This is a genomic window from Klebsiella sp. B345, assembly GCF_051131735.1.
Classification (GTDB): Bacteria; Pseudomonadota; Gammaproteobacteria; order Enterobacterales; family Enterobacteriaceae; genus Klebsiella.
In genome coordinates this window covers 57672-285986 of record NZ_CP180443.1, presented here as the reverse complement: position 1 = coordinate 285986, position 228315 = coordinate 57672, and the positions used below count along the sequence as shown (strand labels likewise).

Annotated in this window: 214 protein-coding genes and 4 pseudogenes (2 of these 218 running past the window's edge); 91 read left to right on the top strand and 127 right to left on the bottom strand. The window is 56.2% G+C overall.

Translation table 11 applies throughout. The features are described 5' to 3' along the window. Window positions 1-373: the 3' end of an NAD-dependent malic enzyme gene (locus tag ACMYSO_RS01370; protein WP_434668897.1), read on the top strand. 1325 nt of this gene lie to the left of the window's left edge; 373 of the gene's 1698 nt are visible here — the last part of the coding sequence; the start codon falls outside the window, past its left edge; the stop codon is at window positions 371-373. A 343-nt stretch (window positions 374-716) separates the two neighbouring features. Further along, window positions 717-2432 (top strand): ABC-F family ATP-binding cassette domain-containing protein, encoded by a 1716-nt coding sequence (locus tag ACMYSO_RS01365; RefSeq protein WP_434668895.1) that lies wholly within the window; start codon window positions 717-719, stop codon window positions 2430-2432. Between the two features lie 23 nt (window positions 2433-2455). On the opposite strand, the gene ACMYSO_RS01360 is transcribed toward ACMYSO_RS01365, so the two are convergent. Beyond that, window positions 2456-3436 carry a bifunctional helix-turn-helix transcriptional regulator/GNAT family N-acetyltransferase gene (locus tag ACMYSO_RS01360; protein WP_434668893.1) on the bottom strand — a complete coding sequence of 327 codons (981 nt, stop codon included), beginning with the start codon at window positions 3434-3436 and terminating at the stop codon, window positions 2456-2458. 201 nt (window positions 3437-3637) lie between these two features. Beyond that, window positions 3638-4237 (bottom strand): inorganic diphosphatase, encoded by a 600-nt coding sequence (locus ACMYSO_RS01355; protein ID WP_434668891.1) that lies wholly within the window; start codon window positions 4235-4237, stop codon window positions 3638-3640. Window positions 4238-4493: 256 nt separating this feature from the next. Between ACMYSO_RS01355 and adhP the strand changes: the two genes are divergently transcribed. From adhP to ACMYSO_RS01320, 7 genes are all read left to right on the top strand, one after another. Then, the gene (gene adhP, locus ACMYSO_RS01350; protein WP_434584886.1) at window positions 4494-5504 is read left to right on the top strand and encodes an alcohol dehydrogenase AdhP; all 1011 of its coding nucleotides are present in this window, start codon (window positions 4494-4496) and stop codon (window positions 5502-5504) included. A 181-nt stretch (window positions 5505-5685) separates the two neighbouring features. Beyond that, window positions 5686-7308, top strand: a complete 1623-nt coding sequence (locus tag ACMYSO_RS01345; RefSeq protein ID WP_434584887.1) for a TIGR04028 family ABC transporter substrate-binding protein — start codon at window positions 5686-5688, stop codon at window positions 7306-7308. Window positions 7309-7318: 10 nt separating this feature from the next. Beyond that, window positions 7319-8263 carry an ABC transporter permease gene (locus ACMYSO_RS01340; protein ID WP_434668890.1) on the top strand — a complete coding sequence of 315 codons (945 nt, stop codon included), beginning with the start codon at window positions 7319-7321 and terminating at the stop codon, window positions 8261-8263. Further along, window positions 8260-9111, top strand: a complete 852-nt coding sequence (locus ACMYSO_RS01335) for an ABC transporter permease (RefSeq protein WP_434668888.1) — start codon at window positions 8260-8262, stop codon at window positions 9109-9111. Before ACMYSO_RS01340 ends, ACMYSO_RS01335 begins: the two co-directional genes overlap by 4 nt. Further along, window positions 9108-10712: a dipeptide ABC transporter ATP-binding protein gene (locus tag ACMYSO_RS01330; RefSeq protein ID WP_434668886.1), complete on the top strand. Its 1605-nt coding sequence runs from the start codon at window positions 9108-9110 to the stop codon at window positions 10710-10712. The genes ACMYSO_RS01335 and ACMYSO_RS01330 overlap by 4 nt, the downstream gene beginning before the upstream one ends. Beyond that, complete coding sequence (locus tag ACMYSO_RS01325; protein ID WP_434668884.1) at window positions 10709-11698, top strand: putative FMN-dependent luciferase-like monooxygenase; 990 nt, start codon at window positions 10709-10711, stop codon at window positions 11696-11698. The genes ACMYSO_RS01330 and ACMYSO_RS01325 overlap by 4 nt, the downstream gene beginning before the upstream one ends. A gap of 8 nt (window positions 11699-11706) precedes the next feature. Next, entirely contained in the window at window positions 11707-12801 is a 1095-nt protein-coding gene (locus ACMYSO_RS01320) for an alkylhydroperoxidase domain protein (RefSeq protein ID WP_434668882.1), read from the top strand. Here the strand turns inward: ACMYSO_RS01320 and araJ are convergent. Further along, window positions 12798-13967, bottom strand: coding sequence for an MFS transporter AraJ (gene araJ, locus ACMYSO_RS01315; protein WP_434584894.1), 1170 nt, complete (start codon window positions 13965-13967; stop codon window positions 12798-12800). The two genes, ACMYSO_RS01320 and araJ, sit on opposite strands and share 4 nt — an antisense overlap. 210 nt (window positions 13968-14177) lie before the next feature. After that, window positions 14178-14510 carry a glycine zipper domain-containing protein gene (locus ACMYSO_RS01310; protein ID WP_434668880.1) on the bottom strand — a complete coding sequence of 111 codons (333 nt, stop codon included), beginning with the start codon at window positions 14508-14510 and terminating at the stop codon, window positions 14178-14180. Window positions 14511-14742: 232 nt separating this feature from the next. Here ACMYSO_RS01310 and ppk2 point away from each other — a divergent pair, with 232 nt between their 5' ends. Further along, window positions 14743-15561 carry a polyphosphate kinase 2 gene (gene ppk2 / locus ACMYSO_RS01305; RefSeq protein ID WP_434668878.1) on the top strand — a complete coding sequence of 273 codons (819 nt, stop codon included), beginning with the start codon at window positions 14743-14745 and terminating at the stop codon, window positions 15559-15561. Between the two features lie 77 nt (window positions 15562-15638). On the opposite strand, the gene fdnI is transcribed toward ppk2, so the two are convergent. The 3 genes from fdnI to fdnG are packed head-to-tail and all read right to left on the bottom strand — an operon-like array spanning window position 15639 to window position 20243. Continuing rightward, entirely contained in the window at window positions 15639-16307 is a 669-nt protein-coding gene (gene fdnI, locus ACMYSO_RS01300; protein ID WP_434670883.1) for a formate dehydrogenase-N subunit gamma, read from the bottom strand. After that, entirely contained in the window at window positions 16300-17184 is an 885-nt protein-coding gene (gene fdxH, locus ACMYSO_RS01295; RefSeq protein ID WP_434668877.1) for a formate dehydrogenase subunit beta, read from the bottom strand. The genes fdnI and fdxH overlap by 8 nt, the downstream gene beginning before the upstream one ends. 11 nt (window positions 17185-17195) lie before the next feature. Continuing rightward, on the bottom strand, window positions 17196-20243 hold the full coding sequence (fdnG, locus tag ACMYSO_RS01290) for a formate dehydrogenase-N subunit alpha (protein ID WP_434668876.1): 3048 nt from the start codon (window positions 20241-20243) through the stop codon (window positions 17196-17198). Between the two features lie 223 nt (window positions 20244-20466). Here fdnG and yddG point away from each other — a divergent pair, with 223 nt between their 5' ends. After that, entirely contained in the window at window positions 20467-21345 is an 879-nt protein-coding gene (gene yddG, locus ACMYSO_RS01285) for an aromatic amino acid DMT transporter YddG (RefSeq protein WP_434668875.1), read from the top strand. On the opposite strand, the gene benD is transcribed toward yddG, so the two are convergent. The 7 genes from benD to ACMYSO_RS01250 form a co-directional block, all read right to left on the bottom strand. Further along, window positions 21342-22115 (bottom strand): benzoate diol dehydrogenase BenD, encoded by a 774-nt coding sequence (gene benD / locus ACMYSO_RS01280; RefSeq protein WP_434668874.1) that lies wholly within the window; start codon window positions 22113-22115, stop codon window positions 21342-21344. The two genes, yddG and benD, sit on opposite strands and share 4 nt — an antisense overlap. A gap of 9 nt (window positions 22116-22124) precedes the next feature. Beyond that, window positions 22125-23138 carry a benzoate 1,2-dioxygenase electron transfer component BenC gene (gene benC / locus ACMYSO_RS01275; RefSeq protein ID WP_434668873.1) on the bottom strand — a complete coding sequence of 338 codons (1014 nt, stop codon included), beginning with the start codon at window positions 23136-23138 and terminating at the stop codon, window positions 22125-22127. A 9-nt stretch (window positions 23139-23147) separates the two neighbouring features. Continuing rightward, window positions 23148-23633 carry a benzoate 1,2-dioxygenase small subunit gene (gene benB / locus ACMYSO_RS01270; protein WP_434668872.1) on the bottom strand — a complete coding sequence of 162 codons (486 nt, stop codon included), beginning with the start codon at window positions 23631-23633 and terminating at the stop codon, window positions 23148-23150. Then, on the bottom strand, window positions 23633-25015 hold the full coding sequence (locus ACMYSO_RS01265) for a Rieske 2Fe-2S domain-containing protein (protein WP_434668871.1): 1383 nt from the start codon (window positions 25013-25015) through the stop codon (window positions 23633-23635). Before ACMYSO_RS01265 ends, benB begins: the two co-directional genes overlap by 1 nt. Window positions 25016-25155: 140 nt before the next feature. Next, window positions 25156-26082 (bottom strand): catechol 1,2-dioxygenase, encoded by a 927-nt coding sequence (gene catA, locus ACMYSO_RS01260; protein ID WP_434668870.1) that lies wholly within the window; start codon window positions 26080-26082, stop codon window positions 25156-25158. A gap of 78 nt (window positions 26083-26160) precedes the next feature. Beyond that, window positions 26161-26451 carry a muconolactone Delta-isomerase gene (catC, locus tag ACMYSO_RS01255; protein WP_123754244.1) on the bottom strand — a complete coding sequence of 97 codons (291 nt, stop codon included), beginning with the start codon at window positions 26449-26451 and terminating at the stop codon, window positions 26161-26163. Window positions 26452-26471: 20 nt separating this feature from the next. Continuing rightward, window positions 26472-27638 (bottom strand): muconate cycloisomerase family protein, encoded by a 1167-nt coding sequence (locus tag ACMYSO_RS01250; protein WP_434668869.1) that lies wholly within the window; start codon window positions 27636-27638, stop codon window positions 26472-26474. A 121-nt stretch (window positions 27639-27759) separates the two neighbouring features. Here ACMYSO_RS01250 and ACMYSO_RS01245 point away from each other — a divergent pair. Then, window positions 27760-28648, top strand: a pseudogene (locus ACMYSO_RS01245) (IclR family transcriptional regulator domain-containing protein). Between the two features lie 2 nt (window positions 28649-28650). Here the strand turns inward: ACMYSO_RS01245 and ACMYSO_RS01240 are convergent. Then, window positions 28651-30141, bottom strand: a complete 1491-nt coding sequence (locus ACMYSO_RS01240; protein ID WP_434668868.1) for a SmvA family efflux MFS transporter — start codon at window positions 30139-30141, stop codon at window positions 28651-28653. A 120-nt stretch (window positions 30142-30261) separates the two neighbouring features. On the opposite strand from ACMYSO_RS01240, the gene ACMYSO_RS01235 reads away from it, so the two are divergent. The 7 genes from ACMYSO_RS01235 to ACMYSO_RS01205 all read left to right on the top strand — a co-directional run bounded on the left by ACMYSO_RS01235 (window position 30262) and on the right by ACMYSO_RS01205 (window position 39683). Next, window positions 30262-30843 (top strand): TetR family transcriptional regulator, encoded by a 582-nt coding sequence (locus ACMYSO_RS01235; RefSeq protein ID WP_434668867.1) that lies wholly within the window; start codon window positions 30262-30264, stop codon window positions 30841-30843. 285 nt (window positions 30844-31128) lie between these two features. Then, window positions 31129-32517 carry a NarK family nitrate/nitrite MFS transporter gene (locus tag ACMYSO_RS01230; RefSeq protein ID WP_434668866.1) on the top strand — a complete coding sequence of 463 codons (1389 nt, stop codon included), beginning with the start codon at window positions 31129-31131 and terminating at the stop codon, window positions 32515-32517. A gap of 60 nt (window positions 32518-32577) precedes the next feature. Continuing rightward, entirely contained in the window at window positions 32578-36318 is a 3741-nt protein-coding gene (locus ACMYSO_RS01225) for a nitrate reductase subunit alpha (RefSeq protein WP_434668865.1), read from the top strand. Further along, on the top strand, window positions 36315-37841 hold the full coding sequence (gene narH, locus ACMYSO_RS01220; RefSeq protein ID WP_434668864.1) for a nitrate reductase subunit beta: 1527 nt from the start codon (window positions 36315-36317) through the stop codon (window positions 37839-37841). Before ACMYSO_RS01225 ends, narH begins: the two co-directional genes overlap by 4 nt. Then, window positions 37841-38536, top strand: coding sequence for a nitrate reductase molybdenum cofactor assembly chaperone (gene narW, locus ACMYSO_RS01215; RefSeq protein WP_434668863.1), 696 nt, complete (start codon window positions 37841-37843; stop codon window positions 38534-38536). The genes narH and narW overlap by 1 nt, the downstream gene beginning before the upstream one ends. Beyond that, the gene (gene narI / locus ACMYSO_RS01210; protein WP_434668862.1) at window positions 38533-39213 is read left to right on the top strand and encodes a respiratory nitrate reductase subunit gamma; all 681 of its coding nucleotides are present in this window, start codon (window positions 38533-38535) and stop codon (window positions 39211-39213) included. The genes narW and narI overlap by 4 nt, the downstream gene beginning before the upstream one ends. Before the next feature lie 203 nt (window positions 39214-39416). Next, window positions 39417-39683, top strand: coding sequence for a hypothetical protein (locus tag ACMYSO_RS01205; RefSeq protein WP_434668861.1), 267 nt, complete (start codon window positions 39417-39419; stop codon window positions 39681-39683). A 54-nt stretch (window positions 39684-39737) separates the two neighbouring features. Here the strand turns inward: ACMYSO_RS01205 and ACMYSO_RS01200 are convergent, their stop codons facing one another. Next, window positions 39738-40655 carry a LysR substrate-binding domain-containing protein gene (locus ACMYSO_RS01200; RefSeq protein ID WP_434670882.1) on the bottom strand — a complete coding sequence of 306 codons (918 nt, stop codon included), beginning with the start codon at window positions 40653-40655 and terminating at the stop codon, window positions 39738-39740. A gap of 236 nt (window positions 40656-40891) precedes the next feature. On the opposite strand from ACMYSO_RS01200, the gene ACMYSO_RS01195 reads away from it, so the two are divergent. After that, window positions 40892-41317, top strand: a complete 426-nt coding sequence (locus ACMYSO_RS01195) for a tautomerase family protein (RefSeq protein WP_434668860.1) — start codon at window positions 40892-40894, stop codon at window positions 41315-41317. A 5-nt stretch (window positions 41318-41322) separates the two neighbouring features. Here ACMYSO_RS01195 and nhoA read toward each other — a convergent pair whose 3' ends face one another. From nhoA to ACMYSO_RS01175, 4 genes are all read right to left on the bottom strand, one after another. After that, entirely contained in the window at window positions 41323-42168 is an 846-nt protein-coding gene (gene nhoA / locus ACMYSO_RS01190; RefSeq protein WP_434668859.1) for an N-hydroxyarylamine O-acetyltransferase, read from the bottom strand. Between the two features lie 76 nt (window positions 42169-42244). Beyond that, window positions 42245-43900 carry an ABC transporter permease gene (locus ACMYSO_RS01185; protein WP_434668858.1) on the bottom strand — a complete coding sequence of 552 codons (1656 nt, stop codon included), beginning with the start codon at window positions 43898-43900 and terminating at the stop codon, window positions 42245-42247. Between the two features lie 88 nt (window positions 43901-43988). Beyond that, complete coding sequence (locus ACMYSO_RS01180; RefSeq protein WP_434668857.1) at window positions 43989-44957, bottom strand: ABC transporter substrate-binding protein; 969 nt, start codon at window positions 44955-44957, stop codon at window positions 43989-43991. Further along, window positions 44954-45658: an ABC transporter ATP-binding protein gene (locus ACMYSO_RS01175; RefSeq protein ID WP_434670881.1), complete on the bottom strand. Its 705-nt coding sequence runs from the start codon at window positions 45656-45658 to the stop codon at window positions 44954-44956. Before ACMYSO_RS01175 ends, ACMYSO_RS01180 begins: the two co-directional genes overlap by 4 nt. A gap of 211 nt (window positions 45659-45869) precedes the next feature. On the opposite strand from ACMYSO_RS01175, the gene ACMYSO_RS01170 reads away from it, so the two are divergent. The 4 genes from ACMYSO_RS01170 to ACMYSO_RS01155 all read left to right on the top strand — a co-directional run bounded on the left by ACMYSO_RS01170 (window position 45870) and on the right by ACMYSO_RS01155 (window position 48091). Next, window positions 45870-46451, top strand: a complete 582-nt coding sequence (locus ACMYSO_RS01170) for a flavin reductase family protein (RefSeq protein ID WP_434668856.1) — start codon at window positions 45870-45872, stop codon at window positions 46449-46451. A gap of 117 nt (window positions 46452-46568) precedes the next feature. After that, window positions 46569-47078 (top strand): MarR family winged helix-turn-helix transcriptional regulator, encoded by a 510-nt coding sequence (locus tag ACMYSO_RS01165; protein ID WP_434668855.1) that lies wholly within the window; start codon window positions 46569-46571, stop codon window positions 47076-47078. A 25-nt stretch (window positions 47079-47103) separates the two neighbouring features. Then, complete coding sequence (locus ACMYSO_RS01160; protein WP_154143772.1) at window positions 47104-47439, top strand: DUF6616 family protein; 336 nt, start codon at window positions 47104-47106, stop codon at window positions 47437-47439. A 133-nt stretch (window positions 47440-47572) separates the two neighbouring features. Next, a complete protein-coding gene (locus tag ACMYSO_RS01155; protein WP_434668854.1) occupies window positions 47573-48091 on the top strand; it encodes a ClbS/DfsB family four-helix bundle protein in 519 nt (172 codons plus the stop codon). A gap of 309 nt (window positions 48092-48400) precedes the next feature. Here ACMYSO_RS01155 and nadS (ACMYSO_RS01150) read toward each other — a convergent pair whose 3' ends face one another. The 3 genes from nadS (ACMYSO_RS01150) to ACMYSO_RS01140 form a co-directional block, all read right to left on the bottom strand. Beyond that, entirely contained in the window at window positions 48401-48697 is a 297-nt protein-coding gene (gene nadS, locus ACMYSO_RS01150; protein ID WP_434668853.1) for a NadS family protein, read from the bottom strand. Between the two features lie 63 nt (window positions 48698-48760). Then, entirely contained in the window at window positions 48761-49078 is a 318-nt protein-coding gene (locus ACMYSO_RS01145; RefSeq protein WP_434668852.1) for a type II toxin-antitoxin system RelE/ParE family toxin, read from the bottom strand. A 153-nt stretch (window positions 49079-49231) separates the two neighbouring features. Continuing rightward, on the bottom strand, window positions 49232-50056 hold the full coding sequence (locus tag ACMYSO_RS01140; RefSeq protein WP_434668851.1) for a helix-turn-helix domain-containing protein: 825 nt from the start codon (window positions 50054-50056) through the stop codon (window positions 49232-49234). A 203-nt stretch (window positions 50057-50259) separates the two neighbouring features. Between ACMYSO_RS01140 and ACMYSO_RS01135 the strand changes: the two genes are divergently transcribed. From ACMYSO_RS01135 to ACMYSO_RS01125, 3 genes are all read left to right on the top strand, one after another. After that, on the top strand, window positions 50260-51828 hold the full coding sequence (locus tag ACMYSO_RS01135; RefSeq protein WP_434668850.1) for a sugar hydrolase: 1569 nt from the start codon (window positions 50260-50262) through the stop codon (window positions 51826-51828). Between the two features lie 151 nt (window positions 51829-51979). Then, window positions 51980-53362, top strand: coding sequence for a glycoside-pentoside-hexuronide (GPH):cation symporter (locus ACMYSO_RS01130; RefSeq protein ID WP_434668849.1), 1383 nt, complete (start codon window positions 51980-51982; stop codon window positions 53360-53362). 43 nt (window positions 53363-53405) lie between these two features. Beyond that, a complete protein-coding gene (locus ACMYSO_RS01125) occupies window positions 53406-55010 on the top strand; it encodes a carbohydrate porin (RefSeq protein ID WP_434668848.1) in 1605 nt (534 codons plus the stop codon). A gap of 101 nt (window positions 55011-55111) precedes the next feature. Here the strand turns inward: ACMYSO_RS01125 and pptA are convergent, their stop codons facing one another. The 3 genes from pptA to ACMYSO_RS01110 all read right to left on the bottom strand — a co-directional run bounded on the left by pptA (window position 55112) and on the right by ACMYSO_RS01110 (window position 57132). Next, window positions 55112-55339, bottom strand: a complete 228-nt coding sequence (pptA, locus tag ACMYSO_RS01120; RefSeq protein ID WP_434668847.1) for a tautomerase PptA — start codon at window positions 55337-55339, stop codon at window positions 55112-55114. Between the two features lie 67 nt (window positions 55340-55406). After that, the gene (locus ACMYSO_RS01115) at window positions 55407-56024 is read right to left on the bottom strand and encodes a glutathione S-transferase family protein (RefSeq protein WP_434668846.1); all 618 of its coding nucleotides are present in this window, start codon (window positions 56022-56024) and stop codon (window positions 55407-55409) included. 103 nt (window positions 56025-56127) lie between these two features. Then, on the bottom strand, window positions 56128-57132 hold the full coding sequence (locus tag ACMYSO_RS01110; RefSeq protein ID WP_434668845.1) for a LacI family DNA-binding transcriptional regulator: 1005 nt from the start codon (window positions 57130-57132) through the stop codon (window positions 56128-56130). Window positions 57133-57437: 305 nt separating this feature from the next. On the opposite strand from ACMYSO_RS01110, the gene ACMYSO_RS01105 reads away from it, so the two are divergent. Next, window positions 57438-58634, top strand: coding sequence for an L-talarate/galactarate dehydratase (locus ACMYSO_RS01105; protein WP_154143768.1), 1197 nt, complete (start codon window positions 57438-57440; stop codon window positions 58632-58634). A gap of 106 nt (window positions 58635-58740) precedes the next feature. Continuing rightward, complete coding sequence (locus ACMYSO_RS01100) at window positions 58741-60051, top strand: MFS transporter (protein WP_434668844.1); 1311 nt, start codon at window positions 58741-58743, stop codon at window positions 60049-60051. A 65-nt stretch (window positions 60052-60116) separates the two neighbouring features. Here the strand turns inward: ACMYSO_RS01100 and ACMYSO_RS01095 are convergent, their stop codons facing one another. The 9 genes and pseudogenes from ACMYSO_RS01095 to ACMYSO_RS01055 all read right to left on the bottom strand — a co-directional run bounded on the left by ACMYSO_RS01095 (window position 60117) and on the right by ACMYSO_RS01055 (window position 68943). Next, on the bottom strand, window positions 60117-60974 hold the full coding sequence (locus ACMYSO_RS01095; RefSeq protein ID WP_434670880.1) for a transporter substrate-binding domain-containing protein: 858 nt from the start codon (window positions 60972-60974) through the stop codon (window positions 60117-60119). Between the two features lie 44 nt (window positions 60975-61018). After that, entirely contained in the window at window positions 61019-61795 is a 777-nt protein-coding gene (locus ACMYSO_RS01090) for an amino acid ABC transporter ATP-binding protein (RefSeq protein WP_123754216.1), read from the bottom strand. Further along, window positions 61779-62711 (bottom strand): amino acid ABC transporter permease, encoded by a 933-nt coding sequence (locus ACMYSO_RS01085; RefSeq protein WP_434668843.1) that lies wholly within the window; start codon window positions 62709-62711, stop codon window positions 61779-61781. The genes ACMYSO_RS01090 and ACMYSO_RS01085 overlap by 17 nt, the downstream gene beginning before the upstream one ends. 9 nt (window positions 62712-62720) lie before the next feature. Then, the gene (locus ACMYSO_RS01080) at window positions 62721-63230 is read right to left on the bottom strand and encodes a GNAT family N-acetyltransferase (protein ID WP_434584944.1); all 510 of its coding nucleotides are present in this window, start codon (window positions 63228-63230) and stop codon (window positions 62721-62723) included. Window positions 63231-63241: 11 nt separating this feature from the next. Then, window positions 63242-65505 (bottom strand): annotated as a pseudogene (locus ACMYSO_RS01075) (NtaA/DmoA family FMN-dependent monooxygenase). Window positions 65506-65625: 120 nt separating this feature from the next. Beyond that, entirely contained in the window at window positions 65626-66747 is a 1122-nt protein-coding gene (locus tag ACMYSO_RS01070; protein WP_434668842.1) for an amidohydrolase, read from the bottom strand. Next, complete coding sequence (locus tag ACMYSO_RS01065; protein WP_434668841.1) at window positions 66744-67745, bottom strand: LLM class flavin-dependent oxidoreductase; 1002 nt, start codon at window positions 67743-67745, stop codon at window positions 66744-66746. Before ACMYSO_RS01065 ends, ACMYSO_RS01070 begins: the two co-directional genes overlap by 4 nt. 128 nt (window positions 67746-67873) lie before the next feature. Further along, window positions 67874-68431 (bottom strand): adenylate kinase, encoded by a 558-nt coding sequence (locus ACMYSO_RS01060; RefSeq protein ID WP_434668840.1) that lies wholly within the window; start codon window positions 68429-68431, stop codon window positions 67874-67876. 113 nt (window positions 68432-68544) lie between these two features. Then, window positions 68545-68943 (bottom strand): (R)-mandelonitrile lyase, encoded by a 399-nt coding sequence (locus ACMYSO_RS01055; protein WP_434668839.1) that lies wholly within the window; start codon window positions 68941-68943, stop codon window positions 68545-68547. Window positions 68944-69056: 113 nt separating this feature from the next. Here ACMYSO_RS01055 and ACMYSO_RS01050 point away from each other — a divergent pair, with 113 nt between their 5' ends. Both ACMYSO_RS01050 and ansP read left to right on the top strand, forming a co-directional pair. Beyond that, window positions 69057-69944: a LysR family transcriptional regulator gene (locus ACMYSO_RS01050; RefSeq protein WP_434668838.1), complete on the top strand. Its 888-nt coding sequence runs from the start codon at window positions 69057-69059 to the stop codon at window positions 69942-69944. Window positions 69945-70133: 189 nt separating this feature from the next. Next, the gene (gene ansP, locus ACMYSO_RS01045) at window positions 70134-71597 is read left to right on the top strand and encodes an L-asparagine permease (RefSeq protein WP_434668837.1); all 1464 of its coding nucleotides are present in this window, start codon (window positions 70134-70136) and stop codon (window positions 71595-71597) included. Between the two features lie 45 nt (window positions 71598-71642). Here ansP and ACMYSO_RS01040 read toward each other — a convergent pair whose 3' ends face one another. Both ACMYSO_RS01040 and ACMYSO_RS01035 read right to left on the bottom strand, forming a co-directional pair. Beyond that, window positions 71643-71864, bottom strand: a complete 222-nt coding sequence (locus tag ACMYSO_RS01040; RefSeq protein ID WP_434584952.1) for a YgdI/YgdR family lipoprotein — start codon at window positions 71862-71864, stop codon at window positions 71643-71645. Window positions 71865-72008: 144 nt separating this feature from the next. Further along, complete coding sequence (locus ACMYSO_RS01035; RefSeq protein ID WP_434668836.1) at window positions 72009-73070, bottom strand: YncE family protein; 1062 nt, start codon at window positions 73068-73070, stop codon at window positions 72009-72011. Between the two features lie 260 nt (window positions 73071-73330). Here ACMYSO_RS01035 and pqqU point away from each other — a divergent pair, with 260 nt between their 5' ends. Then, a complete protein-coding gene (gene pqqU / locus ACMYSO_RS01030) occupies window positions 73331-75433 on the top strand; it encodes a TonB-dependent receptor PqqU (protein WP_434668835.1) in 2103 nt (700 codons plus the stop codon). Window positions 75434-75542: 109 nt separating this feature from the next. Here the strand turns inward: pqqU and ACMYSO_RS01025 are convergent, their stop codons facing one another. Both ACMYSO_RS01025 and ACMYSO_RS01020 read right to left on the bottom strand, forming a co-directional pair. Continuing rightward, window positions 75543-76580 carry an NADP-dependent oxidoreductase gene (locus tag ACMYSO_RS01025; RefSeq protein ID WP_434668834.1) on the bottom strand — a complete coding sequence of 346 codons (1038 nt, stop codon included), beginning with the start codon at window positions 76578-76580 and terminating at the stop codon, window positions 75543-75545. 65 nt (window positions 76581-76645) lie between these two features. Further along, window positions 76646-77221, bottom strand: coding sequence for a helix-turn-helix domain-containing protein (locus tag ACMYSO_RS01020; protein WP_434584956.1), 576 nt, complete (start codon window positions 77219-77221; stop codon window positions 76646-76648). Between the two features lie 189 nt (window positions 77222-77410). Between ACMYSO_RS01020 and ACMYSO_RS01015 the strand changes: the two genes are divergently transcribed. Beyond that, window positions 77411-77929, top strand: a complete 519-nt coding sequence (locus tag ACMYSO_RS01015; RefSeq protein WP_434668833.1) for a GNAT family N-acetyltransferase — start codon at window positions 77411-77413, stop codon at window positions 77927-77929. After that, window positions 77926-78375 (top strand): DMT family transporter, encoded by a 450-nt coding sequence (locus ACMYSO_RS01010; RefSeq protein WP_434668832.1) that lies wholly within the window; start codon window positions 77926-77928, stop codon window positions 78373-78375. Before ACMYSO_RS01015 ends, ACMYSO_RS01010 begins: the two co-directional genes overlap by 4 nt. A gap of 9 nt (window positions 78376-78384) precedes the next feature. On the opposite strand, the gene ACMYSO_RS01005 is transcribed toward ACMYSO_RS01010, so the two are convergent. Further along, window positions 78385-78618 carry a YdcY family protein gene (locus ACMYSO_RS01005; RefSeq protein WP_434668831.1) on the bottom strand — a complete coding sequence of 78 codons (234 nt, stop codon included), beginning with the start codon at window positions 78616-78618 and terminating at the stop codon, window positions 78385-78387. 17 nt (window positions 78619-78635) lie between these two features. Beyond that, window positions 78636-80234, bottom strand: a complete 1599-nt coding sequence (locus ACMYSO_RS01000; RefSeq protein WP_434668830.1) for an ABC transporter substrate-binding protein — start codon at window positions 80232-80234, stop codon at window positions 78636-78638. 257 nt (window positions 80235-80491) lie between these two features. On the opposite strand from ACMYSO_RS01000, the gene ACMYSO_RS00995 reads away from it, so the two are divergent. Continuing rightward, window positions 80492-81925 carry an aldehyde dehydrogenase family protein gene (locus ACMYSO_RS00995; protein WP_434668829.1) on the top strand — a complete coding sequence of 478 codons (1434 nt, stop codon included), beginning with the start codon at window positions 80492-80494 and terminating at the stop codon, window positions 81923-81925. A gap of 3 nt (window positions 81926-81928) precedes the next feature. Here ACMYSO_RS00995 and ACMYSO_RS00990 read toward each other — a convergent pair whose 3' ends face one another. From ACMYSO_RS00990 to ACMYSO_RS00980, 3 genes are all read right to left on the bottom strand, one after another. Continuing rightward, window positions 81929-83203 (bottom strand): putative acyl-CoA thioester hydrolase, encoded by a 1275-nt coding sequence (locus ACMYSO_RS00990; RefSeq protein WP_434668828.1) that lies wholly within the window; start codon window positions 83201-83203, stop codon window positions 81929-81931. Window positions 83204-83283: 80 nt separating this feature from the next. Then, entirely contained in the window at window positions 83284-84054 is a 771-nt protein-coding gene (locus ACMYSO_RS00985) for an alpha/beta fold hydrolase (RefSeq protein WP_434668827.1), read from the bottom strand. 72 nt (window positions 84055-84126) lie between these two features. Further along, window positions 84127-84300, bottom strand: a complete 174-nt coding sequence (locus ACMYSO_RS00980) for a GhoT/OrtT family toxin (protein ID WP_004861568.1) — start codon at window positions 84298-84300, stop codon at window positions 84127-84129. Between the two features lie 179 nt (window positions 84301-84479). Between ACMYSO_RS00980 and yncL the strand changes: the two genes are divergently transcribed. Continuing rightward, on the top strand, window positions 84480-84575 hold the full coding sequence (yncL, locus tag ACMYSO_RS00975) for a stress response membrane protein YncL (protein WP_071844919.1): 96 nt from the start codon (window positions 84480-84482) through the stop codon (window positions 84573-84575). Window positions 84576-84623: 48 nt separating this feature from the next. Here yncL and ACMYSO_RS00970 read toward each other — a convergent pair whose 3' ends face one another. Then, a complete protein-coding gene (locus ACMYSO_RS00970; RefSeq protein WP_434670879.1) occupies window positions 84624-84872 on the bottom strand; it encodes a hypothetical protein in 249 nt (82 codons plus the stop codon). A gap of 593 nt (window positions 84873-85465) precedes the next feature. Here ACMYSO_RS00970 and ACMYSO_RS00965 point away from each other — a divergent pair. Both ACMYSO_RS00965 and ACMYSO_RS00960 read left to right on the top strand, forming a co-directional pair. Beyond that, the gene (locus ACMYSO_RS00965; RefSeq protein WP_434668826.1) at window positions 85466-85588 is read left to right on the top strand and encodes a small membrane protein; all 123 of its coding nucleotides are present in this window, start codon (window positions 85466-85468) and stop codon (window positions 85586-85588) included. A gap of 936 nt (window positions 85589-86524) precedes the next feature. Then, entirely contained in the window at window positions 86525-86863 is a 339-nt protein-coding gene (locus ACMYSO_RS00960) for a hypothetical protein (RefSeq protein WP_434668825.1), read from the top strand. Between the two features lie 109 nt (window positions 86864-86972). Here the strand turns inward: ACMYSO_RS00960 and ACMYSO_RS00955 are convergent, their stop codons facing one another. The 9 genes and pseudogenes from ACMYSO_RS00955 to ACMYSO_RS00915 all read right to left on the bottom strand — a co-directional run bounded on the left by ACMYSO_RS00955 (window position 86973) and on the right by ACMYSO_RS00915 (window position 95761). Further along, a complete protein-coding gene (locus tag ACMYSO_RS00955) occupies window positions 86973-87599 on the bottom strand; it encodes a YagU family protein (protein WP_434668824.1) in 627 nt (208 codons plus the stop codon). Window positions 87600-87852: 253 nt separating this feature from the next. Continuing rightward, complete coding sequence (gene patD, locus ACMYSO_RS00950) at window positions 87853-89277, bottom strand: aminobutyraldehyde dehydrogenase (protein WP_434668823.1); 1425 nt, start codon at window positions 89275-89277, stop codon at window positions 87853-87855. Window positions 89278-89299: 22 nt separating this feature from the next. Further along, entirely contained in the window at window positions 89300-90106 is an 807-nt protein-coding gene (locus ACMYSO_RS00945; RefSeq protein ID WP_434668822.1) for an ABC transporter permease, read from the bottom strand. Further along, window positions 90096-91025, bottom strand: coding sequence for an ABC transporter permease (locus tag ACMYSO_RS00940; RefSeq protein ID WP_434668821.1), 930 nt, complete (start codon window positions 91023-91025; stop codon window positions 90096-90098). The genes ACMYSO_RS00945 and ACMYSO_RS00940 overlap by 11 nt, the downstream gene beginning before the upstream one ends. 1 nt (window position 91026) lies before the next feature. Further along, complete coding sequence (locus ACMYSO_RS00935; protein WP_434668820.1) at window positions 91027-92040, bottom strand: ABC transporter ATP-binding protein; 1014 nt, start codon at window positions 92038-92040, stop codon at window positions 91027-91029. Window positions 92041-92057: 17 nt separating this feature from the next. Further along, window positions 92058-93203 (bottom strand): putative ABC transporter substrate-binding protein YdcS, encoded by a 1146-nt coding sequence (gene ydcS, locus ACMYSO_RS00930; RefSeq protein ID WP_434668819.1) that lies wholly within the window; start codon window positions 93201-93203, stop codon window positions 92058-92060. A gap of 300 nt (window positions 93204-93503) precedes the next feature. After that, the gene (locus ACMYSO_RS00925) at window positions 93504-94916 is read right to left on the bottom strand and encodes a PLP-dependent aminotransferase family protein (protein ID WP_434668818.1); all 1413 of its coding nucleotides are present in this window, start codon (window positions 94914-94916) and stop codon (window positions 93504-93506) included. A gap of 100 nt (window positions 94917-95016) precedes the next feature. Continuing rightward, a pseudogene (locus ACMYSO_RS00920) lies at window positions 95017-95154 on the bottom strand (class I SAM-dependent methyltransferase); the annotation flags it as partial. Window positions 95155-95194: 40 nt separating this feature from the next. Continuing rightward, window positions 95195-95761 (bottom strand): nucleotidyltransferase family protein, encoded by a 567-nt coding sequence (locus tag ACMYSO_RS00915; protein ID WP_434668817.1) that lies wholly within the window; start codon window positions 95759-95761, stop codon window positions 95195-95197. A gap of 293 nt (window positions 95762-96054) precedes the next feature. On the opposite strand from ACMYSO_RS00915, the gene ACMYSO_RS00910 reads away from it, so the two are divergent. After that, complete coding sequence (locus ACMYSO_RS00910; protein WP_434668816.1) at window positions 96055-97002, top strand: alpha/beta hydrolase; 948 nt, start codon at window positions 96055-96057, stop codon at window positions 97000-97002. Between the two features lie 58 nt (window positions 97003-97060). On the opposite strand, the gene ACMYSO_RS00905 is transcribed toward ACMYSO_RS00910, so the two are convergent. Next, entirely contained in the window at window positions 97061-97591 is a 531-nt protein-coding gene (locus ACMYSO_RS00905; RefSeq protein ID WP_434668815.1) for a glyoxalase superfamily protein, read from the bottom strand. 250 nt (window positions 97592-97841) lie between these two features. Next, window positions 97842-98002: pseudogene (locus ACMYSO_RS00900) on the bottom strand (DUF2000 family protein); the annotation flags it as partial. A gap of 127 nt (window positions 98003-98129) precedes the next feature. Here ACMYSO_RS00900 and ACMYSO_RS00895 point away from each other — a divergent pair. From ACMYSO_RS00895 to ACMYSO_RS00865, 7 genes are all read left to right on the top strand, one after another. Then, window positions 98130-98459 (top strand): NIPSNAP family protein, encoded by a 330-nt coding sequence (locus tag ACMYSO_RS00895; protein WP_434668814.1) that lies wholly within the window; start codon window positions 98130-98132, stop codon window positions 98457-98459. Window positions 98460-98567: 108 nt separating this feature from the next. After that, window positions 98568-98918, top strand: coding sequence for a DUF1294 domain-containing protein (locus ACMYSO_RS00890; RefSeq protein ID WP_434668813.1), 351 nt, complete (start codon window positions 98568-98570; stop codon window positions 98916-98918). Window positions 98919-99085: 167 nt separating this feature from the next. Beyond that, window positions 99086-100483 carry a cytochrome ubiquinol oxidase subunit I gene (locus ACMYSO_RS00885; protein WP_434668812.1) on the top strand — a complete coding sequence of 466 codons (1398 nt, stop codon included), beginning with the start codon at window positions 99086-99088 and terminating at the stop codon, window positions 100481-100483. Beyond that, window positions 100483-101493, top strand: coding sequence for a cytochrome d ubiquinol oxidase subunit II (gene cydB, locus ACMYSO_RS00880; RefSeq protein ID WP_434668811.1), 1011 nt, complete (start codon window positions 100483-100485; stop codon window positions 101491-101493). Before ACMYSO_RS00885 ends, cydB begins: the two co-directional genes overlap by 1 nt. Beyond that, window positions 101493-101618, top strand: a complete 126-nt coding sequence (locus ACMYSO_RS00875) for a DUF2474 domain-containing protein (RefSeq protein ID WP_434668810.1) — start codon at window positions 101493-101495, stop codon at window positions 101616-101618. The genes cydB and ACMYSO_RS00875 overlap by 1 nt, the downstream gene beginning before the upstream one ends. A 99-nt stretch (window positions 101619-101717) precedes the next feature. After that, window positions 101718-102026 carry a hypothetical protein gene (locus ACMYSO_RS00870; RefSeq protein ID WP_434668809.1) on the top strand — a complete coding sequence of 103 codons (309 nt, stop codon included), beginning with the start codon at window positions 101718-101720 and terminating at the stop codon, window positions 102024-102026. Window positions 102027-102177: 151 nt separating this feature from the next. Next, window positions 102178-102411 (top strand): DUF2554 family protein, encoded by a 234-nt coding sequence (locus ACMYSO_RS00865; RefSeq protein WP_434584993.1) that lies wholly within the window; start codon window positions 102178-102180, stop codon window positions 102409-102411. Between the two features lie 13 nt (window positions 102412-102424). On the opposite strand, the gene ACMYSO_RS00860 is transcribed toward ACMYSO_RS00865, so the two are convergent. The 5 genes from ACMYSO_RS00860 to ACMYSO_RS00840 all read right to left on the bottom strand — a co-directional run bounded on the left by ACMYSO_RS00860 (window position 102425) and on the right by ACMYSO_RS00840 (window position 109605). Continuing rightward, window positions 102425-104389: a peptidase U32 family protein gene (locus ACMYSO_RS00860; RefSeq protein ID WP_434668808.1), complete on the bottom strand. Its 1965-nt coding sequence runs from the start codon at window positions 104387-104389 to the stop codon at window positions 102425-102427. A gap of 234 nt (window positions 104390-104623) precedes the next feature. Continuing rightward, window positions 104624-105172 (bottom strand): helix-turn-helix domain-containing protein, encoded by a 549-nt coding sequence (locus tag ACMYSO_RS00855; RefSeq protein ID WP_434668807.1) that lies wholly within the window; start codon window positions 105170-105172, stop codon window positions 104624-104626. 49 nt (window positions 105173-105221) lie between these two features. After that, entirely contained in the window at window positions 105222-106091 is an 870-nt protein-coding gene (gene araC / locus ACMYSO_RS00850; RefSeq protein ID WP_434668806.1) for an arabinose operon transcriptional regulator AraC, read from the bottom strand. 98 nt (window positions 106092-106189) lie between these two features. Continuing rightward, on the bottom strand, window positions 106190-107569 hold the full coding sequence (locus tag ACMYSO_RS00845; protein WP_434668805.1) for an MFS transporter: 1380 nt from the start codon (window positions 107567-107569) through the stop codon (window positions 106190-106192). Continuing rightward, window positions 107566-109605, bottom strand: coding sequence for a beta-galactosidase (locus ACMYSO_RS00840; RefSeq protein ID WP_434668804.1), 2040 nt, complete (start codon window positions 109603-109605; stop codon window positions 107566-107568). The genes ACMYSO_RS00845 and ACMYSO_RS00840 overlap by 4 nt, the downstream gene beginning before the upstream one ends. A 223-nt stretch (window positions 109606-109828) precedes the next feature. On the opposite strand from ACMYSO_RS00840, the gene ACMYSO_RS00835 reads away from it, so the two are divergent. Next, on the top strand, window positions 109829-110995 hold the full coding sequence (locus tag ACMYSO_RS00835; protein ID WP_434668803.1) for a benzoate/H(+) symporter BenE family transporter: 1167 nt from the start codon (window positions 109829-109831) through the stop codon (window positions 110993-110995). Here the strand turns inward: ACMYSO_RS00835 and ACMYSO_RS00830 are convergent. After that, window positions 110975-111841, bottom strand: coding sequence for an AraC family transcriptional regulator (locus ACMYSO_RS00830; protein ID WP_434668802.1), 867 nt, complete (start codon window positions 111839-111841; stop codon window positions 110975-110977). The two genes, ACMYSO_RS00835 and ACMYSO_RS00830, sit on opposite strands and share 21 nt — an antisense overlap. 182 nt (window positions 111842-112023) lie before the next feature. On the opposite strand from ACMYSO_RS00830, the gene ACMYSO_RS00825 reads away from it, so the two are divergent. Then, window positions 112024-112920 carry a DMT family transporter gene (locus ACMYSO_RS00825; protein WP_434585004.1) on the top strand — a complete coding sequence of 299 codons (897 nt, stop codon included), beginning with the start codon at window positions 112024-112026 and terminating at the stop codon, window positions 112918-112920. A gap of 66 nt (window positions 112921-112986) precedes the next feature. Here the strand turns inward: ACMYSO_RS00825 and ACMYSO_RS00820 are convergent, their stop codons facing one another. After that, complete coding sequence (locus ACMYSO_RS00820; protein ID WP_434668801.1) at window positions 112987-113655, bottom strand: DUF3313 domain-containing protein; 669 nt, start codon at window positions 113653-113655, stop codon at window positions 112987-112989. A 135-nt stretch (window positions 113656-113790) separates the two neighbouring features. Further along, window positions 113791-115383, bottom strand: coding sequence for an ABC transporter substrate-binding protein (locus ACMYSO_RS00815; RefSeq protein WP_434668800.1), 1593 nt, complete (start codon window positions 115381-115383; stop codon window positions 113791-113793). 114 nt (window positions 115384-115497) lie between these two features. Here ACMYSO_RS00815 and pepT point away from each other — a divergent pair, with 114 nt between their 5' ends. Then, a complete protein-coding gene (gene pepT, locus ACMYSO_RS00810; RefSeq protein WP_434668799.1) occupies window positions 115498-116727 on the top strand; it encodes a peptidase T in 1230 nt (409 codons plus the stop codon). On the opposite strand, the gene tehB is transcribed toward pepT, so the two are convergent. Further along, window positions 116724-117320, bottom strand: coding sequence for a tellurite resistance methyltransferase TehB (gene tehB, locus ACMYSO_RS00805; RefSeq protein ID WP_434668798.1), 597 nt, complete (start codon window positions 117318-117320; stop codon window positions 116724-116726). The two genes, pepT and tehB, sit on opposite strands and share 4 nt — an antisense overlap. Next, complete coding sequence (tehA, locus tag ACMYSO_RS00800) at window positions 117317-118321, bottom strand: dicarboxylate transporter/tellurite-resistance protein TehA (protein WP_434668797.1); 1005 nt, start codon at window positions 118319-118321, stop codon at window positions 117317-117319. Before tehA ends, tehB begins: the two co-directional genes overlap by 4 nt. Window positions 118322-118432: 111 nt before the next feature. Here tehA and ydcK point away from each other — a divergent pair, with 111 nt between their 5' ends. Then, a complete protein-coding gene (ydcK, locus tag ACMYSO_RS00795) occupies window positions 118433-119413 on the top strand; it encodes a YdcK family protein (RefSeq protein ID WP_434668796.1) in 981 nt (326 codons plus the stop codon). A gap of 47 nt (window positions 119414-119460) precedes the next feature. On the opposite strand, the gene rimL is transcribed toward ydcK, so the two are convergent. The 5 genes from rimL to ycaC form a co-directional block, all read right to left on the bottom strand. Then, window positions 119461-120027: a 50S ribosomal protein L7/L12-serine acetyltransferase gene (gene rimL / locus ACMYSO_RS00790; RefSeq protein WP_434668795.1), complete on the bottom strand. Its 567-nt coding sequence runs from the start codon at window positions 120025-120027 to the stop codon at window positions 119461-119463. A gap of 62 nt (window positions 120028-120089) precedes the next feature. Then, window positions 120090-121745, bottom strand: coding sequence for a glucan biosynthesis protein D (locus ACMYSO_RS00785; protein WP_434668794.1), 1656 nt, complete (start codon window positions 121743-121745; stop codon window positions 120090-120092). 178 nt (window positions 121746-121923) lie between these two features. Next, entirely contained in the window at window positions 121924-122697 is a 774-nt protein-coding gene (locus tag ACMYSO_RS00780; RefSeq protein ID WP_434585011.1) for an ABC transporter substrate-binding protein, read from the bottom strand. 11 nt (window positions 122698-122708) lie between these two features. Then, a complete protein-coding gene (locus ACMYSO_RS00775; protein ID WP_434668793.1) occupies window positions 122709-123878 on the bottom strand; it encodes a pyridoxal phosphate-dependent aminotransferase in 1170 nt (389 codons plus the stop codon). A gap of 144 nt (window positions 123879-124022) precedes the next feature. Then, the gene (gene ycaC / locus ACMYSO_RS00770) at window positions 124023-124646 is read right to left on the bottom strand and encodes an isochorismate family cysteine hydrolase YcaC (protein WP_123754157.1); all 624 of its coding nucleotides are present in this window, start codon (window positions 124644-124646) and stop codon (window positions 124023-124025) included. A gap of 189 nt (window positions 124647-124835) precedes the next feature. On the opposite strand from ycaC, the gene ACMYSO_RS00765 reads away from it, so the two are divergent. Further along, window positions 124836-125684 carry a LysR family transcriptional regulator gene (locus tag ACMYSO_RS00765; RefSeq protein ID WP_434668792.1) on the top strand — a complete coding sequence of 283 codons (849 nt, stop codon included), beginning with the start codon at window positions 124836-124838 and terminating at the stop codon, window positions 125682-125684. Here ACMYSO_RS00765 and ACMYSO_RS00760 read toward each other — a convergent pair. Continuing rightward, window positions 125671-127179, bottom strand: coding sequence for a carboxylesterase/lipase family protein (locus tag ACMYSO_RS00760; protein WP_434668791.1), 1509 nt, complete (start codon window positions 127177-127179; stop codon window positions 125671-125673). The two genes, ACMYSO_RS00765 and ACMYSO_RS00760, sit on opposite strands and share 14 nt — an antisense overlap. Window positions 127180-127231: 52 nt before the next feature. Continuing rightward, window positions 127232-128575, bottom strand: a complete 1344-nt coding sequence (hglS, locus tag ACMYSO_RS00755) for a 2-oxoadipate dioxygenase/decarboxylase HglS (RefSeq protein WP_434668790.1) — start codon at window positions 128573-128575, stop codon at window positions 127232-127234. A 243-nt stretch (window positions 128576-128818) separates the two neighbouring features. On the opposite strand from hglS, the gene pcaH reads away from it, so the two are divergent. The 4 genes from pcaH (at window position 128819) to ACMYSO_RS00735 (ending at window position 133976) form a co-directional block, all read left to right on the top strand. Beyond that, window positions 128819-129559: a protocatechuate 3,4-dioxygenase subunit beta gene (gene pcaH / locus ACMYSO_RS00750; RefSeq protein WP_174508820.1), complete on the top strand. Its 741-nt coding sequence runs from the start codon at window positions 128819-128821 to the stop codon at window positions 129557-129559. Continuing rightward, window positions 129556-130176 carry a protocatechuate 3,4-dioxygenase subunit alpha gene (gene pcaG, locus ACMYSO_RS00745; protein WP_434668789.1) on the top strand — a complete coding sequence of 207 codons (621 nt, stop codon included), beginning with the start codon at window positions 129556-129558 and terminating at the stop codon, window positions 130174-130176. The genes pcaH and pcaG overlap by 4 nt, the downstream gene beginning before the upstream one ends. Window positions 130177-130346: 170 nt before the next feature. After that, complete coding sequence (locus ACMYSO_RS00740; RefSeq protein WP_434585016.1) at window positions 130347-131270, top strand: LysR substrate-binding domain-containing protein; 924 nt, start codon at window positions 130347-130349, stop codon at window positions 131268-131270. 336 nt (window positions 131271-131606) lie between these two features. Then, window positions 131607-133976, top strand: coding sequence for a membrane-bound PQQ-dependent dehydrogenase, glucose/quinate/shikimate family (locus ACMYSO_RS00735; protein ID WP_434668788.1), 2370 nt, complete (start codon window positions 131607-131609; stop codon window positions 133974-133976). A 98-nt stretch (window positions 133977-134074) separates the two neighbouring features. Here ACMYSO_RS00735 and ACMYSO_RS00730 read toward each other — a convergent pair whose 3' ends face one another. The 4 genes from ACMYSO_RS00730 to cybB all read right to left on the bottom strand — a co-directional run bounded on the left by ACMYSO_RS00730 (window position 134075) and on the right by cybB (window position 136705). Next, window positions 134075-135193, bottom strand: a complete 1119-nt coding sequence (locus ACMYSO_RS00730) for an S-(hydroxymethyl)glutathione dehydrogenase/class III alcohol dehydrogenase (protein ID WP_434668787.1) — start codon at window positions 135191-135193, stop codon at window positions 134075-134077. Window positions 135194-135217: 24 nt separating this feature from the next. Further along, window positions 135218-135493: a metal/formaldehyde-sensitive transcriptional repressor gene (locus ACMYSO_RS00725; protein WP_123754148.1), complete on the bottom strand. Its 276-nt coding sequence runs from the start codon at window positions 135491-135493 to the stop codon at window positions 135218-135220. Between the two features lie 105 nt (window positions 135494-135598). Continuing rightward, window positions 135599-136072: a GNAT family N-acetyltransferase gene (locus ACMYSO_RS00720; protein ID WP_434668786.1), complete on the bottom strand. Its 474-nt coding sequence runs from the start codon at window positions 136070-136072 to the stop codon at window positions 135599-135601. A 105-nt stretch (window positions 136073-136177) separates the two neighbouring features. After that, a complete protein-coding gene (cybB, locus tag ACMYSO_RS00715) occupies window positions 136178-136705 on the bottom strand; it encodes a cytochrome b561 (protein WP_434668785.1) in 528 nt (175 codons plus the stop codon). A 269-nt stretch (window positions 136706-136974) separates the two neighbouring features. On the opposite strand from cybB, the gene ACMYSO_RS00710 reads away from it, so the two are divergent. After that, window positions 136975-138519, top strand: a complete 1545-nt coding sequence (locus ACMYSO_RS00710; protein WP_434668784.1) for a DUF1593 domain-containing protein — start codon at window positions 136975-136977, stop codon at window positions 138517-138519. 94 nt (window positions 138520-138613) lie between these two features. Beyond that, on the top strand, window positions 138614-139663 hold the full coding sequence (locus tag ACMYSO_RS00705) for an ROK family protein (protein WP_434668783.1): 1050 nt from the start codon (window positions 138614-138616) through the stop codon (window positions 139661-139663). Window positions 139664-139858: 195 nt separating this feature from the next. On the opposite strand, the gene ACMYSO_RS00700 is transcribed toward ACMYSO_RS00705, so the two are convergent. From ACMYSO_RS00700 to ACMYSO_RS00685, 4 genes are all read right to left on the bottom strand, one after another. Beyond that, the gene (locus ACMYSO_RS00700) at window positions 139859-140476 is read right to left on the bottom strand and encodes a CatB-related O-acetyltransferase (RefSeq protein ID WP_434668782.1); all 618 of its coding nucleotides are present in this window, start codon (window positions 140474-140476) and stop codon (window positions 139859-139861) included. A gap of 519 nt (window positions 140477-140995) precedes the next feature. Next, window positions 140996-141409 (bottom strand): NUDIX hydrolase, encoded by a 414-nt coding sequence (locus ACMYSO_RS00695; protein WP_434668781.1) that lies wholly within the window; start codon window positions 141407-141409, stop codon window positions 140996-140998. Beyond that, on the bottom strand, window positions 141402-141992 hold the full coding sequence (locus tag ACMYSO_RS00690; RefSeq protein WP_434668780.1) for a TIGR00730 family Rossman fold protein: 591 nt from the start codon (window positions 141990-141992) through the stop codon (window positions 141402-141404). Before ACMYSO_RS00690 ends, ACMYSO_RS00695 begins: the two co-directional genes overlap by 8 nt. Before the next feature lie 139 nt (window positions 141993-142131). Beyond that, window positions 142132-143040, bottom strand: a complete 909-nt coding sequence (locus tag ACMYSO_RS00685; RefSeq protein ID WP_434668779.1) for a LysR family transcriptional regulator — start codon at window positions 143038-143040, stop codon at window positions 142132-142134. A gap of 141 nt (window positions 143041-143181) precedes the next feature. Between ACMYSO_RS00685 and ACMYSO_RS00680 the strand changes: the two genes are divergently transcribed. From ACMYSO_RS00680 to ACMYSO_RS00670, 3 genes are read left to right on the top strand one after another with little or no spacing between them, the layout of a single operon-like run. Continuing rightward, window positions 143182-143757 carry an NAD(P)H-dependent oxidoreductase gene (locus ACMYSO_RS00680; RefSeq protein WP_434668778.1) on the top strand — a complete coding sequence of 192 codons (576 nt, stop codon included), beginning with the start codon at window positions 143182-143184 and terminating at the stop codon, window positions 143755-143757. An 11-nt stretch (window positions 143758-143768) separates the two neighbouring features. After that, window positions 143769-144047, top strand: coding sequence for a YciI family protein (locus ACMYSO_RS00675; protein ID WP_434668777.1), 279 nt, complete (start codon window positions 143769-143771; stop codon window positions 144045-144047). Between the two features lie 26 nt (window positions 144048-144073). Then, window positions 144074-144802, top strand: coding sequence for a putative quinol monooxygenase (locus ACMYSO_RS00670; protein WP_434668776.1), 729 nt, complete (start codon window positions 144074-144076; stop codon window positions 144800-144802). 134 nt (window positions 144803-144936) lie between these two features. Here ACMYSO_RS00670 and ACMYSO_RS00665 read toward each other — a convergent pair whose 3' ends face one another. Further along, window positions 144937-145851: a LysR family transcriptional regulator gene (locus ACMYSO_RS00665; RefSeq protein WP_434668775.1), complete on the bottom strand. Its 915-nt coding sequence runs from the start codon at window positions 145849-145851 to the stop codon at window positions 144937-144939. A gap of 161 nt (window positions 145852-146012) precedes the next feature. On the opposite strand from ACMYSO_RS00665, the gene ACMYSO_RS00660 reads away from it, so the two are divergent. The 3 genes from ACMYSO_RS00660 (at window position 146013) to ACMYSO_RS00650 (ending at window position 148857) form a co-directional block, all read left to right on the top strand. Continuing rightward, on the top strand, window positions 146013-146933 hold the full coding sequence (locus ACMYSO_RS00660) for an alpha/beta hydrolase (RefSeq protein WP_434668774.1): 921 nt from the start codon (window positions 146013-146015) through the stop codon (window positions 146931-146933). A 64-nt stretch (window positions 146934-146997) separates the two neighbouring features. Then, window positions 146998-147633 carry an SDR family oxidoreductase gene (locus ACMYSO_RS00655; protein WP_434668773.1) on the top strand — a complete coding sequence of 212 codons (636 nt, stop codon included), beginning with the start codon at window positions 146998-147000 and terminating at the stop codon, window positions 147631-147633. Window positions 147634-147702: 69 nt separating this feature from the next. Beyond that, window positions 147703-148857 (top strand): NADH-dependent flavin oxidoreductase, encoded by a 1155-nt coding sequence (locus ACMYSO_RS00650; protein ID WP_434668772.1) that lies wholly within the window; start codon window positions 147703-147705, stop codon window positions 148855-148857. A gap of 191 nt (window positions 148858-149048) precedes the next feature. On the opposite strand, the gene ACMYSO_RS00645 is transcribed toward ACMYSO_RS00650, so the two are convergent. The 9 genes from ACMYSO_RS00645 to ACMYSO_RS00605 form a co-directional block, all read right to left on the bottom strand. Next, window positions 149049-149930, bottom strand: coding sequence for a LysR family transcriptional regulator (locus ACMYSO_RS00645; RefSeq protein ID WP_434668771.1), 882 nt, complete (start codon window positions 149928-149930; stop codon window positions 149049-149051). A gap of 187 nt (window positions 149931-150117) precedes the next feature. After that, window positions 150118-151314, bottom strand: coding sequence for an MFS transporter (locus ACMYSO_RS00640; RefSeq protein ID WP_434668770.1), 1197 nt, complete (start codon window positions 151312-151314; stop codon window positions 150118-150120). Between the two features lie 241 nt (window positions 151315-151555). Continuing rightward, on the bottom strand, window positions 151556-152116 hold the full coding sequence (hxlB, locus tag ACMYSO_RS00635) for a 6-phospho-3-hexuloisomerase (protein ID WP_434668769.1): 561 nt from the start codon (window positions 152114-152116) through the stop codon (window positions 151556-151558). Between the two features lie 15 nt (window positions 152117-152131). After that, window positions 152132-152884 (bottom strand): SDR family NAD(P)-dependent oxidoreductase, encoded by a 753-nt coding sequence (locus ACMYSO_RS00630; RefSeq protein ID WP_434668768.1) that lies wholly within the window; start codon window positions 152882-152884, stop codon window positions 152132-152134. Between the two features lie 107 nt (window positions 152885-152991). Further along, window positions 152992-153636 (bottom strand): ribulose-phosphate 3-epimerase, encoded by a 645-nt coding sequence (rpe, locus tag ACMYSO_RS00625; protein ID WP_434668767.1) that lies wholly within the window; start codon window positions 153634-153636, stop codon window positions 152992-152994. A gap of 18 nt (window positions 153637-153654) precedes the next feature. Beyond that, entirely contained in the window at window positions 153655-154908 is a 1254-nt protein-coding gene (locus ACMYSO_RS00620; protein WP_434668766.1) for a PTS transporter subunit IIC, read from the bottom strand. Window positions 154909-154937: 29 nt separating this feature from the next. Then, window positions 154938-155231 carry a PTS sugar transporter subunit IIB gene (locus tag ACMYSO_RS00615; RefSeq protein WP_434585046.1) on the bottom strand — a complete coding sequence of 98 codons (294 nt, stop codon included), beginning with the start codon at window positions 155229-155231 and terminating at the stop codon, window positions 154938-154940. 20 nt (window positions 155232-155251) lie between these two features. Beyond that, window positions 155252-155701 carry a PTS galactitol transporter subunit IIA gene (gatA, locus tag ACMYSO_RS00610; RefSeq protein ID WP_434668765.1) on the bottom strand — a complete coding sequence of 150 codons (450 nt, stop codon included), beginning with the start codon at window positions 155699-155701 and terminating at the stop codon, window positions 155252-155254. Window positions 155702-156045: 344 nt separating this feature from the next. Further along, window positions 156046-156801, bottom strand: coding sequence for a DeoR/GlpR family DNA-binding transcription regulator (locus tag ACMYSO_RS00605; RefSeq protein ID WP_434585049.1), 756 nt, complete (start codon window positions 156799-156801; stop codon window positions 156046-156048). 377 nt (window positions 156802-157178) lie between these two features. On the opposite strand from ACMYSO_RS00605, the gene ACMYSO_RS00600 reads away from it, so the two are divergent. Genes ACMYSO_RS00600 through hxlB (ACMYSO_RS00580) form a run of 5 tightly spaced genes read left to right on the top strand, consistent with a single transcriptional unit; the run spans window position 157179 to window position 160439 of the window. Next, entirely contained in the window at window positions 157179-157715 is a 537-nt protein-coding gene (locus ACMYSO_RS00600; protein ID WP_434668764.1) for an RpiB/LacA/LacB family sugar-phosphate isomerase, read from the top strand. A gap of 3 nt (window positions 157716-157718) precedes the next feature. Continuing rightward, window positions 157719-159089, top strand: coding sequence for a PTS galactitol transporter subunit IIC (locus ACMYSO_RS00595; protein ID WP_434585053.1), 1371 nt, complete (start codon window positions 157719-157721; stop codon window positions 159087-159089). 22 nt (window positions 159090-159111) lie between these two features. After that, the gene (locus ACMYSO_RS00590; RefSeq protein ID WP_434668763.1) at window positions 159112-159396 is read left to right on the top strand and encodes a PTS sugar transporter subunit IIB; all 285 of its coding nucleotides are present in this window, start codon (window positions 159112-159114) and stop codon (window positions 159394-159396) included. Between the two features lie 7 nt (window positions 159397-159403). After that, window positions 159404-159862: a PTS sugar transporter subunit IIA gene (locus ACMYSO_RS00585; RefSeq protein ID WP_434668762.1), complete on the top strand. Its 459-nt coding sequence runs from the start codon at window positions 159404-159406 to the stop codon at window positions 159860-159862. A gap of 55 nt (window positions 159863-159917) precedes the next feature. After that, window positions 159918-160439, top strand: coding sequence for a 6-phospho-3-hexuloisomerase (hxlB, locus tag ACMYSO_RS00580; protein WP_434668761.1), 522 nt, complete (start codon window positions 159918-159920; stop codon window positions 160437-160439). Between the two features lie 30 nt (window positions 160440-160469). On the opposite strand, the gene ACMYSO_RS00575 is transcribed toward hxlB (ACMYSO_RS00580), so the two are convergent. After that, entirely contained in the window at window positions 160470-161435 is a 966-nt protein-coding gene (locus ACMYSO_RS00575; RefSeq protein WP_434668760.1) for a sugar-binding transcriptional regulator, read from the bottom strand. 382 nt (window positions 161436-161817) lie between these two features. Between ACMYSO_RS00575 and ACMYSO_RS00570 the strand changes: the two genes are divergently transcribed. The 3 genes from ACMYSO_RS00570 to ACMYSO_RS00560 are packed head-to-tail and all read left to right on the top strand — an operon-like array spanning window position 161818 to window position 163656. Next, on the top strand, window positions 161818-162198 hold the full coding sequence (locus tag ACMYSO_RS00570; RefSeq protein WP_434668759.1) for a RidA family protein: 381 nt from the start codon (window positions 161818-161820) through the stop codon (window positions 162196-162198). Then, on the top strand, window positions 162195-162851 hold the full coding sequence (locus tag ACMYSO_RS00565) for a helix-turn-helix transcriptional regulator (RefSeq protein ID WP_434668758.1): 657 nt from the start codon (window positions 162195-162197) through the stop codon (window positions 162849-162851). Before ACMYSO_RS00570 ends, ACMYSO_RS00565 begins: the two co-directional genes overlap by 4 nt. Further along, window positions 162838-163656 (top strand): PhzF family phenazine biosynthesis protein, encoded by an 819-nt coding sequence (locus ACMYSO_RS00560; protein ID WP_434668757.1) that lies wholly within the window; start codon window positions 162838-162840, stop codon window positions 163654-163656. Before ACMYSO_RS00565 ends, ACMYSO_RS00560 begins: the two co-directional genes overlap by 14 nt. Before the next feature lie 214 nt (window positions 163657-163870). Here ACMYSO_RS00560 and ACMYSO_RS00555 read toward each other — a convergent pair whose 3' ends face one another. Next, complete coding sequence (locus ACMYSO_RS00555) at window positions 163871-164752, bottom strand: LysR family transcriptional regulator (RefSeq protein WP_434668756.1); 882 nt, start codon at window positions 164750-164752, stop codon at window positions 163871-163873. Between the two features lie 127 nt (window positions 164753-164879). On the opposite strand from ACMYSO_RS00555, the gene ACMYSO_RS00550 reads away from it, so the two are divergent. Both ACMYSO_RS00550 and ACMYSO_RS00545 read left to right on the top strand, forming a co-directional pair. After that, complete coding sequence (locus ACMYSO_RS00550) at window positions 164880-165683, top strand: glutamine amidotransferase (protein ID WP_434668755.1); 804 nt, start codon at window positions 164880-164882, stop codon at window positions 165681-165683. 7 nt (window positions 165684-165690) lie between these two features. Beyond that, window positions 165691-166404, top strand: a complete 714-nt coding sequence (locus tag ACMYSO_RS00545) for an aspartate/glutamate racemase family protein (RefSeq protein ID WP_434668754.1) — start codon at window positions 165691-165693, stop codon at window positions 166402-166404. Here the strand turns inward: ACMYSO_RS00545 and ACMYSO_RS00540 are convergent. Then, on the bottom strand, window positions 166401-167540 hold the full coding sequence (locus tag ACMYSO_RS00540; RefSeq protein ID WP_434668753.1) for an FUSC family protein: 1140 nt from the start codon (window positions 167538-167540) through the stop codon (window positions 166401-166403). The genes ACMYSO_RS00545 and ACMYSO_RS00540 overlap by 4 nt on opposite strands. 374 nt (window positions 167541-167914) lie before the next feature. Here ACMYSO_RS00540 and ACMYSO_RS00535 point away from each other — a divergent pair, with 374 nt between their 5' ends. Continuing rightward, entirely contained in the window at window positions 167915-168796 is an 882-nt protein-coding gene (locus ACMYSO_RS00535) for a LysR family transcriptional regulator (protein WP_434668752.1), read from the top strand. A gap of 31 nt (window positions 168797-168827) precedes the next feature. Here the strand turns inward: ACMYSO_RS00535 and ACMYSO_RS00530 are convergent, their stop codons facing one another. Further along, window positions 168828-169229, bottom strand: coding sequence for a hypothetical protein (locus ACMYSO_RS00530; RefSeq protein ID WP_434668751.1), 402 nt, complete (start codon window positions 169227-169229; stop codon window positions 168828-168830). 510 nt (window positions 169230-169739) lie between these two features. Further along, complete coding sequence (locus ACMYSO_RS00525; protein ID WP_434668750.1) at window positions 169740-170081, bottom strand: gamma-glutamylcyclotransferase family protein; 342 nt, start codon at window positions 170079-170081, stop codon at window positions 169740-169742. A gap of 311 nt (window positions 170082-170392) precedes the next feature. On the opposite strand from ACMYSO_RS00525, the gene gap reads away from it, so the two are divergent. Continuing rightward, the gene (gene gap / locus ACMYSO_RS00520) at window positions 170393-171391 is read left to right on the top strand and encodes a type I glyceraldehyde-3-phosphate dehydrogenase (RefSeq protein WP_434668749.1); all 999 of its coding nucleotides are present in this window, start codon (window positions 170393-170395) and stop codon (window positions 171389-171391) included. Window positions 171392-171456: 65 nt separating this feature from the next. On the opposite strand, the gene aldA is transcribed toward gap, so the two are convergent. Together aldA and ACMYSO_RS00510 are read right to left on the bottom strand one after the other, a co-directional pair. Next, complete coding sequence (aldA, locus tag ACMYSO_RS00515) at window positions 171457-172896, bottom strand: aldehyde dehydrogenase (RefSeq protein WP_434668748.1); 1440 nt, start codon at window positions 172894-172896, stop codon at window positions 171457-171459. Between the two features lie 198 nt (window positions 172897-173094). Then, window positions 173095-173895: a YdcF family protein gene (locus ACMYSO_RS00510; RefSeq protein WP_434668747.1), complete on the bottom strand. Its 801-nt coding sequence runs from the start codon at window positions 173893-173895 to the stop codon at window positions 173095-173097. Window positions 173896-174279: 384 nt separating this feature from the next. Between ACMYSO_RS00510 and ACMYSO_RS00505 the strand changes: the two genes are divergently transcribed. After that, on the top strand, window positions 174280-175605 hold the full coding sequence (locus ACMYSO_RS00505) for an MFS transporter (RefSeq protein WP_434668746.1): 1326 nt from the start codon (window positions 174280-174282) through the stop codon (window positions 175603-175605). Window positions 175606-175675: 70 nt separating this feature from the next. Here ACMYSO_RS00505 and ACMYSO_RS00500 read toward each other — a convergent pair whose 3' ends face one another. Genes ACMYSO_RS00500 through ACMYSO_RS00475 form a run of 6 tightly spaced genes read right to left on the bottom strand, consistent with a single transcriptional unit; the run spans window position 175676 to window position 183195 of the window. After that, on the bottom strand, window positions 175676-177112 hold the full coding sequence (locus ACMYSO_RS00500) for an amino acid permease (RefSeq protein ID WP_434668745.1): 1437 nt from the start codon (window positions 177110-177112) through the stop codon (window positions 175676-175678). 10 nt (window positions 177113-177122) lie between these two features. Then, a complete protein-coding gene (gene astE, locus ACMYSO_RS00495) occupies window positions 177123-178118 on the bottom strand; it encodes a succinylglutamate desuccinylase (protein WP_434668744.1) in 996 nt (331 codons plus the stop codon). Between the two features lie 10 nt (window positions 178119-178128). Then, window positions 178129-179469 (bottom strand): N-succinylarginine dihydrolase, encoded by a 1341-nt coding sequence (gene astB, locus ACMYSO_RS00490; protein ID WP_434668743.1) that lies wholly within the window; start codon window positions 179467-179469, stop codon window positions 178129-178131. Between the two features lie 22 nt (window positions 179470-179491). Further along, window positions 179492-180958: a succinylglutamate-semialdehyde dehydrogenase gene (gene astD, locus ACMYSO_RS00485; RefSeq protein ID WP_434668742.1), complete on the bottom strand. Its 1467-nt coding sequence runs from the start codon at window positions 180956-180958 to the stop codon at window positions 179492-179494. Continuing rightward, window positions 180949-181971, bottom strand: coding sequence for an arginine N-succinyltransferase (astA, locus tag ACMYSO_RS00480; protein WP_434670878.1), 1023 nt, complete (start codon window positions 181969-181971; stop codon window positions 180949-180951). The genes astD and astA overlap by 10 nt, the downstream gene beginning before the upstream one ends. Window positions 181972-181989: 18 nt before the next feature. After that, on the bottom strand, window positions 181990-183195 hold the full coding sequence (locus ACMYSO_RS00475) for a bifunctional succinylornithine transaminase/acetylornithine transaminase (RefSeq protein ID WP_044784837.1): 1206 nt from the start codon (window positions 183193-183195) through the stop codon (window positions 181990-181992). A 678-nt stretch (window positions 183196-183873) separates the two neighbouring features. Here ACMYSO_RS00475 and ACMYSO_RS00470 point away from each other — a divergent pair. The 6 genes from ACMYSO_RS00470 to ACMYSO_RS00445 all read left to right on the top strand — a co-directional run bounded on the left by ACMYSO_RS00470 (window position 183874) and on the right by ACMYSO_RS00445 (window position 190584). After that, window positions 183874-185148 (top strand): Glu/Leu/Phe/Val family dehydrogenase, encoded by a 1275-nt coding sequence (locus tag ACMYSO_RS00470; RefSeq protein ID WP_434668741.1) that lies wholly within the window; start codon window positions 183874-183876, stop codon window positions 185146-185148. A gap of 187 nt (window positions 185149-185335) precedes the next feature. After that, window positions 185336-185767 carry a MarR family winged helix-turn-helix transcriptional regulator gene (locus tag ACMYSO_RS00465; RefSeq protein ID WP_434668740.1) on the top strand — a complete coding sequence of 144 codons (432 nt, stop codon included), beginning with the start codon at window positions 185336-185338 and terminating at the stop codon, window positions 185765-185767. Beyond that, complete coding sequence (locus ACMYSO_RS00460) at window positions 185767-187419, top strand: MFS transporter (RefSeq protein WP_434668739.1); 1653 nt, start codon at window positions 185767-185769, stop codon at window positions 187417-187419. Before ACMYSO_RS00465 ends, ACMYSO_RS00460 begins: the two co-directional genes overlap by 1 nt. A 28-nt stretch (window positions 187420-187447) precedes the next feature. Beyond that, window positions 187448-188533, top strand: coding sequence for an HlyD family secretion protein (locus ACMYSO_RS00455; protein ID WP_434668738.1), 1086 nt, complete (start codon window positions 187448-187450; stop codon window positions 188531-188533). After that, entirely contained in the window at window positions 188530-189909 is a 1380-nt protein-coding gene (locus ACMYSO_RS00450) for an efflux transporter outer membrane subunit (RefSeq protein WP_434668737.1), read from the top strand. Before ACMYSO_RS00455 ends, ACMYSO_RS00450 begins: the two co-directional genes overlap by 4 nt. Window positions 189910-189924: 15 nt before the next feature. Beyond that, complete coding sequence (locus ACMYSO_RS00445) at window positions 189925-190584, top strand: O-methyltransferase (RefSeq protein ID WP_434668736.1); 660 nt, start codon at window positions 189925-189927, stop codon at window positions 190582-190584. 123 nt (window positions 190585-190707) lie between these two features. Here ACMYSO_RS00445 and hrpA read toward each other — a convergent pair whose 3' ends face one another. Continuing rightward, on the bottom strand, window positions 190708-194553 hold the full coding sequence (gene hrpA / locus ACMYSO_RS00440) for an ATP-dependent RNA helicase HrpA (RefSeq protein ID WP_434670877.1): 3846 nt from the start codon (window positions 194551-194553) through the stop codon (window positions 190708-190710). A gap of 258 nt (window positions 194554-194811) precedes the next feature. On the opposite strand from hrpA, the gene azoR reads away from it, so the two are divergent. Together azoR and nadS (ACMYSO_RS00430) are read left to right on the top strand one after the other, a co-directional pair. Next, entirely contained in the window at window positions 194812-195417 is a 606-nt protein-coding gene (gene azoR, locus ACMYSO_RS00435) for an FMN-dependent NADH-azoreductase (RefSeq protein ID WP_100685176.1), read from the top strand. A 268-nt stretch (window positions 195418-195685) separates the two neighbouring features. Next, window positions 195686-195970, top strand: coding sequence for a NadS family protein (gene nadS, locus ACMYSO_RS00430; RefSeq protein WP_434668735.1), 285 nt, complete (start codon window positions 195686-195688; stop codon window positions 195968-195970). A 98-nt stretch (window positions 195971-196068) separates the two neighbouring features. On the opposite strand, the gene paaY is transcribed toward nadS (ACMYSO_RS00430), so the two are convergent. From paaY to paaA, 13 genes are all read right to left on the bottom strand, one after another. Beyond that, entirely contained in the window at window positions 196069-196665 is a 597-nt protein-coding gene (gene paaY, locus ACMYSO_RS00425; RefSeq protein WP_434668734.1) for a phenylacetic acid degradation protein PaaY, read from the bottom strand. 9 nt (window positions 196666-196674) lie between these two features. After that, window positions 196675-197601, bottom strand: a complete 927-nt coding sequence (paaX, locus tag ACMYSO_RS00420; protein ID WP_434585098.1) for a phenylacetic acid degradation operon negative regulatory protein PaaX — start codon at window positions 197599-197601, stop codon at window positions 196675-196677. A 144-nt stretch (window positions 197602-197745) separates the two neighbouring features. Then, on the bottom strand, window positions 197746-199062 hold the full coding sequence (paaK, locus tag ACMYSO_RS00415) for a phenylacetate--CoA ligase PaaK (RefSeq protein WP_434585099.1): 1317 nt from the start codon (window positions 199060-199062) through the stop codon (window positions 197746-197748). Window positions 199063-199088: 26 nt separating this feature from the next. Then, window positions 199089-200294, bottom strand: coding sequence for a 3-oxoadipyl-CoA thiolase (pcaF, locus tag ACMYSO_RS00410; RefSeq protein WP_434668733.1), 1206 nt, complete (start codon window positions 200292-200294; stop codon window positions 199089-199091). Next, on the bottom strand, window positions 200294-200716 hold the full coding sequence (gene paaI / locus ACMYSO_RS00405; protein WP_434668732.1) for a hydroxyphenylacetyl-CoA thioesterase PaaI: 423 nt from the start codon (window positions 200714-200716) through the stop codon (window positions 200294-200296). The genes pcaF and paaI overlap by 1 nt, the downstream gene beginning before the upstream one ends. Beyond that, the gene (paaH, locus tag ACMYSO_RS00400; RefSeq protein WP_434668731.1) at window positions 200706-202145 is read right to left on the bottom strand and encodes a 3-hydroxyacyl-CoA dehydrogenase PaaH; all 1440 of its coding nucleotides are present in this window, start codon (window positions 202143-202145) and stop codon (window positions 200706-200708) included. Before paaH ends, paaI begins: the two co-directional genes overlap by 11 nt. 3 nt (window positions 202146-202148) lie before the next feature. Further along, a complete protein-coding gene (gene paaG, locus ACMYSO_RS00395; RefSeq protein WP_434668730.1) occupies window positions 202149-202937 on the bottom strand; it encodes a 2-(1,2-epoxy-1,2-dihydrophenyl)acetyl-CoA isomerase PaaG in 789 nt (262 codons plus the stop codon). Between the two features lie 2 nt (window positions 202938-202939). Beyond that, complete coding sequence (gene paaF / locus ACMYSO_RS00390; protein ID WP_434668729.1) at window positions 202940-203707, bottom strand: 2,3-dehydroadipyl-CoA hydratase PaaF; 768 nt, start codon at window positions 203705-203707, stop codon at window positions 202940-202942. Next, on the bottom strand, window positions 203704-204774 hold the full coding sequence (gene paaE / locus ACMYSO_RS00385) for a 1,2-phenylacetyl-CoA epoxidase subunit PaaE (protein ID WP_434668728.1): 1071 nt from the start codon (window positions 204772-204774) through the stop codon (window positions 203704-203706). The genes paaF and paaE overlap by 4 nt, the downstream gene beginning before the upstream one ends. Window positions 204775-204781: 7 nt before the next feature. Further along, entirely contained in the window at window positions 204782-205279 is a 498-nt protein-coding gene (paaD, locus tag ACMYSO_RS00380) for a 1,2-phenylacetyl-CoA epoxidase subunit PaaD (RefSeq protein WP_434668727.1), read from the bottom strand. 12 nt (window positions 205280-205291) lie between these two features. Then, the gene (gene paaC, locus ACMYSO_RS00375; RefSeq protein WP_434668726.1) at window positions 205292-206047 is read right to left on the bottom strand and encodes a 1,2-phenylacetyl-CoA epoxidase subunit PaaC; all 756 of its coding nucleotides are present in this window, start codon (window positions 206045-206047) and stop codon (window positions 205292-205294) included. A 7-nt stretch (window positions 206048-206054) separates the two neighbouring features. Further along, window positions 206055-206342, bottom strand: a complete 288-nt coding sequence (gene paaB, locus ACMYSO_RS00370; protein ID WP_434670876.1) for a 1,2-phenylacetyl-CoA epoxidase subunit PaaB — start codon at window positions 206340-206342, stop codon at window positions 206055-206057. A gap of 11 nt (window positions 206343-206353) precedes the next feature. Further along, window positions 206354-207283, bottom strand: coding sequence for a 1,2-phenylacetyl-CoA epoxidase subunit PaaA (paaA, locus tag ACMYSO_RS00365; protein WP_434585114.1), 930 nt, complete (start codon window positions 207281-207283; stop codon window positions 206354-206356). 285 nt (window positions 207284-207568) lie between these two features. Here paaA and paaZ point away from each other — a divergent pair, with 285 nt between their 5' ends. Beyond that, complete coding sequence (paaZ, locus tag ACMYSO_RS00360; RefSeq protein ID WP_434668725.1) at window positions 207569-209614, top strand: phenylacetic acid degradation bifunctional protein PaaZ; 2046 nt, start codon at window positions 207569-207571, stop codon at window positions 209612-209614. Between the two features lie 190 nt (window positions 209615-209804). Then, complete coding sequence (gene tynA, locus ACMYSO_RS00355; RefSeq protein ID WP_434668724.1) at window positions 209805-212063, top strand: primary-amine oxidase; 2259 nt, start codon at window positions 209805-209807, stop codon at window positions 212061-212063. A gap of 120 nt (window positions 212064-212183) precedes the next feature. Here tynA and ACMYSO_RS00350 read toward each other — a convergent pair whose 3' ends face one another. From ACMYSO_RS00350 to ACMYSO_RS00330, 5 genes are all read right to left on the bottom strand, one after another. Next, window positions 212184-213824, bottom strand: a complete 1641-nt coding sequence (locus ACMYSO_RS00350; RefSeq protein ID WP_434668723.1) for an esterase/lipase family protein — start codon at window positions 213822-213824, stop codon at window positions 212184-212186. Window positions 213825-213912: 88 nt separating this feature from the next. Continuing rightward, window positions 213913-214692, bottom strand: coding sequence for a CHAP domain-containing protein (locus tag ACMYSO_RS00345; RefSeq protein WP_434668722.1), 780 nt, complete (start codon window positions 214690-214692; stop codon window positions 213913-213915). A gap of 364 nt (window positions 214693-215056) precedes the next feature. After that, on the bottom strand, window positions 215057-215995 hold the full coding sequence (locus ACMYSO_RS00340) for a zinc-dependent alcohol dehydrogenase family protein (RefSeq protein WP_434668721.1): 939 nt from the start codon (window positions 215993-215995) through the stop codon (window positions 215057-215059). An 85-nt stretch (window positions 215996-216080) separates the two neighbouring features. After that, entirely contained in the window at window positions 216081-216974 is an 894-nt protein-coding gene (locus tag ACMYSO_RS00335; protein ID WP_434668720.1) for an oxidoreductase, read from the bottom strand. Between the two features lie 173 nt (window positions 216975-217147). Further along, window positions 217148-218647 carry an aldehyde dehydrogenase family protein gene (locus ACMYSO_RS00330; RefSeq protein ID WP_434668719.1) on the bottom strand — a complete coding sequence of 500 codons (1500 nt, stop codon included), beginning with the start codon at window positions 218645-218647 and terminating at the stop codon, window positions 217148-217150. 231 nt (window positions 218648-218878) lie between these two features. Between ACMYSO_RS00330 and feaR the strand changes: the two genes are divergently transcribed. Continuing rightward, window positions 218879-219790 carry a transcriptional regulator FeaR gene (gene feaR, locus ACMYSO_RS00325; RefSeq protein ID WP_434670875.1) on the top strand — a complete coding sequence of 304 codons (912 nt, stop codon included), beginning with the start codon at window positions 218879-218881 and terminating at the stop codon, window positions 219788-219790. Here the strand turns inward: feaR and ACMYSO_RS00320 are convergent, their stop codons facing one another. The 3 genes from ACMYSO_RS00320 to ACMYSO_RS00310 are packed head-to-tail and all read right to left on the bottom strand — an operon-like array spanning window position 219791 to window position 222943. Then, window positions 219791-220114 carry a YdbL family protein gene (locus tag ACMYSO_RS00320; RefSeq protein ID WP_123754098.1) on the bottom strand — a complete coding sequence of 108 codons (324 nt, stop codon included), beginning with the start codon at window positions 220112-220114 and terminating at the stop codon, window positions 219791-219793. It abuts the gene before it with no gap. Between the two features lie 7 nt (window positions 220115-220121). Then, window positions 220122-220307, bottom strand: coding sequence for a YnbE family lipoprotein (locus ACMYSO_RS00315; RefSeq protein WP_123754097.1), 186 nt, complete (start codon window positions 220305-220307; stop codon window positions 220122-220124). After that, window positions 220304-222943, bottom strand: a complete 2640-nt coding sequence (locus ACMYSO_RS00310) for a YdbH family protein (protein WP_434668718.1) — start codon at window positions 222941-222943, stop codon at window positions 220304-220306. The genes ACMYSO_RS00315 and ACMYSO_RS00310 overlap by 4 nt, the downstream gene beginning before the upstream one ends. Before the next feature lie 210 nt (window positions 222944-223153). Here ACMYSO_RS00310 and ACMYSO_RS00305 point away from each other — a divergent pair, with 210 nt between their 5' ends. From ACMYSO_RS00305 to hslJ, 3 genes are all read left to right on the top strand, one after another. Beyond that, on the top strand, window positions 223154-223654 hold the full coding sequence (locus tag ACMYSO_RS00305) for a DedA family protein (RefSeq protein WP_434668717.1): 501 nt from the start codon (window positions 223154-223156) through the stop codon (window positions 223652-223654). Between the two features lie 146 nt (window positions 223655-223800). Further along, window positions 223801-224790 carry a 2-hydroxyacid dehydrogenase gene (locus tag ACMYSO_RS00300; RefSeq protein WP_434585139.1) on the top strand — a complete coding sequence of 330 codons (990 nt, stop codon included), beginning with the start codon at window positions 223801-223803 and terminating at the stop codon, window positions 224788-224790. Window positions 224791-225039: 249 nt separating this feature from the next. Next, complete coding sequence (gene hslJ / locus ACMYSO_RS00295; RefSeq protein WP_434585141.1) at window positions 225040-225462, top strand: heat shock protein HslJ; 423 nt, start codon at window positions 225040-225042, stop codon at window positions 225460-225462. Here the strand turns inward: hslJ and ACMYSO_RS00290 are convergent. Then, window positions 225459-225725: a putative hemolysin gene (locus ACMYSO_RS00290; protein WP_123754092.1), complete on the bottom strand. Its 267-nt coding sequence runs from the start codon at window positions 225723-225725 to the stop codon at window positions 225459-225461. The genes hslJ and ACMYSO_RS00290 overlap by 4 nt on opposite strands. 431 nt (window positions 225726-226156) lie before the next feature. On the opposite strand from ACMYSO_RS00290, the gene nifJ reads away from it, so the two are divergent. Next, window positions 226157-228315, top strand: partial view of a pyruvate:ferredoxin (flavodoxin) oxidoreductase gene (gene nifJ, locus ACMYSO_RS00285; protein WP_434668716.1) — the 5' portion only. Its footprint extends 1369 nt past the window's final position; the window shows 2159 of its 3528 coding nt (coding positions 1-2159); it begins with the start codon at window positions 226157-226159; the stop codon falls past the right edge of the window.

The window sequence follows — 228315 nt, the reverse complement described above, 5'->3', positions numbered from 1 at the left end:
CGGCAGCCCGTTTGCGCCGGTGACGCTCAAAGGCAAGCAGTATGTGATTGCTCAGTGCAACAACTCCTATATCTTCCCGGGTATCGGTCTTGGGGTTATTGCCTCTGGCGCTTCCAGAGTCACGGAAGACATGCTGATGGCCGCCAGCGAAACCCTGGCAAAACACTCGCCGCTGGTGAACAACGGCGAAGGCCCGGTGCTGCCGGAGCTGAAAGATATCCAGACCGTTTCGCGCGCCATCGCCTTTTCGGTCGGGAAAGTCGCCCAGGAGCAAGGTGTCGCGGTCAAGACTTCAGCCGAAGCGCTGTTGCAGTCCATCAGCGATAACTTCTGGCTGCCGGAGTACCGCAACTACCGCCGGACCTCGATCTGATTTTGTTAGCTAAGCTTAACGGGCCTGCTTGCAGGCCCTTTTTTTGTGCCCAGCCCCCACCATCTTTTGTTGCTAGCCAAATCCCGGCCAGGGTTCTACACTGCCTGTACCCATTAACCTACTGGATAAAATAAGGAGGACCCTATGCTGTTACGTGAAATATCGACTTTTTCACTGACATTTGGTCATCGTACCCGCTCAAGCGTTATCGATATCGTGCTGCGATAACTTCGGCTTGAGCGAAGACACCAGAGACTAACTCCCTTCCCTCGGGCTTACCGGGTTATCGTCAGCGATGTTTGACGAGGCATTTCTATGCCTGTAACTCTTGAGTAAGTTCACGATGAGTACATTATTTACCGCACAATCCCTGCATGTTGAAACGGCATTCGGGCCGCTTTTCATCGACCTCTCTTTTACGCTGAAAAAAGGCGACCGCATCGGCCTGATGGGCCACAACGGCTGCGGAAAAAGCACCCTGCTACAGGTGCTGGACGGCACATTGGCGCCGAATTCTGGCAGCGTGGCGCTAGCGCACCATTGTCTGCTGGCGCGGGTTGAGCAACATATATCCGCCGATCTGCTGCAACATCCTCTGGTTGAGGTAGTGCTGGCACGCCTGCCCGCCGCCGAACGCGAACGCCAGCGCTGGCAGGCCGAACGTCTGCTGGCGGAGATGGGGTTTGTCGCCGCGGAATTCAGCCAGTGCGCCGCGACGCTTAGCGGCGGTCAGCATACTCGCCTGCTGCTGGCACGGGCATTAATTCAACAACCGGACCTGTTATTGCTGGACGAGCCGGGCAACCATCTCGATCTCCCGACCTTGTTGTGGCTGGAAAGCTTCTTACAAACCTGGCAGGGGAGCTTCGTTGTGGTGTCGCATGATAATCTCTTACTGAATGCTGTAACTAATACCAGTTGGATCCTACGCGACAACACCCTGCACGCCTTCTCCCTGCCCTGTACCGCCGCCCGTCAGGCGCTGGCGGAACGGGATGAAAGTGACGCGCTGCGTCATAAGGCCGAACAACGAGAAATTGACCGCGTCAGCGCTAGCGCCAAACGGCTGGCGACCTGGGGACAGGTCTATGACAACGAAGATCTCTCGCGCAAAGCCAAGCAGATGGAAAAGCAGGTCACCCGCCTGAAAGAAAGCCAGACCGAACTGACCAGCGGCACCCCGTGGCGACTGGCGTTAAACGGCGATGCGCTGCGCGCTGACCGGTTGCTTGAAATCTCGCAGCTCCCGGTCGCTCCGGCCCCTGGCCTGCCTGCCCTGTTCACCGCCGAACACGCGCGCCTGCGCAGCGGCGACCGGGTGGCCATCATGGGGCGTAACGGCGGCGGTAAATCGTCGCTGCTGCGCCTGCTGTGGCGGCAGATGCAGGAGACAGTTGTGGTAGACGGAATCAGCCTGCATCCCCGGCTGAAGCCCGGCTACTATGACCAGTCGTTGCATCAGTTGCCGGATAACGCCACTTTGCTGGAGGCGCTGGAACCTTTTGAACCCGCCGCGGAATCCCGCAAACGGGCGCTGATCGGCGCCGGTTTTGGCTGGAGTCGTCACGGACAAAAGGTTAGTACTCTCAGCGGCGGCGAGCGATCGCGGCTGCTGTTTGTCGGCCTGTCGCTGGCTCGCTACAGTCTGTTGTTGCTGGATGAACCGACCAACCATCTGGATATGGAAGGTAAAGAGGCGCTGGCAGGCTGCCTGCGGGACTATCCCGGCGGCCTGCTGTTGGTCAGTCACGACCGTCAGCTAATCGACCAGAGCTGTAACCGCTTCTGGTTGATTGACGAAAACGGGCTGAGCGAGTGGTACAGCGCGGACGAGATTTACGCGCGTCTGCGCGAGACGACGCGCCAGCCCGTCATGCACGTTGATAGCGCGACGACCCCCGCAGCGCCTGCTGAAGATGAGGACGATCTGCTGGAACAGCTGATTGTTCTGGAGCAACGGCTGGCGGAAGATCTGTCCCGCAAGCCGAAGCACCAGAAGCCCCAGCTTCAGGCGCAATGGCGAGAGGCTATCGCTGCGCTTCATGCCAGACTGCAATAATCCCGCACGACCGCCGGCTAAGGTCACCCCTTAGCCGGCTTTTCCTCACCAACGATTGAGGGGGTTATTCTGCTGAACTGCTGTTCGGTCATCATCATCCCCCACTGATCGCCCTGCCACTCTTTAGACAGCGTAAATCCGAAGGATTCATACAGCTTGCGCGCGGCGTTCAGACCGCTGAAGGTCCACAGCTGCACCCCCGCAAAGGCGTGGCGATCGCAGAAGGCCATCGCCTGCGCCAACAGGCGCCGTCCGACGCCGCTGCCCCGGCAGCTGTCATCAAGGATAAACCAGCGCAGATGGGCCTGGTTATCGCCGAGGTCTTCACCATCGATGGCCACCGAGCCGACAATCGTGCCGTTGTGTATCGCCAACCAGATTTGATTACGCTTGGCGCTAAGCCGTGGGGAAAACTCCGCCAGGCCGCTGGCGACTTTGCCCTCAAAAAAGTGACCAAAATTATAGTTCCGGGCGTAGTACTCGCCATGCATCTGCGCGATACGGCCAATCATCCCGGGATGATAGCCGGTGACGATCTCAATGCGCTTTCCCGTCTCAGGCAGCGGCCGATCGCGGCATTGTGCCAGCGCCTGCGCGTAGGCGTTGAGCCCCTGCGCCACGCTGGCCTGCTGTTCAGCATCGAGATGCGCCAGCGCATCAACCACCCGCATCGCGCCGTATTCGTTGATCCTGACTACCGTTGCCCGGCCCTTGTCCGTTAGCTCAAGCTGCTTATAGCGGGCGTCGTTATCGGCAGTTTTCTCCTCGATTTCCCCCGCCGCCAGTAGCCGCGATAGCATGCGGCTGACGCTCGATTTCTCAAGGCCCAGAATCTGTACCAGCTGCGCGGCAGTCATCGCCCCGTGTCCGGCGATCTCCAGCAGCGTATGGACGGCGGAGGGGGAATACTCGGTTGCTGCGAGAGTGGAATTCATAAAGCCGAGTTCGCGAACCATCAGGCGGGAGGCACGGCGGATATCATTGATCAGCGGTGTATTAGTCATTGGCGTAGTGGCAAGGTGATTTATAGTTGCACAATACAACCATTGTTGATATTGCCCTGTCAACCGGCGTGGCAGGCGGCACCCGGCCCTGCACTGGCGGGATATTCTGGCTTATCGCCAACGAGTCAGGAGAAAAAATGGCCGGAGGTAGTCTTTGCAGATTGAGTGGTTAACAGGCGCCGTCAGACGCCTGTTTTAATCTTATTGCGGTTTTTTGGCTTTCCAGGCATCCCAGGCCTGCTTAATTTCCTGCTTCGCCGCGTCGGCATCATTAAAACCGTTCAGCTCCACTTTTTTGCGGCCATCCGGTAACTGCTTATAGACGCGGAAAAAGGCCTGCAGGCGTTCCTGCTCAATTTTCGGCAGGTCGCTGATGTTTTTGATGTCGTCATAGGTCGGGTCGATTTTGCTGGCCGGGACCGCAATGATCTTATCGTCCTTCTCCCCACCATCGATCATTTTCAGCACGCCGATGGCCCGCAGTTTGATCAGCGTCCCCGGTGCCATCGGTGCGCGGGTGTAGAACACCACGTCCAGCGGATCGCCATCCCCCGCCAGCGACTGGGTCAGTGAACCATAGTTAGCCGGATAGGCTACCGGCATTGACTGGAAACGGTCGGTAATAATAAAACCGGTTTTGGCGTCGGTCTCGTACTTGATAATCCCACCCGTCGGGATCTCAGTGACCGCGTAGAACTCTTCCGGGTTGTTATCCGGCTGTGGAAAATCAAGGATGTTGTCAGCCTGAACGGCAGCAGACAGGAAAAGTGCGGCGCTGAAGATGGTTTTTACCAGATGCATTGTTGTATCACTCTGTCGTTATAAGAAATTTGTCGCTGACAGCGTGCCGATAAGCCATGAAAGAATAATGACACTTGTGTTTCACCATTATTAACAGCCATGCGAGCGGAATATAACCATCTTTTTCACTATCCGTGCTGACAAACTCCACACATTTAACTACCTCACTTGCATTCCTTGCCATATGGGTTAATCCTTAATGAGTATTATTCCTAGGTAATACCACAATTTTTTCCTCAAATTTCAAGGAGTAGATATGAAGGCAGCCGTCGTCACCCACGATCATCAGGTCAATGTAACGGAAAAAACACTGCGCCCTCTGCAACACGGAGAGGCTTTGCTGAAAATGGAGTGCTGTGGCGTGTGCCACACCGACCTGCACGTGAAAAACGGCGATTTTGGCGATACCACCGGGATCATTCTCGGCCATGAAGGGGTCGGGGTGGTTCAGCAGGTAGGCCCAGGCGTCACCTCCCTGAAACCAGGCGACCGTGCCAGCGTGGCATGGTTCTTCGAAGGCTGTGGACACTGTGATTACTGTAACAGCGGCAACGAAACGCTGTGTCGCTCGGTCAAAAATGCCGGTTACAGCGTCGATGGTGGGATGGCCGAAGAGTGCATCGTGACCGCTAACTATGCTGTCAAAGTACCGGACGGGCTGGACTCCGCTGCTGCCAGCAGCATCACCTGTGCCGGGGTTACCACCTATAAAGCGGTGAAAGTGTCCCACATTAAACCGGGCCAATGGATTGCAATCTACGGCCTTGGCGGCCTCGGCAACCTGGCGCTGCAGTATGCGAAAAACGTCTTTAATGCCAAAGTTATCGCCATCGACGTTAACGATGCGCAGCTGGCGCTGGCATCCGAGATGGGCGCAGATCTGACCATCAACTCCCGCAATGAAGATGCGGCGAAGATCATTCAGGAAAAAACCGGTGGCGCACAGGCTGCGGTTGTCACCGCCGTGGCCAAAGCAGCGTTTAACTCCGCCGTTGACGCGGTACGCGCCGGTGGCCGCGTGGTCGCCGTCGGCCTGCCGCCGGAAGCCATGAGCCTGAATATTCCGCGCCTGGTACTGGATGGTATAGAAGTGGTTGGTTCGCTGGTCGGCACCCGTCAGGATCTGACCGAAGCCTTCCAGTTCGCCGCCGAAGGCAAAGTGGTACCGAAAGTGACCCTGCGCCCGCTGGGCGATATCAACGCTATCTTTAAAGAGATGGAACAGGGACAGATTCGCGGCCGTATGGTTATCGACTTCCGCCGCTAATCCTCGCGCCTCTCCCTTCGGGAGAGGCCGTTTTACCCCACAGCGTCGTTCCCATCTCACAGCAGATTTTCCCCCGGCACGGCAAATGCCTTTTCCGCAAATGCTTAGCGCAATTCCTTGGTTCCTTTGTTTTTAGCCGCACCTGATGATGGCAAGACAATAGATAACAAAGGAATTCACCATGCAAAGCCGTGTTCGCCTGCCCGCGTTGGCAGCCCTTATTTTCTCCGCTGCTTTTTCCGCCTGGGGCGCCGATACACCGGTCAAAGGGGGAACATTAGTCTATCTGGAGCAACAGCCACATACCAATCTCTACCCGCCAGCCGGTGGCTTCTACCCCAACGGCGGGATCCTGAACCAGATAACCGATAAGCTGACCTGGCAAAATCCGAAGACCCTGGAAGTCGAACCGTGGATCGCACAAAGCTGGGTCACCAACGCCGACAAAACCGAATATACCTTTACCCTACGCCCCGGCGTGACCTTCTCCGACGGCACGCCGCTGGATGCTAACGCGGTCGCCAAAAATTTCGATACCTACGGCCTCGGCAATAAGGCCCAGCGCCTGCCGGTCTCTGAAGTCATCAACAATTACGACCACAGTGAAGTTATCGATCCGCTGACGGTCAGGTTCTACTTCAAAAAACCGTCACCCGGTTTCCTGCAGGGTACCGCCACTATCGGCTCCGGGCTGGTTTCCCTTAGCACCCTACAGCGCAATTTCGACGAGCTTGGCGATGCGCGCCATATCATTGGATCCGGGCCCTTTGTGGTCAAAGATGAAAAACCGGGCCGCGAACTGACGCTGGTTGCGCGCAAAGATTATCAGTGGGGGCCGAAAAACCTCGCGCAACAAGGGCCAGCCAACCTCGACGGCATCACTATTATCGTCACGCCGGAAGACAGCGTACGTATCGGCGCATTGCTGGCGGGCCAGGCTGGTTTTATCCGTCAGGTTCAGGCCTACGATGAGAAACAGACTACCGATCAGGGCCTGCGGGTGTACGCTGCACCAACCCGCGGGGTTAATGACAGCCTGAGCTTCCGCCCCGATAACCCGCTGGTTTCAGACCTGCGCGTGCGTCAGGCGTTACTGCACGCCACCAACGCCAGACAGGTGGTCGATACCCTGTTCTCTGCTAACTATCCGCAGGCTACCTCGGTACTCGCCAGCACGGCGGCGGGCTACGTTAATCTCAGCGACAAACTGACCTTCGATCAGGCCAAATCCCGACAGCTGCTTGATGACGCTGGCTGGAAACCGGCCGCCGATGGCATCCGGGAGAAAGCGGGCCAGCGCCTGGCGCTGACGGTCTATGAGTCTCTGCCGCAGCCGCAAAACAAAGAGGTGCTACAGCTGATTGCCCAGCAGTGGCGCCAGGTCGGCGTCGCGTTGAGCGTGAAAGCCGGCGACGCCGGCAGTCGGGTTATCGATAATCTTGACCCACTGAAGACCCCGCTGACCGTGTCGGAAGTCGGCCGCGCGGACCCGGACGTGGTGAAAAGCATGTTCTTCCCGGCCAACCGCGACGCCCTGCTGCAACGGGGTGGCTCCAGCGACAAAGTGCAACAGTTCCGTGACGATAAGCTCAACGATCTGCTGAGCGCCATTTCCGCCGAAGTCGATACGCCAAAACGGCTACAGCTGACCGGAGATGCCCAACGCTATCTGTTGGATAACGCCTACGTGATCCCAATCTTTGAAGAGCCGCAGGTCTTTGCCGGTGCGCCCTGGGTACAAGGTGTCAGTTTCGAAGCCGTAGGTCGCCCGTCGTTCTATGGCGCGTGGCTGGAAAAGCACTAAGGAGCCGCGAATGAGCAACCATCTCCTGCGGCGTCTCGGCTCCGGTTTACTGGTGCTATGGGCGGCGTTTACCCTCTCCTTCGTGCTGCTGCAGGTGCTGCCGGGTGACGCGGTGCTGATCAAGTTCCAGAATCCGGATCTCGGTCTCAGCCCGTCACAAATCGCCGAAATGCGCATGGCCTACGGGGCCGACAGCCCGCTCTGGACCCAGTATTTTCACACCTTAACGGCGATGTTGCAGGGGGATTTCGGCTATTCGTTACAGGCGGGGATCGCGGTCAGCACGCTGCTTGCCAGCAACCTGCCGGATACGCTGAGCCTGGCGGTCCCGGCGTTTATCCTCGCTATCGCGCTGGCATTTAGTCTGGCCTTTGCCGCCCGCCTGCCGGGCCTGCGCTGGCTGAGCAATGCCCTGCAATCCTTACCGGTGCTGTTTATCTCGCTGCCGACCTTTTGGTTAGGCATCGCGCTGATTCAGCTCTTCTCCTTCCAGCTGCGTTGGATCCCGGTGATCAACCCGGGGCCGTTGCAGGGGTTGATTCTGCCCGTTATCGCCGTCGCGGTGCCCATTTCCGCCCCGCTGGCGCAGATCCTGATGCGCAGTATGGATCAGGTAGCCGCCCTGCCGTTTGTCGCCGTCGCCCGCGCCAAAGGAATGAGCGAAACCGCCGTCCTGTGGCGACATGTCACCGGCAACGCCCTGCTGCCGGTGTTAAATATTGCCGGATTGCTGCTGGGGGAGCTGATTGCCGGCGCCTTAATCACCGAAACCGTATTTGGTCGCGGCGGCCTCGGTCAACTGACCCAGCAGGCGGTCAACAATCAGGATATTGCCGTGTTACAGGCGGTGGTGATGATTTCCGCCCTCGCTTTTGTGTTGATTAACCTGCTGGTGGATCTGCTGATGCCGCTGCTCGATCCTCGTCTGAACACCGTTACCGGAGGGGTGATATGAGCCTTGTTGATTACGCCACTGCCGCCCGTCGACGGGCGCCTCACCGCCAGCCTCTTCGCTGGCGTCCGGGATTATGGCTGGCCTGGAGCGTGATGATCCTCGCGTTGTTGATGGCGCTGGCACCACAGTGGTTCAGCACCGGAAATCCGCTGGAGGGTATCGCTGGCGCCCAGCGCCTGCCACCGCAGGCGGCGCACTGGCTGGGCACTGACCAGCTCGGGCGTGATCTGTGGACGCGAATTGTCTACGGCGCGGTGCATTCCCTTTCCGCGGCGCTGGCGGCGGTCGCCATTGGGCTGCTGATCGGCACGACCCTCGGCACCCTGGCCGGCGCTGTGGCCGGACGCGTCGAATCGCTGGTGATGCGCCTGGTAGACGTGCTGTTGGCAATCCCATCGCTGCTGCTGTCATTAACGGTGATCATTCTGCTCGGCTTCGGTACCGTAAACGCAGCGGTGGCCGTCGGGATCGCTAGCGTGGCCAGTTTTGCCCGTCTGGCGCGCGCGGAAGTGGTCCGCGTGCGCCACAGCGACTACGTCGAAGCAGCATTCGGTAGCGGCGGCACCTTCTTCGCCGTCTTCTGGCGGCATATTTTGCCCAATTCCCTGACCGCCGTGCTGGCCTTCGCGACCCTGCAGTTTGGTCAGGCGATCCTCGCCCTCTCCACCCTGAGTTTTCTCGGCTACGGCACGCCACCGCCGGTGCCGGAATGGGGCCTGCTGATTGCCGAAGGACGGAACTATCTGTCAACCGCCTGGTGGCTGACCACCTTCCCCGGGGTGGCGGTGATTGCCGTGGTACTGGCGGCAAACCGTATCAGCCGTCAATTCACCGGAGAACGCTCATGACCGTATTACGCGTGGAAAATCTGCGCATCAGCTACCGTTCGCACCAGCGCTGGCAGGAAGTGGTGCATAACGTCAGCTTCACCCTCAACCCCGGCGAAATGCTGGCCCTGGTCGGTGAATCCGGTTCCGGTAAAACCACCACCGCCCAGGCGATTATCGGCCTGCTGGCAGACAACGCCCGGCGCGACAGCGGGCGCATTGAGATCAACGGCGAGGATATCAGCCGCTGGTCAGGCAAGCGGCTCGATAGCCTGCGCGGCGCGCGCATCAGCCTGATCCCGCAGGACCCCGGTAATGCCCTGAATCCGGTACAAACCATCGGGACACAGGTCGCTGAAATTCTGAGTCTGCATCAGAAAGCCAGCGCCGCCGAGCGCAAACAGCAGGTGCTGGCGCTGTTAACGAAAGTTGGCCTCAGTCACCCCGAACAGCGCTTCAATCAGTATCCACACCAGCTCTCCGGCGGCATGAAGCAACGGGTGTTAATCGCTATCGCCGTGGCCCTTAAGCCGGATTTGATTATTGCCGATGAACCGACCAGCGCCCTGGATGTGACCGTACAAAAGCGCATTCTCGACCTGCTTGATGCCCTGCGCCGGGAGTCCGGGACGGCGGTGCTGTTTGTCACCCACGATCTGGCGCTGGCGGCCCAGCGCGCCGACCGACTGCTGGTCTTTCGCCACGGGGAAATTCAGGAACAAGGTCTGACGGCGGATGTGGTGCGCACCCCGCAGCACGCCTACACTCGCCAGCTGTTGAGCGATCTGCAGGGCGAACGGCTGACCACCGGCGCGAAGGGCCGCCATACGCTGGGCACCCCGGCGATCCGCGCCGTCGATATCAGTAAGCGTTTTGCGCTCGGGAACGGACAGCTGCAGGCGCTGGACGCGGTCAGCTTCGTGGTCACACGCGGAACGACTCACGCCCTGGTAGGCGAATCCGGTTCCGGCAAAACCACGCTGGCGCGGATCCTGCTGGGTTTTGAGCGCGCCGACAGCGGTCACATCGCCATTGACGGGATTGACGCCGGTCATTTAAGCCGCGAGGCGCAGCGTCAGCTACGACGCAAAATTCAGTTTGTCTATCAGAACCCATTCGCCTCGCTCGACCCGCGCCAGACGCTGTTTGCGATTATCGAAGAACCGCTGAAGAATTTTGAGCCGCTGCCGCCGGCGCTTCGCCGCGCCCGGGTCGAGGCGGTTGCCGCCCGGGTTGCGCTGGCTCCGGAACTGCTGACGCGAACCGCCCGCGAACTCTCCGGCGGCCAGCGCCAGCGGGTGGCCATTGCCCGTGCGCTGGTGCTGGAGCCGACGATTCTGGTCCTTGATGAAGCCACGTCGGCGCTGGACGTCACGGTGCAGGCGCAAATCCTCGCCCTGCTTCAGCAATTACAACAGCAACTGGGGCTGAGCTACCTGTTTATTACCCACGACCTGGCGACGGTACGCCGCATCGCCCAGAGCGTCACGGTGCTACGCGCCGGTCAGGTGGTGGAGTCCGGCGAGGTCAACCGCCTGTTCAACCAGCCCCAGCACGACTATACCCGCGAGCTCATCGCCGCCATTCCACACGTATCCACCCTCAGCAAGGAGATCGCATGACGCGTAAACGCCTGGGTTTTTTCACCCGCCTGCTGGACCATGCCACCCCGCAAGCACGCTACCGGCTGGCAAGCGAGCAGATCCGTCACGCCGAGCGCCTCGGTTTTGACAGCGCGTGGGTGGCGCAGCACCACTTCCACGAACAGGAAGGCGGCCTGCCTTCACCGCTGGTTTTTCTCGCCCATGTTGCAGCACAGACCGAACGGATCCGTCTTGGAACCGCCATTATTACGCTACCGATGGAAAATGCGCTGCGGGTCGCCGAGGACGCGGCGGTGCTGGATTTATTAGCCGACGGGCGCCTTGAAATTGGTTTCGGTTCCGGCGGTACGCCAACCTCATTTCTGCCATTTGGCTTAACCAGCGAACAACGCGGGGCGGCCTTTGCCGATAACCTGCATCAGATCCACAGCGCCTGGCGCGGCGATTCTCTCGCCCATCCCGATAATCATCTCTATCCGCCAGCGCCACAGCTGGCACAACGGATCTGGATAGCCACCTTTTCCATAGACGGTGCCGTTCGCGCCGGCCAGGCCGGTCACGGTTTAATGCTTTCCCGGACCCAGCCGCGCCCGCCCGGACAGCCGGACTTAACGTTGGATGCGATCCAGAATCCGCTGATCGATGCCTATCTTGCGGCGCTGCCCGCCGGTATCGCCCCGCGGATCCTCGCCTCGCGCACCGCCTTTGTGGCCGACAGCCAGGACTACGCCCTGCAGGTCGCCGAACCGGGGTTGCGCCAGCAGGCGGCGGCCCATCGCGCCGCCGGCCATCAGGTAATCGGTGACACTGTCACAGAGCATCTGTCACAATTCGACGCCCACGTCGGTGATGTCGACCATGTTCAGGCATCGCTGGCACAGGACAGTGTCCTGGCTCGCGTCACCGATATTTCGTTCCAGGTGCACTCCGTTGAGCCATCGCACCGCGACACCCTGCGTTCCATTGAGCTGATCGCTCAGCATATCGCCCCGCAACTAAGGTAGGAGTCACCATGACACTGAGTCAGGATATTTTGGCCGAACTGGCAGAGATCGCCCCGCATTCCCCATTAGCCGAGGCCCGGGCCGTGCGCGATGCCGCAACCCGCCACGCTCAGGGCAGCTATGAAGTGTTGTTCAGCCAGCAGGACGAGGACTTTGCCCCGGATGAGCGTTTCGCCATCGCTGCCAAAGTGGCGAAGCTGCATCAGGCCGACGCGTTGGCCGCCCACTATGCCGGGTTTGGCCTCGCCGACCCCACCTCGGCGCGGCTGACGCCGGCGCTGGCATTCGCCCGCCTGTTAACCTTCACGCCGGTGGAAGCCACGCCTGCGGCGCTACAGGTGCTAACCCGCGCCGGCTGGACCCCGCGTGGCATCGTCACCCTCGCCCAGTTGATTGCTTTCGTCAGTTTCCAGAGCCGGCTACTTAACGGTCTGCGCTTGCTGAACGGCAAAACCAGTGTCAGTGCAGAGACCCCAGTAGCCGCCGGTTTCTGGCACACCACGCCACACACGGTCAGCGGCAAACCGGCACCGGTGCGTTTCACCCGCGAGGAACTTAACTGGGAACCCTGGCTGGACGCCAAACCGCTGGCGGAGTTCAGCGATGCCGAGCAGCAGACGCTGGCGAAATTTGGCCACTCGGACTCCCCTTATTTCCGCCTGCTGGCGCGCAATCAGCCGGTGCTGGAGCAACGTACCCTGACCGACAAAGGTATCTTCTATACCCCAGGCGGCCTGCCGCGCGCGGAACGAGAGCTGGCCGCTACGGTCGCCAGTAAGGTGAACGGCTGTATTTATTGCGCGTCGGTACATGCCCGCAAGGCGGCGCAGTTGGCAAAAGAGGAGACGGCGATTGACACTTTGCTGGCGGTGACGCCGGGGGAACGGTTGAGCGACGGTCAGTCGCCGCGCTGGCAGGCGCAAATCGAATTTGCTGCCGCCCTGTCCGTGACGCCACCGGCCCTGAGCGCTGCGCATCTTCAGGGGCTGGAGCAGCAAGGTCTGGACACCCTGGCTCAGCTGGATGTGCTGCAATCGGCGGCGTTTTTCGCCTGGGCCAACCGGTTGATGCTGACCCTCGGCGAACCGTGGAAAACGGCTTAACCTACCGCGCCCGCCGCAAGGCGTACCCGCTGGTAGCGGGCGTAAATCAGCAACGAGGTCATCGCCAGGAATGACAGCAAGGCCGCCGGGAGCGTCACCGCGTTCCAGCCATAGCCATAGGTGATCATTATCCCGCCGCAGAATGCACCGATGGCGCTACCGAGATTAAAGGCGATTTGCCCACCGGCGGCGCCGAGCATTTCGCCGCCGCGCGCGTTTTGCAGCAGCAAGATTTGCAGCGGTGCGGCCAGCGCAAACAGCCCGGCGCAGCACAGAAAGGCCAACAGCAGCGAGGCGGTTTTCACGCCGCCGAACAGGAAGATCAGCAACAGCAGTAGGACAATACCGCCGTCGGTGACGGTGGCAATCTGCAGTGGACTGAAGCGGCCGGATATTTTACCACTCAGCAGGTTGCCGATAACCATCCCCAACCCCACCAGCATCATGATGGCGATCATCGCGTTTTCAGAGAACCCCGCGACGTTGATCATAAACGGTTTGATATAGCTGAACCACGCGAATACCCCGGCGTTACCGAACATGGTTGCGGCAAAGATCAGCCACGGTGCCGGTGATTTAAGAAAATGAAATTGTTCCCGCAACCGTGCCGTCGAGCGGTCGAAAATAGTCGGAACCCACCAGAGGATCGACACCAGCACCGCCACGTTAAACAGAGCAATGGCCATAAACGTATAGCGCCAGCTGAACTGATGCCCGAGCCAGGTACCAGCGGGCACGCCGATCAGGTTGGCAACCGTCATCCCGGCAATCATCCCGGCAACCGCCGCGGTCACTTTACCCGGCGGCGCGACCTTCGACAGAATAATCGCCCCGACGCCAAAAAAGGCGCCGTGCGGGAAGCCCGACACCAGACGGCCCAGTGCCAGCATCGGATAGCTGGAAGAGAAGGTAAACAGAGTATTGCCGATAATGCAGAGCGCGGCGAGGAACAGCATGACCGACTTTAAGGAGTAACGGCTGGAAAACAACGCCATCACCGGGGCGCCAATAACCACGCCAAACGCATAATACGAAATCATATTCCCGGCGGCGGGAATCGAGATCCCGACATCATGGGCAATTTCTGGCAGCACGCCCATAATGCCAAATTCCGCCATCCCCAGGCCAAAGGTGCCCAGCGCCAGCGAAAAAATCGTCTTTTTCATTCAGGTCATCACATGTTTTTGGATTTGCGACCGGCATTATTGACCATCGCGTAGTGGCAGACCAGACAAAAACACGTAGTGACCCGATTGTCCATCAAATGGCCCAATCCCTGCATGCACGCAGTGGCCCGTAAAGGTCGTTCGGTGAGGAAATAAGGCGGGGAAGCAGACCAGGCAGCCGTATCGCCGAAGCCATACGGCTGAACTCAATTAATCGGAGGCTTTGCCGATCATCCCGCCGGCACCGGCGCCCAGCGCAGCGCCTTTCAGCGCACTGTTGCCGGTTACCACTGCGGCACCCGCACCAACCGCCGCCCCGATGGCTCCACCGGTACGCGCCGCTTTGCCTTTGTCGCCGTGCTCGGTCATCGCACCGACGCCGCCGCCGACCACCGCCCCCTGCAGCGTCGAACGCACGCTTTTACCGGTTAATGCCCCGACGGCGGCACCGGCTGCGGCGCCACCGGCCGTTTTGTCCATAGCGCTGGCGGAAAAGACCAGTGCACAACCCAGAAAAATAGCCATACCTTGTGCTGATTTCATCAGTCAGTTCCTTATTAGTGTGGTCCACAATCAATACGTCATGCTCACGGTATGCGCCGACCAGACCAATAAAAAGCACTAACTTGTCCAATTCTGGACTTTCACACCTGCCGTTGTGGGTCCGGCATGCAGGCTAAGCTGCGGAAATCTAATAAAGTCCGCGCAAATCGCCGTTGCTGTTTACACTTTACACAACACCTGTCCCATTCCCTCACCTGATGGAGCGATAACCATGGGAAACAAAAAGAAGACCGAAGGCGTTGCCGGCGCCAGCAACATGAAACCTCTCGACGACAAAACCTATGAAAAGGCGCTGCGGAAACTTCACGTTGAGCTGGTTAAACTGCAGCAATGGGTGGTCAGCCAGGGCCTCAAGGTTTGTATCGTCTTTGAAGGCCGTGACGGCGCCGGAAAAGGCGGCACCATTAAGGCCATCACCGAACGGGTTAGCCCGCGTGTGTTTCGGGTGGTGGCGCTCCCGGCACCGACGGACAAAGAAAAAACCCAGCTCTATTTTCAACGCTATATTCCGCACCTGCCGGCCGCCGGGGAAATCGTGATTTTCGACCGCAGTTGGTACAACCGGGCGGGCGTCGAACGCGTGATGGGCTTTTGTACCGACGATGAAGTGGAGAAGTTTCTGCAGGGCGCGCCGCTGGTAGAACGCTCGATGGTGGAATCGGGGATTATCCTGCTGAAATACTGGCTGGAGGTGACCCCGGAAGAGCAGGAGCGCAGGCTACGGGATCGCATCAATGATGGGCGTAAAATCTGGAAGCTGTCGCCGATGGATATCAAGTCGTTTAACCGCTGGGATGAGTACACCCTCGCCCGGGATGCGATGTTTGCCGCCACCGACACCGCCTGGGCGCCGTGGTTTGTCGCCCGCTCGGAAGAGAAAAAACGCGTCCGGCTGAATATCATTATCCATCTGCTGTCGCACATTCCCTACAAGAGCATGCATCCGGAACCGGTCAAATTGCCGAAACGCAAAATCGGCAAAGTGAAAACCGCCGACTATCCGTTCCGTTTTATTCGCGAGGATTTTTGACGGCTCCCGCGACGGTGTCCCGCCTCAAGGTTAACGCCTGAGGCGGAACGCGCGGCGTGAAGGCCAAAAGATAACGATCAGGAACGCCGGGAGGCGCTCCCTTCACTGCTCTCTTTTTTCGCTTCCAGACGTTCGACGTCACGGTACCAGCGCGGGTGGTGCTTCTGCGCCCAGCGGCGGCTCACCTTCCCTTCAACCATTCCCTTAATTGACCCTTTGACCCAGAACGCCATATACATATGGATCAGGATGGCGTGAATCAAAATAATCGCCGAGGTCGCATGGATCAGCAGGCAGTAGCGGATCAATTGGATCGGGAAATACGAGGCAAAGTAGGGCCGCCAGATAATCACCCCGGTCACCAGCAGCACGAAAATCATGCTCATGATGGTCCAGAACATCATCTTCTGCCCGGCGTTATATTTGCCTACGCGGGCCACCTTATGCTCATTGCCCTTCAGTACCTCGACGATACCCTTGAGCCACGGGATATCCTGCTTGTCTGGAATGTTATGCTGCACAAAGCGCACGAACATCAGCATCAGCGCCAGGAAGATCGCCACCCCGAAGAAAGGATGCAAAATGCGCCCCATCTGCGGCGTCCCGAAGGTTTCCGTCAGCCACTGTAGCGTCGGGAAAAAGAACGAAATTCCCGACAGCGCTACCAGAAAGAAGCAGATCACCACCGTCCAGTGACAGGCGCGGTCGATAAATTTCGTGCGCACTATCATTTTCGATTTATGCATCATGTTCCTCCTCATCGTCGTCCACTTCCTTGTTGGGGCCGATGCCGATGTAGTGGTAGATAAGCCCGGCGAAGGTGGCAATAAAGCCCGCCGCCGACAGCGGCTTAAGCGCCCCTTTCCACAGGTTAATGCTGGTATCAATCTGCGTGTCTTTCGGCAGGTTGTGGTACAGCTCCGGCTGGTCGGCGTGGTGCAGCACATACATTACGTGGGTACCGCCCACCCCAGGCGGGTTGTACAGCCCCGCCTGCAAATAGCCGCGTTTTTTAAGCTTGTCGACCCGCGCCTGCGCCACCTCCAGCATCTCTTTCTTGCTGCCGAAATGAATAGCGCCGGTCGGGCAGGTTTTCACGCAGGCCGGCTCCTGACCGACGCTGACGCGATCCACGCAGAGGGTGCATTTATAGACCCGGTTATCGGCCTTATTCAGGCGCGGCACGTTGAACGGACAGCCGGCAATGCAGTAGCCGCAGCCGATACAGTTATCCTGCTGAAAATCGACAATGCCGTTGGCGTATTGCACGATTGCCCCGGCGGACGGACAAGCTTTCAGGCAGCCGGGATCCTCGCAGTGCATGCAACCGTCTTTGCGGATCAGCCACTCCAGCTTGCCGTTCTGCTCGGTTTCGCTAAAGCGCATCACCGTCCAGGATTTGGCGCTCAGATCGGCGGGGTTATCGTACACCCCGACGCAGTGCCCCACTTCGTCGCGGATATCGTTCCACTCCGAGCAGGCCACCTGGCAGGCTTTACAGCCCACGCAGGAGGTCACATCGATAAGCTTGGCCACTTCCGCCTTATCGTCCCGCACACGAGGCGCGGGCGTTATCGGGTTGGTGGCGGAGCGTTTGAGAATGTCTTGTGTTTCCATCGCCATAAAGTCGCTCCTTACGCTTTCTCGATGTTGACCAGGAACGCCTTATACTCCGGCGTCTGCGAGTTGGCATCGCCGACGTTTGGCGTCAGGGTATTGGCGATATAGCCTTTTTGCGCCACCCCTTCATAACCCCAGTGCAGCGGGATGCCGACGGTTTCGACCTCCTGACCGTGGACCTGCAACGTCCGCAGACGCCGGGTCACCACCGCTACCGCGCGAATAAAACCACGCTGGCTGCTGACCGTCACACGATCGCCGTTGGCAATCCCCTTCGCTTTCGCCAGGCCTTCGCTGATTTCCACGAACTGCTGCGGCTGGGCAATTGCATTGAGCCGTGCATGCTTGGTCCAGGTGTGGAAGTGCTCGGTCAGGCGATAGGTGGTCCCGACGTACGGGAAGCGATCCTTCTTGCCTAAACGGCGGGCATCTTCCTCGTACAGACGCACCACCGGACTGGAGACCACCTGCGGATGCAGCGGGTTGGTACCCAGCGGCGTCTCCATCGGCTCGTAGTGTTCCGGGAACGGCCCTTCGGCCAGTTTATCGAGAGCAAACAGACGCCCCAGCCCTTCCGGCTGCATGATAAACGGCCCGGTGTTGCTGCCCGGCGCGGCGTTATTGAAGTCCGGAATATCGTTGCCGCTCCAGCGGCTGCCGTCCCACTGGATCAGCATCCGTTTGGCGTCCCACGGCTTGCCGTTGATATCCGCCGAGGCGCGGTTATACAGCACCCGACGATTGAGCGGCCAGGCCCAGGCCCAGCCCAGGGTATTGCCCAGTCCCGACGGGTCGGCGTTATCGCGGTTCGCCATCTGGTTGCCCTGCGCCGTCCAGCTGCCGCTGTAAATCCAGCACGACGACGCGGTAGTGCCGTCATCCCGCAGTAGCGCGAAGCTGTTCAGCAACTGGCCTTTTTTCGCCAACAGCGTGCCGTTGCCGTCGTAAAGGTCTGCCAGGGCGTAACCGTTGTTCTCTTTCGCCACCTCTTCCGATTGCGGATGTTCGGGTTGATGGTAGTTCCAGCTCATCTTCAGCAGCGGTTCGGCGCCTTTGCCGCCTTCACGGCGATACATCTCGCGCAGACGGTGGTAAATACCAGCCAGAATCTCGCCGTCGTTGCGTGCTTCGCCCGGCGCATCCTGACCTTTCCAGTGCCACTGTAGCCAGCGACCGGAGTTGGCAATCGAGCCGTCCTCTTCGGCAAAACAAGTAGAAGGTAGACGGAACACTTCGGTCTGAATCGCCGCCGTGTCCACATCGTTCATCTCACCGTGGTTCTGCCAGAAGGTGGAGGTTTCGGTCACCAGCGGGTCGATAACCACCATGTACTTCAGCTTGCTGAGGCTGCGCACGACCTTGTTTTTGTCCGGGAACGAGGCCACCGGATTAAAGCCCTGGCAGATATATCCCGACACGTCGCCGTTATCCATCATGTTGAAGTACTTGATAACGTCGTAGGCCTGGTCCCATTTCGGCAACCAATTAAAGCCCCAGTCGTTGTCTTTCTGCGCCGCATCGCCGTAGAACGATTTCATCAGACTGACCGCAAACTTCGGATAGTTGCTCCAGTAGTTCACCTGATCGGCCCGGGTTGCGGTGGGGGTATTGGCCGTCAGCCAGCTGTGCAGATCGGTCTGTTTTTCCGACGGCAGCGTCAGGTAACCCGGCAGGCTGGTCGACAGCAGACCGAGATCGGTTAAGCCCTGAATATTGGAGTGTCCGCGCAGGGCGTTGACGCCGCCCCCCGCCATCCCCATGTTGCCTAACAGCAGCTGGATCATCGCCATGGTGCGGATGTTCTGCGCCCCGACGGTATGCTGCGTCCAGCCAAGGGCATACAGGAAGGTGGTGGTCCGGTCCGCCGCACTGGTGGAGGCCAGTACTTCGCACACTTTAAGGAAATCGGCTTTTGGCGTGCCGCAGATGTTTTCCACCACCTCTGGCGTGTAGCGGGAAACGTGCGTTTTCAGCAGGTTCCACACGCAGCGTGGATGGGTCAGGGTGTCATCGCGTCTGGCATAGCCGTTTTCATCGAACTGATAGTTCCATGAGGCTTTGTCGTACTGGCGTTTTTCCGCGTCATAGCCGCTGAACAGGCCATCGTCGAAGGCAAAATCATCGCGCACCAGCAGGCTGGCGTTGGTGTAATGTCTGACGTACTCGGCATTGATGGCGTTATTTTCAATCAGGTACAGCAACACCCCCGACAGGAAGGTAATGTCGGTACCGGAGCGAATCGGCGCATAGATATCGGCGACCGAAGCCGTGCGGGTAAAGCGCGGGTCGACGACGATAAGCGTGGCATCGTTATTGTTCTTCGCTTCCATCGCCCAGCGGAATCCTACCGGATGGGCTTCAGCGGCGTTGCCGCCCATCACCATCACGACGTTAGCGTTTTTGATATCAACCCAGTGGTTGGTCATCGCACCGCGACCAAATGTTGGAGCAAGACTTGCTACCGTTGGTCCGTGTCAGACGCGCGCCTGGTTGTCTACCGCCAGCATGCCGAGCGAGCGCACAAACTTCTGCGTCAGCATGCCGGTTTCATTACTGGCTGCCGAGGCGCACAGCATCCCGGTAGACAGCCAGCGGTTGACCGTCACGCCCTGCTCGTTTTTCTCAACAAAGTGGGCGTCGCGATCGTCCTTCATCAATTTTGCGATGCGATCGAAAGCTTCATTCCACGAAATACGCTGCCATTTATCTGAGCCAGGTGCGCGGTATTGCGGATAACGCAGACGGTTTTCACTGTGCACGTAATCGAGCAGCCCCGCGCCTTTCGGACAGAGCGCCCCCCGGCTGACCGGATGGTCCGGGTCCCCTTCGATATGGTAAATCGCTTCTTTGGCGTTCTTCGCGCCGTCGCCCAGGCTATACATTAATAGCCCGCAGCCCACGGAGCAGTATGTGCAGGTGTTGCGGATCTCTTTGGCACGCAATAATTTATAATTTCGCGCCTGAGCCAGTGCCATTTTGGGTGCAAAGCCCAGCGCGGCAGCAGTGGTTCCGGCCATACCGCCTGCGCAGATTTTGAAAAACCTTCTGCGGCTGACGTCCATTGGTTTTCTCCCTTCAGAATGCATATTTATCGCCAGGGAAATTAACAGCAATGTCGGCGTTTTTTTTGCGTCAAATCAATGTCGAAAAGCGACGCCCCCTTAATAGTCAGGGGCGTCGGAGTTGCTTACTCCCTAGGTATTACGCCGAATGGAAAATAGGGACCACCGCGAATAAAAAAATGTTATAAATCGACTCTTGATAAATATTGCTGTCTGGTTGGACATGGAAAAGAAAAAAGCAACGCTGATCGGCCTGGCCGCCATTGTGCTATGGAGCACAATGGTCGGTTTAATTCGTGGGGTCAGCGAAGGGTTAGGCCCGGTGGGCGGTGCAGCAATGATTTATACGCTAAGCGGATTATTGTTGCTGGTGACCGTCGGTTTTCCCCGACTGCGGCAGATCCCGCGCCCCTATCTGCTGGCTGGTAGCGTGCTGTTCGTCAGCTATGAGCTGTGTCTGGCACTGTCACTGGGCTTTGCCGGCAGCCGCCAGCAGGCCATTGAAGTGGGCATGGTGAATTATCTCTGGCCCAGCCTGACCATTTTATTTGCCATTTTGTTTAATCGCCAAAAAACAAACTGGCTGATTATTCCCGGCTTGCTGCTGGCGCTACTTGGGGTTGTCTGGGTATTAGGCGGTGAGCACGGCCTGAATGTTGATGAAATTTCCCGCAACGTGATTTCCAGCCCCCTGAGCTATATTCTGGCGTTTATTGGCGCCTTTATCTGGGCGACCTATTGCACGGTCACCGCCAAATATGCGAAAGGTCACAACGGCATTACCCTGTTTGTCTTATTAACCGCCCTGACCCTGTGGCTGAAATTTCTGTTCAGCGATCAACCGCCGATGCTGTTCAGCTGGCCTGTGGTGATTAAGCTGGTGATGTGTGCCGTGGCGTTAGGCTTCGGCTATGCCGCCTGGAATGTCGGGATCCTCAATGGCAACGTCAGCCTGCTGGCCGCCGCCTCCTACTTCACGCCGGTGCTCTCGTCGGCGCTGGCGGCGGTGCTGCTCAGCGCGGCGTTATCCTGGTCATTCTGGCAAGGGGCCGGCATGGTCTGCGCCGGCTCCCTGCTCTGCTGGTCCGCCACCCGGCGCTAGCCGAGGTCGCCGCCGGCCACCGGAAGCGTCACGCCGGTGATATAGCTGGCCTCATCGCTGGCGAGAAACAGGATGGCGTTAGCCTGTTCCGCCAGCGTTCCGTAGCGATGCATCAGGCTGCTGTCGACGGTCTGATCGACCACCTGCTGATACCATACCTGCTCCTGCGCCGTCGGCGTTTCACTGTTGCGCGGCGTCATCCGCGCCGGGGCATCGGTACCGCCCGGCGCCACGGCGTTGATACGGATCCCGCTGCGGCTGTACTCCATAGCAATGGATCGGGTCAGCGCGTTCACGCCACCTTTCGCCGCGGAGTATGGCACCCGGTTAACCCCGGCCGTGGCCACAGACGACACGTTGACGATGCTGCCTTTCCCCTGTTTTAGCATCCACGGTAGCGCAGCCCGACAGCCCCACAGCGTGGGAAACAGCGAACGACGAATCTCTTTTTCGATCTGTTCCGGCTGATACTCGGCGAACGGTCGCGCCCAAATCGTGCCGCCGATGTTGTTGATCACCACATCGAGGCGACCGAAATGGGCGACACCGCTGGCAAAGGCCTGCTCGGTGCTCTCCCACTGCTCAAGGTCTGCTTCAAGGGCCAGCACCTCGCTGCCCTGCTGTGCCAGCGTGGCAGCCAGCTCGTGGACATAGCCCGAACGGTCAATCAGCAACAATTTCGCCCCTTCGCGAGCGGCCTGCTCGGCGGTCTGACGCCCGATACCCTGCGCGGCGCCGGTGATCGCCACCACTTTATCTTGAAAACGCATATCCACTCCTTATGCCGCCGCACTCTGGCTGGCGTTAAATTTCTCGTACCAGAAACCGGCAGGGTTAATCCCTCGTTCACGCAGCGCGGTGGACACCGCGTTAACCATCGGCGGCGGGCCACACAGGTAAATATCCACATCGCCGTCGTTGAGGATCGCCTCATCAAGGTGCTCGGTGACGAAGCCACGCTGCGGGCAGGCGCTGTGCTCATCGGCCACTACCGGCAGCCAACGGTAGCCCGGAAGCTGGCCGACAAACGCCTCCAGCGCTTCGATTTTCACCAGGTCACAGTCCCGGGTCACGCCGTACAGCAGCGTCACCGGGCGGGTGTTGCCTTGCAGCGCCAGGGTGTGCAGCATTGACAGCAGCGGCGCCAGGCCGGTACCGCCCGCCAGCAGCAGCAGCGGACGCTCGCCGTTGCGCAGGTAGAAACTGCCCATCGGGCCGCTCAGGGTCAGGCGATCGCCCGGCTGTGCCTTTTGGGTCAGCCACTGGCTCATCATGCCGCCGGGCACATTACGGATCAGGAAGCGCCCTTCGCGCTCGCCGGCCAGCGAACTGAAGGAATAGGCGCGGCTGTGGGGGGTTCCCGGCACCTGAATCGATACGTATTGCCCCGGTAAAAAGGCCAGCGCCTCGTCCAGGTTCACCACCAATTCAATGGCGGTATCCGATAGTAGCGTGACCTCTACGACCTCTGCGCCAATGCTGGTCAGGGCGGTTTTGCACTGCGCCGCCGCCACCGGGACATCAATGATGCAGTCGCTGGTGGGCACCATCTGGCAGGTCAGCACCTGACGAGCATCGGCCTCGTCCTCGCTCAGCGCCTCCTCCAGATAGTCATCGCCCATGCCGTACTCGCCGCTGGCGCAGTGACATTTACAGGTGCCGCAGACCCCGTCGGAGCAGTCCATCGGCAGATTGACCTTCTGACGATAGGCGGCATCCAGCACCTTTTCCCCGGCATTGCAGTGGATAAAGCGGGTGATGCCATCTTCAAAATTGAGTGCGATAGTAAACATAACCACCTCTTAAATATGATAAACGTCAATCACCTGGCGAATGTAGTCGTTGTTGAGACGTACCGTTTTGCGCAGGATCTGCGGTTTGCCGTCCACTTCCGTCAGGGTGCAGCAGGTCGAGCCAAAATAGGCATCGGTGTGCTGGTAGCGGTGGCTGTAGGTCACCCAGTTGTAGCGCACCTCGATGCCCTGCGGATTCTCGCCAAGGAGCTCCACGTTGCTGATCATATGGGTGGTCCGCGGTTCCGGCGTGCTGGCGCCGGAGCGCTCGGTTTTAATCCGGTACACGCGGTCTTCTAGCCCGTCACGGTTCGGGTAGTAGATCAGCGAGATTTCGCGCTGCGGGTCGCGGGTCAACTTATCGTCGTCGCCCCAGGCCGGCATCCAGAACACCACTTTCGGGCTGTAGCAGGTCAGCCACTCGTCCCACTGCCGGTCGTCCAGCAGGCGGGCTTCGTAATAGAGGAACTGGCGAACGTGTTCGAGGCTCAGCATCACACCACCTCCACGCGTTGGGTAATGGATTGCTCGTAGCGCTGCTGTTCTTTATCCAGCGCCGCCAGCATCACGTTTTGCCAGTGGTGGTGATGGGCGATATACAACGCTTCATCCTCCGATTTGACGCCGCTCAGCAGCGGGGTAAAGCCGGCGTACTGTGCGTGCTCATCCGGGCCATCGACCCAGTGCAGCGCCCCGCGGCTGAGGTCACTCCACGCCAGGTTCTCGCCAAGATAGCCGCGCTGGCAGGCGCTGAACTCTTCGAGGTCGTCCGGCGTCCCCATGCCGCTGACGTTGAAGAAATCTTCGTACTGGCGGATACGCAACGCCCGCGCCTGGTCCGACTCCCCTTTGGGGGCGAAACACCAGATGGTGACTTCGGTTTTATCGACGGCAATCGGGCGGATCACGCGGATCTGCGTCGAGAACTGATCCATTAAATAGACGTTGGGATAGAGGCACAGGTTGCGGGTTTCGTTGACCATCTGGTCGGCGCGAAGCTCGCCAAAATCAGCTTGTAAGCGGGCCTGGTGAGCAAACACCGGACGCACTTCCGGGTTCAGCGCCCGGGTCCATAGCAGCATATGGCCATTTTCAAAGCCGTAACCACCACCAAGGCTCTTCGACCAGCCGTTGGCATCGACGGAATGGGTACCTTCCGCCTCGTAGTTGCGGCGCGACATGGTGGAAGCGTAGTTCCAGTGGACCACGCTGACGTGATAACCATCGGCGCCGTTTTCCGCCCCCAGCTTCCAGTTACCCTCGTAGACATAGCTCGAGGAGCCTTTCAGGACCTCCAGCCCTTCCTCAGCCTGGTCGACCATCAGGTCGATAATTTTGCAGGTTTCGCCAAGATACTGCTCCAGCGGCTGCACGTCCTCGCTGAGGCTACCGAATAAGAAACCGCGATACGACTGGAAGCGCGGCAAGGCTTTAAGATCGTGCGATCCTTCATGTTTAAAGCTGTCGGGATAGCCGCCGGTATTTTCATCTTTGGCTTTCAGCAATTTGCCGTTATTGCTGAAGGTCCAGCCGTGGAATGGACAGGTAAATGAGTTTTTATTGCCGGTTTTGCGGCGGCATAACATCGCGCCACGGTGGGCGCAGCTGTTAATTAAAGCATGCAGCTGATCCTTTTTATCCCGGGTAATAATCACCGGCTGGCGCCCCAGTGTCAGGGTAAAATAATCGCCCGGCTCCGGGATCTGACTTTCATGGGCAAGAAATACCCAGTTGCCTTCAAATATATGCTTCATTTCAAAATCAAATAATTGCTCGTCGGTGAAGATCGAACGGTGGCAGCGATATATATGATTGTGGCGATCAACAATTAAGGCATTGCTGATTTTATCTTTTAACAAGGTGAATGTTTTTTGCATGAGCTTCGCCCTCCTGCAGAATTCAGGAATCAATGAGTTCAGAGAGAATAATTCATTCGGGAATATCCCCGGCCGCGAGATACGGGCCGGGCGATAACAAGATTCACCAGCGGGCGCAGCGGCCCGGGGTGTGCCGGCGGTTACTCCTGCGCGCGCAGGCGGCTAATACGCTGTTCCTGGTCGGCGTTTTGCGCCTTGCACAGCGTAAAGTCGAAGCACACTTCGGTATGTTCGCCGTCGAGTTTGCGCTGGGCAATCAGCTCACGGTCGGTGATTTTCACCGGGTCGGCAATCAGGCCGTCGCGGGTCGCAAAGGCAAAGTCGTCCCACAAGTACTTATCACCATTCAGGTTAATCTGGCTGGTTAAATGCTTGTGGCCTGGCGCGGAGACGAAGAAGTGAATATGCGCCGGACGGTTACCGTGACGCCCCAGCTGGTCGAGCAGCTTCTGGGTCGGGCCGTCCGGTGGGCAGCCGTAGCCGGAAGGCATAATGCTGCGCACGCTGTAGCGGCCATCGGCACCGGTGCGGATCCGGCGACGTAGGTTATATTCCCCTTGGCTTTGATCGAAGAATGAATAGTTGCCGAGGGTGTTAGCGTGCCAGATATCAACGATCGCGTTAGCAACCGGGCGACCCTGGGTATCACGCACCTGGCCGTGGAGCCACATCACTTCGCCGGCATCGCTGCCGTCATCCATCCGCGTGTGCCCGTCGGCCAGCGGAGCGTTGGCCACATACAGCGGCCCTTCGATGGTCCGCGGCGTGCCGGTTTCCTGGTGCGCAGCGGCTTCAATGGCATCCTGACGCAGATCGAGGAAATGCTCCAGACCCAGACCTGCGGCCAGCAGTGCGGCCTCCTGACGACCACCCAGTTCATGCAGATAATTCACCGCATGCCAGAACTCTTCCTGGGTCACATTATAATCGTCGATCAGGCTACACATATCTTCCAGCACCCGGTGCACAATGGCTTTAAAGCGCTCATTACCACCAGGCACATTTAACCCAGCACTTTCACGTAATAATTTCTGCACGGCGTCTTGTTGTACGAAAGAATTTTTCATTGTGATTCTCACTTATTGCTTGCAGGTTGCTTGTAGGGTGTACGCCGGAATAACCGGCGTGAGGTTTCTTATTATTAATTAGCTATCGTCTTCGCGTACTGAGGAGGGATGGCGACACAATGCCTCGACGCGTATTTCCATAAACGGGTATAACGGCAAACCCATTAAAATTTGATGTAATTCTTCGGCGTCACGCACATCGAATATACTGACGTTGGCGTACAGTCCTGCCACTCGCCAGATATGGCGCCACTTGCCCTCACGCTGTAATTGCTGCGAATAGGCTTTTTCACGTTGCTTAATGTCGTCAATTTCATCGGCCGGATAGCCCAGCGGAATATTGACGGTCATATCCACTTTAAACAGCATCGGTTTTCTCCTGTGATGCACTACGCTTTGCGGGCGTAGAACTGCAATTTATCTTCATCCAGCGTGACGCCCAGACCCGGGGTCTGCGGCAGCGCGACCTGACCGTCCACGAACGAGAGCGGTACGCTGACGATGTCGTCTTTCAGCAGCAGCGGGCCAAACATTTCGGTGCCCCACTGCAGCGGCAGCGTCGACCAGGCGTGGAGCGAGGCCACCGTGCCGACGGTCCCTTCCAGCATGGTGCCGCCGTACAGGCCGATACCCGCCGCCTGCGCCACGCGTGCCAGCGCTAATACGCTGGCCGGGCCGCCCGCTTTGGCGATTTTCAACGCGTAGGCGCCACTAAAGCCCTGCTGCGCCAGCTGATAACCATCGTAATGGGTCGCCACCGCTTCATCCGCGAGGATTGCGGTCTCAATGTGATGGCTGAGGCGCACCAGCGCCGCGTTGTCCTGCGCGCTGACCGGTTGTTCAATTAAATCGATTCCCATGGCTGCCAGCTCACGACAGCCTTTCGCCGCCGCGGTGGCGTCCCAGGCCTGATTGACATCGACGCGGATGCTGGCACGGTCGCCCAGCGCTTCAACGATCGCCCGGGTATGACGCAGGTCGGTCGCGAGATCTCTGGCGCCAATCTTTAACTTAAACGCCTGGTGACGGCGTTCGGCCAGCAGCCTTTCACCTTCGGCAATGTCGTTATCGGTATTGCCGCTCGCCAGGGTCCACAGCACCGGCAGCGAGGTCTGCAACGCACCGCCCAACAGCGCCGACACCGGCAGCCCCAGCGCCTTGCCCTGGGCATCCAGCAGCGCGGTTTCAATGGCTGATTTGGCAAAGGTGTTACCTTTGATGGCGGCGTTCATACGCTGCGTCAGAGCATTGAGGTTATCTGCCGGTTGGCCTTTCAGCAGTGGCGTCAGGTAATGGGTGATGGCCGAGGCAATCCCCTCCGGGCTTTCTACGCCGTAGCTCAAGCCGCCGATGGTGGTCGCTTCGCCGATCCCGCATATGCCGTCAGAACGCGTAATGCGGACAATCACCAGCGTCTGGCAACCCATGGTGGTCATGGAGAGTTTGTGCGGACGAATGGTCGGCAGGTCAACCAGCCAGCTTTCAATGCGTTCTACGGTTGCACTCATGTTCTGTTCCTGAGGGTTAAATACATAACTTTTTGTATCCCCATTCATAACGAGGGGTGACGATGCCTTTGACAATAGGGGGGAGCCAGTGAAATGGTCAACGGCGATAATCGAAATGTTGTGCGATTATCGACGCGCTTGTTAAATTGAGGTTAATAATGTGATCCGAGTGGGAAAACAGGCACATTCCATCACCGCTATTTTTACGCGCGGTATAGTGGTGCCCCGTGAGCTTTTGTCTTCGAATGGAGAGGAATTCAATGAGCGCAACACCGCCAACCACCCTCAGCGCCAGGCAGGCCGAACATGACCCCAATTTTATGCTGTCGCTGGCGCGCGGGCTGGAAGTTCTCAATGCCTTTACTCCCCAGCGTCAGCGGCTGACCATCTCGCAGCTCAGTCAGAAAACGCAAATTTCCCGCGCCGCCGTTCGTCGCTGCCTGTACACCCTGGCGGCGCTGGGGATGGTGCACAGCCCGGACGGACGGAGTTACGAACTGCTGCCGCGAGTGCTGGCGGTGGGTCACGCCTATCTGGCCGGTACGCCGCTGGCAAAGGTGGCGCAAACCGCACTGGATACTCTCGGCAAGTCGCTGGGCGAATCCTGCTCCGCAGCAACCCTCGACGGGGATAACGTGTTGTATATCGCCAGAGCGGCGGTCAACAATCTGCTCAGCGTCGACATCGGGCGCGGCAGTCGCCTTCCCGCGTGGGCCACGTCGATGGGGCGCGTGCTGCTCAGCGCCCTGCCGGAAGAACAGCTAGAAGTGACATTGTCACGTGCAAATTTAATTCGCTACACCCCGCATACCGTCTGCGATTTACCGGGATTACGCGAGGAAATTGCCAGGGTCAGGATGCAGGGTTATGCCCTGGCCGACCGGCAAATTGAGGTAGGACTCTGTTCGCTGGCTGTCCCGCTGCTGTCGCGCAGTGGTCAAGTGGTGGCGGCGCTGAACGTTGGCGTTCCCGCCCCCGCCATGAGCGCCGCCGCGCTGCGGGAGAAAGCGCTGGCCCCGCTGCGGCGGGCGGCGATGGAACTGTCTCTCCAGCTGTAGGCTTATTGCATCTCCGGCGCTTTTGCCAGGCTGCGCCAGATACCGGTCGCCAGCAAAAGCAGCAGCACCCCGGCGGTCAACAGCACCACGCTGTGGGCGCTGATAAATGCCGTTTTGGCGGCCTCAATCAGCGAATGTGCTGGAATCGCGGGCAGCGATTGAGCCAGCGCAATGGCCTCGCTGATGGACGATGCGGCCTGGGTCGCCGCCTGGCCTTCCACCCCGGCGGGCAGCACAATCGATGAACTGTAGCTGCGGGTCAGGATCAGGCCGAACAGCGCGATCCCCAGACCCGCTCCCAGCTCATAGGCCATGGTTTCAATGGCCCCCGCCGCTGCCGCTTTCTCTTTCGGCGCGGCCGCCATAATCGCCGCACCGGATGCCAACAGCGCGCTGGCGACGCTGAAGCCTAGCAGGATCATCAGCCCCCACGCCTGCCACTGTTGAGTGCTGAAATCCGTTACCGATAGTCCAAGGAAACTGAACGCGCTGAGCAGCATGCCGCCGGTTGCCACCTGGCGCAGGCCGAGACGCGACACCATTATCCCGGCTATCGGCCCGCTAAACCCGCTCGCCAGCATCAATGGCAACATAAACAGCCCGGCTTCAAACGGCGTTTTACCGTGGACAAACTGCAGCTCCTGGGCCATCAACAGTTCAAATCCCACCAGGGTGATCAGCGCGGTCATCGCCATCATCACCCCGCTCAAGATAATGCGATGGGTAAACAACCGCATATCAACCATCGGATTGCTGCTGGAGAGCTGCTTACGCACGAACCAGGTCAGCAACGCCGCACCCGCCAGCGCCACCAGCCCGGTCATCCACAACGCCATCTGGCCTTTCAGCGCGGATTTAGCGCTGAAAATCAGCATCAGGATCGCCGCAATCAGCATTAGCGCCTGGGTAATATTGAGCTTCTGTTCGCGCCGCGCGGGCTGCGATGGCACCATCCGGGCGCAGAAGGCGATCACCGCCAGCACGATTGGCACATTGATTAAGAACACCGACCCCCAGTAGAAATGCTCCAGCAGGATCCCCCCCACCAGCGGGCCAAAGGCGGCGCCGCCGGAGCCGATGGCCGCCCACAGGCCGAGCGCCATATTGCGATGACGGGCCTCAGAAAAGGTGTTGCGGATGCCGGCCAGGGTCGCCGGGACAATCATCGCCGCGCCAATCGCCAGCAGCGCCCGGGCAGCAATCATCGCCGGCGCGTTGGGCGCAAACGCCGCCGCTAACGATGACACGCCAAAAATAGCGCTGCCGAGCAGCAACAGGCGTTTAAAGCCGATTTTGTCGCCAAGCGCCCCCATAGGCAGCACCATGCCGGCCATCACCAGCGAGTAAATATCAATGATCCACAGCAGCTCATTGCTGCTGGTGCCCAGCGACATGCTGAGCGTGGGCGCTGCGACATGCAGCACGGTGGCATCGATCGCCACCGGCAGATAAACCAACAGAATCGCCACGAGCGTTAACCATTGCCGGGACATCTCTTTCTTCCTCACACTTCCAAATTGAACAGTTGTTCAGGAATGCGATTCTGCCGCATTGTTGAACGACTGTCCAACTTTTTGTTACTATCCATCGACACCACGGTTCAGCGGGGAAATATGCATTACTTAAATCGGGAAGCACGGCGGGAAGTTATCATGCTGGCGGCCATGCGCGTGGCGCTGCAGGGGGGACTGGCGGCCATGACCGTGCGGCAGATCGCCGCAGAGGCACAAGTTTCCACCGGCCAGCTCCATCACCATTTCAGCTCTACCGGTGAACTGAAAGCCCAGGTTTTTGTCCGTCTCATCCGCGAGATGATGGATATTCAGTTGGTGTCCCCGCAGAGCAGTTGCCAGGAACGATTGTTCGCGGTGCTCGGCAGTGAAGACCGCCGGCTGGAACCCTATATCCGCCTGTGGCGCGAGGGGCAACTACTTTCCGGCAGCGATAGCGATATCAAAGCGGCCTATCTGCTGACCATGTCGATGTGGCACACGGAGACCGTGAATATTATTCGCGACGGCGTCGACAGCGGCGAATTCCACCCTACAGATAACCCTGAAGATATCGCCTGGCGCTTAATTTCGCTGGTTTGCGGTCTGGATGGGATTTATGTGTTGGGAATGGATGTCATTGACGATAGCACCTTTACCCGTTATATAAATAATAATATAGCGATGGAGCTATTACGCCCCTGAATCCGAGCATTGCTGAGCCCGGCAAATCCCTGCTCAGGCCCCGCCTGTCGGGCGGTGAGCTGTTGCAAACAGCAGCGTTTTCCTCACTGTTATGCCCTTCCTGATTTACATTTAGTAACAAATAATAAAACCCTATTCGCAGCAGGCATTCTGCCACGGCTATTTTTTTATCTATTCTTCAATCACGACAATAATAAGATCTGCCATCCTGAATCACCTCTTCTGATTAATTTGCTGTTTTCTCAAATTTAATTTTCCTTTGGTTACTGGGTATTCGAGGGCAATATGTCGAGAGAAAATGAGAAAGATAATCATTACCTTTTAAAAGAGTGGCGACCAGAAAATCCGGCATTCTGGGAAAATAAAGGAAAGGCTATCGCACGGAGGAATCTTTGTATATCAGTCAGTTGCCTGCTTCTGGCCTTCTGCGTCTGGATGTTATTCAGCGCCGTTGCGGTCAATCTTAATAAAGTCGGATTTAATTTCACTACCGATCAGCTGTTTTTATTAACCGCGCTCCCTTCGCTGTCTGGCGCAATATTACGAGTGCCCTATTCGTTTATGGTGCCGATATTTGGCGGGCGCTACTGGACGGTGATCAGCACGGTGATATTAGTGATCCCGTGCCTGTGGCTTGGAGTAGCGGTACAAAATCCAGCGACGCCGTTCTGGATGTTTATCATCATCGCCCTGCTCTGCGGTTTTGCCGGAGCAAACTTTGCCTCCAGCATGGGCAATATCAGCTTTTTCTACCCCAAAGCGAAGCAAGGCAGCGCCCTTGGCGTCAACGGTGGCCTGGGTAACCTAGGCGTCAGCGTGATGCAGCTGCTTTCGCCGGTGGTGATCTTTTTACCGATTTTCACCTTCCTCGGCGTACGCGGCGTCGATCAAGGGGATGGATCCACCTTGTGGTTGGGTAACTCCCCGCTGATCTGGGTGCCGCTGCTGCTGGCGGCCACTGTGGCCGCGTGGTTCGGCATGAACGATATCGCCGGTTCGAAAACGGCGATCCGCGATCAGTTACCGGTATTGAAACGCCCGCACATGTGGCTGCTGAGTCTGCTCTATCTTGCCACCTTCGGTTCTTTTATCGGTTTTTCTGCCGGCTTCGCCATGCTGGCGAAGACCCAGTTTCCCGACGTTAACATCCTCAAGCTGGCCTTCTTCGGGCCGTTTATCGGGGCGCTGGCGCGCTCATTCGGCGGCATTATTTCCGACCGGCTGGGCGGCGTCAAAGTGACGCTGGTGAATTTTATCCTGATGGCGCTGTTTACCGGCCTGCTGTTCCTGACCCTGCCGGGCTCCGGTTCCGGCAGCTTTTTCGCCTTCTACATCGTGTTTATGGGGCTGTTCCTCACCGCCGGTCTTGGCAGCGGCTCCACCTTCCAGATGATTGCCGTCATCTTCCGTCAGATCACCATCGACAGCGTCAAGAAACGCGGCGGTAGCGATGAGCAGGCCCAGCATGAAGCGGTAACCGATACCGCCGCCGCGCTCGGGTTTATCTCCGCCATCGGCGCGGTCGGCGGCTTTTTCATTCCCAAAGCCTTCGGTACTTCGCTTGCCATGACCGGCTCCCCGGTCGGCGCCATGAAGGTGTTCTTTGTCTTTTATGTCGTCTGCGTACTGGTGACCTGGCTGGTCTACGGCCGTCGCAAGCCCGCCACAAAATAATCACAACCCTGCTGAGCACGGTAACCACGGAGGCGCCTGCCTCCGTCAGGAGATAATGTCATGAGCAAACTACTGGATCGCTTTCGCTACTTTAAGCAGAAACGCGAGACCTTTGCCAACGGCCACGGTCAGGTGCTGGACACCAACCGCGACTGGGAAGATAGCTACCGTCAGCGCTGGCAGTTCGACAAGATCGTTCGCTCAACGCACGGGGTGAACTGTACCGGATCCTGCAGCTGGAAAATTTACGTTAAAAACGGGCTGGTGACCTGGGAAACTCAGCAGACAGACTACCCGCGCACCCGCCCGGATCTGCCCAACCACGAGCCGCGGGGCTGCCCGCGCGGCGCCAGCTATTCGTGGTATCTCTATAGCGCTAACCGGCTGAAATACCCGCTGGCGCGCAAGCGGTTGATTGAACTGTGGCGCGAAGCGCTGGCGCGGCATCCGGACCCGGTCGATGCCTGGGACAGCATCATGCAGGACCGCCAGAAATGCCTCAGCTACAAACAGATGCGCGGCAAAGGCGGGTTTATTCGCTCGACCTGGAAAGAGCTGAACCAGCTGATTGCCGCCGCCAACGTCTGGACCATCAAACAGTATGGCCCGGACCGCATCGTGGGTTTCTCGCCGATCCCGGCGATGTCGATGGTCTCCTATGCTGCCGGCACCCGCTATCTGTCGTTGATTGGCGGCACCTGCCTGAGCTTCTACGACTGGTACTGCGACCTGCCGCCGGCCTCGCCGATGACCTGGGGCGAGCAGACCGATGTCCCGGAATCCGCCGACTGGTATAACTCAAGCTACATCATCGCCTGGGGGTCGAACGTACCGCAGACCCGCACCCCGGACGCCCACTTTTTTACCGAGGTCCGTTACAAAGGCACCAAAACTATCGCCATCACGCCGGACTATTCGGAAGTGGCGAAACTGTGCGACCAATGGCTGGCGCCGAAACAGGGTACCGACAGCGCGCTGGCCATGGCCATGGGTCATGTGATTTTAAAGCGTTTCCACCTCGATAACCCAAGCGATTACTTCCTCAACTACTGCCGCCACTATACCGACATGCCGATGCTGGTGATGCTCGAGGCGCGCGCGGACGGCAGCCTGGTGCCGGGCCGCATGGTCCGCGCCTCCGACCTGCTGGACGGGCTGGGTGAAAGTAACAACCCGGAGTGGAAAACCGTGGCGTTCAGCAGCGCCGGCGAACTGGTGGCCCCCAACGGCTCCATTGGTTTTCGTTGGGGTGAAAAAGGTAAATGGAACCTCGAACCGCTGGCCGCCGGAAAAGAGACCGAACTGGCGCTTTCCCTGCTGCCCTTTAATGACGCCGTGGTCCCAGTGGGTTTCCCCTACTTCGGCGGCAATGAGAACCCCCACTTTCGCAGCGTGGCCCAGCAACCGGTAATCATTCACCAGCTGCCGGCAAAACGGCTGGCGCTGGCGAACGGCGACAGCGCCCTGGTGGTCAGCGTCTATGACCTGGTGCTGGCTAACTACGGGCTCGACCGCGGTCTTGACGACAGCAATGCGGCCAGCGATTTTAGCGAAATCAAAGCCTATACCCCGGCCTGGGCCGAGCAGATCACCGGCGTCCCGCGCCAGCATATTGAGCAAATTGCCTGGGAGTTTGCCGACACCGCGCATAAGACCCACGGCCGGTCGATGATCATCCTCGGCGCCGGGGTGAACCACTGGTATCACATGGACATGAACTACCGGGGGATGATCAATATGCTGGTGTTCTGCGGTTGCGTCGGACAGAGCGGCGGTGGCTGGTCGCACTATGTCGGCCAGGAGAAGCTACGTCCGCAGACCGGCTGGCTGCCGCTGGCCTTTGCTACCGACTGGAACCGTCCTCCGCGGCAGATGAACAGCACCTCCTATTTTTACAACCACTCCAGCCAGTGGCGTTACGAGAAGCTCACCGCGCAGGAACTGCTCTCTCCGCTGGCGGATGCCAGCCGCTATACCGGCCACCTGATTGATTTTAACGTCCGGGCGGAACGGATGGGCTGGCTGCCCTCCGCCCCCCAGCTCAGCGTTAACCCGCTGACGATTAAGCAACAGGCCGACACCGCCGGACTCTCACCGGCCGACTACACAGTACAGGCGCTAAAATCCGGTACTATTCGCTTCGCCTGCGAGCAGCCGGATAACGGGAAAAACCATCCACGCAATATGTTTATCTGGCGATCTAATCTGCTGGGCTCCTCCGGTAAGGGGCATGAGTACATGCTCAAATATCTGCTGGGCACCGACAGCGGCATTCAGGGCGATGAACTGGGGGCCACGGACGAGGTGAAACCGGAAGAGGTGGAATGGCAGACCGCTGCCATCGAAGGCAAACTCGACCTGCTGGTGACCCTCGATTTCCGTATGTCCAGCACCTGCCTGTTCTCCGATATCGTCCTGCCGACCGCCACCTGGTATGAAAAAGACGATATGAACACCTCGGATATGCACCCGTTTATCCACCCGCTCTCCGCCGCGGTCGACCCGGCCTGGGAAGCCAAAAGCGACTGGGAAATCTATAAAGAGATTGCCCGGGTCTTTTCGACGGTCTGCGTGGGGCATCTCGATACTGAAACGGATGTGGTGCTTCTGCCGCTGCAGCACGATTCGGCGGGCGAGCTGTCCCAGCCGTTTGAGGTGAAGGACTGGCATAAAGGCGAATGCGATCTGATCCCCGGAAAAACCGCGCCAACCATCGCGGTGGTGGAGCGTGATTATCCGGCAACCTATGAGCGTTTCACCTCGCTGGGGTCGCTGCTGGATAAACTTGGCAACGGTAGCAAGGGCATCACCTGGAAAACCGAGGATGAGGTCGAATTCCTCGGCAAACTCAATTACGTCAAGCTCGACGGCCCGGCCAAAGGCCGCCCGCGTATCGACAGCGCCATCGACGCCACCGAGGTGATCCTCAGTCTGGCGCCGGAAACTAACGGCCAGGTCGCGGTTAAAGCCTGGCAAGCGCTCGGTGAGTTTACCGGGCGCGACCACACCCATCTGGCAATCAACAAAGAAGACGAGAAGATTCGTTTTCGCGATATCCAGGCGCAGCCGCGCAAAATCATCTCCAGCCCGACGTGGTCCGGTCTCGAAAGCGAACACGTCTCCTATAACGCCGGCTATACCAACGTCCATGAGCTGATCCCGTGGCGCACCCTCTCCGGCCGCCAGCAGCTGTATCAGGACCACCCGTGGATGCGCGACTTCGGCGAAAGTCTGGTGGTCTACCGTCCGCCGATTGATACCCGCAGCGTCAGCCACATGCGCGAGATCCCGCCCAACGGCTTCCCGGAAAAGGCGCTCAACTTCCTCACACCGCACCAGAAATGGGGGATTCACTCCACCTACAGTGAAAACCTGCTGATGCTGACCCTGTCGCGCGGCGGGCCAATCGTCTGGCTCAGCGAAACCGATGCCAAAGAGCTCGGCATTGAAGATAACGACTGGATCGAAGCCTTCAATGCCAACGGCGCCCTTACCGCCCGCGCGGTGGTGAGCCAGCGCGTTCCGCCGGGGATGACCATGATGTACCACGCGCAGGAACGCATCATGAATATTCCCGGCTCTGAAGTGACCGGTCGTCGCGGCGGGATCCATAACTCCGTGACCCGTATTTGCCCCAAACCGACCCATATGATTGGCGGCTATGCGCAGCTGGCCTACGGCTTTAACTATTACGGTACCGTCGGCTCCAACCGCGATGAGTTCATCATGATTCGTAAAATGAAAAACATCAGCTGGCTGGATGACGAAGGTCGCGACCAGGTACAGGAGGCGAAAAAATGAAAATACGCTCACAGGTCGGGATGGTGCTGAATCTCGACAAATGCATCGGCTGTCATACCTGTTCGGTCACCTGTAAGAACGTCTGGACCGGGCGCGAAGGGATGGAATACGCCTGGTTTAATAACGTGGAAACTAAACCCGGCATCGGCTATCCGAAAAACTGGGAGGATCAGGAAGAGTGGCAAGGCGGCTGGATCCGTGGGATCACCGGCAAGCTGACGCCGCGCCTCGGCAACCGGGTGGGCGTGCTATCAAAAATCTTCGCCAACCCGCAGCTGCCGGGCATCGACGACTATTACGAACCCTTCACTTTCGATTATCAGCATCTGCACACCGCGCCGGAAAGTGAGCATCTGCCGACCGCGCGCCCGCGGTCGCTGATCAGCGGTAAGCGAATGGATAAAATCAGCTGGGGGCCAAACTGGGAGGAGCTGCTGGGCGGCGAATTTGAAAAACGCGCCCATGACCGTAACTTCGAAGCGATGCAGAAAGAGATGTACGGCCAGTTTGAAAATACCTTCATGATGTATCTGCCGCGCCTGTGCGAACACTGCCTCAACCCGAGCTGCGTCGCTACCTGCCCGAGCGGCGCCATCTATAAGCGCGAAGAAGATGGCATTGTGCTGATCGATCAGGATAAATGCCGCGGCTGGCGCATGTGCATCAGCGGCTGTCCGTACAAAAAAATCTACTTTAACTGGAAAAGCGGCAAATCGGAGAAGTGCATCTTCTGCTATCCGCGCATCGAATCCGGCCAGCCGACGGTGTGTTCAGAAACCTGCGTCGGGCGCATTCGCTACCTCGGCGTCCTGCTGTATGACGCCGACCGGATTGAGGAAGCGGCCAGCACCGAACATGAAACCGACCTCTATGAACGCCAGTGCGATGTGTTCCTCGACCCGCACGACCCGGCGGTGATTGAAGAGGCGCTAAAACAGGGCATTCCTCATAACGTCATCGACGCGGCGCAAAAATCGCCGGTGTATAAACTGGCGATGGACTGGAAGCTGGCGCTGCCGCTGCACCCGGAATACCGCACCCTGCCAATGGTCTGGTACGTGCCGCCGCTGTCGCCGATTCAGTCGGTCGCCGATGCCGGCGGTTTGCCGAATAAAGGCACGATCCTGCCCGCGGTAGAGAGCCTGCGCATTCCGGTACAGTACCTGGCGAACCTGCTGAGCTCCGGCGACACCGGCCCGGTGCTGCGCGCCCTGAAACGAATGATGGCGATGCGCCACTATAAACGCTCTCAGACCGTCGAAGGGGTCACCGATACCCGGGCGATCGAGGAAGTGGGTTTAAGCGTCGAGCAGGTTGAAGAGATGTACCGCTACCTGGCTATCGCCAACTATGAAGACCGCTTTGTGATCCCCACCAGTCACCGTGAAATGGCGGAAGATGCCTTCCCGGAACGCAACGGCTGCGGGTTTACTTTCGGCGACGGTTGCCACGGGTCGGATACCAAATTCAACCTGTTTAACAGCCAGCGAATCGATGCGATCAACATCGGGGAGAAGGACTAATGCGGATTCTGAAAGTCATTGGTCTACTGCTGGAGTACCCGGATGCCCTGCTATGGGACAACCGCGAGGAGGCGCTGGCGCTGGTCCGCGCCGATGCACCGGCGCTGTTGCCGTTTGCCGCCCCGCTGCTGGCCGCCCCGCTGCTCAACCGCCAGGCCGAATGGTGCGAGGTGTTTGAGCTTGGGCGCGCAACCTCACTGCTGCTGTTTGAACATGTGCATGCAGAGTCCCGCGATCGCGGCCAGGCGATGGTCAATCTGATGAACCAGTACGAGCAGGCCGGGCTGCAGCTCGACTGTCGGGAACTGCCGGACCATCTGCCGCTCTATCTCGAGTACCTCAGCACGCTTGCGGCGGACGCGGCCAGGGAGGGATTGCAAAACGTCGCGCCGATTCTGGCACTCCTTGGCGGGCGGTTGAAACAGCGGCAATGTGAATATTATCAACTGTTTGACGTATTGCTGGCGCTGGCCGGCAGCACGCTCAATAGTGACAGTGTCACAAAACAGGTAGCAGGTGAGAAACGCGATGATACCCGCCAGGCGCTGGATGCCGTGTGGGAAGAGGAGCAGGTGAAATTTATCGAAGATAATGCCACCGCCTGCGACAGTTCGCCGATGCAACATTATCAACGACGCTTTAGCCAGGACGTCGCGCCGCAGTACGTTGACGTCCGTGCCGGAGGCCCGAAATGATACAATACCTGAACGTCTTTTTTTACGACATCTACCCCTACGTCTGCGGGACGGTGTTTCTCATCGGCAGTTGGCTGCGCTATGACTACGGGCAGTACAGCTGGCGCGCCTCCTCCAGCCAGATGCTCGACAAGCGTGGCATGGTGCTGTGGTCGAATCTGTTCCATATCGGCATTCTGGGGATTTTCTTCGGCCACCTCTTTGGCATGCTGACCCCGCACTGGGTCTACTCATGGTTCCTGCCGATGTCGCAGAAACAGCTGATGGCGATGATCCTCGGCGGCGTCTGCGGCGTACTGACGCTGGTGGGCGGCGCCGGGCTATTGATCCGTCGTCTGACCAACCCGCGGATTCGCGCCACCTCATCGACGGCGGATATTGTGATCCTCAGCATTTTGTTGATTCAGTGCATTCTGGGGTTAACCACTATTCCCTTCTCGGCCCAGCATCCCGACGGCAGCGAGATGTTGAAGCTGGTGGACTGGGCCCAGGCGGTAGTGACCTTCCACGGCGGTGCCTCGGCGCATCTTGATGGCGTGGCATTTATCTACCGCATCCACCTGGTGCTCGGGATGACCATTTTCCTGATCTTCCCCTTCACTCGCCTGGTGCACGTCTGGAGCGCACCGATCGAATATTTAACCCGTCGCTATCAGTTGGTGCGGTCCCGGCGTTGAGGGGTTAATTATGTAATCCCTGGCCGCTTGCACTTATTGGTAAAAGCAAACGCCCGGCTTCCGGTTCAGGAGTCGGGCGTTTTTATTGCACCGACGGTATCTGTCATCAATCCTCGCCATGTTTTATACTCGCCTCTCATAATTGTCGTATTTGCCCTAACACCATTGACGCCAACGGAAGAGCCATTCCCAGAGAGGGAACCATGAGTAAATATGTCATTTTTATCAGCACCAGCGGTGGTAAAGCGTTTCCAAAAGAACAGGTTACCCGTGCATTCATTAAAGAGATGAAGCAAAAAGGGTTTAGAAAACATCATATTGAAGTGGACGCAGAGAACGAATCCCAGGCCGTTAAGGCGTTAAATCAATTTAATGATGAGTATATGCAGGAAGTAAAAGACTACACCGGCAATATTATATTTGTCGGCATCATCACCATGTTTGGATTTATTATTTGGTTTTTTACATAGATATAGCGAATGAAAGAGCCGGGTTAATAATAATATGAGTAACAGCCCGGCTTATTACCGTTTTGGCTGCCACAGCGCAGCATCCGTCGGCGGCAGATGCTGCGCAAAGCAGTCGACAATGGTATCAAACAGCAGCGTTGCCGGTGCAGAAAGGCGACGTTCATCGCCATATAACCCGACGCCAATATCCCCCGCCTCGGGCAACGTTGCAGCCGGAATCACCTTGAGCGTAGCCGGCATGCCGATGGTGGTACGCAGCGCGACCCCTAACCCGGCAGAAGCGGCGGCCCAGATACCGTTCAGGCTACGGCTGGTAAACGCGATACGCCACGGAATACCGGCATTATCTAACGCCGTCGTGGCGGCCGTACGCATCACACACGGCGCTTCAAACGCCAGCAGCGGCAGCGGCTGGTTTTTGGCAAGATACGTGGCGAGTTCGAACTCTGGCGCCGCAATCCAGCGCAGCGGCACCCTCCCCAGCGCCCGATCGAAGGCCGGTTGTTCGCGCCCTTCCCAGCTCAACGCCAGGTCAAGCTCCTGGTGCAGCATCGCCTCTCTCAGCGGTGCGTTGCGGGTCACGGTCACGGCAATCTCGACCTCCGGGCAGGCCCGGGCAAACTGCCCGAGGATCGTCGGCAGGAGCACCTCACCAAAATCCTCCTGCAGCCCAAGGCGCACTTCGCCGCTCACCCCTCTGGCCTGCAACGCGGCACAGGCCTCGTCATTGAGACTCAGGATCCGTCGCGCGTAACCGAGCATGATTTCACCTTCAGGCGTCAATGTCAGATGGCGGCCCGCCTTCTGCACCAGCGCCATACCAGCCTGCTGCTCCAGCTTTTTTAGCTGCGCGCTAACTGCAGAGGTTGAACGCCCGAGGCGCTCCGCCGCGAGGGCAAAACTGCCCAGCTCCATCCCGGAGACAAAAGCCCGCAGCGCATCAGCATCAAAAGTCAGTGGTCGTCTGGCCATCATCAATCATCCTGCTTTTAAGGACTATCAGTCATGAATTATATGATTATCGAAATTATCATAACCGGATATCGTCTCTGTGACACCCCACTGGATTTCACAATAAGGGCAAAATATGAGTAACGGTCATCTGACACGGGAAAACCTGGCGCAACTGGCGTTTTATGCCGGCTGGCCTGCCGCGGTGTCGGCGTTAAACGTACTGCACCAGCTCAACGCAGAATAAGGAGATGACGATGCCTGTGACCCGCATTGCGATTTCTGAGCAACGCTTCGAACCCTGGCACGCCGCCATTAGCGCCGCGTTACAGCAGGCTCTGGAAGGCCACTTTTCGGTCCCGGCCGGTGACTGCTTTCAGCTGTTCGATTGTTACAGCCAAGGGCGACGGCTCGTTAACCCGCACTATCTCTGCACGTCTGAGGTCGGGCGCAGCGATGATTTCCTGCTGTTTCAGATAACCGCCGGTAAGCCGCGCAGCCGTCTGCAAAAGCAGCGTTTCTATCAGGATTTAGTGACGCGACTTGAGCAGTCGCTGGGCATCAGCCCGCATGAGGTGATGGTGGTGATCGGCTTTACCGAGCCGGAAGACTGGTCATTTAGCGGCGGCAAGATGTTCTGTTTAACGGAATATGGGCCGGAGAACGTCGTTTCCGGCCCTTGAGCGCCCTACTTACCGGCTTCCGGATGGGTATCAAACGCCGCCATCACCGCCGCCAGCTCCGCTTCGCTGAAGCCATATTTGGCATCCGTGACGCCAAGGCCGAAGCGGGACTGCAGTGCGACATACAGCGCCGGAACGTCCGGGAAATCAACCTTCTCGACCACGTGGTGCTTATCCCAGTGGGTGAAGTGGAAGTTGGTTAAGGTCATTTTGCCGCCGTCCGGCAGATGGCGGCACATCAGCAGATGGTGGCGGAAATGCGATTGCGGCCAGTGGGCCGACCAGAAATTGCCCATTACATAGTCGGACGCGTACTGGTGACCGAGGTCAAAATGATACATAGACTGCCAGTGGCCATGGTGGCTGAACTGCAGCGTCCAGACCTCTCCTTCACACAGCAGGCGATACTCACCGTGCGGGGTGGCTTGCTCTACATCAGCCAGCAGACGGATCGGCGCGGTCAGCGTCTGCCCGCCGAAACCGACATCGGCAATCCAGCGTTCGCCTTCCACTTCTACCAGCAGCAAACGATGGGTACGCGGCGGCATCTGCGGCGGATTCGCCAGCACCACTCTTCCCAACAGGCTGCGGACTGTAAAGCCCAGCTCGCGCAGCGCTCTTTCCAGCAGACCGTTTTGCTCGAAGCAGTAGCCGCCACGCCGACCGTTCACCAGCTTGTCTTCCAGCGTCCGATCGTCGAGGTGGATCTCCCGGGGCAACAACACATCCAGATTTTCAAACGGGATGGCGCTGTTGTGGTGAATATGCAGGTCGCGCAAGGTGTCGATCGTAACATCAGGGGTTCCCGTCCAACCCAGACGGGAAAAATAGGCGCTTAAAAATGGACTCATCAATGCCTCCAGCAATCGGTGTCCGACATTTATAGCCTATTTTTGCCAGTTGACCGTCTATTTTGTGCGGTCGTATTCATTCACGTGTGCTCCGCTGCATTAACGCCAGCGCGCTGAGCATCAATACCAATCCGGTCAACAGCGTCAGCGAAGCCATCGCCATTCCCTGCCCGACCGAGCCCTGCTCAAACTGGCGCCAGATAAACACCGCTACGGTCTGAGTGCCGGCCGGCGCCAGCAGCAGCGAGGTCACCAGCTCGCGCGATGCCACCGCAAACACCATCAGCATGGCGGCCAGCAGTGCCGGAAACACCAGTGGCAGAACAATCAGCCGCAGCGCCTGCAGGGGGGTAGCACCGTGCACCCGCGCGGCTGGCTCGAGGTTATTGCCAAGCTGGCGCAGCGCGCTACCCACATAGCGCACCGGCCACGGCAGCAGCAGGCAACAATAGGAGAGCAGCAGCATAAACCAGCTGTTATAGGGCGAAACCGGCCAGAACGGCTGGTTCCACAGCAGAATCAACCCCACGCCCACCACCACGCCCGGGAGCGCCGCCGGCATCAGCGATAAAGCATCAACCAGGGCGCTGCCCTTGATTTTCTGCACCAAAACCAGCCAGGCCGCCAGCAATCCGATCAGCCCGACAATCAATGCCGACGCCAGCGCCAGCGACAGGCTGGTTCCCAGCGCCGACAGCGCATCGCCCTGCTGGGCAAACAACGCGGAAAAATGACGCAAGGTAAAATTGTCGCTGTGAAGACCACCGGACAGCGTGCCCATCAGGCTGGTCAGCACCATTGAGGCCCCCGGCAGCAGCACCGCCAGCCCACCAACGCCGGCCATCAGCAGCACCGCAGGCGCTGCCAACCAGCCAAGGCTGGTACCGCTGTTCTCTCCCGGCTTGCCGGTCACGCTGGTGACCTCTTTATCGCCAGTGAGTCGTTTTTGCAGCCACCAGGCCAGCAGTGCCACCGCGATCAGCAGCAGCGACAGCAGCGAGGCGCCGGGTAAATCAATCGGCCAGTCGGCGAGTTTTTTCTCAATGCCGACGGTAAGCATCGTCAGCCCGGCCCGCGAGCCCAGTGCAGCCGGAACGCCGTACTCTTCAATCGCCAACGTAAACGCCAGCAGCATCCCTGCCGCCAGCGCCGGTGAGAGCATCGGCAGCGTGATATGCCAGAAGGCCCGCCAGGCGCTGGCGCCGTGCACTCGCGCCACCATAGCCAACCGTTGTCCGTTCGCCAGCAGGCTGCGGGAAACAGCAAAGTAGACCACCGGGAAGATGTTAAAGGTCATCACCAGCACGATCCCGCTGCGGCTAAACAGCAGATCGTTAAGATCCCAGCCCGTGAGCTGTTGCAGATAGCCGTTACGTTGCAGCACCAGCATCCACGACAGGGCCGAAATATAGGGCGGCGTCAGAAATGGGATCAGGAACAGCAGATCCCACAGGCGCGGCATCGGCAGCGTAAACAGACCGCGCAATACCCCCAGCGGCAAGCCAATCAGTACGCTCATCAGCGCCACGCCAGCGGCGACCCACAGGGTGCCGCCGAGCATCGACAGCAGTTGCGGGTCGCTAGCCAGCGTCGATACGCCGCTCAATGCCCCGTCCAGCGAACCGGCGATAAAGTGCGGAAAGACCGCTTGCAGGACGATAAATAACAGCGGTAACGCCACCAGCACCAGCAGCGCTGTTAGCGTAAACCCGGATATCAGTGTTTGTTTCACGACATTTTCCTGAAAAACCACCGCCCGCGATCTATCGGCGGTCCTGTATCCCGGGTTAGGCGCAAGCTATCACCCGGGAAAGATCGATTTACTGTGCGAACAACGTATTGAAGCGGGACAGCACCGCACTACGTTCACTGTTGCCATCGCTGGTGGTTGGCAAGATCTTAAGCTCATTAAGCAACGGACGTTTGGCCTGGACATCGCTTCGCGCCGGCATCAGCCAGGCGTCGGCAACCAGCGCCTGGCCTTCTGGCGACAGGACATAATCAACGAAGGCTTTAGCATCGTCAGCATGTTGGCTGGTCTTGAGGATCATCATCGGACGCGGCGCAATTACCGTGCCGCTGGCGGGGAAAATCACCTTCAGAGATTCGCCCTGATGGATGTTGCCGTAGGAGACATAATCCACCGCACCAAATACCGCCGCCTTCGCCCCCTGCATCACCGGGGTGACGGCCTGAGCGTTCGGCCCGCTGACCACCATGCCATTGCGCTTCAGGTCGTCAAACAGCGCCCAGGCTTTATCGCCCATGCCATTTTGTAACCCGATCAGCAAATCCAGCGATGCGCCGGAGAGCGCCGGGTCCGGCGTGGTCACTTTGTCTTTGAACGCCGCTTCGGTCAGATCACGCCACTCTTTCGGCTCCGGAGTCCCGCTTTTGGTATTCCAGACGATCCCCAGCGCCGAGATCCCCTGCGCGACATAATCCGTCGATTTCAGGTTCGCCGGGACCTTATCGGCGTTGGCGCTCTGATACGGCAGCAGCCAGCCGCGGTGATGTAAATCTTCAGCGGTATCCCAGGAGGCGGAGATCAGCACATCTGCCTGCGGGTTGGCCTGCTCGGCTTCCAGACGGGCCATCACTTTGCCGGTGGTGGCCTGGAAAATATTGACCTTCACCCCGGTTTTCTTTTCATAGCCGCTGGCAAGGCTCTTCGCCAGCGAGCCGGGACCGGCGGTATATACGGTCAGCGCGTGGGCGCTGGACATCATGGTGACGGACAACAGCATCGCGAGCGCAGCTCCTTTCTTAATGGTCATAACGGTTTTCATGCAAGTTCCCCTGAGGATGAAGTAACGGTGCGCACGGCGGCGATGGCGCCCGCCGAGAGATGAACAATTCTGTCGGCCAGCAGTTCGGCTTCGCGGCGATCGTGAGTGACGTACACGGCGGTGATCCCCAACTGTCGCAGGAGTCGGCTCATCTCCACGCAGAGTGATTCCCGCAGTTCGCTATCAAGATTGGAGAGCGGCTCATCGAACAACAGAACCCGAGGTTCAGCGACAATGGCACGCGCCAGGGCGACGCGCTGCTGCTGCCCGCCGGACAGCCCGGAAGGTTTACGCCCGGCGAAACCGCTGAGGCCCACCAGCGCCAGCGCCTCAGCGACCCGCTTTTGTCGGTCATGCCGCGGTACGCCGCGCATGCGCAGCGGAAAGGCGACGTTTTGCTCCGCCGTCATATGCGGCCACAGGGCGTAATCCTGAAACACCATGCCGATATCACGCTGTTCCGGTGGCATTGCCCAACCGCGTTTTGCCACCAGCCGGTCGCCGAAGCGAATTTCGCCGCTGGCAGGCACGGTGAGCCCGGCCAACAGACGCAGCAAGGTGCTTTTTCCGCAGCCTGATGGCCCTAAAAGCGCCACAATGCTGCCCGCGTCGATCTGTAGGTCTATCTGATGAAGAATGGTCTGGGGACCGAAGGCGAAAGAGACGCCATCGAGTGTGATGCTGGTCAGCGCGCGCATTATCGCCCTCCCCGTTGGGAAAGCGATGCTCTGCCCGCGGTCAACACCTGACGGGCCGCGCTCACCTGTGATAAAGACAGGAGAGCTACCATGTTGTGATCCTCTTTGGGATTTAGTGGTGCCGACTATAGGGAGCCTGTATGACGTATTGATTACGTTTTCATTGCGGATTAACGTGTTGTCAGGCATCAGACCCATTTACCAAGGAACGCTTATGAGCCGTTTTCGCCACGTGGAACTCCAGTACGCCAGTCGCCTGCTCAATCATGGCCCAACCATTCTGATCACCAGTTATGACGCCCAGACGCAACGCCGCAATGTGATGGCCGCCGCATGGTCGATGCCCGTCGAATTCGCACCGCCCCGGCTGGCGATCGTGGTGGATAAAAGCGCCTGGACGCGGGAAATTATCGAGCGCAACGGCACCTTCGGCATCGTGGTTCCCGGGGTGGCGGCAGCCAGTTGGACCTACGCCGTGGGCAGCATCAGCGGGCGCGACGAGGATAAATTCAACGCCTACGGTATCCCGGTGGTCACCGGCCCGGTTCTGGGATTACCGTTAATCGAAGAGAAATGTCTGGCGTGGATGGAGTGCCGCCTGCTCCCGTCAGGCTCAGCCCAGGAACAGTACGATACCCTGTTTGGCGAGGTAGTTTCCGCTGCCGCCGATGAGCGCGCGTTTGCTACTGGTCGCTGGCAGTTCGACGACGATAAGCTCAATACCCTGCATCATCTCGGCACCGGTAATTTTGTTGCCAGCGGCCGCCACGTGCAGGCCAATATGCCGGAAGAGTAACCTTTCTTTACCGAGGCAGGCGATTAAGCCTGCCGTTCACACACCCTTTATTAGCAGGTTGCTTGTTTGTTGCTTCAGACATATAGTTAGGCACCATACTATATGATGGAGGCCGCTATGGAACTCGAACAAAAATACCTATCGCTACTGCAGGAAGCCGAACGTCATCAGCTTGCCGATGTGGACAATATCCGCCTCTGTTTTCAGACCCTGTCGTTAGCTGCCGCCATCGACCGCGATTGCGCGACGCTGCTGGCACCCTGGGGGTTATCCGAGGGGCGCTTCGTGCTGCTGTTTTTGCTTGATGCCGCGCCTGAGGGCCTCGCCCCCAACGTGCTGGCAGAAAGAGCCGGCGTCACCCGGGCGACGATCACCGGTCTACTGAACGGTCTTGAGCGCGACCAGTTGATTGAACGTCATGCCGACCCTCTTGATGGCCGGGCGATGCGTATTGGATTAACCCCTGAAGGCAAGCTGCTGATCGGCAAAGTTTTTGCCCAGCACAGCCGCTGGATTGCCGGTTTGTTCAGCCATCTCTCGGCGCCGGAGCGCAGCCAGCTGGCTGGCCTGCTGGCGAAAGTCGCCGCCGGTACGCTGGCAGGAAAAGCCGCGTCTGATTCGTGTTAAAACACAACGTAAAGGAGCAGCAAACATGTCTCATTATTTGGTTGAACTCTACACTCCCAATGCCGCCTGGCACGCGCTGTCAGAGGCGCAACGTAGCGCGTTTATTCAGGGCATTCAGTCCGGGATGAGCGGTCTTGCACAATGGGGGGTTGAACTGCTGACGCTGGCGGAAACCGATACGGCCATCGACAACGCGGCCCCGCACCGCTTTTTGGGGATCTGGCGTTTTCCTGACGCCCAGGCCCGCGATGCCCTGCTGGCCGGTATCGCTGCCAGCGGCTGGTATGGCTATTTTGATCACATCAATGCCGCCGCGGTGACCGGTAATATGCAGCAGCACCTGCAGGCGCTGGCGGGATAATATCCTGCGGCCAACTCCCCGGTGGATCGGCTACCGGGGCTACAAAGCGCATAATCATAATATCGTCGCCCGGATAAGCTGCCCTGCTCCACCATCCGGGAATCATCCATATCATCTCAGAAAGGAACTCACGATGAGCATACCGCAAACCCAGACTCAGCTCCTGGAAGCCATTGACAAAAACTTCACCACATTGGCCAATTACCTTGCGCATATTCCTGAAGAGAAAACCGCTGAAAAAAGCTTACCAGGCCATGCGCAAGGCACGGTCATGAGCGTACGCGATCTGCTCTGTTATCTGTTGGGATGGAACGAACTGGTACTTAAATGGCTCACATACGACAAGGCGCAAGAGTCTGTCGACCTTCCTGAAACCGGTTTTAAATGGAATCAACTTGGGCAGCTGGCGCAGAAGTTTTATGGCGATTACCCTTCCCGGGACTTCGCTTCTTTACTGGCCGACCTACATGAGGTTAAGCAGCAAATTATGGTCCAAATCGCTACCGGTGACGACGAGACACTGTATGGTCGCCCTTGGTACGGTAAATGGACTCTGGGGCGGATGATTTCATTAAATACCTCGTCACCCTACGCCAACGCCTGCGCCCGATTGCGTAAATGGGCAAAAGAGCAGAGTATTCCCTTGAAATAACCCCCCAGCAACGCGGCAACGTTTCCGAGGGTTATACCCCGGTGGCGCTGCACTGACCGGACCACACACTACTCCATCCGGGCTCTCTCAACGCTGTACCCGGCGCCGGTCTTCGCCGGGCTCAATACAGGAATTTTATTTTAATAAACGTGTAGCCAGCCGTTTTGTTACAGGCTGGACGGCTGGCTATCTAGTGGAATATTCATGAAGGCAGATAGCAATTAAAAATTCAGTTTATTGACTATCCTTTTTATCTCAATTTTTTAAAAACAACCAAAATCAAACAATCCTGCCTTTGAGCATCTTATTTTACATGCTTTTTAATTTATCAATAATAACTGGGTTGCCCTTAAGCAGTAAAAGCAACTTTCTTGAGGGACCGGTTGGCTGACGTCGTTTGGTTTCCCAGCTTTTTACCAGCTCATAGCTGACGCCAACGGCAACCGCGAAATCCTGCTGTTTCAAACCAGTTGCTTCCCGTATCGCTCTCACGTCAATCTCACTAAAGGTATGAATATGCTCTACCTTTGGCGTTTGCTCGCCTTTTTCAATCCTGACCATCTCTTCTGCACTGGCCAGCAGATCGGCAAACAATTCATCTTTCATAAACACCTCAGTTGGCTCTCTGTCGCTACAAATGTTTGCTCAGCCTGACTTACTGTTTATATATTAGTTTAATAAACCAGCAACTTGTCTTAACATCTTTTTTTGTTCCTGGCTTAATTCATCTCTTTCATTTTTCGAATAGATTAATGCCAGATAAATGCGCCCTTTTGTCGTTACATTGTAGTAAATCACCCTTACGCCGCCACGCTTCCCTGTTCCCGGTCGACCCCAACGAATTTTACGAAATCCTCCGGTACCTGAAATAGTGTCACCGGCTTCGGCATCGTTGATCAGCATCTCCTGAAAGGCACGAAACTCATCATCCGGTAACAGCTCCTGACGTCGTTTACTGAAACCTTGCAGCTCAATAAAAGTAAACATCTTATTCCCTGATGTCATCACGACTTACTGGTTAACATACATGTACCCGGTACATTAATCAACCAATTTAATGTACCGGGTACATATTCATTAACCAAGCTTACCCCGTGGCGCTGCGCTGACCGGACCACACACTATTCCATCCGGGCTCTCTCAACGCTGTACCCGGCGTCGGTCTTCGCTGGGAGTCAGGCCAAACACCTTTTTATATAAGGTGGTGAAGTGATTGCTATTGGCAAAACCACATAAATACGCCACCTCGGTGATCGTCATATCGGTTTCGCGTAATTTTACCCGTGCCGATACTAAACGTAGACGTTTTAAATAATTATCCGGCGTCAGCCCGGTGGCTTCTTTAATATGGCGAAAGGCAGTGCGGGTAGTCAGATGGAATTTCTCCGCCAGCTGCCCCCAGTTATGCTCCTCAAAACAGTGCTCCTGTAACCAGGTTAACAGTTTATGCAGCTTATACTTGGTGTTGCTATATTCGGCTTCGGTTTCGGCATGGAGGATCGTGGTGATCAGCTGGAAAAAAGCGGCTTCACGCAGGGCGCTATTTTGCGCCTGCTGAAGCTCGGGCGAAAATATTTTATCCACCAGCTCTTTGCAGAGATGTCGGGGGTCCGGAGCAAGCCACCCGTAGCAGGAGGCCTGCCGGGCTGAGAATTTTTGCAATAGCGTATCGAGATGGCGTAAATAATGAAATTCCACCTGCGGGTTAATCAGCACATTAATTAACTTGAGCGTTCCGAGCTCATCATAATAATGCACATCACCCGGCTGGACGTAAAAAACGTCTCCTTGTTGGATATATAATGGGCGGCCATTTATAACGTGCAGTCCGTGCCCCTCTTCAACAATCACCAGCTCAGCAAACTCGTGGCTATGTTCATGGCTATTATCTTCCGGGTCACTGGCGTACATCCCCAGCTTATCCTGCGGGTCGGTGAAATAATACTCAACGGTCAACATCATCATTTCTTCAGTCCAAAACGACATACGGCGCAGTGGCACGATAATCGATTTTACTGACCGCCACGAACAAGATTTATGGATTTGTGATCGCCAACCGGCCCATCCCTTCATCACTGCCATTTTCGCAAATGCATTGGCATTGCCAGAGTGGTTGACGCAGGAAGCGGCGTCTTATGCTGCGGACAAATAAACACAGAGGACGCAGTATGTCACAAGCTATTCAGCAGAATGCGCACATCCCGATGACCCGCCATCCGGCATTTTTACGCACCGCGGAGGCGCTCCGACCTGAGCTGCGCAGCCAGCCCCACTCACCAGTAGCGGTAGTCGAGGCATTTGCCGATAACGACGCCGTGTTTGGCTGGCGCGCCGAACCGCTGAGCACCCTGGCCGAATTATCCCGGCGTGAACTGACCAGCGGCGATAGCGTAATTATCGATTTTGGCAGTCATTATGTGGGCTACCTGCATTTCGTCTGCCGCAGCGCCGGAAGCCCGCCGGACGCCCCGGCACACCTGCAGTTGACCTTCGGCGAAACGCTCAGTGAAGTGTGCGAGCCGTTCAGCGATTATCGGGGCTGGCTCAGCAGCAGTTGGTTACAGCAGCAGGACCTGTGGCTGGATGTCTTACCCGCGGAGATTAATCTGCCAAGACGCTATTGCTTCCGCTATCTCAAAGTGGAAGTCAAAGCCGTTTCAAGCAAGTTCCGCCTGCAACTCGACCAGATTCGGGTGAATGCCGTAACTTCCGCCAGCAACGCCTGCCCGCCGACCACAACGCGCGATCCGCAGCTCAAGGCCATCGACAAGGTATCAGTCCTGACCCTGCAAAACTGCATGCAGGAGGTTTTTGAGGATGGTCCCAAGCGTGACCGCCGGCTGTGGCTCGGTGACTTACGCCTGCAGGCGCTGGTGAACGACGTCACTTTCGCGCATCACGATCTGGTCCGCCGCTGCCTGTATCTCTTCGCTGCACACACCCGCGAAGATGGCATGGTTTCAGCCAACGTGTTCGTCCAACCGGATGTGCTTGCAGATGACACGTTTCTGTTTGATTATTCGCTGTTTTTTACCGATGTCCTCTACAACTATTTGCAGAGCACCGGGGATGTTGAGAGCGCCTGTGAGCTCTGGCCCACTGCCCGGCGTCAGATCGAGCTGGCGTTAACTCGCTGCGATGAGAATGGCCTGGTGCGCGACAGCGAAGACTGGTGGGTATTTATCGACTGGCAAGAATCGCTGAATAAGCAGGCTGCGGCCCAGGGGGTACTGATTTACTGCCTGCAACGGGCAATCTGGCTGGCCGAACGGTTTGAACCTGAGCGGGCGGCCACCTGGCGTAGCGCGTTACAGCACCGCAAAGCGGCAGCAGAGACGTTATGGGATGGTCAGCAGGGCTTTTACGTCAGCGGCGCACAGCGTCAGGTCTCCTGGGCCTCGCAAATCTGGCTGGTACTGGCGGAAGTCGGCAGCCCTCAGCAGCGTCGCGAGATCATGGATAACCTGGCCACCAATCCCCCCACCATCGCGATGAACACGCCGTATCTGCGTCACCACTATATTGCCGCCCTGCTGCAATGTGGGCTACGCGATGAGGCGATTACGCAGATCAAAGCCTACTGGGGGGCAATGGTGGATTACGGTGCCGATACCTTCTGGGAAATTTTCGACCCGCAACAGCCTGACTTTTCCCCTTATGGCAGCAAACTGATAAACAGTTACTGCCATGCGTGGAGCTGCACCCCGGCCTGGTTTATTCGCCAGTACGGACTTTAACAACAACAATCCCCTTCATCCTTCAAGTTGCCTGGGTGTTGGCTGCACCCGTTCACCCCAGTCACTTACCTGAGTAAGCTCCTGGGGATTTACGGCCTTGCCGCCGACAAGCAACTCGAATTATTTTGGGTATATAAGCGAGCGTATTTTTATGGCAGATACAACTTTTACTCTCTGGCGGCAGCGCCTTGGCTATGGCATCGCCGACCTCTCCTGCAACCTTGTGTGGCAGATGATCTCCCTTTACCTGATGTTCTTCTACACCGACGTCATGGGCCTGCCAGCCTACTACGTTGGGTTGATGTTCCTCGTCACCCGTCTGGTGGATGGCGTCGCCGACGTGTTGATGGGGTTGGTTATCGATAATACCAGTACCCGCTGGGGGCGCTGTCGTCCCTACCTGCTGATCGGGGCGGTCCCCTTCGGTCTACTGTGTGTTCTGGCCTTCTACGTGCCGGATTTTGGCACTACCGGTAAGCTGATTTACGCCTTTATCACCTATCTGTGTCTGTCGTTTCTCTATACCCTCGTCAACATTCCGTTCTGCGCGATGCTGCCGTTTTTGACCAACGACTCGCGGGAACGTACCACCCTTTCGGCGGTGCGCATTCTGCTAGGTTCATTAGGCGCGACCATTGTCGCCGTCGCTACCCTGCCGTTAGTCGGCGTCCTGGGCAAAGGCCATCAGCAGCACGGCTTCTTCTATACCGCCGTCATTTTCGGCGCGATCGCCACCTTCTTTCTGCTGGTGAGCTTCCGCAACGTCAAAGAAAATATCAGTATTACCCAGGAGCGAATGACCTTGAAACGCGCGTGGGTCAGCCTGCGCGCTAACCGACCGTGGTTGGTCTTCGCTATCAATATTTTCCTGATGTGGGGCGCGTTCTTTTTCCAGACCGGTGCGCTGGTTTACTTCTTCCATTATTACGTCGGTAACAACGATCTGACGGCAATCGTCGCCGGGATCTCCACTTTTGTGCCGCTGCTCGGCACCCTCACCGTGCCACTGCTCGCCAGCCGCCTGAAGAAGCGCCACGTCTATCTGATCGCCAGCGCCATTAACCTTATCGGCATGGGCATGATGATGGCGGCAGGCGTCAATAGCTGGGGGCTGATTGCCGGCGCCATTGTCTTATCGCTGGGCGCCGGGCAACGGACGGCCATTTACTTCTCGATGCAGGCCGACCCGGTAGATTACGGGGTGTGGAAAACCGGCATCAATACCGCCGGGATTTTAACCTCGATCAACGGCTTCCTGGGCAAAGTCGCGATGGCCGGCGCAGGGGCGATTACCGGCATCCTGCTCTCTTCTGGCGGCTATATCGCAAACCAGAGCCAAAGCGAGAGCGCGATGCTGGCGATTAAAGCCTGCTATCTCTATATCCCGGCGCTGCTGATTGTCGCCTCAATGCTGTGGATTGGCCGCTTCTACCGCCTCGATGACCACTACGAGCAGATCCGCGCCGACCTCGACGCCGGGCGCCGGGCGCCGCCGGACACGTCGTCAGTCGCTGGAGAAAACCACGCCCTGTAAGGCGCAGCACACCCTTTATACCGATGAAATAATAAGGATTGATATGCGTATCTCTTTGATTAGCGCAGCGGTTTGCTGCTCCCTTTTTTCGGCTTACGGAGCGAGCGCCGCACAGCTCAGCGTGGAACAACGGCTGGCGCAACTGGAGGCCCGGCTTAATCATGCCGAGCAAGAAGCGGGAGACGCTAAGCGTCGGGCGCAGCAGGCGGAGCAACGGACCAGCGCGGCAGAACAACGTGCGGCGGCGGCAGAGAAACAGGTTCAGACCCTGAGCCAACGCACCACCGTAACCGAGAAAAAACAGCAGGCGACCGACCAGCAGCTGGCAAAATCGAGCCTCGGCGACGGTTTTGAATTTAACGCTTACGCCCGCTCCGGGATGCTGGTGGATAGCCACGGTAAAGGCGCGCGCGGCGGCCCGGGGATCTCCCCTGCCAGTTCACTCAACGGCGATGCCCATGTTGGCCGTCTCGGCAACGAGAAAGATAACTATGTGGAACTGAGCTTCGGCAAAAAGATGACCTTCAGCGACGGCTCATGGGCGCACTTTAAAACCATGCTTGCCGACGGCGCCACCAATCCGGACCCGTGGGTGCAGGATAACGACAGCCACCATCTGAACGTGCGCCAGCTGTACGTTGAAATGGGCAACTTCGCCGACTTTAGCGGGCCGTTTAAGGATGCCTCTATTTGGGCCGGGAAGCGTTTCGACCGGGACAACTTTGATATCCATTTTACCGACAGCGATATCATGTTCATTGGCGGCACCGGGGGTGGGATCAACGACGTCAACTGGAACAGCAGCCTGCGCGGCGATTACTCGGTTTATGCGCGTAACTTCGGCGATCTGGGGAGCGATAACTATGAAGATAACGATATTCAGAATCTGATGTTCACCGCCAACCACTTCTGGGACCGCTGGCAGTTAATGACCACCGCCATGACCGCTCAGGGCAACGACGATCTGAAGGATAATACCTCGACCACCGGCAGCTACGCGCTACGTAGCGACAATACCGCGAAGAGTGGTTATTACGCGATGCTGGCCCTGCATGACAAACAGCAGTTTTATGGCCTGGCGCCTGGCGTATCGGAAAGTGCCCTGCAGTACGGCCACGGACTGGGTGCTGAAGCACGCCAGCCCGGCAGCGATGGCGACCTGACTGAGAACGCTAAATCTCTGCGTTTTGCCTCCTACGGCATTTTACCATTGGGGAAAAACTGGGAGCTGGCGCCGTCGGTTATCGCCCAGCACAGCGAAGACCGCTATCGCGACGGTGACCGTTACGATTGGGCGACCTTCAACCTGCGGGTTTCTCAGGCCATCACCCGCAACTTTGCCCTGCTGTATGAGGCGTCCTGGCAGTATATGGACCTGAATCCGAACGGACGAAGCTACCGCTATAACAGTAATGTCTATCAGTACCAGGCGGTGAGCGGTGATTTCTACAAACTGACCTTCGCCCCGACGTTTAAAGTTGGCGACGTCTTTGATATCAAAGCGCGGCCGGAAATCCGTTTCTTTGTCACCTGGATGAACTGGGATAAAGACCTGGACCGTTACGCGATTAACGATGATTTTGGCAGCAAAGGCTTTACCGCCGGGGGGAACTGGAACTTCGGCGTACAGACGGAGATTTGGTTCTAAGTCAGGCACCTGTCCCCGGTGGCGCATGCCGGGGATACACGCCGCACAGTCCCGTAGCCCGGATAAGGCGCACCGCGCCGCTATCCGGGTTCAGACGATGATTACATGCTGTAACCGGGCTTTTTAATCAGCTGTTCCATCTGCGGGGCGATTTCGCTGTCCCAGACCTGCTGCCAGTCGCCAGGTTCAACCTGGTTCAGAGCAACGCTCACCGCGCTGTCCTTGCTGCTGAGGTGGCGAATCAACACCTCGGTGATGTCGTTCGCCAGCGCGGCTTTTTGTTCATCGGTCAGTTCACGGGGAAAACATTTGATATCAACATGTGGCATAGCAGGCTCCTTAGTGTCAGTGCGATAAATTAGCATAGCCCCGAGGTATCGGTTCGCTATTTGTGCCTTAAATCAACCCGTTGTCATGCAGCACCAGCTGAAGCTCAGGCCGTTGATAGACCTTTTCCGCCACCGCAGCCAACTTCGGCGTATGCCCGTCAAACCACGCCTGCCGCGGCCCCCATGAATACATCGCCGCGATATAGCAATCCAGCAGGGTTATCTCCGCCCCCAGCGCGTACGGCGCGGCGGCCAACTGCTGCTCCAGCCACAGATAGAGTGATTGTCGGTATAGAATGCAGTTTTCCCGCAGCTGCTCGGGCGCATCGGCGGCCCAACGCTGCGGATAGTCGGCATAGGTAAACGTGGGATAGACGTTGGCCACCAGCCAGATCAGCAGGCGCTGAAACTGGTGGCGCTGGGGCGTACCCGGGTCGGGCGCTAGATCCGGGCGCTGGTCAAGGATCATCAGAGCGATCGCCGCGGACTCGGTCATCACGCTACCGTCATCGAGCGTCAGCGTTGGTACCTGACACAGCGGGTTTAGCTGCTTGAGGCGATCGCGCTGCGGGCCGGATTGATCAAAGCCTGCAACGTTAACAAAGCTGTACTGCATCCCGGCCAGCGTCAGCATCAGCTCGCTAATCGCCGAGCCCCAGCCGGGTGCGCCATAAACGGTAATCATATTCGGCCTCCACGTTAAACGCTAAGTGTAGGCAGAAACCGGCGGTTCTGGCGTCATTCCCCGGTGTTGCTGCGCTGACCGGGCTACCCTGTCGTGCCCTCGTCTACGCCGATTCGCGCGCCACCAGCTGAAAACCGATATCAATAATCACCTCGCCCTCCCCGCGGCCTTCGATGCGGTCGGCCAGCAACGTCGCCGCCTGTTCGCCAATGGCGTGGCGGTCAACGCTGACGGTAGTGATCGCCGGGCGATTGCTGGCGGCAAAATCCAGATCGCCAAAGCCGATCACCGCCAGATCGTGCGGCACGCGCAGGCCGCGGCTTTCGGCTTCCATGATCGCCCCCTGCGCCAGCGTGTCCGAGCTACAGACGATGACATCAAACGAGGCGGAATCCAGCAGCTGCGCCAGGCCCTGACGTCCCAACGCCAGTGACGCTGGCAACGGCACTTCAACCTGCGGCGCCGCGGATAGACCATTTTTACGGAGCGTGGCGCATAACCCCTGCTTACGCAACGCCGCACGCGCATCCCCAGCCCACAGCAGTCCCGGACGTCGGTAGCCTTGCTGCAGCAGAAACTCGCCGATGGTTTCGCCGACCTTCTCATGCGAAAAGCCCACCAGCATATCCAGCGGCGTGGGGGTCAGATCCCAGATTTCCACCACCGGAATAGCGGCATTAAGGATGGTTTTTTTCAGCGCCGCAGCGTGTTGAATACCGGTCAACACCACGCCGTCCGGGCGGCGTGAGAGTAAGGTTGCCACCAGTTCGGCTTCGGTCTGGCGACTGTAGCCCGCCACACACAGCAGCATATGATAGCCGCGCGCCGCCAGGGTATCGCTGAGCGCCTGGATGGTATCGACAAACATATTGTTGTTGATCTGCGGCACCACCACCGCGATCAGTTTGCTTCGCCGCGACGCCAGTCCGCCCGCCAGCGCATTGGGGATATAGCCGGTAGCCTGCACCGCCTGCATCACTTTCTCCACCGTTTTCGGGCGCACCAGTTGCGGGGTATTTAGCGCCCGGCTGACCGTCATCGATGACAACCCGGCGCTACGAGCGACATCATCCAGCGTCGGCGCCCGCGACGGTTTTCTGCTTTTCACGACGAAGCCCCTGTGTTGAGTCGTTTTCCTGTGGGCATTATTGATGATGCCCCACGCAATTGCCAGCCTCTACCGGTCTCAGCCCGATACTATCAGCGTTGCTGCCCATTAAATGTTATCGCTATCATTGATTATTGTGACTTTTCACAAACCTGTTTGGATCGTGATGTTACTAGCATAATTTCACCCTAAATTATCGTCAGTTGTGATCGTTTGTACAAATTAAAGTCAATGCGATGGCGCTAATCAGCGTTCAGAATTAGAAATGTTAGCGCAAACATTTTATAACCTGAAAGGAACTTACCATGACCTTTAGCGCAAATTCTGAGTCCGTGAGCTACGCCAAAACCCTCGGCGCAAAAACCGCGGCTGAAACCGGCGACCGCATTGCTCACGTCAAACTGTCGCTGGCCTTTTTACCGCTGGCGACGCCGGTCAGCGATGCCAAGGTGCTCACCGGTCGGCAAAAACCGCTGACCGAAGTGGCGATTATCGTTGCCGAAATCCGCTCCCGTGATGGCTATGAAGGCGTTGGCTTTAGCTACTCGAAACGGGCCGGCGGCCAGGGGATCTACGCCCACGCCAAAGAGATTGCCGATAACCTGCTCGGCGAAGATCCGAATGATATCGATAAGATCTACACCAAGCTGCTGTGGGCCGGGGCTTCCGTGGGCCGCAGCGGCATGGCGGTGCAGGCTATCTCCCCTATCGATATCGCGCTGTGGGATATGAAAGCCAAACGCGCCGGGCTGCCGTTAGCCAAACTCCTCGGCGCCCACCGAGATTCCGTGCAGTGCTACAACACCTCGGGCGGATTCCTGCATACCCCGCTGGATCAGGTGCTGAAGAACGTCGCTATCTCGCGGGAAAACGGCATCGGCGGGATCAAACTCAAAGTCGGCCAGCCCAACACCGCCGAAGACATTCGTCGTCTGACGGCAGTGCGGGAGGTGCTGGGGGATGATTTCCCGCTGATGGTCGACGCCAATCAGCAGTGGGATCGTGAAACCGCCATCCGTATGGGGCGCAAAATGGAAGGGTTCAATCTGGTGTGGATTGAGGAGCCGCTGGACGCCTACGATGTCGAAGGCCACGCCCAGCTTGCCGCCGCGCTGGATACTCCTATCGCCACCGGTGAAATGCTAACCAGCTTCCGTGAACATGAACAGCTGATCCTCGGCAACGCCAGCGACGTGGTTCAGCCCGACGCTCCGCGGGTGGGCGGCATCTCGCCGTTCCTCAAAATTATGGATCTCGCCGCGAAGCATGGCCGTAAGCTGGCACCGCATTTTGCCATGGAAGTCCACCTGCATCTGGCCGCCGCCTACCCGCTGGAGCCGTGGCTGGAACATTTCGAGTGGCTGAACCCGCTGTTTAACGAACAGCTGGAGCTGCGCGACGGGCGGATGTGGGTATCTGAACGCCACGGCCTGGGCTTCACCCTCAGCGAACAGGCCCGCCGCTGGACCCAGCACAGCTGCGAGTTTGGTCAGCGCCCTTAATCAATTTCCCCGGATTGCGGCGCAAGCGCCGTATCCGGGCTACCGGCCGATTCACGGCTGAAATCCGCTGTACCTACAATGCAACCCTGCAAAGGAGTTGAATAACATGACAACGCCAATAAAACCCAGCAATGTGCGTTATGGTATTTTGATATTTCTGTTTCTCGCCACCGTATTTAATTATGCCGATCGGGCAACCTTGTCCGTCGTTGCCCCGATGATGAGTAAAGAGTTAGGTTTCGATCCCGAAGCCATGGGGCTGGCTTTTTCAGTATTCGGGATTTCGTATGTGGTGATGCAGATCCCCGGCGGCTGGCTGCTGGATAAATATGGCTCCCGCCTGGTCTACGGCTTTGCATTAATTGGCTGGTCGGTGGTCACCATGTTTCAGGGCACCATCTACCTGTACGCCAGTCCGCTGATCGTGTTGATTATTCTGCGCCTGATGATGGGGGCTATAGAAGCACCGGCGTTTCCCGCCAATAGCCGCCTGAGCGTCCAGTGGTTCCCGAATAAAGAGCGAGGGTTCGTCACCTCGGTTTACCAGGCGGCACAATATATTTCTCTGGGTATTATTACGCCGTTGATGACCATCATTTTGCATAATTTAAGCTGGCATTACGTCTTTTATTATATTGGCGCCATCGGGGTGGTACTGGGGATATTCTGGCTGATTAAAGTCAGAGATCCGCTACAGCACCCAGGCATCAATCAACAGGAAATCGATTATATCCGCGACGGCGGCGGCGAGCCGGAGTTGGGTAGTCGTAAAATGCAGCAGAAACTCACCCTCGCGCAGATCAAAAGCGTCTGCGTCAACCGGATGATGATCGGCGTGTATATCGGCCAGTTCTGCGTGACGTCGATTACCTGGTTCTTCCTGACCTGGTTTCCCACCTATCTGTACCAGGCCAAGGGGATGTCAATTCTGAAGGTGGGCTTCGTCGCCAGTATCCCGGCGATCGCCGGATTCATCGGCGGCCTGCTGGGGGGCGTCTTTTCCGACTGGCTGCTGAAACAGGGCTACAGCCTGACCACCGCCCGTAAACTGCCGGTGATCTGCGGCATGCTGCTCTCCTGCGTGATTGTCGTGGCTAACTATACCAGCTCGGAAGTGGTCGTCATCGCCGCCATGAGTCTGGCCTTCTTCGCCAAAGGGTTTGGCAACCTTGGCTGGTGCATTCTCAGCGATACCTCGCCGAAAGAGATGCTCGGCATTGCCGGCGGCGTGTTTAACATGTGCGGTAACCTGGCAAGCATCATTACCCCGCTGGTGATTGGCGTGATCCTCGCCAACACCCAGTCGTTCGATTACGCCATTTTGTATGTCGGTTCCATGGGCGTACTGGGGCTGTTCTCCTATCTGTTTGTGGTCGGTCCGCTGGACCGTATTACCCTCACTCCACGCCTTGCCTGAAGTTAAATCCCTGGCGAATATCGCCCCCGCTGTTTCGCAACACACTCCTGCGAAACAGCGGTTTTTTAGTAGGTAATACCCGGCGGATTCACCGCTGATTGTGCCACCGCCTCTCCCTGCTCTCCCCAACGCGCCAGCACCTGCTGGTACTCCCCGCGCGCGATGGCGCCGTCCAGTGCCGCCTGCAGCGCATACACCAGGCCGTTGCCTTTTTTAGTGGTGGTCGCCACCCACGCTTTTTTCGGCCCCAGCCCCACCACTTTGGTGGTGCCGCTCAGCGCCGCTTTGTAAGCCGCCGTTGACTGCGGGCCAAAGAAAACATCGGCGCGCCCGGACTGGATATAGAGATTACCGGAAGCGTCATCGGTCAGATAGACCGGCAGCGCTGGCGGACGCCCTGCCGTTTTATTTTCCTCGTTCCAGCCCAGTAAAATACGCTCCTGATTGGTGCCGGAGCCGACGATCACCTTACGGTCCGAGAGGTCCGCCGGACCGCTGATTTGCGCAATATTACTGGTCGATTTCACGGAAAACGCCAGGGAATCGACGCGGTAAGTCGCGAAGTCGAATTTTGTTTTACGCTGTTCGGTGACGGCAATATTGACCAGCGCCACGTCATAGCGCCCGGAGGTGATCCCTAGCGGCCAGTCTTCCCATGCCGTGGGCACCAGTTTAAGCTTCAGCCCTAAGCTTCCTGCCAGCAGACGGGCGATATCCGGGTCGCTGCCGATGCGCGTGCGGTTGTCGCTTGCCAGCAGCGCCAGCGGCGGCGAGTTCAGCGCTGAAATCGCCACCGTCAGCGTGCCGGGTTCCACAAAACGGTAGTTGGCCGGGATCCTGGCGATAGCCGCGGGATCCGCCGTTACCGGCAGCGGCGTTTCGTTGGCCTTCAGGTCGATATCCGCCTGCACGCCGGTGGTCATCACCGTTGAAATGGCGGCGAACGCCAGTCCAGTTATCCTTAGTTTCATGCCAGCACCTTCGATAAAAATTGCCGCGTTCGCGGATGTTGCGGATGGTTGAGCACCTCATCGCTGCTGCCCTGCTCGATGATTTTGCCCTCGACCATAAACACCACTTTGTCGGCCACTTCGCGGGCGAAGCCGATTTCGTGGGTTACTACGACTAGCGTAGTGCCGGAGCGCGCCAGCTTTTTAATCACGTCGAGCACTTCGCCCACCAGCTCAGGATCGAGCGCCGATGTCGGTTCATCGAACAGGATCACCCTCGGCTTGAGGGCCAGCGCCCGGGCAATGGCGATGCGCTGCTGCTGCCCGCCGGACAGATGTCGCGACCAGGCATCGGCTTTGTGCCGCAGGCCGACGACATCAAGCAGGTCATAGGCGCGGGCTATCGCCTCCTTGCGGGTCGCCTGCTTGTGAGCAATCGGCGCTTCAATCAGGTTTTCCAGCACCGTCAGGTGCGGGAACAGATTGAAGTTCTGGAAGACATAGCCGACATTGACGCGCTGGCGCAGGATCGCTTTCTCTTTCAGTTCATACAGCTTGTCGCCCTCGCGGCGGTAGCCAATATAGTCCCCGTCAATCTGGATAAATCCTTCATCTACTCGCTCCAGATGGTTAATGGTGCGCAGCAGCGTGGACTTGCCCGACCCGGACGGGCCGAGGATCACCGTGACGGTGCCGGGCGGGATCTCCAGCGACACATCGTCCAGCGCCTTGTGGCGACCGAAGTACTTGCTGACCCCGGTAATCGAAATATGGCCGTTAAGAGAGTTGGGCATGGATGGCCTCCTGCGGTTTCTGCTGCGGCTGCGGGGCGGTTTCCTGAAGCTGGCGACGACGTGGCGAGTTCACCGCCGAGCGGCGTTCGCTGCGGGCCAGAGCGCGTTCCACCAGATACTGGATCAGTGACAGCACGCTGGTGATCACCAGGTACCAGACGGCACCGACCATCAGCAGCGGGATCACCTCCTGGGTGCGGTTGTAGATCATCTGAATGGTGTAAAACAGCTCCGGCATCGCCAGCACGTAAACCATGGCCGTACCTTTGGCGAGGCTGATAATTTCGTTAAAGCCGGCGGGTAAAATCGTGCGCAGCGCCTGTGGCAGAATAATCCGTAGCGTCCGGCGCCATGCCGGCAGCCCCAGCGCCGCTGCCGCTTCATACTGCCCGTGATCGACCCCGAGGAAACCGCCGCGAATAATCTCGGCGGTGTAGGCGCTCTGCACCAGCGTCAGCCCAACCACCGCCGTCGAAAATTGCCCCAGCACGTTGATGGTCTGGTAGCTCCCCCAGCTAAAGGCGGTAAACGGGATGCCAATCGACAGCGTGTCGTACAGATAGGAAAAGTTGTAGAGAATGATCAGCACCACTATCAGCGGCAGCGAACGGAACAGCCAGATATAGCCCCAGGCAAGGCTGCTCAACAACCAGGAGGAAGAGAGCCTGGCCAGCGCCAGTACGCCGCCGAACAGCACGCTCAGAACGGTACCGATCAGTGTCAACAGCAGAGTCTGCCCTAGCCCTTCCAGGATCACCGGGTCGAAGAACCAACGGGCGAACACCGACCACTCCCAGCGGGGGTTAAAAGCCACCGACTGCACCACACCCGCCAGCACCAGTAGGGCCAGCAGCGCCCCGACGGCGCGCAGCGGGTAGCGCGCCGGAACCACCTTAATCGTTTCCGAATGCGTCATGTGGCCTCCTCAGGCGCTTTGGCTCAGGGCGCTGACCGACAGCGCTTTGCTGAAGCGCAGCCGCCCGTCAAACGGCGGCTGGCTGTACTCTTCCGGGTTGCGCGTCAGATCAAACTGCGCGTCATACCCCTGGCTCAGATAAAGCTTCACGGCTTCCGGCTGGCGAAAGCCGGTCGTCAGATAAATATGGCTGTAACCCGCCAGTACGGCCCGCCGTTCCAGCTCCTGCACCACTTTCGCCGCCAGCCCCTGCTGGCGCAGGCGGTGGTGGGTCCAGATGCGTTTGATCTCGGCGGTGTGAGTATCTTTCGGTTTATAGGCCCCGGTGGCGATGATCTCGCCGTCTCGTTCAAGGACGATAAACAGCCCCTGCGGCGCCAGATACCATTCGGTCAGTTCAACCTCCGCGTCACGGGAAAAGTAGTCGCCATAGCGCGAGGCATATTCAGCGAACAGGCCGTTAATAATCGGCTGGAGTTCCGGTGCTTCGGGAGAGATATCGCGGAATGCGTCGCTCATGTTGCCTCCTGTTAGTCGCCCAGACCGGCCGGGTTAATTTCTGATTGGGGGATGCTCTCGACCCCTTCACCCCAGCGGTTCAGGACTTTGGCATAATCGCCGTTGCTGATAACGCCGTTCAACGCCGTCTGCACGGGCTCCACCAGGCCGCTACCCTTTTTCAGGGTGACCGCGATATGCGCCGCTTTCGGCCAGCCGCCATCCACGCTGCCCACCAGTTTGGTTTTGCCGGTCAGCGCCGCTTTCCATGCACCAATTACGTTGGGACCAAAGAAGGCGTCAGCGCGACCGGACTGAATCGCCAGCGTCTGGGCGGCATCATCTTTGGTGTACACCGGGGTAAAGGGCTTCAGCCCTTTTTTCAGGTTCTCGGCATTCCACGCCAGCAGGATGGCCTCCTGGTTGGTACCCGATCCGACGATAATGCGCAGCCCGGCAATATCTTCCGCTTTGTCGATGTGCTGCAGCGGGCTGGTGCTTTTGACGTAAAAGCCCAGAGAATCCTTACGATAGGTGGCAAAATCGAACTTCTCTTTGCGCTCTTTGGTAACAGTAATATTGCTGATCGCGGCATCATATTTGCCGGAGGCCACTCCCAGCGGCCAGTCTTCCCAGGAGGTCGGGACAACGTTCAGCTCCAGCCCCAGACTGTCGGCCACCAGGCGGGCGATATCCACCTCGCTGCCGAGCAGGGTTTTGTTATCGTCGGAAAACACCGTCAGCGGCGGAGAGTTCAGCGCCGCCACCGCCACGGTCAGTTTCCCCGGCACCGCGAAGTGATAATTTGCCGGCAGTTGCGCAATCGCCTGCGGGTTTTTCGCCGTATGAATCGGCGCTTTATTGGCGGCCAGGCTCACGCCGGTGCCGTTGATATTGACGTCCTGTGCCCATGACGGGGCGCTAAAAGCCAGCGCCAGCGCCAGTAAAAGTGACTTTTTCTGCATAGCGGTGTTCTCTGTTTTTATTGTTGGAATTGGTTGACGGGCTGCGCCAGCCCCAGACTCTCGCGCAGAGTCGTACCGGGATATTCATCACGGAACAGCCCGCGAGCCTGCAGCACCGGCACCACCTGGTCAACAAAGCGCGGGAAGGTGTCCGGCGTGCCGCCCTGGATGATAAAACCGTCCGCCGCGTGCTGTTCAAACCACTGCTGCAGACCGTCGGCGACCTCTTCCGGCGTACCAGAAAACAGCGGGCGCGGGCTGGCGGCCTCCAGCGCCACCTGGCGCAGGGTCAAATGCCGTTCACGGGCGTTGCGTTTGATTTCATCGGTGGTGCTGCGGAAGCTGTTTTTGCCCAGTTCGCCAATATCCGGGAACGCTTCATCCAGCGGGTATTGGCTAAAGTCGTGGTGTTCGAAATAGCGCCCGAGATAGTTCAGGGCATCGTCGATCGACACCAGCGCGGCGGTGGTCTGGTATTGCTGTTCCACGTCGTCGGCATCGTCGCCGATAATCACGCTGACGCCCTGGAAGATGTGCAGCTGGTCCGCTTGCCGCCCGTGCTCCGCCAGCTGATGTTTAACATCGCGATAAAACAGCTGGGCTTCCGCCAGGGTGGCCTGATGGGTGAAGATGGCGTCGGCGTGGCTTGCCGCCAGTTTTTTCCCGTCATCCGAAGCACCGGCCTGAAAGATAATCGGACGGCCCTGCGGCGTGCGGGCAATATTTAACGGCCCGGCGACCTGGAAAAAATCACCGTGATGGTCAAGGGTGTGCAGTTTGGCGTTATCAAAGAACTGTCCGGTGGCTTTGTTGCGGATAAAAGCGTCCTGCTCCCAGGAGTCCCAAAGCCCTTTCACCACCCGTAAATATTCATCGGCGATACGATAGCGCAGCGAATGGTCAGGATGCTGCGCGCGCGAGAAGTTCTTTGCCGAGCCTTCCAGCGGCGAGGTCACCACGTTCCAGCCGGCGCGTCCCTGGCTCAAATGGTCGAGGCTGGCAAACTGCCGCGCGGTGGTAAAAGGCTCGCTGTAGGAGGTCGATAAGGTGCCGACCAGCCCGAGATGGCGGGTCACCGCCGCCAGCGTCGATAATACCGTCAGGGGTTCGAAACGGTTTAAAAAGTGCGGGATAGATTTCTCATTAATATATAAACCGTCAGCGACAAATATAAAGTCCAGTTTCCCCTCTTCCGCTTTTAATGCCGTTTGTTTGACGAAGTCAAAATTAATACTGGCATCGGCCTGAGCGGCCGGATGACGCCACGCGGACATATTCCCTGATGCGCCATGTAATATGGTTCCCAGACGCAACTGTCGTTTTTCAGACATAATAACCCCTTCTCTTGCCGAAAATAATAATCTACCCGCCATACTTCAAGTGGCATGAACTCTGGCTATATACCTCAGCCCATCCTGGACCACGACCTGACAGGGCGCGGTAAATAACGTTTAACTCTGCTGTAGCGCCCGTTGTGCCAGCGCCGCGAAATAACGGGCCGCCGGGGCAATTAAGCGATCATCCGGGTTATAGGCCGGGTGGTGAAGGCCATATTCACTGGCGCTGCCGATGCTGACAAAGGCACCGGGAATATGCTGCAAATAGACGGCAAAATCTTCGCCCCCCATATGCAAATCGGCTTCATGGGTGCGATAACCGGCTTCTGCGGCGACCTCGCTGGCAAACGCCGCCCAGCGGGCGTCATTGACCAGTGCCGTCGGCCCGGAATACCAGAACACATCAATCTGGGCGCCAAAGGCGCTGGCAAACCCGGCGGCGATCTCGCTGACTCGCGCCTTCACGCGCTGCTGTACCTCACTGCTGTGGGTCCGTAAGGTACCCTCGAGCTCAACGCTTTCCGGCAGCACGTTCCAGGTATTGCCTCCCTGAATCCGCGTCACGCTGAGCACCACCGAATCGAGGGTATTCACCTCGCGACTGGCGACGCTTTGCAACACGGTGACCAGTTGGCTGGCCAGCAGAATCGCGTCTTTGCCTTCATGGGGACGTGCGGCGTGTGCACCTTTGCCGGTCACCTTAAAGACAAAACGATCGACGTTGGCGTAGAAGGCGCCGCCGCGGGTGGCAAATTCGCCCAGCGGCAAGCCGGGTTCATTGTGCATGCCGAAAATCGCCCTCACACCTTCCAGCGCCCCGGCACGAATCAGCGTTTTCGCGCCGCCGAAGTTCTCCTCTGCGGGCTGAAACAGGATCCGCACCCGACCTGGCAGCTGTGCTTCAGCCTCTTTCAGCAGCAGCACGGCGCCGAGCATCACGCTGGTGTGAATATCGTGGCCGCAGGCATGCATCACGCCTTCGTGCTGCGAGCGGTAAGGTAACCCGGTGTTCTCCTCGATGGGCAAGGCGTCGATATCGGCCCGCAGGGCGACAATGTTATCGCCGCTGCCCACCTCCACCACCAGTCCGGTTTTCAGTTCATAGGGCAGCACCCGCAGGCCGCCGCTTTCCAGCCAGTCACGAATGCGGGCGGTGGTGGCCACCTCCTGCAGCGAAAGCTCCGGGAACTGATGCAGTTCGCGGCGCCAGCTAATCAGCTGTTGTTCAAAACTCATGACAGCACCTCCGCGCGGTGGTGGGCCTGAGCCAGCAGGCGTAACGAATCCAGCCGCGCCTGCCCTTCACTCACCGGGGTATCGATAATAAATTCGTCAATCTGCCAGGCGGCATGCAGCGCATCGAGCTGGGCTTTCACCTCGTCGGCGGTGCCGGCCAGCAGCGATGATTCGCGACGGGCAATGTGCGTCGGCGGGCTTCCGGCCTGGCGGGCAAAGGCCAGCGCCTGGGCCTCACTGCCGACGGTTACCCGTTGGCCGTTTTCCAGCTCCACGCCCCAGACCTCGACCTGTTTTGCCAGCGCCAGGGCCGTGGTCCGGTCTGCGGCGACGATCGCCTGCACCGCCACGATAGTCTGGCGGCGGCTCAGCGTCCGCCAACGGGTCAGCACATCGCGCAGCAGGGTTTTGTCGCCGTTCAGGTGGGCGGCAAACACGAAATGCCAGTCCAGCCGGGCGGCCAGTTCCGCGCTTTCGAGGCTGGCGCCCAGCAGAAAGCCGTCAGCGCGACGTGGGGGAACCGGCGTCGCACGCAGGCTCTCTTCGCCGGTGTCCTCGGTCAGTGACAACCAGTTATCCAACTGGGCGAGGCTATCGGCAAAGGTCCCTTTCTCCTCAGCGTGAACCCCTTGCTGCAATGCCCGGGTTGACAGCGGCAGACCGCCCGGCGCTTTACCCACCCCGAGGTCCACACGACCTGGGGCAAGCGAAGCCAGCAGATTAAAGTTTTCCGCCACTTTATACGGGCTGTAATGTTGCAGCATGACGCCGCCGGATCCGACGCGAATCTGCCGGGTCTGACCGAGGATCCAGGCAATCACCACTTCCGGTGACGGGCTGGCAAGTTGATCGGTATTGTGATGTTCGGCAACCCAGAAGCGGTGATAGCCCCAGGTTTCGGCCTGTTGCGCCAACGTTAATGTACGCGTCAGCGCCTGTGCAGCAGTTTCCCCCGCCGCCAGCGGACTTTTATCCAGAATACTGATTCGATAAGACATTTCGCAGGCTCGCATTAACAAACATGCCTGCATTATTAGAATCAGCCGCAGCCGTTGAGAAACAATTTATTCACATGTGCTCTGCCGGAAAATAGATATGCAGCTTCGCACCTGTCTCAGCCGACGTATCAGTCCGCTGCTGAATCTGACGCAATCTGTTGTTGCAACTGACGAACTAAAGCCTCGGTCTGCTGCTGATTGCGCAGACGAATAAAACGGATGTGCTGCCAGCTCGGATCGGCCATATCCATTTGATAACGCAGGCGGTTCTTTTTCCAGGTAGTGATGGTCCACCAGAGGATTGATTCGCGGCTTAAAAAAGAACGGCGGAAGCTTTCGCGGTTGCCGGTACCGGGCCACAGCTCCTGCTGTGAGCGCGCGCGCGCGACGGCCCGGCAAACGGCCTGTCTGAGGGTCCGCCAGAAGCCATAGTCGACCCAGATGACCATGTCGACATCGCGCCACTTCAGCGGACGGCTGCGATTGTAATTACCGTCCAGCACCCAGTCGGGGCGGTCGATGGCCGCTGCCAGTTTGGCAAAGAAAGCCTCATCAGGCGTGCCCTGCCAGTGCGGCTGCCAGTACAGGGTGTCCATCTCAATACAGGGAACGGATAGCATCTGCGCCAGTCGGCGCGCCAGGGTCGTTTTGCCTGAACCGCTGGTGCCCACTATGTTGATTTTCATGGCTGTCTCCCGGCCATTTTGGGGCCGGGTATTTTAGCCTGGAAGAGAAATGTGCGCTATTACCTCGCCCGCAGAAATACCGTGCTGGTTGGTATTCACCGGGCGAGGCGCGATTAGCTGGCGGGGTACTGCTCGTCACTTACCTGTTCAAGCCAGGTCACTGGGCTGCCGTTTTCAGATTCGGCAATCGCGATATGGACCATCGCCGTCTGGGCGCAGGCGCCGTGCCAGTGTTTCACTCCGGGTGGGATCCAGGCGATATCGCCCTGATTCAGCACCTGCGGCGCCTGATCCCACTCCTGCAGCCAGCCGCGTCCCTGAGTGACAATCAGCGTCTGGCCTAGCGGATGGGTATGCCAGGCGGTACGTGCGCCGGGTTCAAACGTCACCGTGGCGCCGCCCACCTTAGCCGGTTCGGTGGCCTGAAACGGTGCATCAATGCGAACATCGCCGGTAAACCAGGTATCCGGGCCTTTGCGGGATGGCAGTGAACCGCTGCGAATAATATTCATGATCGTTCCTCTCAACATAAGGTGTGTGTTGAAAGTAGCGCAAAATCACGACGCTGATTAGACTACTAAATAAGAAAGTAACCATGAGCAAAATTCATTAATCTGGAAAACCGATGTTAAAAGATAACGTTAACGACCTGCTGTCGTTTATGGTGGTGGCCCGCGAACGCAGTTTTACCCGCGCTGCTGCCCAGCTTGGCGTGTCGCAGTCGGCCCTCAGCCACGCGATGCGCAATCTTGAAGCCCGCCTCGACGTGCGTTTACTTTCCCGCACAACCCGCAGCGTCGCCCCAACGGAAGCGGGAGAAAGACTGTTCCAGCGCCTGAGCCCGCACCTGATGGAGATTGAGCAGGAGCTGGCCGCCCTGCGCGATACCCGGGACCAGCCAGCAGGTAATATTCGCCTGACCGCTGGCGAGCATGCCACCAGCGCCCTGCTGTGGCCGGCGCTGAAAACCTTTATGTTGCAATACCCGGATATCAATATCGAAATTACCGTGGATAACGGCCTGACCGATATCGTTGATGGCCGCTTTGACGCTGGGGTTCGCCTCGGCGAACAGGTGGCCAAAGATATGATTGCCGTGCGTATCGCCCCCGATATGCGCATGGCGGTGATCGGCTCCCCGGGCTATTTACAGCGCTATGGTACGCCGCAGACACCCTACGATCTTGAACAGCATCGCTGCATCAATATGCGTCTGCCGACGCTCGGCGGGCTTTATGCCTGGGAGTTTGAGCAGGATGGCCGCGAAGTCCGCGTGCGCGTTGAGGGGCAAATTATTTTAAACAGCCTACCGCAACGTATCGATGCCGCTGAATCCGGGCTGGGTCTGGCCTACGTTCCTGAGGACAGCATCGAAGAGGCGCTGACGAAGGGACGACTGGTTCGGGTGCTCGAGAGCTGGACCCCGTCGTTCTCCGGTTATCACCTCTATTACCCTGGGCGTCGACAGCATACCACCGCCTTTAGCCTGCTGTTAGCCCACCTTCGTCATTGAACTCATTGATATATAAGCAAGTGCGGTGCAGTGATGTTTTACGTGCGTGACTATCTCGTTACGTGTAGGATGCTGCGCCATGCTCTGCTTATCTCCTACGTCAGAATGATGGGAAAGCCAGCATAACGTACTGCGTCTCAGCAGTGCGCAGAACCACTCATGGACATTGACAGGAAAATGGGTATCACAATGAATACTAAGCAAAACACAACGGCGGAACATCACGCCGCCAAGCGTCACTGGCTAAACTCTCAGGAAGCGGGTTATCACAAAGCGATGGGTAACCGTCAGGTACAGATGATCGCCATCGGCGGGGCTATCGGTACCGGTCTGTTCCTCGGCGCAGGTGCGCGTTTACAGATGGCCGGGCCCGCCCTGGCGCTGGTGTATCTGGTCTGCGGCCTGTTCTCATTCTTTATCTTACGCGCCCTCGGCGAACTGGTATTGCATCGTCCCTCCAGCGGCAGTTTCGTCTCCTATGCCCGCGAATTCTTAGGTGAAAAAGCGGCCTACGTGGCGGGATGGATGTACTTCGTTAACTGGGCGATGACCGGGATTGTCGATATCACCGCCGTGGCGTTGTATATGCACTACTGGGGTGCCTTCGGCGATGTCCCGCAGTGGGTCTTCGCCCTCGGCGCGCTGGCGATCGTCGGCACCATGAACATGATCGGCGTGAAGTGGTTCGCCGAAATGGAGTTCTGGTTTGCGCTGGTCAAGGTGTTGGCGATTGTCGCCTTCCTGGTGGTGGGGACGGTGTTCCTCGGCAGCGGTAAACCGCTGGACGGCAACGCCACCGGTTTCCATCTGATCACCGATAACGGCGGCCTGTTCCCGCACGGCCTGATGCCGGCGCTGGTGCTGGTTCAGGGCGTGGTGTTCGCCTTTGCCTCTATCGAACTGGTGGGCACCGCCGCCGGTGAGTGTAAAGATCCGCAGACCGTGGTGCCCCGCGCCATCAACAGCGTGATCTGGCGTATTGGTCTGTTTTACGTCGGCTCAGTTGTGCTGCTGGTGCTGCTGCTGCCGTGGAATGCCTATCAGGCCGGGCAAAGTCCGTTTGTCACCTTCTTCAGCAAGCTGGGCGTGCCGTACATCGGTAGCGTGATGAATATCGTGGTACTGACCGCCGCGCTCTCCAGCCTGAACTCCGGCCTGTACTGCACCGGACGTATTCTGCGTTCGATGTCGATGGGCGGTTCTGCGCCGAAGTTCATGTCTAAGATGAGCCGTCATCACGTGCCGTACGCCGGGATTCTGGCGACGCTGGTGGTGTATGTCTTCGGGGTGTTTCTGAACTACCTGGTGCCGTCTCAGGTCTTTGAGATCGTGCTGAACGTGGCGTCGCTGGGGATTATCGCCTCATGGGCCTTTATCGTGGTGTGCCAGATGAAACTGCGTCAGGCGATTAAGGAAGGGAAAGCGGCGGATGTGAGCTTCAAAATGCCTGGGGCGCCGTTTACCTCCTGGCTGACCCTGCTGTTCCTGCTCAGCGTGCTGGTACTGATGGCTTTCGATTACCCGAACGGTACTTATACCATCGGTTCGATTCCGCTGATTGCCGTGCTGCTGGTGGCCGGCTGGTTTGGCGTACGCAAACGTGTTCATGCCATTCACAGTGAAGCGCCTGGCGTGCAGACGTCACAGAAGTAAGCGTATCGTGGTTTGCCCGGAAACGGGCAAACCACCTGCTGTCACTTAATTATCTTCCACCAGCTGCGACACGTCGCTGCTGTTAATCTGGCGATGGTTGCCAGATTCATCGACATAGCTGGTCATACCGGTGTCTTTATCCAGACGCGGCTTGCCCTGAGTCACAATGGTCTGCCCACTTTTTGTTGTCATGACGTAGTTTGAACTACAACCTGCAAGCAGTGCCAGCATCGCGCCAGCGCACAGCACCATAAATGGCTTATTCATACTTCCTCCGGAATGATTACCATCGCCCCGCAACGACGGGGAAAGTATTGATTGTAATGTCATTATATTCTTCAGGCCAATTGGTGTTTGTAACAGAGGGTGATTCAGGCGGGTGGGAGGGGTTGCCCCCTCCGCAATAACGATTTACAGCGCAATACGGATTACATCATCCGGCTGGGTAGCTTCTTTCTGACGGCTGGATTCCTGCTTCACGCTGACATACAGCGTTTTACCGTCGGCGGAGAGCGCCAGGCTATTCGGGTGAGTCGGGGTTTTGAAGGTTTTAACGACCTTGTAGGTTTTGCCGTCAATCACGCTCACTTCACCGGCTTTACGATGCGTCACATAGGCTTCGTTACGCGTCGGGTTGAACAACACCGCCAGCGATTCCGGGGCGGCAATTTTCTGCAGCACTTTGCCATCGCGGATATCGACCACCAGAACTTCCGGCTGTTTGCCATCGGTGATAAAGGCGCGGTGACCGGCGGTATCCAGGCTCAGGTTCAGATAGAAGTGCTCTTTCCCGTCATCCTGCAGCTTTTTGCGGCTGATAATTTTGTTGCTGTCGCTGTCGATGGTCAGCAGTTCGCCATCGGCATTGGTGGTGTAAATACGTTTGGCATCAGCATCCACCGCCAGACCGGTTGCCATAGCGCCGGTATTGGTGATGGTGTCTTTCAGCGTCAGCTTTTCACCATCCACGACCCAGATCACGCTCTCTTTACCCAGACCGGTGATATAGACGGTGTTGGTTTTTTCATTAACCGCCAGTTCACGCGGCGCCAGCGGGCGCACAGTTTCGCTGCGTTTGCGATCGTCGAGCACCAGACGGCCTTTCACCGCGCCGCTTTTCGCGTCAATGGCGGTGACGGTGCTGTCGGTGGTGTTGCCAAACCACAGCGTTTGCGTCGCGTTATTGATCGTCGCGCCGAACGGTTTCAGATCGTTATGAATAACCTGAGTCACCTCCAGCGTGGTCGGATCAAGACGATAAACAATCCCGCCTTTATCCAGCGAACGGCTTTGAGAAGTAGCGACCCACAGCGCATTTTCCTGCTGGCTGTAAGCCATTTCGTATGCGCCCTTACCGACCGCCTTGCGCAACATTTCTTCTGCCGCATGAGCACTGAAGCTCCCCGCCAGCAGTAAAGAGGTTAATAACAGTGAACGGCGCAGACGCGGCGCGGACAGATGACGTAATGACATGACGACTCCCTTTGATAAAACAACTATGTGCCTGCTCGACATTGCTTCCTTGACGCAAAGTCATGGCTTTGCGTTATTTTCAAATGCGAATAGTAATCATTATTTCAGGTAAAGTGGAGCGCTATTTCTACATCCACGACGCGAAAATAGCCATTCGGTGCCATTATTTAACTAAAATGCCGTTAATAATTTTCAAAAAATTACAAAAGGATTAACATGTGCACATATGTTCCGTTTGGTTCGTTTTACGAGTAGCTGTCATGAAAATCCTTTCCGTGCGCACGGTTGCGCTTCCTGCCCTTCTGTTACCTCTCTTTGCCTTGGCCGAGAGCGACGAGCAAACCATGGTCGTGACCGCCGCGCCTACCACGGTGTCCGAACTTGATACCCCCGCCGCCGTCAGCGTGGTCAACGGGGATGAAATGCGCCAGGCCGCCCCGCGGGTGAACCTGTCCGAGTCGCTGGGTGCGGTGCCGGGGCTGCAGGTGCAGAACCGGCAGAACTACGCCCAGGATCTGCAATTGTCGATTCGCGGTTTTGGTTCCCGCTCCACCTATGGCGTGCGCGGGCTGCGCATATACGTTGACGGTATTCCCGCCACCATGCCCGACGGCCAGGGGCAAACCTCGAATATTGATATTGGCAGCGTGGAGAGCCTTGAAGTCCTGCGCGGCCCTTTCTCTGCCCTGTACGGTAACTCCTCCGGCGGGGTGATCAATGTCTCGACCCAGACCGGCAGCCACCCGCCGACCATCGAAGCCAGCAGTTATTACGGCAGTTTCGGGACCTGGCACTACGGCCTGAAGGCCACCGGGGCCGTCGGCGACGGAACCCACGCCGGTGACGTCGATTACACCGTGTCGACCAACCGCTTCACTACCCACGGCTATCGCGACCACAGCGGCGCGCGCAAAAATCTGGCCAATGCCAAACTGGGCGTACGCATCAATGACGTCAGTAAACTGACCCTGCTGTTTAACAGCGTGGATATTAAAGCCAATGATGCCGGTGGGCTGAGCTACGATGAGTGGCAGAGCAATCCGCGCCAGTCGCCTCGCGGCGATCAGTACAATACCCGCAAGTCGACGAAGCAAACCCAGGCGGGGCTGCGCTACGAAAGAGCGCTCAGCGAACAGGACGACCTGAGCGTCATGATGTACGCCGGAGAGCGCGAGACCACGCAATATCAGTCGATTCCCCGGGCACCGCAGCTTAACCCCGCTCATGCGGGTGGAGTTATCGATCTGACGCGCCATTATCAAGGCGTTGATACCCGCTGGACCCACCGCGGCGAACTGTTGGTGCCGGTCACCTTCACCACCGGGCTCGACTATGAAAACATGAGCGAGCGCCGCAAAGGATACGAAAACTATGTGATGGTCAACGGTGCACCGCAGTACGGTGAAGAAGGCAGCCTGCGTCGCAATGAACGTAATCTGATGTGGAACCTTGACCCTTATCTGCAGACCCAATGGCAGCTGACGGAGAAGCTCTCCCTCGATGCCGGGGTGCGCTACAGTTCGGTGTGGTTCGACTCCAACGATCAATACATTACGACTGGCAATGGTGATGACAGCGGCGAGGCCAGCTACCACAAATGGCTGCCGGCAGGCTCATTGAAGTACGCGGTGACCGATGCATGGAATGTCTATCTCTCTGCCGGACGCGGTTTTGAAACCCCGACCATTAACGAGCTCTCCTACCGTTCGGATAATCAGAGCGGCCTGAACTTCGGCCTGCAGCCTTCGACTAATGAAACCGTCGAAATTGGCAGCAAGACGCGGATCGGCAACGGCCTGTTTACCGCGGCCCTGTTCCAGACCAATACCGATAACGAGATTGTGGTGGATGCCAGCAGCGGCGGGCGTACCAGCTATAAGAACGCCGGTAAGACGCGGCGTCAGGGGATGGAACTGGGGCTGGATCAGCAGTTTGCTGAGAACTGGCGCCTGAAAGCCGCGTGGACGTGGCTGGACGCGACCTACCGGACCAACGTCTGTGACGACAGTAACTGCAACGGCAATCGCATTCCGGGCATCGCGCGCAATATGGGGTACGCCTCATTCGGCTATCAGCCGGAACGCGGCTGGTACGCCGGTAGTGATATCCGCTATATGAGCGATATTATGGCCAACGATGAGAACACCGCCAAAGCACCGTCGTGGACGGTAGTCGGTCTCACCACTGGTTATAAATGGAGCTACGGCAAGATGGATATGGATCTGTTTGGCCGCATCGACAACCTGTTCGACCGCAGTTACGTCGGTTCGGTTATCGTCAACGAGTCCAACGGCCGCTATTACGAGCCAGCACCGGGGCGTAACTACGGCGTCGGCCTGAACCTCGCCTGGCGATTTGAGTAACGCCTTTTGTCACCGGGTGAAGTACCCGCGCCGATACCCATAAAAAACCCGGATAGCTATGCGCTATCCGGGTGATGGTTATCGTGGTTCAGTGAAGCCTGGCGCGAAATTAATCGTCAGGGGAAACGCGGACCACCACTTTACCGAAGTTCTTGCCCTTCAGCAGGCCGATTAGCGCCTCAGGTGCACGCTCCAGCTCATCAATTAGCTGTTCGCGATATTTGATTTTGCCTTCCTGCACCCAGCGCCCCATTTCAGACTGAAACTCGGCAATTCGATGGCCGTAGTCCTGACCGATGATAAAACCCTGCATGCGGATGCGTTTTTTCAGCAGCGTCCCCATCAGCAGCGGCAGGCGATCCGGCCCCTCCGGCAGGCTGGTGGCATTATAGCCGCTGACCAGCCCGCAGACCGGCACCCGCGCCGAGGTATTAAGCAGCGGCAGGACGGCATCAAAGACCTTACCACCGACGTTTTCATAATAGATATCAATCCCCTGCGGGCAGGCCGCCGCCAACTGCGCGGCGAAATCATCCGCATAATGGTCGAGGCAAACATCAAACCCGAGCGTCTCTACCGCGTAGCGGCATTTCTCGCTGCCTCCGGCAACCCCCACAGTACGGCAGCCTTTGAGTTTGGCAATCTGTCCGACAGTCGCGCCTACCGGCCCGGTCGCGGCAGCCACCACCAGCGTTTCACCGGCTTTCGGCTGACCAATATCCAGCAGGCCCATATAGGCGGTAAACCCAGGCATTCCCAGTACTCCAAGCGCCCAGGAAGGATGCTGCGGATCCGTGCCCAGCTTCACCAGCCCGCTGCCGTCGGAAAGCTCATAATCTTGCCAGCCGCTGTAGCCCAGCACCCATTCGCCAGCTTTAAAATCGGCATGATGGGAGACTTCAACCCGGCTCACCGTGCCGCCGACCATCACCGCGCCAATCTCCACCGGCGGCGAGTAGGATGGCGCATCGCTCATCCGGCCACGCATATAGGGATCCAATGAGAGATACACCGTGCGCAACAGCAACTGACCCGGGCCTGGGGTCGGCACATCGCCCTCTTCCAGACGGAAATTATCCCCGGTCGGCTCGCCGTGTGGGCGGGAAGCCAACACCAGTCGACGATGACGCTGTGGATGAAAAGCCATAGCAAACTCCTCCAGTTAAAAGCCTGTACCAAGGCTAGTCGCAATTGACGCCACGCACATTGGCATTATGAGGCAGATTGATTTAACCGCACCACCAGGTAGGTGCACGATGCGCTGGATTCATTGATAAACCGGCAGTCGTTTGGCGGCCCCAGTTCAAGACAGTCTCCGGCCCGCATTTCATGCCGGGTGGCGCCTTCGACAAACACCAGCTCACCCTGCTGCAGCCAGATAAGCTGACGCGCCAGCACATATGACGATGCCGGCATCGGGACATCGCTGCCCGCAGGCAGTTCTACCTGCACCAAATCGATCGGCAGATCGCTGCGCGGAGAGACGTGGCGCCGCAGATAGTGGCTTTGCGGATCGCGCCAGACCGGCTGCTGGGCAAAACGTAACAGTTTCCCTTCCTGCATCTCGGCCCTGGCGATCAGGGTGGACATACTGATGCCAAAGGCACCGGAAAGCCGCCCGAGCATCGAGGCCGTAGGGCTGCTTTCGCCGCGTTCGATCTTGTGGATCATCGCGCGAGAGGCACCGGCGCGCTCGGCCAGGTCGCTCAGGGACCAGCCGCGAGATTCGCGTTCGATGCGTATGCGTGCGCTAATGCGCTGATTCATATTGTCTTCAATAGTATTCATAGCGTAGTACTATAGTGTATGAATCGTCCTGCAACAAGGAGATGGCCCGCAAATCCACACTTTGCTCAACACCGCAGAATGCCTCGCATAACAGCTAATAATAAATTTTTCGCTAAAACAGATGACAGCGTTACGTACATTATTGTAATAATATCGTACTACTATAGTGAACGATTACTGAGGTCTGCTATGTCCATTCGCCATGCCTGTAAAGAAGATTGCGCCGCTATCGCCGAAATCTACAACCACGCGGTCCTGCACACCGCCGCTATCTGGAATGACAAAACCGTCGATACCCATAACCGCCTCGCGTGGTTTGAAGCCCGACAACTGGCCGGTTTTCCAATACTGGTCAGCGAAGAGAATGGCGTTGTTACCGGTTACTCCTCGTTTGGCGACTGGCGCGCTTTTGACGGTTTTCGTCATACCGTCGAGCATTCGGTCTATGTGCACCCCGATCATCAGGGTAAAGGGCTGGGACGCGCCCTGCTGGTGGCGCTGATTAACGAAGCTCGTCGGCTCAATAAACATGTGATGGTAGCCGGGATCGAAGCACAAAATCAGGCCTCGCTGCATCTCCATGAAACACTGGGGTTTGTCACTACCGGGCAAATGCCACAGGTCGGCACTAAGTTTGGCCGCTGGTTGGATCTAACCTTTATGCAGCTACAGCTTGACGATCGCCGCGATCCGGATGGCCGTGCATGAACCAGTCGTTGACCCTCGCCTGCCTGATTGCCGCGGGCATTGGGCTGGTGGTGCAGAATACCCTGATGGTACGCATCACCCAGTCCGCGTCGACTATCCTGATTGCCATGCTGCTTAACTCGCTGGTCGGGATTGTTATTTTCGTGACCATTCTGATGCTGCGCCACGGGGCGGCAGGATTTCAGGAGCTGGCGGTCAGCATCAAATGGTGGACCTTGATTCCGGGCCTGCTGGGGTCGTTTTTTGTCTTCGCCAGTATCAGCGGCTACCAAAACGTTGGCGCGGCCACCACCATTGCGGTGCTGATTGCCAGCCAACTGGTGGGCGGATTAATCATCGATCTTATTCGTGCGCACGGGGTGCCATGGCGGGCGTTGCTGGGGCCGGTCTGCGGTGCGGTGATGCTGGTGGCAGGCGCCTGGCTGGTAGCCAGACGCCAGTTCTGAGGCGGTCGGTCAGAGAATAGCGCCACCCTTATTTAACTGCTCGCGGCGCGTCTCCTGCTCTTCATGGTGCTGACGCCCATGATGCGCAATGGTGGTGCGCAACCGCTGCTGCTGGGTGAAACGCTCGTCGCGGCCCAGCTCAGCGTCATCGCTAAGGGCGATCAGCAGTTCATTCATATGGGTAATTACCCCTTCGGCAATCGCCGCGTCCACGCGGGCGATAACGTCATCCAGATGCGCCATTCTGTTCTCCTTTCGCTTTAATTCAGTTTTACTTTAGAAAAATCGCTGCCCATCAGGCTTACGCTGTAGCCAGTGACGTTGCTGCGCGTGGCGTAGAAGGTCTTTCCGGTAGCCAGAGTTATCCAGGGAGCCTGCTGGTAAAAGATCTCCTGCGCCTGGCCATACAGTGCGGCGCGCTGCTGCGGGTCGCTGACCAGAATCGCTTTTTTCACCAGCGCGTCATAGGACTTATCACACCAGCGGGCAACGTTAGAGCCGGTCTTAATATTATCACAGCTCAACAGGGTACCGGCAAAGTTGTCCGGGTCGCCGTTGTCCGACATCCAGCCAAACAGCGCGCTGTCGTGCTCCCCTTTGCGCATGCCAGAGAGATATTCACCCCATTCATAGGTCACGATGTTGGCCTTGATACCCACTTTGCTCCAGTCGCTCTGGATCATTTCAGCAATGCGCCGCGAATTGGGGTTGTACGGCCGTTGTACCGGCATTGACCACAGGGTCACTTCAGCCCCTTTTTCCAGCCCCGCCTGTTTCAGCAGTGCTTTAGCCTTTTGCGGATCGTAATCGTAATCCGGCAGATCTTTCTTATAGCCGAGCATGTTTGCCGGCAGCGGTGATTTGGCGACGGCGCCGGAATCTAAAAATACCGCGCGGACGATCGCCTGTTTGTCGGTGGCGTAATTCAGCGCCTGACGCACCAGCACGTTATCAAACGGTTTTTTCTCGGTATTAAATGCCAGATAGCCGACGTTGAGTGCTTCAACCGAATGTAGCGCCAGATCTTTATTCCCTTTAATGACCGGGAACTGAACCGGCGACGGCGCCGGGATAATCTGACACTCGTTGGTTTGCAGCTTCGCCAGACGTGTCTCGACGTTCGGGGTAATGGAGAAGATCAGGTGTTTTGTCGGCACCTCGCCGTCCCAGTAATGCGGGTTGGCAATATAGCGAATCAGCGAGTCAACTTTATATTGCTGCAACGCGTAAGGCCCGGTGCCAATAGGCCAGGTATCGACGTACTCCGGCGTGCCTTTTTTCAGCATGGCGTCACCATATTCCGCCGAAAGAATTGAGGCAAAATCCATCCCCCAGTCGGCGAGGAAGGCGGCATTTGGCTCCGTCAGCACAAACTGGACGTGGTAGTCGTCCAGTTTTTTCACCTCTTTAATCAGCTTATCCAGCCCGACGTCGTGGAAATATTCATACTGCCCCTGCGACACGTTGTGGTACGGATGTTTGGCATCCTGCTGGCGCAGAACGGAGAACAGCACATCATCGGCGTTAAAATCACGGGTCGGCGTGAAGTATTTGTTGCTGTTGAACTTCACGCCTTGACGCAGGGTGAAGGTCCAGGTTTTGCCATCAGGAGAAACGGTCCACGCGGTCGCCAGCGATGGGACCGGCGTGTTTTTCAGCGGATCGAAGGTAATCAGGCGGTTATACAGCACCTGAGAGCTGGCAACAAAAGAGGGACCGGAGCTGGCAATTTGCGGGTTAAAGGATTCCGGTGAAGCTTCGGAGCAATAAACCAGCGTGTCGTTTCCGGCCGCCCATGCGGCACCCGCCGGTAGTAATGCGCTTAACGCCAGCGCAAGTAACGTTTTCCCTGTAGACATGGTTATAAACCTTATCAATTTGTTATATGTGCACTAATAACAGCACAGCAGGATTCAACCGGCAAATAATCAATTAGCATCAGGTTATGCGCAAACGGGTGTTTTCGTTGATTTATTCAGCATCCCGTCCCTCTGGCTCGCAGAAGTTGTGAACTGCCTACAAAACCAGGAAAAAAACGTGCGATAACCGCCCTGCTTTCACCGCACGCCTGTGCCACCCGGTACACTCGGGAAACCGCAGACCAGTGAGGCTTCCCATGACAATAACCTGCAAGCTATACACCAACGGCCAATGGCACGATGCCGAAGGCCAGGCCACCTTCAGCCGCCACCATCCGCTGAGCGAAGAGGCGGCTTCCGTTGCCTCTGCGGCAAGCCTTGCCGACGCCCGACGCAGCGTCGAGGCCGCAGCGGTGGCCTTCCCGCAATGGCGTGATACGGCCCCCGTAGAACGGCGCCGCCTGCTGCTGGAAGCGGCGGAACAGTTGCTGCTACGTGAGGCGAAGTTTATCGCCGCCATGGCGGCAGAAACCGGCGCCACGGCCCACTGGGCCGGTTTTAACGTCCATCTGGCGGCCGATATTCTGCGTGAAGCAGCCGCCCTCACCACCCAAATCGAAGGCCAGGTTATTGCCTCGAACGTACCGGACAACCTTGCGATGGCGGTACGTCAAGGCGCTGGCGTGGTGCTGGGCATGGCGCCGTGGAATGCGCCGTTGATCCTCGCCACCCGCGCTATTGCCACGCCGCTGGCCTGCGGGAACACGGTGATCCTTAAAGGAGCAGAAATATCGCCCGCCAGCCAGGCGCTGATCGTCGACGCGCTGGCGGCAGCCGGGTTGCCGGCCGGGGTGGTGAACTATCTGACCTGCGCGCCGGCGGATGCCCCGGCGCTGGTCGAAGCGCTGATCGCCCACCCGGCGGTGCGCCGCGTCAACTTCACCGGTTCCACCGCGGTGGGCCGTATTATCGCCCGTACCTGCGGTCAGTATCTGAAGCCGGCGGTACTTGAACTGGGCGGCAAAGCCCCGCTGCTGGTGCTCGACGACGCCGACCTCGACCAGGCGGCGGCCGGGGCAATATTCGGGGCCTTTGCCAACGCTGGGCAGATCTGTATGTCGACCGAGCGGATCATCGTTGACGAGTCAATTGCCGAGGCGTTTATCGCACGATTAAGCCGCCGGGCGGCAACCCTGCCTGCCGGACTGATTGGCCCGGTTGTCGATATGAAAACCGTGGCGCGCTGTAATGCGCTGATTGACGATGCGCTGGCAAAAGGCGCGCGGCTGCTAACCGGCGGCAAGGCTGACTCGACACAGATGCACGCCACCCTGCTTGATGGCGTCACCCGCGAGATGCGCATCTGGCAGGAGGAATCCTTCGGGCCGGTGAAAGCGATAATTCGCGTCAGGAGTGAACAGGAGGCGTTGGACGTCGCTAACGAAAGCGAATACGGGCTCTCCTCTGCGGTCTACAGCCGTGACAGCGCCCGGGCGTGGAACGTGGCTCAGGCGCTGCAAACCGGTATCTGCCATATTAACGGCCCCACCGTGCACGATGAGGCCCAGATGCCGTTTGGCGGCTGTAAAGCTTCGGGCTACGGACGCTTCGGCGGCCGGGCGGGCATCGCTGAGTTTACCGAACTGCGCTGGATAACCCTGCAGACCCGCCCGCGCGAACTGCCGTTTTAATCATTATGGCTGCGTATGGTTAGCAAATTCCCATAAGCGGTTATAGGCCACATCATTCAGCTGACGTTCTGCGGCGATATTGCCGCGGAACGGTCGCGACGTGGTTGCGGCGGCGCCCCAGGGCGCAAGCTTATCGTAGCTGCCGTCAATGGTGCTGTGCGCAATGACCAACTGGCCATTAGCCGTGTTGCCCGGCAGATAGCCGGTCTTCCCCGCCCCTTGATCCCAGGCGCGCCCCAGCTTCGCTTTGAACTGCCCCTGATAACCGCTATCGCCGGTAAAGCGGCTGTTCAGCACCAGGAAACCGTAAGGGTTGTCCGGCAAGGTGTTGGGCGCCAGCACATAGGCTTCCGGCGAGTGACGCGTAGAGACGGTATGGAAATGCACCTGGTCAAACACCACATTTGCCCGGCCAAAGACGTAATCAACATCCCCTTCGACGTAGCTGTCTTTGATATAGACCCGGCTGATGCGATCGGTGACGGCGGCGTTACGTTGATCGCTGGTATTAAGGTAGAGGGTATCCTGACGCCCAAGCAGACGGACGTTCTCCAGTTGGACCCGGTCGCCATCGGTGCGCAATGCCACTCCCTGATGGGTTCCGCCATCCACGCTATCGAGCAAGCTGTTCACAACGCTGATATTCGCCAGGTGAAAATCGGCGCTTTGCGCCCACATCACCGCCGCGCAGTTGGTCCCTATCATCGGGGTGGTACGCTCGGCGCACAGCGCGTACTGATACCAGGCGGGATCTCCCGGACGGTACTGCTGCTGCGCGTTAACCACCTGACGATAGCGCTGCGGCGAGAATTGTGAATCCAGCGGCAGTTCGATTCTTACCGCTTCAGGATCGGCCCCGCTACCGTAAATGGTCACCGGCGGCGCATCGGCCGGAACGTACACCGTTTCCCGGTAGACGCCCGGTTCCACCCGAATGGTAATGCGCTGGCGATCCCCCGCCTGCTGGCGGATCGCCGCATTTAACGCCTGCTGAACGCTGGTGTACGGGGCACCGCTGTGGGCAACACGCCACGGTGTATCGCCTGCTTTCAGGACCTCCGCCGACGGCGTCCACGGGCCGTCAGGGGATGCTAATAAGCCACCGCGCGCAAAATAGTTCGCCTGGGTAAAGGTGCTCGCTTCTGCGGCGGTGAGTAACGGACGCGTTTCACTTCCACCTCCACTTTCACTTCCGCGTAGCGTCGGGGTTGAACATCCTTGCATAACGAATGACATGCTAAGCAACAGGGAGAGCGCAGGCATCGGGATCTTCGGCATTTATCGGGCACCATATATTATTGGAATTGATGACCAATAATAATGAAATGCCGTTCCTTTAATCATGCCGCGATCACGCTTTACGCTTCTGCTTCCACCCATGCGCAGAAACTGGCAACCCTGTCAGCCAACGCCGCGGGGTTTTCCCAGGCCATCGAATGCCCGGCATCTGGCACCGTCAGCAACGCAATCCCCTCGGCCTGGACGTCATTGGCTTCCTGCGCGGGTAATGACAGCTCACCGTAAATCAGGGCCTTGCGGCAGGTTAACTGTTGAAAACGGCTGAACCACGACGGTGCCACGCCGGCGACCAGGCTGCTGGCCCCGCGCCATACCGCCCAGGGTGCGCTGTTTTGCAGACATCCGGCCCAGGGAGAGGTCTCTGCTGCCAGCATCCCGGCATAACCGCTGGCGACAAATTCGGCCTCCGGTTGGGTGGCGATAGCCCGGCTGTACATTCCTCCCCCGGCATACAGATTAGGCTCCGCCACCAGCAGCGCCAGAATACGATCGCCAAGACACTCAGCTACTTCAATGGCGATGCTGCCGCCCATGCTATGGCCGTACAGATAGCAGCGGCTCAGTTGAAGATGTTCGAGCAGTTCAACCACCACCTGTGCCTGCTGGCTGGTGCTGTAGCTATACTGCGCAGGCTTATCGCTATAGCCGTATCCCGGCAGATCGATGAGTAGCGCCCGTCGCCCATGAAACGCCGGGTCGGTCACCACGCGTGGGTAATCGTAGGATGACGCGCAGCCCAGGCCATGAATAAAGACCACCGGTACACCGCGCCCAGGGAGATCGAGCCAGCGCACGGTCGCGCCAGCCAGTGAGGAGAAAAAGCCATTCATAACGTCGCTCCATCAGCATTAACTGTGTTTTTATACAGTTAAAATATGCCAATTGCCAGTGACTTTATAAGGTCAGAACAGTGAGACCAGCAGAGCCATAGGAAAACTAAATGGCCATGTGGCGCCGATCAACAATGCTGCCAGCAGGCGGATAAGTCGGCTTTCTTTGGTTAAAAACCAGCTTATTATTGCGCAGATACATCCCATAACTGCGTAAAAAACCAGCATTTTCTGGTATAGGGTCATTCTTATTCCTTCCCTGACAAGCCCATCAAGGTACCTGCTTTATATTCTCAAAGCGGTACAAGACAGTTCACAACACCACATAAAAACCACGGTATTTAACGCCCAATTCATCCTTGTCTGATAGCACTTCCTTTCACCTCGTACTATACCTGTAGAGGCTTACTCATAAAGGTGGCGTTATGGATGTTTCCAGCAAAACCGTAATTCTGATTAATGTCGGTGCAGCGTTTGCGCTTATCAGCCTGTTATCTGTTCGTTTTGGTTGGTTTTACTGATTTACTCAGCAAAGAAACCTAAAAAAGCAGCCTCTATGGGCTGCTTTTTTACGATTTTATCGCGGCTGTTTTATCAATACGGGTCTGAGACTGGGTCTGTTGCACAGCAATAACCCGGTTATAATCAGGGTCATATTTCGGTAGCAAATTAACTTTTTCGCTATCCCATTCCGCTGCAACGCAAATGGCTTCACTGGCCCCTTGCTGTTCACAACCCCGAATATGCTGTGCCGGTGAATAACCGTATAGCAGTGCCGTGGCGCAGGCCACCGACAGGAGAAATACTATCTTTTTCAAAACAAGTTCAACGTTAAAGTAACAAATTATGATAAATGGTCGCATGCGGGCGCGTACAAAGTCAAACCTCAAACGCTCTCTTTCCGCTACAGTAGCGGACCAGCCAGATATTTTTAACATTTCATCTACATTTTCTTTTTTTAACCAATGCCCAACCGCCCTCACTATTTTCTCTCGGCTAGCCATTTTCGATTAATTATGTAATGCGAATAATCTGTAAAATTTAATGACATTGTGCACTATTGATTTTTTTAGTTTAAAAGCAATAGCGTCAACATGATGCAATATGAAAATGGGTATGCGATTTCTAAATTACGCCACATTAACGTCATGGACGTTGGCACAAACTAATGGCAATGACAAATGTGAGGGTTATTGAGTGTCCATAACCGCCTGCGGCGCTCGCTGTTGATATAGTGATACAAATCATTACGATAAAAACCATACAAAGCAAAAAGTTAACACCACTTTGTTAATCAAGTGTTGTAATGAGAATAGCGCAAAATAGTATTTGCGTTATTCCACTTGTGAATTTATATTCGGATGCGTCTTTTTGCGTTTTCTTTATTGTTCATTTTATTTTGAGGTGGTCCATGTCAGGAATTATTGCGCTGGTAGCGGCGCTAATATTGCTGGTTCTTGCAGCGTACAATCTTTATTCATACATTCGCGATCGTCGTCACTCCAGTCTGCCGACAAAAAAACATAAACGCTAGCGTGAAATACCCACAACGTCATTATTGTCTCACGCCTGACGAACTCATATTGTCTCGTTCCCTTCAACCACAATAAATCAGAAAGTTATCCAAGAAGCTCTACTAATTGTTCGCGTCAGCACCCTTTCAGGGGACGCTATCACTGTAAAGCAGGTCTTCCTGAAGGGCAAAAAAAACCCTGCAGCATATGCAGGGTTCTTATACAGGTCGTAGTTCTGGCAACCTTGAATTGCGTTACGCGCCCCACCCGGCGCTTATCTCCGGCACTCACTCTGGCTTAGCTCTTGAAGGGGCATAAGAATCATCTCATATCTCTTCACATTTGTTTTAGCAATAACTGCCATTGTGATTATTAGCAAGCTAATGAGCGTAGTGTGTGATAGTCTCACTAATGACAAAATGTTGGCCCGGTAGTCTGTTGCGCGCCTTCAGCATCATTGCTCTCCCCTTTTTTGCAGTTCCAGTGACGTTGCTGGTTCTGGGTGCTTTCAGAAGAGAACGAACATGCCTTATCATAGGTAGGGTATTGATGGGTTCAGGCGTCGTTAACACGATCGTTGGCCACTTGCTGTAGCGCAGACCCGGCAGCATTCGCCGTCTGCAAACCATGGATAGTTAAGGTAATTAAATGAGTTTTGTCTGGTATATGACGCTGATCTGTATTCTGATGGCCTACCTGATGATGAGCGTCCTGCCGATGTAGCCTGTCTCATCTGCTGGCATGTCGTCACCCTCCTGCTCATGCACGGTAAACCAGAAAAGGATATCTTCGGAACTGACGGGTCTGTACCTAACCCGTCAGCCACTACCGCTTACGATCCTACGCCAAAATCCTGCAACAGTTCTGGCCCTATAAAGATTTGGGGGCATGAGCAGTGAACTTTCATAGGCATCTAACGTCTGACCGATGAACTCAACCAAAGCAGGTTTAATTTCATGAGATTTATTTTCCCGCTTCTTGCCATGATAGGCGTCTCTGGATGCGATGATGCCAGGCAATCCCCACCACCGTTTCCAAACGAACTGCATAGTAAATTCGAAAATCAAACAGGAACATGGCAACTCATTGATAAAAAGAAAGACCTCACCGGCGACGTCATTGAGGTTCTTTTATTTAATACCGCTGATGGTGAGGTGTGTAAGATAACCACCATATCTGATAAAGACAGGCCATCGGATACACCCCCAGTCCGTTGCTACTCTGTGAATGACCATGAAACAGACCGCACACCTCCTGCCGAGGATGACGATATAACGAATGATAAGGATCGGTAGGAAAAGATAATTAGCTATACCCCCACTGCGCAACAAGTCCCGCAACAGATTACCTGTCATTGATAAAAATGGCCCGCTAATGCGAGCCATAATGAACAAAACTATTCGCTTATCTAAATGCAGTGTTAACAGGAACCTCTGCATCAGGTTCATGCGTAATTCTGTTTCGGAGATCCCGGCGAATTATCTCAATAGACCAAAACCATACTAAGTGCCCCACTATCTCTGAAACGTTTTCATACCATGGAAGGTCGAAAAGAGGCGGAGTTAAGCCCATCAGCGGGAATGAAATCATATGGACAAACAGTTGCGCAAGTGCACCCGCTAGAAGCCCCTGCCATAACTTAATTTTAGGGAACACTTCAGCAACGACACAATACCCAACGGCGAACACAATGGAGAATATAATGTGCGTTACGCCCACCCAGTTAAATACATGCCCCGCAAAGGTATAGACCGCGGCATTAGGGTCTGCGAGCCCCAGCCAGTCGCGTAGAAAAATATATGGCGGGTTGAGGAAGTTCCTTGAGCAATCGATTTGTCCGGCAGCCCGAATTAATGATTCTGGCCCGCACGCACTCGTAAACATGTCCACTGGACTACGCGGAGGAAGGGGGACTTCAGCACCCCATTTTACAAATGCCGACACCACGCCCGAGATAAGCCCAATAAACAACGCAACACCATAACGCCGTCTGCGAGGTTCAGTCTGTACAAAAAAGTCTCTTACTGCCATAACGCCACCACTCATAAGGAATATTTACCGTTCCTTAATCTTCCTTAAGTTGGATGCGTATCATTTTGATTTAGATCAGTGTTTAGATTCCGCCTCCGAAAATTGTTTTCATAAACAAAAACCCGCCAGGTGCCTGACGGGTACTCTTTGCGGTTGATCTTGCGGCGCGATGTTAGCTTCAGTGCCCCACTTATGCCTCGTGATACAGCGGCTGAAATATCAATGCATCACATTACAGCCACTTATCACTTCATCAGTGTTTTATCATCACGTGACGCACCACCGTATAGTCTTCCAGACCATACATCGACATATCCTTGCCGTAGCCGGAGAGCTTCTGCCCGCCGTGCGGCATCTCGCTCACCAGCATAAAGTGGGTGTTTACCCAGGTGCAGCCGTACTGTAAACGCGCGCTCAGCCGGTGGGCTCTTCCCACATCCTGCGTCCACACCGATGAGGCAAGGCCATACTGCGAATCATTGGCCCATGCCAGAACCTGATCTTCATCGCTGAACGAGGTCACGCTAACCACCGGACCAAAGACTTCCCGCTGGACGATCGCATCTTCCTGTTTTGCCCCAGCCAGCAGCGTCGGCTGATAGAAGTAGCCTTTACCATCCACCTTGCTACCGCCCGTCACCACGTTAATGTGTGCCAGCCCGCGTGCCGCCTCAACGGCTGCGCTGACCCGCTCCAGATGGGCCAGCGAGCTGAGCGGCCCCAGTTCGGTTGCCGGGTCGTCCGGCTGGCCAACGTTGAGGCTGGCTACCGCGGCCCCCAGTTTCTCGACCAGACGATCATAAATGCCCTGCTGGGCGTAAATCCGACAGGCGGCCGTACAGTCCTGCCCGGCATTATAAAAACCGAAGGTGCGAACGCCTTCCACCACCGCGTCGATATCCGCGTCGTCGAAGACGATCACCGGCGCTTTACCGCCCAGCTCCATATGAGTGCGTTTTATCGACGCAGCGGTATGCCCAATAATATGCGCCCCGGTAGCGATCGAGCCGGTCAAGGACACCATCCGCACTTTCGGGTGCGCGGTTAGCGGGTCGCCCACGGTTTGTCCGCGGCCAAACAGCACGTTCAGCACGCCGGGCGGCAGAATATCTTTAGTCAGTTCCGCCAGTTTCAGCGCCGTTAATGGTGTGATTTCTGAAGGTTTGATCACCACGCAGTTGCCAGCGGCGAGCGCGGGCGCTAGTTTCCACGCCGCCATCATCAGCGGATAGTTCCACGGCGCGATAGAGGCAACGACACCAACCGGGTCGCGGCGGATCATCGAAGTATGTCCTTCGAGATATTCCCCGGCCGCCATCCCCGGCAAACAGCGGGCTGCACCGGCAAAAAAGCGGAACACATCGGCGACGGCGGGCAGCTCGTCGTTAATGACACAGTGCAGCGGTTTGCCGCAGTTTAAGGATTCCAGTTTTGCCAGGGTCTCGGCATGGTCGTCGATGGCATCCGCCAGCTTCAGCAGATATTCCGACCGGATCTTCGGTGTGGTCTGGCTCCAGCTGTCAAAAGCCCGGTCCGCCGCCTCAACTGCCGCATTGACCTGTGCTTCAGTCGCTTCGGCGATCTCGAGGATCACCTCGCCGCTGGCAGGATTGAATACCGGCACCATTTCGCCTTCACCTGCCACTAACTCACCGTTAATCAAAAGGTTATGTTGCATAGTATTATCCTGTACATGAGAATTATTTGCCGTTTTCAGCATGAGTATCGCCGTCACGGGTGAGCCACCAGGCCCCCAGAATAGGGATCATCGTCACCAGCATGACCAACAGCGCCACCACGTTGGTGATCGGCACATCGCGCGGGCGTCCCAGCTGATTGAGCAGCCACAGCGGCAACGTGCGCTCGTGACCGGCAGTAAAAGTGGTGACGATAATTTCATCAAACGATAAAGCAAACGCCAGCATGCCGCCTGCCAGTAACGCCGACCCCAGATTGGGGAGCACCACATAGCGAAAGGTCTGCCAGCCCGTTGCCCCTAAATCCATTGACGCCTCCACCAGGCTCCACGAGGTCCGGCGAAAGCGGGCAATCACATTGTTGAACACCACCACTACGCAAAACGTGGCATGCCCCACCACGATAGTCAGCAGGCCAGGTTCCAGGTTAACCGCCTTAAACGCCGTCAGCAGCGCGAGGCCGGTGATAATGCCCGGCAGCGCAATCGGCAGCAGCAGCAACAGCGACACGGCATTCTTGCCAAAAAAGGTGCTGCGCCACAGTGCTCCTGCAGCCAACGTGCCAAGTACCAGCGCGATGGCGGTAGACAATGCTGCAATTTTTAGTGACAACGTCACGGATTCGATAATATCGCTGCGCCCGGCGGCCTCGCTGAACCAGCGTAGCGTCAGCCCCTGCGGGGGAAAACTAAAGGCGGCATCTTCCGTATTGAAAGCGTACAGTGCGATGATCACTAGCGGGAAATGAAGGAATATCACCCCGCCCCAGGTGGCGATTTTCAGAAACAACGGTGCGCGTTCAGAGTGCATCAAACGCTCCCAGGCGTTTCACGAACGCCAGATACAGGGCAATCAGCACAATCGGCACGAGGGTAAAGGCGGCAGCCATCGGCATATTGCCTATTGCCCCTTGTTGTGAATAGACCATGTTGCCGATGAAAAAGCCCGGCGGCCCCACCAGCTGGGGCACGATAAAGTCCCCCAGCGTCAGCGAAAAGGTGAAAATCGAACCGGCGGCAATCCCGGGGATCGCCAGCGGCAGCACCACGTATCGGAAGGTCTGGCGCGGGCGGGCACCAAGATCGGCGGATGCCTGCAGTAAAGATGGAGGCAAACGCTCCAGCGCCGCCTGTACCGGCAGGATCATAAACGGCAGCCAGATATAGACGAACACCAGGAAACGCCCCAGACCGGAGGTCGATAACGTATTGCCCCCGATGGCCGGGATCGTAAGCACCATGTTCAGCAGCCCTTCCAGCCCCAGATGCCCGAGAAACCACTGTGCCACGCCATCTTTCGCCAGCAGCAGCGTCCAGGCGTAGGCTTTAACGATGTAACTCGCCCACATCGGCAGCATCACCGCGATGTAAAAGAAGGCTTTCATTTTGCCGTGAGTATAGCGGGCCATATACCACGACATCGGCAATGCCAGTACGGCGCTGGCAACGGTCACCGACAGGGCCATCACCAGGGTACGGATAATGATGTCGTAGTTTGCCGGGTTAAATAGCGCCTTGAGGTTCGCGAGGGTCAGGTCGCTGGTGACCGACATGGTGAAATCATCAAAGGTATAGAAGCTTTGCCACAGCAACGTCAGCAACGATCCCAGATAGACAATCCCGAACCACATCAGCGGCCCCAGCAGCAGCAAAAACAGGCCAAGGGACGGCTTGCGCCAGAACAGCCCGGAAAAGCGCCCTGAGGAGGGGCGCGGAATAACCATCGTCATATCAGCCTCCCCGTTCCAGCGGTACCATTGCCGCCCGCGACCACGAGGCCAGTACCGTTTGCCCGGTCTGCGGCACGCCGAGCGCCATGCTGCTATCGCTGTTCGCCTGGCTGACCAACAGCTTGCCGCCGCCTGCCAGCTTCAGTTCGATCCGCGTGGCGGCCCCCTGGTACTGTACCGCCTGCACCGTCCCCTCTACCTGCACTTCCCCTTCCCGGTTCAGGCAGATATGTTCCGGGCGCAGAGACCAGACGCCGCGCATCCCGCACAGACGCGAGGCCAGTTCAGTATCAAACACGTTGGCGGTGCCGACGAATCCGGCGACAAAAGCAGTTTTGGGGCGTAAATAGAGGTCGTGCGGTGCATCCACCTGCTCGATGCGCCCGTTGTTAAACACCGCCACCCGGTCAGACATCGACAGCGCTTCGCCCTGATCGTGGGTGACAAAAATAAAGGTAATCCCTAGCGCCTGCTGGAGCTTTTTCAGCTCCAGCTGCATCTGTTCACGCAGTTTTAAATCCAGCGCCCCCAGTGGCTCATCAAGCAGCAGGACCCGCGGCTCGTTGACCAGCGCCCGGGCAATCGCCACCCGCTGACGCTGGCCGCCGGAGAGTTGTGACGGCTTACGGGTATGGACGAACCCCAGGGCGACCTTTTCAAGCGCTTCCTGCGCACGAAAATGGCGCTCTTTTTTGCCGATCCCTTTCACCATCAGCCCGTAGGCAACGTTATCGAGGATGGTCATATGGGGAAACAGCGCATAGTCCTGGAAGACGGTGTTCACATCGCGCTGCCACGGCGGCAGTTCGCTGGCCTTGTGGCCAAAGATTGAAATCTCCCCACCGGAGAGCTGTTCGAAACCGGCGATCAGTCGCAAGCAAGTGGTTTTGCCGGAGCCTGACGGCCCCAGCATTGAGAAAAACTCGCCATCACGGATCCCCATGCTGACGCCATCCACCGCGCGAACATCGCCGTAGAAACGCGAGACGTTATGAAACTCTACTGCATAGGTCATGCTCAGCCTCCAGCCAGTCAAATACCGCCCATAATGGCGATATAATCCTGTGTCCAGCGGCTGTAAGGCACAAATTTGCCCCCTTCGGCAACCGGTGTTTTCCAGAAGGCGATTTTCGCAAACTCGTTGTAGCCATTGGTTTCACAGCCTTTATCCCCCAATAGCGTGCTGGCTTTGCAGCCCTGCGGTACCACCGGCAGCGAGCCAAACCAGGCCGCTACGTCGCCCTGCACCTTCGGCGTCAGCGACCAGTTCATCCATTTATAGGCGCACACCGGGTGTTTGGCGTCGCTGTGCAACATCGTGGTGTCCGCCCAGCCGGTTACCCCCTCTTTCGGGAAAACGGTAGCGATCGGCTGACCTTCACTTTTTAAACCATTGGCCTGATACGGCCAGGCGCTGGAGGCGACCACACCTTCGTTTTTAAAGTCGCTCATCTGCACGGTGGTGTCATGCCAGTAGCGGTGGATCAGTTTGCGTTGATCGCGCAGGACCTTGAGCACCGCCTGATATTGTTCTTCGGTTAACTGGTAGGGGTCAGTGATGCCCAGTTGCGGCTGCGTCGCTTTGACGAATAGCGCAGCATCGGCGATATAGATCGGCCCGTCGTAGGCCTGAACACGTCCGCTGTTGCTTTTACCGTCAGAGAGATTCTGTTTGACGAAGACCACGTTCCAGCTGTCTGGCGGGGTCGGGAAGACCCGGGTGTTGTACATCAGCAGGTTCGGCCCCCACTGATACGGCGTGCCGTAAACTTTACCGTCGACGTTAAACCAGGCGCCTTTTTCGACCCGTGGGTCAAGGGTTCGCCAGTTAGGGATTAGGGCGGTATTAATCGGCTGCACTCGCTTGCCCATAATCAGGCGCAGAGAGGCGTCACCGGAGGCGGTGACCAGGTCATAACCCCCTTTCGCCATCAGGCTGACCATTTCATCAGAGGTCGCGGCGGTTTTCACATTCACCTGGCAGCCGCTCTCTTTTTCAAACTGGGTCACCCAGTCATAGTTTTTGTCGGTCTGACCACGCTCGATATAACCCGGCCAGGCAATAATATCGAGCCGACCTTCTCCTTTATCCAGCGAAGCAGGTGGTTGCGCGGCCTGCACGGTCAGGCAGGCCATACCCAGTGCATAGAGGCTGCCACGGGCTATTTTTTTGCTCATTGGGTGTTACTCCTGTCACAATAAAATTAGCGGCAGCCATGCCGTAAAAATATCTCCCTTAATAACACTAGACGGCGCCCTGCTGCCTCCTGGAGAAATTTATTCAGGTTGTGACAAGGGACGCATTCCGTAAAAAGTCCGCGAATACTGGGAAACAATATGGATTATAGACAAGGAGTTAGGGACAGAATACGACTATGCATATTTCCTATGGCTGGTGCCGGTAAAATATTTACCGGCAGGCTTTGATAATATTATTTATACCCGTCGTCTTTCAAAACACAGGGGGTTGGCTGGGATTCAGCTCAGCAGCTCGCGAATAAGTTCACCGAGGCGTTTCACCCCTTGCTCTTCTCTTTCCCCCCATCCCCACGCGGTATTAAAACGGAAGAATGAGGCCCAGTTGGCGGTGGTGGAGAACATTTTCCCCGGCGCAATGCTGATATTATCCTGCAGCGCACGGGCGCTCAGTTCGCCGGCATCAGCGCCTTCCGGTAGCTCCAGCCACAGAAAATAACCGCTATCGCTATGATGAATTTTCACCTCAGCGGGTAAATGGCGCAGCAGCGCCTGCCAGGCCAGCTGTTTGCGTTCGGCAAGCTGGCGGCGCAGACGGCGAAGATGCGCGTCATAGCGCCGGGTGGAGAGATAATCCACCAGCGCCAACTGCATCGGCGAGCTGGTCGAGAGGGTACTCATGAGTTGCAACTGCTGAATCCGTCGGGCGTGTTTACCTGCGGCCACCCAGCCAATACGAAAGCCCGGCACCAGACATTTTGAAAACGAGCTGCAGTGCAGCGTCATCTCATTGTGGTCCCAGTATTTCGCCGGCAGCGGCTTTTCCCGGCCGAAATAGAGCTCGCTATAGACATCGTCTTCGATCAGCACCACGTTATAACGCGTCAGCAGCTCCACCAGTCGGGCTTTTTTCTCAGCGCTGAGGGTAAAGCCGAGCGGGTTTTGCCCGTTGGTCATCAACCAGCAGGCTTTGACCGGGTAGTTCTGCAGCGCCTGCTCCAGGGCGTCTAAATCGATGCCCTCTTTTACGTCCGTCGCCACCGACAGCGCTTTTAAGCGTAATCGCTCCAGCGCCTGCAATGCACCGTAGAAACAGGGGTTTTCCACTACCACCCAGTCGCCCGGCTCGGTCACCGCCTGCAGGCTGAGATTAAGCGCCTCCAGGGCGCCGGCGGTGATGACGATATCATCCGGCGAGATATTAATCCCCTGCAGGGCATAGCGGCGGGCGATCGCGTGGCGCAGTTCGCTATTTCCCGGCGGGAGGTTTTCAATGACGCTCATCGCCGTCGCCGTTTTACTCACCTGCGCCAGCGAGCGGTTAAGCTGCTGGAGCGGGAACAGGCGCGGGTCGGGAAAGGCCGAGGCAAACGGCAGCATCGAGGCCCGGCGGCTGGCCTGCAGCACCTCAAAAATGTAGGTATTGATATCCACCGCTTCGTCACGCGTCACCTGCGCAGGCGGTGCCGGCTGGCGCAGCTTGACCGGCTTTGGTGCCACATAGTAACCGGACTGCGGACGGGCAATAATCCGCCCCTGGCTTTCAAGCAGTTGGTAAGCATGGCTGACGGTCATAAAACTCATCCCGCTGCTGACCACCTGTTCACGCAGCGATGGCAGACGGTCGCCGGGTTGCCAGACGCCAAGTGCCATCTGTTCGGTTAACTGCTGCGCAAGCTGCTGGTATTTTTTCATGGCGTTGTCCGGGAGAGCTGAGGTGCCTGATAGTATATCAGCCATAAAAAAATAGTCGTTTATAAAAACTGTTATAGCTCAGACGATAGCCCTAACGCCCTCACACCGACGATGAAGCGGCTGTACAGACCACGGTGGCATGATCCCACAACGGATTGTGATTCACCCGAACTGCCAGCACGTTAAACTGAGCGTCTTTTATCTCATCGATTAACGCCTGAAGAGGCTTCAGCGTACGTCAGGGTTGATCTGAATTGGCTCACCCTCTTCTGCCTGATCTACAGCATGGGCCGCGTGAGAAGCTGCAATTCGGGATAGCGTTCCTTCCAGCGCTTCGCGATGACGCGTTGCCTGAAAACCGGCAGCTTCTCATGTTCAAATGACGGCGTTGGCCGTAGGCGCAGGGCAAACAGATCGTCGAGCCCGTAGGGGGCAATCGTCTCGATACCTGTCATCTTCCCGAGCCTGACCGCTACCGCCGTGGCGGTCTCCGGCCAGAACTGCAGGGCATGTTGCGTTGAGCGATACGGATCGTGACCGTTGCGTTGGTGCATTCTGGCCTGGTTTTTCACCGACCAGTTAAAGGTTGGCTGCTGCCGATTGAGCTGCGCTTCCAGGGCGTAGTCCTGCTCAGGATTGCGCTGCGCCGCGTCGAACCAGACCACATCGACATCCCCGGAGATGGGGCGTTGCCCGTATCCATGCAGATGATCCCACACGGCATCTCGCACAAACCCCGCGCCGATCCAGCCGTCAGGCAGCTGCAACGCCTGCACGCCGCGGAGCGCCGCCATTCTCAGCGGGTCATCTGCCAATATGCGCTGCACTATCTCCTGATGCGTCATTTTTTTTCCTGGTCAAAAACGTGGCTATGCCTGCTGAGAGTAGTGTATCGGTATCCTGGCGCCACAGCTTGATTTGGCGGCATGAAGACCAGACCAATGACTGCGCGCATTCCTGTCACTCCTCCTTGGGGTTGCTGGGGTTGCATTTTTAATTATGGTTGCAATTAACTGATGATATTGGTAATTATTATCATTTGCATTAACTAGTTATCTGGTACGGTATACCGGCGTCGCAGGGGAACACATCAGGGCCGGAAAGACGATACCACCAGCGGAAAAGGATTAATCATCAGATGTATGCCCGTGAGTATCGTGCAACACGCCCGAGCAAGGCGTTGTTTTCTCTTGTTTCTTGTTTGACCTTAATCGTCAGCACGCAGAGTCTGGCGAGGCCGGATATGCAGCCGCTGGGACCGAGTATCGCGGATAAGGGCTCCTCGGTTTACCACTTCAGCGTCAACCAGTTCGATTCTGCCGATGGCTCCCGCCATTACCGGGTCTGGACCGCCGTGCCGAACAAAGCCGCGCCGGCGTCGGGCTACCCGGTGTTGTATATGCTCGACGGCAATGCGGTCATGGACCGTCTGGATGAAGCCCTGCTCCGGCAGCTGGCGGACAAATCACCGCCGGTGATCGTGGCGGTCGGATATCAGACCAACCTCCCCTTCGATCTCAACGCCCGCGCCTACGACTATACGCCAGCAGGCGTACAAAACGGCAAAGCCGGTACCAGCGGCGAGCGTGCTAATCGTAAGAGCGGCGGTAGCAACGACTTCCGCCAGTTACTCGAAACGCGTATTGTCGCGAAGGCAGAACAAGGGCTGACCATCGATCCCCAGCGCCGCGGCCTGTGGGGGCACTCCTTCGGCGGCCTGTTCGTCCTGGATGCCTGGCTGTCGTCCTCCCTGTTTCAGCGGTACTACAGCGCCAGCCCGTCATTGGGCAGAGGCAATGACGCCCTGCTGAGCCGTATTACGGCGGTCAATCCGTCACAATACTGCGCAAAACACCTGTCGATCATGGAAGGATCGGCGATGCCGAACGATAACCGTGAAAAGCACCTCGACGGGATACTGACCAAAATTCACGCCTCGCTCACCACGCTGAAAGAGAAAGGTGTTAACACTGCGTACTGGAATTTCCCCGGTCTGGGCCACGGCCCAATGTTCACTGCCTCTTTCCGCAGTGCGCTGTTAGATATCAGCGATGATAAAACGGTTAACACCGCTGGTTGTCAATAATCCAGCGGTGAATACTGCCCGCACTGTCGCGGGCAGTCACGTCAACGATGGTGTCAATTCAGCTCTCGCAGAAACGAATTCTGTTGCCAAACGGATCGTACACCTCGAGGATTTTTCCCCACGCTTGCTGGACGATTTCGGGCCTGCCATAGCCGTATTGTTTAATATTTAACTCATCCCGGAATAACGCGATGTGGTTCATGGGAACAAAAAGCGTGGCCCCCGGGCTGGCATCGCCATGATGTTCGCTCAGATGGATCTGCAAGCCGTTACGGCTAATGCCCATATACAACGGCAGGTCCGCTTCGAAACGGTGCTCAAACTCCACCGTAAACCCAAGGAAATCGAGGTAAAACTCACGGGCCTTGCGTTCATCAAACATACGCAAAATAGGAATGCACTTTTCAAACGACACCACCGCGTCCGCGGCCTGAGGGGCTAACTTTGCCGATGCCGTATTCCAGTCCCTAAAGCCCATCTGCTGAGAGACAATTTCGAGAGCGGCTGAGTGGGAAATCGTGACCTCGCGTGACGCCAGCTCAGTGCGTAATTTTGTCGCCATCAGTTTTGCTTGCGCGATAGAAAACATGTTCTCTCCTGTCGTCAGGGCACACCGGTGCTCGCATTACCAGACCCCGATCGTCAAAAAAGATGAATGAAGCAAAACCGGGATAATGACGTGCTTTCACCTTTCCGTGAGGACGCGAGCGGCAGGCAGCACAAGCCACAGAGGAAGTTAGCTGATGGACTGAAAGGAAGCAAGTATGCGGTGCTGGCCTTCTGATAATAGACAGAAGACCAGGGTGAATATGGCGGTCAGACTCCGCCGGGCGGTAATACTATTTGTGCAGAGCGATCCCTTTAATCACCTTATCGACCTCTTTTTTGGGGCCACGCAGACCAATTCCCACCAGGTCCAGATTATCGCATCTGCCGCGCGGAATACTTCCCGGTTAGCTTCATCATGCCCGGTAGAAAACATTGCATGAATGTAAGGAATACCATCACCTGTAAACCACCACCTGTATAGTATACATTTTCGGGTATAACGGGATAACTCGTGCAGTTCTGCCGTTGTCTGGACAATTTTCTGGGCAAATTTATCATCGCACCATCGGAGTAACCATTTGAAAATTATTGAAATATTACAATATACCTTACATAAAGGAACCGGCGCTGCTTTTCATCGCTTAATGCTAGAAATTAGCGTACCGTTGCACCAACACCATCAGATTGATGTTGTTTCATGTGGTCATTCGCTACATGATCCGGACAGCTACTATCTGATCCGCGCCTTTGCCAGCATGGAAAGTATGGAAAGTAGTCTTGCGGCATTTTATGCCAGCGCTGACTGGCGTGACGGGCCACGTGAGGCGATCGTGCGCAGCATCGACACCGCACTGAAAACCGTGATCGCCCTTCCGCGAGACAGTGTCGATGGTTTACGACTTCAGTAAGGATGTCCTTCTCGCCAGTACTGACAGACTTGACGAGGCCAGCGTCACCGCCTCGCCAGAATCGGGTATACTGGCCCTCTTTCACTTCGGCCCATATTGCTCCACTCTATGAATCTCAATCGCTTCTGTTATCTTCTGCTGGGCCTCGCGGCGGCTGGCAGCCTGTTTCTACCTCACCCGCTCGTCATGTGGTTACTGCTGGTCAATCTCCTGACGCTGGCGCTCTACGGGATGGATAAAACCGCTGCCCGCAAGGCGTGGCGACGGGTCCCTGAATCCACGCTGCTGGTATTTGGCTTCGTCGGTGGATGGCCCGGCGCAATCGTGGGTCAGCAGTGTTTTCGCCATAAAACCCAAAAACAGCCCTTTAAAACCTACTTTATGATCAGCGTGATACTGAATATTATCGTGCTGGCGGGCGGATACTGGCTGTATGCCTGGGGCCCCGTCGCGGTCTGAACCGACACTCGCTCACGTCCGACGCGGGCGCTGTTCCACCGTTAGCACCCGCGTAAAATCATAACAGTCACACAACTGTTATCATAAAAAAGCCCGCTTCTGCCTCTGCAAGCCCCTGCCGCCGCCCTTTAAAATTGCGCTGAATCAATTTTCTTGCGGAGTACTGCATGTTCGGTCTTGATGCATTCCACCTTGCGCGAATCCAGTTCGCCTTTACCGTCTCTTTTCACATCATCTTTCCCGCCATCACCATTGGGCTGGCCAGCTATCTGGCGGTGCTGGAAGGATTATGGTTAAAAACTAAAAATCCGGTCTGGCGCTCGTTGTACCACTTCTGGTCAAAGATTTTCGCCGTCAACTTTGGCATGGGCGTGGTGTCCGGCCTCGTGATGGCCTATCAGTTCGGCACCAACTGGAGCGGTTTCTCTGAATTTGCCGGCAGCATTACCGGCCCGCTGCTGACCTATGAAGTCCTGACCGCCTTCTTCCTTGAAGCCGGCTTCCTCGGCGTCATGCTGTTCGGCTGGAACCGGGTCAGCCCCGGAATGCACTTCTTCGCCACCTGCATGGTGGCCCTCGGGACGATCATTTCAACCTTCTGGATCCTCGCCTCCAACAGCTGGATGCAAACCCCGCAGGGTTTCGAGATCGTCAACGGCCAGGTGGTCCCGGTCGACTGGTTTAAAGTTATCTTTAACCCGTCGTTCCCTTATCGCCTGCTGCACATGACGGTCGCCGCCTTTCTCAGCAGCGCGCTGTTTGTCGGTGCCTCGGCGGCGTGGCACCTGCTGCGCGGCAATAACATCCCGGCGATCCGCGCGATGTTCTCCATGGCCCTGTGGATGCTGCTTATCGTCGCCCCCATTCAGGCGATGATTGGCGACATGCACGGCCTGAACACCCTGAAGCATCAGCCGGCGAAAATTGCGGCCATCGAAGGCCACTGGGAAAACCGTCCGGGAGAACCCACCCCGCTGCTGCTGTTTGGCCTGCCGGACATGGAGCAGGAACGTACCCGTTACGGCCTGGAAATTCCAGCGCTCGGCAGCCTTATCCTGACCCATAGCTTCGATAAACAGGTACCCGCCCTGAAAGAGTTCGCGCCGGAAGATCGCCCGAACTCAACCATCGTCTTCTGGTCATTTCGCCTGATGGCCGGCCTTGGCATACTGATGATCCTGCTCGGGGTAATGGCGCTGTGGCTGCGCTACCGCCATCGTCTGTACCAGTCCAGGCCGTTCCTGCGCTTCGCGCTCTGGATGGGGCCGTCCGGGCTGATCGCGATTCTGGCCGGCTGGGTCACCACCGAAGTGGGCCGTCAGCCCTGGGTGGTCTATGGCGTACAGCGAACCGCTGATGCGGTCTCCGCTCACGGCGACCTGCATATGACCGTCAGCCTGCTGACCTTTTTCGTGGTCTACAGCGCGGTGTTCGGCGTCGGCTACAGCTATATGTTGCGCCTGATCCGCAAAGGTCCGCAGGCGGTCAATCCGCCGCATTCCGGCACCCCGGCTCGCCCGCTCTCCGCCGCAACGGAAGGTTTTCAGCATAAGGAGTCCCACTAATGGGGATCGATTTATCGGTTATCTGGTTTGTGATCATCGTCTTCGCCACCCTGATGTATATCGTAATGGATGGTTTCGATTTAGGGATCGGCATCCTGTTCAGCACCACCCGTGATGGCGAAGACCGTGACGTGATGGTCAATAGCGTCGCGCCAGTCTGGGATGGCAACGAAACCTGGCTGGTGCTCGGTGGCGCTGCGCTATTCGGGGCCTTTCCGCTGGCCTATGCGGTGATTATCGATGCGCTGGCGATCCCGCTGACGCTGATGTTGATTGGCCTGATTTTCCGCGGCGTGGCATTTGAATTTCGCTTCCAGGCCACCCCATCGCACCGCCCGTTCTGGGACTCGGCCTTCCTTGGCGGTTCGCTGCTGGCCACCTTTACCCAGGGCATCGTTGTCGGGGCGGTGATCAACGGTTTTTCGGTGAGCGGACGCGCCTTCAGCGGCGGGATGTTCGATTGGCTGACGCCTTTTACCCTGTTCTGCGGCCTGGGGCTGACGGTGGCCTATGCGCTGCTCGGCGCTACATGGCTGGTGATGAAAAGCGAAAATCCGCTGCATGACAAGATGCGTCGCACTTCGCGCGGCCTGCTGCTGGCACTGCTGGCGACCATCGCCATTATCAGCCTGTGGACCCCGCTGGCCCAGCCGGCCATTGCGGCCCGCTGGTTCAGCCTGCCGGATCTGTTTTTCCTGCTGCCGGTCCCCCTGCTGGTGGCGGTGATCGGATTCTGGTTATGGCAAACGCTGGGCAACCACAATAGCCACGCACGGCCCTTTATCCTGACATTGGGGCTGGTGTTCCTTGGTTTCAGCGGTCTGGGGATCAGCATCTGGCCCCATATTATCCCGCCCAATATTACGCTGTGGCAGGCCGCCGCTCCGCCGCAAAGCCAGGGCTTTATGTTAGTGGGCGCCCTGCTCATTATCCCGGTGATCCTTGGCTACACCTTCTGGAGTTATTACGTCTTTCGCGGCAAGGTCCAACATGGTGAGGGGTATCATTGATGAATCAATCCAGGCTCAAACAATTATTGTGGATGGTCGCATTGTGGGGAGGAAGCATGCTGGCGCTGGCGGCCATCAGTATGCTTTTTCGACTGCTGATGACCGCGGCGGGACTGAAAGTTTAATCCTGTACGGATGAGACGATTCTGAATAACAGAACCTCCATTTTGTCTCCACATTTTTTTGCTGAAATCTTAAGGCACATAAAAATAAAGGATGTAGTGATGAAAAAAATTGTTTTGTTATCTGCCGCGATGACGTTTGCGCTCTCTTCTTTTGCGTTTGCGGCCGATAACCCGCCGCCGCCGCCGGGAAACTCAGCTAACAGTCAGCACCATGACGGTAAGCAATCACCAAAAGACGGTCAGCACAACAGCAAACAACCGCCAAAAAGTGGCCAGCACGACGGTAAACAGCCACCAAAAAACGGCCAGCATAACGGTAAGCAACCGCCGAAAAACAACCAGCACAACGGCAAGCAGCCGCCAAAAGACGGCCAGCATAACGGCAAACCGTTGCCGCCGAAAAAATAACGGCTCTGCCCGGCAATTCACAACGCCGGGCTTTTTTTCGCCTTTCGTCAGGACAACCTGACACAATCTTTGCCCTTCTTTGATAAGCCCACAATAAAGCTCAAAAAATCAGAGGCATAGTAGCCTCACTCACCTGCCACTGGTACAGGATATGCTTAAGAGATGCGTTTCGACGTTGGTACTGATGTGCGCGTTATTTTCCGGCCACCTGCTGGCCCGGCAACAGGGACACGAATACTTTCCGGTGCAGAGCCTCGAACAGCAGTTGCTGCACGAGGCCGATAGTGATGAGTTGCGCAGCCAGTGTGACGAGGCCGCCGCCGATCTTCGTGAACGTCACCACTGGCAGAACGCGCGAAAGCCGCAAACGTTCTTTCCCCAGTAGCGATCGTCGGCGATCAGGCGCCTTTGCGCTTAGGTAAGGTCTTCAGCAGGTCATCCGGACTGACGGAGGCCACAATGCTTCCCGGCAGCGGCATCTTCAGGATGTGATTTTTCATCTTGCCGATCACGTGCATTTCGCAAGGACGGCAGTCAAATTTCAGCGTCAGTACCTCATCGCCATGAATCAACTGCATCGGCGTGGCTTTCCAGCTCTTAATCGAACCTTTTGCCTGTTTCGGGCACAGATTGAAGGCGAAACGCAGGCAGTGCTTGGTGATCATCACCGGCACATCGCCCTTCTCTTCATGCGCTTCATAGGCCGCATCGATCAGCTTCACGCCGTAGCGCTGATAGAATTCACGCGCTTTATGGTTATAGACGTTGGCAAGGAACGACAGATGAGTCTCAGGGTAGACCGGCGGCGGCACGCAAACCGCTTTACGCTGGCCACGTGGAGCGGCGTGGATACGCGCTTCATCGAGCAATTCTGCCGTTTCCCGGCGCAGTTGGTTCAGCAGGCTGTTCGGCACAAACAGCGCAGCGGGCAGATTAACCTGCACATCGCGGGCAAAATAGATGGTCTGGCCCAGCTTCGCGATTCCGTCGCGCAGGTTCGCCAGCGCTTTGTCGGCCTGTGTCGCCTCGGCAAACTCGCCGTCCAGAGTGTGGGTCGCGCTGACGCCGTCCTCACAGGTCATGGTCAGCACCAGCTGCTCCTGCCAGCCGCTGAGGGTAATATCCACCGCAATTCGGCGTTCGCTGGAGGTTTTTTGCAGCGCCTGCTGCCAGTTATGGTCGAGGTTACGGTTCAGCACCTGATGCGGCCGCGCTTTATGCAGGTCCGCCGGCATCTCGTTTGGCCACACGCGATAGCGATTTTCAGCAGTTTTTTCTACCGTATTAGCGCGGAAGCCGACGATTTCGCGCTTAATCATTACGTTCAGACCATCGCCGTTGGTCAGCGCTTCGCTGACTTCAACGTCGAGATGGTCTTTGCCCACTTTCAGCACTTCCCCCACCGGCAGGCCGATAAATTTCGGCGAGTCAAAAGCGCCAATGTCGCCTTTGCGTGCGTTGACAAAATAGTCGGTGCTGCCGCGATGGAAAGTCTTATCGGTTGAAGGCACAAAAAAGTGTTCAGTGCGTCCGGCAGACGACCGCACCAGGTCACCGCGATCTTCAATAATGGCATCGAGCATCTGGCGATAGTGCGCGGTGATATTTTTCACGTAGCTCATATCTTTGTAGCGCCCTTCGATTTTGAAGGAACGCACGCCTGCATCAATCAGCTGCGCCAGATTGGCCGTCTGATCGTTGTCTTTCATCGACAGCAGGTGCTTTTCATAGGCCACCACTCGCCCCTGATCGTCTTTCAGGGTGTAAGGCAAACGACAGGCCTGAGAGCAATCGCCGCGGTTGGCGCTGCGCCCGGTCTGCGCGTGCGAGATGTTGCACTGGCCGGAATAGGCCACGCACAGTGCGCCGTGAATAAAGAACTCGATGGTCGCATCGGTATTGTCGTAAATCGCTTTGATCTGCTGCAGATTCAGCTCGCGCGCCAGCACGATCTGGCTGAATCCCACGTCGGAGAGAAACTTCGCTTTCTCCACGCTGCGGATGTCGCACTGGGTGCTGGCATGAAGCTCAATCGGTGGAATATCCAGCTCCATCACCCCCATATCCTGCACGATCAGCGCATCAACGCCGGTTTCATACAGGTCGGTAATCATGCGCTGCGCCGGTTCCAGTTCATCATCGTGCAGGATCGTGTTGAGGGTCACAAAGATCTTCGCGCCATAGCGATGGGCGAAAGGCACCAGCGCCGCGATATCGCTGAGGCTGTTGCTGGCATTGTGACGCGCGCCGAAGCCTGGCCCGCCGATATAGACCGCGTCCGCACCGTGTAAAATCGCTTCACGGGCGATCCCGACGTCGCGGGCTGGGCTAAGAAGTTCAAGATGATGGTTTTGCAGGCGCATACGCTCGTTGTTATCCGTTATAGGGGGTCGAAATGGCGGCTATTGTAGTCAGAAGTGGCCGGAGACGAAAACATTTTCCACCACCCGCAGTGGGTGAATTTTCACTTCCCAGCAAAGCATTGAAGAAAAAGGTATTTCCCTCTCAAAACCAGCGACGTTACTCTCATCACGTATTCCGGATTTTCCTCGTCACGTTGTGAGTGGTTATTATCGATCGTTTTGATTGGCCGCAGGTTAACTCCCTGCGGCTTTTTCTTTTGGGTAATGGATCAGCGAATGAAAATGGGCGGTTTGCCCGCCGCTGTTGCGGTAGGCATGCGCCAGATCTCCGGCAAACCGACGCCCCTCTCCCGGCGCTAAGACGTGCCATTCGCCCTGCAGACACAGATCCAGCACCCCGTCGATCACCACCACATGTTCAATGACCCCTTTTTCGTGCGGCGTTGATTCGCTCAGCGCGCCGGGGGCGAGGGTTATCGAGAAATGGTCAAAGCGTAGCTCCGGGTCCCACGGGAAAACCGGGGTCACCACCATCGCCTGCTGCTGCGGGTCAAAGGCTGACGGCGTGGTTGATGCATCCGCCACAATAAAAGTCGAGAACGGCACATTCAGGCCGGTGGCGATTTTCCACAACGTGGCGACCGTCGGGCTGGATTCATTCCGCTCAATCTGTCCCAGCATCGCTTTCGATACGCCGGTCTCTTCCGCCAACCGCGACAGGCTCCAGCCGCGCTGTTGGCGCAGTGATTTCAAGGTTGTCGCCAGATGTTGCGCAATATTCATTCCACCTCCAGATTATCTCAGGGGAAATTATACGCACATTGATATGATTCTACAGGGCATTTAATTGCGAAAACCGTTTACGGTACTCGCGTGGTCCGACGCCAAACTGCTGATTAAACAAACGTGAAAAATAGAGCGCATCGTCATATCCCACCAGTTGGGCGATGTTCGCTATCGTCAGTTGCGCATGCTGTAAAAGCAGCGAGGCGCGGTTCATTCGTTGTTTTTCCCGCCACGCGAAAATCGTCATGCCGGTCTCCTGGCGGAACAGATGCGCCAACCGGGATGGTGACAAAAATGCCCGTGCCGCCAGCGTATCAATGGTGATTTTCTCTTCAAGATGCTCATCAAGAAACTGACAGATAGCAATGATTCGCGGGTCAAGCGAGACGCAGTTACTGCCCGGCTGCAATTTAAAGCAGTGCAGCAGGATCCGCTCGAGGCAATTCACCGCCAGAATGGCATCCAGGCGGTCTGACGACGAGTACAGGCGAATAACCTCTTTGAAGTCAGCCTTTAAGCGCTGCAAAAACTCATCATCGACGCTTTGCGTTATCCCCACGTCATGCCACTGTCGATCCCACTTCAGCCAGTCAATCCAGTACGGCCGGGGCATAAAATAGATCCACAGATGCTGCCAGCTATCGCTCGTAGGCTCGCGGCCATAATGATGAGGGCAGCCCGGGGGAAACAGCAGGACATCGTTGGGGCGACAAATAAAGGTCTCATTATTACGATGCACGACGCCGGCGCCACGGAGCGTGATATTAATGATATAGCCTTTCATGCCCAGCTCTCGCTGGATAAAGGTGTCCAGCTTATTGCCCTGTACGATCGGCGTATAGCCTGCCACCAGCCAGGCGTTAAAGGTAAAGCTGCGCATCAGTGGCGAATAGATAACCAGATCATCATCCGCCATTTCGCTATTCATTGTTGGCAACCACATTGCTTTCTAGACCATTCTGCCATTTTGCCTGGTTGAGTGGATGGCGCAACCTCAGGATTGCGCCCGCCCGGTTATTGCGCCAGCTTCCCTTGTGAAAGATCTTCTGCGACCTGCTCGTACAACCCGTCCAGCCGGTAGAAATACATGATGACCATGTTGATTAACGCCAGTGCAAAGGGAAAGGCGATAAATAAGAACTCAATCATAGCGATCACCTGCGGTGACTGAACCGCATTGCCGCCGCTGACAAAACCGGCAGCGCCCAGCATCCAGCCGACGCTTGCGCTACCCAGTCCCATTCCCAGCGTCTGCCCCAGGGTTCCCGCGCTAAACAGGATCCCTTCCATCCGCAAACCGGTTTTCCATTCACCGTAATCGATGGTATCCGCGAGGAAGGCAAACATCGTCGCGCCGATGCCGCAGAAACCGACGCTGCGCACCGCCGTCGCCAGAATGATGTACAGCGAGTTGGTTTTATCAAATAACGGCAGCAAATAGGCGATGCTGCACACCGTCAACCCCAGCAACGCCAGGTTACGTTTTCCCAGCCGTCGGATAAGCCACGGGATAATGAGCAGCGTGATAAGCCCTGGAGTATATTGCGCCAGACTGATCCACGACATCAGTGATACGTCCTGCAGGATATAGCGTGAGTAGTAGACGCTTACCGTGGAAAGCGCGGTCAGGCTGGTAAAGGTAATCAGCAGATAGAAGAAGATCATCAACCAGTAACGATTACCGGCTATCGAGCGGATCACTTCCCGGGTCTGGATATGGTGGCGGTTTTCCTGATTAACCGGTTTGATACGTTCACGAGTCCAGGCGCCGGTGAGCAACAAACACAGGGCGGTGAAGAAGCCAAAAATAGCAAAGACAATAATCCACGCCGTCTGGCTATTGCCCAATGCCGCCACCATCGGCAGCGTAAAGACGCCGACGGTCAACGAACCACAAGTCGACAGCCCCTTACGAAAGACGCTGAGCACCCCACGCTGCCAGGTATCACGGGTGATCAGTGCCAGTAATGAGCCATAGGCAATATTGTTGGCGGTGAAGAAAATATTCGCCAGCAGGTAAGTCACGCAGACATAAATTATTTTGCCATTGTCGCCAATGCCGGGAACCGTCGCCATCAAAAATGCCGATAAGCCAAATGGCACCGCCGTCCACAGCACCCATGGCCGCGCTTTACCCAGCCGGGTATCGGTTTTATCAATGCGGATCCCGACGAACACGCAGATCACGCCGTCCACGACGCGAGCAAAAAACATTAACGAGCCGATCAGAGCGGCCGAGATACCGACGATATCGGTATAAAACCAGGCCAGGAATGTCACCATCATGGTATAGGTCAGGTTGGTGCCGTAATCCCCTAAACCAAATGCCAACCGTTCACGAAAACCGGGCTGTTCATTGGTTGTCTGCGCCTGCGCTATTGATAAGGAACTCATGCTCTGTTCTCCAGAAGAATAATTTGCACATCCCAATCACTTAAGAAAATGTCATCTCCGGCATGAACCGCATCGCCAGTAAAGAGCATTCTCCCGTGAGGCCACTTAAATGTTACCTGTTGCGGTTCCGCACTATAATTAAAGAAATAGATCAGCTCTTTATTATTTTCATCAACGCCATGACGCATAATAATCGGGAAAGTAATATTGTCGTCTGGTACTGCCGTCGGCAGCGTTTCTTGCAGTATATAGCGCATCATTTCACGTAATACCTCAGTAGATAAATGACAGCCGATATACGCCGCACTACCCTGCTGATAACGATTAAATGTGGCGGCAGCATATTTATCCCAGTAAGGATGCTCATAGCGAGCCAATACTGTCGCCGTCTCTTCCGGCACCAATAATTCCATCCAGTCATCAACGGCGGTATCCAGCCCGGACAACGATAAACAGTCCGAGGTCAACGTCGTGCGATCCGGTTCAACAAATAATTGATAACTTGCTCCAACGACCGCAGAGATAATTCCCGGCTGCTCGCAGGATCGAACCTTCATATTTTCATCCGCAAATGCCGATTTAAAGGAGAAAATGGCATGACCACCCGCTTTAATGTAATTATTAATCTGATGCAGAATCTCATCGCTGACCGTATAAAGCAGCGGACAGATCAGCATTTCATAGCTGAATATTCGCGGATCGTCGACGGACAGGATATCCACTTCAATGTTCATGCGGTACAACGTGTCATAGTACAGGCGGAAAATATCATTATATTGATGCTGGGTATCCCGGCTAAATTGATGCCCGCGCCAGGGGTGCCAGTCAATCGCCGTCAGGCATTCATTACTGACCACCAGGGCGATACGGCTTTTGCAGGCATAGGCCATCACCTGCGGCGCAAAGTCGCGCAGTTCTGCCCCGATCTGACACACTTCCTGATATATCGGATTGGGTTTCAGGTCATGGCTCAAAATCCCTTTCCAGTAGGTTTCATAGGAATTATGCAGAGAGTGCCAGTGCCAGTACCCCAGCAGGCAGGCGCCGCTGGCAACGTGGCTCCATGCCTGAAGGCGTAGCTGGCCGGGGAACGGCGTCCAGTCTTTAAATGCCTGAGCCTGGGTTTCCAGCACCATGTAACGGCGGTCTTTTGTCACCCGCGCGATATCGCCGCTAAAGGCAATTTCAGCACCCGTCAGGTGAAACTGGCTGGGATGATAAACATCCACGCCGGTAATATCGACCACAGCCGAGGTTTTAAAATGGTCAACTTCTGCGCGGATCCCGTACGACCAGTTGCGCCAGTCAAAATCAAAGTTATGCGTAATAAACTGTCGATCGTTTTTATATTCTCTGACCAGCTCAGCCTGCCAGCTAAGAAAACGCGTGACCAGCGATCGCTGGAACGCTTTGAACGCGCTCCCAAGACTGGCGTTAATTGTACCGTTCATCGACGGAAAATCTTCCCACGCGCCAATGCGGTTACTCCAGTAATCAAGACCAAAGGCAGAGTTAAGTTCATCAAGATTATTGGCAAAGCGTTTTTTTAATGATTGCACAAATTCAATTTGTACATTTTCAGAGCAGGTATCATAGTATTTTGTTTCATTATCAATCTGAAAGCCGATAACAGCGGGATGCTGTGCCGTCGCCTTTAATAGCTGGCGTATAATTCGCTCGGCATACCACAAATAGGTCGGATGGGTGATATCCATTTTTTGTCTATGGCCATACATATTTTTCCCCTGAGGGGTCGTCGCCATCACATCGGGATATTTTTTGGCAAGCCAGGCGGGGATCGCATAGGTCGGCGTACCGATAATTACTGCAATATTATTGTGGTACATCGCATCCAGCACCGTGGTTACCGAACTAAAATCAAACTCGCCTTCCCGTGGTTCAAAGGTGCTCCAGGTACTTTCCGCGATACGCACATAGTTAATACCTGCCGCTTTCATTAAGGCAATATCTTCCTGCAACCGCTCTTCTACTAAATATTCCCGATAATACGCTGCACCATACCAAAATTGATTCATTATCCGCTCCTCTGTGTTACCGGAAACATAACGCAGAATCACCGGGAACGGATGAAATTAGCTGCTAGCAACATAGAGCAATCTGCTATCGCCATAGGGAGTCGATAGCGATCACATTTTTCAACGGTCAGCATCGGGGTGAGCACAGCCGTCGGAAGACGATTGTGCGTTATAACGGCCAGTGCTACAGTATTCCGGATGTTATAACGCACAAGAGGTTACTATGCGCTCGTTTTCACTCCCCCTGCCGACGCTGCTCGCCGGATTTATCGCCGTGCTGGTGGGCTATGCCAGCTCTGCCGCCATTATCTGGCAGGCCGCCGCCGCCGCCGGGGCCAACGCACACCAGATAGCCGGCTGGATGACGGCGCTGGGGCTGGGTATGGGGGTCAGCACGCTGGCCCTGACCTTGTGGCGCAAAGTGCCGATCCTCACCGCCTGGTCGACGCCCGGCGCGGCGCTGCTGGTTAGTGGGCTGCAAGGGGTCACGCTGAACCAGGCGGTTGGCGTCTTTATCTTTGCCAATGCGTTGATTGTGCTGTGTGGGGTCACCGGTCTGTTTGCCCGGCTGATGAAAATCATCCCGCATTCACTGGCGGCAGCGATGCTGGCGGGGATCCTCCTGCGCTTTGGTCTTCAGGCTTTCGCCACCCTTGAGGGACACCTGCTGCTATGCGGCGGGATGCTCGCCGTCTGGCTGCTGTGTAAAGCTTGCTACCCGCGCTTCGCGGTGATTGCGGCGTTGCTGGTTGGCGGAGCAATCGCCGGGATGTCTGGTGAGATCGTGGGCGGGCATGTGACGCAACTGTTGGTTATGCCGGAGTATATCGCGCCGCAGTTTACCCCTTCATTGCTGCTCAGCGTCGGGCTGCCCTTCTTCCTGGTCACGATGGCCTCACAAAACGCCCCCGGTTTTGCCACCATGCAGGCTTCCGGCTATCGGGTGCCGACATCTGCGCTGATTGTCGCCACCGGTGCGCTGGCGCTGATTCTGTCGCCGTTTGGGGTCTATTCAATCTGTATTGCCGCCATTACGGCGGCAATCTGCCAAAGCCCGGAGGCACATCCTGATCCGCAACAACGCTGGCTGGCTGCGGCGGCGGCAGGCGGTTTTTATCTCCTTGCCGGGCTGTTTGGTGGGTCGATCACCGCGTTGATGGCGGCGCTGCCGACGGCGTGGATCCAGATGCTTGCCGGGCTGGCGCTGCTCGGCACCATTGGCGGGAGCCTGTTTCAGGCATTGAATCAGGAAAATGAACGGGATGCGGCGGTGGTGACGTTTCTGGTGACCGCCAGCGGCATCACCTTGGCCGGAATTGGCTCTGCCTTCTGGGGACTGGTGCTGGGGGGAGTGAGCTTCGCTCTGCTATCAACGCTGCGCCGCGCGTAGCTGCGACGGCGTCAGGCCCGTGGCGCGCTTCACCCGGTTGCTAAAATGGCTGGCGGAACTAAACCCACAGGCCATAGCGATATCGGTCAGCGATCGGGCGCTGCGGCAGATCAGCTCCTGCGCCTTCATCATTCGCCGCTGCATCACATACTGATGCGGCGCCATGTTCATTGACTGGCGGAACATGCGCGCAAAGTGATACTCACTGAGCGCCGCCTCCTGCGCCAGGTCCGCCAGGGTGAGCGGCTGATCCAACTGCTCTTCAATCCGCGCCAGCAGATTACGCAGCACGTGCGGCGCCAGGCCACCGGAGACTGTTGGTAAACGCCACTGCACATTTGAATAGTGCTGAATCAGGTGGGTTAACAGCAGCGTGCTGGCGGAACTTAACGTCAGCTGGTTAGCCTGCTGCTGCCAGTCGTAATCGAGCAGGAACTGGCGATAGACAGCGGTAATTTTGTCATCCTGGGAGAAGGTCTGTTCCTGCAGGCTGAACGACGCCGGGCTGCGATCCCAGATCTGCTCCCCGACCTTGCGCAGATGCTCGTCGGTGCAGTAGAGATGAACGAAAGAGAGGTCGCCGCGGATGTCCCAGGTGCTCTCCGCCCCTTTTGGCATCAGGCAGAAACGATCCGGACCGCCGCCGTTTTTCCAGCCCTGCGGCGTTTTTTGATAGCTTTCGTAGCCGTCGGCCACGTACAGGCTCAGGGTGTGATGGTTGCTGCGAACGGTCACCGTATCGAGATTGTTATACCACGCCGCCAGCTGAATACCGGAGTTCAGCTCTATCGTCTCCCGCAGGACGGCATTTTGTCGACGTAATGTTTCGAAAGTCCCGTAAGCCATAGCCTTTACACATCCGATTCCGTAAACCTCTAGTCTATGAAGAGTCGGCGCCAGATACCAGATCTCTCCCGCCCCAGGGCAAAAATAAGCGCAAGAATTTGCAAGTGACTCCCCGACAGATGACAGCGCAGGCGCTAAACCGGTGACACACTACCCGCTGGCGTGTTTACGGGAGAGAGAAGTTGAACGCATTACTGTACGGACTGGTCGTGATTATCTGGGGCACCACGTGGATTGCCATCTTTTTACAACAAGGGCCTGTCGCTGCCCCGGTGTCTATTTTCTGGCGTTTTGCTGTCGCGAGCGTCACGATGCTGGCGATTCTGCTGGTCACCCGTCGCCTGCGCCCGCTGGCCCTACGCGATCACCTGTTCTGCGTGTTGCAGGGTTGCTGCGTATTCTGCTTTAACTTCTGGTGTTTTTACACTGCAGCGGCGCACATTAATACCGGCCTCGAGTCAGTCATTTTTTCCATGGCGGTGCTGTTTAACGCCATAAACGGGTTTATTTTCTTCCGCCAGCAGCCTCCGGCACGTTTCTGGCTCGCCGCCGTTCTCGGTCTGGCCGGGATTGTGACCTTGTTCTGGGACGATCTGCTGCGCAACGGGCTTAATGCATCGCTGCTGTGGGGTATCGGCCTGAGCGCGTTGGGAACCTACGGCTTTTCGCTGGGAAATATGCTCAGTATGCGCCACCAGCGTCGCGGTCTGGAAACCCTGACTACCAACAGCTGGGCGATGCTGTACGGCACGCTGGTCATGGGTGCGATCGCCCTGCTGCGCGGTGATGATTTCACCCCACAGTGGACGCTGAGCTATATGGGAGCGCTGCTGTACCTGGCCTTGTTCGGCTCGGTGATTGCTTTTGGTGCCTATTTCACGCTGGTTGGCCGGATTGGCGCCGGTAAGGCCGCCTACAGCACGCTGCTGTTCCCGCTGGTTGCCCTGACCATCTCGACCTTTTACGAAGGCTATGTCTGGCACGGTAACGCGGTGGTCGGGCTGGCGCTGATTCTGGTGGGTAATCTGGTCATGTTCGCCCGCCCTGAGCAGTGGTTCCTGCGCCGCAGGCTGGCGTAATCTCGCGATTTTCGACTGAAAAAAGGCGCCTTGAAAGGCGCCTTTTTGGCTATCAGGCCAGGATTTCTATTTCTGTGTCGGGTCAAATTTCACGGCGTCGATCGCCATATCATCAATCACCTGCTTCAGCGTATCGGCTGTCATCGGCGTATTTTCGTTAGCCAACGCTTTCCCCTCGCCTTTACGCACCACTTTAACTACCGGTTTGTTGGTCTTCGGGTCGATCAACTCACCTTCGAAATAAAGACTGGTATCCATCGTGCGATGCCCGGTGGCCATCTCCGTACCTGCCACCACCATCGCGACCGGAATCACTTCATAGAACTGCAGCCCTTCTTTGCTCGAATCCACACCGGTGATGGCGCCACGGAAAATCAGGCTACGCGGACCAGGTTTTGTCACCAACGGTTTACGCTCGGAAATCGCCTGTTTCATCTGCTGGTTGGTGTAATTGAGAATATCGCGCAGCGCCTTTTCTCCGACCTGAGTAGATGGTTTAGGAATCGGATAATAGGTGATCGGGTTATAGACAACGTTGTCATAGTTTTTAGGATTGTAATCCGGAGAAATCCAGCGCAGTTCCGGTTTACCAGAAGCCGACGTTGTTTCTTTTAAATTTGAATAGTCTTTTAAGAAACCAGAATATTTTTCAGGGGAGGCAATTTTTGAGGCACAGCCCGCGAGTGCTAACAGGCCAGCAAGGGATGCTATTTTAAAAATGAAATGAGTACGCATGTGTGAATCCCTGTAAATGCAGTTGTCGGCGCGATTTATAGCAAACTACCAGACTAAGTTTTGTGACAAAAAAAGGGATCCGTCAAACGTTTAAAAAAATAAATCCGCCACGGTGGGCGGATTCACATTTCCAAATTATTTTATATCAACCTGATAGAAAATATGCTTGCCAAAAGGATCGATTTCATAGTCAGAAACCGTATTGCGAACCGGCTCAAAGATAGTTGAATGAGCAATCATCACCGCCGGCATTTGATCATGCATCATTTGCTGTGCCTGTTTATACAGCGCTTCTCGCTTTTGCCGATCGGTAATCGATTTCGCTTCGGCAATAATATGGTCAAATGGCGGATAGCACCATTTTGCCGAATTCGATCCACCGTTCGCCGACTGACAGGTAAACAACGGTCCGAAGAAGTTGTCCGGGTCGCCGGTGGCGGTCGTCCAGCCAATCAGCGCCGCCTGGTGTTCACCGTCTTTGACACGCTTGAGGTATTCACCCCACTCATAGGTTGTGATTTTAGTTTGCACGCCAATCTTCGCCCAGTCGGCCTGAATCATCTCGGCCATACGTTTGGCGTTGGGGTTATAAGGACGCTGCACCGGCATCGCCCACAGGTCAATGGTCACAGGCCCGCTGAGGCCCGCCTCCTGCAGCAGCGCTTTCGCTTTTTGCGGATCGTAATCGTAATCTTTTAACTCGCTGTCGGCACTCCACACCCCCGGCGGCAGCAGGTTTTTCGCGGCAGTGCCGGTACCGTGGAATACCGCTTCAATGATTGCCGGTTTATTAATCGCCAGCGCCAGCGCCTGACGAACTTTGACATTATCCAGCGGCGGCTTTTGGGTATTAAACGCCAGGAAACCGGTATTCAGACCCGCCTTACTCATCAAGGTAATGTTTTTGTTTTCTTTCATTCTCGGCAAATCTGCCGGGTTCGGGAACGGCATCACCTGGCATTCGTTCTTCTCCAGTTTGGCGTAACGCACCGATGCATCCGGGGTAATACTAAATATCAGGCGATCAATTTTTGCTTTCCCCTGCCAGTACTGCGGAAAAGCCGTAAATAAAATACGGGAATCTTTTTGGTATTGCGCCAGTTTAAACGGCCCGGTACCAATGGGGTCGGAATCGACACGCTGCGGCGTGCCGGCTTTTAGCATCGCATCAGCATATTCCGCGGACAAAATAGAGGCGAAATACCATGCCAGGTCGGCGACAAACGGCGCTTCGGGACGAGCTAAGGTAAAACGCACGGTATATTCATCAGGCTTATTAATTGCGGTAATTAACTGACCAAACTCGAGGCTTTCGAAATTTGAGTAATTACCGTTGGAGACATTATGATAAGGATGCTGCGGATCTTTTTGCCGCATAAAAGAGAAAATCACGTCATCGGCATTAAAATCGCGGGTGGGAGTGAAATATTTATTGCTTTGAAACTTCACCCCTTTGCGCAAATGGAAGGTATAGACCTTGCCGTCTTCACTCACCTCCCAGCTTTCCGCAAGGCTAGGCTGTAATTCGGTGGTGCCGACTTTAAAGTCGACCAGGCGGTTATAAACCGGCACCGCGCTGGCATCAACGCTGGTACCCGAGGTATAGAGTTGGGGATTGAAATGCTCCGGCGATCCTTCGGAGCAGTAAACCAGCGTCTTTGCGCTCACGCTGGAACCGAACGTGAGCGCCGTTAATGTCAGAGCAAGCGTGGTGAGTTTGCGTTGCATAACGTTTCCTTTTTTAATTTGTCAGCTAATGAATAGCTTGTTGTTTTCCATCCCATACATAACACTAAAGCCAGATTGCAAACACCTGAAAATATAAATAAAGAAGGAATCACTATGTCATCACCTCTCGCCAGCCAACTGACCCAGCGCTTCTTCCGCTATCTCGCCATCAGCAGCCAGAGCGACGCGCGCGCCACCACGCTGCCCACCACGCCGGGGCAGCATGACATGGCGCGTGAACTGGCCGATGAGCTACAGCGTCTCGGCCTGGACGATATCGTGATCGATGAACATGCCACCGTTACGGCGGTGAAAAAAGGCAATGTTCCGGGCGCGCCGCGGATTGGTTTTATTACCCATATCGACACCGTTGACGTTGGGCTCTCACCAGATATCCATCCGCAGATTTTGCGCTTTGCCGGGGAAGACCTGTGCCTGAACAGCGAAAAAGATATCTGGCTTCGGGTGAGTGAACACCCGGAAATCCTCGCCTACCCGAATGAAGAGATTATTTTCAGCGACGGCACCAGCGTACTGGGCGCCGATAACAAGTCAGCGGTGACGGTGGTGATGACGGTGCTGGAAAACCTGACGGCGGACCATCGCCACGGCGATATCGTGGTAGCCTTTGTGCCAGATGAAGAAGTCGGGCTGCGGGGGGCGAAAGCGCTGGATCTCAGCCGCTTTGCCGTCGATTTTGCCTGGACCATCGACTGTTGCGAGCTAGGGGAAATTGTCTATGAAAACTTCAACGCCGCTGCGGCAGAGATCCGCTTTACCGGCGTGACCGCCCATCCGATGTCGGCGAAAGGCGTGCTGGTGAATCCGCTGCTGATGGCCGCCGATTACATCAGCCATTTTGACCGTCAGCAAACGCCGGAGCATACCGCCGGGCGCGAGGGATACGTGTGGTTCAATGGGATTCAGGGCGACCAAAACCGCACCCTGCTGCAGGCCAGCATTCGTGATTTCGACCGCGACAGTTTTTTACGCCGCAAACAGCAGATCGGCGAGGTCGCCGAAATCATTGCCGCCCGCTACCCCACCGCCAATGTCGAATTCTCCATCAGCGACACCTACAGCAATATCAGCAACGCCATTGGCGACGACCGCCGGGCCATTGACCTGATGTTTGAAGCGATGGAGAGCATTGGCGTTACGCCGAAGCCCACACCAATGCGCGGAGGGACCGACGGGGCAGCGTTGTCTGCCAAAGGCCTGCTCACGCCAAACTTTTTCACTGGCGCGCACAACTTCCACTCAAAATTTGAGTTTCTGCCGCTGCGCGCCTTCGAAGCGTCATACCAGACCGCGATGCAGCTGTGCCTGCTGGCGGCCCGTTAAGCCGGCTTTTGCGCCAGCATGGTGGCAAAACGCAGCTTGATGCGGTTGCCGTCGGCGTCGGTGCGGTGCAGTTCGCCCACCTCTTCGTTATATCTGAGGAACGTCCAGCCGGCGTAATAGCGCCGTAGTTCCTCGGATTTAAAGGCAAACGGGAAGCCAACGGTGCAGGGATAATCCTCGGTATCCATCGCCGCAACGATCAGGTTGTAGCCGCCCGGTTTGGTACAGCGCTGCATGTTAGCGATCAAGCCTGGGATGGTTTCCGCCTGAAGGAACATCAGCACCACGGTGGAGAGAATAAAGTCATACTCGCCGTCAAAACTCAGGGTATTAAGATCCTGCACCGCGGTTTGTAAATTGTTCAGCCCTTCCGCTTCGCGGATCCCCTCCAGCGTGCTGATGCTCATGGGGTTTTTATCCCACGCGGTCACGTCATAGCCGTTGGCCGCCAGGTACAGACTATTGCGCCCGTTGCCACAACCCAGATCGAGCGTCTTTCCTGGCGCAACCTGGGTGGCGGCGTACAGCACTTCAGAATGGGTGCGGGTCAGGCCGTATTTGTCAGTAAAGTAGTTTTCGTCACGGATAATCATAATGAGTCCTTGTTTTTTAATAAGCTCGCCCGGTCGACGCGAATCAGCAGTTTACCCTGCACCAGCAGCAGAGCGGTGCGAACAAGCAGCAGCCCAATTACCAGATTGGTGAAGACAAACAGCGGGATCGCCAGGTAATGGAAAAAGCCGTCCGGGTGGCTATGCCCGAGATGCAACCCGGTGCTGGCCAGCGCGGAAATACCAAATGAGAAGCTCCAGAAAGAGGCATTGAACGGCTGCCGGACATACCACGGGATCAATCGCAGCATAAACAGCAGCTGCAGCAGACCATAGCCAAACAACAGTTTGGCGAAGGTATCCGCCTCCCCGCCGTTGACGCTTAGCCAGGCGCTACAGGCCACCAGCGCCGGGGCCAGTTGAATACCCAACGAGGTCCGCAGCGCGGCGGGCAGCTCGTTGTGGCTACGCAATCGTTGCAGGATAACCGGCTCCAGACTGAGCCATGAGAAAACACCGGCGCCAAGAAAGACCAGTCCAGCGTCGGTAAAACCCAACGCGCCGCAGGCCATCGCGCTGATGAAATTGTTGGCGACCGTCGGTAAATAGAGACCTGGCGTCGTTGCCTCCGCCGGGTGCTTGCCCCGCCACAGCCCGGCGCTTTGCCAGGCGGCGTACCCCAGTTGCAGCACCACGCCGATGGCGAACAGCACCAGCGAGAGCGGGCGCAGCCACGGCACAAAGCCGATTGCCACCAACATGGTGGTGGCCGGGAACAGGCTGACGAAGCTGCCGGCGATCGGGTGCCGGGCCTCCTGCAGGACGCTCCACGGAAAGCGCAGCGCGCGCAGAATAAATGCCAGCGCCAGCAGCGCCCAAATTACCGCCGCCAGGGCCACCAGGCCATCTCCGACAGCCCGGCTCACTGGCCAGATAGTGCTGGCGTAACGCCAGGCGAAGCCCATCCCAATAATGCCCAGTACCATCCCGAAATAGCCTGCAGGTAAATTCAGGGCCTGCTGTCCCTGCTGTTTATTATTCATTTTGTTTAATTTTTCAATTTATCTTTAAGGTGCATTTTAAAAGAACCTTATAAAACGCGCTACGGCATTTTTTGCTATGTTTATGTTAAGCAAAAGTAAAGAGAAGCCTTGATGAACAAATATCGTCTTAGCGAGCACGTTCGCCTGTTTCACTATCAAGAAGACGGCATTAAACATAGCGTAAATCTGCGGCAAATTGTGGCCTTACGTGATTTTGCCGACGTGCAGGCCGGAAGCGAAGGCGGCTGGCTGGACGAGGAGTCGGCGCTCAGTCATGAGGGCCACTGCTGGATCTATGACCCCAACAGTGCTGTATTTGCCGGGGCGCGAGTGGAAGGCAACGCGCGGCTCACCGGCACCTGTATCGTCAGCCATGGCGCGCTGATCCGTGGCGAGGCGTGGCTCGATCATGCCGAGGTCAGCTATCACGCAGAAATAAGTGACAACGTCACGGTTGAGTACTCGCACATCCGTGGCTACTGTCGTCTGGCGGATCGCGCGCGTATCCTCCCCCACTGCCTGATCGTTGCCGCTCAGGGTCTGACCGCCGACCGCGACAAGTATCTGCAAATTTATCAGCGGGCCACCGTCAGCGCCTCACGTATCGTGCATCAGGCACAAATTTACGGAGATGCCTTTGTCGAGCACGCCTTTGTCGAACATCGGGCGGAGATTTTTGACCATGCGCGGCTGGAGGGTAACGATGACAACGATGTCTGGATCTGCGATAACGCCCGGGTTTACGACCATGCGCGGATCATCGCCGGGCGCGGCGAAGATGCCATTCCAACCCTGCGTTACAGTTCACAGGTGGCGGAGAATGCGGTGGTCGAGGGAAACTGCGTGCTGAAACATCGGGTGATGGTGGGCGGTCACGCCAGGCTCTGCGGCGGCCCGATCTTGCTGGATGACGAGGTGCTGATTCAGGGCCACGCCTGTATCAGCGGCGATGTGGTGATCGAACACCAGGTTGAAATTGGCGACAGCGCCCATATTGACGCACGCCACGGCGATGCCATCCACCTGCGCGGCCGCAAAGTGATCAACGGCAGCAGCCATATCACCCGCACCCCGTTGCTCGGCTCGCTATAGTAAGTCACCCGGCGAAGGCAAAATGCCGCCAGCCGGGGAAACCGCCCTCACTCCCCGAGGCTATCGACAATCCGCCCGTAGATATTCTGGTCGTCGTAGCTGCCGTTCAGGTACTCCGCCTGCTTCAGGCACCCTTCCAGGCTGAAACCGTTGCGCAGCGCCACCTGATTGCTCTTGTGGTTCGCCACCCGGCACTTAATCACAAAGCGTCGCACTTCACCGCGGCGCGCATAATGCTGGATAAAGGCCTCCAGCGCCTGCGAAAGCAGCCCCTGCCCCTGGTGATGCTCATCAATCCAGTAGCCGATATAGCCGGTCTTATTCAGCGGTTCAATCTGGTTGAACGACAGCACGCCGACTATCTCATTCCCGACAAACAGCAAGAACATTTTGGCGTAGCCGCGCTGATGCAGCATGACATTACCCTGCACATGACGGCGGGTTTCATCCTCACTGCTCACCGCCGCGGGCCAGCTTAAAGCATGCTGCAACCAGTGTTTATTTTTTTCAACCAGCTGGTGTAATTCGCTGACGTAGCGTTCATCCACCGCGCGTAGCGTCAGCTGGTCAGTTACCGGGATTTCTTCTGGGACGGGAGGGGTTTGGTCAGACATAGCGCTCTCTCACGGCAACGTTCCTCCACTACGGCATCGCGCCGCAGCGGAGGAACCTGCAATTATTTCATGACCCGGTCATCAACGTAGCGTCGTTCGTCCGGTGCCGGCGGGAAATACTGATACAACCAGGTCTCACTGATCGCCGCACCCTGACAGCGCAGGAACATGCGCATTTCCACCGGGTCGGTGGAGTCATTGGTGGGATACCAGTCAAACTGGATGCGATAGCCGTCGAACGGCTCAACGTACAGAATCTCGACCTGTTTCGCTTCACCGTTAGAGAGCGTAATCACCGGCTCAATGCCACGCGGGGCCGCGGCTTTCAGATCGCCGCCGACAAAGTCGATGGCAAAACGACGCGCCCACTTGTCCGGGTAATGCTCGCCCGGCGCCCAGCCTTCCGGGAAACCGCCCATACCGGTACGGGTTGCCATCACGCGGGCCAGCGGTGAACGCACCGGCGGCTGCGCGCTCCAGTACAGGCGGTAGCTAAAGTCCAGCTCATCGCCGGCTTTGATAGCTTTTTCCGGCTGCCAGAAGCAGACGATGTTATCCAGGGTTTCACCGGTGGTCGGGATCTCCATCAGACAGACGGCCCCTTTGCCCCACTGGTTGCGCGGCTCGACCCACAGGCTTGGACGTTTGTTGTACCAGCCCATGATGTCCTGATAATGCGTGAAATCACGGTCAAGCTGCAGCAGGCCAAAGCCCCGCGGATTTTTGTCCTGGAAGACGTTGAACTGCAGCTTTTGCGGGTTATTCAGCGGGCGGCAGACCCACTCGCCGTTGCCACGCCACATCGCGAGGCGATCGGAGTCGTGGATCTGCGGGTGGATGGTGTCGCACATCCGGCGCTCGTTGTTGCCGCAGCTAAACATACTGGTCATCGGCGAGATGCCCAGCTGTTTGATATCTTTGCGGGCATAGATGTGGTTTTCCACATCCATAATCACCTGCGTCTCCTGGCAGTTGATCACGAACTTATAGGCCCCGGTGACGCTCGGGCTATCAAGCAGCGCGTAAACGGTGAAGACCGTGGCGCCCGGTTTAACCGTTTCGAACCAGAAGGAGGTAAAGTCCGGGAACTCTTCCGGGGTGTCGGTAAAGGTATCGACCGCCAGGCCGCGTGCGGAGAGCCCGTACTGATAAGTGCTGTCAACCGCACGGAAGTAGCTCGCCCCCAGGAAAGCGACGATATCACGACGCGCCAGCTCCGGTGCTTTAAACGCACGGAATCCGGCAAAGCCGAGGTCGGTCTGCCCCACCAGTTGCGAGGTATCGACGCCAGCGTCGTTATAGTTAAACAGCTCCGGGCGGAAGTGAATTTCCCGAGCCTGTTGGGTCTGCGTATCTAACGAGAACATGCGCACGCGACGGCGGAAACCCATACCGACGTGGAAAAACTGAATGTCCAGTTTGCGCTCGTCAATATTGTTCCACAACGAATGTCCCGCATCGTACTGGATGCTGTTGTAGGCCTGCGGAGTCAGGTTCGCCAGAGTCGGCGGCAGCGCGCGCGGCGCCCCTCCCCACGGCTGACGAGAGAGATCGTGCGCCATTGATTGCAAAACGGAAAAGTCAAAACGGCGCGTCATCCCATCAGCAATGCCCGAATCTTCGGCAAGCGCGGCGTTAGAGAAAAGTGAAGCGACTCCTGACGTGCTGCATACGGCGGCAACAGCCATGGAAGATTTGAGAAAACGTCTGCGATTCATGCCTGAGAAAGCGTCCTTCTGTTGTGTCAATTGATACGCAACGCGACAAACAGATGCGTCGTGAATTTCGCCCACTCTAGACAAAAACGATTGATAATCCAATTGTTGTAAGTATAAAAATGATGAATATTTTAACTGACAAAGCCCCCGATGCTTTTACGCTACGGGGGCTGACGGTTTATTTGACGCTGACGTCAATACCCGGGAAATATTTGGCCGCCAGACGGGTGATGGTGCCATCGGCACGCACCTTATCGATAGCCGCATCCAGTTGCTTTTTAGTGGCCTCATCGCCTTTACGCAGACCGTAGCCGATTCCGCTGCCGAGAATGGTGTCGTCAGCCACCGGCTCACCGATAAAGCCGAACCCTTTGCCCTGCGGCTTGCTGAGGAAACCGGCCTGTCCGGCGGCAGACATCACCAGCGAGGCGTCAATACGACCGTTCAGCAGATCCGCCCACGCCATATTCTGATCTTTGTACGACACCACCGTCACGCCGTGTTTTTCCCAGTGCTCTTTGGCGAAGGTTTCCTGAATCGATCCCTGCAGTACGCCGATGGTTTTGCCTTTCAGCCCTTCCGGCGTGGCCTGCATACCGCTATCCGCTTTGCCTACCAGTTGCGAAGGGATACGGTAAATCGGCTGGGTGAAGTCGATACTTTTGCGCCGCTGCTCGGTGATATTCATCGCCGAGTTGATGGCGTCGAACTTTTTCGCCACCAGCCCCGGGATCAGTGCATCAAACGAGGTCTCTTCCCAGCGACATTTCAGCCCGGCCGCCTGGCAAATCGCATTTCCGAGGTCAATATCAAAACCGACCAGTTCCCCTGCCGTGTTACGGCTTTCAAACGGCGGGTATTCGGCTTCCACCCCGTAGCGCAGCTCGCTGGCCGCCAGCGAAGAGAAGGTACAGAACATCCCCAGTGCAAGAGTGAGGGCTTTAAATTTCATCGTGGGGCTCCTTAACGCGGCTTAACGTGACACAGTGCCTGGGCACCGGCCAGTAATGTGGCTTCATCTTTAGCAAAAGAGAGGCGAATCAGTTTGTTATCAGTACCATCAGTATAAAACGCTGACAGAGGGATCGTCGCCACCCCATAATCGGTGATCAGTCGCTTGACCATTTCGCTGTCGCTTTCATCGCTGAAGTGGCTGTAATCGGCGAGCATGAAGAACGAACCCGCACTCGGCAGCAGCCGGAATGGCGAATCGACCAGCAGTCGCTGGAGTAAATCACGTTTCTGCTGATAAAACGCCGCCAGCGACAGCCAGCTTTGCGGGTCGGTCATATGCCCGGCAAAAGCGTACTGCATTGGCGTGTCGGCGGAGAACATCAGGAACTGGTGGACTTTGCAGATCTCGTCCATCAGTGCCGCAGGCGCCACGCAGTAACCGACGCGCCAGCCGGTCACGTGATAGGTTTTGCCAAACGAAGAGATAATAACGCTGCGCTCTGCCAGCTGCGGATGGGTCGCCATCCCGTGATGTTGCTCGCCGTCAAAGACCACATGTTCGTACACTTCATCGGACAAAATCACGATGTCGGTGTTGCGCGTCAGGGCCGCCAGCTGGTTTAAATCCTCCCGGGAGAATACCTGCCCGCTGGGGTTGTGCGGCGTGTTGACGATAATCATCCGCGTACGCGGCGTGATGGCGGCACGCACCTCATCCCAGTTGACGCTAAAATCCGGTACCGTCAGCTTGATGGCGACCGGCGTGGCCCCCTGTAGACGAACAATGGGTGCATAGCTATCAAAAGACGGCTCGAAGTAGATAACCTCATCGCCCGGATGCACCAGCCCGCCAATTGCCGAGTAGATCCCCTGGCTGGCGCTGGCGGTGATCAAGACTTCACTATCGACATCGTAGCGGGTGCCGTACAGCGTCGCGATTTTTTCGGCAATACGCTCTTTGAGCACCGGCAGGCCGGTCATCGGCGCATACTGGTTGTGCCCGGCTTCCATTGCCTGGGTGACGCCGGCGATCAGCCCGGCATCGCAGGCAAAATTGGGGGCGCCCTGAGAAAGGTTAATGGCCTTATGTTGGGCGGAAAGTTGACCGATCACGGTAAATATCGTGGTGCCGACATCCGGTAATTTGGAGCGGGTTGTCACCGGGGAAGTAAGACTCATAGCTAATCCTTTCTCATTTTAATTGCATAACCATTCAATCCAAAGCGCTACCCGGCGACAAACGAATTGTTGTCATAGTAGCCATGCATTTTGATCATGCCTTGAGAAAAGAGACGGCCAGCAGACGCTGGCCGGAGGGGAAAATTACTTGCTGGTTAAGGTGTTAAAGCTGGTCATCAGGTTACGGTAGTCCGGAATATGGTTAGAGAAAAGTGTCCCCAGCCCTTCCACATCATTGCGCCAGTCGCGATGTAGCTCACAGGCGGCACCAAACCATGACATCAACTGCACCCCGGCCTGCGACATACGATCCCAGGCGGCGTCACGGGTTATCGGGTTAAAGGTGCCGGACGCATCGGTGATAACGAAGACCTCATATCCCTCTTCAATCGCCGACAACGCGGGGAATGCCACGCAAACCTCGGTGACCACCCCGGCGATAATCAGCTGTTTTTTGCCGGTGGCTTTTACCGCCTTGACGAAATCTTCGTTATCCCAGGCGTTAATATTTCCCGGGCGGGCAATATAAGGGGCATCCGGGAACTGGGCTTTCAGCTCCGGCACCAGCGGGCCATTGGGGCCGTTTTCGAAACTGGTGGTCAGGATGGTCGGCAGGCCAAAATATTTCGCCATGTCCCCCAGCGCCAGTACGTTATTTTTGAATTTATCCGGGTCGATATCGCGCACCAGAGATAGTAACCCGGCCTGATGATCCACCAGCAGAACAGCTGCATCATTTTTATCCAGACGAACGTAGGGTTTAGCCATGATCTCTTCCTCATTTAATTATCAGGTTATCCCCGCCAGCACTCCTGCGCTGGCAGATGCTTACAACTCATGGCAAATCATAGTTCAGTTACTGTCGGAGGATTAGCCGTCGAAACCAGAACGGATTGTCCCATTCTCTGAACGAAGCTGGCATACTGCCTATGATCAAATTGCATAGCTGGAGCAACGATGTCGCGAAGCGCCCTGCCTTTTCATGCCGTGGAAACCTTTCTGGTGACCGCCCGGCATCTTAATTTGACCCATGCCGCGCGTGAGCTGTGCCTGACCCAGGGCGCGGTCAGTCGCCAGATCGCCGCGCTGGAGGCCTGGTTTGGTTTTGCACTTTTTGCCCGCCACGCCCGCGGGCTGCATCTGACTCCGCAGGGCAGCGCGCTCTACCCGGAACTCCAGTCGGCGTTCAGCCAGCTGGTAGCCGTGGCGGAACAGGCGCGGCAGCAACAAACCGTGGTGCGCCTGAAGGCACCGACCTGCGCCATTCGCTGGCTGGTTCCCCGCCTGGTGGCTATCGAGCAGCGCCATCCGGAGCTGCAGATTGCGCTCACTACCACCATGGAACATGGCGTGAACTTCAGAACTGAACCCTACGACGCGGCAATTGTGTTCGGTACCCAGCACAGCGCTGGCGATCTGCTGTTTGAGGAGGCGTTGACGCCGGTGAGCAACGGCAGCCTTGCCTGCGACGACATCCTCAGCGACGTCACCTTTTTGCACCCAACGCGAGATAAAACCGACTGGTCGCTGTGGCTGACCACCTTTTCGCCGGACACGCCGCTGGCTATGCGTAAAAATCAGCACTTTGACACCATGGATCTGGCGATCACCGCCGCCATGCAAGGGCTGGGGATCGCCATGGCGGATGCTACGCTGGTGGCGGAAGATGTGCGGGCGGGTCGCCTGGCGCGCCCCTTCCCTTTAAGTGTGAAAACCGGCGCCAGCTACCGGCTGGTACTCCGCCACGTGCCAGGCAAGGCAGAGGGGCTGACGCGCTTTCGCGAAGAGTTGCTTAATCCAGCGTAACGTGGTGGCGCATGACCCGGCGGAATAACGCCAGCCGCGCGCGCATAAAACGGTTTTCCAGTTTAAAACCGGCTCGCTTATGCAGCCCGATGCGCAGCAGTCGGTCCCGCCCACGCTGACAGGCCGGCCAGCGCACGACACCCGGCAGTTCGCGACAGTGGTGCCCCGCCAGGCGCGCAAAATTGACCCAGTAGTTGGCAACTTCGGCGGCAAAGGCGTTATCGTCATCGTTGGCATAGGTACGTACCGGTTCGGAAAGCCTGAGGGTATCAAACACATACGGTACTTCATCGCCGTGCCAGGCCCCGTGAGGGCTGGTTTCCTCGGCGCCCTGCGGAACATAGTCAAACCAGTAGCGCCAGCACGGCTGACCTACGCGCTGCTGGGCCTGCATCACCACATAACCCAGCGTGGTGAACGCCATATCGCGGCACACCTCACGCCCGAGGTTTGCATCCCCCTTTACCCCAGGATAGAGCAGCTTGATCAGCCCCAGACCCAGGCGTCGTTCGCGGCGCAGTTTTTGGATCTGCCCGGCGATATCGACGCCAAACACCGCCATCACGCTGGCTTCATCGCTGTTCGAACCAATCATCACCGGCAGCGGATGTTGGCGACCGGCAAAAAAGGCCTCCAGCATCGGCTGGGGCAACACCGCATCCCCGGCGATCGGTGCAGGGCCGATGGTCAACGGCGCGGTCAGCGACCAGAACGCCTCCGCCGGGATCGCCCGCAGCTGTTGCGCGCTGGCCTCAGGGAGCGAGAAGTGTTCGGCTACTCGCTGCCCCTTCTCCAGCGCCTTTTCACGCGGCAGGTCCGGCAACGTATAGCCGCTCTGAACAATGGCTTTATGGAACAGGCCGCGGGATTTTGGCGACACCATCAGCGACAGCACGCTGCGCGCACCGGCCGATTCACCAAACAGGGTCACGTTGGTGGCGTCACCGCCGAAGGCATGAATATTCTCCTGCACCCACTGCAGCGCCGCGATTTGATCGAGCAGGGCAAAATTATAGACCCGCTCGCCATCTTCCCCTTCCAGCGCCGGGTGGGCAAAGAACCCCAGATGGCCAAGCCGGTAGTTGACGGTCACCACCACCACGTCGCGCCCCGCCAGTGCGGCGCCATCGTATGGCGGCAGGCTGCCGGCGCCGATCGTAAAGCCGCCGCCGTGCAGCCAGACCATTACCGGCAGCGGTTGCGAACGCGTCGCCGGCGCCCAGACGTTCAGGTACAGGCAGTCTTCAGAGAAACGGCCTGGATCGCCGCCGCCCAGCTCGCGGCAGTATTCAATATCCTGCCAGCTGGCGGGGGAAAAGCTGGTGGCATCGCGCACGCCCTGCCAGCGCGCGGGTGGCTGAGGGGCGCGCCAGCGTAGTGCGCCTACCGGCGGCGCGGCAAAGGGGATCCCGCGCCAGATGTGGATCCCCTGTTCGGTGGTTCCGGATAACGTCCCTTGCCGGGTGTTAACCAGCGGAGTCGACAACGTCTGCATGACCTGATTCCTTTTATGGTCGTCAATGGTTCATGTCAGCAGAGTACCGATTTCAGAGCAGACCGCAACGGCGTTTGCTGCGCTCCTCCGCCTGTTGGTAGAGGGTGAACTCATCCAGCACCGGGCAACCGAGCGCCGTTTCGAAGGCCTCGCGGCTGGCATTGCCGTGGCTGCGGGCCTGGGTTTCATTGCCAAGATTCGACTGAAAAATCCCGGCGGCGCTCACCGGTAAAAAATCTTCATAAATAATCGGTTGGGCGATAAGCCAGCCGCGTTCAATGAGCGGTTGCGGATCGTCACCGTGACCGAATGCCTGACGGTGGGCTTCCCCCGCCGGCGTCAGACGGTAGCGGAACCACGCCAGCCCCTGCTGACGCAGCAGGAATTCGCTGTCCGGGAACTGGCTGAACACCTCCTGCAGATGGCGCTGGTGATTCAGGTTATCTTTGCCAACACCGGCTTCGTTCAGCAGACGATCATACAGCGCACGCCCCTTCGGCGTTAAGGCGATCCCGCGCTGCTCTATTTCGCCAAATCGTGCGGTGTGGGTGCCTTGCTGCTCTCCGTTAAACATCACCGGCTCTTCAAGGGCTTTAAAACTGGTCTGCCGCAGTAAAATCGGCACCTCGCGGCGCGGCGGCCCTTCGATTAACGCTTTCGGGACGATCCCGCACTCGGGCATCAGCGACTGCACCCGGTCGATATCGAGAGTACGCGGCGTCAGGTGGTTAATATGGCAGCCGGGGAAGCACACCACATCGGCAATCAGGCGGTGTTCATTATTCAGTGCGTGATAGCTCTCGGCATCGACCGTCGCATGGCTGTGCCAGCGGAAGGTCTCCAGCGCCTCGCGGACAAACTCCCGGGCTTCGGTGGCGGTAAAGCTGCCCTGCCGTTCATGCCTGGCGATCAGCTCGCGGCAACGCGGGGTGAAGATGTCGCGTCGGGCCAGGATCTCCGCCGCCCGCTGGCGCAGTTCGGCGCTGGCAATCAGCTCCAGGCGCAACAGCGAGGTAAAGATACGGAACGGATTACGCGCCAGCGCCGCATCATCAATCGGGCGAAACGCCGTGGAATGCACCGGCACACCCGCCTGCGATAAATCGTAATAACTCACGGGGAACATCCCCATGATGGCAAACATCCGGCGCAACGTCGCCAGCTCCTCCGCCGTACCGACGCGAATTGCGCCGTGGCGTTCCACATTCAGCCGCGCTAGCTCGTCCGCATTAGCCAGTTGTTCATGGAGTTTCGGATGCTGCTCCAGCACCGCCAGATTTACGTCCGCCACCAGCTCCAGTAACGTCCCGTACTGTGGAACTTCCTGCTGGTACATCGCCGACATTGCCTGCGAAAAGTTTTCCCGAATCTCATCAGCCGTGATGGTGTTCGCCATGATGCCTTACCTCCAGTGGATACTTCCTGGAGTGTAGAGAAGGCCGATGGCGGCGGCGGGAAGAATTTACAAATTGTGATGAGGATAACCTGCCTCCCGCTTTTCTGCCGCTTGTTCCATAACGTAAAGTTATGCTAAACACCCTTTAATTTCACTTTAAATTAACAATACATTTACACACACTGTTTCTGGCGATAACACAATAAGAAGCCCCTCTACCGATAGATACGGAGTCCGTACCCTATGAACGATAAATGGTCACCGCGTGAGGTTATTCATCGCGACTATAATAACCATCCCCCGGCTTACGCACCGGGCTACAAAACCAGCGTACTGCGCTCGCCGCGCAATGCCCTGATCTCGTTGCAAAATTCGCTGTCTGAAATTACCGGCCCGGTCTTCAGCCATGACGATCTCGGCCCGCTGGATAATGACCTGATCCTCAACTATGCCAAAGAAGGTCTGCCGATTGGCGAGCGCATTATCGTCCACGGCTACGTCCGCGACGGCTTTGGTCGGCCGATGAAAAACACCCTGGTGGAGGTCTGGCAGGCGAACGCCGGCGGTCGCTACCGGCACAAAAAAGATCAGTATCTGGCCCCCATCGATCCCAACTTTGGCGGCTGCGGGCGAGTGCTGACGGATGAAAACGGTTATTACTGTTTCCGTACCATCAAGCCCGGCCCCTATCCGTGGCGTAACCAGGTCAGCGACTGGCGTCCGGCCCATATCCACTTTTCCCTCTCCGGGGATGCGTGGGCGCAGCGCTTGATCACCCAGATGTACTTCGAAGGCGACCCGCTGATTAAGCAGTGCCCGATCGTCAAAACCATTAATAACGATGACGCGGTGCGCACGCTGATTGCCGAACTCGATACCCACGCCGCCGTGCCGCTGGATTGCCTGGCCTATCGCTTTGACCTTGTGCTGCGCGGCCACCGCGCCACGCTGTTCGAAAACCGCACTCAGGGGGCTGCCCGATGAAAGACTATTTAGCCGAAACCGCCTCGCAGACCGCCGGTCCTTACGTGCATATTGGCCTGGCCCCCGAGGCCGCCGGGTTCCATATTTTTGAAAAGAACTTCGGCCCTGACCTCACTACCGCCGATACCGAAGGCGAACGTATTACGCTTGAAGGCCGTGTGATCGACGGTTCCGGAACCCCGGTACGTGATGTGCTGCTGGAGATCTGGCAGGCCAACGCCGCCGGGCGCTATCACCACCCTGACGATCGCCAGCAGAGCAAAAAGGTCGACCCGGCATTTCGCGGCTGGGGCCGCAGCTGCTCCGACTTCGCCAGCGGGATCTGGCGTTTTGAAACCATCAAGCCCGGCGCCGTGGTCGGTCGCGATGGCCGCATGATGGCACCCCATATTAATGTCTGGGTAGTGGCGCGCGGGATCAATATCGGCCTCAACACCCGGCTTTATTTCTCTGACGAGCAGGACGCCAACCATAATGACCCGGTACTCAATCTGATTGAGTGGGAAGTGCGGCGCCAGACCTTGATTGCCCAACGCGAAGTGCGCGGCAACGAGACTGTCTACCGGTTTGATATTCACCTGCAGGGTGACAACGAAACCGTCTTCTTTGATCTCTGAGCGATTACCCGCCTGATTTGCCCCGACCTGCGTCGGGGCGTCTGTTTTTTGTGCAAAATGAAAAAACTTGTAATACATCAAGGTGAAATGTTAATAATATTTTGCTATCAGGTTATCAAAATTCAATAACTTCGCTTGTCACCTATGCAGCTCTGTTTTTAACATCGATTATGGAAAAAAATGGTCTTTTCAGTCAGCGCATTCGCTTGCGCCATTTACACACTTTCGTGGCCGTCGCTCAACAGGGAACTCTGGGGCGTGCGGCTGAAACCCTCAATCTCAGCCAACCTGCGTTATCTAAAACGCTCAATGAACTGGAACAGCTGACCGGCACGCGACTGTTTGAACGCGGACGCCTCGGGGCTCAGCTGACGCTGGTCGGCGAACAGTTCCTCACTCATGCGGTAAAAGTCCTCGATGCCCTCAATACGGCGGGCCAGGCGCTCAATCGTAAAGAGGGATTGAATAATGACGTGGTGCGCATTGGTGCGCTGCCCACCGCCGCGCTGGGGATCCTGCCAACGGTGATTGGCCAGTTCCACCAGCAGCAAAAAGATATCACCCTGCAGGTCGCTACCATGAATAACACCATGCTGTTGGCGGGCTTAAAATCCGGTGAAATCGACATTGGTATCGGGCGGATGTCTGACCCGGAGTTGATGAGCGGCCTGAACTATGAGCTGCTGTTCCTCGAATCCCTGAAGCTGGTGGTTCGTCCCGGACACCCTTTATTGCAGGAAACGGTTACGCTTAGTCGGGTGATGGAGTGGCCGGTGGTGGTGTCACCAAAAGGGACCATCCCGCGCCAGAATGCCGAGACCCTGCTGCAAAGCCAGGGGTGTAAAATCCCCGCCGGCTGTATCGAGACGCTCTCCGCTTCGCTATCACGCCAGCTGACCGTCAACTATGACTACATCTGGTTCGTCCCTTCTGGTGCGGTTAAAGACGACCTGCGCCGGGGCTTGCTGGCTTCCCTACCAGTCCCAACCCAGGGCGCAGGGGAACCCATTGGTATTCTGACCCGCGTGGACGCGACCTTCTCCTCCGGCGCGCAAACCCTACTGAGCGCCATTCGCAAATCGATGCCTGCCTGACGATCGCCGGATAACGCGCTCTGCGCCTTATCCGGGCTTCTCCGAACCTGCCCTTAGGTCTCCCCCGCCGCGCCTAAAACCCTCGTGACCCATGCCCCCCGAGTGATGGCGAAAGCACCAAAATAATCAATTAATGCGCAATTATTTTTTAACAATTGCATCAGGTTCATTAACAGTCATATCATTGCTTTTATTTCACCATATGGTTCACGCGCAATTCAGAAATTATCCCTCAAGCTGCAACAACGAAGGCATTATTGCCTTCACTCAAAGAATAACATTTTATTAATTGATTCATTTGGTTCACATCTGACAACAGATGGTTAAGGAGACAAAATGGCAACTTTCGCTGTACCACGCGGATTCCCCCGGATCCTGCAGTGGCTGCTCGCCGGGCTGATGCTGATCATCGGTCTGGCAATCGGAATTCTTGGGGTTAAACTGGCGACGCTCGGCGGTACGCTCTATTTCGCCATCATGGGGCTGGTGATGGTCATCGCCTCGGTACTGATTTTCCGCCGTCGTCGGACCGGGATTGTGCTGTACGCCATCGCCTTTGTCGCCTCCATTTTCTGGGCGATCTCTGACGCCGGCTGGACCTACTGGCCGCTGTTCTCACGCCTGTTCGCCCTCGGCGCGCTGGCCTGTCTTTCAGCGCTGGTCTGGCCCTATCTCTCGCCCCAGCCGGCGAAGAAAGGACCGGCCTTTGCGCTGGCCGCGGTCCTCGCTGTAGTGCTGGCTGCCAGCTTCGGCTGGATGTTCAAATCGCAGCCGTTGGTGAGCGCCACCGAAGCGGTGCCGGTTAAACCGGTCGCCCCTGGCGAGCAACAGAAGAACTGGGAGCACTGGGGTAACACCACCCATGGCGATCGTTTTGCCGCTCTGGACCAGATTAACAAGCAGAATATCAACGAGCTGCAGGTTGCCTGGGTCGCTCATACCGGCGATATCCCGCAAAGCAACGGCTCCGGTGCGGAAGACCAGAACACTCCGCTGCAAATCGGCGATACCCTGTACGTCTGTACACCGTACAGTAAAGTGCTGGCGCTGGATGTCGACAGCGGTAAAGAAAAATGGCGTTTCGATCCCAAAGCCACCGCGCCAAACTGGCAGCGCTGCCGGGGTCTGGGCTATGCCGAAGACAGCCTGCAGGCCGCCGCTACGGCGGGAACTCAGCCCGCCGCCTGCGCCCGTCGTCTGTTCCTGCCGACCACCGATGCCCGCCTGATCGCCATCGACGCCGACACCGGTAAAGCCTGTGAAGACTTTGGTGACCACGGTACCGTCGACCTGAGCGTCGGCATGGGTGAGATCAAACCGGGCTACTACCAGCAAACGTCAACGCCGCTGGTCGCCGGTAACGTTGTGGTCGTCGGCGGTCGTGTGGCGGATAACTTCTCCACCGGCGAGCCTCCGGGCGTCGTACGCGCTTATGATGTGCATACCGGCAAGCTGGCATGGGCATGGGATCCGGGCAACCCTGCGCTGACCGGCCTGCCGCCGGAAGGCCAGACCTATACCCGCGGGACACCGAACGTCTGGTCAGCCATGTCCTATGACGCGAAGCTTAATCTGATCTATCTGCCAACCGGCAACGCCACCCCGGACTTCTTCGGTGGGGAACGTACCGCGCTGGATGATAAATACAGCTCGTCAATCGTCGCCGTTGACGCCACCACCGGACAGGTGCGCTGGCACTTCCAGACCACCCACCACGACCTGTGGGACTTCGACCTGCCGTCACAGCCGCTGCTGTATGACCTCCCTGATGGTAATGGCGGCACCACGCCGGTACTGGTGCAGACCAGTAAACAGGGCATGATCTTTATGCTCAACCGCGCCACCGGTGAACCGGTGGCCAAAGTGGAAGAACGTCCGGTACCTGCTGGTGATATTAAAGGTGAGCGCTACTCTCCGACACAACCTTACTCCGTCGGTATGCCGATGATCGGCAACGATACGCTGAAAGAGTCGGATATGTGGGGCGCCACGCCGGTGGATCTGCTGATGTGTCGGATCGCCTTTAAAGCCATGCGCCATCAGGGCATCTTCACCCCGCCGGGCGAAGACCGTTCTCTGCAATATCCTGGCTCGCTGGGCGGCATGAACTGGGGCAGCGTCTCGGTCGATCCGAACAACAGCCTGATGTTTGTCAACGATATGCGTCTGGGACTGGCGAACTATATGGTACCGCGTGCAAACGTCGCCAAAAATGCCAGCGGCATTGAGATGGGGATTGTCCCGATGGAAGGGACGCCATTTGGCGCGATGCGTGAGCGCTTCCTGTCACCGCTGGGTATTCCGTGCCAGAAACCGCCGTTCGGCACCATGTCCGCAGTGGATCTGAAAACCGGTAAGCTGGTGTGGCAAGTGCCGGTGGGAACCGTAGAAGACACCGGTCCGCTGGGGATCCGTATGCACATGCCAATTCCTATCGGCATGCCAACCCTCGGCGCGTCGCTGTCGACCCAGTCCGGCCTGCTGTTCTTCGCCGGTACTCAGGATTTCTATCTGCGCGCGTTTGATACTGCTAACGGGAAAGAGATCTGGAAATCGCGTCTGCCGGTTGGTAGCCAGTCCGGCCCGATGACCTATGTCTCGCCGAAGACCGGCAAACAGTACATTATCATCAACGCCGGCGGCGCCCGTCAGTCTCCAGACCGCGGCGACTACATCATCGCCTACGCCCTGCCAGACCAGAAGTAAAAAAAAACCAGCGCAACCTGTAAGAGGGTCGCGCTGGTGTTTGCTCAGCAGGATTGATAACGGTGCTCATCTGCCTGGCGGCACTGGGCACCTGTCGATCAATGGTCGCCGAAGTGGATCACGGTACGGATGGATTTACCGTCGTGCATCAGATCAAAGGCTTCGTTAATCTGCTCCAGCGGCATGCGGTGGGTGATAAACGGATCGAGGTCGATTTTACCGGCCATCGCGTCTTCCACCATCCCCGGCAGTTGGGTACGGCCTTTCACGCCGCCAAACGCTGACCCGCGCCAGACGCGCCCGGTCACCAGCTGGAATGGACGGGTTTTAATCTCCTGCCCGGCACCAGCAACACCAATAATCACACTTTCGCCCCAGCCTTTATGGCAGCACTCCAGCGCCGCGCGCATGACGTTGACGTTGCCGATACATTCAAAACTAAAGTCCACGCCGCCGTCGGTCAGTTCGACGATCACATCCTGCACCGGCTTATCGTAATCTTTCGGGTTGATAAAATCGGTCGCGCCCATCTCTTTTGCGAGGGTGAACTTTTCCGGGTTGGTATCAACCGCCAGAATACGCCCGGCTTTCGCCTGTACCGCACCCTGAATCACCGCCAGACCAATGCCGCCCAGGCCGAAGACCGCAACGGTATCGCCCTCTTTAACTTTCGCGGTGTTGTGAACAGCACCGATACCGGTGGTCACGCCGCAGCCCAGCAGACAGACTTTATCCAGCGGCGCCTGCGGGTTGACCTTCGCCAGAGAAATCTCGGCGCATACGGTGTATTCGCTGAAGGTGCTGGTACCCATGTAATGATAGATAGGCTCGCCGTTATAGGAGAAACGGGTGGTGCCGTCCGGCATCAGGCCTTTCCCCTGAGTGGCGCGGACCGCCTGGCAGAGGTTGGTTTTGCCGGATTTACAGAATTTGCACTCGCGACACTCGGCGGTATACAGCGGGATCACGTGGTCGCCCGGCTGCAGGCTGGTAACGCCTTCGCCGACTTCCACCACAATACCGCCGCCTTCGTGACCCAGCACTGCCGGGAACACGCCTTCCGGATCGTCGCCGGAGAGCGTAAACGCATCCGTATGGCAGACGCCGGTGTGGGTAATTTTGACCAGCACTTCGCCTTTTTTCGGCGGCGCGACATCAATCTCAACAATCTTCAGCGGCTGGCCTGGGCCAAACGCGACAGCTGCACGTGATTTCATAACCGTCTCTTCCTTCGTGGTGATTTATTTTAAGTAGGATCGTAGCAGATGGCCCACTTCCGCCATTCTGACCGCTCGCTGGTCCGGGGTGGTTTCGCCGTTGACCAGCTCATCCTGGAGATGGATTTCCACCATCTCCCCCATCAAGCCGTTAGTGGCTCCGCGAATAGAAGCAATCTGCTGCAGTATCGACATGCAGGATTCGCCGGACTCCAGCGCCCTTTCCAGGGCTTCAACCTGCCCGCGAATACGACGTACGCGACTCAGCGCGCGTTTTTTGTCTTCAGGTGAATGTGGCACATTGTCGCCCTCAATATCGTATAGGGGGGTATACTATATTTTATTGACCAATGAAGCAAACTGAAACGTCATCTGGCGCCGTGGTCACACGTCCAGTCACTGAGTTTAGTCGAGCTCCAGCGCCATCTCCACACAGCGCAGATCCGCCTGCGCCAGTTTTGACGGCAGCAGCTTTTCACGCACCGTGACAAAACCGTGGCGCAGATAAAAACCGGCTGCGTTCGGCGTGGCCTCCAGCGTAATCACCCGAAATTTTCGCCGGCGTGCTTCGGCAATCACCGCATTGATGATCATCCCGGCGCAGCCTTTCCCACCCCATTCAGGTAGCGTAAAGATAGCTTCAACGCTGGCGGTGTGGATATCAAGGTAGCCAGTGGCGACCGGTTTCCCGCCCTCGTCTTCTACCACATAAAAAGGATTGTCCTGCACCGCCGCACGATAGCCTTCCGGCATACGGTCCGGTGTCCAGGCATCCACCACAGTGGCACCATAGCTCTCGCGACAGCCGCTACGGATGGCCTGATTACGGATGACCCACAGCGCGGGGGCTTCATTGGGTACGGCAAGTCTGATATTCATCGGAGCTCCTAGTGTGTCAGTCCCTACCAGATGTACCACAGCCCAAGGTAAAAGCGATAAAAAAACCCGCCAGGAGGCGGGTTTTGAGCAGCAATGGTGCCGGGGTTAGCGCTTGCGCGGCATCATCCGCAGCAAGGTATTGTCCTTCCACAGATAATGGTGCAACAGCGCGGCCAGGGCATGCAGTCCGACAATAAAGTAACCGGTATTCGCCAGCAGGCTATGGACGCCCTTCAGGGTATCGACCAGCTCAAAATTGCTTTCTGGGGCAAATGGCATGATCAGGCCAAAGGCGACCCACGGGTTACCCCGGTTATACATCATCACCAGGCCGATAATCGGCTGGGCGATAAACAGCAGATAGATAACCAGATGTCCGAGGTGAGCAAAGCCAGTCATCATCGGCGAAGGCTTCGGGACAATCGGCGGCGCCGGATATTTCAAGCGCACCAGCAAACGCGCCACCATCAGCACTAAAATTGAGATGCCGCAGGAGACATGGATCATGTTGATGAGCGGTCGGTCGCTACGTGGGAAGAAGCCTCTCAGCTCCATGCTGGCATAGGCGCCAATAACCAATAAAAAGACCAGCCAGTGGATGCCGATCTGCAGGCCAGTATATTTATCGCGCATGATAAACCCTTAATAAAACAGTGATGTCGACAACATAACGACCTTTTATTAAAAATTCATTAACTTTTACGTACTTATAACAAACAACCGCCCAGGGTCAGAAAGCATTCTGGTCATTTAAGCTCCATTTAGCTTCTTACTGTCTTACCGTCACGCAAAACGCGCGAAACTACGAGTCCTGTCACACTCAGCTGGTTTTTACTTTTACTTTGTTTCCACAGTTAACTATATTGAGTTCACTTTTATGGCAAGGGACTCTCGAGAAAAACATGATCAATTCACAACGCAATAGGCTCGCTCAAGGCATCTGGCTGGCAATGGCCGGGCTGCTGGCTATCTCCGCACCGCTGACGGCCAACGCTGATAACGCCATCGGGCAGATGGCTGCCAAAACGCTGCCGTATCAGGCAAAACCGCGCGTCTTCGTTCTCACCGACATTGGTAATGAACCCGATGACCAGATGTCGCTGACCCGTTTTCTGCTTTACGCCAATGAAATGAACGTCGAAGGATTGGTCGCGACCACGTCTACCTGGCAGCGGGACAAAGTGCACACCGATATGATTGAACGGGTACTGAGCCACTACGGTGAAGTACAGCCTAACCTGCTCAAACACGCCGCCGGCTTCCCAACACAGCGTCAACTGGCCGCGGTGGTCGCGCCGGGTGTGGCGGGTTATGGGCTGGCTGCAACCGGCGCAGGTAAGCATACCGCCGGTTCCGATCTGCTGGTTAAAGCTATCGAGAGAAGTACTGATGCCGGCCAGCCGCTGTACATCAACCTGTGGGGCGGCGCAAATACCCTGGCGCAAGCCTTGAAAGACTTGAGCGCCAAACATCCGGCAAGCACGGTGAACGCGTTAACACAAAACCTGGTGGTATACGCGATTTCCGATCAGGACGATTCCGGGTTCTGGGTGCGAGAAAACTATCCTCAGATCACCTGGATTGGCGATCCTTCCAGCCAGAACGGTGAGGATTATGCCCGCGCCACCTGGACCGGCATCAGCGGCGATCGCTACTACCGCAACGCGCCGGGCGCGGATTTCACCACCGTTTCTCAGCACTGGCTGGATGACAACATCCGCAGCAAGGGGCCGATGGGTAAAGGCTATCTGCAGTATCTGTTCATTATGGAAGGCGACACGCCGGCGTTCCTCGGACTAATCCGCAACGGCCTCAATAGCGAGCGCAATCCGGGCTGGGGCGGCTGGGGCGGACGCTACATTGTTCGTCAACCGCAGCATGAGACGCGCCCGTTCTGGAGCAGCGGCGGCGATTTTTATCCGGGCAACCCGAACGCCGCCGATACGGTCACCGGTATCGATGGCCAGCAATATACCTCTAATCAGGCCACTATCTGGCGCTGGCGCGAAGCCTTCCAGCACGACTTCGCCGCACGAATGGACTGGGGGATTAAAGATTATGCCGCGGCCAACCACAATCCGCAGGTGGTGGTGAACGGCGATAGCGGGCAAGAAGCACTATTTTTGAATGCCAGCATTGGTGAAACGCTGAAAATCAGCGCCGAGGGCAGTAAAGATCCTGACGGCAATCAGCTCAGCTATCGTTGGTTCCTCTACCCGGAGGCGGGCTCCGCCAGCTCACTCCCGGTGGCGGTTAGCGACGTTCAGGGCCGTCGCGGCGAAGATAATCTGCAGGCACCAGCGGTGCTGGCGCTTAGCGACGCCGCGCAATCCCACGCTAACGTGAAGGCGCTGCGCACGGGAACCGAGCACCTGATCCTTGCAGTTACCGATAACGGCACGCCTTCGCTCACCTCCTATCGACGTATCATTATCAACGTCAAATAGTCCTCATAAGCGGCACCCCGTTTTTCCCGCCCGCAATTGCGCGGGCGGGATGGTATGATAACGCCTGACTCAACGGTGACAGAGGCGTAACGGCGTGGACTACAGACAGCAGATCCTCAATATTTTACATAGCGAGAGCGAATCGCGGGCAGAAATGACCCGGCGACTCGGGGTCACTAAAGCCTATACCACCAAACTCACCGCCCGGTTGCTGGAAGAGCAATTAATCGAAGAACGAGAAATAAAAGACGCGGCCTTTGGCCGGCCTCAGCAGTGTCTGTCAGTTAAAGAAGGCAACGCCTGGAGCGTGAATATCATGCTGCGTCGCGGCAGCTTCCAGGGCACGCTCAACGATTACTATACCCTGAAAGCGCCGCTGGCCAGCCACCAGTTCAGCCTGCCAGAGCAGATGACTCCCGATACGTTGACACAGTTCATTGCCGAAGGTCTGCAGACACTATGCCAGCAGGCTTCACTGAAGGTGACGCAAATTAAGGTGGTCAGCGTGGCGCTGCAGGGCGGGATCGAACATACAACCGGCGTGGTGCGCTATTGCCCGCTGTTCGCCGACAACAATATCAACCTGATGGCGCTGCTCGAACAGCATCTCGGCATACCAGTTCGCATCTACAACATCGCCCACTGCACCAATTATCTACTGGCGAAACGCTCGCCGGGGAGTTCTTACGTGGCGTTTATGCCCGGCTTCGGTAGCCTCGGTTACGGCTACTGTACCAACGGCGTTCCAGGGCTGGGTGAAAACGGTTTTTATCCGGAAATCGTCCACTTACCCTATGAAGGTGGGCTGGAACCGGCATTTAACGTCGATCCGGCGAATGCAGCCATCGGTATACAGGCGACCGCCCGTGCGCTCTATTTCGCCATTTGCTGCACCGCGCCTATTCACAATATTCGCCTGGTCATTGCCACCGGTGAACTGTTCGAAGATTACGGCGATGATATTTTACCGCTGGCTCAGCAGATGCTGGATGACAACCCGAACCGCCATATCCGCGAGATTAAAATACGGCACTACAAAACAGGGCATAACTATGGCTGGAGGGGGTTAGTGCAGCTCAGTTCCGACGTCATTACCGGTATCTGCATGCAATCAAAATCTCCCGACTCACACAAGGCCGGTTAGCCGGGCGAGCACACGGTTTAACCCTGGCTGGACTCTGAATACATTTTCCCCACCTTTTTCCCAGGTTCGGCCGTCTCAAAAATGGTGGTGTTATCGGTGAGATAGGCTGACGAGATTTTCTCATCAATTCGGTAAAGCTTAAGATAAATTGCTACAGGTACCGGGTGCACAATTCGTTTCATCTTGTATGCATGATTAAAACAACATTGATTCGAGAGTTGAAATATCCCCTGATGACAACAGTGGTTGTAACTCAATTAGTTTATTTTCAGGGAGCTCGTACAAATTCAATGATTTTATCCGGTCCACATCAGCGTGAGCAAAACGATATTTAATGATTTTTGCTGGATTACCACCAACGACGGCATACGGAGGGACATCTTTGGTTACCACGGCGCCAGCCGCCACAACAGCCCCTTCTCCTATCGTGACTCCGGGCATTATCATTGCCCGCATTCCTAACCAACAACCGTCGCCCAAAACCGTGTCGCCGCGAGATTGATATGCATCTTTTATTGATGCCATAAAAGGGTAAAGGCTTACCCAATCCATTCGATGCGTACTGTTGCCTCCCATGAGGATCACTGATTCCGCTCCGATGCAGACAAAATTGCCGATGATTAAGCGGTCAAGCTCTCCCAAGGGTTGCCAGTCTCTGCTGATCTGATCTCCAAGCAAATATCTGACTACGGAGCGCTCAAAACCATGATCCCAGCAGTTGCTATAATAACTATGGGTGCCTTTAATATGAATGTTGGGATTAGTGACGGTCTGATGGAGATACTCGACCTGAGACCAATGTTTTTCTGACATAGATAATTCCTGGTTTACCCTGAATATAATACCCGATGAAAATAATCACGGAGAAACAACTTAATATAATGATATTAAAGCACAAACAATATCGTTATTCAAATTAACGCCGAAACAAGGTTCATCGTTAATGACTCCAGGCCTCTGCATATCCTTAAGTTCAGTTAATCAATATGTAAAGCAGATGCGCTATTCTTGCTACAACGTATTAATATGTAACACGCTGTTTGTTTATAAAAACAAAAAATACAAAAAAACATCGCTGATTGCGCGCATTTATAGCAATTACATAGGGTGGCCTGCTCCATGTGGTTCAATACGCCGAAGTGGGGGCAATACCTTCATCCGTGACATGCTCTATTTCACACCTCCGCTTTTCGCTCATAGCAGCCAGAATGCCTACTCCGGTCTGCTTCGTGTCAGAAGCAGACCGGAAATTCATTGTTAGGCAAATATGATAAGAATTATGTCACTCCCCCGTCAGTGAACGGGCTAAACGACAAGCCAGCAACCGGTTTTCTATAGTGACGATGACCATACGCGTGGGACAATTTTATTTGCGGTTAGCGGTGCCAGTTGCTTAGAAGCGATATCATCAGGAGACAACCAGAGAATCTCCTCAATTTCAGCGGCGGGCCGAACGTCTGCAAAGCATCTTTCTGTGCTGAACATACAGGCATGTAGCAAATGACCGGGTTCATTAGCGGCTATATCCGTAAATTCGCCAAAGGGTGTAAGCTCCTCAGGTGTTAGCTTAAGATTGAGCTCTTCCCTCAGTTCCCGAATCAGTGCGGATTTAGCGTCTTCGCCTGGTTCAATCTTTCCTCCGGGTTGCATAAAATATACGGTATCTCTTTTTCTAACCAACAGTAACTGCCCTTTTCCATCCATAATGATGGCTGCAGCAATGTGGATAATTTTTGATTCAGTCATGGCGCGGCTCGTTCAGGGTTGTCCATTTTGAAACAGGTGGTGTGTAGGCGTTAAAATAATCGATAATGTCATGTATATTTTCAGAAAACAGCAGCATATCGGCGTAGCTCTGTTTCATAAAACCTTCGCTGACCATTTGCTGAACCATCACTCTTAGTGGATTGTAATAATGATTAACGTTCATAAACGCACAGGGTTTATGATGAATACCTAACTGTGCCCAGGTCCATTGTTCGAATATTTCCTCAGCAGTTCCTGCCCCACCAGGCAACGCGATAAAACTGGACGATAACTCTGCCATCACGTTTTTTCTCTGGTGCATGTTATCCACGACATGAAGCTCGGACAATCCGGTGTGGGCAATTTCACGCTCCAGCAAGGATTTTGGAATCACACCCGTGACATGCCCACCACACGCCAGAGCTGAATCAGCGATGGCACCCATTAGGCCAACACGCCCGCCACCATAAACGATATGTATCCCCTGTTCTGCCAACCATTTACCGGTATGACGAGCAGCATCCATGTAAGCTGCTGAACTGCCCTCAGATGAGCCACAGAATATGCCAACTGTGTGGTTCATATTTCCTCCACAAGAAAATGAACAAAGCCGCCACAAAGGCGAAAATCAAGCGAGGCCCATGATAGCATCCGCCCTTCTCATGAAGCGAGGATGCCCCCCTCCCAGTATAAGTAGGGTGCGCTTCTACGGATGCAGACGTTTAGCAGGTTATGTCGGTCGTGTTCATTATTAAAAAATCAATCAGCGCTTTGACTCGCTTTGCTTTACCCGTACTTTTCAGGTAGTAGAGATAAACGGGTGGATAGGTCTTCCAGTAAGATTCCATAACCGGGATAAACTGCGCTTTATCGGGTTGTAACTCATATACTGGCTCAAACAATCTGCCGATTCCCAGGCCGCTGCGGATCCCATCCGCCATGACATCAATATCATTGCTGATGATTTGCCCCGGCATCTCAACGGTTAATTGCTCTCCTTTATCTTCCAGTACCAGAGGGAGAATTCGGTTATTGGTGATAAAGCGATAGCCAATGAGTTGATGCTGATGCAAGTCCGTCGGTCGTTCAGGCATACCGTGTTTTGCGAGATAGGCTGCAGAAGCATACAAACCCTCACGAAACGGTTGCAACAACTGGCGAGCAACAACGTTCTCTTCGAGGATATCGCCGAAACGGATGCCCAGGTCAAAACGTTCATCAATCATATTCACGGTCCCGTCATAGACGGATATTTCAAGCTGTATTCCCGGGTAGCTCTGACAAAACGCCGCCATGACCGGTTTTAAAATAAGCAGGTAGGCAAAGCGTGACAGCGTAATTCTGACCAGCCCGGATGGTTCCTGATGAAGCTCTTTGAGGCTTTCGACCGCATTTTCCAACGACGCGACGGCTAGCGAAGTCTGCTGCAATAGCTGCTCCCCGGCATCCGTCAGCTCAATACGCCGCGTAGTACGCACAAAAAGAGGCTGGCCAATATGTTGCTCGAGAAGTTTTAGCGCCTTGCTGACGGAAGGCGGCGTTATCTCCAGCGTTCTGGCAGCGGCAGTGATGCTTCCCTCATGGGCGATGCTTTGAAAGATACGGATCTGGTTGTAAATGGCATTGTTCATGGCGTCATCCTGGGAAATAAACAGAGCCATATTATTAGCTATTGGCTAATAGTGTATAAGCTATTACTGCTCTAAAAATCAGAATCAGGGGGGTTTATACTCACGTCCAGTTAAACAACGCCCTGCTGAAGGAGGCCAGTAATGCAAAATGTACTGATTATTTCAGGTCATCCCAATATTAATGAGTCTATTGGCAATGCCACTATCCTGGATGAAGTCGCGAAAGCACTGCCAGAAACCAAAATTCGCTTTCTCGATACGCTGTATCCTGACTACCAGATCGACGTGATAAAGGAACAGGAAGCCTTACTTAACGCCGATGTGATTGTCTGGCAGTTCCCTTTTTCCTGGTATTCCGTGCCGGGGTTAATGAAGTTATGGATTGATCGCGTTTTCGTTCACGGTTTTGCTCATGGCTCCACCGCCAAACTGGGGGGCAAAAAATTACTCCTGTCATTTACCGCCGGTGCCCCGGAAAGCCTGTATTCCCCGGAAGGCTTGTTCGGTCACGATATTCGACAGTACCTGACACAGTTTGAAACGCTGGCAGTGCTATGCAATCTGGACATGCTGGAACCGGTTTACACCTTCGGGCTCAGTTATGCAGGGCGTGATGAAGCCAAAGTTCGCGAACAAATAACCCAGGCTACAGATCACGCCAAACGCTTGATTATCGCGATCAAGAATAATGCGCCAGCTTTAAAAATGGTTGTCTGAAGAGGGTAAAAATGTATCTCATCAATATTAAAGTGAATGGCGATATCACGGCAGAGCAGCATGAAGCCCTTTTCACGTATCACGTAAATTGGTTTCAGAAATATTTTGACGCCGGTAAGTTTATTCTCATCGGCCCCTATAACGATGCTAAAAGATCGGGGGTAATCATTGCCCAGGCTGAAAACCGGGAGGCGCTGGAAGCCATTCTGAGAGAGGACGCCTATTACCCTGATCTTGCTGAATATGAGATTCGCGAATTTACCCCGAAAATGGTGGGAAGCTGGCAATAAATATTAGAGAAAAAGAGAGGTCATTTATGAACGCCGGTGTTTCTTTGCCACTGCTTTTGGCACTGAGTTGTTCTGCTGTTGCGCACGGACAAAACGAAACTGTTGCGCCCGTGTTCAATATTTTTGAACTCGTCATCAAGCAAGATAACAATACCGCATACAACAACCTGGCTGAAAAAAATATTACGGCGTCGGTAACTGGCGAACCTGGAACGCTTGCGATGTATTCAGCCAGCAAGAGAGCGAACCCGGCAGTTGCTTATGTCTTTGAAATTTATGCTGACAACGATGCTTATGACAAACATCTGAACTCAACGAGCTATAAAGAGTTTTTGCGCAAGTCACCAGATATTCTGGAAGCGAGTCAAAAACGCAGAATTGATGTGGTACCGCAATTTCTGGCAGATAAAAAGATTGTGCAGAGTGATAGCACGATCGCTAACTTTGTCATCGTTGTGGTGAAGCCAGAGTGTGGGCACGCTTTTCGCGATATTGTTTTACCCGAAATGGCACAGTCCATTAAGCAGGAAGACGGTGTTCTGGCAATGTACACCGCTATTGATAAAGCTAACCTTAATCGCTGGTATTTCTATGAAATTTACGCCAGCGAAGAGGCGTATCAGGCCCATCGCCTGACCTCTCACTTTAAAGAATACATTGCGCAAACGGCAGAAATGACGACGGATAAAGAAGCCATTGCGATTAAACCAGGCAAGCTTATGAACAAAGGCGGTCTGATGTATAAAATTAAGTGAATGACTGTCCCACCAGACGAAAACTACCGCTCTTCGCTCACTACGGGCCTTCAGCTTAGCGCCTGGTCCGCGTTGTGCCAAACGCGAACCAGGCGCTAAAACGGATCGCGAAGGAAATATGCCAGCGTGTTTTCTCAATCTTTCAAGCGCTTCTCGACCATAAAGTCTATGAATGCGCGAACTTTAGAAGGCATTCTTACTCGTGATGATACATAGAGATAGAAGCCCGGGAATGATGTACACCAGTCCTGAAGAATCTGTTGTAACTGACCGTTGTTAATCTGCTCTGCTATCGCAAAATCGAGATGTTGAATGATGCCAGTCCCATTGACGGCCATACGAATCATACTTTCATCGTCGTTGGTGACATACCCACCAGAAACTTCAAGTTCGAATTCTTCATTATTCTCTTTCAGGGAGAACTCCCAGGATGGCAGCGCCCCACTACTTTTATGTCGTAACCGTAAACAATTGTAATTGCATAACTCCTGGGGCGTTTGTGGAATACCGTTCTTTTGTAAATAGTCTGGTGATGCCACTGTCACCAGTTTTATCCGCGGGGAAACAGGCACTGCCGTCATATGCTCAGCCAGACTCTGCCCAAGGCGGATCCCGATATCACACCCTTCAGCAATGATGTTAGACAATCCATCATCCATGATCAGTTCTATCTGTGTTTTTGGATAACGGAGCAGGAATTCACTGATATGTGGTTCAACAAGCATCCTTGCCGCAACGCGTGAGGAATTTATTCTGAGTAAACCCGTAGGTTCAAGCTGGGTATCACCAACATCTTTGAGAGCGTCATCAATTTGTCCAAATGCCGAAATCAGTACGTCATACAGGCGCTGCCCTTCTTCTGTTAACGACATATTACGGGTGGTTCGATAAACCAGTTTGGTATTGAGTCGTTCCTCAAGCGCTTTTAGGTTCTGGGATAATGCTGCCCGTGTAATGCCCATCTCCGAGGCTGCTTTAGAGAAGCTGCCGGAGCGTGCAATCAACGCGAACCATGCAAGAGAAGGCAGAATTGAAGGCTCTATTTTCATTTTTTGTAAACCATGGCTTAACACTGTGGTAGATATTAGGTTATTGATGATGACCAATACAAGTTCTACTATTTACTCACTCCGCCGCGTAACCATGAGCGCCACTCGGTGTAAACAGCATTACCCGTTAAACCTGTTGGGTTAAATCCCTGGAGCATGCAATGAAGACTGTTTCGATTAAACACACGTACTGGGATATAGCTGCTGACATCTATTTCCCTGCCCATTTCGATGAGACCAAAAAATATCCAGCAATCATCAGCGCTCATCCGATTGGAAGTTGTAAAGAACAAACGTCAGGTAGCGTTTATGGCGCAGCGTTGGCAAAAGCTGGGTTTATCGTGATTGCGTTTGATGCCAGTTTCCAGGGGAATAGCGGTGGAGAGCCACGTTATCTGGAAGATCCCACTATGCGGGTTAAAGATTTCAGTATTGTGGTTGATTATCTGGTGACACTACCTTACGTCGATGAAGATCGTATCGGTGTGCTGGGTATTTGTGGCGGTGGTGGATATGCCATCAATGCCGCAATGACTGAGCGTCGAATTAAGGCCATTGGGACTGTCACTGGCGCAAATTATGGTCGTCTTATGCGTGAAGGATTTACTGCGTTCGACCCGATTGGTGCGCTCGAAGCAATGGCACAGCAAAGAACCGCTGAGGCTCGTGGAACCGAGCTTCGTGTGGATGATTTGCTGCCACCATCACCGGAGGCTGCTGTTGCAGCTGGATTGACAGAAACAGACTTGTTTGGTGCAACTGAATATTACCGTTCTCCGAGAGGCTATGCGCCAAACGGGGTTAACCGGGCGCTTTTCTCTCATCAAACTGTCGCCGTGGGGTGGGATGCATTTCATCTGGCAGAAGTTCTCTTGACCCAGCCGCTGATGGTTGTCGTAGGGGACAAAGTTGGTGCATTTGGCGCATATCGTGATGGCTGTGAAATTATTGGCCGGGCAGCTTCCAAAGATAAAGAACTGGTCGTGGTTGAAGGGTGGTCTCATTATGACCTCTATGATAAACCAGAACCTGTTAAGCAGGCTCTGGACAAACTAATCCCCTTCTACAGAACCCATTTGTAAGTGCTAACCTGGGGGGATTAACTATCTCCCCATTTACAACCTGCTGATTATCCAGGACACGAAAATGAATAATGTGCTTATTTTAGGTGCCAATGGTCAAATTGCCCGTTGGGTGATAGATATGCTATCCACTCAAACTGATATTAAAATGACATTATTGTATCGTAATCCAATAAAAATAAAAGGGAATGAGCCTGTAAATTCAGAAATTATCATTGGTGATGCATCAGACCAAAAGCTCATGGACCAACTTATAGCAGGGAAAGATATTGTTTATGCAAACCTCGCAGGAAATGTTGATGAGCAAATGGAAGTCATTACTTCAGCAATGAAAAAAAGGAACGTGACCAGAGTAATCAGTATCAACACCCTTGGAATCTATGATGAAGTACCAGGCGCTTTTGGCAAGTGGAACAATAAAGCTATCGGAGAGTATCTTCCTCCATACAGGAAAGCCGCTGACATTCTGGAAGCATCAAACCTCGACTATACAATCATCAGAGCCGCCTGGCTGACAGATGAGAACGAAGTTGATTATGAGATCACACAAAAAGATGAATTATTTAACGGAACAGAGGTCTCCAGAAAGAGCGTAGCCGATCAGATTGTCCGAATCATAAATAAACCATCCGAAATGATTAATAAAAATATCGGTTTAAATAAACCTGGCACAAATGGAAGCAAACCTAAATTCATGTAATCCACTTTTGTATGATTAACTTCCGCAGCACACGTCTTGTTATTAAATAAATTTAACGGAAATAGTACCATGCAGAATAAATTAACCTCATTATTTTCTCCCTATACTCTGGGGGAAAATATAGTACTGCGTAATCGCGTCGTTATGGCTCCAATGACCACATGGTCAGCAAATCCCGACGGGACAATATCAGCTCAAGAGCTGGCGTTTTATGCGCGACGTTCTCGGGACGTTGGCCTTGTTATCACCGGCTGTACCTACGTTACGCCAAGCGGTATCGGATTTACCAATGAGTTTGCGGCATATGACGATCGATTCATAAACAGTCTTGAGAAATTGGCTACTGCGGCAAAGAGCGGCGGTGCACCGGCCATTCTTCAGATTTTTCATGCTGGCAACAAGGCGATTCCTGACCTTGTGCCAGATAGTGATGTCATTAGCGCTAGCCCATCAAACGCCCAGGCTGGTGATATCAATCCTGGTAAAACCCTGAGCAGGGAAATGACGGAGAACGAAATCCAGGCCACGATTCAGGCCTTTGGTGATGTGACTAAAAGAGCGATCAAAGCCGGTTTCGATGGCGTTGAGCTTCACGGTGCGCATGGTTTCCTACTGCAAAATTTCTTTTCCCCATTGTTTAATCATCGCTCTGACAGATGGGGGTGCAACCTTGAGAATCGTATGCGTTTCCCGCTGGCCGTATTGCAGGAAGTTAAAAACACAGTTTACGAATGTGCGACGAAACCGTTTGTCATTGGCTACAGAATATCTCCTGAAGAGTCTGCCATGGGGGGACTGCGGATAGAGGACACTTATAAGCTACTGGATCGTTTGATCTCATCCGGTGTCTCTTATATACACGCCTCTCTGGTGAGTATTAATGAGAGCTACCCCGTTGATAATTCAAACGGGCCGCGAACTATTGAACTGCTATTAAATCATATTGCCGGGAGGGTTCCGGTGATTGCTGCGGGAAAAGTACGAACCCCCGTTCAGGCGCTGGAAGCACTTTCCTTAGGGCTGCCTCTCGTCGCTGTAGGAAAAGGGCTGGTTATCAATCCTGAGTGGGTTTCTTTAGCTAAATCAGGGCGATGTGATGAAATTCTGACAGCACTTGACCCCAAATCCGTGCCAGAGCTATCTATTCCAGACAAACTTTGGAGGGTTATCAAGGCATCAAAAGGGACAGGATGGTTTCCTGTCAGTGATATTGGGGAAATTTAATCCGTGGTTGTATGTCGTGGAATCGATGACTCGTTATTCCACTGTGTTTAGTCTGGCCTATTCCCCGTTGATGAATACATCGCGACGTTAGTAATGCCATCACCAATTGTGAACAGCCCCTCCTCACTCAAAACAACCCTGGAGGGCTTACCGCCTGCCCGGCCCACAGCAACGGGTTGTCCGCCGATACCTCAGCGCGGAAACGCCTTAAGGATAAAATCCCGGACGTAGGCAGTCCTACTGTTAGTCGCCGTCCTTTTGTTCCAGACCAGATAAAGATGATTAGTCGGGGCGAGATCTGCAGGCGTAACGGAAACCAGGCGACCACTTTTAAGGTCATCATTACAATGATAATCCGGCAACACCGTCCAACCATGACCCTCGCAGACCAGGTCGCGAATAATACGCAGATCAGGAATCGTGAATGCAGCCTGCATCTCAGGCGCTTTCTGGAACATGGTGGCCCACAACGCTCTAATCAACGGTAACTCTTCGTCGTAAGCAATCAGCGGCAAAGAGGCCAATTTTTCAGCGTCAGGCTCTGATCCGAACACCTCCGACATGGCGGGCGCATAAACCAGAAGCATGCGTTCTGTCAGTAAATGCGCGTAACCGTACAGGCGTTCATCAGGCATTGATGCGGTTACAGCAAGATCCACGCTCCCTTCATGCAGGAGTGAGTAAATTCTCTGTTTATTGCCGGTATGAAAGCGCAGACGGTATCCCTCCCCCATCAATGGCGCCATTACTGCCCCAAGGCAGGAATGAATAAAGTCAGGTGGCCCAGCCAGGCTCACGGTCCCCCCACGAACCTGACCAGAGCGGAAAGAAGATAGCTTTTCTTCCAGACCGTCAATGAAAGGAGAAATGGATCGTGCCAGTTCATCTGCAGCTTCAGTTGCTGATACGCCTCTGGCCTGCCTGATGAACAGGCGTTTACCAACCAGCACCTCAAGGGACTGGATATGCTGTGACGCCGCCGGCTGCGTGATCCCAAGCAGCTCAGCTGCCTTTGAAAAGGAGCCAGAGCGATAGGCCTCAAGAAACGTTCGCAGGTGGGTAAGATGGCTCATAATGGAGCGCCTTGCTGATGAAGTTTTTGATTAATGGGAGCCCCAATCTAGCCAGGGCCAGTTCACTCACATAATCATCGCGTATTCCCCACGCATCGACGGTGGCCGGCGGTTTCCATTCATAAACTGCATGGGTGCCAAGGCCTGCATGGGGGATGCGATGCTCGCCGCCGTAACGGCTGTCAGATTATCTTCCTTGACTAACCCGCGATTTATGACTGCTCTGGCTACGTCTGATTTGAGCGAGTAGCAACAGCAGGCCAAGCAGAGAAACAAACGCACCACTGATGCCGGTATAAACGATACCGGCATGCGTAATGGTGAGTCCACCCAGCACCGAACCAAGTGCGATGCCGGAGTTGAAGCCCGCGATATTCAGACCTGCAGCGACACCATGGGCATGAGGAGCATGCTTCTCAGCCACGCCAATCAGACGGGCCTGCAGCGCTGGCACGGCGGCAAACGTCAGCATACCCAGCAGCGCAACCATAACACCCATGCTTGCTGGTGAGGATGCCAGCAGCCACATACCCAGCACTACAATAACAATACCGCTGATGATAAAAATATTTGCACGACTAACCCCCATGCTATCGGTAAGTTTTCCACCCAGGATATTACCTACCGCGGCGGTTATCCCGTATACCAGCATGAACAAGCTAACCGTCGCGCCAGAAACCCCGGTAACCTGCGTCAGAACAGGCGCGATATAAGTGTAAGCGGTAAAGGAACCTGCATACGCCAGCACCGTGACCAGGGCACCAGCAAGCAACTTACGGTTAAACAACATGCTGATATTCTGCATTGCTGAGCCGCCATGTTCGCCGGATACGCTGCGTACCGGGTCTTTCATGCCGAACAGCAGCCCAAAGAAACCCAGCGCGCCGAAAGCGGCAATCGCGCCGAGAACCGGACGCCAGGACACTACACCGCCCAGCCATGTACTTAACGGCACGCCTATCGCCATTGCCAGAGTAAAGCCACCAAAAACCACAGCAACCGCTCTGCCAGCTTTACCCGGACCAGCCAGACGAGCTGCGGTGCTGGATGCGGCAGCCAGAAACAGGCCGTGTCCCAGGCCGGCAATGAAGCGGGCCACCAGTAACTGAGGTAATGTTGCGGCAAATGCAGCCGCCAGACTCCCGGTAGTAAAAACAACGGCAGTTGTAAGCATCACATTCTTCCGACTCCAGCTTGCTGTCAGCGCGGCCAGCACCGGAGCGGCGAACGTTGCACCAAGCGCATAGGTCGTAACTGCTGCCCCAGTCTGCTCCACACTCACGCCTAATCCCTCAGCCATGACGTCGGTCAGCCCAATAGGGACAAATTCTGCGAGCCCGAGCGCAAAGGCACTGATCGTGAAAACATAAATAACGAATGGCATGACTGCCTCCTGATATAAGTGAGGAATGCAGTCTGATTAAGTCAGAGTGATAAATAAAATAATCTAAATTTCAGATGATATAAATTTATTTATACATGAGAGGGATTTTTAGTCGTCAGCAATACTCTGAAAGGTTCTTAATGGGGTCTCGACAGTGAGAACGTCGATACGCACGAGGGCCATACAGTCACACTGATTTATTGAAAAAAGGAAACGCCCCTTCCGGGGCATTTCCTGATGGCTACTCCAGATTAGCGTGCCGTTTAAACATCGTGTCGCTGGTTTCGCCAAGCTGGGCCATCAGCTCAAGTACGATAGCATCATAGGTAATAAAGCATAGCTGTTCGAAGGCTGAACCCATTGGCTGAGAAAATGCCCCTTCCTCACGGTCGTTATCTTCTTTCACGGTCCCGGGTAATACCAGGACACTTTTGGCCAGCTTGCCGATGGTAGACTCCGCTTTCATGGTAACTAATGCCACATCAACACCACAGGAAACCGCTTTTTGCGCAAGGCTGACCAGACTACCCGTCTCCCCGCTACCGGAGCCAATCACCACCAGATCGCCAGGCTTCGTGTGGGGGGATGAAATTTCACCCACGATGCTCACCGAAAAGCCGAGGTGTAATAACCGATTTGCGAACCCTCGGATCGCAATGCCGCTTCGGCCAGCGCCCTGCAAAAAGATGTGCCCTGCTTGCTTAATCTGCGCAACAAACTGTTGTGCCTGAGCATCGTCAATTTTAAGGGCGTTTTGTTGTAACTCGCTCAGAATATCGAAGGTGTTCTGTTGAACGCTCATGTGATTCCCCTCCTCTTACGCGATGGTGCGACCACCATCCATCAAAATTGTCTGCCCCTGAATGTAGGAGTTGTCCTTATCGGCCAGGAAGATCGCCAGGTTCGCGACATCATCAATAGTACCAAGGCGGCGCACCGGGATTTTTTCCAGCACCGCGTCGAGGTCGGCCTGAGTCGGATAATTAACTCGCATCATTTCACCGGTATCGATCAAACGCGGCGCGATGGCGTTAACATTGACACCTTTTGGCCCCAGCTCTTTTGCCAGACCACGGATTAACCCTTCCCCGCCGGCTTTGCTGGCCGGGTAGCTGACCCCACCGCCGGTACCGGACAGCGCCGAGCCAGAAGAGATATACACGATTGAGCCGTTATTCGTCGTGAAATCGCTATAGAATGCCTTAACGGTATTGAATAACCCCGTCAAATTGATTGCGATTGTTTTATTCCATTCTTCAAACGTAATGTCATTGACCTTATTGGCAAATGCCACTCCGGCGTTTAATACTAAAATGTCGATACGACCAAACGTTTCAATAACCTTTTCACGCACGTTTTCCAGCGCCTGGGGATCGGAGACATCCGTTTTAACGAATAATGATTTCACATGACCAAACGTCAGTTCGGCAGCCGTTTTATTACCATTTTCTTCGTTGTAATCGACGATAACCGTATGGGCACCACGCTCCGCAAATTGTCTGGCAATACCTTTACCAATACCATGTGCTCCGCCCGTGACTAACGCGACTTTACCTTCAAAATTACTCATCTTAATTTACTCCTCAAAGCTTATAACAAAGGGGAGGATGACCTCCCCAAGGTGGTAATTTAAATAAACTTTAAATAAATACCGACTGGCATTCAGTGCGTTAATATTTACTGAATGGAAGCTCTCAATGCCTGGTAGCTTTCTTTAGGATCAGCATTAAATAGTGCCCCACCAACAACAATCAAATCAGCGCCGGCCTCTTTGACCTTTTTCGCAATGTCGGCGTTCACACCACCATCCACTTCAATCTTGATATTACGTCCCGCGACTAATTTTCTGGCATTCCTGATTTTATCCAGACTCTTTTCAATAAATGTCTGACCCGGCTGGCCAGGATTGATAGTCATGATGAGAATATAATCGATATCATCCAGGAGATACTCAATCACCCTTTCTGGGGTGCCAGGATTAAGCACCACCCCGGCTTTACGGCCAGCCTTCTTGATTTTCTGAAGAATATAATGCACGTGTGGCGTGGACTCATAGTGCACCGAAATCATTTCCGCACCAGTATCAATGACATCATCAATATGTCTTTCCGGGTTTGCCAGCATCATGTGAACATCGAAGATCATCGAGCTTGCTTTTTTCATTGCGGCGATTTGGTTAGGACCGAACGCGATATTGCTTACGTAGGTTCCGTCCATCAAATCAACATGCAGAATTTCTGTCTTTTCTGTTTCCAGAAACTGAATTTCTTCCTGCAAACGTAAGAAATTTGCTCCAAATATAGAAGGTAAAATTTGTGCCATTGTCGTCAACTCCGTAAATTAGTGAGTTACTGTACTCATCCAGTAGGTCAGAATTTCCCATGGGCCGGTTAATACAAAGTCCGTACCCTGACCATTCAGGCCAACGCCAGCGCCGTTGAGGAATTGCGTGGCACCTGGAGCGACATACCCACCCAGGTACATCACCACAATACAGAACAGTAAGGTTGAGATAATCGAGCGGATAACGTTGCCGTTACTGACCATGACCGTCATGGTGGTCATGTAAATAATTGACATCAGCACACCAATTGGGAAAATCTGAATCCCCGGTAATACCAGCGCACAAAGCATAGTCAGTGGAATAGTGATCACCGTGACAGTCACCGTCGCCGGGTCGCCAAGCGCCAGTGCGCAGTCCATCCCGATATTCAGTTCTGCATCTTTACCCATCTGCTTTTGCATGATTTCTTTGGCGCTCTTACCAATCGGATTGAGCCCTTCCATCAGCACGCCAACGACTTTTGGCAACAGCACCATTACACCAGCGACCCCCATGGCCATCGGCACGATAGTGGTGATAGGCTGTTTGGTTAACAGGCCCAGCAGGCAACCGACAATGACGCCGATGATCGCTGGCTCACCAAAAACCCCCAGCCGTTTATGAACACTTTCCAGGTCGACATCCAGCTTATTTAAACCAGGGATGTAATCGATAATTTTGTTAACCACCCAGGCAAATGGCAGTGTCCAGCCAATGTGGATCATCGTGGTACAGGTCGTTCCTTCCAACCCATAGTATTTCTGCCATCTTGGCGCAATCAGGTCACCAATAAAAAGCGCGACAACGCTCAGTGCAACAGCAATACCCAGCCCAAGGAAAAAACTGTCGAAAACAAAGTATGCCAATGCACCTGGTACCAGGAAGTGCATGTAATTCCAGATATCGACATTCAGCGTTTTGGTCAGTTTCAGGCGAACAAGTATCAGATTCAGAATAATACCAATCGGGATAACCATCGCCGCAAATGGCGCAACCCATGCGGCAGCGCCTACCGCAGGCCATCCAATATCAGCAACCGTGAATCCACTACCGATTTTTGAATAATACTCGATGGCAGGATGCAGTGAGGTATTTAGCAGGCCAACAACCAGACCCAGGCCGATAAAACCGATACCTACGGTGATACCAGATTTAATGGCCGCCCCCACTTTCATGCGGAAAACCAAACCTAACAAAAAAATAACCAGCGGTAATATTGCCGTGGCGCCCATGCTTGTAATCGTAAAGATAATGCCTTTTAACATTTCCATATAACCATCCCCGTCTTTTTTTTCAGACTTTAGCTTTTGGAAATCTCAGTTAACAATGCACCTAATTTCTGCCGGAGCACTGCTTCATTAATGCCAGTAATAAAACCAGCCACGCTCATGTGAGGTTTTCCAATATCACCTTTATAGTTATTAGTGGTTAGCACAACGTCAGCGCCTTGCATTTCAGATGCTAACTCTGACATGCTGCATTTATTGATTTTAACGTTTGCAATACCATATTCAGCACATACCGATTTAACTTCATCAGCGGCTAAGGTAGAGGTGGCAACGCCACTTCCGCAGGCTACGAGGATAGTAATCATAATAAGGCTCCGGATGCTTGTTATTTAATTATTTTGTTGATGAACATAGCCTTTGCTTCTTCCATTGGAAGCGCCAGCAGTTGATGGTAAAAATCGACTATCTGCAGAAGGTTAAACAGAGCTTTCAGCAGCTGAAGCTGATCGGCCGGATCGGTTACAACCAAATTAATAACCAGATTTACCCATAATTTTCCGTCGCCATCAGCCTCATTAACTTCAATGGCCTGAGGCAGACGAATAATATAAACGGCAGGTTTAATTGCGTGCTGACTGTCGCAGTGCGGAATGGCCACAGAGTAGCCATCCAGCTGAATGCCGGTAGGATAATCAGCCTCGCGTTCACGAAGGGCATTCAGGTAGGAATCCTTCACAATCCCCGCAGCAGTTTGTGTTGCATGGATATGTTGCAGGACCTCATCATAATTTTTGAATGCGGAACCATCCGCGACATTGACTGTAATAGTGCTCACGTCTTCCTCTCCTCACGACACATGATATGCTCATGTGAGCTGTCGATTTATCATGTGAGCATTTATAGCACATCGCTTTTGTCGGATTCTGAAGAGGTTTAAAAAGTTATAACTTGATCACAATAAATCACATTAGCGCACATGCTTTATCGCTCATATGAGCATTACCATCAAAAAGATCCACTAATAAATCAACTTAACTCATTGAATTACAATTAATTAGATAGAATCACTCGTCTAAATGGTGTTATTGATGGCATTTGCACTAATTGCTCTTATGAGCGGTCAGGTTGTGATACGACGTGACATGACGGTGCGATATCACACCGTCAGTGATAATAGATTCAACACGTTATGACAGTGGTAAACTTTGAGACTTCTGCAATACCGTCTTTATCCGCAATCTCATTTGTTATGAGAGCCGTGATTTCCGACCAGTCGCAAATCTTGAACAGGCTGCTGCGCTGGAACTTGGTGTAGTCACCCAAAATGTATTTTTTTTCCGACCGGGCAATGATGGTCCTGTCCAGAAACGCATCAGATGATGAAGGTGTCGAGGGGCCGTTCATTTTGCTAAAGCCATCTGTACCGATAAAACACAGATCAACATTGATATCGTTAATCATCGATACCGCCCAGCCTCCAAACACAGAGGAGCTTTTTTTCCTCAGTTCCCCGCCGAAAAGGAAGACCTGATTATCTGATTCGATGAGTACGCTGGCTACCGGGAGCGAATCCGTAAAAATTTTGAAGCCGGATTTCATACACAACAGGTTTGCCAGCTCAAAGTTAGAGCTACCTGTACCAATGATCATTGAGCTGTTTGGCGGGATAAATTCGAGGGCCTTTCTGGCAATAGCTTGTTTAAAGGAGCTGTTCTCTTTTTCCCTGACCTGAAAAGGATGCTCAACTGCCCCCTGCTTTAAGGTTGCGCCGCCATGGCTTTTAACCAGCAGTCCTTTTTGTTCAAGATGAGTCAGATCCTTTCTGATGGTTTCGTAGGTAACTTCATACTTTTTCGCAAGGTCGCTGACATACACGGTCCCTGCAGAAATAATCTCTTCAAGTATTAGCTTTCTCCTTTCTTCAACCAGGTACATCCTTCCTCCTGAACCGTTTTGCGAGTGATTTTGACCAGAGCATAGCACAGAAGAAGCAAACAAAAGCAAACCTCGGCCAAATGTGAGACACGACATTTGAACGATAGCAAGAGAGCCACTCGCTAAAAAAACAAAGTTAACAATATGATATTAATTGATTTTTATATTTTTAATAAAACCAATATCCAGACCAACGATCGAGGCGTTTCTCTTTCAAAACCCAGGCACTATTGTGATTAGTTAGCTTTTGTTTGTTTTTATTGGTTTTTAAATCCTTAAATATCAATTATATACGAATTTTGTGACAGTGATCTCAGTTGACAACCAACATTTACCAACCTCATACTTGGTTTAAGTTATTAATGAGGTGAGTTGAGATGAAGACGAAGATTGCAATCGCAAGCGATGATGTGGGATTTGATCGTAAGGAGGAGATCAAAAAATACCTCGTGGCAGAGAAAAATGCCGAGATTGTGTACGATCCTGTGAAATGCAAAGAGGACGGCGCCAATAATTTTGCTCGCCTGGCGGACGAAATGGCTGGCGTGATCCAACGTGACGAGTGTCGTCTGGGGATTTACATCTGCGGTACCGGTATCGGATTTACTTGTCAGGTGAACAAACACTGGGGTATACGCGCTGTCGCCGTGACTAACCCCTATTCGGCAAAACGCGCGCGGCTGAGTAACAATGCGCAGATCATTGGACTTGGCTGTCGGGTAAATGACCTCGAGTACACCAAAATGATCGTCGATGCGTGGTTTGACAACCCGTTCGACTTTGCCACAGCAAGAGAAAACTCCAAAAAGAACCTGCTGGAAGCTGAGCGCAGTGACAACCTGCTGCTGACAAAACCGGATGATATTCGCTGGAATATGGGTTTCAGACCAGATGATGAGAGCTCTGAGGGCTAAAAAATGGAACTGATCACACAGTTTATCAATGACCTGGGTAACTTTATTTTTATACCGGTTATCTTCCTTGTACTGATGAAACTTCTGGGGCGTCCGTTATCCGAATGTATTTCATCGGCCATCAAAGTCGGTATTGGTTTTATTGCATTAACCATGACCATCAAGCTGATGCTTGAAAAAATGCAACCTGCGGTCACCGGCCTTGCCGAGGCTACAGGCTCCTCGCTCAGCGCTATTGACGTTGGCGGTGCGGCAACGGCAGTCATGGGTTTTGGTTCCAGCATGGGGGCGATTATCATTCCTCTGTGCGTGGCGGTTAACATCGCGATGTTGTTTGCTCGCCTCACGGACTGCGTGAACGTCGATGTGTTTAACCTGCACCAGAATGCCTCGATGGGTGCAATCGTCGGGGTTTACTCAGGCAGTTTCTTATATGGTGTACTGACCGCGGCATTATTCCATGTATGGGCGCTTATTGCGGCGGACCTGGGCGCGAAGAATAACGAAAAATTCTTCAACTTGCCTAAAGGGGTTGCTATCTCGCACCCGGTTGCCAACACCTACCTGCTGTTCGCCTATCCATTTAACTGGGTTTACGATCGCATCCCAGGTTTTCGCAATCTGAACGTCACCGCTGAAAGTATTCAAAAGCGTTTTGGTATTCTCGGCGACCCAACCATGGTCGGTTTCATCATCGGTATTCTGCTTGGATTCTGCGGTTATGGTTGGGAATCACCGTACCATACGATCATCGCCAGCCTGCAACTCGGTATGTATCTGGCTGCGGTGATGCTTCTGCTGCCACGCATGACCTCCATTATGATGGAAGGCCTGGTACCGCTGTCCAACGTTGCACGTAAGAAACTGGTTAAGCGCTTCCCGGATCGTGAGATTACCGTCGGTATGGATACGGCGCTGATTGTCGGGCACCCGTCGGTTATCGCCCCAGCCCTGCTGCTGATCCCGGTCATTGTGATCCTCGCAGTGGTACTTCCTGGTAACCGCGTTATGCCGCTGGGTGACCTGTCGCAGTTTGTCTTCTTTATTGCGTGCATGGTGCCTGTTTTCAACGGCAACATTATCCGTACCTGGGTCACGTCAATCATCCTGTTTGGTGGCGGCCTGTATATCGCGTCCTGGATGGCTCCGGCCACCAACGAAGTATTCCAGAAATTCGGGACTAACCCTGATGCGAGCGTGATGTATTCATCACTTAACCCGTCAGCTAACCCATTCACGGGCCTGTTTGCCGCACTCAGTCATGTCGGTATCGCAGGTTATGCCCTTGCTGCTGTTCTGCTGTTATCAGTGGGATACCTGCTTAAACAGAAGTCACGCCGTCAGTTAAAATCTGAAGCAGAAAAAACGGCTTAATAATTCAATAAGGTAACTGAAAATGAAAAAGATCTTAGTGGTTTGCGGTAATGGTATTGCTTCTTCCTCCATCATGGTTTCTGTCCTGCAGGACTATCTGAAAGAGCAGAGGCTCGAAGCTCAGGTTGATAAATCCTCTTTAATGGCCTGCACGACTGACACCTTTAACAGCTACGACCTCATCGTGTCATCCACCAAACTGGACAATCCGGGCATCACCACCCGTGTCATCGTGGGTGCGGGTCTGTTAACCGGGCTGGGTGAAGATGAAATCTTTGATGCTGTTAAAGAAGAAATGCAGAAGTAGGTGAACAATGAAACTTGAGATTCTGGTAAACGATGTTGAGGGTACGATCGCTGACTGGCATGCCGCTATTGAGTTTGCTGGCCAGAAGCTGCTGGATAAGGACTACATCACGCCCGAGTATATTCAGGCATGCCTGACGCGTGAGAAAACTTACCCAACCGGCTTGTTAATGGCTAACGGTCAAGGTATTGCCATCCCTCACGCGGACTATACCCTGGTAAAGACCAACAGCATTAGCATCGTGCGTTTTGACAACGGAGTGCTCTTCGGTCAGATGGAGGACGCTGACCTGACCGTTGAGTGCGGCATTATGTTCAACCTCGCCTTCGCAACCAGCGATCAGCATATGTCGGTCCTGCGTCGTCTTTTCACGCTTTTCCAGGACATTACGTTCATCGAATCATGCCGCCATCTCCATACGCATGAAGTCGGGAAATATGTTGAAGAGATGCTCTGCGCATCCTGATAAACAAAAAGCAGATACTTCAGTATCTGCTTTTATTTACACAAGATTTGCCCCTATGAAAAACTACACTCTTGTTTTAAAAGAATTAGCTTCGCTTGCCGACAGATTTGATGAACATGAATTTCATGCCATCATCAAGGCAATTACCACCGCCAACCATATTTTTCTTGCCGGCGCCGGCCGTTCAGGACAGATGATTAACGCGTTCACCAACAGGCTGATGCATCTGGGTCTGTCCGTCAGCGTGGTGGGTGAAATCAGCTCCCCTCATTCCCATCCAAACGATCTGATGATCGTGGGTTCCGGCTCCGGAGAAACTCAGCGCCTTATCAACCAGGTTAATATTGCTAAGAAGAACGGAGTTCACATTGCCCTGATTACGACAGCGCCGGGTTCAACCCTGGCGAGTCTGGCTGACTATGTGTTAACCATCCCCACCGGTGACAGCGTGCAACCTATGGGCTCTCTTTTTGAGCAGGCGAGTCTACTGACATACGACAGCATGGTGTTAGCGTTAATGGAAAACCTGAACCAAACCAACCTGACGATGAAAGCACGCCACGCCGATATTGAGTAACGTCAGCGCGGAATATGTTTAGCACGGCCATCACTCCAGCAGCTTGATGGCCGTATCAAAATCAGTGATTAACACCTTCAGCAGCCCGGATTTTAACGAAGCGACAATGCCTTCGAATTTCTCTTCACCACCAGCAACACCTATCAATTTTTTCGTGTTTCTTAACTGTTCCGTGGTAATGCCAAAGCCCAACCGATTGAGGGGACAATCCAGAACTTCACCGTTGCTATTCACCAGGGTTACACATACGTCCGCAGTGATATCCTGGCTCATCAGTGAATCACGCCAGGCTTTTGGGAAGATATCACACAAACTGGACGACCCCGTTTTCCAGGCGCCAATACCGGTGATAACCACGTCCATATCAGGATAAAATTTCTGCGTGTCCAGGACGGCCTGATCTCCCGATAATTTATCTGCCAGGCTTTCATCATCAACCCACATAGGGACATACATTGGATGGGCTTTACCATGCGAGATAGCGGCAATTTTATGAATGAGATCCACCGGTCCCTGACTGAACTCTATGCCCGGATGAACACCTGAGAGCTGAACAACATCCAGTGACGGTAAAGAAACCAGCTGGCTGACGGTACTGGACAATACCCTTCCCCACGCTATTCCAAATTTCATGCCTTCCTGCAGAGTCTCGCTCAGATAATTCGCAGCGATCCCGCCCAGCTTCACATTCAGCTGTTCCTGTGTCGACCAGGATTCAGATGCCGGAAGGACAACCGCTTCCATCAGGTGATATTTTTCACACAAATTCCGGGCAATCTCTTCATCCAGCGCCTGCTGCTTCGGAAAGAGGAATTTGACATACTCCTGCTGGATCGCTTCATCGATGAGTCGTGCGACTTTGAAACGCGATACACCCAGTTCCTCAGCGATTTCAACCTTGGTTTTCATCTCCGCGAAATAACGTCTGGCAACTAAGGAATAAAGATAACGGGGATCGGAATGTTGCCAGCGAGACGGGGTTTTTGTTCTGGGCATGTCATTTATCCTTTTGAGGGCCTGAACGGGCGATCGCATCCGTTCAATTCTTCCAGCTAAAAATCACTCATAAGAGTATACATTTTTATGCTCAAAAGGTTACATCAAGTGGGTGAAGTGTTGGATATGTGTGATTCAGAACACTAAGTTTGCCTGCCGGAAGTAATAATGCCTGTGCTAATAAGGCCGTTCAGCCACAAGAGAACCCACATAAGAGATCATTTTATCATGGCTAACCATCCTCATCCTGGCAGGACCATTGATACGCAGCGGATTTGCTCCTATCCGAAACAATAAATCAACACTTGTTGAAAATAGAAATTTTGTTTATTCCAGGATCTACCAGTGTTATCCTCAAGCCACATGTTACTCAATGGACAAGATGATGCAGACCACGCGCTACCCAACCACAAAACCGTTCCCTTTCTCTGATATGGTTGCCTCGCAGGGGTTTCTTTTTTTATCAGGACAGGTATCCATGACTGCCGAAGGTCAACCTGTCTATGGTAGCGTTATGGAGCAAACCAACAATATCATGCACGCGGTGACAAAGACTCTTCAGCGTGCAGGTGCAAACCTGAACGATGTCATTCGGGTACAGGTCTGGTTAAGTGACATGACGCATTTTGCCGAGTTTAACCAGGCCTACAGCGCTTTTTTCCACGAAGGTTACCCTTCCCGAACGGTTACCAGTAGCACCCTGGCTTTCGGTATGGATGTGGAAATTGAGGTTCAGGCTGTCAATCCGGGACACAACGCATGACATCCGAAAAAGAAACGCTGATTAATATCTTATCTGCCGCGCTTGAAGCACTGAAAACCACACTGCCTTTAAATACAGAAGCGGTGTTGCATGACCTTACCCGGCCAGATGCCTCGGTGATAAGCATCATTAACGGACATGTCAGTGGCAGAAAAACAGGCGATGCCCTTCTTACAGGCCCTGAGGAAGATAAAGGTTTCCTGGGGCTGCTGGAGACCCCGAAACAGGCATCTCACAAGACTTTTAACGGGTATACCACGACAACGGCAGGTGGGAAGGTACTGAACAGCGCCTCCACATTGTATTACAGCTCAACGGGAACCCCTTTGGTTGCCTTTTGTATTAATGTCGATACCAACGTTGTCACCCGTCTGATGCGCGATCTCGAATACCTGGTTCCTGCCTTACCAGAATCTGCCGAGCCGGAAAATACCCTTGCTGGTGTACCTGAAGCCTCTCTCGATGAAGTCCTTTCCCGTTTCCGAATGACCGGCTCTGAAAGCCAGAAAGAATTCAGGATGAGGGTGGTGTCCGAGGTTCATGAGATGGGATTTTTTAAAATAAAAGGCAGCGTTAATCACCTGGCGAAGACGCTCGGGGTAACCAGATTTACGATTTATAACTATCTGGAAAAACTCAATGCAAAATCATAACGTAAACTGCATCCCTTATTATCAGGTTGATGCCTTCACATCCCAGCCGTTTTGCGGCAATCCTGCCGGTGTTTGTCCACTCACGCACTGGCTCAGTGACGAGGTGCTGCAGGCCATCGCCATTGAAAACAATATCTCTGAAACCGCTTTTTTTGTCCCTGTCGAGGATGGCTATCACCTGCGTTGGTTTACGCCAGGCTGTGAAGTTGATCTGTGTGGTCATGCAACACTGGCGACGGCCTGGGTGTTGTTTAACAAGTTGGGTTATACCGGAGATACTGTTCGTTTTCATACCCGCAGCGGCGTACTGACGGTGACCAGGCACGGTAACGAGTTCTGTATGGACTTCCCGGTCACGTGGCCTCAACCGATTGCGGTCACTCAGGAACTGACAGAATCGCTCGGTATCAATGAAAAGGACGTTATCAGCGTCTGGAAAGCACCGGATCTCATTGTGCTGCTCAAGGATAAAGCCATCATTGAGGCGATGGAACCGGACATGAACCAACTGGTGCAGATCGACACTCGTGGTGTGGTTTGTACCGCTGAAGCTGCCGATGACGAGCCCTTTGATTTCATTTCACGCTGGTTCGGCCCCCAGGTAGGCGTGAATGAAGACCCCGTTACCGGCTCTGCACATACCTGGCTTGTCCCCTTGTGGTCAACGCTGCTCAATAAAACCGAATTCTGCGCTCAGCAGGGAGGCGCTCGTAAAGGAGAGCTTCGCTGCGTGCTACGGGATGATCAACGTGTCGAGCTCTATGGTTCTGCCCGGATGACGATAGAAGGTAAATTTTTCCTGTGATTAATGAAGAACGGAAAAAAGAGAGCAAGATAGTCATTTGCTGCACCATTTTTGTCTTCACCATTTATGCTTTGACCGTATGGTCATGCTTACTTTGAATTACCTTCAGCAGCTGTCCAAAGGAACGCAATAAAAATAAACCCGCTCAGGTTTTCCTGCGCGGGTATCTTCGCATGACTCTTTACGTTATTCCGCACACGCCCTCGAATGAGACTTACGATGCATCGTCAACACTTTCAGCAACTGATGGTAGAATTTCAATCAGTGCGCGTATATTGGCCGTCATCCCCGTCTTACGCCAGATCAATTCGGTGGTTACCTGACTGCTTTCCGATGCGAACGGATGCACCGTAATGAGGTCTCTGGCCGGGAAGGTTTCGAGGATCGATCTTGGTACAACCCCTGCCCCCATCCCCGCGCTGACCGCCCCAAGAATCGCGTGGTATGACGACATTTCAGCCAGTCGTTCAGGACTGAGACCGGCCTGCCGAAACCAGGCTGTCAACCGATCCCGATAGGAACACCCGTCGCGAAAAACAAGCAGCGTCATCCGGGCCAGGTCATGGGCTGAACCTACCGGGGGATAACCTGCGGCCGTAATGATCACCAGCTCTTCGCGATAAACAGACCTGCGCGCTAAGCGGTCGTCAAACGGAGCGTCGGCAATAAAGGCAGCATCAAGCTCATGACTCAGAACCGCATCTAACAGCGTCCGACTGATCCCCGTAACAAGCTCCACTGACACCGACTGATGCTGTCGGTAAAGCCTGGCCAGCGGCCCGGGCAGCCGGGTTGCGGCCATACTGTCCAGCGCTCCCAGTCGAAATCGTCCACCCGGTTGCGGCCTGATGGCCTGCTCTTCGGCCTGAGTAACCAGTTCAATAATTTTCAGGGCATTTTCATACAGCACCAGACATTCCGCGGTAGGCTGAAACCGCCGGCCAGCCTTCGTAAACAGCGTAATTCCGAGCTGACTCTCCAGGTTCTGCACCCGTGTGGTGATTGCTGAGGGGACCCGGCAGAGCACTTTTGCCGCAGCCGTAATGCTACCCGTCTCAGTAAGCGCAATGACCGTGCGGAAATCGGAGATATCCATACATTCACCATTTTTGAAAAATCAATTCCATTTTATTCAATTGACTTGAAAGTGCATATGTTTTTATTTTGATGTTCAGAGTCATTGGTAGATGACTGCCACTGACATGATAAGGAACATAATATCCATGAACTGCGAACGACATCCGACGAGTTCTGCAACGCACAGAACGTTGCCTCCGATACTTCTTATTCAGGCTGGCACCCCTCCTGATGCGCTGAAGAGTGAACATGGCGACCTGCCGGTCTGGTTCATCAACGCCATGAACCTCGCGCCTGACGCCATTCAAATCGTAAAAGTGTTCAATGGCGATCCTCTCCCACAACCCGATCCGCACCAGGTCGCGGTTATCACCGGCTCATGGGACATGGTGACGGATAAACTACCGTGGAGCGAAGAGACGGCGAGATGGATACGCCGCGCTATAAAGGCTGAGATGCGCTTGTTTGGCGTCTGCTACGGCCATCAGCTTATGGCCTACGCTCTGGGAGGTACCGTCGACTATCTCCCGCAGAATCGTGAGATGGGCTGTCTGGAGATAACGCTGACGCAGGCGGGAATTAACGATCCGCTCACCAGCGCGCTGTCGCAGGGATTTTTCGCCCATCTCACCCATCAACAGACCGTCACAAAGCTCCCCGCAGGGGCGCAATCTCTGGCCTTTTCGGCCCTCGACCAGCATCAGATTATTCGTTACAGCGAAAACGCCGTCTCGACCCAGTTCCATCCGGAATTTACCCCGCAGATTGCCGCATCGTTAATTGACCTGCGTAGCAATACCCTACTGAGTGAAGGCTTTGACCCCGCAGCGATGCGCGATGCGTTAGCGGAGACCACCGACGCCACGAACCTGCTTAAGACATTTATCGCCGATCATCTTGATCCCGCGCTGACGAATTTGTCACAGGGTGGCGATTGCAATAACCATTGAGGTCAACATGAAAAAGCTCGGACTCATCGGCGGCACAGGCCCTGAATCGACGCTGCTCTATTACCGAAAATTTGTGTATGAGGCCAATCGCCGCATCGGCGATACCTTCTTCCCCAACTTAACCATTGAAAGCATCAATGTGTATGACGTACTGGAGATGTGCAGCCGCCAGGATTATCCGGCGCTGGTCAATTATCTGGCAACCGCTATCGATAATCTGGTCGCAGCTGGGGCAGAAATTGTTGCGCTCACCGGCAATACGCCGCATATCGTCTTCCATGAACTTGAGGCATACGCCCCCGTTCTACTTGTCAGCATTATCGATTCCACCTGCACAGAAGCGCAGAATCAGAGGATCAATAAAATCGGACTGCTGGGAACACGCTTTACGATGGAGGCAGACTTCTTTAAAAAGCCTTTCGCTGATGCAGGCATTGCGGTGGTGATCCCCCATGCTGATGAGATAAGTTACATCGCTGATAAGATCCATGATGAGCTTGAAAGAGGCATTGTCGAGCCACAAACACGAGACAGGTTTATCTCCATCATTCAGCGCATGTCTCAGAATGACGGGATTGAGGCTATCATTCTGGGATGTACCGAGTTGCCGATTCTGTTTGCTGATACTACGCTGCCCGTCAAGGCACTGGATACGGTTGATATCCACATCGCGGCGCTGTTTAAAGCCCTTAACTCAGCGGGTACTCCTGCAAGACATTAATCCACACACGCCCCCGAATGAGGCTTACGGCACATCGTCAGCACTTTCAGGGTCAATAACCGGGTGGGCTCAAGCAGCACTATTCCCATCATGATCCCCGCCAGCCGGCTAAACCCCGGGTCGACATTGATAAAATGTGCGTGGTCGGGGGTCAACGACACCAGCAGCGCCAGCGTCAGTTGCGTGCCGACATACTTAAAGGTCAGCGTGCCGCTGTTTTCAATCGTGCGCCCGATTAAAATCCCTAACACCAGCACCGCATAGATCAGGCCGGGATTAATCTGACCGAGGGTAATGGCGATAAACGCCAGGCTCGCCCCCAGAAAACAGCCCAGAAAGCGATGGGTGATTTTAATACTGGAACGATGACGTGAGAGGTCGATGGCGTTAAGCGGAATGGTCATCACCGCCATTATCGTAATCACCGTTTGCGATAGTGAAGCGATGTTCAACTCTCGCCAGGCGATGGGCACCAGCGCCAGCGCAATTCCGCCCTGCAAGGCATGGAACCCGGCTTTTTTATGCCAACAAAAATAGGGAGCAGACCCGCTGGCTTTCACCCTACCCGCGTAGGCCAGTGCAAACAGCCGCCGGCGGATCAGCACGGTGGAAAGCGCGCTCACCACAATCGAACAGGATGTGCCGATGCTGACTTCAGAAATACGTGCCTGCGCGAAGTACCGAACGGTATGCATTCCATGCTCAATCCCGTCCATACTCACCATGGTGAAGGTAATCCCCATAAACAACCAGGCATAGCCGTGTCGGGTGGTCAGCGCGAGGTAGAGGCACACGGTGGCCACCAGACCGAATACCAGGCTGCTGTACAGCGTTCCGCGGCTGCCCACCGCCATAAATTCGGCCAGCAGCGACCCGGAAATGGTGCCCATGACCCGCAGCATTCCGCGTTCAAGGCTGATCCAGACATGCGAGCGCATCACCATATAACCGCTGAATGCCGCCCAACCAACATGTGGAAGCTGAAGCTGATGAGCCATAAAAATAGCGCAGAATACGGAGATCACCGCCTCGCCGCTATCAATCACTCGGGCTTTATTTCTCGCCCCGTCAACCAGTTCCTGAAACAGTAAACCCGGCACGGTTTTTAACTGCGCGAATGAATTTAAAATAGTCATGATAATGGGTATTCTGTTTTATTAATTTGTTAAGCAATATGAGTCTTGCTTATAAAATAGAGAACAATTGATGCGTATTTAACCAGCCAGAAGTCAGATCAGAAATAACCATCAGCACTGCTGTCGCCAACGCGCCCCTCCATACCGAAAAAAAGAAAACCCGTGCAACCTTGCGCGATAAAAAAGTATATTCCTGAAGCTCGGGATGAGATATTCACTTTTCCGATGAGAAGTTATATATAAAATATATATACCCGTTATACTTCACGTCGCCTGGGTGTTGGCTGCACTCGTTATTCGGCTCATCTATGAGCTTCCCTCTTATCAGGGTCGCTGCCATTTATTGACCATGATTCAGTGTGTTAGAGGAAATAATGGAACTCAGACATCTCAGGTACTTTCTCGCGATAGTCAATGCTAAAAGCTTTACCCACGCCGCAGAAACCCTGGGCATTGGTCAACCGCCCCTCAGTATGCAGATCCGCGATCTGGAAAAAGAGGTCGGAACCGAGCTTTTTCACCGGGTTGCCCGCGGGGTCGAACTGACCCCGGCCGGCAATGAGTTCTACCTGGTGGTAAAAGCGATTCCCGAACTGGTAGAAACCGCCAAAACCGCGGCACTCAAGGCCTCACGCGGTGAGTCCGGGATACTCAAAGTCGGTTTCACCACCTCGTCGGTATTTAATCGGGCGGTTACCCAGTCCGTAAAAACCTTCAGCAAGAAATATCCGTCGCTCGAAATGCAGTTCGAAGAGACCCACACCAATATGCTGATCAACAGCGTCAACAATGGCACGCTGGACGTGGCTTTCGTCAGAACCGAGCACCTTGCCGAAACCGCGTTGCGCCTGCAGGTGATCCTGCACGAACCGTTGGTGGTGGCCTTACCGATGGATCATCCCCTGGCACAACGCAGTGAGATTTCGTTGCATGAAATCGCCGCAGAACCGCTGATTATGTGCCCGCAGGAACGCAGCCGCTTTTTACACAACACCATCCGCCGCATCTCGGATGAGGAAGGCGTCACCCTCACCTACAAGCGCACCACCCCAACGGTGGCCTCGATTATCAACCTGGTATCGGCGGGGCTTGGGATTTCAATCGTCCCTTCTTCACTGGAAAATAACGCCAGCGCCGGAATTGATGTCGCCTTTGTGAAAATTAACCATAAAAATGCCAACGTGCCGCTGTCGATCATCAGTCGGGTTAATGAGCGTTCGCCCGCGGTAAACCATTTCTTAAAAATGTTCGTTTAAACCACCTACATTAAAGGCGACGCGTGGCTGCTCAGAGATATTTTTGTTTGATTTTTATACGCAGACACTCGCAGGTTACGCTCTGTTTTTTCACGTCATCGGGGGTTAACAGCGAAGGCCGCCAGCTGCCCCGCTGACACTGACAGTAGACTCTGCCGCTGCTCAAGACCGCGTAACGTTTACTGCCGGCGTAGATATTTGCCTCAAGGGTTTGGTGGACATCATCCCGCGTCAGATCGTCACGCCTGGCCACCAGCGCGTTCACATTAAAGGTCTTGAGTAGTTCCTCATTGAGCCCAAATCGCAGAGCGGTGTTGCGCAGCGATGCCTCCAGCTCCAGAGCAAACACATTGAATATACGGTCGGGCATATTATCCAGCATCCAGCTAAAGGCCGCAGAGGCTTCCGGAGTCAACATTAACGATTTCATCATTACCTTAAATAAACGTCCCGGCAACCGGATCGGCTAACCACACGCACCAGGCCATTACAATAAATATAAATGCAAAGATACAAGGGGCTAATTTCCCCTCTCCCAATAACCATGTGAATAATTTGCACAATGTGAGCCAGCCGAATCCACTCACAATCAATAAACAAAGAGGCATTTAACGTTATCACAACCTTTCAACAGCGCACGCACATTTGCGAATTTCATTTAACGCATACAACATTTAAAAACAGTCACGCCGCCCAACGATTTTTATATTGATAAGTGGGTTATGCAGAATACATTTCGGACTGCATTCGTGGTGGTAAGCATGGCGTTCGAATAGTGCAGATAGTAATTGTGGTAACGCCGGTGAGCTATAGACTGCAAACAGCAATATCCATCTATTTTTTATATGGGACGCTGGTAATAAATTCTCATTGATGGTGATTTTATTCACAGGCCACGCGACGTTGCTGCCATCAACGCCACGTCGGGAGGCAACGTTCACTATTACCGCGGAATTTCGACCCGGGGCTGAAGCTGATAGACCCACGCAGTCACCTGCTCGTTTGACGTCGTGGTCACCGTCACCTCAACGCGGTCGTAGCCCGCTTCAAACTCATCAAGCATCGGCCAGTGCGCCGGGAGCTTATCAGAAACAAACAGATAGCCGTCGACGGGTGGGCCGTCAGGATCGAGCACAATGCCGGGGAAATCCGCCGCCTCTCCCCACCCGCGCGCGTAAAAGGTCCCCTTCACCTGGCCCGGCAGCCATTCTCCGCCGATATTGTCCAGAATAAAGGCATTCTCATGACCCGGACGCAGGGTCCCGTAGACAAATAAACGTTCCATGATCCCTCTTCACCACAACCATCAATGCCGCAAGCGGCCGGAAAAAAACCAAAATACGGGGGAAGTGAGCGCTTAGCAAGGCACTCTGTCGCTCACCCGTCACGATCGCCAACAGGTAGCGGAGTTTCAGCTGGCAACAAAAAATTTTTCTGCCCCGCCGTATGGTCTCTTTCCCTGAAAATTCAGCCACTTTAGCCTCGCACGGTGGCAAACGCTTTACGCGCCGGGTTGCCGATTCGTCATTCCTGGCGTATGCCTGGTGTGTCTTGTATACCCTCAACCTCACTCTCCATCCTGTCAGGAGGCTTTACATGAGCAAACTTGGGATTAATGGCTTTGGTCGTATTGGACGTCTGGTATTACGCCGTTTGCTGGAAGTTGACAGCCCGCTGGAGGTGGTGGCGATCAACGATCTCACCTCGCCGAAAGTGCTGGCCTATTTGTTAAAGCATGATTCGAACTACGGCCCGTTCCCGTGGAGCGTTGATTTTACGGATAACGCGCTGATTGTGAACGGAAAAACCATCAATGTCTATGCGGAAAAAGAGGCCAAAAATATTCCGTGGAAAACGGTGGGCGCAGAGCTGATTGTCGAATGCACCGGCTTCTACACCTCGACCGAAAAAGCCCAGGCTCACCTCGATGCGGGTGCCAAAAAAGTATTGATCTCCGCCCCGGCCGGCGACATGAAAACCATCGTCTTTAACGTCAACGACGACACCATGACCGCCGATGACACCATTATTTCCGTCGCCTCCTGCACCACCAACTGCCTGGCGCCGATGGCTAAAGTGCTCCACGATGCCTTCGGTATCAAGCTCGGCACCATGACCACGATCCACGCCTATACCGGAACCCAGTCTCTGGTGGATGGCCCGCGCGGCAAGGATTTACGCGCCTCACGCGCGGCGGCGGAAAACATCATTCCGCACACCACCGGGGCGGCAAAAGCGATTGGCCTGGTGATCCCGGCGCTCAGCGGCAAGCTCAAGGGCCACGCCCAGCGCGTGCCGACCAAAACCGGCTCGGTCACTGAACTGGTCTCCATCCTTGAGAAAAAAGTCACAGCCGAGGAGGTCAATCAGGCCATGAAGCAGGCGGCAGAGAACAACGACGCTTTCGGCTACACCGAAGAAGAGATTGTCTCGTCCGATATTATCGGCAGCCATTTCGGCTCGATTTATGATGCCACCCAGCTTGAAATCGCCGAAGCCGGCGACGTCCAGCTGGTCAAAACCGTTGCCTGGTACGATAACGAATATGGTTTTGTCACTCAGTTGATTCGCGTGCTGGATAAATTTGCCCGCTAGCAGTGCCCTGAAAGCAAAAAGCGGATAGCCCGGCTATCCGCTTTTATTTCCCCACCCCACAACGCTTACGATTGCAGGTAGACCACCTGAGTTTGCAGGTATTCATTCAGGCCATGACGCCCGTCGGCACCACCGATCCCCGATTTACGCCAGCCCGCATGGAAGCCCTGCATCGCTTCAAAGTTTTCGCGGTTGATGTAGGTTTCGCCGAATTTCAGCCCTTTTATCGCTTTCATGGCGACGCTCAGATCGCGGGTATAGATAGATGAGGTCAGGCCATAATCACTGTCATTGGCCATAGCCAGCGCCTCTTCCAGAGTGTCAAACGCCACCACCGGCAGCACCGGGCCAAAGGTCTCTTCGTGAATAATGTCCATCTCCTGGCGCACATCCAGCAGCAGAGTCGGCGGATAGAAGTAGCCTTGCCCCGCCACCGCTTTGCCGCCCAGCGCCAGACGCGCGCCCTGAGAGAGCGCTTTCGCCACTTTTTGCTCGACGCGCTCCAGCGCGGCGGCATTGATCAGTGGTCCCATCGCGATATCGCTGCGCACGCTCGGGTCGCCAAACGCCACCGCTTTGAGCGCCTCGCCCAGACGATTGACGAAACGATCGTAAATACCCTTTTGCACATACACTCGTTCAACGCAGTTGCACACCTGCCCGCTGTTGATCACCCGCGAATCGACCACCGCTTTTACCGCCAGCTCGAGGTCGGCGTCATCCATCACGATAGCAGGGGCTTTACCGCCCAGCTCAAGGCACACTTTGGTGATATTTTTGGCCGCCGCGGCCATGATTTTTTCGCCGGCACCGACGCTGCCGGTCATGCTGACCATCGCCACTTTCGGGTTGGCCGCCAGCTCCTGGCCAACAGTTTCCCCGCGGCCCAGCACCAGATTAAAGACCCCTTTCGGCAGGCCAATTCGATCGACGATCTGTGCAAAGGCGATGGCGTTATTGGGGGTAAATTCGCTTGGTTTAATGACGATGGTGTTACCGGTAATCAGCGCCGGCGCCAGCTTGCGGGCAATCAGGAAAAACGGGAAGTTCCACGGCAAAATTCCGGTGGTGACCCCCAATGCGCGCTTGAATACGAGGATATTCTCGCCCGGACGGTCGCTCTGGATGATTTCACCTTCATAGCGGCGCGCCCACTCGGCCATATATTCAAGGTAATCAGCGGTAAACGCCACTTCCACCGCCGCCAGCTGCTGGATTTTGCCCCCTTCCGCGACGATCAGCCCGGCAATCTCGTCGGCGCGTTCACGGATCCCGGCAGCAATTTTGCGCAACCAGCCCGCACGTTCAATCGCCGGCAGCGCTTCCCAGGCCGGCTGTGCTCGCTCAGCGGCGTCAATCGCTCTGCGCGCATCGTCAGCCGTGCCGTCAGGGATGCGCGAAAGCAGCGTTTCGGTCGCCGGGTTGTGCACATCGATCCAGCCGTCACCGCTCCCGGCAACAAACTGACCATCAATATACATCTGATGCTGAACGGGTGCTGTCATGGCCTGCTCCTGTAGATTTAGTGTTTTTAACAAGTAATTGTTTTGTTAAAAATCTATCCACGAAGCGTGATAAACCCAGCATCTGTACGCGATTTTGTGAATCAGTTCATGAAAAAGGCCGGTCACCACGGCCATAAAATTACATTCTGGTAACAAGAACTGCCCGTTTGCGACAAAACGCTCGCAAACGGGCAGTCATTACGCCAGCGTGCGCGCTTGCAGAGCTTCAGTCAGCAGACTGTCTGCCCGCAGACGTTCCCAGGCGGCCAGAATGTGCGCCGGGATATCGACATGAACGATAAAGCTTTTACCACGCGGGCCATAGCCTTGCGGGTTATCCTGCAGACGCGGCAGTTCCCCAAGAATCAACGACAGATAGCGCCCGACGGGCCACACGCCATCAGTCTCGTGGCTAAACGCGACCCCTTGTGTAGTGTTGCGCAGACACGGCGTAAACCCCGGCGTGCTGAACCACCGCGGTGCCGCCTCTACGTCTTGCCAGATGCGGGCAAACGTCGCCATGGTACGTCGCTGCATGGTCGGATCCTGAATCACCACGCCGCAACGAGGCTTCATACCACGTGCATCAAGGGTCTGACGGGTAAATAGCGCGTTCTCACCGCAGTTGGTTGAGCGGTCCTCGACCACCAGTTGTTCCCGTGGAATGTTCCAGAACTGATGCGCGATATCGGCAAGGATATGCGCTTCCGGACGACCGTCTACCGGCAGTTCGCGATAGCGCGGATCCTGCTGTACCGCGTGATAGAGGAAGGATGTTGAATGGCCGATCCCCCCGCTAATCAGCAGCGACGCCCCACTCTGTACCGCTAAGAGACAGGCGGTATCAATCGTTGGGATCACCGCATTACCCGCGAGAACCACCACATCAACAGCGGGCTGCGGTTGCTGCACGCTGAAATCGTCCAGCGCCAACCATTGTCCCACAAGGTTAGCCGCCGCGAGTGTCTCTTCCGCGAGAGTTGGAAATTGCTCTGTCATACTCACTCCTTTTTATGACTACTTATTGGGTCACGACGTGTTACCACATCATAAACCCTGCCTGGGGCCATCGGTGTATTGACGGCAATGTGTAACAAAAAAGAAATAACAAGAAACATCTAAAAATCATCGGGTTGCACCTGAATAATTCACCATAATAACGCCAGTAATTAGCGTAAATGCGCACAATACAGAGCAAACACCGTGTGATATAGGGCATAAAACCGCTGTTTTCACTCAATTAACTCATCTGATGACTTGCCAAAAATAACACCCCACCCTAAGTTGCTTAACAATTACACAACCTTTCCTTGTGCCAGGTTGCACCCAAATCACCACAGGTGCTACCTGGAACGTTATGACCATGGCGGAGTCGAGTGAATAATGACAATACACGATAGTAGTACCACATCCATCCTCAAGAAAAACAAGAAGGTGCTGATTGCCAGCCTCACGGGTAGCGCCATTGAATGGTTCGACTATTTTCTCTATGGCACCGCCGCAGCGCTGGTGTTCAATAAGATTTTCTTTCCGATGGTCGACCCGGTCATCGGGTTGATTCTCTCATGGCTCTCATTCTCATTAACCTTCTTTATTCGCCCTATCGGAGGGGTGCTTTTCGCCCACATTGGAGACCGGATTGGGCGTAAAAAAACGCTGGTACTGACTCTGTCATTGATGGGCGGCGCGACGGTGGCCATCGGACTGCTGCCCACCTATGAGATGATTGGCCTGTGGGCGCCGGCGCTGCTGATTACCCTGCGTATCGTCCAGGGGATGGGTATCGGCGGTGAATGGGGCGGCGCGTTGCTGCTGGCCTACGAATACGCGCCGGAAAAGCGCAAAGGCTTTTTCGGTAGTATTCCGCAAGCCGGTGTCACCATCGGTATGCTGATGGCGACCTTTATCGTTTCTCTGATGACGCTGTTTAGCGAAGAGCAGTTCCTCTCCTGGGGTTGGCGCATTCCGTTTCTGTTAAGTTCAGTGCTGGTGCTGCTGGGCCTGTGGATCCGTAAAGATATTGATGAAACACCAGCCTTTAAACAGGTCAAAAAATCAGGTCAGGTGGCGAAAGCGCCGCTGCGCGATACTCTTAAGTTCCACTGGCGTGAAGTACTCATTGCTGCCGGTCTGAAAGTCGTCGAAACCGCCCCGTTCTATATCTTCTCCACCTTTATTGTCAGCTATGCCACCAACACCCTGACCTACCAAAAATCCCAGGCGCTGGAGGCCGTGACCCTTGGCGCGCTGGTCGCAACGGTGATGATCCCGCTGATGGGGCTGCTTTCCGATAAGATTGGCCGTCAGAAAATGTATTCCGTCAGCGTGTTCCTGCTCGGGTTATTTATTGTTCCGTGGTTCCTGCTGCTGGATACCCAAACCACCTGGGGCATTGTGATAGCCACGGTGATTGCTTTCGGCGTGCTGTGGGCGCCGGTGACCGCGGTTCTGGGAACCCTGTGTTCAGAAATTTTTAGTGCCAATGTACGTTACACCGGGATTACGCTGGGCTATCAGCTTGGCGCAGCGCTGGCGGGCGGTACGGCTCCGCTGATTGCTACCGGACTGCTGGCAAAATATGACGGCGACTGGGTGCCGGTGGCGTGGTATCTGAGCGGGACGGTGGTGATTTCGCTGATCGCTATCTTCTGCGCCAGTCGTCTGAAGCAGACCCCGGCTACTCCGGTTGCCCAGGCCGGTCAGCTGTAACAATGGCAATAACACACTATCAATGAATCAAAGAAACGCCGGCAACAGTCCCTCTGTTGCCGGCGTTGTGCTACGCGTTAAGCCTCTCAAGCTGGCGTTGCCCTTCCCGCTTATGCTTGATCTTCCAGCACAGCCACAGCGCGATAAACCACAGCGGCGTCGCCAGCAACGCTTTCAGCGTGTCCGGGTCGAAAATCATGATGAAGATGGCGAAGGCGAAAAACAGCAGGCTCACCCAGCTCATCACCACGCCCGCCGGCATCTTAAAGGTCGACTGCTGATGCAGATCCGGGCGCTTATGGCGATATACCAGATAGGCCACCAGAATCATCCCCCAACTGAACACCACCATAATCGCCGCCAGCGTCGACACAATGGTGAACAGGGTCATCACGTTCGGCACCAGGAACAGCAGCAGCGTACCGCTGAGCATGCAGAAGCAGGAGAACAGCAGGCTGCGCACCGGGATCCGCGTGGAGCGAGACAGAATGCGGAACTGGCCATGGGCATGTTTTTCCACCGAAAGACCGTACAGCATACGGGTGCTGGAGTAGACCCCGCTGTTGGCCGACGACATCGCCGAGGTCAGCGCCACAAAGTTGATTACCGCCGCCGCTGCCGGCAGTCCGGCGTTGGCAAACAGCGTCACGAAGGGGCTGGCATCCGGCGAAACGCCCGGCCAGGAGGCCACCGCAATAATCACCACCATCGACAGCAGATAAAAAATGATAATACGCAGCGGCAGCGCGTTGATCGCCTTCGGTAAAATCTTCTGCGGATCGCGGGTTTCGGCGGTCATGGTGCCGAGCAGTTCAATCCCGGTGAAGGAGAAAATGGCTATCTGGAAACCGGCAAAGAACCCGGTGATGCCGTGCGGCATAAACACAGCCGGGTCGGTGATATGGTGCAGCGAGGCTTTCACACCGTCGGGCGAGGTCCAGCCAATGACAATCATCCACGCCCCGGTGATGATCAGCGCAATAATCGTAATCACCTTGATCAGAGCAAACCAAAACTCGGCCTCGCCAAACATTTTCACCGACAGCAGATTAAACAGGAACAGGATCCCAAGGGTACTGAGCGCCGGCATCCAGGCCGACATCTCGGGAAACCAGTACTGCATGTAGCTGCCGCAAACCACCACGTCGGCGATACAGGTCACTACCCAGCTCAGCCAGTAGGTCCAGCCCAGATAGAAGCTGGCCTGCGGGCCGAGATACTCGCCGACGAAATCGGCGAAGGAGCGATAGTCCAGCCGGGTCAGCAATACCTCGCCCATGGCCCGCATCACCATATAGGTAAAGAAGCCCACCAGCACATAGATGACGAGAATCGAGGTCCCCGCCACGGCAATATTTCTTCCCGCCCCCATAAACAGGCCGGTCCCGATAGCCCCGCCCAGCGCAATCATCTGAATGTGCCGGGCGCCAAGGCCGCGTTTGAGCTGCGACGGGCGCTCCCCCTCGATGGCAGACGTGGTCTGCCCCTCGCGTTGATGTTGAGTCATGTCGATTCCTTCAGGCAGGCAAAGAAAGGCATGGCGCGGCAGACTTCAGTAACAACCCGGCACGTTGACCGGTCGCCACTCCCGCATTCGGAAATAAGATGTACGGCGCGTGAGCCTGAACCACCCACGTTTTTTCCGGCTGGCGGGCAATCTCATACCCGGCGGGCAGCGCGGTGAAGTTTTCAATTTTCGGATCCAGGTTGAGCGTGAAATCGCGATCGCTCTTGATGATGCTCTCCTGCACCAGAAAATAATCCGCCGGTGCTTTCGCCCTCGCGGGGAGCGGCGCATCGGCAATCAACGCGCGGATCGCCGCCTCGGTTGCGGCGAACAGCGAGAGGTCGTTCTCGCCGAACGGCATGACCTTACCCAACTCCAGGGTGGCGCTTTGCGCGCCAAATGCTTCGCTGGTGTAGTGGGTAAAGGTGCCTCCCGGTTCAGTGTGGCGCACGATGGCATCCATCCCGCTGGCCTGCAACAGCTGGTAAAAATCAGCGCTGTAGTCGCCGTCGTGGGCCGGAAGCAGTGCGAACTGCCGGTAGCGCGAGCCGCGAATGGCGGTATGCAAATCCAGATGCCGGCGCGTAACCGCGCCATGGCGATCTGCCGTGCTAAAAAAGGCCTCCACGACGGTTTCCAGTTCCTGCGCGCGCCGCGACTCGTTGCCCGGTGCCACGGCCCGATGTCGCCCGCCAAACAGGCGGTTCAGGTCGTTATGCCAGTAGCGACGGCTGGCGCGAATCGCAGGCAGGTTACCGAAGATCAGCAGCAGCGCATGCTGTAGCGGCTGCTGGCCCTCGCTCAGACCGTGCATTACCTGTAACAGGATCTCAATCGGCGCGGTTTCGTTACCATGGATCCCCGCCGACACCACGGTGGCCTGGCTCCACGGCTTCACCGGCAGCAACTGAAGCACGCCATCCGCCAGCCAGCGCGCTTCGATATCCGGTGGAAACGGCCAGCTCGACAGGCGGCAGTGACGTAAATCGTTTACCCACATTTCCATTGCAGGCCCCTTAGCGCTGGAAGTCATAGACCGACCCCAGACCTAAAATTTGCGTCAGTTCATCAAGGGCCTGGTACACCTCGCCCAACAACTGCGGATCGCCAAGGTCCCGGGCATGGAGCCGGTCGCGGTAGTGTTTTTCCACCCAACGGGTCAGCTGCTGGTAACGCTCATCATTCATCAGGCTCTGGGGGTTGACCGTCGCCAGTTCGCGATGATTGAGCACCACCCGCAGTCGCAGACACGCCGGGCCACCGCCGTTACGCATACTTTCGCGCAGGTCGAATACCGCGACTTCATTAATGGGTGACGCACTATCGCTAACCAGCTCAGTCAGATACTGCCAGACGTTACTGCGCTGGCGGCACTCTTCCGGCACCACGATCAACATTTTGCCGTCCGCCTTACTGAGCAGCTGGCTATTGAACAGGTAGGAGGCCACGGTATCGTCGAGGCTGACCTGCGCCTGCGGCACTTCAACACTGGTAAACGGAATATCCAGCTGCGCCGTTTTTTCCCGCAGTTGATCCAGCACGGCCTGCTGATTTAAAAAAGCGTGCTGATGGTGGAACAGCACGTGACGGTTGCTGACCGCAATCACGTCGTTATGGAACACCCCGCGGTCGATGGCCGCCGGGTCCTGCTGGGCAAAAACGGTATAGTCCGGGTTCAGCTGGTGCAGCCGGGCGATGGCCTGACTGGCCTCCAGGGTCTGACGGGCCGGGTATTTCCCCGGGGCCACGCCGCCGCTGGCGCGCTTACCGTAGACGAAAAACTGTACGCCCTGACGGTCATAGTCGCGGCAAAAACGGTTGTGGTTTGCCGCCCCTTCATCACCGAGATACTCATGTTGCGGCAGCGCCGCGTGGTGGCTGAAGCAAGCCTCATCGGCAAAAGTGGCACGCAGAATGGCCGCGGTAGTCGGTGCTTCCTGCGAGCGATGCAGTTTGTTGTTCAGGTTGGCGACCGTAAAATGCAGCTTGCCGTCGGCGCTGTCGGCGGAAGGCGATACCGTCGCGGCGTTGGCGGTCCACATCGATGACGCAGAGCTAAACGCCGACAGCAACTGCGGCGCTTGTGCCGCAGCGCTCTGGATAACCTCGGCGTCGCTGCCCTGGAAACCCAGACCCCGCAGCGCGGTCATATTCGGTCGCGGCTGTGGCGGTAAAATCCCCTGAATAAAGCCCTTATCCGCCAGGGTTTTCATTTTAAACAGCCCTTGCAACGCGGCTTTCTTCGGGTTCGACTCCCCGTCGCGGTTGTTTTGCGAGGCTTCATTACCGACCGACAGTCCGGCGTAGTGGTGCGTTGGCCCGACCAGGCCATCAAAATTAGCTTCAAAACCAGACATAGTGTCCTCTCAGGATCCGTTATCAGAATGGCAGGCCAGGCGACGTGGTCGCCGGTAGCGTCAGCGTGTCACTGACCAACGAGGCCATCGGCCAGGCGCAGTAATCGGCGGCATACCACGCCGAGGCACGATGGTTACCCGAGGCGCCCACGCCGCCAAACGGCGCTTTACTGGAGGCGCCGGTTAGCGGCTTGTTCCAGTTGACGATCCCGGCCCGCGCCTCATCAGCAAAACGCTCAAACAGCGCCGGGTCGGCTGAGATCAGCCCCGCCGCCAGCCCGTATCGGGTGGCGTTGGCAATGCGTATCGCCTCATCAAACGCGTCGTAGCGGATAACGGTCAGCAGTGGACCGAAGTACTCTTCATCAGGAACATCAATCCCGGTGACGTCGATAATGCCCGGCGTTAATACCGTCGATTGCGGGTCAGGTTGCTGCATGCGCAGCAACACCGTTGCCCCTAGTCCGGCCAGCTTGTCCTGCGCCGCCAGCATCCCCTGCGCCGCCGTCAGCGAGATCACCCCGCCCATAAACGGCTGCGGCTCGGCATCCCATTTGCCAGCCCGGATACGGGCGCTGGCCTCAACCAACCGCTGTAGCAGCGCATCGCCTTCGGCATTCCGTGGGATCAGCAACCGGCGCGCGCAGGTGCAGCGCTGCCCGGCAGAGATAAAGGCCGACTGAATAATCACATGCAGCGCCGCGTCGCTGTCAGCCACGTCAGCGACGATCAGCGCGTTATTGCCGCCCATCTCCAGCGCCAGCATTTTCTCCGGCTGGCCGCCGAGGTAGCGGTGGAAATGGAACCCAACCGAAGCGCTACCGGTAAACAGCACGCCGTCGATATCGCGGTTTTCCAGCAGCGCCTGGCCAGTCTCTTTGCCACCCTGAATCAGGTTGATCACCCCGTCCGGGATCCCGGCCTGCTGCCACAGTTGCACCGTCAGCTCTGCGGTAGCCGGTGTCAGCTCGCTCGGCTTGAAGACCACGGTATTGCCAGCAATCAGCGCCGGAATAATGTGACCGTTCGGCAGATGGCCGGGGAAGTTATAGGGGCCAAACACCGCCATCACGCCGTGCGGCTTATGGCGCAGCAGCGCTTTGCCGTCCGGCATCACCGTTTCGCGCTGGCCGGTACGTTCGTGGTAGGCCTCAATCGAGATCGCGGCTTTGCCGATCATCGCCTGCACTTCGGTGCGGGTTTCCCACAGCGGTTTGCTGGTTTCACGGGAAATCAACGTCGCCAGCCGCTCTTTTTCGCTCTCCAGCAGTGCCGCAAAGCGCTGAACACAGGCAATACGTTCGGTCACTGGTCGGTGGGACCAGGCGTAAAAGGCACCACGAGCGGCGCTGCAGGCGGCCTGAACATCCGCCGCACCCGCGCTGGCGGCCTGCCATAACAGCGACTGGTCTTCTGGCGCCAGTTTCGTCAGCAGCGCGCCGGCGCCCTGCAACCATTGTCCTGCGATAAACTGTGCATTTAGCGCCATGATGTTCTTGCCTCCGGGTGTAAAGTCACCGCATGGACCCGCTCGGAATCATTGACCGCCAGCGCATCCAGCATCGATTGGTTAAGTTCAGGTTGGTCTTCCGGCGATAGCAGCACCGCGCGGAACTGGGCAAACTGGTTATTGGCGACAATCAGCGGCGACGATCCCGAAGCCTTCAGCTGCATCGCCGGGATAAACTGGCTCTCGCTGACGGCTCTGATGGCGTCGGTTTCCGCCTCCAGCACCGGGCCGGCATCGAAAATATCCACCGAACCACGCCAACTGAATCCCTCTTTCTCCAGAATCGCCCGCGCTGGCGAGGTGTTAGCATGCACCTCGCCAATCACCGCCCGGGCGTTTTCAGGCAGCAGCGACACATAGATCGGGTACGCCGGCATCAATTCGGCAATAAAGGTCTTCATGCCGGTGCCGGTCAGACGATCGGCGTCGGCGAACGGAATGTCGAAAAAGTGGTGCCCCAGCGCGTCCCAGAAAGGCGAATTGCCCTGCTCGTCGCTGCGTCCGCGCAGCTCAGCAAACAGATGAGGCGAAAACAGTTCGCGGAAGGCGGCGATAAATAAGAAGCGTGCCTTTGACAGAAACAGCCCATTGCGGTTTTTCTGATATTCCGGGTCGAGGAACAACGTACACAGCTCGCTGTGGCCGGTATGGTCATAGCTAAGGTTGAGCAGTTCCTGGTTTTTATAGACTCCCAGTTCTTTCGAGGCACGGACGGTACGCTGCAGGCGGAAATTGTAAAATGGCTCATCCAGCCCCACCGCCACTTCGATAGCGCTGACCCCCACCACCCGCCCAACGAGGGTATCTTCCAGCACAAATAGAAAGCCCTGCTGGCCGCGCGACAGCTTGCCGTCAAAAGTTTCCACGCTGCGCTGGATCCGTGCGGCCAGGCGCACGGGATCGTTGGGTAACGAGGTCATACCGACACCCGCCCGCGATGCGAGGCGGATAATATCGTCGAGATCATTTTCCCGAACGGGACGAAATAGCATCATAAACCGTCTCCCGGATCAGGCCGTCAGGCGGGCGACGGCGCGCTCAAGGCGCACAAAAGCCTCCTCAATATCCGCCAGCGGAATATTGAGCGCCGGTGCAAAGCGCAGCACGTCCGGCCCGGCGATCAGCGCAATCAGTCCCTCTTCCGCCGCGAGGTTGGTCAGCGTTTTGGCCTGACCGCGCAGGTGGCTGGCAAGCTCAGCACCAATCAACAGCCCCATCCCGCGTACCGCGCTGAAGAGGTCGTAGCGCGTATTCAGCGCGTTCAGCTTTTCAACGATAAGATCGTGACGAACCTTAACCCCGGCCAGCAGTTCGCCATCCATCTGCGCCAGCACGCCATTGGCGACCGTGGCCGCCAGCGGGTTACCGCCAAAGGTGGTGCCGTGGGTGCCCGGCTGGAAAACCTGCGCCCACGCCTCTTTGGTCAGCATCGCGCCAATCGGGAAGCCGCCGCCAAGCCCTTTCGCGCTGGTGAGGATATCCGGGATCACGTTGTAGTGCTGGTAGGCATAGAGCGACCCGGTACGTCCGGCGCCGGTCTGTACCTCATCAAAAATCAGCGTGACGTCGTGCTGGTCGCACAGCTCGCGCAGCGCCTGCAGGAACGCCGGATCAGCCGGTCTCACACCGCCTTCCCCGATAATCGGCTCCACAATCACCGCGCAGGTGCGGTCCGAGATCGCGGCTTTCACGGCGGCAATATCGTTATACGGCAGATGGGTAATGTCCTGCGGCAGCGGCGCGTAATCGCAGGAGTATTTTGGCTGGCCGCCGACCGTCACGGTAAACAGCGTGCGGCCGTGGAAGGCATTCTGGAAGGCGATGATTTCGCTTTTATCGGCACCAAACTTATCGTGGGCATATTTACGCGCCAGCTTCAGCGCCGCTTCGTTGGCTTCCGCCCCGGAATTACAAAAGAACACTTTGTCGGCAAAAGTGGACTCCACCAGCGTTTTGGCCAGCTGCAGTACCGGCTCGTTGGTGTAGCCGTTGCCGATGTGCCACAGATTATCGAGCTGCGACTTCAGCGCCGCCACCAGCGCCGGGTTAGCATGACCGAGTGAGTTCACGGCAATCCCGCCCGCCAAATCGATATAGTCTTTCCCCTGCTGATCCCAGACGGTTGAACCCGCCGCCCTCACCGGAATAAAGGGGGCCGGGGCAAAACAGGGCACCATATACGCATTAAAATCTTCACGAGTCATACAGCCTGACATAGCAATTCTCCGGAACGATGACTGGCCTGATTTTATTTGCCAGTCAGGGGTGGTCGACATTAACAATTCCCCGGCCCTGATTTGATGACGAGCGCGCCCGTTACGATGAATGTTAATTCACCGCAATCAAATAAAGCCTTTTTATATTTGTGGGTATTTGTTAATTCACAGTTAATACCTTGTGTGTTGCGTGCTCTCATGCTGGACCGGGATACACAATAAAGTCAATACACCCACTCGCATTTTATTCACTTTTTGATAGCTATCAAGATAATGATAAATATGGAAAAATTATTTATCTATTCACTTAACTGCATAAAATATGAATATTAATGCACGATATAGTGGTGCTTTTCCGTGCTTATTTATGCAATCAAAAAACCAAAATTCTAACAAAAATGTAAAATTCGCAACGGCGGTCAAATACCGGTTTATAAAATTGGTGATAAGATTCGATACACAGAGTTTACTGCTGTGTACCTTATTGAAGTATGACGGGTATGAACATTCCACGGTTTCACACGACATATACCCAAAATCATTCGGGTTGCCTGTAGGCGGCAAAGCCGTAAATCCCCAGGAGCTTACTCAAGTAAGTGACTGGGGTGAGCGGGTGCAGCCAACACCCAGGCAACCTGAAGGATGAAGGGTATAAATAACACTAAGAACAGGATTCTTATGGAAAAGTTATCTTACGCATCTGAAAGTACTACATCTCCATGGACAACCTACCTGCGCCAAATCGACCGCGTCGCGCCTTACCTGGGCGATCTCGCCTACTGGGTTGAAACTCTGCGCCACCCAAAACGCGCGCTGATCGTCGATATCCCGGTGCAGATGGATGATGGCTCCATCCGCCATTTCGAAGGCTACCGCGTACAGCACAATCTATCGCGTGGACCGGGTAAAGGTGGTGTTCGCTACCATCCAGATGTAGACCTGAATGAAGTGATGGCACTTTCTGCCTGGATGACCATCAAGTGTGCCGCAGTCAATATTCCATATGGCGGAGCCAAAGGCGGCGTGCGCGTTGACCCGTTCAGCCTGTCCGAAGGCGAGCTGGAACGCCTGACCCGCCGCTATACCAGTGAGATCGGTTTGATTATCGGGCCGCAGAAAGATATCCCGGCTCCGGACGTCGGCACCAACGGTAAAGTGATGGCGTGGATGATGGATACCTACTCCATGAACCATGGCACCACGATTACCGGCGTGGTCACCGGCAAGCCGATTCACCTCGGCGGCTCCCTGGGTCGTGAAAAAGCCACCGGCCGCGGCGTCTTTATTACCGGCCGCGAAGTAGCCGGTCGTTTCGGCATTGAAATCGAAGGCGCAAAAGTCGCGCTGCAGGGCTTCGGTAACGTCGGTAGCGAAGCCGCCCGTCTGTTTGCTGGCGTCGGCGCGCGTATCGTGGTGATTCAGGACCACACCGCCACCCTGTATAATGAAGGCGGCATTGATATGGCGGCCCTGACCGCATGGCAGGCCGAGAAGAAACAGATTGCCGGATTCCCGGGCGCCCGTGAAATCGATAAAGATGATTTCTGGACCACCCAGATGGATATTCTGATCCCGGCCGCACTGGAAGGCCAAATCACCCGCGAACGTGCCGAGAAGCTGACCTGTAAACTGGTGCTGGAAGGGGCAAACGGCCCGACCTATCCGGAAGCGGATGATGTGCTGGCCGAGCGCGGCGTGGTTGTGGTGCCGGACGTTATCTGTAACGCCGGCGGCGTAACCGTCAGCTACTTCGAATGGGTGCAGGACATGGCGAGCTTCTTCTGGAGCGAAGAAGAGATCAACGCCAAAATGGACCGTATCATGACCGATGCGACCATCCACGTGTGCGAAAAAGCGTCTGAAAAAGAGTGTTCTCTGCGTACGGCGGCCTATATTGTGGCCTGTGAGCGCATCCTGATGGCGCGTAAAGATCGCGGTATCTATCCGGGTTAAGTTCTCCCGTTGATCAATGCCCGGGCCATGGCCCGGGCTTTTTTTTGCCCCCTGTCATTGTGTATTCCTACCGCTAAGCGCACACAGCGTTAACCATTTTTTAGCATCACCCTTGAATTTCGCTTTCTATCAGGAATAGAATCGTTAGAGCTCTAATGATTTTACGATAACCTGATATCAAGAAACTATGGATAACCGGCAGCTTACCTTCTCCCACCTCCTGTATCTCACGGCCCACCACTGGCGACTGGCGGTCAATCGTCGCTTAAAAGACCTCGGTATGAGCCAGGCGAGCTGGGTCGCAGTTGCGGCTATTGCCCGCAACGCCGATCCGCTCTCGCAGATTGAGCTTGCCCAGGAGCTTGGCGTAGAAAGCGCCACCGTGGTCCCGCTGGTCAATCGCCTTGTCGAGCAGCGGCTGGTCGAGCGCGTCATCACCGAGCGCGATAAACGCAAGCGTCTGCTGGTCGCCACGGAAAAAGGGCTGGAGGTCTATCTCCAGGTCAAGACCGTCGCGGACGCGTTGCGCGAAGAGATCCTCAGCACCCTCACCGCCGAGGAGCGCGAGCAAACTCAGCGGGTGCTGGAAAAACTGCTGCGCGAAGTGGAGAAAAAGTAATGCCACGTCGCAAGAGTAACCCCTATGTGCCTCACGACTGGGCCGCGCACGAAAAACCCGCCCTGCTCGGTTCGCCGTCGACACCGATTCACAGCACCCCAAAGCGCGTCGCCTACGGAATTGTCGGGCTGCTGGTCTGCCTGACCGGCGCACTGGGTAATGCGGTGGTCACCGCCAACCTGCAAAACCTGCAGGGCACTTTTGCCGCCTGGTCGACGGAGATAGCCTGGCTGCCCGCCGTTTACGTTATGACTAACGTATCGATCAACCTGCTGCTGGTGAAATTTCGCCAGCAGTTCGGCCTGCGCGCCTTTACCGAAGGCTTCCTGGTGCTGTATGTGCTGGTGACCTTTTTCCACCTTTTCGTTAACGATCTCAGCTCGGCTATCATGGTCCGGGCCGCCCACGGCATGGTGGCCGCGGCGCTTAGCTCTTTGGGTATCTACTATCAGGTTCAGGCCTGGCCCGCCCGCCACCGTCTGAAGGCGCTGACCATTGGCATTACCGGATCGTCGCTGGCCATTCCTATTGCTCGCCTGTTCTCCACCGAGCTGCTACAGATCGATGAATGGCGTGGGCTCTACTTTTTTGAGCTGGGGCTGGCGCTGATCTCGCTTGCCTGCGTGATCGCCCTGAAGCTGCCGCCCAGCGATCGCCAAAAAGTGTTTGAGAAAAAGGATTTCATCACCTTTATACTCCTGGCGCCCGGCATGGCGCTGGTCTGCGCCGTCCTCTCGCTGGGCCGTCTTGACTGGTGGTTTGAAGCCCCGTGGATTGGCTGGTCGTTAGCCGGCGCGGTGGTACTTATTGTTTCGGCTATCGTCTTTGAGCACAACCGAAGCAACCCGCTGCTTAACACCCACTGGCTCTCCAGCGGCAGTATCCTGCGCCTGGGGCTGATTATGCTGTTGATTCGTATCGTGCTGGCAGAGCAAAACACCGGGGTTATCGGTTGGCTACAGTATGCAGGTCTGCAAAACGAGCAGATGAACACCCTCGCGTGGTCGATTTTCGCCGGTATTCTCAGTGGGATTATAGCCAGCTGCCTGACTCTGAATCCGCAGCGGCTCTACTGGCCCATCGCCACCGCGCTGGCGTTTATCATGGTAGCCTCGCTGCTCGACAGCCAGTCCACTATTCTGACCCGCCCGCAGCAACTGATGTTCAGCCAGTTCTTGCTCGGCTTCGGCAGCGCCTTTTTCCTCGCCCCGGCTATGCTGGCGGGGATCGGCGGCGTCATTGCTGACCCGCGTAACCTGGTGAGTTTTTCGGTGCTGTTTGGTATGAGCCAGAACATCGGCGGACTGCTCGGCTCGGCAATACTCGGGACCTTCCAGACCTGGCGGGAGAAATTTCACTCCAGCCAGTTGGCTGACCAGTTGACCACGCTGAATCCATTGATTACCGAGCGCCTGCAGCAATACAGCCAGCTGTATCAAAACCAGATTGGCGACAGTACCTTGTTGAGCGTACAGGCCAGCACGCTGCTGCAAAATGCCGCGACGCTGCAGGCTAATATTCTTGCCTACAATGACACCTATCTTCTGACCGCGGCGATTTCCGCCGGGACGCTAATCTGGGTGTTCTGGCGGTTGATAAGACTGCGTATTACCGCCCGTATTGCGCTGAAACGCGCAACGGGAAGCAAATAACACCGATCATTTTTACTCTGGAGTCGTTATGAGTCAGCAGGATGCGGCCAGGCAACAGGCCAACACCCGCAACAATATCCGCGTAGTATCCATTTTTACCGCCGCCGCCATCGGCCTCATCGGCGTACTGGTGATTTTATACGCCTGGCAACTGCCGCCGTTTACCCGGCACAGTCAGTTTACCGATAACGCCTATGTTCGCGGGCAGACGACATTTATCAGCCCTCAGGTCAGTGGCTATGTGACCGCCGTCAACGTGCAGGATTTCGAATACGTTAAGCCGGGACAGGTACTGTTCCAAATTGATGACCGGATCTACAAACAGCGCGTCCATCAGGCGCAGGCAACGCTGGCGATGAAAGAAGCGGCGTTGAACAACAACCTTCAGCAACGCAAAAGTGCCGAGGCGGTCATTCAGCGCAATGAAGCCGCGCTGCAAAATGCCCGGGCGCAGAATCAGAAAAACCAGGCAGACTTAAAGCGCGTCCAGGATTTGACCGCCGACGGTTCGTTATCCATCCGCGAACGCGATTCCGCCAGGGCCAGCGCGGCGCAGGGTACCGCCGATATCGAACAGGCAAAGGCGACGCTGGAGATGTCACGCCAGGATCGGCAATCGACTATCGTTAACCGCGATGCGCTGGCGGCCGATGTCGCCAGCGCTCGTGCCGCGCTGGAACTGGCGGAGATCGACCTGAACAATACCCGGATCGTCGCGCCCACCGCCGGCCAGCTCGGACAGATTTCAGTGCGCCTCGGTGCCTACGTCAGCGCCGGTACCCACTTAACCTCGCTGGTGCCGCCGCAGCACTGGGTGATTGCCAACATGAAAGAGACTCAGCTGGCGCAAATTCGCATCGGCCAGGCCGCGACCTTTACCGTTGATGCGCTAAATGGCGAAACCTTCAAGGGCACCGTCCAGAGCATCTCCCCGGCGACCGGGGTTGAATTCAGCGCGATTTCCCCGGATAACGCCACCGGTAACTTCGTCAAGATCGCGCAGCGAATTCCGGTGCGTATCGCCGTGAATGAGGGGCAGAAAAACAGCACCCGGCTGCGCCCGGGGATGTCGGTGCAGGTCACTATTGATACACGTGAGGGCGCGCAGCCATGATTCGCCCACTCACCCTCGCGCTGGCTCTCACGCTGATCGGCTGTCAATCAGCGGACGTTCAGCGAGCCGAGCCGTCATTACAGATCCCGGCCGCCTGGCGCGCTGATATCGGGCCAGCCAGCCCGGTTGAAGGCGTGTGGTGGCGCAACTTCCACGACAGCCAGCTTAACCACTATGTTGATCAGGCGCTGCGCTACAACAGCGATGTTCTGATGGCCCGCGAACGGGTCAACGAGTATCAGGCCCGGGCCTATGCCGTCGACAGCGCGCTGTTCCCGTCGCTGGATGCCGGACTGACCGGCACCCGCGCGCGGGCGCAGTCCGCAGCAACCGGCCTGCCCATACACAGTACGGTCTATAAAGGCGGGTTAACCGCCAGCTATGATGTGGATCTCTGGGGGGCTAACCGCAACGCAGCCAGCGCTGCACAGGCGAGCCTGGAGGCGCAAAAAGCCGCCGCTGCGGCCGCCGACCTCACCGTCGCCACCTCGGTGGCCGTAGGCTATCTGACCCTGCTATCGCTGGACGATCAGCTGCAGGTGACGCAGCAGACGCTGAAATCGCGTGAAGATGCGTACAAGCTGGCCAAACGCCAGTTTGAGACCGGCTATACCTCGCGTCTGGAATGGATGCAGGCCGACTCGGAACTGCGTTCGACACGCTCGCAGATCCCGCCGCTACAGCATCAAATTGCTCAGCAGGAGAATGCGCTGAGCGTGCTGATCGGCAGTAACCCCGGCAACATTAAGCGGCAGACTTTCGCCCAACTGACCCCCCTCGTCCTGCCATCGCAGCTGCCGTCTACGCTTTTGAACCGTCGGCCGGATATCGTCCAGGCCCAGCGACAGCTGATTGCCGCCGATGCCACGCTCGCCTCTTCGCAGGCGCAACTGCTGCCATCGATCAATTTGACCGCCACCGGGAGCCTGCAGGACCGCACGCTGCCGGACCTGCTCGATAACCCGCTGCGGCTCTGGAGCGTCGGCGGCAGTATTCTCGCCCCGCTGCTCAACCGGCAGGCGCTGAATGCACAGGTGGATGTTTCGATGGCGCAGCGCAACCAGGCGCTGTACGGTTATGAGAAAACGGTGCGTAGTGCATTTCGGGAAGTGAATGACAGCCTTGATGCCATCACCCGCTATGGCGAGCAGTTAACCGAGCTGCTCAGCCAACAGGAAGTCGCACAGGAAACGCTACGTATCGCGCAGAACCGTTACCGCAACGGCTACTCCTCATATCTTGACGTACTGGACGCCCAGCGGACGCTGTTCGCCACGCAGATTAGCGTTGTGCAGGTGAAGAACAACCTACTGTTGGCACAGGTGGATTTGTACCGGGCACTGGGAGGTGGCTGGTCTGACTCATCAGGGACGTAACGCAGGAAATCGTTTATGCAACAAAAATGGTCTGCTGTAGATAGCTATCTTGTTAATGCGTTAATTCCTGACGACCCGGTGCTCGCTCAGGTGCTGGAAAACAACCTGCGCGCCGGGCTACCCGCCTTCGACGTTGCCGCCAATCAGGGGCAGTTCCTGGCGCTGCTGGTACGCATGGTGCGGGCACGGCGGGTGCTGGAGATCGGTACGCTTGGCGGTTACAGCACCATCTGGATGGCCCGCGAACTGCCGGAAGATAGCGAGCTGCTGACGCTTGAAGCCGACCCGCACCATGCGGCGGTGGCGCGGGAAAATCTGCGGCTGGCGAGGGTCGATAACCGGGTCACGCTGCGCGAAGGCCCAGCACTGCACACTCTGGAGTCACTCGGGGAACGTCCGCCTTTTGATGTGATTTTTATCGATGCCGACAAACCCAGTAATCCGGATTACTTGCGTTGGGCGCTACATTATTCCCGGCCTGGGACATTGATTATTGGGGATAACGTGGTCCGCGACGGTGAGGTGGTGAACCCGCACAGCGACGACGATCGCGTGCAGGGAGTACGGCGCTTTATTGAAATGATGGCCAGCGATCCGCGCCTGACGGTCACCGCGCTGCAAACGGTAGGCAGCAAAGGCTGGGACGGATTCACCCTCGCGTGGGTGAATGCCTAATCCGTTCAGTATTCCGGGCCCGGAGGCGGTGTTTCGCACCTGTCCGGGCTACAGGCCAATGCAGCACCCGTAGCCCGGTCAGCGTAGCACCACCGGGCTACATTCGCAGGATTCTGGTATCGCTTACGCGACGATTTGCTCCATCGCCTGCAGCACCCGCTTGTCGGAAATCGGATACGGTGTCCCGAGCTGTTGGGCGAAGAAGCTGACGCGCAGCTCCTCGATCATCCAGCGGATCTCCTGCACATCCTCATCACCGCGACGCCCCGGCGGCAGCTTATTCAGCCACTGCTGCCAGGCCTGCTGGACGCTCTCCACTTTCAGCATCTGCGCCCGGTCGCGGTGCGGGTCAATGGCCATTTTCTCCAGCCGTTTTTCAATGGCCTGGAGATAACGCAGGGTATCACCGAGTCGTCGGAAACCGTTGCCGGTGACGAAGCCGCGATACACCAGCCCGCCCATCTGCGCTTTAACATCCGACAGGCCCAGCGCCATGCTCATATCCACGCGCCCTTTCAGGCGTTTATTGATGTTGAACACTGCGGTCAGGATCTGCTCGACCTGTTTGGCTATCTCCACCACCGTGTCGTTCAGCTCGGCGCGGACCTTGTCGTGCAGCTTCGCGAACGCTTCTTCGCTCCACACCGGGCCGCCCGCTTCGTCGATAAGCTTATCCACGCCGCAGGAGATACAGTCATCAATCAGATCCAGCACTTTGCCGTAAGGGTTAAAGTAGAGCCCCAGCTTGGCTTTATTCGGCAGCTTCTCGTGCAGATATTTGATTGGCGAAGGAATATTCAACAGCAGCAGGCGCCGCAGCCCCTGCCACATCGCCTGCTGCTGCTCCAGCGGGTTATCAAACAGCTTGATCGCGACACTGTCACGTTCATCCACCAGCGCCGGCCACGCCTTCACTTTATAGTTACCACGTTTCTGCTCATAGCTTTCCGGCAGTTGCCCGAAGCTCCAGATATGCAGCCCGCTCTGCTCGATGCCGTCATCGGCGACGGCAGAAAGCGTCTCCTGTACTTTGCCTTTCAGCGCCTCTTTTAAATTCTGCAGCGCACGCCCTTCGGCCAGCTTCTTGTTCTTGTCATCCACCACCCGGAAGGTAATTTTCAGGTGATCGGGCACCTGATCCCAGTGCCAGGCGTCGCGGTCAATGGTCACGCCGCTCATCCGCCGCAGCTCGCGCTCCAGCGAATCCAGCAACGGTAACTCCAGCGGCGTCACGCGGCCTAAAAAGGCCTCGGCGTAGTTCGGCGCCGGCACAAAGTTGCGACGTACCGGCTTAGGCAGTGATTTAATCAGCGCGATGATCAGCTCCCGGCGCAGGCCAGGGATCTGCCACTCGAATCCGGCCTCTTCCACCTGGTTCAGCAACGGCAGCGGAATATGCACCGTCACGCCATCGGCGTCGGCGCCCGGTTCAAACTGATAGCTCAGACGCAGCTTCAGGTTGCCCTGGTGCCAGAAGTTCGGGTAGTCCAGTTTACTGACCTGCTCCGCCCCCTCTTTGATCAACATACTTTTTTCAAAGTTGAGCAGATCCGGGGTCTCGCGGCTGGCCTGTTTCCACCACTTATCGAAGTGGCGCGCCGAGATCACCTCGTGGCTGATGCGCTGGTCGTAGAACTCAAACATCGTGTCGTCATCGACCAGAATATCGCGGCGGCGTGACTTGTGCTCCAGCTCTTCGATTTCCGTGCGCAGCTTGAGGTTGTCGCGGAAGAAGGCATGCCGGGTCTGCCAGTCACCTTCCACTAGCGCATGGCGGATAAACAGCTCGCGGCACAGCGCCGGGTCAATCTGGCTATAGTTCACTTTACGGGCGGCAACGATTGGCAGGCCATAAACCGTCACTTTCTCCGTGGCCATGACCGCGCCTTGCGCCCGCTCCCAGTGCGGTTCACTGTAGGAACGTTTGATCAGATGTTGGGCCACCGGCTCGACCCATTCCGGGTCGATACGTGCGGCAATGCGTCCCCACAAGCGGCTGGTTTCCACCAGCTCGGCGACCATCGTCCACTTCGGCGGCTTCTTGAACAAACCGGAACCCGGGAAGATTGAGAAACGCGCATTGCGTGCCCCGGTAAACTCCTGCTTGTCGGTATCTTTCATACCAATATGCGACAACAACCCGGTCAGTAGCGCGGTATGGATCTCGCGGTACTCCGCCGGCTCGCTGTTAATCGGCAGCCCGAGTTCTTTCACCACCTGACGCAGCTGGGTGTAAATATCCTGCCATTCGCGTACCCGCAAATAGTTGAGGAAGTCGGTACGGCACTGGCGGCGGAACTGGTTCGACGACAGCGCCTTTTGCTGCTCGCCGAGGTAGTTCCACAGGTTCACAAATGCCAGGAAATCCGACTCTTTATCGTGGAAGCGGCGGTGTTTCTCGTCGGAAGCCTGCTGTTTGTCCATCGGACGTTCACGCGGATCCTGAATCGACAGCGCCGAGGTGATAATCATCGCTTCACGCACGCAACCATGTTTTTGCGCTTCCAGCACCATACGAGCCAGACGCGGATCCACCGGGAGCTGGCTCAGCTGGCGGCCCATCGGCGTCAGCTTGTAGGCGGTTTGCTGTTCATCGGTAGTAATGGCACCGAGTTCTTCCAGCAGCCGCACGCCGTCCTGGATATTGCGCTTGTCCGGCGCTTCGACAAACGGAAACGCGGCGATGTCGCCCAGCCCCAGGGCGGTCATCTGCAAAATGACCGACGCCAGGTTGGTGCGCAGAATTTCCGGGTCGGTGAATTCCGGCCGCGACAGGAAATCATCTTCGGAATAGAGGCGAATACAGATCCCTTCCGACACGCGGCCGCAGCGGCCTTTACGCTGGTTAGCAGAAGCCTGAGAAACCGGCTCAATCGGCAGGCGCTGCACTTTGGTTCGGAAGCTATAGCGACTGATACGCGCGGTACCGGGGTCGATAACGTACTTGATGCCCGGTACGGTCAGCGAGGTTTCGGCGACGTTGGTCGCCAGCACGATGCGCCGCCCGCTATGGGACTGGAAGACGCGGTTTTGTTCGCTGTTCGACAGCCGCGCATACAGCGGCAGCACTTCGGTATGACGCAGATTGAGCTTATTGAGCGCGTCGGCGGTGTCGCGAATTTCGCGCTCGCCGCTCATAAAGATCAGAATATCGCCCGGGCTTTCACGACCCAGCTCATCCACCGCATCAAAAATCGCCTGCAGCTGATCGCGGTCGGTATCGTCCGCCTCTTCGACAATCGGCCGGTAGCGGACTTCCACCGGGTAAGTCCGCCCGGAAACTTCAATAATCGGCGCATTGTTAAAGTGGCGCGAGAAGCGTTCCGGGTCGATGGTCGCCGAGGTGATGATCACTTTCAGGTCCGGACGACGCGGCAGCAGCTCACGCAGATAGCCGAGCAGGAAGTCGATATTGAGGCTGCGTTCGTGAGCCTCATCGATGATGATAGTGTCGTACTGCATCAGCATCCGGTCCTGCTGGATTTCTGCCAGCAGAATACCGTCGGTCATCAGCTTCACCATGGTGTTGTCGCTGACGTGATCGCTAAAGCGGACTTTATAACCGATGCAGCCGCCCGGCTCGCTTTGCAGCTCTTCGGCAATACGGTTGGCGACGGTACGCGCCGCCAGACGACGCGGCTGGGTATGGCCAATCAGCCCTTTCACCCCGCGCCCCAGCTCCATGCAGATTTTCGGCAGCTGGGTGGTTTTACCGGAACCGGTCTCCCCGGCGACGATAACCACCTGGTGGTCACGAACGGCCTGCAGGATCTCCTGTTTTTTCTGGCTGACCGGCAGGTTTTGCGGATAAGTAATCGCCGGACGTGAGGCTTCACGCAGCAGGACTCTCCCTGCGGCTTGTTCAATCTCTTGCGCCATCTCCTGAAGAATGGCCTGTTGGGATTCAGGATTTTTAACCTTTTTCACGCCGTGCAGGCGACGGGAGAAGCGTGATCTGTCACGCAGCATCAGGCCATCAAGCTGCTGGAATAGCTGAGAGAAGGTGAACTTTTGTTGTTCTGTCATAGCATTATCGGGCAGTGCACTGCCGGGCAAAATCTCTTTTGATGTATTGCTGTATATTACCACATCTGCGATTCTCATGCCTTGTTCAAAAAAACTGAATACAGGGTTCGATTTATTGCGCTTTCTCTGTGGCATGATTGTGAATAAAGTGTCAGCAAGCACCAGGGCATTGACCCGTCAATCTCATATAAGGAAACACCCATGAGCAAAGTACTCGTTCTGAAATCCAGTATTCTGGCAGGCTACTCGCAATCCGGTCAGCTGTCCGACTATTTTGTTGAACAATGGCGTGAGCAGCACGCTGATGACGTTATCACCGTGCGTGACCTGGCCGCGAACCCAATCCCGGTACTGGATGGCGAACTGGTTGGCGCGCTGCGTCCGAGCGACACCCCGCTGACCCCGCGTCAGCAGGAAGCGCTGACGCTGTCTGACGAGCTGATTGCTGAACTGCAGGCCAATGACGTGATCGTGATTGCCGCACCGATGTACAACTTCAACATCCCGACGCAGCTGAAAAACTACTTTGACCTGGTGGCTCGCGCTGGCGTGACCTTCCGCTACACCGAAAAAGGACCAGAAGGTCTGGTGACCGGTAAACGTGCAGTGGTTCTGACCAGCCGTGGCGGTATCCATAAAGATACCCCGACCGATCTGGTGACCCCGTACCTGTCTACCTTCCTCGGCTTCATCGGCATCACCGACGTGAACTTTGTCTTCGCAGAAGGCATCGCGTACGGTCCGGAAGTGGCAGCGAAAGCCCAGTCCGACGCCAAAGCAGCGATCGACAGCGTCGTTGCCGCATAAGACTTCACTCCCACCGCCCGGTGGGAGTTTTTTTATCCCCTCTCACCATCAGTTTGCGCGTCGTCTTCTAAAATCAGCACCCAATCCAACACCTTTTTCTCCCGGCTTATACGCTAGTCTCTCTCGTCTGATCCCCTGTGTTTCAGGAAGATATCAGACAGCTGGCAGCCAACGTTGCGATGGCTGAACATCAGGAACAGGTACTATGTACACATCGAGGTGTACATAGTACCTTAACCAGCAAAACGACTGAAAAATAAGGTGTGATATGAGTTTTTTTGATGAGCTTCAAACGTCTCTCAAAGAAGCCGTTGATATCAAAAATGGCGATAAAGCCCCGGCCCGCGTGACTCGCTATGAGATTGCTGACGTGAAAGCCATTCGAGCGCAGCTCAACGTATCGCAGGCGGAAATGGCAAAAGCGCTGGGAACCAGCGTGGATACGATCAAAAGCTGGGAATCCCGACGTCGTAACCCGACAGGCCTGGCGGCAAAAGTGCTGGCGGTTATTCAGGCTAACCCGGCATTCTTTCGCGAACTGGCGGAGCATTAAACCCCAGCAGATGTAGATTGCCCGATGAGGTGCGAAATCCCGGCTGGCGCGTTGCTTAGCCGGGATACATGGCGATATGACGAGACGGGCTTAGTGCATTAACTCTGCGATTTTGGCCGCAGGTTATCGTCAAATTCCAGCCGCTTGCGGTCTGGCTCCGCCTGTTTTAACGGCTCCACCTGATGCATTGTCTGCTGGCAGCGTTCCACCAGCACCTGATATTCGCGGGTCCCCTGCTTTTTCCACACGATTTCCTGCTCGCTCAGAGTACGAATGGCTTTGGCCGGGCTGCCGACAATCAGATAGTTCGCCGGCATCTCCGCGCGGGCTTTGACAAACGCCGACGCACCAACAATGCTGTTCTCGCCGATCGTCGCCCCGTCAATAATCACCGCACTCATGCCGACCAGCGCGTTGCGGCCAATCACGCAGCCGTGAAGAATCGCCCCGTGACCAATATGCCCGTCCTCTTCGACGATTGTGTCCTGACCGGGGAAACCGTGCATCACGCAGTTATCCTGAATGTTGGCGCCATCTTTCACCACGATACGGCCAAAATCACCGCGCAGGCTGGCATTCGGACCGATGTAGACTCCTTTACCGAGGATCACATCGCCAATCAGAACCGCCGTGGGATGGACATAGCTTTCATCTGGTACGACGGGGGTCATACCGTCAATCTGATAAATCGGCATTAAGCCTCCTTAGGCGCCTGGCAAACCGCCAAAACGCTGAAAATAGAGCGGTCCCGGCGCGGGCAGTTCCCCCACCGAACTCTCGCCTTTTTCGCCGACGAAGGTCAGCGCACCCGGCGCGACCCGCTGATAAATATTGATACACAGCTGACGGGCGGTTTGCCCGGCCCAGTGGGCAGGCAGCAGCTCTTCCGGTAGCAGCGGATCTTTCAGCACCACCCGGCGATAGAAATGGATGAGTAGCAGTTGGATCTGGAAACAGCGCGCCGGCGTCAGCTCGTCGGCATCGGCCTCACGCAGCAGCGGCAACAGCGGGCGGAACAGCGCAATAAAGGTCTCATACATCGCGTTTTGTTCGGTTAAGTGCCAGCACTCTTCGACCCGGGCGCGCAGCGCCGCCTGGGAGAGCGCCAGCGGTGAATGCGCCTCAAAGCAAATCACATTCTCCGCCACCCCGGCTTCGTGCAACAACGACTGCACATCGGCCATTTTTTGCGATGGCGAAGCCAGCAGACTCGGTGCCAGCGCGCCGAAGCCTTGCCACAGCAGCTGTTTTTTGACTTCTGCCAGCTGGTTTTTTTCCAGCCCTTCCGACAGCAACAGCAGCCAGGTGCCGTCCCATTCCGGCGCGCTGGCACGATAAATTTTATGCTCCGCACGGCGCGTCAGGCGCAGCCCTTTGTCACTCAGCCGGTAGAAGCTGCGGCGGCCGATACGCACCACATCCAGCCACTCCTCTTTGTTCAGGCGGAACAGCGCGGTGCGCACAAAGCGTTCGCCAAACCCCAGGCCTTCCAGCAGCGCAGCCACGCTACCGAGCCAGACCTCGCCGCCGCGTTGCAGCAGTGAATCCCCGTACAGCGAAGCGATCAGCGAGGTGCCGCTTATCGGCATCGCCTCGACCGCCTGTTGAATAAAGGTGTCAAGCTTACTCATATGATTCATTCTGTTGTTGTTTTTGTCCTTTTCGAATCATAGCACAGGAAAACCCGCAGGCGCTGCTGCGCACCTGTCCGGACTACCGGCCTGCAGACGTCTGTCAACCTGTAGCCCGGTCAGCGCTGCGCCACCGGGTAAACATTAACCGTTGGCGGCAACCTTGCGAAGATCGAATACGCGGCAGGCTTTGCCTTCTGAGCGCGGAATACTGCCGCAGTTAACGATGCTGATATCGGTCGATATCCCTACCATCGACTTAATACGGTGACGCAGATGATGGCAGATCTGGCAGCGCTGCTCATGGCTCAGCGATAAGCTGCTTTCTTTTAACTCAACGCGCACCGAAAGCGAATCAAGATGGCCACGACGATTGACCTCCAGTTGATAATGCGGCGACAGATGCTCCACTTTGAGGATCTCTTCTTCCAGCTGTGACGGGAAGACGTTGACCCCGCGGATAATCAGCATGTCATCGCTGCGGCCGCTGATGCGATCCATGCGGCGCATGGTGCGGGCGGTCCCCGGCAGCAGACGGGTCAGGTCGCGGGTGCGATAGCGGATCACCGGCAGCGCCTCTTTGGTCAGCGTGGTAAACAGCAGTTCACCGTGTTCTCCGTCCGCCAGCGGCGTGCCGTCGTTCGGGTTAACCACTTCCGGGAAGAAGTGATCTTCCCAGATAGTCGGGCCATCTGCGGTTTCCAGACACTCCATTGCCACTCCCGGCCCCATCACTTCCGACAGGCCGTAGATATCCAGCGCCGAGATCCCCAGACGACGCTCGATCTCCGCGCGCATCGCCAGCGTCCACGGCTCGGCGCCGAAAACGCCCACCCGCAGGGAACAACCGCTGGCGTCACCGCCCATCTGGCGCTCGAGCTCTTCAATCAGATTGAGGCAGTAAGACGGCGTCACCATGATCATATCCGGCTTAAAATCGCGGATCAGCTGGGCCTGCTTCTCCGTCTGGCCGCCGGACATCGGGATCACCGTCGCCCCCAGGCGCTCCGCGCCGTAGTGTGCGCCGAGACCGCCGGTGAACAGGCCGTAGCCGTAGGCAACGTGAATTTTATCTTTTGCCGACCCGCCTGCGGCACGCAGGGAACGGGCAACAATATTGGCCCAGGTGTCGATGTCATTTTGCGTGTAGCCCACCACCGTCGGTTTGCCGGTGGTGCCCGAAGAGGCGTGGATGCGCACAATTTGTTCCATCGGCACCGCAAAGGTATCAAACGGATAGTTATCGCGCAGATCCTGTTTGGTGGTGCACGGGAACTTGCTCAGGTCGCTCAGTTCATGAAAATCGTCGGGATGAACGCCCGCCGCATCAAATTTACGGCGGTACATTGGCACATTGTCGTAGGCGTGTTTCAGCGTCCACTTCAGACGCTGGGTTTGCAGAGCCTGTAATTCGTCACGAGAAGCAGTTTCAATCGGATCTAATTTTGTAGTAGTTATCATTTTAGGGTACTCGCAGGTAAATTAGCTCACACTCGCTCGAGGATCATGGCAATGCCCTGACCCACGCCAATACACATCGTACACAGCGCATAGCGCCCGTTGCGACGCTGCAACTCCAGCGTGGCGCTCAGCGCCAGCCGCGCGCCGCTCATGCCCAACGGATGGCCTAAGGCGATGGCGCCGCCGTTGGGGTTAACATGCGGGGCATCGTCCGCCACGCCCAGTTGCCTGAGCACGCCCAACGCCTGTGCGGCAAAGGCTTCATTCAGTTCGATGACGTCCATATCGTTGATGTTCAGACCCGCGCGCTCCAGCACTTTACGTACCGCCGGCACTGGCCCAAGCCCCATGAACTTCGGCTCAACGCCTGCGGTGGCCATCGCCACAATGCGCGCCCGCGGGGTTAACCCCTGAGCCTCAGCCTGCTGCTGGCTGGCAATAATCAGCGCCGCTGCGCCATCGTTCACCCCGGAGGCGTTGCCGGCGGTCACGACGCCGCCTTTACGGAAAGGCGTCTTGAGCTGCGACAGCTGCTCCAGCGTGGTCTCCGCGCGCGGGTGCTCGTCGTCACGCACCGCGCTCACCATTCCCTTCTTGCCAATAATCTGTACCGGGACGATCTCCTGCGCCAGGATCCCCGCCCGTTGCGCTTGCGCCGTCAACCGCTGGCTGCGCAGGGCAAAGGCATCCTGATCGGCCCGGCTTATATTTAACAATTCAGCTACATTCTCTGCTGTTTCCGGCATGCTGTCAGTGCCAAATTGTTGCTGCATGAGCGGGTTCACAAAACGCCAGCCAATGGTGGTATCAAACAGGTCAGCCTGGCGCTGGAATGGCGTGCTGGCTTTGCCCATCACAAACGGCGCCCGCGACATCGACTCCACGCCACCGGCGATCATCAGGTCAGCATCGCCGGCTTTGATAGCGCGCGCAGCAAAGCCAATCGCATCGAGGCCGGACCCGCACAGACGGTTGATGGTGGTCCCGGAGACCGACGTCGGGTATCCCGCCAGCAAGGTCGCCATATGCGCGACGTTGCGGTTATCTTCCCCGGCCTGGTTAGCACAGCCGAAAATCACGTCATCGATACACGACGGATCCAGCCCCGGGTTACGGCTTAACAGTTCACGCAGTGGGATGGCGGCTAAATCATCGGCGCGAACGCTGGCAAGCGACCCGCCGTAACGGCCAATCGGTGTACGAATCCCATCACAGATAAAGGCGTCACGCATCAGACTTCTCCCGTGATTGTGCCGCCGATGCGGTGCGATTTGCCGCGAAACAGGGCCACAATCTTTTGTTGTTGGTTAACGATTTCAATGTCGTAGACGCCGGTCAGTTTGCCCTGCTGCTTAACCCTTGCAGTGGCGACCAGACGGTCGCCAGCGAAGGCCGGGCGCAGGAAATCGATGCTGGCCGCTGATGCTACCGCCGCCAGCCCCTGGCTGTTGCAGGCGTAGGCGAAAGCGGTATCGGCCAGCGAGAACAGCTGCCCGCCGTGGCAGGTCTGATGCCCGTTGAGCATCGCGGCCGAGACGGTCATGCTCATCTGCGCGTAGCCGTCGTCCATTTCGATAATCTCGATGCCAAGGGTTCTGGCACAGCTGTCGTGTTGGTACATCGCGCGCGCATTGCGCCAAGCCTCATTGCTCATGAGCACTCTCCAGCGCCTTCTGGCGCAGCAAGGAACAGGGGCGATAGCGCTCTTCGCCATAATGCTGTTGCAGGTTCTCCAGCAGGCGCAGCACCCGCGGCCAGCCCAGTGTTTCGCCCCACGCCAGCGGGCCATGCGGGTAGTTAACCCCGAGGCGCATCGCGGTATCGATATCTGCCGGACTGGCGACCCCTTTTTGCACCGCGTCCAGCGCTTCATTGACCAGCATGGCGACGGTGCGCCAGACCAGCAGGCCGGGATAGTCGGCAATAAGTAGCACTTTTTTGCCCTGCTGCTGGAAATAGCGCACCGCTTTGTCGGTCGCTGACGCCGGGTTGGTAGCCGCCGCGGCCAGCACCACCGTCTCGCCGGCGCAGTAGTCGTACACCACCACCGGGCAGCCATGCTGCACGCTCAGGGCCTGGGCAGTTTCGCCGGTGGTTTCAAGCAGCCGGACATCGTCCAGTTCAATTGTCACTACACTGGTGACACTGTCACCTTTTGTGCGCACAATTTGTGCTCCGCATGCTTCAGGCACGAGGTCTCGCGCCGGCTCAGATGTCGCTTCGACCGGCCAGCGATAGACGCCCTGCCCGCTCTTTTTGCCCAGCCGACCGGCCAGCGCCAGCTCCTGCTGGAGCAGTGACGGCAGATAACGCCGATCCTGCCAGAACGCATTAAACACCGAGCAGGTCACAGCAAAGTTGACGTCCTGACCAATCAGGTCAGTCAGGGCCAGCGGCCCCATCGGAAAACCGCCGCCGTCGCGTAGCGCAGCGTCAATCACCGTGGCGCTCGCCACCTGCTCTTCCAGCGCCCGCCACGCCTCGGCGTAGAACGGACGCGCCACCCGGTTGACGATAAAGCCCGGCGTTGACCGGCAGCGTACCGGCTGTTTGCCCCAGGCGGAGACGCACTGGCACAGTTGTTCAACCACCTCCGGCGAGGTGGCCAGCCCGCTGACCACTTCCACCAGTTTCATCACCGGCGCCGGGTTAAAGAAATGCAGTCCGGCGACGCGCTCAGGGTGTTTCACATCGGCGGCAATGGCGGTAATTGAGATCGACGAAGTGTTGCTGGTCAGCAGCGTCGACGGGGAGCAGATCTCCGCCAACTGGCTGAACAGCGCTTGTTTGACGTCCGGCCGCTCCGATGCGGCTTCAATCACCAGCCAGGCATCAGACAGCGCCGTTAAGGCCGTCACCGGTACAATCCGCGCGATCAGCGCTTCGGCCTGTGCTGCCGACAGCTTGCCGCGCGCCACCCGGGAAGCCAGACGCTGGCGAATGCCATCAACGGCACGGGTCAGCGCGTCGGCGGCGATATCGTAAAGCAGAACCTGATGCCCGGCGGCTGCGGCCACTTCCGCAATCCCTGCCCCCATCGTGCCGCCACCAATCACGGCGACGGTATGCTGTGCGTTTCCCATGATTTATTTCCCGCTGAACTGTGGTGGACGTTTGGCGAGGAAGGCACTGACCCCTTCGCGATAATCGTCGCTGCGTCCCGCCAGACGCTGGTAATCACGTTCAAGATCCAGCTGTGCATCAAGACCTTGCGTTTCCGATGCCAGCAGCGCTTTCTTGATGAGTCCGAGGCCAAAGGTCGGCTGCGTCGCCAGATGGCGCGCCAGCTGACGGCTGGTGTCCGCCAGTTCGGCATCCTCCACCAGTTGCCAGATCATCCCCCATTGCGCGGCCTGTTCGGCACTGAGCTTTTCGCCCAGCAGCGCCAGCCCCATTGCCCGGGCGCGCCCGGCCACCCGCGGCAGGTACCAGCTACCGCCGCAATCGGGCACCAGTCCCAGCTTGCTGAAAGCCATCACAAAGTTTGCTGAACGCGCGGCGAGTACCAGATCGCAACCCAGCGCCAGCGTGGCGCCCGCTCCGGCCGCCACCCCGTTCACGGCGGCAATCACCGGCTTCGGCAGCGCCGCCAGGCGGCGCACCAGTGGGTTATAGAAGCGCTCAACGGAGAGGCCGAGATCCGGCGCCGGCCCGCTGGGGTCGACGTTGCGGTCATTGAGATCCTGACCGGCGCAAAAACCGCGTCCAGCACCGGTAATCAGCAGACAGCGCACGGCGTCGTCGCGCTCGGCCTGAGTCAGACAGACCGCCAGTTGCTGATGCATCAGGTCGTTAAAGCTATTCAGACGATCCGGGCGGTTAAGGGTAATCGTCATCACACCCTGTTCAACTTCGCTGAGAATAAATGCGTCCACGATTAGCGTCCTTTAAATTCCGGGGTTCGTTTTTGTAAGAAGGCAGCAATTCCTTCGCGACGGTCGTCAGTAGCGCTCAGCAGCGTAAACAGCTGGCGCTCCTGCTGAAGCCCGGCCTGAAGACTCACTTCCTGGGCCTGACGCAGCGCCTGTTTGGCGGCACGCAGCGCCAGAGGCGCATGGCTCGCCATCGTCGCTGCCAGCGTCAGGGCGTATTCGTCGGTTAACAGCGCCGGCGTGATGTCGCTCACCAGACCCGCCTGTTGCGCCCGCTGGGCATCGATACTTTCTCCGCTTAATACCATGCGGTTAGCCAGCGCTTTGCCGACGCTGCGGATCAGCCGCTGGGTGCCGCCGGCTCCCGGCATCAGCCCGAGGGTGATTTCCGGCAGGCCGAAACGGGCGTTATCACCGGCCACCACCACATCGCACAGCAGCGCCAGTTCGCAGCCCGCGCCGAGGGCATAGCCGTTAACGGCGGCAATCAGCGGTTTCGGGAAAGCGTCGATGCGCGCCCACAGACGAGGGCGAATATCGTCCAGCGTGGCGGGGAGATCTTTCTCTGCCATTTCGTTGAGATCGGCGCCCGCGGCAAAGAAACGCGTGTTGCCACTAATCACACAGGCGTTGATCTGCGGATCGACGGCCGCCGCATCCAGCGCGTCGGCAAGCTGGGTAAGCAGCGCGTTATTCAGGGCATTGCGCGCCTGCGGACGGTTGAGGGTCAGGTGCAGCACATGCTGCTGACGGGCTATCACTAGATCGCTCATGCCATCCCCCTTGCGTCAAAATCGACCACTACATCGCCGCTGGTCGGCAGCGCCTGGCAGCTCAGCACATACCCGGCTGCCAGTTCGTCGGCTTCAAGGCTGTAGTTCGCCGCCATCGCCACTTCACCGCGCAGCACTTTGCATTTGCAGGTGGCGCAGACGCCGCCTTTGCAGGCGAAGGGTAAATCCGCCCCCTGGCGCAGCGCCGCATCAAGAATGCTGTCATCGTCCGCTCCGAGGGAAATCAACCGGTCGCGACCGTCCTGGCGAATCGTCACGGTACGGCCTTCGGCCTGTACGCCAGTGGCCCGCTTAACGCTGCTCCCCGGCGTGTTAAAACGTTCGAGATGAATATGGTTATCCGCCATCCCCAGCGCACGCAGTGCGGCTTCTGCCTCGTCCATCATCACCGCTGGACCGCAGATAAATGCCTCATCGAAGCGGCTGAAATCGAGCAGTTTTGCTGAGAGCGCGTGCAGCTTGTCGCCGTCGATTCGCCCCTGCAGCAGGTCGCTGTCCATCGACTCCTGGCTGAACAGATGCACCACCTGCAGCCGCTGCGGATAGCGGTCTTTCAGATCCGCCAGCGCCTGGCGAAACATCATGCTGCTACTGCTGCGATTGCCGTAAATCAGGGTGAAGCGGCTTTGCGTTTCGGTGGCGAGGGTAGCGCCAATAATCGCCATCATCGGCGTAATACCGGAACCGGCGGCAATGGCCAGGTAGTCGGCTTCGCGCCCGGCCTGCGGCTGGTAGCCGAAGTGTCCCTGCGGCACCATCACCTCCAGCGCCATCCCCTGGCAGATATCGCTCTGCGCATATCGGGAGAATCGACCGCCGTCGATGGCTTTGACCGCCACGCTGATTTCCGCCGGCGAGCGGCTGCGGCAGATGGAGTAGCAACGTCTGAGCTCTTCTCCGCCGAGGCGGGTTTTGAGCGTCAGATGCTGGCCCGGCCGGAAGACATAAGCAGCCTGTAGCGCGTCGGGGATGGCGAAGGTTATGGTCACCGCATCGCGGGTTTCCGGCTCCACTTTCGCCACGGTTAGCGAATGAAACGTCGTCATGGCAACCTCAAATACATTTAAAGTAATCAAAGGGTTCACGGCAGCTGTCGCAGCGGTAAAGCGCTTTGCAGGCCGTTGAACCGAATTCACTGATCGGCGTGGTATGGACGCTGCCGCAACGGGGGCAAACCACCTCACCCGGCAGCCCGGCATGGCAGGCGTGTCCCTGCGGCGGGCTGATGCCGTACTGGCGCAGACGCTCGCGAGCGTCCTGATTCATCCAGTCGGTGGTCCACGGCGGATCCAGCTGCAGGACGATATGCACCGGGGTGTAGCCGTGGCGGGTCATCGCCGCGCGGATCTCACCCAGCAGATGCTCGGTCGCCGGGCAGCCCGAGTAGGTTGGCGTGAAACCGATAACCCAGCCTTCTCCCTGCGGCGTGACGCTGCGCACCATGCCAAGGTCGGTAATGGTCAGCACCGGTACTTCCGGGTCGGGGATCTCACTGAGCAACGCCCAAATCGCATGGACCTCGGCGGGAGCAATATCGGCAAGACGTTGCATAGTCACCTCCAGTTACCACTGCTGACCGGGATACGCGCGCTGCAGATACTGCATTTCTGCCAGCAGCGGCCCGAGATGTTCGCTGTGCAACCCCTGCTTGCCGCCGTGACGAAACGCGGCTTCCTGCGGGATCTGCAGCCCGGCTTCGAGCAGCGCGGTGTGGATCGTGTTTTGCCACTCTTCCTGCAGGTCGCGCGAGTCAACGGCAATGCCTTGTTCAACCAGCGCCAGCTCTAACTCATCGGCATGGAACAGTTCGCCGGTAAAGCGCCACAAGTCGTCCACCGCCTGCTGCATTTTCTGCGCCGATACCGCCGTGCCGTTGCCCAGACGCTCCAGCCAGCCGCGGCTAAAGCGCAGGTGATAGCGCACCTCTTTCAGCCCTTTGGCGGCAATAGCGGCCAGTTGCGCATCGCGGCTCGCCGTCAGACGGCTAAACAGCGCCACGTGCCAGGCATCGATAAAACACTGGCGGGCAATGGTGTCAGCGAAGTTACCGTTGGGTTGTTCCACCAGCAGCAAATTGCGGTACTGCCGTTCATCACGACCAAAGGCCAGGGTGTCTTCATCACCGCTGCCCGCCAGCTCTGCCGCGTAGCTGAGAAAATTACGGGCCTGACCCAGCAGGTCGAGGCCGATATTGGCCAGCGCCAGGTCGATTTCCAGCTCCGGCGCATGGCCGCACCACGCACCTAAACGTTGGGCCAGCACCAGGCCGTTATCGCCGAGACGTAGGGCATAAGTTGCAACGGGATTCAGGTTATTCATCGTTGCCTCACATATGTTCCATGCCGTCCGGCACGTTGTAGAAAGTAGGATGGCGGTAGACTTTGCTCTCCGCCGGGTCAAAAAACTCGCCGCTGTCGTCCGGCTGTGAGGCGATGATCTGGCTGGCTTTCACCACCCACAGCGAGCAGCCTTCGCTGCGACGGGTGTACACATCGCGGGCATTTTCCAGCGCCATCTGGTCATCTGCGGCATGCAGACTGCCCACGTGACGGTGGGATAACCCCTGTTTGCTGCGGACAAACACTTCATATAACGGCCAGTAAACGTTGCTCATCATGCTTCTCCTTATGCCGCGTCGCGGGAGTGTTGTTTTTGGGCATGCGCCAGCGCGGCTTCGCGCACCCATGCCCCCTCTTCCCAGGCTTTACGCTTGGCGGCCAGACGTTCGTGGTTACAGATACCGCGCCCGTTAATCACTTCATTGAGTTCCTGCCAGTCGATAGCGCCAAAGCGGTAGTGACCGGTGGCCTCATCCAGCTGTAAATCGGCGTCCGGGACGGTCATGCCGAGGATCGCGACCTGCGGTACGGTGTTATCGACAAAGCGCTGACGCAGTTCATCGTTGGAGTGCAGTTTGATTTTCCACGCCATGCTGCGGGCGCTGTTCGGCGAGTTGTCGTCGCTCGGGCCAAACATCATCAGCGCCGGCCACCAGAAACGGTTGATGGCATCCTGCAACATCTGGCGTTGCGCCTCGCTGCCCTGGGCCAGCGCCATGCAGGCTTCAAAACCCTGGCGCTGATGGAAGCTCTCTTCTTTGCAGATTTTGACCATCGCCCGGGCGTAGGGACCGTAGGAGGTCCGGCACAGCGCCACCTGATTGACGATCGCCGCGCCGTCGACCAGCCAGCCGATCACCCCGATATCGGCCCAGCTCAGGGTCGGGTAGTTAAAGATCGAGGAGTACTTCATCTGGCCATCCAGCATCTTCTGATACAGATCTTCCCGGGCGCAGCCGAGTGTTTCCGCCGCGCTATAGAGATACAGGCCATGCCCGGCCTCGTCCTGCACCTTAGCCAGCAGAATGGCCTTGCGGCGCAGCGTTGGCGCACGGGTAATCCAGTTACCTTCTGGCAGCATGCCGACAATTTCAGAGTGCGCGTGCTGACCAATCTGGCGGATCAGCGTTTTGCGGTAGGCCTCCGGCATCCAGTCCTGCGGTTCGATGGCCGTATCCTGCGCGATGCGCTGGTCAAAGCGTTGTTCTTGTGTCACGTCATCACCTTTATGATTCCGATAAATTCAACAAATCATCATTTGTGAATCACTTTGTTTTATAAAAGTTACATGCAGGTTAAATAAAACCACAAATTTTGTTTGTTCTTTTTGTGATAGCCACCGCAAAATATTGCGTAAATTCGCCGCAACACAACGACATAGCGCCGAACCGTCTCGCGCACACGATCACAATGTTAATAAATTATTAAATATCAGCTTGCGTTTTATGATTCATAAAATAACTATTTATAGAGATTTCACGTAACACATTGGAGAGTCGCAATGCAGCAGTTAGCCAGCTTCTTATCCGGCACCTGGCAAACCGGCCGGGGCCGCGCCCGCACTATTCGCCACGCCATCAGCGGTGACGTGCTTTGGGAAGTCACCAGCGACGGGCTGGATATGGCGCAGGCGCGCCGTTATGCCATCGACCACGGCGGCAAGGCGTTGCAGGCCATGACCTTTATTGAACGCAGCGCAATGTTGAAAGCGGTGGCTAAGCACCTGCTGGAAGAGAAAGCATCGTTCTATGCGCTGTCGGCGCAGACCGGGGCGACCAAAGCCGATAGCTGGGTGGATATCGAGGGCGGAATTGGTACGTTGTTTACCTACGCCAGCCTCGGCAGCCGGGAACTGCCGGACGACACGCTGTGGCCGGAAGATGAACTGATCCCCTTGTCGAAACAGGGCGGCTTCGCGGCCCGCCATCTGCTGACGTCAAAATCCGGCATCGCGGTACACATCAACGCCTTTAACTTCCCGTGCTGGGGGATGCTGGAAAAACTGGCGCCCACCTGGCTTGCGGGTATGCCGGCGATCGTCAAACCGGGCACCGCCACGGCCCAGTTGACTCAGGCGATGGTCAAATCCATTGTCGACAGCGGGCTGGTACCGCCGGGGGCCATCAGCCTGATTTGCGGCGGTGCGGGCGATTTACTCGACCAGCTTGATAGCCAGGACGTGGTGACTTTTACCGGTTCGGCCCAGACCGGCCAGCAGCTGCGCGTACACCCGAATCTGGTGGCAAAATCGATCCCCTTCACCATGGAGGCGGATTCACTGAACTGTTGCGTGCTCGGGGATGACATCACTCCGGAACAACCGGAGTTTGCGCTGTTTATCCGCGAGGTCGTGCGCGAAATGACCACCAAAGCAGGACAGAAATGTACCGCTATCCGCCGGATTATCGTACCGCAGGCTCAGGTGAAAGCCGTCAGCGAGGCGCTGATCGCCCGTCTGCAAAAAGTGGTGGTCGGCGATCCAGCACAGGAAGGGGTCAAGATGGGCGCACTGGTCAGCCACGACCAGCGACAGGACGTTCAGGATAAGGTCAACGCCCTGGTTCAGGCCGGGTGCGAGGTACTGCTCGGCGGTCAGGCCGATCTCAACGCCAGCGGCGCCTTTTTCCCACCGACTCTGTTGTATTGCCCGCAGCCGGATGAAACCCCGGCGGTACATACCGTCGAAGCGTTCGGCCCGGTCGCGACCCTGATGCCCTATCAGCATCGCGACCACGCGCTGGCGCTGGCCCGCGCCGGTGAAGGGAGTCTGGTCGGTACGCTGGTCACCGCCAGCGGTGAACTGGCGCGCGAATTTATTCTCGGGGCCGCCCGTTGTCACGGCCGTATCCAGGTTCTCGACCAGGTGTCGGCGGTGGAGTCCACCGGCCACGGCTCACCGCTTCCGCAACTGGTCCATGGCGGACCGGGCCGCGCCGGCGGCGGTGAAGAGCTGGGCGGACTGCGCGCGGTGAAACACTACATGCAGCGCACCGCGGTCCAGGGTAGTCCGACGATGCTGGCGACCATTGGTCAGCAATGGGTGCGCGGCGCCGAGGTAAGCGAAGATCGGGTCCACCCGTTCCGCAAATATTTCGAAGAGATCCAGCCCGGCGATAGCCTGTTGACGCCGCGCCGGACCCTGACCGAAGCGGATATCGTTAATTTTGCCTGTCTGAGCGGGGATCACTTCTACGCCCACATGGATAAAATTGCCGCCGCCGAGTCGATCTTCGGCGAACGCGTGGTGCATGGTTATTTCCTGATCTCTGCCGCCGCCGGGCTGTTTGTTGATGCAGGCGTCGGGCCGGTCATCGCCAACTACGGCATGGAAAATCTGCGCTTTATCGAACCGGTCAAACCGGGCGATACCATCCAGGTTCGCCTGACCTGTAAACGCAAGACCGTGAAGCGTCAGCGCAGCGCCGATGAAAAAGCGACCGGCGTCGTGGAGTGGGCTGTTGAGATTGCGAACCAGCATCAACAGCCGGTAGCGCTCTACTCGATTCTGACGCTGGTAGCCCGTCAGCACGGGGATTTCCCGGCGTAAGCCTCATTGGCACAGCCACGATCGCCACCACCGCAATGCCTCTACGGAGGCATTTTTTATAACTGGCAAAACTGACAAACAACCTGGCATAAGCAGACAAACACCCGGACATCGCGCACTGCTAGGTTAACGATACACAAGCCGACTTTCGCAGCGGCAAAGCACAACACAACAATTAGGTGAGGTCACAATGGCGATTCGTTCCCCCCGCAAAACGGCTCTGGCGCTGGCTGTTGCCCTGTTCTGCGCCTGGCAAAGCCCGGTTTTCGCCCATGGCGGTGAAGCGCATATGGTTCCGATGGATAAAACGCTGCAGGAATTTGGCGCCGATGTGCAGTGGGATGATTATGCCCAGATGTTTACCCTGAAGAAGGACGGGGCCTACGTCAAAGTGAAGCCCGGCGCCAAAACGGCAATCGTCAACGGCAAAACGTTGAATCTGCAGGTGCCGGTGGTGATGAAAAATGGCAAGGCGTGGGTCTCCGAGACCTTTATCAACGATGTCTTCCAGTCCGGGCTTGATCAGACCTTCCAGGTCGAGAAGCGCCCGCACCCGCTCAACTCATTGACCGCGGCGGAAATCAGCGAAGCCGTCACCATCGTCAAAGCGTCGCCAGAGTTCCGCCCCAATACCCGCTTCACCGAAATCTCGCTGCACGAGCCGGATAAGGCCGCGGTGTGGGCCTTTGCGTTGCAGGGCACCGCCGTGTCGGCGCCGCGCACCGCTGACGTCATCATGCTCGATGGCAAGCACGTTATTGAAAGCGTGGTCGACTTACAGAACAAAAAAATCCTCTCCTGGCAGCCGATTAAAGATGCCCACGGCATGGTGCTGATTGACGATTTCGTCAGCGTGCAGAACATCATTAACGCCAGCGACGAGTTTGCCGTGGTCCTCAAAAAACACGGCATCACCGATACCAAAAAGGTGATCACCACCCCGCTGACCGTGGGCTACTTCGACGGCAAAGATGGCCTGAAGCAGGACTCGCGCCTGCTGAAAGTGGTGAGCTATCTGGATACCGGCGATGGCAACTACTGGGCGCACCCGATTGAAAACCTGGTGGCGGTGGTCGACCTTGAGCAGAAGAAGATTATAAAAATTGAAGAAGGCCCGGTGATCCCGGTGCCGATGGAAGCGCGCCCGTATGATGGCCGCGACCGCGTCGCCTCCGCGGTGAAACCACTGGATATCACCGAACCGGAAGGCAAAAACTACACCATCACCGGCGACACCATTCACTGGCAGAACTGGGATTTCCACCTGCGTCTGAACTCGCGCGTCGGGCCGATCCTCTCGACGGTCACCTACAACGACAACGGGAAGAAACGCCAGGTGATGTATGAAGGTTCGCTGGGCGGCATGATCGTGCCTTACGGTGACCCGGACGTGGGCTGGTACTTTAAGGCCTATCTCGACTCCGGCGATTACGGTATGGGAACCCTGACTTCACCTATCGTGCGCGGCAAAGATGCGCCAGCGAACTCGGTGCTGCTGGATGAGACCATCGCCGATTACACCGGTAAACCCACCACGATCCCGCACGCCATTGCGATTTTTGAACGCTATGCCGGGCCGGAGTACAAACACCAGGAAATGGGACAGCCGAACGTCAGCACCGAGCGCCGCGAACTGGTGGTCCGCTGGATCAGTACCGTGGGCAACTACGACTATATCTTTGACTGGGTATTCCACGAAAACGGCACCATCGGCATCGATGCGGGTGCCACCGGCATCGAAGCGGTGAAAGGCGTAATGGCGAAAACCATGCACGATCCGAGCGCCAAAGATGATACCCGCTACGGGACGTTGATCGACCATAACATCGTCGGCACCACCCACCAACATATCTACAACTTCCGCCTGGATCTTGATGTCGATGGCGAGAACAACAGCCTGGTGGCGATGGACCCGGAAGTGAAGCCAAATACCGCCGGTGGCCCGCGGACCAGTACCATGCAGGTGAATCAGTACAGCATCGACAACGAGCAGAAGGCGGCGCAGAAGTTTGACCCAGGCACCATCCGCCTGCTAAGTAACACCACCAAAGAAAACCGGATGGGCAACCCGGTGTCGTATCAGATAATCCCATATGCTGGCGGCACTCACCCGGCGGCAACCGGCGCCAAGTTCGCCCCGGATGAGTGGATCTATCACCGTCTGAGCTTTATGGATAAGCAGCTGTGGGTCACCCGCTATCATCCGGAAGAGCGTTATCCTGAGGGCAAGTACCCGAACCGTTCGGTCCATGACACTGGTCTTGGCGCCTATGCTAAGGATAACGAGTCGCTGAACAATCACGATGACGTCGTGTGGATCACCACCGGCACCACCCACGTGGCCCGCGCCGAAGAGTGGCCGATTATGCCGACCGAATGGGCGCACGCGCTGCTGAAACCGTGGAACTTCTTTGACGAAACGCCGACCCTTGGCGAGAAGAAAAAGTAGGCCACATTGCAGACCGTCAACCCGGATAGCGGCGTAAACGCCCTGTCCGGGCTACGGTGTGCGGTCATGCTGTTGTGAATGAGCGCCACCGGGGCAATCCCTCGTGTGGCGCTCGCGTTTTCACGAGGCGTCGTTCCAGCTTTGCACCACAAAGCGCAACCGCCCCGAAATGCCCGGTACCGAAGGGCGTTTTTTGCCGTTGGCATCAAGCGTGACGCTGTCTACAGGGATGATAACCTCACAGGCCTTACCGGCCGTTTGCTGCGGTTGCAGAACGATATCGGCGCTGGAAAATCCGGCGTCCTGCCAGGCATATTTTATCTTCCAGGAAGTGGTATCGTTGGCCGGCGGGACAATCTCGAGGATCAGCGAATTACGGAACAGATACCCGCCTTCATAATGTTCGTTGAACCAGAACCGCTTCTCGATTTCATAATCCGGCATTTTGACCCCAAGTATCAGGCTGTAGGCCAGCGAACGCCGGTTTTTATTGACGCGCGCGCTCTTCGACAAGAACACGCTGGAGAGATACTGCGACGCACGTTGTTGCTCAAACCACTCTTTTTGCGTCAGACAGGCAACGGAGTCTTCTTCCGAGACGCGACGGGTTAAGGACCACGGCTTGCCGCGAGGCGACGCGATCGCCTCTATCTGATAGATGGCGTCAATTTTCGACGCATTGCCCCCCGCCGCTTTGATTGCCGCTTCCGGCAGACGAATGTCATCGATATCCAGCCAGATATCCACCCGCACATCGCCAAACAGAAAACGAGCCAGGTTCTGGAAGGCCTCTTCGCTGTTCACAATGCCGAAATAACCGGAGTGTGAGCGGTAGGTGAAGGCTTTCGCACAGGGCGCACCGAGAGAACCATCGGCATTCAGGCCGCTCAGGGTCGCATTTTCGATTTTGACCAGACCATCGCTGCCGTTGCCGACAAAGGTTCGCGATAGCGCGGCGGCAGCATCGTAATCGAGGCGGTTGGTGCCGACCATGGTGAAAATCCGCGAGGACGGCAGGCAGGATTCCGGTATCACATCGACCCGGTTATGGCGTTGGTAGGCCTGTTGCAGGTTAAGGTAATCCGCCATCCGCTCGCGGTTAAAATTAGTGACGCTACTTTGCCACGGCAGGTCCGGTACGTTGAGCCCCGCGAACTCAATTCCGTTATGGGGTGTCGCATAGGTGAAAAATTTATCGACGGTTGCCCCCATCTTGCCCGGGTCGAGCGTCGGATTTTGCAGCATCGCCCGGCAAACCAGCCCGCCCATCGAGTGTGCAACCAGATAGCAACGGAAATCGCCAGCCACCTTCACGCCGCTGTTGGGATTCGCCAGCAGTAACGTCCGCACCTTGACCAGCAGGTTAGATAGCCCGATGGCCGCGTCCTCGATTGACGGCGTCTTACCGGACCCCAGCAGCGTGGAGGCGTCATCATAATAGCGATACACGATCACCGATTTATCATCCAGAACATTGCCGGTGGGTTTCCCCTCCGGATCGGTCTCCCAGCCCTCATCCATGATATCCAGTCCCTGCTCGAACACATCGCTATAGCCAAACTCCGTGGCGAGGCGAATCACCGGGGACTCGAAGAAAAATTTCCTGGGGCGATCTTTCTGGCTCGCCGACGCACGTAGCATCGTAGACCCAAGATTAAAACCATTAAACGGATCTGCTGTAGTCTCATTAACGTCGCGTTGCGTCATCGCATAACCACGAACGTAAATAATAGGGAAAAAAGGCATTTTATTATTAGCCATTTTTATTTTCCTGAGATTTATTATGCTTATAATCAATGAATTTCAAGATGCAGCCAACACCCCTGCATGTTGAAAGAAGACGGGTATATTATGGGTGGCGAGACACGCCATACAGCCCTTTATATTTATCATTGGTTGCCGACGCAACTAAGACTGACCATGAATAATGAAAGACATTCACTTTCGAGGGATAGGCGCCGCGATTACCTTCGATAGTCCATAAAATACCGTCAGCATAGCGTTGAACAATACCGACATGGCCCTGCCAGGCGGTCTTCTGTGGGTTTTTAGGATCCACTCTGAGCCAGCAGATGATATCGCCCTGTTGCGGTGGATTGTTTAATGAAGGGGTATAGGCATAGCCCAATGATTTCATTTTATTATGCAGCGCCTGGGCGGATGTTTGATAGCCAAATACCGCCGGTGTTGCCTGATTAAAACAGTAACTGACAAAGGCGGCACACCAGCTTTGGCCCTGTGAACCGTGCCCGGAAAAGTACCTCTTAATATCCGGCCCGTGGTTGTCGGAGCCTTGCTCACCGTGCCCAATCTCAGCCTGTGCGACCTTGAGCGCCGCCTGGCCTGCGGGACTGCCGCCGCTGACGTTCACCAACGGCTGCGTTACTGGCACGGGCGCAACCTGCTTTTTGCCCAATGCCGCATCCAGCGCCCAGCGGGTATGCGGACCGACTTTACCATCGACCACCAGCGGCTGGCCTGAGGCATCAAGGTTGGCTACCTGAAATGCTTCTACCGACTTTTTCACCACCTGGTCAAATTTATTACCGGCGGCCAGGCCAAAAGATAATTTCCGCAAATCATTTATCAGCTGCGCGACCGCGCTGCCTTCATCACCGAGTTTAAGCATATCGCCCCCGTCTTATTCACGTTAGTTAATAAAGAAATAATTCGCACGATAAATGCAATGCTAAACACTACAGGCTATTACAGATAAAAATTAACGTCACCGCCTGAGAGCCAGGAATGTTAGCTCGCTATTTTTAACGCAAAAGAGCTGCCTTAGAAATAAGCATCATAAAAGGGTTATCATGTTATTCCTCAATTTACAGATTCAGCGCCTGGCGAGAAATAGAGAGCGCGAAGAACCACAATAAAATAGTCTCATAGGGCAGGCTCTTATTTAGCGTAGTTATCTCGTGCAAGAGATCAAGTGGCTGACCGACCGCCTTTTTAGCCGCCCCCCGGATTGCGGCGCAAGCGCCTGATCCGGGCTACAGGGCCGTGAAATCGAGGAGGAATTTACCACGACTGCCGGCGCGGATCGCCTCCTGCCAGCGATGCAGCGGCACCACCTCCACCGGCGGCAAGGTCGTCGTCGGCAGCAGACGCCAGATCTCGGCGAACGCCGCCTGCCACTGCGCCTCTGACAGGGTCGCCAGCGCTTCGCGCAGATGGAATTTATACACCCGTGGAAGCGACCGGGTTTGGGTCAAGGCCTGTCCGGATAACAGCCCGTAGGAGATCAGTCCGCCGCGCTCCGGCAGCACCGACAGCAGCGTGTTCGCCAGCTCCCCGCCCACTGCATCAAACACCCAGTCGGCATTCTGCCCCACCTGCTCGAGCATCGGTCGGTCCGTTTCCAGCAGCGGGTAAACTCCCAGCTGTTCCAGCCGGGGAATATGCTGCGGCGAACGGATAACCCCGCTTACCGCACTCGCCCCTTTAAGCTGCGCCCACTGCGCCAGCAGGCTGGCACAGCTGGAGCCCGCCGCGGTCAGCACGATATTGCAGCCGGTTACCGGCCAGCGGTTGAGCATCAGCAGCGCGGTTAACGGGTTAATATAAGCGCGGGCGGCCAGCAGATCGTCGATGGCGTCAGGCACCGGTACCAGCCAGCGCTCGGGGATATCCAGATAACGCTGCCAGGTGCCATCCCCGCGCAGGGGCAACACCCGCTGCCCGCGGGCAACTCCGGCACCGGGCGGCGCCTCCACCACGACGCCAATCCCTTCATAACCCACCGTCGCCGGTAGCCGGGTGCGGTGGCGGTAGGCGCCGGTAACGGGGATCAGATCTGAGGGATTGACCGGCGCGTAGCGCATCTCAACCCGCACCTTATCCGCCGCCAGCGGCAGCATGGGTGTAGTACGTAGCCTAAGCGCCGCGGCCGGCGCCCCGTACGTGTCATAGCAAAGCGCGTGGTTCAGCATAGCGTCGGATTCACCACCTTCCGGCAAAACAAAGACGCCATAATAACAGGATTCAGGGGGCCGTTTCCCGCCAAAAACGGGTCCATCAGCCGGGACCATCGCTGGCGGCCGCCAGCAGCGGGACGATCAGATCGCTCATCGGCGTCGGAATACCGTGGCGGCGAGCTCGCCGCGGTATCACGGCGTTGCGGATCTCCCACTCCAGCGGATGCCCGGCTTCACGGTCAATCAGAATAGAGGTGCTGAGGTCGGGTGGCGCGCGGTGGAAACCATCGAGGATCTCCTGCGGGACGCTGTCGCTCAGTATCGCACCCTCGGCGCGGGCAACTGTCAGACATTCACGCAGATAGGCCAGGGCAACGTCACTGATATCGGCGCGGGAGAACATGCCGGCCCGACGCCCGGTTAGCACCATCAGCCCGGCGACGGCGTTTTGCAGCAGCTTACGCCATGCCACGGAAGTAAAATCGGCAGCCAGATCCACCGCACAGCGGGTTCCTCGCAGCACGTGCTGTACCCGTTGGGCTTGCGGCACATCCGGTAGCGTCAGGCGTGGCGCGGCCCGTAGCCACACAGAGGTCTGCGATTCGCGCAGGGCCGGAAACCACACCACCGAGGGCAACACCGGGGAGCTGGCAACCCACGGGGCAAACTGCTCCTGCTGTTCTACGCCGTTTTGCAGGACGCACACCAGCGTGTTGTCATCGCATAATACCGCCAGCCAGGGCGCAATCGCGCGGATCTGAGTGGTCTTCACCGCCACAAAAACCACATCAACCGGCCCGGCTATCGTCGCCGGATCGCTCAATAGCGGTCCGGGCACGGTAATCTGGCCACCGTCAAAGCGCAGCGACAGTTGCGGATGGGGCGTGCGGGCGCAGATCAGCGGCGTACGCCCGGCTTCATGCAGCGCCGCCGCGATGGTGGTACCAATGGCGCCGGGCCCAATCAGGGCAACGGTTGGCTCTTGCGATCTCATTTCTGCCTCCTGAGGATGTCTCCGCCCGATGGCGGGCAGCGCATCAACAGTAGCGAGAAAGGATAGCGTTGGGCAAGCCCGTTGGTTCGGGCGACATCAGCGGGTTCGGCCACACGTCTGAAACGGCAGGATGCAGCGCCCGGTACATCATGACCAGGCGCTGGGTTTAGCGATTAATAACGTACGCAGACCGATTTGGTCTCGCACCAGTCGTCCAGCCAGTCCGGGCCGAAGTCACGCCCGGTGCCGGACTGCTTCATGCCGCCGAACGGCAGGTTGGCATCAATAAGCGTATGGCTGTTAACCCATACCGTGCCCGCCTGCAGGCGTTCGGTGTAGCTCAGCGCCTGAGTCAGATCGCCGGTCCAGACGCTGGCGGTTAAGCCAAAATCGCTGTCGTTGGCGAGGCACAGCGCTTCTTCACCATCGGCAACGCGCACCAGATTCACCACCGGCCCGAAGACCTCCTCGCGGCTCAGACGCAGCCCGGCATCCGGGTTAATCACCAGGGTTGGCGCAATGTAGTAGCCCTGGTTATCCGGCCCGAGCTGCCCGCTGATCAGTTCAGCATTGCGCTGGCGGGCATCATCAAGATAGGCCGCCACTTTGGCACAGTGGGCCTTCGAGACCACCGGGTTAATATGGGTGGTCTCCAGCATTCCCGGCCCGACCTGCAGGGATTTCACCGCCTGCTCAAATCCGCTCACCAGGGTATCGAACAGCGGCGCTTCAATGTAGATCCGCGAGCTGGCGGCGCATACCTGGCCCTGGTTGAGGAAGCTCCCGGTCATCAGCCCCTCAATCACCCATTCCGGGTTGGCATCTTTGAGGACGATCGCCGGGTTTTTGCCGCCCAGCTCCAGCGTCACCCGGGTCAGGCGATCGGCAGCCACCCGCGCAATATGCTTGCCCGTGGCGGTCGAGCCGGTAAAGCTCACCTTCGCCACTTGCGGATGCGCCGTTAGCGCCGCCCCGCACTCGCTACCGCTGCCGGTCACCACGTTAAACACGCCGTCCGGGATCCCGGCTTCGGTCGCCAGCTCGGCAACGCGCAACAGGGTTAGCGGGGTCGTTTCCGACGGCTTAATCACGATTGAACAGCCGGCCGCCAGCGCCGGCATCACCTTCCACATGCCAATCATCAGCGGGAAGTTCCACGGTACGATCCCGGCGACAACCCCAACCGGCTCTTTCTTCGTCCACGCCTGATAGCGTGCGCCTTGCGGGAACGGAATCGACACATCGAGCGTGCGCCCGCTGATTTTGGTCGTCAGCCCGGCGGTGTAGCGCATCCAGTTCAGCGTGCAGCCCACTTCAAACGCGCGGGAAATATTGATGGATTTGCCCTGCTCCAGGGTTTCCAGCTGCGCCAGCTCTTCGCCATGCTGCTCGACCAGGTCGGCAAAACGCAGCAGGATCCGCTCACGATCGGCAGGGGTACGCCCCGCCCAGCTACGGGCAACAAACGCCCGCCAGGCCGACATCACCGCACGATCGACATCAGCGGCATTGGCATCCGCCGTGCTGGCAATGGCCTGACCGGTGGCCGGGTTCCAGACGGTGAGCCGCTGTTCGCTTTGCGATTCCTGCTGGCTACCATCGATATACAAACCATGCTGTCGGTCTAAAAACTGCTGTACGCTGGCGAGCAGCGCAACCTGTGCTGTGGACATATCGCTTCCTTATTCCTTTCGGGTCGTGAATTGAGTCTACGACGAGGTCGGCATCCGCGCTTTTTTCTCTGTGACATTCGTTTGTGCCGCTGTGACAGGCTCCGCAATTAAGCATTTTGCGTACCCAGAAGTGTGCCGCAGGTAATAGTTCTTTCATATACTCCGGCTCCCGCTCTTGTATGCCGCAACGTAAATGCAACAATGCAGAAACATTATATCGATAAGAGAAACATTATGGCGACGGCGGAGCACGGACAGGATTACCAACGCTGGTTGGCGAAAATCAATCAGGTCTGCGGCCATTTTGCCGCCCGCCCGCTGGAGGGGAACTTTCACGGCGAGATTGACGCCAGCTACGCGGGGAACCTGAAAGTCAGCACCGTCACCGCCTGCGGGGTCAATTTGTTCCGCACCCGCAACGAGATCAAGCGCAGCAATGACGACTGGTTTTATACCGTTTTCCAGCTCGCCGGCCAGGCGGCCATTGAGCAGGACGATCGCCAGGTGATGCTGGAAGCCGGTGATATCACGCTGATTGACGCCTCGCGCCCCTGCTCTATCTTCTGGCAGCAGACCTCGCGCCAGGCCTCGCTGCTGCTGCCCCGGCAGCTGATCGAACACCAGCTGCGCGGCAGCGAAATCAGCATTGCCTCGCGTCTGCAAAAATCGCTGCCGATGGTTCAGCTCAGCCAGCGCCTGCTGCAGGAAAGCATGAACAGCCCGGAGCTGTCGGACAGCGAAAGCGAAGCGGCGCTGGAGGCCATCGTCTGCCTGCTGCGCCCGATGCTGCACCAGCAGGAGGTTCAGCCGTCTCGCCGGGAGAAGCAGTTCCAGAGAATTATTGAGCTAATCGATGCATCGATTCAGGCAGAACACCTGCGTCCGGAATGGCTGGCGAACGAAACCGGGATGTCATTGCGCAGCCTGTACCGGCTGTTTGCTGACAAGGGTCTGGTGGTCGCTCAGTATATTAAGAACCGCCGGCTCGACCTCTGCGCCCGGGCGCTGCGCAGCGCCCATGACGATGAGAAGCTGGCGGGAATTGGCTACAACTGGGGATTCAGCGACCACAGCCACTTCTCCACCGCGTTCAAGCAGCGTTTTGGCGTGTCGCCGGGAGAATACCGCAAGCGCTGCCGCTAATTATTTGCGTAGCCATTTGCCGTTCAGCCCCTGGACATATTCCCCAGGCTGCGCCCGGTTGACCAGCTTCTGCCCGGCCATTTTGGCCACTTCATCCACTGGCAGATTATTTTCATCCGCTAGCTGCTGGTAGCTTTCACTGCGCGCCGTATTGATCCGTGCGACCAGCGCCAGAGTTTCCTGATCCTGGCGTAATGGGGCCAGATAGCCTTTCAACGTTTCGCCTACCCGCCCCTGTTCCCGGGCTTCGCTCAGCGTCAGAGCCAGCGCCGGTGTACTGAGGAGAACCAGCGTCAGCGCTGCGATTTTCAGTCGTTTTCTCATCGCCACCTCAGAATAGATCGCTGCGCGACTTCAGTAACGCTTCAACATCCTTATCCACTTTGATATGAATCTCGTGCTCAATTTTGACATTCATATTGATGGTGATCGGCTCCTTTGATGCCGCGATTTCAATGCGCGGCGTACAGCCCGCCAGCAGCATCGGCACCAGCACCGCCGTTAGCAATTTCATCATTGTTGTTCCTTACACTTTTTACTGTCCGTACAGCTGCGCACGGGGAGCACGGCATTCTGCTCAAACCATGCCTGTAAATTGTCGCCAAAACGTAAACTGCGCCACAGGTCAAAAATATTCTCTTGATGAGAATAGTTTAAATGCACCGTATTACTCTGATCCCCAACGCGGCTGGTGCCGCTGATGGTCGCCTTCAAAGTCAACATCCCGAGGTTATCGAGGTCGATGCGCGTCCATGAGCGGGAGATCTCCATATAGCGCAGCCAGTTAATTGCCGCGCCGGCAGAGATATTATCGTTCACCATCGCGTCCGCCATGTCCTTATCGAGGCGCAGCGTCATCGGGCCGGGGTTGCCCAGCCAGCCATCTTTGATGATCCATTTTTCGTTATTCAGCCACAGCGGCAGCGCCCCGTTAAAGGCGCCGGACATGGCAAACTGTTTGATATTGACCGCGCTCACCAGCTCGCTGCTGGAGATATGCTGCAGCCGCAGCAGCGCCGGGTCATGCTGCGGCATCCGCAGTTGCTGCATGGTCACCTGGCCCCCGAGAACATCCACGCTGACGTTGCTCAGCTGTAGCGGCTGGTTTTCGCTCCACGGCCAGGCGCCCTGCAGGTCCGCAGTCAGGTTTTTCGCCGTTACCTGGTTGACGATCTCGCCGATGCGCAGCGATACCGGCCGGCGGGTCCCCAGCTGCCAGATCCCCTCGCTAAAGCGGAACGGCAGAACAAAATCGACGCCGTTGATTTGGTTGTCCGGCATCCAGGCGCTGCCGCCTTTTAACACGCCATGTCCCCCGGCTTCGAATCCCTGTTCGGCTGCCGCCGAGAAAGCCACCTGGGCATACAGCATCCCTTCGCGCAGGTTCATTTTCCACTCCGGCGGTACCAGCGGCTGAAACACGGTCAGCGACTGTTTCGGCCACCATGCCTTACCGCGCAGACGTTCGCCATCCCAGCGCCCAATGACCCGAACCGGGCCGATTTTGTTGGCATGAAGCGCGCCGTTAAACTGAAACCAGGTCGGGTCGCGGCCATCAATGGTGAATTTTAAGGTTGAGGGCGGCAGCACGCTGCCGTGACTAAAGCTGGTGGTTCCCGCATCCAGCGACAGCGCGCCGGTCAGTTTCGGGTGCTGCTCATTGCGCAACCAGTGGATCGGCTCATCCAGCGTCAGGCGCGGCGCACTCACCAGCATGGTGCCATATTGCAGTTTATCGAAGCCCGTCGACAGGCTGTTCAGGACGATCGAACTGTCTATCCATGCCCCCGCCCCTTTGACGTCCCAGCGCGCCTGCATAGGGGTGAAGTGACCGTCGCCCCAGTAACGCCACTGCCAGCGACCGCTGTCGGGCATAAAATTATCGGCCTGGCCGTCAAGATGCAGCGTGAAGTCTCCCATCTGCTGTTCATGGGCGCGCAGAATCGCCTGCAGACGGCCGTCCACGCCCTGCTGGGTCACCTTGACCCCCGCCAGTGGCAGACGGACTTCATCAATATTCAATGAATCAACCACCCGCCCGCGGGAACGCAGCAGCGCGCCGGGGTTGAAGGCCAATGCCGGAGCGGTCAGCGGGCCGCTGAGCCTGGCCGGCAGTACCGCATAAACGATCAGATCCCCCAGCTTTGCCTCACCGGTCAGCTGCAGCGGCATGTCGCTGTTGTCCATGCTCAGTTTGCCGGGGCCGATATTCAGCACGGCGTTGCCTTTACCGGCTTTCCCCTGGGTCAGGACGTTGAGCCGGCCGCTTACCTGCATCTGCTCGGTGCCCTGCTGCCAGTTACCCACCGATAGCGCCAGACGGCCGCTTAATGGATAGCCAGCGTATTCGGTTCTCCAGCGACCATCGCTAATGGCAATGCGCTCGGGGGTCACTTCCCACGGGAGATCGAGTATCGGCTGCACTTCGCCGCGCGGCGTCACCACCAACTGGCCGCGGTTTTTCTGCCACTCCAGCTCGGCGTCAACCAGCCCGCCGGTTTGCGGAAATTCAAAGGTAGTCAGCAGATGGCCATCGACCGGCAGGCCGTCCGGAACCAGCGGCATATGAAATTCACCGGCCAGCTTCACCGGCGGCTGCTCGTCGACCAGCTGGGCGGAAAAATGGCTGACGGTGAGCGTCTGTCCGCGCAGGCGCGCCTGCAAGGTCAGCTCTTTGCCGCTATAGCCAATATCCTGCTGCTGTGGGGTCAACGACATCACCAGTCGCCCCTGCCACTTTTCCCACGGCGAGAGGCGCAGATTTTCAATGGTCAGCCAGCTGTAAGGCAGCATCGACTGCCACTCCGCCAGAGTCCGTGGCGCCCCAACCGTCGGTTCACTGTCGGGCAGTTTACTCAGACAGGCGCTATTGATATCGAGTTCGTCGAGGTGCAGCCGCCAGCGGCTGGGATGAGAAAGTTGGGCATTGGTGATCCGGGCCAGCTCACAATCGCCGACCAGATAGCGTAATTCGGGAATGCGTAAAGCAGAACGCGTCAGTCGCGGGCTGTCGGAAAACGCAATGCGGGTCCCCTCTGGAAGCCAGATCCCTGCAAGCGTTGGCACCCAATGGGTAAGCGTCGACAACATGGCCAGCGGTAGCAGAATAAGAGCTAACAATAGCGCGATGGCGGCTTTATATTTACCCTTCATGGGCAGTAATATCCTGATTAAACAAAAGTAAAAGCCGAAAGATGTGCATATTGTGGCACGTTCGACTAGTGAGTTAAAGGCTCTATCCAGTCTAAGGATAGTTGGTTCGGCATCATCATCACCGTGAATTTATGCATTTCGCCTGTTAAGCCGCCATTTAATCGGCCCCTGTCACACTCGAAGTATTCGTTCCCGACGCCGGTGGATCCCGTGGATTTTTTTGTTTTGCTTATTGAACACGCCCAGCGCCACTATTCATGGTTGCTGATCGTGGTATTTCTGCTGACCCTGACTAAATCCTGCGCCCTGATTTCGCTGCTGGTGCCGGGGACCTCCGGATTGTTGTTGCTCGGCCCGCTGGCCTCCGGCAGTCTTAACCATTTCTTATTAATGTGGCTCAGCGCTAGCCTCGGGGCAATCGGCGGATTCTGGCTCTCCTGGTGGCTGGGACGGCACAACCGGCACCGTCTGACGAGCATACGCTGGTTGCGCGGCCAGCGGTTGTCCCGCAGCCTGGTGTTTCTGCAACGTCATGGGGCGTGGGCGGTGTTTTTTGGCCGCTTTCTCTCGCCGTTTCGTGCCACTCTTCCGCTGGCCAGCGGCGCCAGCGGCACAGCGTTCTGGCCATTTCAGTTGGCCAACGTCAGTTCCGGACTGCTGTGGCCGCTGATACTGCTGGCCCCCGGGGCGTTTAGCCTCAGTTTTTGGTAAAACACATTGTGTTTTAAAGAGATACCTCAACACCGCGATATGCTCTAGAATTATCTGTATCACCGTTAAGGCAAACTTATTTTTAATATTTGTATGATTATTTTAAATATGCTACCGTGCCGGTATAATCACTGGAGAAAAGTCTTATGAAAATCGCTGTGTATAGTACAAAGCAGTACGATAAAAAGTACCTTCAGCATGTTAATGATGCATATGGCTTTGAACTCGAATTTTTCGACTTTCTGTTAACCGAAAAAACGGCGAAAACCGCCAACGGCTGTGAAGCTGTGTGCATCTTCGTCAACGATGACGGAAGCCGCCCAGTGCTGGAAGAGTTAAAATCGCATGGCGTGAAGTACATCGCCCTGCGCTGCGCTGGTTTCAACAACGTCGACCTCGAGGCGGCGAAAGAGTTGGGTCTGCGCGTTGTGCGCGTACCGGCCTACTCGCCGGAAGCCGTCGCCGAGCATGCCATCGGCATGATGATGTCATTGAACCGTCGCATTCACCGCGCCTACCAGCGTACCCGTGATGCCAACTTCTCCCTCGAAGGGTTAACCGGCTTTACCATGCACGGTAAAACCGCCGGGGTGATCGGTACCGGGAAAATTGGCGTGGCTACGCTGCGCATTCTGAAAGGCTTTGGCATGCGACTGCTGGCGTTTGATCCCTATCCGAGCGCAGCGGCGCTGGATCTCGGGGTAGAGTATGTCGACCTGCCGACGCTGTACGCGCAGTCCGACGTGATCTCCCTGCACTGCCCGCTGACTGATGAGAACTATCATCTGCTGAACCATGCGGCGTTCGACCAGATGAAAGATGGCGTGATGGTAATCAACACCAGTCGCGGCGCGTTGATTGATTCTCAGGCGGCGATTGATGCCCTGAAACACCAGAAAATTGGCGCTTTGGGGATGGACGTGTACGAGAACGAGCGCGATTTGTTCTTTGAAGACAAATCCAACGACGTGATTCAGGATGACGTATTCCGTCGCCTCTCCGCCTGCCACAACGTGTTGTTCACCGGGCACCAGGCGTTCCTGACCGCTGAAGCGCTGATCAGCATTTCGCAAACCACGCTGGATAACCTGCGCCAGGTGGATGCCGGCGAAACCTGCCCGAACGCACTGGTCTGATTTCTTTTTCCTTTTGTGCCCTCCTGTCATGGGGGGCACTTTCAGATAACCCCCACAGAAAAAGTCCGCAGTAAAGTTAACAATCGCTTATGCCATTCATCGTTCAGGTTGCTTCGGCGTTGGCCGCGTCCATTAACCTTAGTCACTTACCTGAGTAAGCTCAAAGGGGATTGATGGCCCTGCCGCCTGCAAGCGGCTCGAAGAATGTTGGCTAAATCTGATAAACGTCATTAATGATTTGGGGGAGTAATGAATAAGTTTGCTGTACTGCTGGCGACGGGAATGCTGTTATCGGGATGTGTGTATAACAGCAAGGTATCAACTGGCGCCGAGCAACTTCAGCACCACCGCTTTGTGCTGACCAGCGTCAACGGCCAGGCGCTGAACACACAAGGAAAGCCGCTGGAACTGAGTTTTGGCGAAAATATGTATGTCTCAGGCAATATGTGTAACGGCTTTAGCGGCAAAGGCAGCATCAGCGGCGGCGAGCTGAAGGTCAAAGCGCTGGCAATGACCCGTATGCTGTGCAGCGATCCGCAGCGCAATACGCTGGATCATACGCTGAGCACCATGCTACGCGATGGCGCGCAGGTCGACCTGACGGAAAATCAGCTGACGCTGGCCACCGCCGATCAAACGCTGGTCTATAAACTTGCGGATCTGGTGAACTAGTAGTTCCCGCAGCTGCCGCCCGCTAACGCTTGCTCGCTGCAACGCTTACCGTTGGGTAATGCGCACATCCCGATCGCTGAACCATCAAGCTGCCGTGCCACCGATAATGAGCCGCCAATCATCGCGCAGTTCGCCTGCCCGGTGCTGCTCATTGCGGCACGCATGCCAGGCGGCACATGTGCCGCTGTCGCCTGTTGAACCGGTTCACTACTACAGGCCGACAATAATAACGCGGCACATCCCACTAAAAACGCAGCTCGCATCGATTTCCCCTCAGCAATATCTCAAAATAAGCAAACCCAAGAATAATAGGCAGCGCAGCCGTGCACGTCGAGAGGCGAAATACGTATTTATGCGCCCCATTAACATTTTTTAGCAAAATATCTGGCGTAACCTTGATCCCGACCAGGTTTGTCATGCCGCCAGGCGCCTGAATCCCCTCACAGCTCAACACTATCGCTACGATCATGCCCCTCGGATGAGACCGGTTGGCCACGGCAAGTCCGGTTTAAGATCATAGTGATAACCAGTGTCATCCTCGCCGCTACGCTTGTCTTTCATGGATCAATTTGTGCACTCGAAAGCCTCATAACTTCAAGGGTATAGATAATGCTCTTATACTAACGACTATAATTACAGGACCTGTGGCTGTTTGTCGGGTCCCTTCTTTTGCGCAATGTTAGGGTGTCTTATTATGATTACTATCGACGGTAATGGCGCGGCCGCTTCAGTCGCGTTTCGCACCAGTGAGGTTATCGCCATCTACCCGATCACGCCCAGTTCAACCATGGCGGAACAGGCGGATGCCTGGGCGGGAAACGGGCTAAAAAACGTATGGGGTGACGTGCCTCGGGTGGTGGAGATGCAGTCGGAAGCCGGGGCCATCGGGGCCGTACACGGTGCGCTGCAGACCGGCGCCCTGTCGACCTCGTTTACCTCATCGCAGGGCTTACTGCTGATGATCCCGACGCTGTACAAACTGGCCGGGCAACTGATGCCGTTCGTCCTGCACGTCGCCGCCCGTACCGTGGCAACCCACGCGCTTTCTATTTTTGGTGACCATTCGGACGTGATGGCCGTGCGCCAGACCGGCTGCGCCATGTTGTGCGCCAGCAGCGTGCAGGAAGCCCAGGACTTTGCGCTGATTTCCCATATTGCGACCCTGAAAAGTCGGGTGCCGTTTATTCACTTCTTCGATGGTTTTCGGACCTCGCACGAAATCAACAAAATCATCCCGCTGGCGGATGACACCGTGCGCAGCCTGCTGCCGCAGGCCGATATCGACGCTCACCGTCTGCGCGCGCTGAATCCGGAACACCCGGTGATCCGTGGGACCTCGGCGAACCCGGATACTTATTTCCAGTCCCGCGAAGCGACCAACCCGTGGTACGACGCGGTCTATGACCATGTCGAAACGGCGATGGATGATTTCGCCAGCGCCACCGGACGCCAGTACAAGCCGTTTGAGTTCTACGGCCATCCGCAAGCGGAACGGGTGATTGTGATCATGGGCTCGGCCATCGGCACCTGTGAAGAAGTGGTAGACGAACTGCTCAGCCGGGGTGAAAAAGTCGGGGTTCTGAAAGTGCGCCTCTATCGCCCCTTCTCCGCCGCGCATCTGCTGGCGGTGCTGCCGGAGAGCGCCCGCGCCATCGCGGTGCTGGATCGCACCAAAGAGCCGGGTGCCCAGGCAGAACCACTGTATCTCGATGTGATGAGTGCGCTGGCGGAAGCCTTTAACCGCGGCGAGCGCGAAACGCTGCCACGGACCATCGGCGGGCGCTATGGCCTGTCCTCGAAAGAGTTCGGTCCGGACTGCGTGCTGGCTGTTTTCAATGAGCTGAACGAAGCCCGCCCCAAACCGCGTTTTACCGTCGGCATTTATGATGATGTGACCAACCTTTCTCTGCCGTTGGTTGAGAACACTTTGCCGTCGCACGCCAAGCTCGAGGCGCTGTTTTATGGCCTTGGCAGCGACGGCAGCGTGTCGGCCACCAAAAATAATATCAAGATTATCGGTAACTCCACTCCGTGGTTCTCGCAGGGCTATTTCGTCTATGACTCGAAAAAAGCCGGGGGACTGACCGTCTCGCACCTACGAGTGAGTGAAAAACCGATTCGCTCCTCCTATCTGATCTCCCAGGCCGATTTTGTCGGCTGCCATCAGCTGCAGTTTATTGATAAGTATCAGATGGTGGAAAGGCTCAAACCCGGCGGCATTTTCCTGCTCAATACACCTTACCCGGTAGATGAGGCCTGGTCGCGCCTGCCGCAGGAAGTCCAGGCGGCGCTGAACCAGAAGAAAGCGCGCTTCTATATTATCAACGCAGCGAAGATTGCCCGCGAATGCAGCCTGGGCGCGCGCATTAACACCGTGATGCAGATGGCGTTTTTCCACTTAACGCACATTCTGCCTGGCGACAGCGCATTGAGCGAGCTGCAGGGAGCAATCGCCAAAAGCTACAGCAGCAAAGGTCAGGAGCTGGTTGAGCGTAACTGGCAGGCGCTGGCGCTGGCCCGCGAGTCGCTGGCTGAAGTGCCATTACAACCGGTCGATGCCACCAGCCCGAACCGGCCGCCGGTAGTTTCCGATGCTGCGCCGGACTTCGTTAAAACCGTTACCGCCGCGATGCTGGCCGGACTTGGCGATGCGCTCCCGGTCTCCGCGCTGCCGCCGGACGGCACCTGGCCGATGGGCACCACCCGTTGGGAAAAACGTAACATTGCCGAAGCGATCCCTATCTGGAAAGAGTCGCTGTGTACCCAGTGCAACCACTGCGTCGCGGCCTGCCCGCATTCGGCAATCCGCGCCAAAGTGGTTTCCCCGGAAGCCATGGCTGATGCCCCTGCCAG

Coding starts and splice junctions, on each gene's coding strand:
- ACMYSO_RS01365 (WP_434668895.1), top strand. CDS start 717: ATGAGTACATTATTTACCGCACAATCCCTGCATGTTGAAACGGCATTC.
- ACMYSO_RS01360 (WP_434668893.1), bottom strand. CDS start 3,436: ATGACTAATACACCGCTGATCAATGATATCCGCCGTGCCTCCCGCCTG.
- ACMYSO_RS01355 (WP_434668891.1), bottom strand. CDS start 4,237: ATGCATCTGGTAAAAACCATCTTCAGCGCCGCACTTTTCCTGTCTGCT.
- adhP (WP_434584886.1), top strand. CDS start 4,494: ATGAAGGCAGCCGTCGTCACCCACGATCATCAGGTCAATGTAACGGAA.
- ACMYSO_RS01345 (WP_434584887.1), top strand. CDS start 5,686: ATGCAAAGCCGTGTTCGCCTGCCCGCGTTGGCAGCCCTTATTTTCTCC.
- ACMYSO_RS01340 (WP_434668890.1), top strand. CDS start 7,319: ATGAGCAACCATCTCCTGCGGCGTCTCGGCTCCGGTTTACTGGTGCTA.
- ACMYSO_RS01335 (WP_434668888.1), top strand. CDS start 8,260: ATGAGCCTTGTTGATTACGCCACTGCCGCCCGTCGACGGGCGCCTCAC.
- ACMYSO_RS01330 (WP_434668886.1), top strand. CDS start 9,108: ATGACCGTATTACGCGTGGAAAATCTGCGCATCAGCTACCGTTCGCAC.
- ACMYSO_RS01325 (WP_434668884.1), top strand. CDS start 10,709: ATGACGCGTAAACGCCTGGGTTTTTTCACCCGCCTGCTGGACCATGCC.
- ACMYSO_RS01320 (WP_434668882.1), top strand. CDS start 11,707: ATGACACTGAGTCAGGATATTTTGGCCGAACTGGCAGAGATCGCCCCG.
- araJ (WP_434584894.1), bottom strand. CDS start 13,967: ATGAAAAAGACGATTTTTTCGCTGGCGCTGGGCACCTTTGGCCTGGGG.
- ACMYSO_RS01310 (WP_434668880.1), bottom strand. CDS start 14,510: ATGAAATCAGCACAAGGTATGGCTATTTTTCTGGGTTGTGCACTGGTC.
- ppk2 (WP_434668878.1), top strand. CDS start 14,743: ATGGGAAACAAAAAGAAGACCGAAGGCGTTGCCGGCGCCAGCAACATG.
- fdnI (WP_434670883.1), bottom strand. CDS start 16,307: ATGCATAAATCGAAAATGATAGTGCGCACGAAATTTATCGACCGCGCC.
- fdxH (WP_434668877.1), bottom strand. CDS start 17,184: ATGGCGATGGAAACACAAGACATTCTCAAACGCTCCGCCACCAACCCG.
- yddG (WP_434668875.1), top strand. CDS start 20,467: ATGGAAAAGAAAAAAGCAACGCTGATCGGCCTGGCCGCCATTGTGCTA.
- benD (WP_434668874.1), bottom strand. CDS start 22,115: ATGCGTTTTCAAGATAAAGTGGTGGCGATCACCGGCGCCGCGCAGGGT.
- benC (WP_434668873.1), bottom strand. CDS start 23,138: ATGTTTACTATCGCACTCAATTTTGAAGATGGCATCACCCGCTTTATC.
- benB (WP_434668872.1), bottom strand. CDS start 23,633: ATGCTGAGCCTCGAACACGTTCGCCAGTTCCTCTATTACGAAGCCCGC.
- ACMYSO_RS01265 (WP_434668871.1), bottom strand. CDS start 25,015: ATGCAAAAAACATTCACCTTGTTAAAAGATAAAATCAGCAATGCCTTA.
- catA (WP_434668870.1), bottom strand. CDS start 26,082: ATGAAAAATTCTTTCGTACAACAAGACGCCGTGCAGAAATTATTACGT.
- catC (WP_123754244.1), bottom strand. CDS start 26,451: ATGCTGTTTAAAGTGGATATGACCGTCAATATTCCGCTGGGCTATCCG.
- ACMYSO_RS01250 (WP_434668869.1), bottom strand. CDS start 27,638: ATGAATGGGGATACAAAAAGTTATGTATTTAACCCTCAGGAACAGAAC.
- ACMYSO_RS01240 (WP_434668868.1), bottom strand. CDS start 30,141: ATGTCCCGGCAATGGTTAACGCTCGTGGCGATTCTGTTGGTTTATCTG.
- ACMYSO_RS01235 (WP_434668867.1), top strand. CDS start 30,262: ATGCATTACTTAAATCGGGAAGCACGGCGGGAAGTTATCATGCTGGCG.
- ACMYSO_RS01230 (WP_434668866.1), top strand. CDS start 31,129: ATGTCGAGAGAAAATGAGAAAGATAATCATTACCTTTTAAAAGAGTGG.
- ACMYSO_RS01225 (WP_434668865.1), top strand. CDS start 32,578: ATGAGCAAACTACTGGATCGCTTTCGCTACTTTAAGCAGAAACGCGAG.
- narH (WP_434668864.1), top strand. CDS start 36,315: ATGAAAATACGCTCACAGGTCGGGATGGTGCTGAATCTCGACAAATGC.
- narW (WP_434668863.1), top strand. CDS start 37,841: ATGCGGATTCTGAAAGTCATTGGTCTACTGCTGGAGTACCCGGATGCC.
- narI (WP_434668862.1), top strand. CDS start 38,533: ATGATACAATACCTGAACGTCTTTTTTTACGACATCTACCCCTACGTC.
- ACMYSO_RS01205 (WP_434668861.1), top strand. CDS start 39,417: ATGAGTAAATATGTCATTTTTATCAGCACCAGCGGTGGTAAAGCGTTT.
- ACMYSO_RS01200 (WP_434670882.1), bottom strand. CDS start 40,655: ATGGCCAGACGACCACTGACTTTTGATGCTGATGCGCTGCGGGCTTTT.
- ACMYSO_RS01195 (WP_434668860.1), top strand. CDS start 40,892: ATGCCTGTGACCCGCATTGCGATTTCTGAGCAACGCTTCGAACCCTGG.
- nhoA (WP_434668859.1), bottom strand. CDS start 42,168: ATGAGTCCATTTTTAAGCGCCTATTTTTCCCGTCTGGGTTGGACGGGA.
- ACMYSO_RS01180 (WP_434668857.1), bottom strand. CDS start 44,957: ATGAAAACCGTTATGACCATTAAGAAAGGAGCTGCGCTCGCGATGCTG.
- ACMYSO_RS01170 (WP_434668856.1), top strand. CDS start 45,870: ATGAGCCGTTTTCGCCACGTGGAACTCCAGTACGCCAGTCGCCTGCTC.
- ACMYSO_RS01165 (WP_434668855.1), top strand. CDS start 46,569: ATGGAACTCGAACAAAAATACCTATCGCTACTGCAGGAAGCCGAACGT.
- ACMYSO_RS01160 (WP_154143772.1), top strand. CDS start 47,104: ATGTCTCATTATTTGGTTGAACTCTACACTCCCAATGCCGCCTGGCAC.
- ACMYSO_RS01155 (WP_434668854.1), top strand. CDS start 47,573: ATGAGCATACCGCAAACCCAGACTCAGCTCCTGGAAGCCATTGACAAA.
- nadS (WP_434668853.1), bottom strand. CDS start 48,697: ATGAAAGATGAATTGTTTGCCGATCTGCTGGCCAGTGCAGAAGAGATG.
- ACMYSO_RS01145 (WP_434668852.1), bottom strand. CDS start 49,078: ATGTTTACTTTTATTGAGCTGCAAGGTTTCAGTAAACGACGTCAGGAG.
- ACMYSO_RS01140 (WP_434668851.1), bottom strand. CDS start 50,056: ATGATGATGTTGACCGTTGAGTATTATTTCACCGACCCGCAGGATAAG.
- ACMYSO_RS01135 (WP_434668850.1), top strand. CDS start 50,260: ATGTCACAAGCTATTCAGCAGAATGCGCACATCCCGATGACCCGCCAT.
- ACMYSO_RS01130 (WP_434668849.1), top strand. CDS start 51,980: ATGGCAGATACAACTTTTACTCTCTGGCGGCAGCGCCTTGGCTATGGC.
- ACMYSO_RS01125 (WP_434668848.1), top strand. CDS start 53,406: ATGCGTATCTCTTTGATTAGCGCAGCGGTTTGCTGCTCCCTTTTTTCG.
- pptA (WP_434668847.1), bottom strand. CDS start 55,339: ATGCCACATGTTGATATCAAATGTTTTCCCCGTGAACTGACCGATGAA.
- ACMYSO_RS01115 (WP_434668846.1), bottom strand. CDS start 56,024: ATGATTACCGTTTATGGCGCACCCGGCTGGGGCTCGGCGATTAGCGAG.
- ACMYSO_RS01105 (WP_154143768.1), top strand. CDS start 57,438: ATGACCTTTAGCGCAAATTCTGAGTCCGTGAGCTACGCCAAAACCCTC.
- ACMYSO_RS01100 (WP_434668844.1), top strand. CDS start 58,741: ATGACAACGCCAATAAAACCCAGCAATGTGCGTTATGGTATTTTGATA.
- ACMYSO_RS01095 (WP_434670880.1), bottom strand. CDS start 60,974: ATGACCACCGGCGTGCAGGCGGATATCGACCTGAAGGCCAACGAAACG.
- ACMYSO_RS01090 (WP_123754216.1), bottom strand. CDS start 61,795: ATGCCCAACTCTCTTAACGGCCATATTTCGATTACCGGGGTCAGCAAG.
- ACMYSO_RS01085 (WP_434668843.1), bottom strand. CDS start 62,711: ATGACGCATTCGGAAACGATTAAGGTGGTTCCGGCGCGCTACCCGCTG.
- ACMYSO_RS01080 (WP_434584944.1), bottom strand. CDS start 63,230: ATGAGCGACGCATTCCGCGATATCTCTCCCGAAGCACCGGAACTCCAG.
- ACMYSO_RS01070 (WP_434668842.1), bottom strand. CDS start 66,747: ATGAGTTTTGAACAACAGCTGATTAGCTGGCGCCGCGAACTGCATCAG.
- ACMYSO_RS01065 (WP_434668841.1), bottom strand. CDS start 67,745: ATGTCTTATCGAATCAGTATTCTGGATAAAAGTCCGCTGGCGGCGGGG.
- ACMYSO_RS01060 (WP_434668840.1), bottom strand. CDS start 68,431: ATGAAAATCAACATAGTGGGCACCAGCGGTTCAGGCAAAACGACCCTG.
- ACMYSO_RS01055 (WP_434668839.1), bottom strand. CDS start 68,943: ATGAATATTATTCGCAGCGGTTCACTGCCATCCCGCAAAGGCCCGGAT.
- ACMYSO_RS01050 (WP_434668838.1), top strand. CDS start 69,057: ATGTTAAAAGATAACGTTAACGACCTGCTGTCGTTTATGGTGGTGGCC.
- ansP (WP_434668837.1), top strand. CDS start 70,134: ATGAATACTAAGCAAAACACAACGGCGGAACATCACGCCGCCAAGCGT.
- ACMYSO_RS01040 (WP_434584952.1), bottom strand. CDS start 71,864: ATGAATAAGCCATTTATGGTGCTGTGCGCTGGCGCGATGCTGGCACTG.
- ACMYSO_RS01035 (WP_434668836.1), bottom strand. CDS start 73,070: ATGTCATTACGTCATCTGTCCGCGCCGCGTCTGCGCCGTTCACTGTTA.
- pqqU (WP_434668835.1), top strand. CDS start 73,331: ATGAAAATCCTTTCCGTGCGCACGGTTGCGCTTCCTGCCCTTCTGTTA.
- ACMYSO_RS01025 (WP_434668834.1), bottom strand. CDS start 76,580: ATGGCTTTTCATCCACAGCGTCATCGTCGACTGGTGTTGGCTTCCCGC.
- ACMYSO_RS01020 (WP_434584956.1), bottom strand. CDS start 77,221: ATGAATACTATTGAAGACAATATGAATCAGCGCATTAGCGCACGCATA.
- ACMYSO_RS01015 (WP_434668833.1), top strand. CDS start 77,411: ATGTCCATTCGCCATGCCTGTAAAGAAGATTGCGCCGCTATCGCCGAA.
- ACMYSO_RS01010 (WP_434668832.1), top strand. CDS start 77,926: ATGAACCAGTCGTTGACCCTCGCCTGCCTGATTGCCGCGGGCATTGGG.
- ACMYSO_RS01005 (WP_434668831.1), bottom strand. CDS start 78,618: ATGGCGCATCTGGATGACGTTATCGCCCGCGTGGACGCGGCGATTGCC.
- ACMYSO_RS01000 (WP_434668830.1), bottom strand. CDS start 80,234: ATGTCTACAGGGAAAACGTTACTTGCGCTGGCGTTAAGCGCATTACTA.
- ACMYSO_RS00995 (WP_434668829.1), top strand. CDS start 80,492: ATGACAATAACCTGCAAGCTATACACCAACGGCCAATGGCACGATGCC.
- ACMYSO_RS00990 (WP_434668828.1), bottom strand. CDS start 83,203: ATGCCGAAGATCCCGATGCCTGCGCTCTCCCTGTTGCTTAGCATGTCA.
- ACMYSO_RS00985 (WP_434668827.1), bottom strand. CDS start 84,054: ATGAATGGCTTTTTCTCCTCACTGGCTGGCGCGACCGTGCGCTGGCTC.
- ACMYSO_RS00980 (WP_004861568.1), bottom strand. CDS start 84,300: ATGACCCTATACCAGAAAATGCTGGTTTTTTACGCAGTTATGGGATGT.
- yncL (WP_071844919.1), top strand. CDS start 84,480: ATGGATGTTTCCAGCAAAACCGTAATTCTGATTAATGTCGGTGCAGCG.
- ACMYSO_RS00965 (WP_434668826.1), top strand. CDS start 85,466: ATGTCAGGAATTATTGCGCTGGTAGCGGCGCTAATATTGCTGGTTCTT.
- ACMYSO_RS00960 (WP_434668825.1), top strand. CDS start 86,525: ATGAGATTTATTTTCCCGCTTCTTGCCATGATAGGCGTCTCTGGATGC.
- ACMYSO_RS00955 (WP_434668824.1), bottom strand. CDS start 87,599: ATGGCAGTAAGAGACTTTTTTGTACAGACTGAACCTCGCAGACGGCGT.
- patD (WP_434668823.1), bottom strand. CDS start 89,277: ATGCAACATAACCTTTTGATTAACGGTGAGTTAGTGGCAGGTGAAGGC.
- ACMYSO_RS00945 (WP_434668822.1), bottom strand. CDS start 90,106: ATGCACTCTGAACGCGCACCGTTGTTTCTGAAAATCGCCACCTGGGGC.
- ACMYSO_RS00940 (WP_434668821.1), bottom strand. CDS start 91,025: ATGACGATGGTTATTCCGCGCCCCTCCTCAGGGCGCTTTTCCGGGCTG.
- ACMYSO_RS00935 (WP_434668820.1), bottom strand. CDS start 92,040: ATGACCTATGCAGTAGAGTTTCATAACGTCTCGCGTTTCTACGGCGAT.
- ydcS (WP_434668819.1), bottom strand. CDS start 93,203: ATGAGCAAAAAAATAGCCCGTGGCAGCCTCTATGCACTGGGTATGGCC.
- ACMYSO_RS00925 (WP_434668818.1), bottom strand. CDS start 94,916: ATGAAAAAATACCAGCAGCTTGCGCAGCAGTTAACCGAACAGATGGCA.
- ACMYSO_RS00915 (WP_434668817.1), bottom strand. CDS start 95,761: ATGACGCATCAGGAGATAGTGCAGCGCATATTGGCAGATGACCCGCTG.
- ACMYSO_RS00910 (WP_434668816.1), top strand. CDS start 96,055: ATGTATGCCCGTGAGTATCGTGCAACACGCCCGAGCAAGGCGTTGTTT.
- ACMYSO_RS00905 (WP_434668815.1), bottom strand. CDS start 97,591: ATGTTTTCTATCGCGCAAGCAAAACTGATGGCGACAAAATTACGCACT.
- ACMYSO_RS00890 (WP_434668813.1), top strand. CDS start 98,568: ATGAATCTCAATCGCTTCTGTTATCTTCTGCTGGGCCTCGCGGCGGCT.
- ACMYSO_RS00885 (WP_434668812.1), top strand. CDS start 99,086: ATGTTCGGTCTTGATGCATTCCACCTTGCGCGAATCCAGTTCGCCTTT.
- cydB (WP_434668811.1), top strand. CDS start 100,483: ATGGGGATCGATTTATCGGTTATCTGGTTTGTGATCATCGTCTTCGCC.
- ACMYSO_RS00875 (WP_434668810.1), top strand. CDS start 101,493: ATGAATCAATCCAGGCTCAAACAATTATTGTGGATGGTCGCATTGTGG.
- ACMYSO_RS00870 (WP_434668809.1), top strand. CDS start 101,718: ATGAAAAAAATTGTTTTGTTATCTGCCGCGATGACGTTTGCGCTCTCT.
- ACMYSO_RS00865 (WP_434584993.1), top strand. CDS start 102,178: ATGCTTAAGAGATGCGTTTCGACGTTGGTACTGATGTGCGCGTTATTT.
- ACMYSO_RS00860 (WP_434668808.1), bottom strand. CDS start 104,389: ATGCGCCTGCAAAACCATCATCTTGAACTTCTTAGCCCAGCCCGCGAC.
- ACMYSO_RS00855 (WP_434668807.1), bottom strand. CDS start 105,172: ATGAATATTGCGCAACATCTGGCGACAACCTTGAAATCACTGCGCCAA.
- araC (WP_434668806.1), bottom strand. CDS start 106,091: ATGGCGGATGATGATCTGGTTATCTATTCGCCACTGATGCGCAGCTTT.
- ACMYSO_RS00845 (WP_434668805.1), bottom strand. CDS start 107,569: ATGAGTTCCTTATCAATAGCGCAGGCGCAGACAACCAATGAACAGCCC.
- ACMYSO_RS00840 (WP_434668804.1), bottom strand. CDS start 109,605: ATGAATCAATTTTGGTATGGTGCAGCGTATTATCGGGAATATTTAGTA.
- ACMYSO_RS00835 (WP_434668803.1), top strand. CDS start 109,829: ATGCGCTCGTTTTCACTCCCCCTGCCGACGCTGCTCGCCGGATTTATC.
- ACMYSO_RS00830 (WP_434668802.1), bottom strand. CDS start 111,841: ATGGCTTACGGGACTTTCGAAACATTACGTCGACAAAATGCCGTCCTG.
- ACMYSO_RS00820 (WP_434668801.1), bottom strand. CDS start 113,655: ATGCGTACTCATTTCATTTTTAAAATAGCATCCCTTGCTGGCCTGTTA.
- ACMYSO_RS00815 (WP_434668800.1), bottom strand. CDS start 115,383: ATGCAACGCAAACTCACCACGCTTGCTCTGACATTAACGGCGCTCACG.
- pepT (WP_434668799.1), top strand. CDS start 115,498: ATGTCATCACCTCTCGCCAGCCAACTGACCCAGCGCTTCTTCCGCTAT.
- tehB (WP_434668798.1), bottom strand. CDS start 117,320: ATGATTATCCGTGACGAAAACTACTTTACTGACAAATACGGCCTGACC.
- tehA (WP_434668797.1), bottom strand. CDS start 118,321: ATGAATAATAAACAGCAGGGACAGCAGGCCCTGAATTTACCTGCAGGC.
- ydcK (WP_434668796.1), top strand. CDS start 118,433: ATGAACAAATATCGTCTTAGCGAGCACGTTCGCCTGTTTCACTATCAA.
- rimL (WP_434668795.1), bottom strand. CDS start 120,027: ATGTCTGACCAAACCCCTCCCGTCCCAGAAGAAATCCCGGTAACTGAC.
- ACMYSO_RS00785 (WP_434668794.1), bottom strand. CDS start 121,745: ATGAATCGCAGACGTTTTCTCAAATCTTCCATGGCTGTTGCCGCCGTA.
- ACMYSO_RS00780 (WP_434585011.1), bottom strand. CDS start 122,697: ATGAAATTTAAAGCCCTCACTCTTGCACTGGGGATGTTCTGTACCTTC.
- ACMYSO_RS00775 (WP_434668793.1), bottom strand. CDS start 123,878: ATGAGTCTTACTTCCCCGGTGACAACCCGCTCCAAATTACCGGATGTC.
- ycaC (WP_123754157.1), bottom strand. CDS start 124,646: ATGGCTAAACCCTACGTTCGTCTGGATAAAAATGATGCAGCTGTTCTG.
- ACMYSO_RS00765 (WP_434668792.1), top strand. CDS start 124,836: ATGTCGCGAAGCGCCCTGCCTTTTCATGCCGTGGAAACCTTTCTGGTG.
- ACMYSO_RS00760 (WP_434668791.1), bottom strand. CDS start 127,179: ATGCAGACGTTGTCGACTCCGCTGGTTAACACCCGGCAAGGGACGTTA.
- hglS (WP_434668790.1), bottom strand. CDS start 128,575: ATGGCGAACACCATCACGGCTGATGAGATTCGGGAAAACTTTTCGCAG.
- pcaH (WP_174508820.1), top strand. CDS start 128,819: ATGAACGATAAATGGTCACCGCGTGAGGTTATTCATCGCGACTATAAT.
- pcaG (WP_434668789.1), top strand. CDS start 129,556: ATGAAAGACTATTTAGCCGAAACCGCCTCGCAGACCGCCGGTCCTTAC.
- ACMYSO_RS00740 (WP_434585016.1), top strand. CDS start 130,347: ATGGAAAAAAATGGTCTTTTCAGTCAGCGCATTCGCTTGCGCCATTTA.
- ACMYSO_RS00735 (WP_434668788.1), top strand. CDS start 131,607: ATGGCAACTTTCGCTGTACCACGCGGATTCCCCCGGATCCTGCAGTGG.
- ACMYSO_RS00730 (WP_434668787.1), bottom strand. CDS start 135,193: ATGAAATCACGTGCAGCTGTCGCGTTTGGCCCAGGCCAGCCGCTGAAG.
- ACMYSO_RS00720 (WP_434668786.1), bottom strand. CDS start 136,072: ATGAATATCAGACTTGCCGTACCCAATGAAGCCCCCGCGCTGTGGGTC.
- cybB (WP_434668785.1), bottom strand. CDS start 136,705: ATGCGCGATAAATATACTGGCCTGCAGATCGGCATCCACTGGCTGGTC.
- ACMYSO_RS00710 (WP_434668784.1), top strand. CDS start 136,975: ATGATCAATTCACAACGCAATAGGCTCGCTCAAGGCATCTGGCTGGCA.
- ACMYSO_RS00700 (WP_434668782.1), bottom strand. CDS start 140,476: ATGTCAGAAAAACATTGGTCTCAGGTCGAGTATCTCCATCAGACCGTC.
- ACMYSO_RS00695 (WP_434668781.1), bottom strand. CDS start 141,409: ATGACTGAATCAAAAATTATCCACATTGCTGCAGCCATCATTATGGAT.
- ACMYSO_RS00690 (WP_434668780.1), bottom strand. CDS start 141,992: ATGAACCACACAGTTGGCATATTCTGTGGCTCATCTGAGGGCAGTTCA.
- ACMYSO_RS00685 (WP_434668779.1), bottom strand. CDS start 143,040: ATGAACAATGCCATTTACAACCAGATCCGTATCTTTCAAAGCATCGCC.
- ACMYSO_RS00680 (WP_434668778.1), top strand. CDS start 143,182: ATGCAAAATGTACTGATTATTTCAGGTCATCCCAATATTAATGAGTCT.
- ACMYSO_RS00675 (WP_434668777.1), top strand. CDS start 143,769: ATGTATCTCATCAATATTAAAGTGAATGGCGATATCACGGCAGAGCAG.
- ACMYSO_RS00670 (WP_434668776.1), top strand. CDS start 144,074: ATGAACGCCGGTGTTTCTTTGCCACTGCTTTTGGCACTGAGTTGTTCT.
- ACMYSO_RS00665 (WP_434668775.1), bottom strand. CDS start 145,851: ATGAAAATAGAGCCTTCAATTCTGCCTTCTCTTGCATGGTTCGCGTTG.
- ACMYSO_RS00660 (WP_434668774.1), top strand. CDS start 146,013: ATGAAGACTGTTTCGATTAAACACACGTACTGGGATATAGCTGCTGAC.
- ACMYSO_RS00655 (WP_434668773.1), top strand. CDS start 146,998: ATGAATAATGTGCTTATTTTAGGTGCCAATGGTCAAATTGCCCGTTGG.
- ACMYSO_RS00650 (WP_434668772.1), top strand. CDS start 147,703: ATGCAGAATAAATTAACCTCATTATTTTCTCCCTATACTCTGGGGGAA.
- ACMYSO_RS00645 (WP_434668771.1), bottom strand. CDS start 149,930: ATGAGCCATCTTACCCACCTGCGAACGTTTCTTGAGGCCTATCGCTCT.
- ACMYSO_RS00640 (WP_434668770.1), bottom strand. CDS start 151,314: ATGCCATTCGTTATTTATGTTTTCACGATCAGTGCCTTTGCGCTCGGG.
- hxlB (WP_434668769.1), bottom strand. CDS start 152,116: ATGAGCGTTCAACAGAACACCTTCGATATTCTGAGCGAGTTACAACAA.
- ACMYSO_RS00630 (WP_434668768.1), bottom strand. CDS start 152,884: ATGAGTAATTTTGAAGGTAAAGTCGCGTTAGTCACGGGCGGAGCACAT.
- rpe (WP_434668767.1), bottom strand. CDS start 153,636: ATGGCACAAATTTTACCTTCTATATTTGGAGCAAATTTCTTACGTTTG.
- ACMYSO_RS00620 (WP_434668766.1), bottom strand. CDS start 154,908: ATGGAAATGTTAAAAGGCATTATCTTTACGATTACAAGCATGGGCGCC.
- ACMYSO_RS00615 (WP_434585046.1), bottom strand. CDS start 155,231: ATGATTACTATCCTCGTAGCCTGCGGAAGTGGCGTTGCCACCTCTACC.
- ACMYSO_RS00605 (WP_434585049.1), bottom strand. CDS start 156,801: ATGTACCTGGTTGAAGAAAGGAGAAAGCTAATACTTGAAGAGATTATT.
- ACMYSO_RS00600 (WP_434668764.1), top strand. CDS start 157,179: ATGAAGACGAAGATTGCAATCGCAAGCGATGATGTGGGATTTGATCGT.
- ACMYSO_RS00595 (WP_434585053.1), top strand. CDS start 157,719: ATGGAACTGATCACACAGTTTATCAATGACCTGGGTAACTTTATTTTT.
- ACMYSO_RS00590 (WP_434668763.1), top strand. CDS start 159,112: ATGAAAAAGATCTTAGTGGTTTGCGGTAATGGTATTGCTTCTTCCTCC.
- ACMYSO_RS00585 (WP_434668762.1), top strand. CDS start 159,404: ATGAAACTTGAGATTCTGGTAAACGATGTTGAGGGTACGATCGCTGAC.
- hxlB (WP_434668761.1), top strand. CDS start 159,918: ATGAAAAACTACACTCTTGTTTTAAAAGAATTAGCTTCGCTTGCCGAC.
- ACMYSO_RS00575 (WP_434668760.1), bottom strand. CDS start 161,435: ATGCCCAGAACAAAAACCCCGTCTCGCTGGCAACATTCCGATCCCCGT.
- ACMYSO_RS00570 (WP_434668759.1), top strand. CDS start 161,818: ATGATGCAGACCACGCGCTACCCAACCACAAAACCGTTCCCTTTCTCT.
- ACMYSO_RS00565 (WP_434668758.1), top strand. CDS start 162,195: ATGACATCCGAAAAAGAAACGCTGATTAATATCTTATCTGCCGCGCTT.
- ACMYSO_RS00560 (WP_434668757.1), top strand. CDS start 162,838: ATGCAAAATCATAACGTAAACTGCATCCCTTATTATCAGGTTGATGCC.
- ACMYSO_RS00555 (WP_434668756.1), bottom strand. CDS start 164,752: ATGGATATCTCCGATTTCCGCACGGTCATTGCGCTTACTGAGACGGGT.
- ACMYSO_RS00550 (WP_434668755.1), top strand. CDS start 164,880: ATGAACTGCGAACGACATCCGACGAGTTCTGCAACGCACAGAACGTTG.
- ACMYSO_RS00545 (WP_434668754.1), top strand. CDS start 165,691: ATGAAAAAGCTCGGACTCATCGGCGGCACAGGCCCTGAATCGACGCTG.
- ACMYSO_RS00540 (WP_434668753.1), bottom strand. CDS start 167,540: ATGACTATTTTAAATTCATTCGCGCAGTTAAAAACCGTGCCGGGTTTA.
- ACMYSO_RS00535 (WP_434668752.1), top strand. CDS start 167,915: ATGGAACTCAGACATCTCAGGTACTTTCTCGCGATAGTCAATGCTAAA.
- ACMYSO_RS00530 (WP_434668751.1), bottom strand. CDS start 169,229: ATGATGAAATCGTTAATGTTGACTCCGGAAGCCTCTGCGGCCTTTAGC.
- ACMYSO_RS00525 (WP_434668750.1), bottom strand. CDS start 170,081: ATGGAACGTTTATTTGTCTACGGGACCCTGCGTCCGGGTCATGAGAAT.
- gap (WP_434668749.1), top strand. CDS start 170,393: ATGAGCAAACTTGGGATTAATGGCTTTGGTCGTATTGGACGTCTGGTA.
- aldA (WP_434668748.1), bottom strand. CDS start 172,896: ATGACAGCACCCGTTCAGCATCAGATGTATATTGATGGTCAGTTTGTT.
- ACMYSO_RS00510 (WP_434668747.1), bottom strand. CDS start 173,895: ATGACAGAGCAATTTCCAACTCTCGCGGAAGAGACACTCGCGGCGGCT.
- ACMYSO_RS00505 (WP_434668746.1), top strand. CDS start 174,280: ATGACAATACACGATAGTAGTACCACATCCATCCTCAAGAAAAACAAG.
- ACMYSO_RS00500 (WP_434668745.1), bottom strand. CDS start 177,112: ATGACTCAACATCAACGCGAGGGGCAGACCACGTCTGCCATCGAGGGG.
- astE (WP_434668744.1), bottom strand. CDS start 178,118: ATGGAAATGTGGGTAAACGATTTACGTCACTGCCGCCTGTCGAGCTGG.
- astB (WP_434668743.1), bottom strand. CDS start 179,469: ATGTCTGGTTTTGAAGCTAATTTTGATGGCCTGGTCGGGCCAACGCAC.
- astD (WP_434668742.1), bottom strand. CDS start 180,958: ATGGCGCTAAATGCACAGTTTATCGCAGGACAATGGTTGCAGGGCGCC.
- astA (WP_434670878.1), bottom strand. CDS start 181,971: ATGCTATTTCGTCCCGTTCGGGAAAATGATCTCGACGATATTATCCGC.
- ACMYSO_RS00475 (WP_044784837.1), bottom strand. CDS start 183,195: ATGTCAGGCTGTATGACTCGTGAAGATTTTAATGCGTATATGGTGCCC.
- ACMYSO_RS00470 (WP_434668741.1), top strand. CDS start 183,874: ATGGAAAAGTTATCTTACGCATCTGAAAGTACTACATCTCCATGGACA.
- ACMYSO_RS00465 (WP_434668740.1), top strand. CDS start 185,336: ATGGATAACCGGCAGCTTACCTTCTCCCACCTCCTGTATCTCACGGCC.
- ACMYSO_RS00460 (WP_434668739.1), top strand. CDS start 185,767: ATGCCACGTCGCAAGAGTAACCCCTATGTGCCTCACGACTGGGCCGCG.
- ACMYSO_RS00455 (WP_434668738.1), top strand. CDS start 187,448: ATGAGTCAGCAGGATGCGGCCAGGCAACAGGCCAACACCCGCAACAAT.
- ACMYSO_RS00450 (WP_434668737.1), top strand. CDS start 188,530: ATGATTCGCCCACTCACCCTCGCGCTGGCTCTCACGCTGATCGGCTGT.
- ACMYSO_RS00445 (WP_434668736.1), top strand. CDS start 189,925: ATGCAACAAAAATGGTCTGCTGTAGATAGCTATCTTGTTAATGCGTTA.
- hrpA (WP_434670877.1), bottom strand. CDS start 194,553: ATGCTGCGTGACAGATCACGCTTCTCCCGTCGCCTGCACGGCGTGAAA.
- azoR (WP_100685176.1), top strand. CDS start 194,812: ATGAGCAAAGTACTCGTTCTGAAATCCAGTATTCTGGCAGGCTACTCG.
- nadS (WP_434668735.1), top strand. CDS start 195,686: ATGAGTTTTTTTGATGAGCTTCAAACGTCTCTCAAAGAAGCCGTTGAT.
- paaY (WP_434668734.1), bottom strand. CDS start 196,665: ATGCCGATTTATCAGATTGACGGTATGACCCCCGTCGTACCAGATGAA.
- paaX (WP_434585098.1), bottom strand. CDS start 197,601: ATGAGTAAGCTTGACACCTTTATTCAACAGGCGGTCGAGGCGATGCCG.
- paaK (WP_434585099.1), bottom strand. CDS start 199,062: ATGATAACTACTACAAAATTAGATCCGATTGAAACTGCTTCTCGTGAC.
- pcaF (WP_434668733.1), bottom strand. CDS start 200,294: ATGCGTGACGCCTTTATCTGTGATGGGATTCGTACACCGATTGGCCGT.
- paaI (WP_434668732.1), bottom strand. CDS start 200,716: ATGAGCAATGAGGCTTGGCGCAATGCGCGCGCGATGTACCAACACGAC.
- paaH (WP_434668731.1), bottom strand. CDS start 202,145: ATGGGAAACGCACAGCATACCGTCGCCGTGATTGGTGGCGGCACGATG.
- paaF (WP_434668729.1), bottom strand. CDS start 203,707: ATGAGCGATCTAGTGATAGCCCGTCAGCAGCATGTGCTGCACCTGACC.
- paaE (WP_434668728.1), bottom strand. CDS start 204,774: ATGACGACGTTTCATTCGCTAACCGTGGCGAAAGTGGAGCCGGAAACC.
- paaD (WP_434668727.1), bottom strand. CDS start 205,279: ATGCAACGTCTTGCCGATATTGCTCCCGCCGAGGTCCATGCGATTTGG.
- paaC (WP_434668726.1), bottom strand. CDS start 206,047: ATGAATAACCTGAATCCCGTTGCAACTTATGCCCTACGTCTCGGCGAT.
- paaB (WP_434670876.1), bottom strand. CDS start 206,342: ATGAGCAACGTTTACTGGCCGTTATATGAAGTGTTTGTCCGCAGCAAA.
- paaZ (WP_434668725.1), top strand. CDS start 207,569: ATGCAGCAGTTAGCCAGCTTCTTATCCGGCACCTGGCAAACCGGCCGG.
- tynA (WP_434668724.1), top strand. CDS start 209,805: ATGGCGATTCGTTCCCCCCGCAAAACGGCTCTGGCGCTGGCTGTTGCC.
- ACMYSO_RS00350 (WP_434668723.1), bottom strand. CDS start 213,824: ATGGCTAATAATAAAATGCCTTTTTTCCCTATTATTTACGTTCGTGGT.
- ACMYSO_RS00345 (WP_434668722.1), bottom strand. CDS start 214,692: ATGCTTAAACTCGGTGATGAAGGCAGCGCGGTCGCGCAGCTGATAAAT.
- ACMYSO_RS00340 (WP_434668721.1), bottom strand. CDS start 215,995: ATGCTGAACCACGCGCTTTGCTATGACACGTACGGGGCGCCGGCCGCG.
- ACMYSO_RS00335 (WP_434668720.1), bottom strand. CDS start 216,974: ATGAGATCGCAAGAGCCAACCGTTGCCCTGATTGGGCCCGGCGCCATT.
- ACMYSO_RS00330 (WP_434668719.1), bottom strand. CDS start 218,647: ATGTCCACAGCACAGGTTGCGCTGCTCGCCAGCGTACAGCAGTTTTTA.
- ACMYSO_RS00320 (WP_123754098.1), bottom strand. CDS start 220,114: ATGAGAAAACGACTGAAAATCGCAGCGCTGACGCTGGTTCTCCTCAGT.
- ACMYSO_RS00315 (WP_123754097.1), bottom strand. CDS start 220,307: ATGATGAAATTGCTAACGGCGGTGCTGGTGCCGATGCTGCTGGCGGGC.
- ACMYSO_RS00310 (WP_434668718.1), bottom strand. CDS start 222,943: ATGAAGGGTAAATATAAAGCCGCCATCGCGCTATTGTTAGCTCTTATT.
- ACMYSO_RS00300 (WP_434585139.1), top strand. CDS start 223,801: ATGAAAATCGCTGTGTATAGTACAAAGCAGTACGATAAAAAGTACCTT.
- hslJ (WP_434585141.1), top strand. CDS start 225,040: ATGAATAAGTTTGCTGTACTGCTGGCGACGGGAATGCTGTTATCGGGA.
- ACMYSO_RS00290 (WP_123754092.1), bottom strand. CDS start 225,725: ATGCGAGCTGCGTTTTTAGTGGGATGTGCCGCGTTATTATTGTCGGCC.